This is a genomic window from Pseudomonas sp. B7 (assembly GCF_016735645.1).
GTDB classification, from domain to species: Bacteria; Pseudomonadota; Gammaproteobacteria; order Pseudomonadales; family Pseudomonadaceae; genus Aquipseudomonas; species Aquipseudomonas glycinae.
On record NZ_JAERRE010000012.1, the window covers coordinates 1 to 192,228 of the forward strand.

The window sequence follows — 192,228 nt, forward strand, 5'->3', positions numbered from 1 at the left end:
AGAAGTGAAACGATGCATCGCCGATGGTAGTGTGGGGTTTCCCCATGTGAGAGTAGGTCATCGTCAAGATCAAATTCCGAAACCCCAATTGCGAAAGCAGTTGGGGTTTTGTTTTGCCCGCAGGAAATTGGATTGTTTGAATTCTATGCAGCGGCCCGGTGCATGGCTATTATTCGGGCCTCATTCTGAGGCGAGACCTGCATGCTGACGTTGTTGAACCTTCTGAAGGATGGTCGATTCCATTCCGGTCAGGCTCTGGGGGCTGCCCTGGGAATTAGTCGAAGTGCGGTGTGGAAGCAGCTTCAGCACCTGGAGGCTGAGCTTGGGTTATCCATACATAAAGTCCGGGGGCGGGGCTATCAATTAGCCTCGCCATTGACTTTGCTTGACTCGCTCGAGATAGCGGAAAGTCTTCCTGGCTGGTCTGTCAGTATCTTTGATTCCGTCGACTCTACTAATGCTGAATCGTTGCGCGCGGTGGATCGGGGGCGGGCGGCTCCCTTTCTTGTACTGGCCGAGCTCCAAAGATCAGGGCGTGGGCGCAGGGGGCGTAAATGGGTGAGTCCGTTTGCTGAAAACCTCTATTACAGCCTCGTGTTGCGCATCGATGGTGGGATGCGTCAGCTTGAGGGGTTAAGTCTTGTTGTTGGTCTCGCGGTCATGCAGGCCTTGCATGCGCTTGGGGTGCCAGGTGCAGGGCTGAAATGGCCCAATGATGTATTGGTCGGGCGAAAAAAAATCGCCGGGATCCTGTTGGAGCTGGTTGGCGATCCGGCAGACGTGTGTCATGTAGTGTTGGGCATAGGCATTAATGTGAACATGCAAGCTACAGATGAAGTCGATCAGCAATGGACTTCAATGCGTCTGGAGTCGGGTAAATCTTGTGATCGCAATATTCTGGCGGTTGAGCTGAGTAAGCAGCTGCAACTCTATTTGCAGCGTCACCAATCGGGCGGCTTCTCTGTGCTTCGGGCGGAGTGGGAGGCGAGCCATTTGTGGCAGGGGCAGCCGGTTTCTCTCACTGCGGGGGTCAATCAAGTAGATGGTGTGGTGCTGGGAATCGATAATCAAGGCGCACTGCGGCTAAAGGTAGACGGTGTGGAAAAAGTCTTTAGTGGTGGTGAGCTCAGCTTGAGGTTGCGTGATGATTCTTGAGCTTGATTGTGGAAACAGCTTTATCAAGTGGCGTGTGCTGCGGGCTGAGGCGGGAGCCTTGATCGCGGAAGGAGTGGTCGACTCTGATGGCGCCTTGGTCGACAATCTAAGGTCGCTTGAGAAGGTATCTCTCGTCAAATGTCGCCTTGTTAGCGTAAGAACTGAAGATGAGACCAATTTGCTTATTGGCTTGCTTAAGCAGGAGTTCGGCATTTCCGTTGTCTGTGCGGCGCCCGCTCGCGAGATGTCCGGCGTAAAGAATGGTTACGACGATTATGAGCGCCTTGGCCTCGATCGTTGGCTTGCGATGCTTGGTGGTTTTCACCTGGCTAAAGGGGCTTGTCTGGTTCTAGATTTCGGGACGGCGGTGACCGCCGATTTTATCTCCGCGGACGGTGAGCATTTGGGAGGCTTCATTTGTCCCGGCATGCCGCTGATGCGTAATCAACTGCGTACCCATACTCGAAAAATTCGCTATGGAGATCTCGCGGCGGAGCGGGCATTGACGAGCCAGGCTCCGGGGCGCAATACAGTTGAGGCTGTAGAGCGTGGCTGTTCGTTGATGCTCAGAGGATTCGTGTTGACGCAGTTGGAGATGGCGCGTTCCTACTGGGGTGATGACTACCGAGTCTTCATCACCGGTGGTGATGCGGAGCTGGTCTCGGATGTCGCGCCTGAGGCTCGGGTTGTTTCCGATTTGGTGTTCGTGGGTTTGGCTATGGCGTGTCCTTTGTCCTGAGGTTTGTATGCGTTGGTTGTTCCTCCTGCTTCTGGTACTCAATGTGTTTTATTACGTCTGGCATCAGCAGGAGGCCCCTCTGCGCGCAAAGGATGTCACGCCGCTCAGTCTTTATCGTGGCTCGCAACAGGATATTCGCCTGTTGAGTGAGGCTGGAGGTGATGCTTCCCGTGAAAAAAGGACTGGGGGAAAGCCTGATGGGCAGTGCCTATATATAGGCGGCTTGGGTCTACCTGAGTCTGCTCAGGTGTTGGAACAGCGTTTGACGGAGCTTGGAGCAAAAGCTCTTCCTTCGTCAAAAGAGTCTTCCGGCGGCTCATATTGGTTCCAGATTACGCCCGAAACCCAGCGTTTGCTGGGTGATGCTCAGCTACAAAACCTTTCCAAGGAATTCAATGAGTTAAAACATAAAATAATGCTGTGCGAGGGGGTTGCACCTGCGGAATAGTTTGCATAGAATGGCGCCCGCTCCACAGCGAAGACCTGAAAAGGTTGATGCAGTGGGGTGGTGTCAATGCAGCTAACCTCAGGTTTTTAAATGAGAAAATGCTTGACAGAGGTTTGGCATGGTATAGAATGCCGGCCTGATTAGGAGGGGTTCCCGAGCGGCCAAAGGGATCAGACTGTAAATCTGACGTCTACGACTTCGAAGGTTCGAATCCTTCTCCCTCCACCAGATTTTAGCGTGAGCTGCAAGCTCCGCGGGTATAGTTTAGTGGTAGAACCTCAGCCTTCCAAGCTGATGATGCGGGTTCGATTCCCGCTACCCGCTCCAAGTTTGCAGGTTGTGCAAAGTGTTACGCTCTTGTAGCTCAGTTGGTAGAGCACACCCTTGGTAAGGGTGAGGTCAGCGGTTCAAATCCGCTCAAGAGCTCCATATAACAAGGCAGATATGAAAATATCTGCCTTTGTTTTAATGGCTCGTGTCGTTTGCTCAATTTCTTCTGTTAGGGGTGATATCGATGGCTAAGGAAAAATTTGATCGTTCCCTGCCGCACGTCAACGTTGGCACCATCGGTCACGTAGACCACGGTAAGACCACGCTGACCGCTGCTCTGACTCGCGTCTGCTCCGAAGTTTTCGGTTCGGCCGTAGTTGAATTCGACAAGATCGACAGCGCTCCAGAAGAAAAAGCTCGCGGTATCACCATCAATACCGCGCACGTTGAGTACAACTCGAACATTCGTCACTACGCTCACGTTGACTGCCCAGGTCACGCTGACTACGTGAAGAACATGATCACTGGTGCTGCGCAGATGGACGGCGCGATCCTGGTTTGCTCGGCCGCTGATGGTCCGATGCCACAAACTCGTGAGCACATCCTGCTGTCCCGTCAGGTAGGCGTTCCGTACATCGTGGTTTTCCTGAACAAGGCTGACCTGGTAGACGACGCTGAGCTGCTGGAACTGGTTGAGATGGAAGTTCGCGACCTGCTGTCCACCTACGACTTCCCAGGCGACGACACTCCGATCATCATCGGTTCGGCTCGTATGGCGCTGGAAGGCAAAGACGACAACGAAATGGGCACCACCGCTGTTAAGAAGCTGGTGGAAACTCTGGATAGCTACATCCCAGAGCCAGAGCGTGCTATCGACAAGCCATTCCTGATGCCAATCGAAGACGTGTTCTCGATCTCGGGTCGCGGTACTGTTGTGACCGGTCGTATCGAGCGCGGTATCGTTCGCGTTCAAGACGCCCTGGAAATCGTTGGTCTGCGTGACACCACCACCACCACCTGCACCGGTGTTGAGATGTTCCGCAAGCTGCTGGACGAAGGTCGTGCTGGCGAGAACTGCGGCGTTCTGCTGCGTGGTACCAAGCGTGACGACGTTGAGCGTGGTCAGGTTCTGGTTAAGCCGGGTTCGGTTAAGCCGCACACCAAGTTCACCGCAGAAGTTTACGTTCTGAGCAAGGAAGAAGGCGGTCGTCACACTCCGTTCTTCAAAGGCTATCGTCCACAGTTCTACTTCCGTACTACTGACGTGACCGGTAACTGCGAGCTGCCAGAAGGCGTTGAAATGGTAATGCCAGGTGACAACATTCAGATGACTGTTACCCTGATCAAAACCATCGCTATGGAAGACGGTCTGCGTTTCGCAATCCGTGAAGGCGGCCGTACCGTTGGTGCTGGCGTCGTAGCCAAGATCATCGAGTAAACAGTTGTAATGTCTTTTTCAGGCCGGCATAATGGTCGGCCTGATTTTGTTTTAGGTCAGTAGCTCAATTGGCAGAGCGACGGTCTCCAAAACCGTAGGTTGGGGGTTCGATTCCCTCCTGACCTGCCAGATTCACTCGGTGTGTCTGGCTTTCTTTTCACAGGATCTTCATAGATGACTCCTAAAGCTGAAGCTCAAGGCTCTCGCTTCGATTTGCTCAAGTGGCTCGTCGTAGTCGCTTTGGTAATTGTTGGCGTTGTCGGCAATCAGTATTACGCTGCTTCGCCGATCCTGTACCGCGTACTCGCATTGCTTGTCATTGCTGCTGTAGCTGCCTTTGTAGGTCTGCAGACTGCCAAGGGCAAGTCTTTCTTTGTACTGGTTAAGGAAGCTCGCACCGAGATTCGTAAAGTCGTATGGCCAACTCGCCAAGAAACGACACAGACCACGCTTATCGTTGTGGCTGTTGTTCTGGTTATGGCGTTGCTGTTGTGGGGGCTTGATTCCCTGCTCGGCTGGCTTGTTTCCTTGATTGTCGGCTAAGGGTGTCCCGTGGCTAAGCGTTGGTACGTTGTGCATGCTTACTCGGGTTACGAGAAGCATGTCATGCGTTCGTTGATCGAGCGCGTAAAGCTGGCTGGCATGGAAGATGGCTTCGGCGAAATTCTGGTTCCCACTGAAGAAGTGGTTGAAATGCGTAATGGCCAGAAACGCAAAAGCGAGCGCAAATTCTTCCCAGGTTATGTGCTGGTTCAGATGGATATGAACGAGGGTACTTGGCACTTGGTCAAGGATACTCCTCGGGTGATGGGTTTTATCGGCGGTACTGCTGATAAGCCAGCGCCAATCACTGATAAAGAAGCTGAGGCGATTCTGCGTCGCGTTGCTGACGGTAGCGACAAGCCGAAGCCGAAGACGTTGTTTGAACCAGGCGAAACCGTTCGAGTCAACGACGGTCCGTTTGCTGACTTTAACGGTGTTGTTGAAGAAGTTAATTACGAAAAGAGCCGGATCCAAGTGGCAGTGCTCATTTTCGGACGCTCTACTCCGGTAGAGTTGGAGTTCAGTCAGGTCGAAAAGGTCTAACTGAGCAAGCATCCCAACCCCGCAGCCCTAGGCTGTGGGGTTTTGTCGTCACTGGGATAAACGCGCAAGTAACCGGGGAGCCTTTCGAGGCGTTCGAACCCGTAATTGGAGTGCCTCATGGCCAAGAAGATTACCGCTTACATCAAGCTGCAAGTGAAGGCCGCTCAGGCTAACCCAAGCCCACCTGTTGGTCCTGCTCTGGGTCAGCACGGCGTGAACATCATGGAATTCTGCAAAGCTTTCAACGCCCGTACCCAGGGTCTGGAAGCTGGTCTGCCGACTCCGGTGATCATCACTGTCTACAGCGACCGTAGCTTCACTTTCGAAACCAAATCCACCCCTGCTTCGGTTCTGCTGAAGAAGGCGGCCGGTCTGACCAGCGGTTCCGCTCGTCCGAACACCGTTAAGGTTGGCACTGTTACCCGTGCTCAGCTGGAAGAAATCGCGAAAACCAAAAACGCGGATCTGACTGCAGCTGATATGGATGCAGCCGTGCGCACTATCGCCGGTTCTGCTCGTAGCATGGGCCTTAACGTGGAGGGTGTGTAATGGCTAAGCTGACCAAGCGCCAAAAGGCTATCGCTGAAAAAATCGAAGCGGGCAAGTCCTACAACTTCGAAGAGGCCGCAACTCTGCTGGCTTCGCTGCCAGCTGCCAAATTCGTCGAGTCGTTCGACGTAGCTGTAAACCTGGGCGTAGACCCGCGTAAATCTGACCAGGTCGTTCGTAGCGCTACTGTGCTGCCACACGGCACTGGCAAGACTGTTCGCGTTGCTGTGTTCACCCAGGGTCCAGCTGCTGAGGCCGCTCTGGCTGCCGGCGCTGACCGTGTAGGTATGGATGAGCTGGCTGCCGAAATGAAAGGCGGCGACCTGAACTATGACGTAGTTATCGCATCCCCGGATGCCATGCGCGTTGTAGGTCAACTGGGTCAGATCCTCGGTCCACGTGGTCTGATGCCTAACCCGAAAGTCGGCACTGTTACCCCAGACGTCGCTACCGCGGTCAAAAATGCCAAGGCTGGTCAGGTTCGTTATCGCACCGACAAAAACGGCATCATCCACACTTCCGTTGGCAAGATCGGCTTCGATGCCGTCAAGCTGAAGGAAAACGTTGAAGCCCTGATCGCTGATCTGAAGCGTATCAAGCCAGCTTCTTCGAAAGGTATCTATGTCAAGCGCGTTACCCTGAGCACCACTATGGGCCCAGGTCTGGTCATCGACCAGAGCTCGCTGGACGCGTAAGACAAAAATTGGCGCAGTTGACTGCGCCAATTGAAAGATTGGGGTCCCTGCCTGGCGGGGGCTATCCAAGACCGTAGGCGGCGCAAGTCTTAAACCTCAAGCCTACGCAGATGGTGCTCCCGGTTCCTTACCGAATCAGACACCAAAACGACATTCGGTTTCGATCGGATGAAACGGTAACAAGCAGGAGTTAAACCCGTGGCAATTAATCTCGAAGACAAGAAGGCCATCGTCGCTGAAGTCAACGAGGCTGCCAAAGTCGCTCTGTCCGCTGTCGTGGTTGATGCACGTGGCGTAACAGTAGGCGCAATGACCGGACTCCGTAAAGAGGCTCGTGAAGCTGGCGTTTACGTACGTGTTGTACGTAACACCCTGCTCAAGCGCGCTGTTGCTGGCACTTCGTATGAAGTGCTGAACGACGCGTTCACTGGCCCGACCCTGATCGCATTCTCCAACGAACACCCGGGCGCTGCTGCTCGTCTGTTCAAGGAATTTGCCAAGGGTCAGGATAAGTTCGAGATCAAGGCAGCTTCGTTCGAGGGCAAGTTCCTCGCAGCGAATGAGATCGACGTGCTGGCAAGCCTGCCAACTCGCGACGAAGCTATTGCGAAACTGATGAGCGTGATTCAAGGCGCTACCAGCAAGCTGGCTCGTACTCTGGCGGCAATTCGCGATCAGAAAGAAGCAGCTGCAGCCTGAGGCTGAGCGTTTCCACTCTCGCGTATTTTTGTTTATTTCGACGGCCGTACAGGCTGTCCACCAAATCAGGAATTGAGTCATGTCTCTGACTAACGAACAAATCATCGAAGCAATCGGCCAGAAAACCGTTCTGGAAGTTGTTGAGCTGATCAAAGCAATGGAAGAAACCTTCGGCGTGACCGCTGCTGTTGCTGCTGCTGGTCCAGCTGCTGCTGCCGCTGTTGTTGAAGAGCAAACCGAGTTCAACGTTGTTCTGGTTGAAGCCGGCGAGAAGAAAGTAAACGTGATCAAGGCAGTTCGTGAACTGACCGGTCTGGGCCTGAAAGAAGCCAAAGAGAAAGTCGACGGCGCTCCTCAGGTTGTAGCTGAAGGCGTTTCGAAAGAAGCTGCTGAAGACGCTAAGAAGAAGCTGGAAGAAGCAGGCGCTAAAGTCGAGCTGAAGTAAGCATCGACTTTGCTCCTCCAGCCCGAGCGTCAAGCGACAGGCTGATGGCTGGTGGCTCTTGCCACCGGCCTTTTTCCGTTATTGGCAGCCGACTGGGTCGGTGTCGATAACGAGCTGTAACCACCCGATGCGGTGGCGCAAACCATGGGGTTTGCACGATTTTCTGGCTGCTCCCGTCGGGAGGGGCCAAACAAGCAGGTGACCAAGCTGGGGAACGCTGATGGCTTACTCATATACTGAGAAAAAACGTATCCGCAAGGACTTTAGCAAGTTGCCGGACGTCATGGATGTGCCTTACCTCCTGGCCATCCAGCTGGATTCGTATCGTGAATTCTTGCAAGCGGGAGCGACTAAAGATCAGTTCCGCGACGTGGGCCTGCATGCGGCCTTCAAATCCGTTTTCCCGATCATCAGCTACTCCGGCAATGCTGCGCTGGAGTACGTCGGTTATCGCCTGGGCGAACCGGCATTTGATGTCAAAGAATGCGTATTGCGCGGTGTAACTTTCGCCGTACCTTTGCGGGTAAAAGTGCGCCTGATCATTTTCGACAAAGAATCGTCGAACAAAGCGATCAAGGACATCAAAGAGCAAGAAGTCTACATGGGTGAAATCCCATTGATGACTGAGAACGGTACCTTCGTAATCAACGGTACCGAGCGTGTTATCGTTTCCCAGCTGCACCGTTCCCCGGGCGTGTTCTTCGACCACGACCGTGGCAAGACGCACAGCTCCGGCAAGCTGCTGTACTCCGCGCGCATCATTCCTTACCGCGGTTCGTGGCTGGACTTCGAGTTCGACCCGAAAGACTGCGTATTCGTGCGTATCGACCGTCGTCGCAAGCTGCCGGCCTCGGTACTGCTGCGCGCGCTCGGTTATACCACCGAGGAAGTGCTGGACGCGTTCTACACTACCAACGTATTCCACGTGAAAGGCGAAGGCCTGAGCCTGGAGCTGGTACCTCAGCGTCTGCGTGGTGAAGTTGCGGTTCTCGATATCCAGGACGACAAAGGCAAGGTGATCGTTGAGCAGGGCCGTCGTATTACTGCCCGCCACATCAACCAGCTGGAAAAAGCCGGGATCAAAGAGCTGGACGTGCCTCTGGACTACGTTCTGGGTCGTACCACCGCCAAGGCCATCGTGCACCCGGCTACCGGTGAGATCCTGGCAGAGTGCAACACCGAGCTTTCGACCGAGATCCTGGCGAAAATCGCCAAGGCCGGCGTCGTACGCATCGAAACTCTGTACACCAACGACATCGACTGCGGTCCGTTCGTCTCCGACACGCTGAAGATCGACTCCACCAGTAACCAATTGGAAGCGCTGGTCGAGATCTATCGCATGATGCGTCCGGGTGAACCGCCAACCAAAGACGCTGCCGAGACCCTGTTCAACAACCTGTTCTTCAGTCCTGAGCGCTATGACCTGTCTGCGGTCGGCCGGATGAAGTTCAACCGTCGTATCGGTCGTACCGAGATCGAAGGTTCGGGCGTGCTGTGCAAGGAAGACATCGTCGCGGTACTGAAGACTCTGGTCGACATCCGTAACGGTAAAGGCATCGTCGACGACATCGACCACCTGGGTAACCGTCGTGTTCGCTGCGTAGGCGAAATGGCCGAGAACCAGTTCCGCGTTGGCCTGGTACGTGTTGAGCGTGCGGTCAAAGAGCGTCTGTCGATGGCTGAAAGCGAAGGCCTGATGCCGCAAGATCTGATCAACGCCAAGCCAGTGGCTGCGGCGGTGAAAGAGTTCTTCGGTTCCAGCCAGCTGTCGCAGTTCATGGACCAGAACAACCCGCTGTCCGAGATCACCCACAAGCGTCGTGTCTCTGCACTCGGCCCTGGCGGTCTGACTCGTGAGCGCGCGGGCTTCGAAGTCCGTGACGTACACCCGACTCACTATGGTCGTGTCTGCCCGATTGAAACGCCGGAAGGTCCGAACATCGGGCTGATCAACTCCCTGGCTGCTTACGCTCGCACCAACCAGTACGGCTTCCTCGAGAGCCCGTACCGCGTGGTGAAAGAGGGTGTGGTCACCGACGACATCGTGTTCCTGTCCGCCATTGAAGAAGCTGATCACGTGATCGCGCAGGCTTCGGCGACCATGAACGAGCAGAAAGTCCTGATCGATGAACTGGTGGCCGTGCGTCACCTGAACGAATTCACCGTCAAGGCGCCGGAAGACGTCACCTTGATGGACGTTTCGCCGAAGCAGGTAGTTTCTGTTGCAGCGTCGCTGATTCCGTTCCTCGAGCATGACGACGCCAACCGTGCGTTGATGGGTTCGAACATGCAGCGTCAGGCTGTACCAACCCTGCGTGCTGACAAGCCGCTGGTCGGTACCGGCATGGAGCGTAACGTGGCTCGCGACTCCGGCGTTTGCGTCGTGGCTCGTCGTGGCGGCGTGATCGACTCCGTTGATGCCAGCCGTATCGTGGTTCGTGTTGCTGATGACGAAGTTGAAACCGGCGAAGCTGGTGTCGACATCTACAACCTGACCAAATACACCCGCTCGAACCAGAACACCTGCATCAACCAGCGTCCGCTGGTGAGCAAAGGTGATCGCGTTCAGCGTAGCGACATCATGGCCGACGGCCCGTCCACCGACATGGGTGAGCTGGCTCTGGGTCAGAACATGCGCATCGCGTTCATGGCATGGAACGGCTTCAACTTCGAAGACTCCATCTGCCTTTCCGAGCGTGTGGTGCAGGAAGACCGCTTCACCACGATCCACATTCAGGAACTGACCTGTGTGGCCCGTGACACCAAGCTTGGCCCAGAGGAAATCACTGCGGACATCCCGAACGTGGGTGAAGCTGCGCTGAACAAGCTGGACGAAGCCGGTATCGTTTACGTAGGTGCTGAAGTTGGCGCAGGCGACATCCTGGTAGGCAAGGTCACTCCGAAAGGCGAGACCCAACTGACTCCGGAAGAAAAACTGCTGCGCGCAATCTTCGGTGAAAAAGCCAGCGACGTTAAAGACACTTCCCTGCGCGTGCCAACGGGCACCAAAGGCACTGTCATCGACGTACAGGTCTTCACGCGTGACGGCGTTGAGCGTGATGCTCGTGCACTGTCGATCGAGAAGTCCCAGCTGGACGAGATCCGCAAGGATCTGAACGAAGAGTTCCGCATCGTTGAAGGCGCGACCTTCGAGCGTCTGCGTTCCGCTCTGGTAGGCCACAAGGCTGAAGGCGGCGCCGGCCTGAAGAAAGGTCAGGACATCACCGACGAAGTACTCGACGGTCTTGAGCATGGTCAGTGGTTCAAACTGCGCATGGCTGAAGATGCTCTGAACGAGCAGCTCGAGAAGGCTCAGGCCTACATCGTTGATCGTCGCCGTCTGCTGGACGACAAGTTCGAAGACAAGAAGCGCAAACTGCAGCAGGGCGATGACCTGGCTCCAGGCGTGCTGAAGATCGTCAAGGTTTACCTGGCAATCCGTCGTCGCATCCAGCCGGGCGACAAGATGGCCGGTCGTCACGGTAACAAAGGTGTGGTCTCCGTGATCATGCCGGTTGAAGACATGCCGCACGATGCCAATGGCACCCCGGTCGACGTGGTCCTCAACCCGCTGGGCGTACCTTCGCGTATGAACGTTGGTCAGATCCTTGAAACCCACCTGGGCCTCGCGGCCAAAGGTCTGGGCGAGAAGATCAACCGGATGGTCGAAGAGCAGCGCAAAGTCGCTGAACTGCGTACCTTCCTGGACGAGATCTACAACCAGATCGGCGGTCGTAACGAAGATCTGGACAGCTTCTCCGATCAGGAAATCCTGGATCTGGCGAAGAACCTGCGTGGCGGTGTTCCAATGGCCACTCCAGTGTTCGACGGTGCCAAGGAAAGCGAAATCAAGGCCATGCTGAAACTGGCAGACCTGCCAGAAAGCGGCCAGATGCAGCTGACCGACGGCCGTACCGGCAACAAGTTCGAGCGTCCAGTTACCGTTGGCTACATGTACATGCTGAAGCTGAACCACTTGGTAGACGACAAGATGCACGCGCGTTCTACCGGTTCGTACAGCCTGGTTACCCAGCAGCCGCTGGGTGGTAAGGCGCAGTTCGGTGGTCAGCGTTTCGGGGAGATGGAGGTCTGGGCACTGGAAGCATACGGTGCTGCTTACACTCTGCAAGAAATGCTCACAGTGAAGTCGGACGATGTGAACGGCCGGACCAAGATGTACAAAAACATCGTGGACGGCGATCACCGTATGGAGCCGGGCATGCCCGAGTCCTTCAACGTGTTGATCAAGGAAATTCGTTCCCTCGGCATCGATATCGATCTGGAAACCGAATAACACGTGACGCGATCGAGAGCGGGGCAGGACTGCCCGCTCTCTGCTCCGCCAGGAGGAAAGGCCTTGAAAGACCTACTGAATTTGCTGAAAAACCAGGGTCAAGTCGAAGAGTTCGACGCCATCCGTATCGGATTGGCCTCGCCTGAGATGATCCGCTCGTGGTCGTTCGGTGAAGTTAAAAAGCCGGAAACCATCAACTACCGTACGTTCAAACCTGAGCGTGACGGTCTGTTCTGCGCCAAGATCTTTGGCCCGGTAAAGGATTACGAGTGCCTGTGCGGTAAGTACAAGCGCTTGAAGCACCGTGGTGTGATCTGCGAGAAGTGCGGCGTTGAAGTTGCACTGGCCAAGGTTCGTCGTGAGCGCATGGCGCACATCGAACTGGCTTCGCCGGTTGCCCACATCTGGTTCCTGAAATCGCTGCCGTCCCGTATCGGCCTGCTGATGGACATGACCCTGCGTGATATCGAACGCGTTCTCTATTTCGAGAGCTATGTCGTTATCGACCCAGGCATGACCACTCTTGAAAAAGGTCAGCTGCTGAACGACGAGCAGTACTTCGAAGCGCTGGAAGAATTCGGTGACGATTTCGACGCCCGTATGGGTGCTGAGGCTGTCCGTGAACTGCTGCACGCTATCGACCTGGAACACGAGATTGGCCGTCTGCGTGAAGAAATTCCGCAAACCAACTCCGAAACCAAGATCAAGAAGCTGTCCAAGCGTCTGAAGTTGATGGAAGCCTTCCAGGGTTCCGGCAACCTGCCAGAGTGGATGGTGCTGACCGTTCTGCCGGTTCTGCCGCCAGATCTGCGTCCACTGGTCCCGCTGGATGGCGGTCGTTTCGCGACTTCCGACCTCAACGATCTGTATCGTCGAGTGATCAACCGTAACAACCGTTTGAAGCGCCTGCTGGATCTGTCCGCTCCTGACATCATCGTGCGCAACGAAAAGCGTATGTTGCAGGAAGCTGTCGATGCACTGCTCGACAACGGTCGTCGTGGCCGCGCTATCACCGGTTCGAACAAGCGTCCTCTGAAATCCCTGGCTGACATGATCAAGGGTAAGCAAGGTCGTTTCCGTCAGAACTTGCTCGGTAAGCGTGTTGACTACTCGGGTCGTTCGGTAATTACCGTAGGTCCGACCCTGCGTCTGCATCAGTGCGGTCTGCCGAAGAAGATGGCTCTCGAGCTGTTCAAACCGTTCATTTTCGGCAAGCTGGAAATGCGTGGTCTGGCGACCACCATCAAAGCGGCCAAGAAAATGGTCGAGCGCGAACTGCCAGAGGTTTGGGATGTTCTCGCTGAAGTGATTCGCGAACACCCGGTTCTTCTCAACCGTGCACCGACCCTTCACCGTCTGGGTATCCAGGCGTTTGAACCGGTACTGATCGAAGGTAAGGCTATCCAGCTGCACCCTCTGGTCTGCGCCGCGTACAACGCTGACTTCGACGGCGACCAAATGGCCGTGCACGTGCCGCTGACGCTGGAAGCCCAGCTCGAAGCGCGTGCGTTGATGATGTCGACCAACAACATTCTGTCGCCAGCCAACGGTGAGCCAATCATCGTTCCGTCGCAGGACGTTGTATTGGGTCTGTACTACATGACTCGTGAAGCGATCAACGCCAAGGGCGAAGGTCGTGTGTTCGCGGATCTGCAGGAAGTTGACCGTGTGTTCCGTGCCGGCGAAGCCGCACTGCACGCCAAGATCAAGGTTCGTATCAACGAAACCGTGAACGATCGTGACGGCAACAGCGTGAACAACACTCGTATCGTCGACACCACTGTCGGCCGTGCGCTGCTGTTTCAGGTTGTGCCAAAAGGTCTGTCGTTCGACGTCGTCAACCTGCCGATGAAGAAAAAGGCGATCTCCAAGCTGATCAACCAGTGCTACCGCGTGGTTGGTCTGAAAGAGACCGTGATCTTCGCTGACCAGTTGATGTACACCGGTTTTGCCTATTCGACCATTTCCGGCGTTTCCATCGGTGTTAACGATTTCGTTATCCCGGATGAAAAAGCCCGCATCATCGGTGCTGCCACCGACGAAGTGAAAGAAATCGAGAGCCAGTACGCCTCCGGCCTGGTAACCCAGGGCGAGAAGTACAACAAAGTGATCGACCTTTGGTCGAAAGCGAACGACGAAGTCTCCAAGGCGATGATGGCCAACCTCTCGAAAGAGAAAGTCATCGACCGTCACGGCGACGAAGTCGAGCAAGAATCGTTCAACTCGATGTACATGATGGCAGACTCGGGTGCGCGGGGTTCCGCAGCACAGATTCGTCAGCTGGCCGGTATGCGTGGTCTGATGGCCAAGCCGGACGGTTCCATCATTGAAACGCCGATTACTGCGAACTTCCGTGAAGGTCTGAGCGTACTCCAGTACTTCATCTCGACTCACGGTGCTCGTAAAGGTCTGGCGGATACCGCGTTGAAAACTGCGAACTCCGGTTACCTGACTCGTCGTCTGGTAGACGTGGCGCAGGATCTGGTCGTGACCGAGATCGATTGCGGCACCGAACACGGTCTGCTGATGACTCCGCACATTGAAGGCGGTGACGTTGTAGAGCCGTTGGGTGAGCGCGTATTGGGTCGTGTCATTGCCCGTGACGTATTCAAGCCGGGTACCGAGGACGTCATCGTTCCTGCTGGCACTCTGGTAGACGAGAAGTGGGTCGAGTTCATCGAGCTGAACAGCATCGACGAAGTGATCGTGCGTTCGCCGATCAGCTGCGAAACCCGCTATGGCATTTGCGCCAAGTGCTACGGCCGTGATCTCGCTCGTGGTCACCAGGTGAACATCGGTGAAGCAGTCGGCGTTATCGCTGCCCAGTCCATCGGTGAGCCGGGTACCCAGCTGACGATGCGTACGTTCCACATCGGTGGTGCGGCAAGCCGTACTTCCGCAGCCGACAGCGTTCAGGTGAAGAATGGCGGTACCGTCCGTCTGCACAACCTGAAACACGTTGAGCGTGTGGATGGCAACCTGGTTGCTGTGTCCCGTTCCGGTGAGCTGGCAATCGCTGACGACTTCGGTCGTGAGCGCGAGCGTTACAAGCTGCCGTACGGTGCCGTGATTTCGGTTAAAGAAGGTGACAAGGTCGACGCTGGCGCAATCGTGGCCAAGTGGGATCCGCACACTCACCCGATCGTTACCGAAATGAAAGGTACCGTGACCTACGTGGGCATGGAAGAAGGCATCACGATCAAGCGTCAGACTGACGAATTGACCGGTATGACCAACATTGAAGTACTCGATGCCAAAGACCGTCCGGCTGCCGGCAAGGACATTCGTCCTGCGGTGAAGATGGTTGATGACAACGGCAAGGATCTGTTGCTGCCAGGCACTGACGTTATCGCTCAGTACTTCCTGCCAGCCAACGCCCTGGTCGGTGTTGCGGACGGTGCGAAGATTGCGATCGGTGATGTTATCGCTCGTATCCCGCAAGAAACTTCGAAAACCCGTGACATCACCGGTGGTCTGCCGCGTGTTGCAGACCTGTTCGAAGCCCGTCGTCCGAAAGAAGCGTCGATTCTGGCTGAAGTCAGCGGCACCATCGCGTTCGGTAAAGAGACCAAGGGCAAGCGCCGTCTGGTCATTACCCCGAACGACGGTAGTGATCCGTATGAAGAGCTGATTCCGAAGTGGCGTCACCTGAACGTGTTCGAAGGCGAGCAGGTAAACCGCGGCGAAGTTATCTCCGACGGTCCGAGCGATCCGCACGACATCCTGCGTCTGCTGGGTGTGAGTGCGCTGGCCAAGTACATCGTCAACGAGATCCAGGACGTTTACCGTCTGCAAGGCGTGAAGATCAACGACAAGCACATCGAGACCATCCTGCGTCAGATGCTGCGTAAGGTTGAGATCTCCGAGTCTGGCGATTCCAGCTTCATCAAGGGCGACCAGATGGAACTGACTCACGTTCTGGTAGAGAACGAGCGTCTGAACGCGGAAGACAAGTTTGTCTCCAAGTTCACCCGCGTTCTGCTGGGTATCACCAAGGCGTCGTTGTCGACCGAATCGTTCATCTCGGCGGCTTCCTTCCAGGAAACCACCCGCGTGCTGACCGAGGCGGCGGTAACCGGCAAGCGCGATTACCTGCGCGGCCTGAAAGAAAACGTGGTCGTGGGTCGTCTGATCCCGGCCGGTACCGGTCTGGCTTATCACAGCGAGCGCAAGCGTCGTCGTGATGCAGACAAGCCGTTGCGCGTAAGCGCCAGTGAAGTGGAAGCTGCACTGACCGAAGCGCTGAACTCGAGCGGTAACTGAGTTCTGCGAAAAATGAGCTGAGGCCCTGATCAAGCCGTTCATCGAGTCGAGACAATTTGTCGAGGTTCGACGAGCGGGGAGGTCGGGGCCTTGCCTTGACTGGGGACAAGATCCTCTTTAGACTCTTGATCCCCTAAATTTGGCGGGAATTCGTTCCTGCCATTTTGCTTTTCTTGCAAGACAATAGCGTCGCAAGACAACAGTGGAGCTAGTAGATGGCAACTATCAACCAGCTGGTACGTCAGCCGCGTAAGCGTATCGTCGAGAAATCCGACGTGCCTGCGCTGCAGAACTGCCCGCAACGTCGTGGCGTGTGCACCCGTGTGTACACCACTACGCCGAAAAAACCTAACTCGGCACTGCGTAAAGTATGCCGTGTGCGTCTGACCAACGGTTTCGAGGTTTCCTCGTACATCGGTGGTGAAGGCCACAACCTGCAAGAGCACAGCGTGGTACTGATCCGCGGCGGTCGTGTAAAAGACTTGCCAGGTGTTCGTTACCACACCGTTCGCGGCTCCTTGGATACTTCCGGCGTTAAAGGCCGTAACCAGGGTCGTTCGAAGTACGGTACCAAGCGTCCGAAGTAATCGGCCGTTTTGCAGATTTTCATTTTATTGAGTCGATAAGAGTAAGGTCGGGCGCGCATCCACTGGATCTGTCCCGAGCTAACCTGAAGACCGTTTGAGGGCTTATCAATGCCAAGACGTCGCGTAGCAGCAAAGCGTGAGATTCTGGACGATCCGAAATACGGAAGCCAAATCCTCGCCAAATTCATGAACCACGTTATGGAAAGCGGCAAGAAAGCCGTTGCCGAGCGTATCGTTTATGGTGCCCTGGAAACCGTTGCGGCTCGCAAGACCGGCACCGATCCCCTGGAACTCTTCGAAAAAGCACTCGACGCCATCGCTCCGCTGGTCGAAGTGAAGTCGCGCCGCGTTGGTGGTGCTACTTACCAGGTTCCGGTCGAGGTTCGTCCGTCCCGTCGTAACGCTCTGGCAATGCGCTGGTTGGTAGACTTCGCCCGCAAGCGCGGCGAGAAGTCCATGGCTCTGCGCTTGGCTGGCGAACTGCTGGATGCTGCTGAAGGTAAAGGTGCTGCTGTTAAGAAGCGTGAAGACGTGCACCGTATGGCCGAAGCTAACAAAGCTTTCTCGCACTACCGCTTCTAATTTTAGCTTCACTAATTTTGCGAGGGCTTTATGGCTCGTACTACTCCGATTAGTCGCTACCGTAACATCGGTATCGTCGCTCACGTGGATGCTGGTAAAACCACCACCACCGAGCGCGTCCTTTTTTACACTGGCAAAAGTCACAAAATGGGCGAGGTGCATGACGGCGCCGCGACCACGGACTGGATGGTTCAGGAGCAGGAGCGTGGTATTACCATTACTTCTGCTGCCATTACCGCCTTCTGGAAAGGTTCCGAGAAGCAGTACCCACACGAACATCGCTTCAACGTAATCGATACCCCGGGCCACGTAGACTTCACCATTGAAGTAGAGCGTTCCCTGCGCGTACTCGACGGCGCGGTCGTTGTGTTCTGCGGTACTTCGGGTGTTGAGCCTCAGTCGGAAACCGTATGGCGTCAGGCCAACAAATACGGCGTTCCACGTCTTGTTTACGTAAACAAGATGGACCGTGCTGGTGCCAACTTCCTGCGCGTGATCGGTCAGATCAAACAGCGTCTGGGTCACACTCCGGTGCCGATCCAGCTGGCTATCGGTTCGGAAGATAACTTCCAGGGCCAGATCGACCTGATCAACATGCAAGCTGTCTACTGGAACGACTCTGACAAGGGTATGGTTCCGGTTCGCAAGGAGATCCCTGCGGACATGCTTGAACTGGCTGAAGAATGGCGCAACAACATGGTTGAAGCCGCCGCCGAAGCCAGCGAAGAGCTGATGAACAAGTACCTGGAAGGTGAAGAGCTGTCGATCGCCGAGATCAAGGCTGCTCTGCGTCAACGTACTATCGCCGGCGAAATCGTTCTGGCTGTTTGCGGTTCTTCGTTCAAGAACAAGGGCGTTCCCCTGGTTCTCGACGCCGTTATCGACTTCCTGCCTGCTCCGACCGACATTCCTGCTATCAAGGGTTCCAACCCTGATAACGAGGAAGAAGAGATGGAGCGTCATGCAAGCGACGACGAGCCGTTCGCGGCCCTGGCGTTCAAGATCGCTACCGACCCATTCGTGGGTACCTTGACCTTCGTCCGTGTTTACTCGGGCGTGTTGAACTCCGGCGACGGCGTGATCAACTCGGTTAAGGGCAAGAAAGAGCGCGTTGGTCGTATGGTGCAAATGCACGCAAACGCCCGTGAAGAGATCAAGGAAGTGCGCGCTGGCGACATCGCGGCCCTGATCGGCATGAAGGACGTCACCACTGGTGAAACCCTCTGCAACGCTGACAAGCCAATCATCCTGGTTCGCATGGACTTCCCGGAGCCGGTTATTTCGGTTGCCGTAGAGCCTAAGACCAAGGATGACCAGGAAAAAATGGGTATCGCTCTGGGCAAACTTGCTCAGGAAGACCCGTCTTTCCGCGTTAAGACTGATGAAGAGACTGGTCAGACGATCATCTCCGGCATGGGCGAGTTGCACCTGGACATCCTGGTTGACCGGATGCGCCGTGAGTTCAACGTCGAAGCCAACATCGGCAAGCCACAGGTTTCGTACCGTGAGCGCATCACGAAGAACTGCGAAATCGAAGGCAAGTTCGTTCGTCAGTCCGGCGGTCGTGGTCAGTTCGGTCACTGCTGGATTCGCTTTGCTCCTGCTGACGAAGGTCAGGAAGGTCTGCAATTCCTGAACGAAGTAGTGGGTGGTGTGGTTCCTAAGGAATACATCCCGGCTATCCAGAAGGGTATCGAAGAGCAGATGAAGAACGGCGTTGTTGCCGGCTATCCGCTGATCGGCCTGAAGGCTACCGTGTTCGATGGTTCTTACCACGACGTCGACTCCAACGAGATGGCGTTTAAAGTGGCTGCTTCCATGGCGACCAAGCAACTGGCCCAGAAGGGCGGTGGTGAGTTGCTCGAGCCGATCATGGCGGTAGAGGTTGTTACGCCTGAAGACTATATGGGTGATGTGATGGGCGACCTTAACCGTCGTCGCGGCATGATCCAGGGTATGGAAGACACAGTGTCCGGCAAGGTTATCCGTGCCGAAGTTCCACTGGGTGAGATGTTCGGTTATGCGACCGACGTTCGCTCCATGTCCCAGGGTCGCGCAAGCTACTCTATGGAATTCAAAAAATACGATACGGCTCCGTCGCACATCGTCGAATCCGTTACCAAAAAACAAGGCTGATTCAGCCCCTTTAGGCTAGGAGTTAATTGTCGTGGCTAAAGAAAAATTTGATCGTTCCCTACCGCACGTAAACGTTGGCACCATCGGCCACGTTGACCACGGTAAAACCACTCTGACCGCTGCTCTGACTCGCGTCTGCTCCGAAGTTTTCGGTTCGGCCGTAGTTGAATTCGACAAGATCGACAGCGCTCCAGAAGAAAAAGCTCGCGGTATCACCATCAACACCGCGCACGTTGAGTACAACTCGAACATTCGTCACTACGCTCACGTTGACTGCCCAGGTCACGCTGACTACGTGAAGAACATGATCACTGGTGCTGCGCAGATGGACGGCGCGATCCTGGTTTGCTCGGCCGCTGATGGTCCGATGCCACAAACTCGTGAGCACATCCTGCTGTCCCGTCAGGTAGGCGTTCCGTACATCGTGGTTTTCCTGAACAAGGCTGACCTGGTAGACGACGCTGAGCTGCTGGAACTGGTTGAGATGGAAGTTCGCGACCTGCTGTCCACCTACGACTTCCCAGGCGACGACACTCCGATCATCATCGGTTCGGCTCGTATGGCGCTGGAAGGCAAAGACGACAACGAAATGGGCACCACCGCTGTTAAGAAGCTGGTGGAAACTCTGGATAGCTACATCCCAGAGCCAGAGCGTGCTATCGACAAGCCATTCCTGATGCCAATCGAAGACGTGTTCTCGATCTCGGGTCGCGGTACTGTTGTGACCGGTCGTATCGAGCGCGGTATCGTTCGCGTTCAAGACGCCCTGGAAATCGTTGGTCTGCGTGACACCACCACCACCACCTGCACCGGTGTTGAGATGTTCCGCAAGCTGCTGGACGAAGGTCGTGCTGGCGAGAACTGCGGCGTTCTGCTGCGTGGTACCAAGCGTGACGACGTTGAGCGTGGTCAGGTTCTGGTTAAGCCGGGTTCGGTTAAGCCGCACACCAAGTTCACCGCAGAAGTTTACGTTCTGAGCAAGGAAGAAGGCGGTCGTCACACTCCGTTCTTCAAAGGCTATCGTCCACAGTTCTACTTCCGTACTACTGACGTGACCGGTAACTGCGAGCTGCCAGAAGGCGTTGAAATGGTAATGCCAGGTGACAACATTCAGATGACTGTTACCCTGATCAAAACCATCGCTATGGAAGACGGTCTGCGTTTCGCAATCCGTGAAGGCGGCCGTACCGTTGGTGCTGGCGTCGTAGCTAAAATCATCGAGTGATCTCTTTATTGAGTCAGCTTTGATGAGTTGAAAAAGCCCCCGCTTAGCGGGGGCTTTTTTATTGGGTTGACACCTATCTGGGGCGTCTATAGAATTGCGCCTCCTTTTAACGGGCGTATTGCGCCCGGTGGGAATAGCAGCCGGAGTCTGAAATCCAATGCAAAATCAGCAAATCCGTATCAGGTTGAAGGCTTTTGACCATCGCCTGATCGACCAATCAACCCAGGAAATCGTGGAAACCGCGAAACGTACTGGTGCTCAAGTGCGTGGTCCAATTCCACTGCCTACCCGTAAAGAGCGGTTCACCGTTCTGGTTTCCCCGCACGTCAACAAAGACGCGCGTGACCAGTACGAGATCCGCACTCATAAGCGTGTTCTGGACATCGTCCAGCCAACGGATAAAACCGTTGATGCACTTATGAAGCTTGATCTTGCGGCCGGTGTGGAAGTGCAGATCAGCCTCGGCTAAGACTCGGTCTTGGTCGTGTAACGCTCTGAAATGGGCGGCCATAGCGGGTGAAAGCCCCGTACACTCATGAGGTTTACAACATGACTATTGGTGTAGTCGGTCGTAAAGCGGGTATGACCCGTATTTTCACCGAAGAAGGTGTCTCCATTCCGGTCACGGTCATTGAGATCGAGCCGAATCGCGTCACCCAGTTCAAAACTGAAGAAACCGATGGCTATCGTGCAGTGCAAGTCACTGTCGGCGAGCGTCGTGCTTCCCGTGTAACAGCTGCTCAGGCTGGCCACTTCGCCAAGGCGAACGTTGCCGCTGGTCGTACCGTAATGGAATTCCGCCTTGAAGAAGGCGAGTACCAGGCCGGCGATCTGATCAACGCTGAAATCTTCGCTGCTGGTCAACTGGTTGATGTAACCGGTCAGTCCAAAGGTAAAGGCTTCCAGGGTACGATCAAGCGTTGGAATTTCCGCGGGCAAGATAACACCCACGGTAACTCCGTATCCCACCGCGTCCCAGGCTCTATCGGCCAGTGCCAGACTCCTGGTCGTGTATTCAAGGGCAAAAAAATGTCCGGTCATATGGGCGCTGAGCGCGTGACCGTGCAGTCCCTGGAAGTAGTGCGCGTGGACGCTGAACGCAATCTGTTGCTGGTCAAGGGTGCTGTTCCTGGCGCTACTGGCGGCAACCTGGTTGTACGTCCAGCAGCCAAGGCTCGCGGTTAAGGGGAAGCTGACATGCAATTAAATGTAAATGACGCTCAAGCGATCGAAGTTTCCGAACTGACATTTGGCGGCGAATTCAACGAGACGCTGGTTCACCAAGCAGTCGTGGCCTACATGGCCGGCGGCCGTCAAGGTAGCAAGCAGCAAAAGACCCGTTCCGACGTTCGTGGTGGCGGTAAGCGCCCATGGCGTCAGAAAGGTACTGGCCGTGCTCGTGCCGGTACTATCCGTAGCCCAATCTGGCGCGGCGGCGGCACCACTTTCGCAGCTCGTCCACAGGATCACTCCCAGAAGCTGAACAAGAAGATGTACCGCGCAGCAATGCGTTCCATCCTTGCTGAGCTGGTGCGTACTGATCGTCTGGTCGTGGTTCAGGATTTCGCAGTTGAAACTCCGAAAACCAAAGACCTGCTGGGCAAACTGAACAACATGAGCCTGACCGACGTTCTGATCGTGTCGGACGCTGTTGATCAGAACCTGTACCTGGCTGCTCGCAACCTGCCGCACGTAGATGTACGTGACGTGCAAGGTTCCGATCCAGTTAGTCTGATCGCATACGACAAGGTGTTGATCACCGTGTCGGCCGTGAAGAAATTCGAGGAGCTGCTGGGATGAACCAGGAACGCGTATTTAAAGTTCTGCTTGGCCCGCACGTTTCCGAGAAGGCTACGGTTCTGGCAGACAAGAAAGGCCAGTTCGTTTTCAAGGTTGCTACTGACGCAACCAAGCTGGAAATCAAGAAGGCCGTCGAAAGCCTGTTCAGCGTGAAAGTTGAGCGTGTTACTACCCTGAACGTTCTGGGTAAGAGTAAGCGCACCGCTCGCGGTCTGGGCAAGCGTAATGACTGGAAGAAGGCAGTTATCTCCCTTCAGCCAGGCCAAGATCTCGATTTCAGCAGCAGTGCTGAGTAAGGAAGGGGTGCATCATGGCAATCGTTAAATGCAAACCGACTTCCCCTGGCCGCCGTTTTGTGGTCAAGGTGGTCAACCAGGAGCTGCATAAAGGCGCTCCTCACGCACCGCTGCTCGAGAAAAAGTCGAAGTCTGGTGGTCGTAACAACAATGGCCGTATTACCACTCGTCACATTGGTGGTGGTCATAAGCAGCATTATCGTCTGGTCGACTTCCGTCGCAACGACAAAGATGGCATCGCTGCCACTGTCGAGCGTATCGAATACGATCCAAACCGTACTGCTCACATCGCTCTGCTGCTGTACGCAGATGGCGAGCGTCGCTACATCATCGCCCCTAAAGGCGTGAGCGCTGGCGACCAGCTGATCGCAGGTGCTCTGGCACCGATCAAGCCGGGCAACGCTCTGCAACTGCGCAACATTCCAGTTGGTAGCACCGTACACGGCATCGAACTGAAGCCAGGTAAGGGCGCACAAATCGCTCGTTCCGCTGGTGCTTCGGCTCAGCTGATCGCTCGTGAAGGCGTTTACGTGACCCTGCGTCTGCGTTCCGGTGAAATGCGTAAAGTACTGGCTGAGTGCCGTGCGACCCTGGGCGAAGTCTCGAACTCCGAGCACAGCCTGCGTTCGCTGGGTAAAGCTGGTGCCAAACGCTGGCGTGGCGTTCGCCCAACCGTTCGTGGTGTTGCCATGAACCCGGTTGACCACCCACATGGTGGTGGTGAAGGTCGTACCTCTGGTGGTCGTCATCCGGTATCGCCATGGGGCTTCCCGACTAAGGGCGCGAAGACTCGTGGTAATAAGCGTACCGACAAAATGATCGTCCGTCGTCGCAAGTAAATAGAGGGATACGACAGTGCCACGTTCTCTGAAAAAAGGTCCTTTTATTGATCTTCACCTACTGAAGAAGATCGAAGTGGCGGCGGAAAAGAACGATCGCAAACCAATTAAGACTTGGTCGCGTCGTTCGATGATCCTGCCACAAATGGTCGGTCTGACCATCGCAGTACACAACGGTCGTCAGCACGTCCCAGTTCTCGTAAACGAAGACATGGTCGGCCACAAACTGGGCGAGTTCGCCGGTACCCGCAACTATCGCGGGCACGTGGCAGACAAGAAAGCCAAGCGTTAAGGGGTAAGGAAATGGAAGTAGCCGCTAAGTTGTCGGGCGCTCGAATCTCCGCCCAGAAAGCCCGCTTGGTCGCCGACCAGATCCGCGGGAAGAAGGTGGGCGAAGCGCTCAACCTGTTGGCTTTCAGCAGTAAGAAAGCCGCCGAGATCATGAAAAAAGTGCTGGAGTCGGCCGTAGCCAACGCCGAGCATAACGAAGGCGCAGACGTTGATGACCTGAAGGTCAGCACCGTTTTCGTCAACGAAGGGCGTTCGCTGAAGCGCATCATGCCACGTGCCAAAGGCCGTGCTGATCGCATCGTCAAGCGGTCTTGCCATATCACTGTCAAGGTTGCTGACAAGTAACGGAGTCGAAGAGATGGGTCAGAAAGTACATCCCATTGGCATTCGCCTGGGAATCGTCAAGGAGCACACCTCCGTCTGGTACGCAGACGGTCGGACTTATGCGGACTACTTGTTCGCTGATCTGAAGGTGCGTGAATACCTCCAAGACAAACTAAAAAGCGCGTCCGTAAGCCGTATCGATATCCATCGTCCGGCCCAAACTGCACGCATCACCATCCACACCGCTCGTCCAGGTATCGTTATCGGGAAGAAAGGTGAAGATGTTGAGAAACTGCGTCAGGACCTGACCAAGCAAATGGGTGTGCCTGTGCACATCAATATCGAAGAGATCCGCAAGCCGGAGCTCGACGGTATGCTGGTTGCGCAGAGCGTAGCTCAGCAGCTGGAGCGTCGTGTAATGTTCCGTCGCGCCATGAAGCGCGCTGTACAGAACGCCATGCGCATTGGTGCCAAAGGCATCAAAATCCAAGTGAGCGGTCGTCTCGGCGGTGCTGAAATCGCACGTACTGAATGGTATCGCGAAGGTCGTGTGCCACTGCACACCCTGCGTGCCGACATCGACTATGCCAACTACGAAGCTCACACCACTTACGGTGTGATCGGTGTAAAGGTTTGGATCTTCAAAGGCGAAGTAATTGGTGGTCGCCAAGAAGAGCTGAAGCCACAAGCACCAGCGCCTCGTAAAAAAGCTGCTAAGTAAGGGGTACGCCAAATGTTGCAACCTAAGCGTACGAAGTTCCGCAAGCAGATGACCGGCCACAACCGTGGTCTGGCACTGCGCGGTAGCAAAGTCAGCTTCGGCGAGTTCGCGCTGAAGTCTGTAGCTCGTGGTCGTCTCACCGCTCGTCAGATCGAGTCAGCGCGTCGTGCTCTGACCCGTCACGTAAAACGTGGCGGCAAGATCTGGATCCGTGTATTCCCGGACAAGCCGATCTCCAAAAAGCCTCTCGAGGTTCGTATGGGTAAAGGTAAGGGTAACGTGGAGTACTGGGTTGCCCAGATTCAGCCAGGCAAAGTCCTGTATGAAATCGAGGGTGTTTCTGAAGAGCTGGCGCGTGAGGCTTTCGCCCTGGCTGCTGCAAAGCTGCCGCTCGCCACCTCCTTTGTTAAACGGACGGTGATGTGATGAAAGCGAATGAACTTCGTGAAAAATCCGCACAGCAGCTGAACGAGCAACTGCTCGGCTTGCTGCGCGACCAGTTCAATCTGCGCATGCAGAAAGCAACTGGCCAGTTGGGGCAGTCTCATCTGCTCTCGCAAGTTAAGCGTGACATCGCTCGCGTGAAGACTGTGCTCAACCAGCAGGCAGGTAAGTGATCATGGCTGAAGCCGAAAAAACTGTCCGTACGCTGACTGGCCGTGTTGTCAGCGACAAGATGGACAAAACCATCACCGTTCTGATCGAGCGTCGCGTTAAGCACCCGATCTACGGTAAATACGTTAAGCGTTCGACTAAGCTGCACGCGCACGACGAAACCAACCAGTGCCACATCGGCGACAAAGTCACTATTCGTGAAACTCGTCCGATGGCCAAGACCAAGTCTTGGGCGCTGGTTGATGTTCTCGAACGCGCTGTGGAAGTCTAAGGGCTAGGGGTCGGAGAAATTATATGATTCAGACTCAATCCATGCTCGATGTGGCCGATAACAGCGGCGCTCGCCGCGTTATGTGCATCAAGGTGCTGGGTGGCTCCCATCGTCGTTACGCTGGTATCGGTGACATCATCAAAGTTACCGTGAAGGAAGCAATTCCTCGCGGTAAGGTGAAAAAAGGCCAAGTGATGACTGCTGTTGTAGTCCGCACTCGTCACGGCGTACGTCGTGCTGATGGCTCCATTATCCGCTTTGATGGCAACGCTGCTGTTCTTCTGAACAACAAGCAAGAGCCGATCGGCACCCGTATCTTTGGGCCAGTGACCCGTGAGCTTCGTACTGAGAAGTTCATGAAGATCGTCTCGCTCGCCCCAGAAGTGCTGTAAGGAGATCCGACATGCAAAAGATTCGTCGTGACGACGAGATCATCGTGATCGCCGGCAAAGACAAAGGTAAGCGCGGTAAGGTGCTGAAGGTTCTTGCTGACAACCGTCTGGTTGTTGGTGGTCTGAACCTGGTCAAGCGTCATACCAAGCCTAACCCGATGTCGGGCGTACAGGGCGGTATCGTCGAGAAAGAAGCGCCACTGCACGCTTCCAACGTCGCCATCTTCAACGGCGAAACCAACAAGGCTGACCGCGTTGGTTTCAAAGTAGAAGACGGTAAGAAAATTCGTGTCTTCAAGTCGACCCAAAAAGCGGTTGATGCTTGAACACTGCTAGGTAGAAGACCATGGCACGACTAAAAGAGATTTACCGGAAGGAAATCGCTCCGAAACTTAAGGAAGAACTTAAGCTTTCGAACGTGATGGAAGTTCCGCGCGTTACCAAAATCACCCTGAACATGGGTCTGGGCGAAGCGATCGGCGACAAAAAAGTCATCGAGCACGCTGTTGCTGACCTGGAAAAGATCACCGGCCAGAAAGTCGTTGTGACCTACGCTCGCAAATCCATCGCTGGCTTTAAAGTCCGTGAAGGTTGGCCGATCGGCGTCAAAGTGACCCTGCGCCGTGAGCGTATGTACGAGTTCCTGGATCGTCTGCTGTCGATCTCCCTGCCTCGGGTTCGCGACTTCCGCGGCCTGAATGCCAAGTCCTTCGATGGTCGTGGCAACTACAGCATGGGCGTGAAAGAGCAGATCATTTTCCCGGAAATCGACTACGACAAGATCGATGCTCTCCGCGGTCTGGACATTACCCTGACCACCACTGCCAAGAACGATGATGAAGGCCGCGCTCTGCTGCGTGCTTTCAAATTCCCGTTCCGCAACTGATTGGAGTAGGAAAATGGCCAAGAAGAGCATGAAAAACCGTGAGCTGAAGCGTCAGCTCACCGTTGCCAAGTACGCCGTCAAGCGTGCAGCGCTGAAAGCTATCATCGTCGATCTGAACGCAAGTCCAGAAGCGCGTTGGGAAGCTACCGTAGCTCTGCAGAAGCAACCACGTGACGCAAGCGCTTCGCGCATGCGTAACCGTTGCCGTCTGACCGGTCGTCCGCACGGCGTTTACCGCAAGTTCGGCCTCGGCCGTAACAAACTGCGTGAAGCGGCAATGCGTGGTGACGTTCCAGGTCTGGTTAAAGCCAGCTGGTAATTGCTGTCAAAGCCTTGGTGGTCAGCGTCGCAAGAACCTGACCACCGGTGGCCTTGAACTTGAATCAAGCCCCTTTTGGGGCTTGATTCATTTCTGGGGTATGTCTAGAATGACCGGCTCGCCTGAGCCCGTGTTTTTTATGCCCGGAATTTCTCGGCGACAAGTAGTAGCCGCAAGGCTAATTTTTCTGTATTAGGAGCGTCTAGCCCATGAGTATGCAGGACCCGTTAGCGGACATGCTAACTCGAATCCGTAATGCCCAGATGGCTGAAAAGTCCGTCGTAAGCATGCCGTCTTCCACGTTGAAGGTGGCTGTAGCAAAAGTCCTGAAGGACGAAGGTTACATCGCGGGTTATCAGATCAGCAGCGAAACCAAACCACTGCTGTCCATCGAGCTGAAATACTTCGAAGGCCGTCCGGTCATCGAAGAAGTGAAGCGCGTTAGCCGTCCAGGCCTGCGTCAGTACAAGTCCGTCGAAGAACTGCCAAAAGTACGTGGCGGTCTCGGTGTGTCTATCGTCTCCACCAACAAGGGTGTGATGACTGATCGTGCTGCGCGCGCTGCCGGTGTCGGCGGCGAAGTTCTTTGCACTGTGTTCTAAGGGGGGATAAGCATGTCTCGCGTCGCTAAGAACCCCGTTAAGCTGCCAGCCGGTGTCGAAGTAAAATTCGCAGGCCAACAGCTTTCGGTGAAGGGTGCCAAGGGTACTCTTGAACTGAACGTCCATTCGTCCGTTGAAGTCGTTGAAGAGGCCGGTGAGCTGCGTTTTGCTGCTCGCAATGGCGATCAACAGACTCGCGCAATGGCCGGTACCACTCGTGCGTTGGTAAACAACATGGTCCAGGGCGTAAGCCAAGGCTTCGAGCGTAAGCTCCAGCTGGTCGGTGTTGGTTACAAAGCGCAAGCAAAAGGTCAGGTGCTGAACCTGGCTCTTGGCTTCTCGCACCCAGTGGATTACGAACTGCCGGAAGGCATCACCGCTGAGACTCCTAGCCAGACCGATATCCTGATCAAGGGCATCGACAAGCAGCTGGTAGGTCAAGTGGCCGCCGAGATCCGCGACTTCCGTCCACCAGAGCCGTACAAAGGCAAAGGTGTGCGCTACGCGGACGAAGTCGTCCGTCGTAAAGAAGCCAAGAAGAAGTAGGGCATAGCAAATGACCGACAAAAAAGTTACTCGACTGCGTCGCGCTCGCAAAGCACGCCTGAAAATGCACGAACTCGAAGTCGTGCGTCTCTGCGTGTTCCGCTCTTCGCAGCACATCTACGCCCAGGTCATTTCGGCCGACGGCAACAAAGTCCTGGCAAGCGCCTCGACTTTGGATAAAGAACTGCGTGATGGCGCCACTGGCAACATCGACGCGGCCACTAAGGTTGGCCAGCTGGTCGCTACGCGTGCTAAGGCCGCTGGCGTCTCGCAGGTGGCTTTCGACCGCTCTGGCTTCAAGTACCATGGCCGCGTTAAAGCGCTGGCTGATGCTGCTCGTGAAGCTGGGCTGGAGTTCTAAGTTATGTCAAATAACGACCAAAAGCGCGACGAAGGCTACATCGAGAAGCTGGTTCAAGTTAACCGCGTAGCCAAAACCGTAAAAGGCGGCCGTATCTTCACTTTCACCGCGTTGACCGTGGTTGGTGATGGTAAAGGGCGTGTTGGCTTCGGCCGTGGCAAGTCGCGTGAAGTGCCTGCTGCGATCCAGAAGGCAATGGAAGCTGCTCGCCGCAACATGATCCAGGTTGATCTGAACGGCACCACTCTGCAGTACGCAATGAAGTCTGCTCATGGCGCTTCGAAGGTGTACATGCAGCCTGCTTCTGAAGGTACCGGTATCATCGCTGGCGGCGCTATGCGTGCTGTCCTCGAAGTTGCTGGCGTTCAGAACGTTCTGGCCAAGTGCTACGGCTCGACTAACCCTGTAAACGTGGTTCACGCCACTTTCAAGGGTCTGAAGGCTATGCAGTCTCCTGAATCCATTGCAGCCAAACGTGGCCTGCGTGTTGAGGAGATCAAGTAATCATGGCTACCGTTAAAGTTACGCTGATCAAAAGCATGACCGGCCGCATCCCTAACCACAAACTGTGCGTTAAGGGTCTGGGTCTGCGTCGCATCGGTCACACTGTAGAAGTCCAGGATACTCCCGAGAATCGCGGGATGATCAACAAGGCTTACTACATGCTGCGTGTCGAGGGTTAATCGATGAAACTCAATGATCTGAGTCCAGCGCCGGGTTCCCGTCGCGAAAAGCATCGTCCGGGCCGTGGTATCGGTAGTGGTTTGGGTAAGACTGGTGGCCGTGGTCACAAAGGTCAGACTTCCCGCTCCGGTGGCACCATTGCTCCAGGCTTTGAAGGCGGTCAACAGCCGCTGCATCGTCGCCTGCCGAAGTTCGGTTTCGTTTCCCTGAAGGCCATGGATCGCGCAGAAGTGCGTCTGTCCGAGCTGGCTAAAGTGGAAGGCGACATCGTCACCGTGCAGTCCCTGAAAGATGCCAACGTGATCAACGTCAACGTACAGCGTGTGAAAATCATGCTGTCCGGTGAAGTGGCTCGCGCTGTCACTATCGGCAAGGGAATCGGCGCCACCAAAGGTGCGCGTGCGGCTATCGAAGCAGCTGGCGGCAAGTTCGAGGAATAAATGGCTAAGCAAGGTGCTCTCTCTGCGCTCGGCAAAGGCGGTATGTCTGAACTTTGGGCTCGTCTGCGTTTTCTGTTCCTGGCGATTATCGTCTACCGAATAGGCGCACACATCCCGGTTCCAGGTATCAACCCGGACCGACTCGCAGACCTGTTTCGACAGAATGAGGGGACCATTCTTAGCTTGTTCAACATGTTTTCCGGCGGCGCGCTGGAACGGATGAGCATCTTTGCGTTGGGGATCATGCCGTACATTTCGGCTTCGATCATCATGCAGTTGATGACCGCCGTCAGCCCGCAGCTGGAGCAGTTGAAGAAGGAAGGTGAAGCTGGCCGTCGCAAGATCAGCCAGTACACCCGCTACGGCACCGTCGTCCTGGCTCTCGTTCAGGCCATTGGCATGTCCATTGGTCTGGCGGGGCAGGGCGTTGCGTTCACTGGTGACTTTGGCTTCCATTTCGTCGCGGTCTCCACGTTTGTGGCTGGCGCGATGTTCATGATGTGGCTGGGTGAGCAGATTACTGAGCGTGGTGTAGGCAACGGTATCTCGATGTTGATTTTTTCGGGTATCGTCGCCGGTCTTCCGAGAGCAATCGGGCAGTCTTTCGAGTCTGCGCGTCAGGGCGATATCAACATCTTCGCTTTGGTTGCCATCGGTTTGCTGGCAGTAGCGATTATCGGTTTCGTGGTGTTCATTGAGCGTGGTCAGCGTCGTATCGCTGTTCACTACGCCAAGCGTCAGCAGGGCCGCAAGGTTTTTGCTGCGCAGACAAGCCACTTGCCGCTGAAGGTGAACATGGCCGGCGTTATTCCGGCTATTTTCGCGAGCAGCATTTTGCTGTTCCCGGCTTCGCTGGGTGCCTGGTTCGGTCAGTCTGAAGGTATGGGCTGGTTGCAGGACATCTCGCAGTCGATCGCTCCTGGTCAGCCGTTGAATATTCTGCTGTTTAGTGCAGGGATTATTTTCTTCTGCTTCTTCTATACGGCGTTGATGTTCAATCCGAAAGACGTAGCGGAAAACCTGAAGAAGTCCGGTGCCTTTATTCCGGGCATCCGTCCAGGTGAGCAGTCCGCGCGCTATATTGATGGCGTTTTGACTCGCTTGACCATGTTCGGTGCTCTTTACATGACGGCCGTGTGCTTGTTGCCCCAGTTCCTGGTGGTTGCAGCAAACGTTCCGTTCTACCTTGGCGGGACCTCGTTGCTGATCGTGGTCGTGGTTGTGATGGACTTCATGTCCCAAGTACAATCGCACCTCGTTTCGCACCAGTACGAATCCCTGATGAAGAAAGCCAACCTGAAGGGTTACGGCAGCGGCATGTTGCGCTGAGTACCCATAAGGTTCGAGGAGTTGGTGATGAAAGTTCGTGCATCGGTGAAAAAGCTGTGCCGTAACTGCAAGATTATTCGCCGCGAAGGTGTTGTTCGAGTAATTTGCAGCGCGGAACCGCGTCACAAACAGCGCCAAGGCTGAGTGTGATTGTGCTTCAAGCCCGGTAGCTAGTGCGCTACCGGGTTGATTATTTGTTATTACAGCGATATTATCTCGCGCCCTATTTCTTGGCTTCCGGGGCGTAGGTAGCTGTCAATTGGAGTCCCACTGAATGGCCCGTATTGCAGGCGTTAACATTCCAGATAACAAGCATACTGTTATCTCGCTGACCTACATCTATGGTGTTGGTCGCACTACTGCACAGAAGATCTGTGCAGAGACTGGGGTAAACCCAGCCGCAAAGATCAAGGATCTGAGCGACGAGCAGATTGAACAGCTGCGTGGCGAAGTGGCGAAGTTCACCACTGAAGGTGACCTGCGTCGCGAAATCAACATGAAAATCAAGCGCTTGATGGACCTCGGTTGCTATCGCGGTCTGCGTCATCGTCGTGGTCTGCCAGTACGCGGTCAGCGTACCAAGACCAACGCGCGTACCCGTAAAGGTCCGCGTAAGCCGATCCGCAAGTAATCGCCCCAGCGAATCGACAGGAATTTAATCATGGCAAAACCTGCTGCTCGTCCTCGTAAAAAAGTTAAAAAGACAGTGGTTGATGGCATCGCCCACATCCATGCCTCTTTTAACAACACCATCGTGACCATCACCGACCGTCAAGGTAACGCTCTTTCCTGGGCTACCTCCGGTGGTTCGGGTTTCCGCGGTTCTCGCAAGTCCACCCCGTTCGCTGCTCAAGTAGCTGCTGAACGTGCTGGTCAAGCTGCGCTGGAATACGGCCTGAAAAACCTCGACGTGAACGTCAAGGGCCCAGGTCCAGGTCGTGAATCCGCAGTCCGCGCTTTGAACGGCTGTGGCTACAAGATCGCCAGCATCACCGACGTGACGCCAATCCCGCACAACGGGTGCCGTCCGCCGAAGAAGCGCCGCGTGTAATCCAGGAGATTGTAAAGAATGGCTCGTTACATTGGTCCAAAATGCAAACTCGCTCGTCGCGAAGGCACCGATCTCTTCCTGAAGAGCGGCGTGCGCGCGATCGAATCGAAGTGCAACATTGAAGCAGCACCTGGTATCCACGGCCAACGCCGCGGTCGCCAGTCCGATTACGGCACCCAACTGCGCGAAAAGCAGAAGGTCCGTCGTATCTACGGCGTTCTCGAGCGTCAGTTCAGCGGCTACTACAAGGCTGCTGCCAGCAAGAAAGGTGCAACCGGTGAAAACCTGCTGCAACTGCTCGAATGCCGTCTGGACAACGTTGTATACCGTATGGGCTTCGGTTCGACTCGTGCCGAATCCCGTCAGCTGGTATCGCACAAGTCGATCAGCGTTAACGGTCAGACCGTAAACGTTCCGTCCTACCAGGTTCGTGCTGGTGACGTGGTTGCTGTTCGCGAGAAGGCAAAGAACCAACTTCGCATTGTCCAAGCTCTCGAGCTGTGCGCCCAACGTGGTCGCGTAGAATGGGTAGAGGTAGATGCTGAGAAGAAGTCGGGCGTTTTCAAGAACGTTCCTGCTCGCAGTGATCTGTCCGCCGACATCAACGAAAGCCTGATTGTCGAGCTCTACTCCAAGTAAGTAAGGGCTAGAAAATAGGTGCATCCATGCAGATTTCGGTAAATGAGTTCCTGACACCCCGCCACATTGATGTGCAGGTTGTCAGTCCAACCCGCGCCAAGATCACTCTCGAGCCTCTCGAGCGTGGTTTTGGCCACACCCTGGGCAACGCGCTGCGCCGCATCCTGTTGTCCTCAATGCCCGGCTGCGCAGTAGTCGAGGCCGAGATTGACGGTGTGCTCCACGAGTACAGCGCCATCGAAGGTGTACAGGAAGACGTAATTGAAATCCTGTTGAACCTTAAAGGTCTGGCCATCAAGCTGCACGGTCGTGACGAAGTTACGCTGACCTTGTCGAAGAAGGGTTCGGGGGTGGTTACCGCTGCCGATATTCAGCTGGATCATGATGTCGAGATCGTTAATCCCGATCACGTAATCGCTAACCTGGCGTCTAACGGCGCCCTGAACATGAAGCTCACCGTAGCTCGTGGTCGTGGTTATGAACCAGCCGACTCGCGTCAGAGCGATGAAGACGAAAGCCGCAGCATCGGTCGCTTGCAGCTCGACTCTTCGTTCAGCCCGGTTCGCCGTATCGCATATGTGGTGGAAAACGCCCGTGTCGAGCAGCGTACCAACCTGGACAAGCTGGTTATTGATCTGGAAACCAATGGTACTCTGGATCCTGAAGAGGCTATCCGCCGTGCTGCAACCATTCTGCAACAGCAGTTGGCTGCGTTCGTCGACCTCAAAGGTGACAGTGAGCCAGTGGTTGTCGAGCAGGAAGACGAGATCGATCCGATCCTGCTTCGCCCGGTTGACGATCTGGAACTGACTGTACGTTCGGCTAACTGCCTTAAGGCGGAAAACATCTACTACATCGGCGACCTGATTCAGCGTACCGAAGTAGAGCTGTTGAAGACTCCGAACCTGGGCAAGAAATCCTTGACTGAAATCAAGGACGTTCTGGCCTCCCGCGGTCTGTCCCTCGGCATGCGCCTCGACAACTGGCCGCCTGCAAGTCTTAAGAAGGACGACAAGGCGACTGCCTGATCGTCGTAATCACCGAACGTAGTGTTTGGTAAGGAATGAACCATGCGTCATCGTAAAAGTGGGCGTCACCTGAGCCGCACCAGCTCGCACCGCAAGGCCATGTTCCAGAACATGGCGGTGTCGCTGTTCGAGCACGAGCTGATCAAAACTACTCTGCCAAAAGCCAAAGAACTGCGCCGCGTTGCCGAGCCGCTGATCACTCTGGCCAAGACAGACAGCGTTGCTAACCGTCGTCTGGCTTTCGACCGTACTCGTTCGAAAGCTATCGTTGGTAAGCTCTTCAACGACCTGGGCAAGCGTTACGCTACCCGTGAGGGTGGCTACCTGCGCATCCTCAAGTGCGGTTTCCGCGCTGGCGACAACGCGCCTATGGCGTACGTCGAACTGGTTGATCGTGCTGTCGGCGGTGAAGCTGTATCCGCTGAGTAAGACATCAGTCTGAAACAAGGAACCGGGCCTAGTGCCCGGTTTTTTGTGCCTGTAAGAAATGCGCTGTTCGTACAAGCTTCTACGCTGTTTGGGTCTGCACTATGTGCGGGGATTTATCGTTAGTTTTTATCTATTGGTGACCATAAGTTAATGAATTTGTGGCTGTCATATTGATGATCGATACTCCCCAACAAGCCGATTAGCCGGCAGTTCAAGACCGATAGAGGAAGAAGTTCGCATGAGCCAGAACAAGACGCTTACGACCGCCAGTGGCGCACCTGTCGCCGATAACCAGAACTCTCGCTCCTCCGGCCCTCGTGGTCCGTTGTTGCTCGATGATTTCCACCTGATCGAGAAGCTTGCTCACTTCAACCGGGAAAACATTCCTGAACGTCGTGTACACGCCAAGGGTTCGGGCGCATACGGCACTTTCACGGTCACTCGCGACATTACGCAGTACACCAGCGCCAAGCTGTTCTCTGCTGTCGGCAAGCAGACGCCGACCTTCCTGCGTTTCTCCACGGTCGGTGGTGAGCGTGGTTCGGCCGATACCGAGCGCGATCCGCGTGGCTTCGCCCTCAAGTTCTACACCGAAGAAGGCAACTGGGACATCGTCGGCAACAACACGCCGGTGTTCTTCATTCGCGATCCGCTGAAATTTCCTGACTTTATCCACACCCAGAAACGCCTGCCGCAAAGCAACCTGAAAAGCGCGCAGATGATGTGGGACTTCTGGTCGCATTCGCCTGAAGCGCTGCACCAGGTCACGATCCTGTTCTCCGATCGCGGTATACCGGACGGCTATCGCCACATGCACGGCTTCGGCAGTCACACCTACAGCCTCATCAGCGCTCAAGGCGAGCGCCACTGGGTGAAGTGGCACTACAAGACCAAGCAAGGGATCAAGAACCTCGCGCCGGCAGACGCGGCACGTCTGGCAGGCACAGACCCGGACTACGCCCAGCGCGATCTGTTCGAAGCCATCGAGCGTGGTGACTTCCCGAAATGGAGCGTATGCATCCAGATCATGACCGAAGCCCAAGCCGCTGCGCACTATGAGAACCCGTTCGACGTGACCAAGACCTGGTCGCAAAAGGAGTTTCCACTGATCGAGGTGGGTGAGTTGGAGCTGAACCGTAATCCGCTCAACTACTTTGCCGAAGTTGAGCAAGCTGCGTTCGGCCCGAGCAACATGGTGCCTGGCGTAGGTCTGTCGCCAGATCGCATGCTGCAAGGTCGAGTATTCGCGTACGCCGATGCCCACCGCTACCGCGTAGGCACCAACCACCAGCAGCTGCCAGTTAACGCCCCGCGCAGCCCGGTGAATACTTACCAGCGCGACGGTTCTATGGCTTTTGGCAGCAATGGTGGCGCGGCGCCTAACTACGAGCCAAACAGCTACGTAGAGTCGCCGAAACAAGCGCCACATTATGCCGAGCCTGCGCTGGCCCTGAGTGGTGCGGCTGATCGCTACGATCACCGCGAAGACAGCGACTACTACAGCCACGCCGGTGCGCTGTTCCGTTTGATGAGCGACGAACAGAAAGCGTTGCTGGTCAGCAACATCGCCGGTGCGATGGGGGGTGTTTCGAGTGATGTGATCGACCGTCAGCTGCAGCATTTCTACAAGGCCGATCCGGCGTACGGAGAAGCAATCGCAAAGCTGCTCAACGTACAGCTTAACGAAGTCTAAACGAGAAGCAGAACCGCCCTCATTCGGGCGGTTTTTGCGTTATTTAGGCTGCTTTTCTCAGAATATCTTCGCTTTTATTGCGCGAAGTGAGTGACCTTCCAGTCAGGTTGGTTCAAACTACAGACTTTCAAGCAGGGAGATGTAGGGCGATGCAAGGCCACCCAGACGTTATCGATTACCTCAACACGTTGCTGACCGGCGAACTGGCCGCGCGTGACCAATATTTCGTTCACTCGCGGATGTATGAGGACTGGGGATTCACCAAGCTCTACGAACGAATCAACCACGAGATGGAAGAAGAGGCCGCTCATGCCGATGCGCTGATGCGCCGGATTCTGATGCTCGAAGGCACTCCGCGCATGCGCCCGGATGACCTGGATGTTGGTACCACGGTCGAGACCATGCTCGAAGCGGATCTGCGTCTTGAGTACAAGGTTCGTGCTGCACTGTGCAAGGGCATCGAGCTGTGTGAAAAGAATGGCGACTATGTAAGCCGCGATATCCTCAAGCTTCAGTTGCATGATACCGAAGAAGATCACACCTACTGGCTTGAGAAGCAGTTGGGACTGATCAAACTGATCGGTATCCAGAACTACCTGCAGTCTCACGCGTCCTGATTGCAGTCGATACAAAAAAGCCCCTGTCACTGACGAAGTGACAGGGGCTTTTTCATGTCCGGCAATCAGGCCCGATCGCGGATCAGCAGCGGCTTGAGGTAATGCCCGGTGTGAGATTGTTTCATCTCGGCCACTTCCTCCGGCGTACCGGTAGCGATGATCTGACCACCTTTCGAACCACCCTCGGGGCCAAGATCCACCAGCCAGTCGGCGGTTTTGATCACGTCGAGGTTGTGCTCGATCACCACCACGGTGTTGCCGTGGTCGCGCAGGCGATGCAGTACGTCGAGCAGTTGCTGGATATCCGCGAAGTGCAGGCCGGTGGTCGGCTCGTCGAGGATGTACAGGGTCTTGCCGGTATCGCGCTTGGACAGCTCGCGGGACAACTTGACCCGCTGCGCTTCACCACCGGAAAGCGTCGTGGCCGATTGTCCAAGCTTGATGTACGAAAGCCCCACATCCATCAGCGTTTGCAGCTTGCGCGCCAGCGCCGGCACCGCGTCGAAGAACTCTCGCGCTTCCTCGATGGTCATCTCGAGAGTTTCGTGGATGTTCTTGCCCTTATATTTGATCTCCAGGGTTTCGCGGTTGTAGCGCTTGCTCTTGCACACATCACACGGGACGTAGATGTCCGGCAGGAAGTGCATTTCCACCTTGATCAGACCGTCGCCCTGGCAGGCTTCGCAACGACCGCCCTTGACGTTGAACGAGAAGCGCCCCGGGCCGTAACCACGAGATCGGGATTCGGGCACACCGGCGAACAGTTCGCGAATCGGCGTGAACAGCCCGGTATAGGTCGCCGGGTTGGAACGTGGCGTACGACCGATCGGGCTCTGGTCGATGTCGACGACCTTGTCCAGATGCTCCAGGCCCTTGATGCTGTCATGAGCTGCCGCTTCCAGGGTGGTCGCGCCATTGAGTGCCGTGGCGCTCAAAGGGAACAGCGTGTTGTTGATCAACGTCGATTTGCCCGAGCCGGAGACACCGGTCACGCAGGTCAGCAAGCCGATCGGGATTTCCAGGTCGACGTTGCGCAGATTGTTGCCGCGCGCCCCCTTGAGCGACAGCACCTGCTTCTTGTTACGCGGCGTGCGCTTGGCCGGTACTTCGATCTTGACCCGGCCCGACAGGTATTTGCCGGTCAGCGAGTCCGGGTGCGCCATGACTTCGTCCGGCGTGCCTTCGGCGACGATCTGCCCGCCATGAACGCCGGCACCCGGGCCGATATCCACTACGTAGTCGGCCAAGCGGATCGCGTCTTCGTCATGCTCTACCACGATGACCGTGTTGCCTATGTCGCGCAGGTGTTTGAGGGTGCCGAGCAGGCGATCGTTGTCGCGCTGGTGCAGGCCAATGGACGGCTCGTCGAGGATGTACAGAACACCCACAAGGCCCGCGCCGATCTGGCTGGCCAGACGAATCCGCTGCGCTTCACCGCCAGACAACGTATCGGCACTGCGATCCAGCGACAGATAGTCCAGACCGACGTTGACCAGAAACTGCAGGCGCTCGCGAATTTCCTTGAGAATCTTGTCGGCGATTTCGCCACGGCGGCCGGTCATCTTCAGCGCGCCGAAGTAATCGCAGGCGTCGCCGATCGGCAGGTTGGTCACCGCCGGCAGGGTTTTTTCGCCGACCCACACGTGTCGCGCTTCGCGACGCAGGCGAGTGCCGCGGCAATCCGGGCACGACTGGGTGCTGAGGAACTTCGCCAGCTCTTCACGCACGCTCGCCGATTCGGTTTCGCGGTAGCGGCGTTCGAGATTCGGCACGATGCCTTCGAACGGGTGCGAGCGTTTGACGATGTCGCCCCGGTCGTTGAGGTATTTGAAATCGACGTTCTGCGAGCCACTGCCGTGCAGGATGTATTTCTGTTGATCGGCCGGCAGCTCGTTGAACGGCTGCTCCAGGCTGAAACCATAATGCGCGGCCAATGAGCCGAGCATCTGGAAGTAATAGACGTTGCGCCTGTCCCAGCCACGGATCGCGCCTTCGGCCAGGGTCAAATCACCGTTGACCAGTCGCTTGATGTCGAAAAACTGCTTCACTCCCAGACCGTCGCAGGTCGGGCAGGCGCCGGCCGGGTTGTTGAAGGAAAACAGCTTGGGTTCCAGCTCGCTGATTGCGTGGCCGCAGATCGGGCAGGCGAAGCGCGCGGAGAAGATCATCTCTTCGCCCGGCTCGTCGTCCATCGGCGCCACCAGGGCGATGCCGTCGGCCAGCTTCAGCGCGGTCTCGAAGGACTCCGCCAGACGCTGCTGCAGGTCGGCGCGAACCTTGAAGCGGTCGACCACCACTTCGATCGTATGCTTCTTCTGTTTATCCAGTTTCGGCAGTTCGTCCAGCTCGCAGAGCCGGCCATTGACCCGGGCCCGGACGAAGCCCTGGGCGCGCAGCTCTTCGAACACCGACAGGTGCTCGCCCTTGCGCTCGCGGATCACCGGCGCCAGCAGCATCAGCTTGCTGCCTTCCGGCTGGGCCAGTACCAGGTCGACCATCTGGCTGACAGTCTGTGCTTCCAGCGGAATGTCGTGATCCGGGCAGCGCGGCGTACCTACGCGGGCATAAAGCAGGCGCAGGTAGTCGTAGATTTCGGTGATGGTGCCGACCGTGGAGCGGGGGTTGTGCGAGGTCGACTTCTGTTCGATGGAGATCGCCGGCGACAGGCCTTCGATGGTGTCGACGTCGGGTTTTTCCATCATCGACAGGAACTGCCGGGCATAGGCCGACAGGGATTCGACATAGCGGCGCTGACCTTCGGCGTACAGCGTGTCGAAGGCCAGGGACGACTTGCCGGATCCGGACAGGCCGGTGATGACGATCAGTTTGTCCCGTGGCAGGGTCAGGTCGATGTTCTTCAGGTTGTGGGTGCGGGCCCCACGAATCAGGATCTTGTCCAAAATGGCCTCGCTCGGCGGGCGTCGAAAACACAGGAGTATACGGCCAAATACTGGATGGATGCACACTATCAAGTGAAGGGTTTTTTGCCCTACATGAAGAGAGTTTCATCTGTACGCGTCAAAGCGTCGCGATATACCCCGTCTCTCGATGGGACTGGTAGAATCGCCGCCGGTTCACACGAGGTTTTTCCATGCACGATCCCCACAGCGAACGCATGAGTGGCAGCGAGACCCGCGCGGCGAGCGGTCTGGCCCTGGTGTTCGCCTTCCGTATGCTTGGCATGTTCATGGTGTTGCCGGTACTGGCGACCTACGGCATGGATCTGGCGGGAGCGACCCCGGCCCTGATCGGGCTGGCGATCGGCGCTTACGGCCTGACCCAGGCGATTTTTCAGATTCCGTTCGGGATCATTTCCGACCGCATCGGCCGGCGTCCGGTGATTTACCTGGGGCTGATCGTCTTCGCCCTTGGCAGCGTGCTGGCGGCTCAGGCCGATTCGATCTGGGGCGTGATTGCCGGGCGGATCCTGCAGGGCGCCGGCGCTATTTCTGCGGCAGTCATGGCGTTGCTTTCCGACCTGACCCGCGAACAGCACCGCACCAAGGCCATGGCCATGATTGGCATGACCATCGGCCTGTCGTTCGCCGTAGCGATGGTGGTCGGCCCGCTGCTGACCCGTGCGTTCGGCTTGTCCGGTCTGTTTCTGGCTACGGGCGGCATGGCGCTGGTAGGGATCGTGATCGTGATGTTCATGGTGCCGAAATCCACCGGGCCGCTGAGCCACCGCGAGTCCGGCGTTGCACGTCAGGCGTTGATGCCGACGCTCAAGCACCCGGACCTGCTGCGGCTGGACCTGGGCATTTTTGTGTTACATGCGATGTTGATGTCGAGCTTCGTCGCACTGCCCCTGGCGCTGGTCGAAAAGGCCGGTCTGCCCAAGGAACAGCACTGGTGGGTCTACCTCACCGCGCTGCTGATTTCTTTCTTCGCCATGATTCCGTTCATTATCTACGGCGAGAAGAAACGCAAAATGAAACGAGTTTTGCTCGGTGCCGTGATGACGCTGATGCTGACTGAGCTATTCTTCTGGCAGTTCGGTGACAGCCTGCGGGCTCTGGTGATCGGGACGGTGGTGTTCTTCACCGCGTTCAATCTGCTGGAAGCATCGCTGCCGTCACTGATCAGCAAGGTTTCACCGGCAGGTGGCAAAGGCACGGCCATGGGCGTGTACTCCACCAGTCAGTTCCTCGGTTCGGCACTCGGCGGGATTCTCGGCGGCTGGATGTTCCAGCATGGCGGTCTGTCGGTTGTGTTCCTCGGATGTGCCGGGCTGGCTGCACTTTGGCTGGCCTTTGCTGTTACCATGCGCGAACCTCCCTACGTGACGAGCCTGCGCCTGCCGCTGTCGCCCGAAGCGATCCGCGAAGCGGGTCTGGTCGAGCGTCTCAAGGCCCTCGTAGGGGTAACTGATGCAGTGATAGTCGCTGATGAAGCGGCGATCTACATCAAACTGGACACCGAATTAATGGATCGCACCACTCTCGAACGCCTGGTGAACAACCCGGCGCAGACTGCGTGCGAAGCCTAGGAGAACGTTATGGCCCGTGGGGTTAACAAAGTCATTCTGGTCGGTACTTGCGGCCAGGATCCCGAAGTACGCTACCTGCCCAACGGTAACGCCGTGACCAACCTGAGTCTGGCGACCAGCGAGCAGTGGACCGACAAGCAGACCGGTCAGAAGGTCGAGAAGACCGAGTGGCACCGCGTATCGATGTTCGGTAAGGTTGCCGAAATCGCCGGCGAATACCTGCGCAAAGGTTCGCAGGTCTACATCGAAGGCAAGCTGCAGACCCGTGAGTGGGAAAAAGACGGTATCAAGCGTTACACCACCGAGATCGTGGTCGACATGCAAGGCACCATGCAACTGCTCGGCGGCCGTCCACAACAGGGCGACCAACAAGGCGGTGGCAACAACTATCAGCAGCAGGCGCCACGCCAACAGGCTCCGCGTCCGCAGCAGTCGGCACCTCAGCAGCGTTCGGCCCCGGCTCCACAGCAGGCCGCACCGCAACCGGCTCCGGATTTCGACAGCTTCGATGACGACATTCCGTTCTGATTCGCTGCTGTATCCGCGCTAAATAAAAAAGGCCCGTCGCTGAATGCGACGGGCCTTTTTCATGTGCGCGGGTTTTCAGTCAAGAATCAGATGCGGCAGGAACCGACTCGAATCCTTGGTGATCAGGCTGTTGTCTTCGCGCACGCCAATCCCCGCCGCCTGATCGCCGATCACCCAGGAGCCGATCAGCGTGTAGCTGTCGTCGAACTTCGGCAACGGGGCAAGTTCCTGAAGGATGAAGGGCGCGTCGGTGTAGGGCCCATCCTCTTTGACGATCAGGCCTTCGGCTGTCTGCAACTCGATGTTGGCGCCTTCCCGGGAGAAGTACGGTTTGCGTACCCAGCCCTTGGGCACCGCGCTGCCCGGGCTCGGGTCGAGGTGCGCAGCCAGCAGATTCGGGTGGCCTTTATGAAACTCCCATAGCAGGGGCAAGGCGCCCTTGTTGGAGAGAATGGATTTCCACGCCGGTTCGAAAAACTGGGTGTCGCATTCGGCGATTGCTGCGCCGAACGGTTCGTGGAAGATGAACTCCCAGGCGTGCAGTTTGAACAGGTGCGGGATCCAGCGATCCTCGAGATCCACGAAACGACCGTCAGCACTCAGGCCAATGTCTTCGATATCGATGTGCCGCGATTCGATGCCGACCTTTTCTGCGATCAGCCGCAGGTAATCCGTGGTGCCCTTGTCTTCGACCGAGTCTTTCATCGAGGCGAAGTAAAACGGCCGCGTGAGTTTCAGGTGGGCAAAGGCTTCGTGCAGCCGGGTGTCGATGCTGTTGAACTGGTCGGCATGGCGCGGCAGCATCCCGCGCTCGATGCATTGCTCCAGCCAGCCCCACTGGAACGCCGACGCTTCGTAAAGACTCGTGGGCGTGTCGTAGTTGAGCTCGAGCAGCTTCGCCGGGCCATTGCCGCTGTAGGAGAAGTCCATGCGCCCGTACAGATGCGGATGACCTTCCAGCCAGGACGTTCGGATCATGTCGTAGTACGACGCCGGAATGCTCAGGCGACCCAGCAGTTCTTCGCTGTGCACGACGCGGTCGACCAGGTCCATGCACATCTCGTGCAGCTCGGTGGTTGGATCCTCCAGATCGTTTTCGATCTGTGCGAGCGTGAACTGGTAATAGGCGCGCTCGTCCCAGTACGGCTCGTCGTCGATGGTATGAAACAGAAAGCCGAGGCTTTCGGCGGTCTGCTTCCAGTCGTGGCGCTCGGCGCAGTGGATCTTCTTCATGGTCAGCTGCTCGAACGGCCCCAGCCGCCCCAACCACTGCGTGCGCTGGACTGGCTGCCGAAGCCGCCACGGGAGGTGGACGCAGCGACGTTGACCGGTTTGCGGTAATCGCTGTCGTAGTCCCGCTGGCTGCGGCTCGGCGCCGATTCGATGCGACGGTTCAGCGTCGAGGTGTCGTAGGTCTGGCGGGTATTGCGCTCACGATAAACCGGCCGCGAGTCGATCGCGCGGTTGTTGCTCATGGCATTGCCGATCAGCCATCCGGTGAGCCAGCCGTTGCCTGCACCGCTGGACGAGTGCGAAGTGCTGGTCTGATTGCTCTGCACGGCGGCGGCGTCGCCGGCGGGCATCTGGGCATTGGCGATCGCATCGAGGTTCTGCGCCGGCTCACCGTCCTGCGGCACCTTGAAGCCGCCGAGTTTCGGCACGAAACGGCCGGCGGAATTTTTCTGACACCAGTCGGCGGCAAAGTCCGCGTCGCAGGCAGCCTTGTCGTCGTAGGCCGGGGAGATCCGCCGGTGTTCGGCCAGGGCGGCGACGTAGGCATTCGAGCAAACATCCGGCGCCACTTCGGCGTCGACGCATTGTTCGACGCTCTGGAAGTTGCGTTGCTGCTCCTGGGCGGCCACTTCAGCGGAAATCGCCAGGGCCACCGAAGCGGCCAGCGACAGTTGAACGTACTTGCTTCGTTTCATCTCAGGCTTCCTGCCGATCAGTAGGACGGGGTCATGCACGCGGCGTTGAGCATGCCGACGCTGATCGCAACTGCCGCCACATAGATGCCTGCGGCGATTTCACCGTTGGCGATGCGCTGTGACGTGCCTTTGAGCACCAGGCCGGTCGCCAGGAAGGCCAACAATTGCACCACGGCCGCGATCACCGCCCAGAGGACGAAGTCGAGGACGTTGATCGAATGAGCGATCACGTTGCTGGCCGGAATCGCGAAACCGATGATCGCGCCGGACAGGGCAATGGCGGCGGCGACGTTGCCGGAACGGATCAGCTCGAATTCCTTGTGCGGCGTGACGCGGGTGTAGACGAACTGAAACAGCATGAACAGCAGCACGGCGCCGATCAGGTAGGCGACGAAACCGACCAGTGCGGCTTTGTTCAGGGAAATGGACAACGCTTCCAGCATGGAAAAATTCCTTTTAGATGGTGCTCAAATCGGTGGTGTACAGCGAGATGCCCAGCGAGGTGCTCAGGCTGACGGTGCCTTCTTCGTCCTGTTCGACGGAGAACAGCAAGAGCTCGCGGCGATCGGTCAGGCCGGTCTCGCGGGCGTAGAGCATCGAGTGATGGTTGATGGTGTAGGACTCGTCCGGGTTGATCACCTGTTCGGTGAGCGGCACCAGTTCGGTCTGGCCGCGTTCGGTGCCCCATTCACGAGTGTATTCGACACCTTCGTGACGATAGGTCGGCAAGCCGATCTGACTGTTCGGGCCGGCCAGACGCTGCAATTCGGCGTCACTGTTGACCGTCACGTAGCTAACGTAGTTGAACAGCGTCACCGACTCGATCTGGTCATCACCGGTGACATGGATCTGTACCCAGAATTCTTCATCGTTCAGATAGTAGCGATGCAGTTTGTTCGACTGGCCGAGGTCGATCCAGCCGGCGCTCCAGATGGCCTGGGCGTCGGGAACCCGCACTGATGTGCTGCCGTCGAGCAACAGGCCGAGGGTCGTGTCGAAGCGGATCGCCTTGCCCTGCGCCAGTCCGAGCGGGCCGCCGGCAGACTCGGACGCCGGCGCGGCCGACTGCCAGTTGCTGGTGCCGAGCAAATCTTTGAACCATCCCATGGGTACATTCCTTGAAGCGGGTATCGATATTCGTTGGCAAAACGCCGCTAGTGTACCGGGCCGCGCGGCGAACGAGCAGGCAAAAAAGAAGGGCACCCGGTGCCCTTCTGTTTTTCTCGCCGCCGTTACTGGGCGGACTTCTGCTTCAGACGCTCGAGGATGGCGTTGGCGCTGCCTTCGTTCGGCGTGATGCCGGCTTCGCGCAGCTTGCGATCCAGGTCGTTGCCGGTCGAAGCATCGGCCAGCTCGTCGGCAGCGCTCAGCTCGGCAGCGCGTTGCTGCTGCTTGGCTTGCAGACGGTTCAGAGTACCGACAGCGGTTTCCAGCTTGCCGTTGGCGCCGCCGCTGGCGATCGAGGCGCTGACCTGCGCTTTCTGCACGCTCTCACGGGCCTTGGCCATGTCCACTTGCTGGCGCAGGCTCTTGATCCGCGCTTCGGCCTTGTTGATGTCCTTGCGCATGTTGTCGGCGTAGGTGCCGAACTCGTCGGTCTGCTTTTTCTCGACGCCCAGGTCGTTGGTCAGGGTCGAAATCGCTTCGGCCACTTCCAGCGCCAGGTCTTCACGGCCGGCGTTCAGGGCGGAAACGGCCTTGGCTTCCAGGTCCCCGATCTTGGCTTCGTACTCGCTCACGCGGTCGGCGGAGAGTTTGTGCTTGGCCATGATGGTGACCAGTTCGCGACGGGCATTGGACAGCGCGCTGTCGGCGTCACGGATTTCCTGATCGAGTATGCGCAGGGCCTGTTGGTCGGCGATCGCTTCGCCGACTTCGTTGGCGCCGCCGCGCAGCGCGGTGAACAACTTGCTCCAGATGGACTGAGTCATTGGATATTCCCTGTTGATTACTTGAAGAAGTGTTCGAAGGCTTCGCTGGCGCGCTGCACGTTGTCGACCAGGGTTTTCACCTCGGTGACCACGTTGGTCAGGCTCGAATCGGCACTCAGTGCGCCGAACATGTTGTAGACGGTCTGGCCGTTGGGCATGGTCTCGATGCCGATCGACGACAGCGGGAACATTTCCCGGCTGCGCAGTACGGCGTCGTTGAAGGCGCGCACATCGGTGATCGAATCGATGTCCACCAGCACGGTGTCGACGATGATCTGCTGACCGGCGAGGGCGATGTGAATCGGCAGACCGCCGAATTCGTTCATTTCCAGCTTGAGGCTGGGTTCGGAGCTCTGGATCAGAGACAGCGTGATCTCTTGCGAAGCCACCTCGTCCAGCGCCTTGAAAGCGTTGTAGAGGCTATCGATGTTCCAGTTGTTGCCTGCGCTCATGTAATTCTCCGACATGAAAGAGCCAGCCAGAATCGGTTGGCGTAGCTGTTGCTCCATTTGCTTGAGCAAGCTTCGGTTTTCCGGAAGCACCCAAGTTTCGTGTTTCACATAACCGGCGGCAGCCAGGCCCGCGCGCATCTGCTTCATGTAGAAGCTCGACGGTTTTTTCGCGGACGGTGTCGAGCGCACTCCCTTTGGGCTCTCTGACTTGGTGACAGGGGAGCGGCTTTTCATGGCGATGACTCCGTTATGAACATCTCACGCGTGAGCCACACTACAACCAAATCAAAGTGCCATCAATGGCTCACGCGTGAGATTTTGATGACACGCGAAAAAACGCCCGCAACGTGGCGGGCGCAGATTTTTCCGGGTGTGTCGGAGCAGGGCTTAGCGGCTGGCAGCGAGGAACTCGTCGGTGGATACCACGCTGGCATAGGCAAACCCCAGCGCCGACATGAACGCCGCATGCACGTGGGCGGCGGGCACGGTCAGACCGTTGAATTCCAGGTCACGGCTGGCGCAAGCATCGTGGATCACCGTAACGGTGTAACCCAGATCGGCCGCCGCGCGAGTAACGCCATCGACGCACATGTGGCTCATGCTGCCGACCACCACCAGCTCCTTGATGCCTTGCTCGTCGAGGATCGATTGCAGCTCGGTTTCGCGGAACGAGTTGACGAAGTGCTTGAGGACCACCGGCTCGTCGGCGCGGTTGAGCACTTTCGGATGCAGCTTGGCGCCCTCGGAGCCCGGAGTGAAAAACGGCGCCTCGGGCGAGGTGAATTCGTGGCGGATGTGCACCACCGAATCGCCGGCCTCGCGGAAGGCCGCGATCAACCGGGCGGCGTTGTCGGCGGCGGCGTCGGCACCGGCCAGCGGCCACTTGCCTTGGGGGAAGTAGTCGTTCTGGATATCGACTACGATGAGCGCTTGCTTGGCCATGGGTGTGTCCTCGAAGTGTGGGTGGGTGTGGGTTCAGTATTGGCGCTGGCCACGGTTTCGAGGATTGGCCGCACCGACAATACACAGGGGAAAACTGACAATGGGTGCAGAAAGGACCGTCGCGGAACTGGGCGTGCTGATGTATCCCGGCGCGCAAATGGCGGCGGTGCATGGCCTGACCGACCTGTTCGGGGTCGCCAACCGGATCGCCGCCGAACACCAGGCCACGCAATTGCCGCTGCTACGGATCAGCCACTGGCAGGTCGATGACGACCACCCGCCCGTGCGGGTTTACGACAGTCATCCCGGAGCCGACAACGGTTTGCTGGCGGTGTTGATCCCGCCGTCCATTGCCGGTTTTTCCGCGGCACAGATGCCTGCCGGGCTGCTGCCCTGGCTGCGTGAACAACATGCGCGTGGCGCGACGCTTGGCGGGGTGTGTGTCGGCTCGTGGCTGCTGGCGGAGAGCGGGTTGCTCGACGGTCGTAGCGCTACCACGCACTGGACCTCGGCCAAGGCTTTCGCCGAGTGTTACCCGAAGATCAGGCTCAAGGCCGACACGCCGATTGTCGACGACGGTGACCTGATTACCACGGCGGGGCTGATGGCCTGGTCAGAGCTTGGTTTGCGACTGGTGGACCGATTGCTCGGACCGAGCATCGCCAGCAGCACCGCGCGGTTTCTGGTGGTGGAACACAGCGACAGCGCGAGTGCCTGCGGCAGCAATTTCGCCCCGATCCTCAATCACGGCGACGCGGCGATTCTCAAGGTTCAGCACTGGCTGCAAGGCAACGGCGCGACCGATGTCTCGCTGACGGCGATGGCCGAACGTGCGGGCCTCGAAGAACGCACATTCCTGCGCCGTTTCCGCGCGGCGACCGGCCTCAAACCCACCGAATACTGCCAGCACCTGCGGGTCGGCAAGGCACGGGAGATGCTGGAGTTCACCAATGGCACCATCGACCACATCGCGTGGACGGTGGGTTATCAGGATCCGGGAGCCTTTCGCGCAACGTTCAAGAAAATCACCGGGCTGGCGCCGAGTGAATACCGCACGCGATTCGGCGTGAGTCCGCCGGCGGCCGTGGCGAAGTAAAACCCATCCGTCGTGCAGAATACCGGAGTCATCGAGCCGGTCGTGCAGATTGAAACAGGCGCGGTGCCAGCACGGTTTTTTCAAGTGGCTGATTTTCAGCGTGTTTCACGCCAGCGCCGGTTGGCCTGATCTCTGCACCCTCTGACCTACATTCACCCAGCCATTGGAAGGGGGACGCATGACCCCGACATCCCGCAGGAAAGTGGTCGTCGCCCATTCGGTTCGGCCCGGCGCACCACAACATGAAGTGCAGACCAACAAGGCCCTCGCGCGATGGCTGGCGCAGATCCTCGGCCTCAAGTTCGGCGGCAGTTACGACGCCGAAAAGCATCGCGGCCGGGATATTTATCTGCTGCCGACCCAGACCCTCGTCGGCGCGGCGGCCCGCGAACTGGGGGTGAGCGGCCCGGACGATTTGTGGGGCGGTTTCGTCGAGCACGATTTCATCTGCACCAAAGCCATCAGCCACGGTTTGCGCAGCCATCAGGCCCATGCGCCGCAAGGCTGGTCGCCCTTGTTTTCCGAGCGGGTGCGCACCGTGGTGCTGGACGGGCTGAGTGTTTTTGCGCTGGAGGATGCACGGCCCGCCGCCGAACATCTGTTGTACAGCGGGCCGATCCGGATCAAGCCGATTCACGCCTGTGCCGGGCGGGGGCAGGAAGTGATCAAGAGCCTGGATGCGTTCGACGAAATCCTCGCCCGACCCGAGGCTAGAGAATTGTTCAGCGATGGCGTGGTGCTGGAGCAGGATTTGAGTCAGGTAGTTACCCACAGCGTCGGCCAGTCGTTCATCGGCGGCAGGGTGCTGAGTTACTGCGGTGATCAATACTTGACCAAGGACGCCCACGGCGAAGAGGTGTACGGCGGCTCGAACCTGCTGGTGGTGCAGGGCGGTTACGAGGATCTGCTGGCGCTGGATCTGCCCGACGACGTGCGTCTGGCGATCCAGCAGGCGCAGGTGTTCGACCGGGCGGCGGACGAGGCCTATCCGCGTTTCTACGCCTCGCGGCGCAATTACGACATCGCCCAGGGCCTGGACAGCGAAGGCCGGCCGCGCAGTGGCGTGCTCGAGCAGTCCTGGCGCATGGGCGGCGCCAGCAGCGCGGAAGTGGCGGCGCTGCAAAGTTTCGTCAACGATCCTTCGATGCGCGCGATCCGCGTGTCGTCGGTGGAAACCTATACCGATCAGGCCCTGCCGGCGGATGCCATCGAGGTGTATCGCGGGCCGGCCGAGAACAGCGACTTTCTCCTCAAATACGTAACGGTCAAATCCTATGACGGCTAGAAGCGAAAGCATTCAAATCGACATTGATGATGAACAGATGAGCGGGACGTTCCTCAGTCCCAAATCGAAAGTCCCCGGCGTGTTGTTCGTGCACGGCTGGGGCGGCAGTCAGGAGCGCGATCTGGAGCGGGCCAAAGGCATCGCCGGCCTGGGTTGCGTGTGCCTGACGTTCGACCTGCGCGGGCACACTGGCGGCACCGGCATTCCGCTGAGCCGGGTCACTCGCGAAGACAACCTGCGTGACTTGCTGGCGGCCTACGACCGGTTGCTCGCCCATCCGGCGCTGGACACTTCGGCCATTGCGGTGGTGGGCACCAGCTATGGCGGTTACCTCGCTTCAATTCTGACCTCGCTGCGCCCGGTGCGCTGGCTGGCGCTGCGGGTGCCGGCGCTGTACCGCGACGAGCAATGGCACACGCCCAAGCGCGATCTGGACAAGGCCGACCTGCGCGATTATCGCGGCACCCTGGTGCGCGCCGACAGCAACCGCGCCTTGCACGCCTGCTCGCAATTCACTGGCGACGTGCTGCTGGTGCAGTCGGAAACCGACGACTACGTGCCCCACGCGACGATCATGAGTTACCGCGCCGCGTGTCAGCAGACTCACTCGCTGACCCACCGCATCATCGATGGCGCCGACCATGCCCTGAGCGATCCGACCTCGCAGCAGGCCTACACCTCGATCCTGGTTGACTGGATCACCGAGATGGTGGTGGGCGAGCGGTTGAGCATCATTCAGTCCCGCTGATCAGATTTGGGTTTCTTCTCGATCCGCAATGCCTTGGCCTTGGCTTCCACCACCAGGTACATCAGCACTGTGATCAGCAGCGGCAGCAGGAAATAGATTGCCCGATAGGCCAGCAATCCTGCCACCAGACTGCCGCGCGAAGCCTCGTGTTGCAGCAGCGCCACGAACACCGCTTCCAGCACGCCGAGCCCGGCGGGAATGTGGGTGATGACCCCGGCAATCGCGCTGATCAACAGCACTCCGAGCACCAGCGGATAGTCGAGTTTGCTCGGCAGCAAGGTGAAAATCACGGCTGCCATGAGCGACCAGTTCAATGCCCCGAGCAGCAATTGCAGGACCGCCATGCGCAGCGACGGCAGGTTGATTTCCACCCCGCGAATCGACCACTCGCGCCGCCGGGAAAACTGGCAGGCGACCAGATAGCCGACACTGACCAACAGCAGCAACACGCCAATGCCCTGCAACGCACCGCTGCTGATTTTCCAGCCCGGTGGCATCCGCACCAGCCCGCTGGCGAACACCACGCCGGCGATGGTCATGTAGCCGAACCAGTTGGTCGCCAGGCTCAGGCCGAGGATCTTGGCGATGTTGCTTTTGCTCACCCCGAGCCTCGAATACAACCGATAACGCATGGCGATCCCGCCGACCCACGCGCTCAAATTGAGGTTGAACGCATAGCTGATGACGCCCACCGGCAGGATCTGTTTCCACGTCAGGTCCTGACGAATGTAGGTGCGGCCGATCAGGTCGAAACTGGCGTACACCAGAAAGCTCAGCAAGGTCAGGCTGGAGGCAATGATCAGGGTGCGCACCTTGAAGTCGGCGAGGGTTTGCAGCACTTCGGCCCATTCGATGCGACTGGCGAACATCGTCAGCAAAACGATCAGCGCCAGAAAGAACAACAAGGTCAGCGGACGTTTCCAGCGACTCCAGCGGGACTTGCCCGCCGGTGTCGGATGCACCGCCGCGTGGGCTTCGGATTGGCTCATGAATGATCGCTCCCGGCGGCATGGGAAAAGGGTTTGAGTCGTGGCTTGTGCGCCGGCAGCCAGCCGGCCATGGCCGGAAAATGCCGCAGGAAGTGAAACACCAGAAAGCCCACGGTCATGTGCCAGATTCGCCCGCGTGGCGACTTCGCGGCGTCCATCGCTTTGCAGTGGTTGTGGCTGAGGTCTTCGAGACGTTCGAACAGGTGGCGATTGAAGGCGCGGTCGCGAATCAACACGTTGGCTTCCAGGTTCAGCGACAGGCTCAGCGGATCGAGATTGCTCGAGCCGACGGTGCTCCATTCCTCGTCCACCAGCGCCACCTTGCCGTGCAGCGGCCGCTCGCAATATTCGTGAATCTGCACCCCGGCCTTGAGCAGGTAGTCGTAGGTCATGCGCGCGGCGAGTTTGGCCACCAGCATGTCCGGCTGCCCCTGCAGAATCAGCCGCACCTCGACCCCGCGTCGGGCGGCGTTGCGAATCTCGCGCAGCAGGCGATAGCCGGGAAAGAAGTAGGCGTTGGCGATCACCACCCGCCGTTGGGCGCGGCGCAGTACCTGCAAATAAACGTCTTCGATATCGGTGTGGTGCCGGTCGTTGTCGCGGAACACCAGGCGCACCTGACCGTCGTGATCGTCGAACGCCATCTCGGCACGCCGTTGCCGGCGACGCTGCCACCAGAATCTCGCCCGTCCCGGTCGGCCGCTTTGCAGCAAAGCGAAATGATGGATGTCGGTCACCGCCGGGCCCTGAATCTCCACCGAGTAATCCTGCTTCGCTTCGGGGCCGAAATCGGCCAGGTGATCGCCGGAGAAATTGATCCCGCCGATGAACGCGATCAACCCGTCGACCACCACGATCTTGCGATGTAAACGACGGAACCAGTTGGTGCGAATGCCCAGGCGTTTGGGGGCCGGATCGAAGATTTGCAGATGCACGCCGGCTTCACTCAGCGCGGCGAGATAGCCGGTGCTCAGTTCGCCGCAACCGAAGCCGTCGAGGCTGACGGTGGTGCGCACGCCACGCCGAGCAGCATCGATCAGAATCTCCTGCAATTCCTTGCCGACCTTGTCTTCGAAGACGATGAAGGTCTCCAGCAGGATTTCGCTTTTCGCCGCGCGCATCGCTTCGAACACCCGGGGAAAATATTCCTCGCCGTTTTCCAGCAGCTCGATCCGGTTGTTGCCCTGCCAGCGATACTCGACATCGACGGTGCCGGGCTCGCGCACGGGCGGGGTGATGCTGACGGGCTCCACGGCGGATTTCTCCAACGGTGCACTGCTCATAGTTCAATCTCCACCGATAGCGGTGCGTGGTCGGAAAGGTGTGACCAGGGACGGTTCGCCAGTACTTTTGGCTGACTGGCCTTGAGGTTGCTTACGTAGATCCGGTCCAGGCGCAGCAATGGCAGACGTGCGGGAAAACTGCGTGCCGACCGGCCGTGATGCGCCGCAAACACTTCACGCAGGCCACAGGGTTCAAGCAAGGCATCGGCGCGCTGGCGCCAGTCGTTGAAATCGCCGGCGACGATCACCGGCGCATCCTCGGGCAGTTCGGCCAGGCGCTTTTTCAGCAGAGCCAACTGAGCGTTGCGATGGCTTTCGCGCAGGCCCAGGTGGACGCAGATCGCATGTACTTCACGGTCGTCTCCCGGCAGGCGCAGCACACAGTGCAGCAGCCCCCGGTTTTCATGGCCGCTGATCGAAACGTCGAGGTTGTCATGGCGCACGATCTGGAATTTCGACAGCACTGCATTGCCATGATCGCCCTCCGGGTACACGGCGTTGCGCCCGTAGGCGAACTGCGGCCAGAGACTGTCGGCGAGAAATTCGTACTGCGGCATCGTCGGCCAATTGTTGTAGCGCTTGGGATGATGTTCGTGGGTGCCGTGGACTTCCTGAAGAAACACCACATCGGCGGACACGCTGCGCACCGCTTCGCGCAGTTCCGGCAGGATGAAACGCCGGTTCAGTGCGGTGAAACCCTTGTGGGTGTTGACCGTCAGCACGGTGAAACGGCGCACCGTGGTGATGACCGTGGACTGCTCGTCGGTGAAGCCGAGCGGCTCGGGAATGCTCATGCGAGTACTCCATCGGCGGGCAGTTCACCGGGCACGGTTTCGAGGTGTTTATCCAGATCGAAGCGCTGCAAAAGGCTGCGGGCATCGAAAGGCGCGCGAACCTTGATGTCGTTGTCGAAGTAGCAGAAAACCTCGCGGGATTTGCGGGCCCGAGGTTTCAGGCGCGGCGCGATCAAATGGGCATCGCGCGGTTGCCGGCCATGGTGCCAGGCATCGATCCGTTCGGCCCAGCGTTGCAGCGCTGCACGGGTGTAACCGCTGGCGTAGAGCTCTTCGGCACCGTGCAGGCGCAGGTAGACGAAATCGCTGGTCAGGTCTTCGCGGTACGGCCATTTCCCGGCGGTGTCGGCAATCACCAGCGCGGTGTTGTAGCGTTTGAGCAGGCGCACGAAGTCGGGGTCGATGAAACTGTCGTTGCGGATTTCCACGGCATGGCGCAGCGGTTTTTTGCCGTAGGCCTTCATGCTCGCATGGCCGTGCAGGTGTGAATCGTGCTGGCGGGCGAGGTCGGCGGCAGCCTGGGTGTCGTGGGGCAACTGGTCGAGAAAGGCTTCGAAACGTTCGGGGTCGAATGTGAAGTTGGGCGGGAACTGCCAGAGGATCGGGCCGAATTTTTCCTTCAATTCCAGCACCCCGGAGGCAAAGAAATTGGCCAGGGGTTTCTCGATATCGCGCAGGCGGCGGATGTGGGTGATGAAGCGGGGCGCCTTGATGCTGAACACGAAGTCATCCGGCGTTTCGGCGTACCACTGGGCGTAGCGTTCGGGCCGTTGCAGGGCGTAGAACGATCCGTTGATTTCGATGCTGTTGACCGCCCGTGAGGCGAACTGCAATTCGCGTTTCTGCGCCAGCCCCTTGGGGTAAAAGTCCCCGCGCCACGGGGCGTAACGCCAGCCTGAAATACCGATGTGAATCGTAGCCATGCCGCCTCCCGTCGAAAGTCCCCATACGGCCTCTGTCAGTGGATGACTGCGGGCGGTCGGGGAAAGTTTCGACGGGATTACGGACGGTCGGGCTGGCTTGATCAGTGCCCGGTGACGATCCGGGCCGAGCCTTCGGCGGGTTCGGCGTACACCGGGCCCAGGCGATCGAGGCGACCGCTCCAGGCGGTCAGGGCCAATGCCACCAGCACCACCAGACCGCCGATCCATGCGGTATGGATCAGGCCGATGTGCTCGACGATCAAACCGCCACCCCACGCGCCACCGGCAATACCGAGGTTGAACGCGGCAATGTTCAGCCCCGATGCGACGTCCACGGCGTGCGGTGTGTGGTGTTCAGCCTGACGCACCACATACACCTGCAAGCCCGGCACGTTGCCGAAGGCGACAGCGCCCCAGACCAGCACGGTGGCCAGTGCCAGCCACGGGTTGCCGGCGGTGAAAGTGAGTACGAACAGCACGGCGGCGAGCAGGGCGAAGATGATTTTCAGCGCACTGATCGGCCCGCGCTTGTCCGCCAGTTTGCCGCCCCAGAGGTTGCCGACTGCGACCGACACGCCGTACACCAGCAACACCAGGCTGACGGTGCCGGCGCTGAAGCCGGAGATGTCCTGAAGGATCGGTGCCAGAAACGTGAAGGCGATGAACGAGCCGCCGTAACCGATGGCCGTCATGGCATAGACCAGCAACAGACGCGGTTGCTTGAGCACCTGCAATTGCTGCAACAGCGACGCCGGTTTGCTGTGGGCAATGTTGTTCGGCACATACAGCAGGCTGCCGATAAACGCGATCACGCCCAGTGCTGAAACGGCAAGGAAGGTTTCACGCCAGCCGAAATGCTGACCGATGAACGTGCCCAGCGGTACGCCGGTGACCAGCGCCACGGTCAGACCGGTGAACATGATCGCAATCGCACTGGCGGCTTTTTCCTTGGGCACCAGGCTGGTGGCGATGGTCGAGCCGATGGAGAAGAACACGCCATGGGCCAGACCCGTGACGATCCGCGCCACTACCAGCGATTCATAACTTGGCGCCAGCCAGGCCAGCAGGTTACCGAGGGTGAACAGCACCATCAGCGACAGCAGCAACAGTTTGCGCGGGACTTTACCGGTGAGGGCGGTCAGCACCGGCGCACCGATGGCTACGCCGAGGGCGTACAAACTGACCAGAAGACCGGCGGACGGCAGGCTGACGCCGAGATCGGCGCCGATGGTGGGAAGCAGGCCAACGATGACGAACTCGGTCGTCCCGATGGCGAAGGCGCTGAGGGTCAGCGCGAGCAGGGCAATGGGCATCACGGCACTCCGGTGGGGGATTGAATGGAGCGCAGTGTCGGGGTTTGGTGGGGGGTGGAAAAATACAGGGGTGGGCATTTGATATTTGATCTGGGCGCAAAGATCAAAGAGCGGCTCTCAAGGCGTTCTTGAACTTTGCCAAGCCAAAACCGATCAGTTCCTTACAGGTTCAACCAAGGGAGCTCTGCGTTTTGACCAGGTTCAGGATCGCGATTCTATTGGGGGCATTGCTGTTGTTCGGTGGCAATGCAGTGCAAGCCGCCAGCCTGCCGGGTGTTCCGGCGGCCAGTGAAGAGCCGGCCAAACCGGAACCGATCGTGCAGGGCGGACTGCTCGGCGCCATCAGTTCCGGCATCGACGACGTGCAGGACAAACTCGATCTCAACGAGCATCTGGTCGACGCCTGGCGCCTGCGCGCCGACCGGGCGGCGGATGAGGTCGACAGGCTGGTCAATCAACCTTCGAACCGCTCGGGCTGGAGCGTGGCGGGGGATTTCCTGATGCTTTCAGGCGTGTGGCTGGGCACGTTTGCCGTGTTGACGGTGCTCGGCAGTGTGCTGGGCAAGCGTCTGCGGGAAGGGCGCTGGTTGCGCACACGTCAGCGCAGCCAGGATTTGCTCGGTTACCTGTTGCCCTACACGCTGCCCGCACTCATCTGTCTGCCGCTGACCCTGTACGTCAGCCATTTTCTGTCGGCCTCGGTCGGTCGGGCGCTGGCGCTGTGTTTTGCCTACGCCACCAGCAGCGGGATATTTTCCACGTCGATGCTGTTGTGCGTGGTGGTGATGTTCAACGTCGGCCACAAGCGCCGCGCCGTGCAGATCATCCGCGACTACTGCCCGAAACCGCTGTTCCTGATCGGCTTTCTCGCCGCGTTGAGTGACGCCCTGACCAGCCCGCAGATCGCCCGGCAACTGGGCGGCAACATCACCAGCAGCATTGCGGTGTTCACCGGTCTGCTGGCGTCGATCATCTTCGGCCTGCTGGTGATTCGCCTGCGTCGTCCGGTGGCGCACCTCATCCGTAATCGCCCGCTGGCCCAGCGCCTGAAGCAACCGTCGCTGCAGGAATCGCTGCGGATTTTTTCCGGGCTCTGGTATTGGCCGATCGTGCTGATGGTGCTGGTCTCGGCGGTGAATCTGATAGGCATCGGCGAGGACAACCAGAAAGCCCTGCGCTGCGCGTTGCTCACCACGGTGCTATTGATCGGCGCGGTTTTTCTCAGCACCGTGCTGCAGCACCTGTTCAAGTCGCGCAGGGCCGAGGCGATTCAGCGCAGCAGTGCCTACAAGGAACGTTTCCTCAGCCTGTTGCACGCCTTGCTGCGGATCGTCATTGCAATTGCATTCATCGATATTCTCGGGCGGATCTGGGGCGTGTCGCTGCTCGACTTTGCCCAGAGCAGCACGGTCGGGCGGGCGATCAGCAATGCGCTGAGTAGCATCGGCCTGATCATTCTCGTGACGTGGCTGCTGTGGGTGGTGCTCGACACGGCGATTCAGGAGGCGCTGAAACCGCCAGTCAGCAAACGCTCGGCGCGCCAGCCCAGCACTCGGGTGAAAACCATCCTGCCGCTGCTGCGCAACGCGATCAAAATCATCCTGGTGGTGATCTGTGCGATCACCACCATGGCCAATCTCGGGATCAACGTCGCACCGCTGCTGGCCGGTGCCGGGGTGGTCGGCCTGGCCATCGGTTTCGGCTCGCAGCAATTGGTGCAGGACGTGATTACCGGGTTGTTCATCATCATCGAAGACACCCTGTCGATCGGCGACTGGGTGGTGCTCGATTCCGGGCACGCCGGCACGGTCGAAGGCCTGACCATTCGCACCCTGCGCCTGCGCGACGGCAAGGGCTTCGTGCACTCGGTGCCGTTCGGCCAGATCAAGGCCGTGACCAATCAATCGCGGCAGTTTGCGTTCGCGTTTTTCTCGGTGCAGTTCACCTACGACACCGATGTCGACAAGGCCATCGAACTGATCCGCGAGGCGGGGGATTCGATTCGCGAAGACCCGTTCCTCAAGTACAACCTGCAAGGGCCGCTGGATGTGTTCGGTGTGGACAAGATGGACCTGAACGGTGTGGTGCTGACCGCGCAGTTCCGCACGGTCTCGGGCGGGCAATACGCGGTGAGCCGCGCGTTCAACCAGCGTTTGAAAAAGCTTGTGGATAACAGCCCGTGGGTGCATTTCGCCCAGACTTATCCACAGCAGGTTTTGTTGCCCAAGCGCCAGGAAGAAGAGGCGCCGCCGGCGCATTCGTCGGTGGTGTTGCCGGAGCAGGTGCGCACTCAGTGACGGGTCAGCCTGTTGCGGATTTCGATCATGGCGGCGGAGTCCAGCTCCACCCAGAATTGCGGCTTGCCCGCGACCTCGGCAGCGACCGGCAACCCGTCGCGATACACCAGCCGATTGCTCGCCAGCGCCGGCACTTTCGCCCCCGGCAGCAAGGTCCCGGCGAGGTTCAGCGGATCGACGCCGCACACCGCAATCAGGCTGCCGTCATGGGGGCGCCGGCGGACTTCGCGCAGCAGCGGAATTGCCTCGGGCAGGGCGAATTGCTCGCCGGCCAGACCGCTGACAAACCGCCCGCCACGAATCTCGCCGCGCGCCTCCAGTCGATGGAACGTGCGCAGCAGTTCGCGCCAGCTCGGCAGCCAGTCGGCCTCACGTTCCAGCAGGCGCCAGAACACCACGCCATAGCGGCGCAACAAGGTCATGGCGATGTGTTCTAGGGTTTCGGGCGACGCCGTTTGACGGCTTTCCACCACCGGCCCGCGACGCAAAAGCGCCCAGCGCCCGGCGTCGTCCATCCCACCGACAAACGCCCCGCGCCCGCGTCGACTGCTGCGCTGCTGGCGCTTGCTCGCCGGGGTGATCAGCGCCCGCAATCCGGCAAAGCTGTCGGCATTCACCAGCCCGGCGCCGACCAGTTCCTGCAAGGCGATTTCCAGCTCGGTGCGCAGCAGGTGCGCTTCATGTATCAGCTCATCGAAAAACAGCGCGCCGTGCTGGTTCAGCGCGTCGAAAACCTTGCGGGTCTTGGGCGACAGTTCGCTGACCGGCGTCTGCTCGGCCAGTGCACTCCACAAGCCGACCTGACTGCGTGGCAGCAACACGATCGGTGTACTGCGCAACGCCGTGCCGCTGATGTTTTGCCGGGCGCTGAGGCGCGTCCACACCAGTTTGCCGCTGCGGCACAGATCGTCCAGCCAGCTCGGTGAATAGTCCTTGAGCCGCGCGGGAAGGAGGTCGCTGTCCCAGGCTGAAGCAGCGGCCGGGTAGCCCTCGAACTGAGCGACAATCGCCGGCAATACGGCGTTGCCCTGACCACGGGTGGACGGGGACACGTGCTGCCAGTCGAACAGAAACCGCATGAATTCCTGCAACGCCACCGGCTCGATTTCCCGGCGCAGACGCTTGACCGTGTAGCGGTGAATGCGCGCCAGCAGATGGCGTTCGCACCATTCCTCAACGGTCGATCCAGGCGTGAACTGGCCGCGTAGTACGTAACCTTCGCGCTCCAGATGAGCGAGGGCTTGATGAACAGAGGCCGGCATCAACGCCAGCGGAACGGCAATCGCCGCCAGCGGTAGCGGTCCGAATGCGCCGAGCCGCGCGCGGATCACTTCGATCAGTGCGTCATCGGCCGTCCATGCTTCGTCGAAACCGGTCAGCGCGGGCAGTGCCGACTGCGCCTGTGGATAAAGCGCTTGCAGACAGGTCAGGCGTTCTCTTGCCAGCCACAGTGAATGCTCGGGACCGATCTGCAATCGGCAGGCTCGCCCGGTATCGGCCAGGTCATTCAGCCAGTCGTGCCACTGCGGATTTGCCTCGACTTCGCGGTCGCTGATGCAGGCCAGGCTCATCAATGCTTCGTGCATTTCATCGGCGCTGTTCGGCGTCGGCCAGGCTTCTTCGCGCACGGCGTTGATCGCGTCGGCGTCCAGCGCGCCGAGGTCATCGGCGGATTGCGGATCACTCCAGCGGCGGTTGAGCACTGCCTGGGTGCGACGCTCTTCCAGCGGCGCATCGTCGAGAAAGGTGTAAGGGCGGGCACTGAGGATTTCCGCCGCCAACGGCGAGGGCGCCGGCAGGTCACGGGCGATCAGGCGCACTTCGCCGCGCTCCATGCGCCGCAGCAGTTCGAGCCAGCCTTCGCTGTCCATCGCTTCGTGCAGGCAATCGTCGAGGGTCTGTTCCACCAGCGGATGCTGGGGAATTTCCCGTTCACCGGCGAGGTTTTCCAGGCAGGCGATCTGATCGGGAAACACGCTGGCGATCAGGTCTTCGCTTTTCATCCGCTGCAATTGCGGCGCGACCTTGCGCCCGCCGGTAAACCGCGGCAGGGCCAGCGCCACCCCGGCATTCCAGCGCCAGCGCACGCCGAACAGCGGCGCATCCAGCACCGCTTGAATCAGAATGTGCTCGGCGCTGTTGCTGTGCAGGTAACGCCAGACTTCATCGAGTTCGAAACTGTGGCTGGTGGACAGCGACAGCACGATCGCGTCTTCGCTGGCGGCTGCCTGCAATTCGAAGTTGAAAGTGCGGCAGAAACGCTTGCGCAGGGCCAGGCCCCAGGCGCGGTTGATGCGGCTGCCGAACGGCGAATGGATGATCAGTTGGGTGCCGCCGGACTCGTCGAAAAAACGCTCCATCAGCAGCGTGTCCTTCGACGGCAGGGCGCCGAGGGCGAGGCGGGCGCGGGCCAGGTAATCCACCAGTTGTTCGGCGCTGGCCAGGTTCAGGCCGAGGGTGTCGGTCAGCCAGTCGAGGGCCGGTTGCAGGTTGCCGGGGCTGGCGCTGAGCAATTGATCGAGCTGCGCGTGCAGGCGCGCCACGGCCGCCGACAATTCGTCGCTGCGCCCCGGCGCCTCGCCGAGCCAGAACGGAATGGTCGGTGGCTGGCCTTGAGCGTCCTCGACCCGCACCTTGCCGGCCTCCACCCGCAGGATCCGATAAGAAGCGTTGCCGAGCTGGAACACATCGCCGGCGATGCTTTCCACGGCGAAGTCTTCGTTGACGCTGCCGATGTTCAGGCCCTGAGGTTCGAGCAAAACGCTGTAGTCGGCGTTGTCGGGGATAGTGCCGCCGCTGGTGACTGCCGTCAGCCTTGCACCGCGTCGTCCGCGCAGGGTTCGGCTGACGGCGTCGCGGTGCAGGTAGGCGCTGCGGATGCCCTGACGGCCGTTGTAGCCCTCGGCGAGCATGCCCAGCAGTGCCTGAAAGTGTTTTTCGTCGAGGCGGGCGTAGGGCTCGGCTCGGCGCAGCAGCGCGAGCAAATCGTCCTCGGCCCACTCCTGGCAACTGACCTCGGCGATGATCTGCTGCGCCAGCACATCCAGCGGCGCTTCGGGGATGTGCAGCGTATCGAGTTCACCCCGGCGCACGCAGTCGAGCAGCGCGGCGCATTCGATCAGGTCGTCGCGGGTGGTGGCGAACAGGCGCCCCTTGGGTGTGCCGCCGACCTGGTGCCCGGAGCGGCCGACCCGTTGCAGAAAACCGGCAATCGAGCGCGGTGAAGCGATCTGGCAGACGAGGTCGACTTCGCCGATGTCGATCCCCAGTTCCAGCGACGCGGTGGCGATCAGCACTTGCAACTCGCCGCGCTTGAGCCGCTGTTCCGCATCGAGTCGAAACTCTTTGGCCAGACTGCCGTGGTGCGCCGCCACCGCCTGTTTGCCGAGGCGTTCGCTCAGGTGTCGGCTCAAGCGTTCGGCCAGACGTCGGGTGTTGACGAAAATCAGCGTGGTGCGGTGTTCACGAGCCAGTGTGGCGAGGCGGTCATAAACCAGTTCCCAGACGTCATTGGCCATCACGGCCGACAATGGCACCGGCGGCACTTCGATGCCCAGATCCCGTGGGCGCGCGTGGCCGATATCGATGATTTCGCACGGGCGGTCATGGCCGACCAGAAACCGCGCGACCGCATCGATCGGTTTTTGCGTGGCCGACAGGCCGACGCGGGTCAGTGGTTCGGCGCACAGCGCCTGCAAGCGTTCGAGACTCAAGGCCAGGTGACTGCCGCGTTTGCCGGCGGCGATGGCGTGGATTTCATCGACGATCACCGTGCGCGTGGTACCGAGCATTTTGCGGCCGGACTCGGAGCCGAGCAGCACGTAGAGCGATTCCGGGGTGGTCACCAATATGTGCGGCGCGCTCTTGCGCATGGCGGCGCGGTCTTTCTGCGGGGTGTCGCCGGTGCGCACGGCGGTGGTGATTTCCAGCGCTGGCAGGTCCATTTGGCGTAACTGGTCGGTAATCCCGGCCAGAGGATTCTGCAGATTGATGCGGATGTCGTTGGACAGCGCTTTGAGCGGAGAAATGTAGACCACCAGCGTCTCGTCCGGCAGACCGTCCGGGGTTTCCAGGCCACGGTGGACCAGATCGTCGAGCACCGCGAGGAACGCGGTGAGGGTCTTGCCGGAACCGGTGGGCGCGGCGATCAGCGTCGAGCGGCGCTGGCGGATCAATGGCCATGCGCGAGCCTGGGCGGCCGTCACCGTCGGGAAGGTGCTGCTGAACCAGGCGCTGACGGCGGGGTGGAAGCCTGCCAGGGCCGCGTCCTTGGGGAGGGGCAGATTCATGGCTTCAGTTATGCGGGCGGGCGGACGAAGTTGCAAGTACCGCTCGGGATCTACACTTTACGGGTGACGGTTGCGCACTAAACCCGCAAAATGCAACGATTCCGGCAATTATCGACGACGCTGCAACGAGCATCGTCGCCAAAGCCATCGTTCCAATCAGACTGGGCCTGCTGACTCTATGCGAATGCGCCTTATGTTACTGGGCGGCGGAAATGCCCTTGGGCAGGCGCTGATTCGCCTCGGTGCAGAGGAAGACATCGGTTTCCTCGCCCCCCGCCCGCCCGAAGACGGCTGGGATGCCGCGAGCCTGACCCAATTGCTCGACGACACCCGTCCCGATGCATTGATCAACCTTGCCTACTATTTCGACTGGTTCCAGGCCGAGGCCGTCAGCGAAAGCCGTCTGGCCGGACAGGAACGCGCGATCGAGCGTCTGGCCGAACTGTGCCAGCACCACAACATCGTGCTGGTGCAGCCGTCCAGTTATCGGGTGTTCGACGGTTCCCGCGCCACTGCCTACAGCGAAAAGGACGAGCCAGTGCCGCTGGGCCTGCGCGGCCAGGCGCTGTGGCGGATCGAGCAGAGCGTACGCGCCACCTGTCCGCAACATGTGCTGCTGCGTTTCGGCTGGCTGCTCGACGACAGCCCGGAAGGAATACTCGGACGCTTCCTGGCCCGTGCCGAACAACCGGAAGAATTGCTGCTGGCCGATGACCGCCGTGGCAATCCAACCCCGGTCGACGATGCGGCGCGGGTGATCATTTCGGTGCTCAAGCAACTCGATTGCGCTGCGCCGCTGTGGGGCACTTACCACTACGCCGGCCACGAGGCGACCACGCCGCTGGCGCTGGGCCAGGCGATTCTCTCCGAAGCGCGCAGCCTGCACCCGCTGGCCATCGAAGCCCCGACCGCCCAGGCCCACGCCGCGCGGCCGGATGCCGCCGAAGAACCGCAACACGCGGTGCTCGCCTGCAAGAAAATTCTGCACACCTTCGGGATCAAGCCGCGCGCCTGGCGTGCCGCGCTCCCGGGCTTACTGGATAGGTTTTATCGTCATGGCTGAAGGCCCTGTTCTCATCACCGGCGGCGCCGGTTTCATCGGCTCGCACCTGACTGACGCGCTGCTTGCAAAGGGCCATTCGGTGCGGATTCTCGATGATCTGTCGACCGGCAAGCGCAGCAACCTGCCGCTGGATAATCCCAAGGTCGAACTGATCGTCGGCGATGTGGCCGATGCTGCTCTGGTCGCACAAGCGATGCAGGGTTGCAGCGCGGTCGCCCATCTGGCCGCCGTCGCTTCGGTGCAGGCGTCGGTGGACGATCCGGTGAAAACCCACCAGAGCAATTTCATCGGCACGCTGAACGTCTGCGAAGCCATGCGCGAGGCCGGCGTGAAGCGTGTGTTGTACGCCTCCAGCGCAGCGGTCTACGGCAACAATGGCGAAGGCGAGTCGATTGACGAAGACACGCCCAAGGCACCGCTGACGCCTTACGCGTCGGACAAACTGGCCGGCGAGCAGTACTTCGATTTCTACCGCCGCCAGCACGGTCTGGAGCCGGCGATCTTCCGTTTCTTCAACATCTTCGGACCGCGCCAGGATCCGTCCTCGCCGTACTCCGGGGTGATCAGCATTTTCAGCGAACGCGCGCAGAAAGGCCTGCCGATCACCGTGTTCGGCGATGGCGAGCAGACCCGGGATTTCATGTACGTCGAAGACCTGGTCGATGTCCTGGTGCAGGCGCTCGAAAAGCCGCAAGTGGATGTCGGTGCGGTGAACGTCGGCTGGAATCAGGCGACCAACCTCAAGCAGATGCTGGCCGCGCTCGAAGCGGTGGTCGGCGAGTTGCCGCCCGTCAGCTACGGCCCGGCGCGCTCCGGTGACATCCGTCATTCGCGGGCGAACAACCGCCGGTTGCTTGAGCGATTCAAGTGCCCCACGCCAACGCCGATGAACGTCGGCCTGGCCCGTCTGCTCGGCAGCTGAGCTTCTTGCGGACATGAAAAAGGCGCCTTTTGACAGGCGCCTTTTTCACGGCCGGAATTCGGCTTTCAAACCGGTTTCCTGTAGCGAGGGAGCTTGCTCCCCGGTCGATGGCGTAACATCGCCGCCAGTTCTGAGCCTGCTCGCCACCAAGCCTCATTCACCACCACGTGAACGTTCTTTAGAACTTGTAGCCTAGACCAACCATGTAGATGAAGGGATCAACGTCCACATTCACCCGTGCACGGGTGCCCGGGGCCACGGCGTTGTTCTCGACGGTGGCGCGGGTGTCGATATCGATGTAGCGCACCTGGGCGTTGAGCATGATGTTGTCGGTCAGCATGTAGTCGGCGCCAACCTGCCAGGCCAGGCCCCAGGAGTTTTTCGCCTTGAAGTTGCTGAAGCCGTTGGACTGGGCTTCGCTGCCGACGTGCTCGTCGTAGATCCAGGTGTAGTTGATGCCGCCGCCGATGTACGGCTGGAACGGCGACTTCGCGTCCAGCGGGTAGTAGACGACGCTCAGGGTCGGCGGCAGGTGTTTGAGGGTGCCGAGTTTGCCGTTGGCGGCTGGCAGGGCGGTGCCCTTGATCTTCACGTCATGCTCGAACGGCGAGGCGGCCAACAGCTCGATACCGATGTTGTTGGTCAGCATGTAGGCGAAGTTCAGACCCAGTTGGGTGTCGCTGCTCATGGTCGCCTTGCCGCCCAGGTTGGTGCCGCTCAACGGACCCTGATCGACCTTGACACTGGAGCTGTCGGCCTTCGGGTTGACGGTGATCGCACCGGCACGAACGATGATGTCGCCGGCTTCGTGGGCGTGGGCGAGCGGGGCTGCGAGCGCGAGGGCAAACAGCGAGGCGCTGAGCAAGGACTTGTTCATGGAAGCTCCCAAAGGACGTTAAAAATGTTTGATGTCCTATGGTACGAATCCGTCTGATACGGTCTTTTGACTCAGCTCAATGAAACAGTGATGCCCCGGTTTTTTGTGGAACTTTCATGGCCTCATCGCTGGCAAGCAATAAAGAACCCGCAGGTTTACTCCGGTAGCTCGTACACATAAATCTTGTCCGCTTCCATCTGATACCCGGCATCGGCCAGTTCGCTGGTGGACTGCTTGACCTGCAACGGCCCCTCGACCCAGTACGGCTGATACAGCTCGTCGAGCTTCACGCCGAGTTCGCTTTTCACGTGCACGATCTGGTTCGAGGGTGGCGGCGGCACGTGGATGCAGGCGCCGAAATACGGCACCAGCAGGAAGTCCGTGGTGCGACCTTCTTCGCTGACTTCCAGCGGTACGATGTAGCCCGGCAGGCGGATGTTCTGGCCGTCGAGGCTTTGCACCACGGGGGCGTTGGGCATGTCCTGCTTGGCCGCTGGCGCAGACTCGGCGGACAGCGCATCGCTCATCTTCGACAGGTCATGCAGCGGCGTCATGTTCGGCACTTCGGGCGCTGCGTCCGGCGGGATCATCTCCGACCAGGTCAGGTCTTTCGGCGCCGCCGCCCACACGGGCAGGGCGACCAGCAACAGCAGCGCAAGGGCAGCGCGGGGCATGGTGAACATCCTCATAAACGGATCGACAGGCCATCGGCCAGGGATTGGCGATACGCGCGCCAGGCCGGCACGCTGCCCATCAGCAGCGCGGCAGCCAGAATGCCACCGAGCAGCGTCCATTCATACTCGCTTGGCCACGCCAGCGGCAGATACAGCCCGTAATTGGCCTGCACATAACCTTGTGCCGCAGCGATGCCGAGGTACAGCAACGCCAGCCCGGCGATCACCCCGGTCAGTGCCAGAGCAAACGCCTCCAGCACCAGCAGGCTTGCGATGTGCCACGGTCGCGCGCCCACCGAACGCAGGATCGCCATTTCGCGGCGACGCTCGTTGAGGCTGGTGAGAATCGCGGTGAGCATGCCGATCAGCCCGGTCAGCACCACGAACAGCGAGACCACGAACAGTGCTTTTTCGGCGGTACTCATCAGGCTCCACAACTCCTGCAAGGCCACGCCCGGCAGGATCGCCAGCATCGGCTCGCCACGGAATTCGTTGATTTCCCGTTGCAGGGCAAAGGTCGAGATCTTGCTGTTGAGGCCGAGCATGAACGCGGTGATCGCTTGCGGCGTCAGGTCCATGTTGCGTGCCTGATCGGCACTGATCCGCCCGTTGCCACGGGCCGGTACGCCGTTGTGCCAGTCGATGTGGATCGCCTCCATGCCGCCGAGGCTGATGTGCAACGTACGATCCACCGGGGTGCCGGTGCGCTTGAGAATCCCGACCACGGTGAACGGCTTGTCATCGTGCTTGACCAGACTGATCGCCGCCACGCCGTGGGCCAGTACCAGTTTGTCGCCGAGCTTGTAATGCAGCGCCTCGGCCACTTCGGCACCGAGCACCACTTCGAACGGATCGGTGGCGAAGGCGCGGCCGTCCGCCAGTTGCAGATGCTGCTGGCGACCGTACTGGTAATGCTCGAAATACGCTTCGGTGGTACCCATCACCCGGTAACCGCGATGGGAATCGCCGAGGGACATCGGGATCGCCCACTTCACCTTCGGGTTGCTGGCGAAGTGTTCGAAGCTGTCCCAGCGAATGTTGTTGGTGGCGTTGCCGATGCGGAATACCGAGTACAGCAACAGGTTCACCGAACCGGAACGGGCGCCGACGATCAGGTCAGTGCCGCTGATGGTGCTGGCGAAACTGGCCTTGGCTTCGGTGCGCACCCGCTCCACCGCCAGCAGCAGGCAGACGGAGAGGGCGATGGCGAATGCGGTAAGCAGGGCAGTGAAACGCCGGTTGGCGAGGCTGGCCATGGCCAGACGGAACAGATACATCTCAGACCTCGGCAGACGTGGCGGCGCGATTGAGTTCGGCCAGGGACAGGTGACGGTCGAACAGCGGCGCCAGGCTCTGGTCGTGGCTGACGAACAACAGGCTCGAGCCGGCCTCACGGCACTCGGCGAACAGCAGGCGAATGAAGTTTTCCCGGGCGTCGTAATCCAGTGCCGAGGTCGGTTCGTCGGCGATTACCAGTTCCGGTTGACCGATCAACGCACGGGCAGCGGCGACCCGCTGTTGCTGACCGATCGACAGCGAATCGGCGCGGCGACTCAGGATGCTTTCGTCCTTCAAGCCCAGGTGGGCGAGCAGGGTGGCGGCGGCCTGATCGACGCTGCCGTGGCGCTGTTTCGCACGCTCGGCCCGCAGCTTCGAAAAGTGGCACGGCAGCTCGACGTTCTCGTGTACCGAGAGAAACGGCAGCAGGTTGAACTGCTGGAAAATGTAGCCGGTGTGATCGACCCGAAAGCGATCACGGGCGCCGGCACCCAGGTCGGTCAGTTCCTGGCCGAGCAGGCGAATGCTGCCGCGACCGGGTTTCTGCACCCCGCCCAGCAGGCCGAGCAGGGTGGTCTTGCCGCTGCCGCTGGGGCCCTTGAGGAACAGGGTTTCGCCGGCTTCCAGACGAAACGTCGGGATGTCCAGCAGCGGCGGGTGACCGGGCCAGTTGAAGCCCAGGTCGGACAGTTCGATGAGTGCTTGGGTCATGGCGCCGTTTCGTGTCAGAACTTCAGGGCGGCGGCCTTGGCCGTTACTTCCGTGCCTTGCTGGCCGCTCGGGCCGATCAGTTGTACCTGAATTTTCTGGGTGGCCGGGAAGGTATTGAACAGGTTCGCCAGATCCAGGGTTTTCAACGCACCCGGCGCCGCACAGCTGAACTGGTAGTGGGCGTGGATTTCGCTGTGGTCGTGATGATGCTCATGACCATCCTTGCCGGCTTCTTCTTCTTCGTCGTGGTCGTCGGCATCCGGCTTGTCGCCGAACAGCGGGCTTTCCAGTTCCTGACGGGTGACTTTGCAACCGGCGGCGGCCGGCAGACTGAACAGCGCCAGCGGTTTTTCCAGCTGAGCACGCGCGGCTGCGACCTTGGCCTTATCGGCATCGCTGGTGGCGACGTGCTCAAAACCCACGAGGTTCATCGCCGGGCTTTCCAGCTCCAGTTCCAGAGTCTGCCCGTCGAGGGCAGCGTTCAGGCGACCGACGCCATGTTCGTGGGCACCGAGGCTGCCGTGCTCATGGTCGTGATCATGTTCATCGGCAGCCTGGGCGATGGCCAGCGGCAACAGGGCAAACGGCAAAGCGAGGAGCAGACGACGCATGGCGGTCTCCGGAAAGTAAAGTGAAGAGCTTGTTATGTAATCTTATAACGAAAGTGCGCAGAGTTTGCCCGCCCGCTTGGCGTTACACAAGTCCCATGGGAGCATGCAGGTCAGAAAAGTGCGGGAGCAAAGTTATGTTGCGGATACGCGGAACCGTCGGCGAGTTGCCGGTGGATTTGACCCTGGAACTGGATGAAAGCGACTGGGCGCGGCTCGGTGCGCAGTTTGGCGTGCAGGTGCAGACGGCCCAGCCGCAAGCAGCAGCGGCGGCGCCGGTGGCGAAACCGGTGAATCAGGATGACGCGTTGTGGCAGGTCGCCAGGGATTTGCTGCGCAAGGCCGGGCAGCTCAGCGGCCCGGATCTGCTGGATCAGCTCGAAGGACTGACCGGCAGCGCGGCGGCGGGCAAGCGATTGCTGGTGCGCCTGCGCCATTCATCCGATGTGAAAGTGCTGAGCGGCGGGGATACGCCGCTCTACAGCTGGATCGAGTAAGCAATTAGTACAGCGCCGCAAACACCTTGCGCCGGTAAGCGGTCACCAGCGGGTGATCGTTGCCCAGCAGTTCGAACACTTGCAGCAAGGTCTTGTGCGGCAGGCCTTCGCCGTAGCTGCGGTTGCGGATGAACAGCTTGAGCAATGCGTCCAGCGCCGCTTCGTATTGCTGACGGGCCAGTTGCTGGATCGCCAGTTGATACACCGCTTCATCGTCCTGCGGGTTTTGCGCCAGACGGCTCTTCAGGTCGGCGGCGTCCGGCAGGTCACGGGCCAGGCCGAGGAACTTGATCTGCGCCTTGGCACCGGCGAGTGCAGCCTTGTGTTCGTCGCTCTTGACCGCGTCGAGCACGGTTTGCGCTTCGCCCAGCTCACCGCGTTCGGTCAGGCAACGAGCGTAAAGAATCAGCGCCTTGGCGTTGGTATTGTCCTCGCCCAACAGCACGACCAGCTTTGCTTCCGCGTCGGCGTAACGGCCCTCGTCGAACAGTGCCTGAGCCTGTTCGAACGGATCGGCGGCGGACGGCGCCGGCATCTGCACATGGGGTTCGAGCAGGGCGCGTACGGCGGACTCCGGTTGTGCACCGGCAAAGCCATCCACCGGTTGACCGTCCTTGAACAGCACCACGGTCGGCAGACTACGGATGCCGAAGCGGGCGACGATGTCCTGCTCGATATCGCAATTGACCTTGGCCAGCAGCAACTCACCCTGATAGCTTTCGGCGATGCCTTGCAGCATCGGCATCAGCGCCTTGCACGGCGCACACCATTCGGCCCAGAAATCCACCAGCACCGGTTTTTGAAAGGAAGCCTCGATCACCGACTGGTCGAAGTCGGCCGTCGTGGCGTCGAAGATGTACGGCGTTTGCTGACTCATGGGGTCTCTCGTAAAAGCGTGAATGGGGCAACTATACGGTCAGGCGCGGGCCGCATGGTAGAGGCTGACATGGCGAAACTCTTCGGGCTCGGCCAGATCCGGCAGGGTCATGGCTTCGAGCATTTCGATGCGCCGGTACAGCGGATGACGGAAATCCCTGACCCGTGAATCCGCCACCAGCGCTTCGCGGCCACGGCTCAGGAAGGCGTCGAGCAGCGGCAGGTTTTCCCGGTCGTACAAGACGTCGGCCACCAGGATCAGATCGAAGCGATCGGCCTCGGCGAAGAAGTCCGTGGAATAGCTCATTTGCACATCATTGAGTTCGGCATTCGCCCGACAGGCGGCAATCGCCAGCGGGTCGAGGTCGCAGGCCACCACCTCCAGCGCTCCGGCTTTCACCGCTGCGATGCCGGCGATTCCGGAACCGGCGCCGAAATCCAGCACCCGCTTGCCCCGGACCCACTCGGGAAACTCCGCCAGATAGCGCGCCACCGCCAGACCGCTGGCCCAGCAGAAACTCCAGTACGGCGGTTCATGCAGGATGCGTTGGGTTTCTTCCTGGCTGAATTCGCGGGCCATGTTGTCGCCATCGATCAGCCATAGCTGCAAATCGGTGTTCGGCAACGCACAGGCTTTCAGTCGCGCGTCGCCGAGTAATTCGCCCAGCGACTGTTGCAGGTCTAGCGGTGCATTCATGGTGCTTTGACAAATTGCAGCTGGCCCAGCGCCTGGGTGGTCGGCTGAGTGATGGTCTGCGACGGCAGGTGCAGGATCAACTGGCCGGACTGGCTGGCGCGGCCGCGCAATTCAACCCGCGCGCCGGTCGGGAAGGATTCGGGGTTGAAACGCAGGTGAAACGGCAGAATCTGGTTGTTGCCGATCAGGCTGGAGCTGGCGAGCAATTGCTGCGGGCGATCCTTCTCATCGATCACCAGCAGCGCCAGCTCGACTTCGGCACCGGCCGGCACGCCTTGCAGGGTGCCGCTCAGTTCGCGCTGATACGCCGGCAGCGGGCCGAGGTCGGCGGCTTCCCGGGCTTTTTTCTGCGCCTGTTGCGGCGCCGGGCCCGGCGTAGGCGGCTGAGGCTTGGGCGCGTCGCTGCCACAGGCCACCAGCAGGCTGAAAACACTGAGCAAAACGAGCGGTCGTAGGGACATTGGTGGCTCCAGCAAAATGAAATCCATGGATCAATCGATCATGGCAGTCTGTATACCGCAAAGCCTATGGCTTGTCTTGCCACCGGGATGCGCTACCATGGCCCTCCCTTTTTTTGTTGCCAGCCACCATGCACTGTCCCTTCTGCGGTGCCAACGACACCAAGGTCATCGACTCGCGTCTGGTCGCCGAGGGCGAACAGGTGCGCCGCCGGCGTGAATGCCTGGCCTGCGGCGAACGTTTCACGACGTTCGAGACGGCCGAACTGGTGTTGCCGCGCCTGATCAAAACCGACGGCAGCCGCCAACCATTCGACGAAGAAAAACTCCGCGCCGGCATGCAACGCGCCCTGGAGAAACGTCCGGTGAGCGTCGAGCGCCTCGAATCCTCGCTGGTTCATATCAAGCACAAGCTGCGCGCCACCGGCGAGCGTGAGGTCAAGTCCCTCGTGGTCGGCGAACTGGTGATGGCCGAGCTGCAAAAGCTCGATGAAGTCGCCTACATCCGTTTCGCTTCCGTGTACCGCCGCTTCCAGGACCTCAACGAATTCCGCGAAGAGATCGACCGCCTCGCACGCGAACCGGTGAAAGAATGACCGCCGCCGCCGAGCAGGCCATCCTCGACGCCCACTTCATGGCCCGGGCTCTGGAGCTGGCGCGCAACGGGCACTACACGACTCATCCCAATCCACGGGTCGGCTGCGTGATCGTGCGCGACGGGCAGATTGTCGGCGAGGGCTGGCATGAACGCGCCGGCGAACCCCACGCCGAAGTCCACGCCCTGCGCGCCGCCGGTGAGCTGGCCCGGGGCGCCACGGCTTATGTGACCCTCGAACCTTGCAGCCACCACGGCCGCACGCCGCCGTGTGCCGATGCACTGGTGAATGCCGGTGTTGGCCGAGTGGTTGCGGCGATGCGTGATCCGAATCCACAAGTCGCCGGACGCGGTCTGCAGCGCTTGAGCGATGCCGGCATCGCCAGCGAAAGCGGCGTGCTGGAAGGCGAAGCCCGCAAGCTCAATCAAGGTTTTCTGAAGCGCATGGAACACGGCTTGCCGTTCGTGCGGGTCAAGTTGGCCATGAGCCTCGACGGCCGCACGGCAATGGAAAGCGGCGAGAGCCAATGGATCACCGGCCCTGCCGCGCGTTCGGCGGTGCAGCGTCTGCGCGCCCAGGCCAGCGTCGTGCTGACCGGCGCCGATACAGTGCTGGCCGATGGCGCACGCCTGACCGTTCGCGCCGAAGAGCTGGGGCTGGATGCCGAACAGACCGCGCTGGCCCTGAGCCGTCCGCCGCTGCGGGTACTGATCGACGGACGTCTGCGGGTGCCGCTGGATGCGCCGTTCTTCAAGGCCGGCCCGGCGCTGGTCGCCACCTGCGTGGCCATCGAAGAACAGTACGCCCACGGCCCGGAATGCCTGATCGTGCCGGGCGATGACGGTCAGGTCGATCTGCACCAATTGCTGATCGAACTGGCCAACCGTGGCGTCAACGAAGTGCTGGTCGAGGCTGGCCCACGACTGGCCGGCGCCTTTGCCCAGTTCGGTCTGGTCGACGAGTTCGTGATCTTCATTGCCGGCAAGTTCCTCGGCTCCACGGCGCGTCCGCTTCTGGACTGGCCGCTGGCCTGTATGAAGGATGCGCCCGAGCTGAAAATCACTGAAATTCGCGCGGTTGGCGATGACTGGCGAGTCACTGCCATCCCTGTCCCATCGGCGAGCGTATAATTCCCGGCCATCGCGTTAGCGCTGGCTTCGTTCTCAAGGAGAACCCCATGTTTACCGGCATCATCGAATCCATCGGCAGTATCCGCGCACTGACCCCAAAGGGCGGTGATGTGCGGGTGCATGTCGAAACCGGCAAGCTCGACCTGAGCGACGTCAAACTCGGCGACAGCATCGCGGTCAACGGCGTGTGCCTGACCGCCGTGGAACTGCCGGGCAACGGCTTCGCCGCCGACGTCAGTCGCGAAACCCTCGACTGCACCGCCATGAATGACCTGAAAAGCGGCAGCCCGGTCAACCTGGAAAAAGCCCTGACCCCGACTACCCGTCTCGGCGGCCATCTGGTCAGCGGTCACGTCGACGGTGTCGGCGAAGTGGTTTCGCGCAGCGACAATGCCCGTGCCGTGGAATTTCGCATCCGCGCGCCGAAGGAGCTGGCCAAGTACATCGCCCACAAAGGCTCGATCACCGTCGACGGCACCAGCCTGACCGTGAACGCGGTCGATGGCGCCGAATTCCTGCTGACGATCATTCCGCACACCCTGAGCGAAACCATCATGGCGTCCTACAAGCCAGGTCGCCGGGTGAACCTGGAAGTCGATCTGCTGGCGCGTTATCTGGAGCGTCTGCTGTTGGGCGACAAGGCTGCAGAGCCAACGTCCGGGGGCATCACTGAAAGCTTTCTAGCCGCTAACGGCTACCTCAAATCCTGACTGAAGGGGGTGCCTTGTGGCGCTCAATAGCATCGAAGAACTGGTTGAAGACATCCGCCAAGGCAAGATGGTCATTCTCATGGATGACGAAGACCGCGAGAACGAAGGCGACCTGATCATGGCCGCCGAATGCTGCAAGGCCGAGCACATCAACTTCATGGCCAAGTACGCCCGTGGCCTGATCTGCATGCCGATGAGCCGCGAGCGTTGCGAAACCCTGAAGCTGCCGCTGATGGCGCCACGCAACGGTTCCGGTTTCGGCACCAAGTTCACCGTCTCGATCGAAGCCGCCGAAGGCGTGACCACCGGCATCTCCGCCGCTGACCGCGCACGCACCGTGCAAGCGGCCGCTGCGAAAGACGCCAAGGCGGAAGACATCGTCAGCCCGGGCCACATTTTCCCGCTGATGGCCCAGGCTGGTGGCACCCTGGCCCGCGCCGGTCACACCGAAGCCGCCTGCGACCTGGCGCGCATGGCCGGTTTCGAGCCAAGCGGCGTGATCTGCGAAGTGATGAACGACGACGGCACCATGTCCCGTCGCGCCGAACTGGAAGCGTTCGCCGCCGAACACGACATCAAGATCGGCACCATCGCCGACCTGATTCACTACCGGATGATCCACGAACGTACCGTTCAGCGGATTGCCGAGCAGCCGCTGGACAGCGAACTGGGCCAATTCAACCTGGTGACCTATCGTGATTCCGTGGAAGGCGACGTGCACATGGCACTGACCCTGGGCACCGTTTGCGCCGAAGAGCCGACCCTGGTTCGGGTGCACAACATGGATCCGCTGCGCGACCTGCTGATGGTCAAGCAGCCGGGCCGCTGGAGCCTGCGCGCCGCCATGGCTGCGGTCGCCGAGGCCGGCAGCGGCGTGGTGCTGCTGCTCGGTCACCCGCTCGATGGCGACGTGTTGCTGGCGCACATCCGCGAAACCGGCGATCAGGCGGCGGTGAAAAAACCGACCACCTACAGCATCGTCGGTGCCGGTTCGCAGATCCTGCGTGACCTCGGCGTGCGCAAAATGCGTTTGATGAGCGCGCCGATGAAGTTCAATGCGATATCCGGTTTCGATCTGGAAGTTGTAGAATACGTGCCTTCCGAATAATGACCGGTTGTTTCCGGCTCCGAATTCGCGGCAAATAAATCACTGAGGGACGCGAAACAGACGCGTCCCGGCTCTTTAAGAGATCTGACGAATGACCCTGAAGACCATCGAAGGTACCTTCATCGCCCCTAAAGGCCGCTACGCTTTGGTAGTGGGCCGCTTCAACAGCTTCGTGGTTGAAAGCCTGGTCAGCGGTGCAGTTGATGCCCTGGTTCGCCACGGCGTGAGCGAAAGCGACATCACCATCATCCGCGCACCTGGCGCCTTCGAAATCCCGCTGGTTGCGCAGAAAGTCGCCCAGAAAGGCGAGTTCGCAGCAATCATCGCCCTGGGCGCGGTCATTCGTGGCGGCACTCCGCACTTCGAATACGTGGCTGGCGAGTGCACCAAGGGCCTGGCCCAGGTGTCCATGGAGTTCGGCGTACCGGTCGCTTTCGGCGTCCTGACCGTTGATTCCATCGAGCAAGCCATCGAACGTTCCGGCACCAAGGCCGGCAACAAAGGTGCTGAAGCTGCCCTGTCCGCTCTGGAAATGGTCAGCCTGCTGGCGCAGTTGGAGGCCAAGTGATTAGCGACGAAAGCGATCGTTTCAACCCGCGCGATCCGAAACCTGCGGATGCCGGCAAGCCATCTAAAAGCGCCAAGCGCCGCGAAGCCCGTCAGCTCGCGACTCAGGCCCTGTATCAATGGCACATGGCCAAGGCTTCGCTGAACGAGATCGAAGCGCAGTTCCGGGTCGATAACGATTTCACCGATGTCGATGGCGCGTACTTCCGCGAAATCCTCCACGGGGTTCCGCAGTTCAAGACCGAAATCGACACCGCGCTCACGCCTTGCCTGGATCTGGCGATCGAAGAGCTGGATCCGGTCGAACTGGCGGTTCTGCGCCTGTCCACCTGGGAACTGCTCAAGCGCGTCGACGTGCCGTACCGCGTTGTGATCAACGAAGGTATCGAACTGGCCAAGGTGTTCGGTTCGACCGACGGCCACAAGTTCGTCAACGGCGTGCTCGACAAGCTGGCTCCGCGCCTGCGTGAAGCTGAAGTGAAGGCGTTCAAGCGCTGATCCGCGCTTGAATACTTTTTCTCGGCATGGGCGAGTTTGAGCTGATCCGCAATTTCTTTGCCGCCGCGCCTTGTGCGCAGGGCGGCGAAGGCGTTGCACTGGGGATCGGCGATGACTGCGCCTTGCTGGCGGTTCCTTCCGGGGAACAGCTGGCGGTTTCCACCGATACGCTGGTGGCCGGCGTACATTTCGCCGATCCCTGCGATCCGTTTCTGCTCGGTCAGCGCTCGCTGGCCGTGGCGGTCAGCGACCTCGCTGCCATGGGCGCCACGCCCGTCGCCTTTACCCTTGCCCTGACTCTGCCGACGGTGACTGCCGATTGGCTGCAAGCCTATGCCCGCGGTTTGAACCGCATGGCGCAGGGCTGCGGCGTGGCACTGGTCGGCGGCGACACGACTCGCGGGCCGTTGAGCCTGACCGTCACCGTTTTCGGTCGCGTCCCGGCCGGCAAAGCGCTGACCCGCAGCGGCGCGCAGCCGGGCGATCTGCTGTGTGTCGGCGGCGAACTGGGCAATGCAGCCGGGGCCTTGCCGCTGGTGCTGGGTCAGCGTGACGCCGAACCACACATCGCTCAGCCGCTGCTCGATCATTACTGGTCGCCGCAACCGCAACTCGCCCTCGGTCAGGCCCTGCGTGGCAAGGCCACCTCGGCGCTGGACATCTCCGATGGGCTGCTCGCCGATTGCGGTCACATCGCACTGGCCTCGAAGGTCCGCCTCGAAGTCGAGCGCGAGCGCGTTCCGTTGTCGGAGGCGCTGGTGGCGTTTCTCGGTCAGCGCGGCGCCGAACGTGCGGCGTTGAGCGGTGGCGATGACTACGTGCTGGCCTTCACCTTGCCATCCGTCGAGTTGCCGGCGCTGCTCGCCGATGGCTGGACGATCCATGTGATCGGCCGCGTGACGCAAGGGCAGGGCGTAGTGCTGCTGGATCGCGACGGGCAGGACATCACCCCGCAAATCCGGGGTTATCAACATTTTCAGGAGTCACCGTGACAGATCACCCGAAACAGGTTCCGGCCGAATTCGTTCCGCCGTCGGTCTGGCGCAATCCCTGGCATTTCCTCGCGTTCGGTTTCGGCTCGGGCACCTTGCCCAAGGCGCCGGGCACTTGGGGCTCGTTAGTTGCACTACCCTTTATTCCGTTGTGGCAGATGCTGCCGGACTGGGGGTACTGGCTGATGCTCGGGATCACCATGCTGTTCGGCTTCTGGCTGTGCGGCAAAGTGGCCGACGATCTGCGGGTGCACGACCACGAAGGCATCGTCTGGGACGAAATGGTCGGGATGTGGATCACCCTGTGGCTGGTGCCGGAAGGCTGGTACTGGTTGCTGGCCGGGTTCCTCGTGTTCCGCTTCTTCGACATTCTCAAGCCGTGGCCGATCCGCTGGATCGACCGGCATGTTCACGGCGGCGTCGGCATCATGCTCGACGACGTGCTGGCCGGCGTGTTCGCCTGGCTGGCGATGCAGGGACTGGTGTGGGTTTTCGCCTGATTTCCAGGCGTGGATGAGGGGCACAGGGATGACTCGACGCTTGTTGGCGATAGTGGTTTTGACCTTGCTTGGCGCCGTGGCCCAGGCACAGGACGCACCGCCGTCGGTCATTCACCTGGCCAGTGAAGATTGGGAAGACTACACCGCCGCCGATGGCCATGGCCTGGGCTGGGACGTGTTGCGCAAAGTGTTCGAGCCGGCCGGCGTGACCCTGGATATTCGCACCGTGCCCTACACCCGCTCGGTGGGTCTGGTGCAACTGAAGGAAGCTGACGCACTGGTCGGCTCCTATCGCGGTGAAGCCGAGCAGGTGCTGTACCCGAAATGGAATTTCGATTCCGACCACATCTACGCGCTGGGTCTTGCCAGCAACCCATCGCCGACCCAGGCGACGCTGGGCAAGTATCGATTGGCCTGGGTGCGCGGCTATCGCTACGAAACCTACCTGCCGAACGTCAAACGCTTCAACCAGATCGAGCGCCGCACCGGCATCCTGTCGATGCTCAAGCAGGGGCGGGCGGATTACTACATCGATGCGCTGACGGAAATCGAAGCGGTGCTGCGAAACGCCGCCGATCCTTCGCCATACCGTTATTCGCATCTGGCCGAGTTGCCGCTGTACCTCGGCTTCGCCGACACCCCGCAAGGCCGGGCGCTGATGTCGATCTACGACCAGCGCATGGAGCAACTGGTGAAAAGCGGCGAGTTGAAGCCGATCTTCGAGCGCTGGAAGCAGCCGTATCCGTTCGAGTAAAGGCGATAGCGACGAGCCTGTCATCAAACTTTTTGATAGTTATCCCCGATAATTCAGCCTAAGCGCCTCTGGGAACCTGCTGTTACAATGCCGCCCAGCGAATCTCGGACTTTTCAGATCAGGAGCACACCGGTGCCTGTCGTTTTTGTCGCCGCTTCCAAGCTGCCAACGCCTTTTGCGCAATTCACCATGCACGGTTTTCTCGACGAAGCCACCGGCCGCGAGCACGTCGTGCTGAGCCTGGGCGAGATTGCCGACGGTGCCCCGGTACTCGGCCGTCTGCACTCCGAATGCCTGACCGGCGATGCCTTGTTCAGCCAGCGTTGCGACTGCGGTTCGCAACTCGAAGGCGCCCTCAAGGCCATCGCTCGCGAAGGCCGTGGCGTGTTGCTGTACCTGCGTCAGGAAGGGCGCGGCATCGGTCTTTTGAACAAGATCCGTGCCTACGAATTGCAGGACGGCGGCGCCGACACCGTTGAAGCCAACGAGCGTCTGGGCTTTGCCGCCGACCAGCGTGACTACGCCATGTGCCTGCCGATGCTCGAGCATCTGGGCGTCAAATCCCTGCGTCTGATGACCAACAACCCGCGCAAGGTCAAAGCCTTGACCGACATGGGCATCGTCGTCGCCGAGCGCGTGCCGCTGCACACCGGTCACAACCCGCACAACAAACTCTATCTGGCGACCAAGGCCAGCAAGCTCGACCACATGATGGGCAACGAGCATCAGGGCGAGGTAGACCGGGCGTGACCCGCGGGCAAGTGCGGCGCCGTCTGTCGATCGCCTGGTGGAAATACCTGGCGCTGGCACTGGTGCCGCTGTTCGTGATCAACGGTGTGTTCGGCCAGGGCGAGGCGATTCTGCCGGTCTTGGCGATGCCTTTGTTTATCGCTGGCGTGGCCTCGATGTTTGTCAGCCTGAAATTTTTCGGGCGCTACAAGCACGCGCTGATCGCCACACAAAAAGCCCTCGATACCCCTGAAGAGCCCGCTGCCTGGATCGCCCTGGCGGCCTGCCTTCGCAGTGCATTCGTGGTCGCGGCGCTGCCGGCATGGATTGGCGCGCTGGCGGTGTTCGTCGGCCTTGAAGCGGTGCCGTTGATGTTGTTGGCGCTGTCCACGGCGGTGCTGTTCTACCTCTATCGTATCCCGCGTCAACTCGCTTGATGCGGCGTCTCTGGCTGGCGGTTCTGCTGCTGGCCGTCAGCGGTGAAACGCTGGCCGCTCTGCGGGTGGTCAGCCTTGCGCCATCCCTGTCTGAAATCGTTGTCGAACTGGATTCGGCCGACCTGTTGGTCGGGGTGCTGGATGGCGGTGAGCGGCCATCCGCGATCAAGGACGTGCCTTCGGTGGGCCGTTATGGCCAGCTTGACATGGAGCGGCTGCTCAGCCTCAAACCTGACTTGTTGCTGTTGTGGCCCGGCAGTGTCGGCCCGGCTCAACGCGATCAGCTCAAGCGCCTGAATATCCCGACTTTTGTTGCCGAGCCTCACAGTCTCGAACAACTGATCGCGCAGATTGAAGCCATCGCGATACAGCTCGGTCGTCCTGAGCGTGGGGTCGAATGGGCTGCGGCGCTGCGGCGCAACCTTGATGAACTGCGCCAACGCTACCGCCGGGAAGCGCCGCTGCGGGTGTTCTATCAGGTCTGGGACGCGCCGCTGTACACCGTCGGCGGCGGGCAGATCATCAGCGATGCGCTTGAAGTGTGCGGCGCGCGCAATGTGTTTGCCGATCTGAGCCTGCCCGCGCCGCAGGTGAGCATCGAGGCGGTTTTACAGCGTGATCCCGAAGTGATTCTCGCCGGCGATCAGCCGCAACTCGATGCTTGGAACGCCTGGCCGCAGGTCACAGCGGTAAAGCATCGGCAATTACTGTTGGTCACCGATAAAGGTCTGGAGCGCCCGAGCGGGCAGATGATCGAGGCGACCGCCAAACTCTGCCACCTGATCGCGCCAGATCGTTAAAGCTGCGGTGTCCAGGTCACGCCGAACATGAACGCCCGACCTTCCTCGCGATAGTCATACTGACTGCCGTCATGGCTGTACAGCGCCCGGCTGTAACCCTTGTCCAGCAGGTTGTCGATCTTGAAATCCAGCTTGATCTCGCGGTTCAACGCCCAGCTGCTGCGCAGTCCGAGCAGTGCATAACCGCCAAGCGGCTGCTGATTGTTCAGGTCGTCATAGCTGCTGCTCACGGCCTGCCAACTGGCGCCGAGGCCAAGGCGATCGAACTGTCGATCCAGATCCCAGCTCAAGGTGCGACGGGCACGACGTGCCAAGGTGTGGCCGGTGTCGCGGTCGCGGGGATCGATGATCGCCACGCCGAGGTTGCTCTGCCAGCCGAACAGCTCCTGTTTTAGCGTTGCTTCGAAGCCGTTGATTCGCGCCGAGGCGACGTTCTCTGGAGGGTTACCGTCAGCGGCGATAATGGCGTCCTTCAGATCTGTACGATAAATCGACGCCTCTAGACGGCTGCTGTCAGTCAACTGGCTGCGCCACTGCAACTCATAGCTTTTGGAGGTTTCCGGTTTCAGATCCGGATTGCTGTACTTGGGGTAGTACAGGTCGTTGAAAGTAGGGGCACGGAAGCCTTCGCTGTAGCTCAAGAGCAGATCGTTGTCGGGATTGACCGGCAACGTCAGCGTGCCGCTCCAGCTGTTCTGACCGCCGAACTGCTGGTTGTCATCGCGACGCAGGCCCAGTTCGGTGGAGAAGCTGTCGGCCTGATAACGATGCTGGATAAATGCGGCGCGGTTCCAGCGACTGTCTTCGTCGAACGCGGTGCTGCTGTTGATCCGGTCTTCGTACCAGTCGCCACCAAGGATCAGGCTGTTGCGCGCATCGAGGGTCAGGTCGTTCTGCCAGGTTACCGAATCACGGTAGGTGTTGAACACCGAGCGTTCATCGCTGAGCTTGTCGAAGGTTTTTTCACGATTTTCGCTGTGGCCGAGTTCCAGGCGCGACCTCCAGCGCTCGTTGATCCGCGCATCGATGTAGCTGCTGAAACTGCTGACGGTGAAATCGCTGTAAGGTTGCTCTTCATAGGATCGGTCGGTTGCTTCAACGTAACGTCCCCATGGACTGTCGAACTCGCTTTTGCCCCTGTTATCCAGCAGATTGGCGCCGACTTCGATGTCATCGGTCAGCGCATGGCTGAGGCTCAGGCTGATGGATTTGTTGCGGTAGGCATCGTGATCGCTGTCGCTGGGGTAGGACTCATGGGTGCGGTCGAGGCCGGCGGTTTCATCGAGGCTGGCGCCGAGGTTGAAGCGGGTTTTCTCGTCTCCGCCGGAGAGGCCAATACTGCGTTCCCAGGTCTGGTTGCTGCCGAATCCGACATGCATCCGCGGCTGCAAGCCTTGTTCGCCGCCGCGCCGGGTGAAGATCTGAATCACCCCGCCAATCGCATCGCTGCCGTAGATCACCGAACGCGAACCGCGCAAAACTTCGACCCGCTCGATCTGCTCGATGTTGAGGTGTTGCAGATTGCTGTCGCCGGAAGTGGAGTTGCCGATGCGCTGGCCATCGACCAGCACCAGGCTTTGCGCCGATTGCGTGCCGCGGATGTAAATACCCGGAAGACTCCCGCGTCCGCCGGTTTGCGTCACTTGCACGCCCGGTACCCGTTGCAGCAGATCGGTGACGCTGCGCGGTTGCAGACGCTCGATGTCTTCGCGGGTGAACACGGTGTTGGCGGCGCTGCTGTCGTTGCGCGCTTCGACCTGACGGTTGGCGCTGATCAGCACGTCCGGCAGCTTCAGGGCCTGGTCGCGTTCGAAATTGTCAGCGAGGGCGTTGGCGGAGGGCAGCAGCAGGAGGGGCAGGGCGAGGCGCGAGAGGTTCATCGGTATTCCGTTGGTATTTCTGGTGGCACTAGATTTCCAGCGGCACAAAACACTGTGGGAGCGGGCTTGCCCGCGATGGCGTCGGTACATCCAACATCAATGTTGACTGTGCCGACCTCATCGCGGGCAAGCCCGCTCCCACAAGTTTCGAGGAGTGGCGAAGATTACGGCATCACCTAAAAACCTGTGGGAGCGGGCTTGCCCGCGAAGGCGTCCGCTCAGTCGACATCAAATCATCAGACTTTCCTCGGCCGCAGAGCCCTCCGTCAACCCCCAAATCCCGCCCACAAAAAAGGGGACTTTCGTCCCCTTGCGGTGTTGCCTTCTCAAGCCCTGCGTCTCAGTAAATATCCTTCGACAACAGGGTGAACGGCGTCTTCACCAGGATCTTCACATCCAGCCACAGCGACCAGTTGTTGATGTACTTCAGGTCGATCTCGACACGCTTTTCCATCTTGTCGAGGGTGTCTGTCTCGCCCCGGCAACCGCTGATCTGTGCCAGGCCAGTGATGCCCGGTTTGATTCGGTGACGGGCCATGTAGGCGAGGATCTTGCCCGAGTAGTAGTTGTTGTGCGCCACGGCGTGCGGACGTGGGCCGACCAGCGCCATGTGGCCTTGCAGCACGTTGAACAGTTGCGGCAGCTCGTCCAGCGAAGTGCGACGGATGAAGCGACCGACTGGCGTGATGCGCGAATCGTTGCGGCTGGCCTGTTTGACCTCACGGTCATCGTGCACGCGCATCGAGCGGAATTTCCAGACCTTGATCACCTTGCCGTTCCAGCCGTGGCGATCCTGCTTGAAGAACACCGGACCCGGCGAGGTGAGCTTCACCGCCAGCGCCACGGCCAGCAGCACCGGGCTCAACAGGATGATGGCCAACAGGGCGACGGCTTTTTCCACCAGACTCTTGCTTAGCGCGGCGGTCGGGCGGCTGGTCAGCGGGCTTTCGTTGAGGTAGATCGCCGGCAGACCGTCCACGACTTTCACCGAGTGGTTGAGCAGCGTCAGGCTGTTCAGGTCCGGCACCCAGACCACGTCAACGTTGGCATCCAGCAGATCGACGTACATGGCTTCGATCTTGGCGGCTTCCGACAGCGGCAGCGTGATGTACAGGCGGCGGATGTCGTGGGTCTGGATCAGCTCAAGCAGTTCGTCCTGAGCGCCGACAACGCGCGGAGCGTCCGCTTCCAGCGACGGGGTATCGCCGTTGCTGACCAGGCCGACCAGCGGCAGGTTTTCGTGCTGGCTCAACTTCTTCGCCAGGCCCAGTGCCAGTTCGCCGGTGCCGACGATCAGGGTCTTGTGTTCGCTTTTGCGCGAACGCTGGTAGAACTTCGAGAACGCATGCAGCGGTGCGTACAACAGCGCCTGACCGAGGAAGCCGTACACCGCCCACTCAAGGATGACCTGGCGGGAGAACAGCGCATCGGCCTTGCAGATGAAGGCGATGAACGCCAGCCCGGCCATGGTCATGAACCAGCCCACGAACAGTCGACCCAGCCCGGTCAGGTAATTGTCTCGCTTTCGGTACGCGCCGCTGAAGGTATAAGCCGGCACTGAGGCCAGTACCGCAAGGATCGTGCACATCCGATAGTAGAACTCGACGGTGCCGGTGTGCTGTTCGGCCAGTATGAACAACAGTGAAACAATGAAAGTCTGTGCCAGCGCCCATTGGCCCCAAAAGGTCAGTCCCTTGAGGCCGGTGTTTCGATTGATACGAAGAGAAAGATCCATACGATATCCCCAAAAGACGTCCATTCAGGTTTCGACAGTAGAAAACCGAGTTGTTAAGCAGACTTGTTATTGTTGTTTGAGCCAGTGTCCTGAGGTAACAACGCCGGAATGCGGAACTGTCGTCAGTCAATAGACTAAGTTATTGCCGGGGATGCTGTCTGACGAGTTCTAACAAGATGGCACAATGCCAACTTATTTGAATTTCCAATATTCAAACGTTAGAAAAGGTCGAAAGGCAGGGGGTGAATAATCAATATTGTGTTTGCTATCGTAGGTGGGGTCAGGAGGCGGGTATAACCAGGGAGGGGTGAAACCAAACAGAGTGCTTTTTTATTTTTGTAATCGCACTTGTATCTGTTTGTCTTGTAGTGGGGGATGCTGTTTAGGCAACAACTTCCTGGATCAGGCAATAACCGCGATTGCGCACGGCACGAAACAATCGTTCACCGTTGCTGGCGTTCTTGAATTTGTCTTGAAGACGGCTCAGGCACATTTCCAGTCCCCGGTATTGCTCCGGCTCGCGGCCGATGCTGAGGATCAGATCGTCCCGACTGACAACACGCTCTTCATGGTGAAGCATTTTGCGCACCAGGGCGGTTTCGAGCCCGGTGAGACTGATCTCGACACCCTCTTTCGTCAATGCACCCTGATCATTGTCCAGATGCCAGGCTTCAGTGCAGGGCGCGTCGGACTCGATCGTTCGGGAAGTGTCAGTGGGGTCTTCGGACATGGCCGTGGAGTTGTGGAATGAATGCGCCGATTGTGCTGCCAGCCATTCCGATTCGAGGGTGGCCAATATGCGCTGGGTATCATGTTCAATGCTGGGTGCGACATGCTTCCTTGTGCCGCGTGGGTAAGTGAACTCCATCAGCATCGGAGTGGAAGAGGGCGAAGCAACACCTTCAATAAACATTTGTGCCTGAGACGTGCCAAACGAATTGAAACGCTCACTGGAGAGAATGCTCTCGAGTTCGCGCTGCGACGCTGAGCTGTTAGTCACGACAACAAAGTATTTTCTTGGGAGGGTCGTGCTGGTTTCCATGTCTCTCTCCTAAAGTACACACCAAATTTGGCGAAAAAATAATGGCAGGCGAGCAATGTTTTCCTCGGAATTAATCGATCAGGCAGGGTCTGGGCCCAAAGATGGCCTCGATAAGTTCCACTCGGTCTGCGTTAGAGTAATGGTTTATTGTTATGTTTAAGTGTTGCAGCGCTCATGCAATTGACAGCTTTTTATTAGATATGTGACGCGGTTAAAACTATGAGAAAGCGGATGTTTGAAGCGTTGCATCAGACGTTCCCTCGTATGCTGCAAAAGAGTGTTTTCCCTGAATCAAGGAGTTGAGATCAACCCCCTCATCAGACGATAGCCATACCCGCGAATGCTCTGTATGGCGTTCGTACCGTACACGTCCTTGATTTTCCCACGCAAGCGGCTGATGGATTTTTCCAGCGCCCGAGGGTCGTAGAATTGGGTGTTCAGCCCCATGATGCTGGCGATTTCATCGTGGCTGAGAATGTGATTGCCGGTCTGCGCAAAGGCTTGCAGGATCTTCATTTCGGCAAAGGAGATATCGAGTTTCTTGCTGGTGTCCGAGAGGCAGATGCGGGTGGAGTCCAGCACCAGGCTGATATCCCGCTGCCATTCTTCGCTGTCGAAGAACTCACCCAGCAGTTCCGCGCTTTCATCGGACAAGGTATTGAGTTTGATACAGAAGTCGGCACCGGCCAGAAAGTACTTGATCTTGTTGTGGGCGCCGCGACCTGTGATCACTGCACAAATAATAGGCTTCAAGTTGTCGTTGCGCAGGTTTTCCACCAGCGCAAGGTTATCTTCGAGTGCCTGAGGGCTGTCGATGATAATGAAGATCGCCCGATACAGGCCGTGATATTCGTTGTGCTGATATGAACTAATGTAGGCGTCGGCTTCAACAGCCACACCGCTCTGCACATGCTTCGCGATTAGCGCGCTAAAGTGTTCAGCCACGCCACGGGTACGACCCAGGGTGAGAACACCTGGTTCGTCGCTTGTGCGGCGCGGGCTTCTAGTCGCTAAGTTACCTGTGAGCATCATGCATTGACTCGAAAAGGTGCTGACATCGGGATGTTAAAGCACCGGTTCTCATCTGTGACTGACAATTGGTAACATTTGGACGAATTTTAGACGTGGCTCCCGAGTTTTCTAACAATAATTAAGCGATTCAAGCTTTTAGTTGATTTTTTCGGGGCTGTGAACTAACGGAATTGAGGTCGTTAGATGGTGGCAATATGGAATGGTGCCACTATTTTGTAATTATCGCGAGCTGTTTTTATGTCCCTTGGCCATCACTCAACTGCATACGTATCAGAGCAGTGTGAGGTGGGTCACATTTTAGGGGCAGGCCTGTCTTTTGGCTATAACGTCGACAAGTTCACACACGGACGTTTATTAACATGCCTTGAGTGTGGCTTTTGATAAGACATATTCTCCGTCCCCGAGTCGGGCAATGGGTGTGCATCTGCCAATTGTTTTACTTCAGATACTCAATGCCTGAATGCATTTAACAGGGCGCCCGCAAAGAGCGCTCTGACGGAGGATTAATGGATTTACTGACCTTGTTCAAGGTGCTGATTCTTGGGGCGGTAGAAGGCCTGACCGAGTTCCTGCCCATTTCCAGTACGGGCCACCAGATTATTGTTGCCGACTTGCTGGAGTTCGGCGGCGAACGCGCCATGGCGTTCAACATCATCATTCAACTGGGCGCCATTCTGGCCGTGGTCTGGGAGTTTCGCCCGAAGATCTTCGAGATCGTCAAAGGCCTGCCGACCCAAAGCAATGCCCAGCGTTTTACCCGCAATTTGCTGATCGCCTTTTTCCCGGCGGTCATTCTCGGCGTGTTATTCGCCGACACGATTCATGAATACCTGTTCAACCCGATCACCGTAGCGGTTGCATTGGTCGTGGGCGGCATCGTGATGTTGTGGGCCGAGCAGCGGGATCATGTAGTGAATGTCGACCATGTGGACGACATGAAGTGGGCCGACGCGCTGAAGATCGGTTGCGTACAGTGCCTGGCGATGATTCCAGGCACGTCGCGCTCCGGTTCCACCATCATCGGCGGTTTGCTGTTCGGCCTGTCACGCAAGGCCGCCACGGAGTTCTCGTTCTTTCTGGCAATGCCGACCATGGTCGGTGCCGCAGTGTATTCCGGCTACAAGTACCGCGAACTGTTCCAGAGCAGCGACCTGCCGGTCTTCGCCCTGGGCTTCGTCGTAGCGTTCATCTTTGCAATGATCGCCGTGCGCGGCCTGCTGAAGTTCATTGCAAACCACAGCTACGCCACCTTCGCCTGGTATCGGATCGGCTTCGGCTTGCTGATCCTTGCCACCTGGCAATTCGGCTGGGTGAACTGGACGGCTGCGGCGGCAAGCTGATTACTGACTGCTGAGCAGCGCAGCGACGGCGAGGTCATTCAATTCAGAGTCGGGCGAATCCTGACGAAACCGCTGCAACGCCGAGGTGAAATACGCGGCTTGCAGCATGCCGTCACTGGCGAGGAAATAACGTGCCGCTTCTATTTCCTCTACCGAATACACACGTTTTTTCAGTCCGGAAATGTCCGACATCCCGTCGACTGTGACCATCGTCGTCGTGAAAACCAGAAAACCAGACATTTGGGTAGATTGAAAAGGGCCATTTTCCCCGTTGCCGCACCCCTTCGAAAAATCACAGGATGCATAGGCGCTTGCATAGAGAGTCGAGAGTAAAGCGAGGAGGGTGAAACGCTTGAATAAAACACAGCTGAACGCGGGCATAACCAAAAGACATCCTGTCAGTACAGCAAAACACCGGGCAACGCTCATTCGTTGCCCACACGCTCCAAGCGTCGATCAACGCCCGGCCAGCAACTCCGCCGCCTGATCCAGCAACGCCAGCGGATCCTTCGCCTTGTGGATATCCACCGACAACAACTGACGAAACTTGCGCGCGCCCGGGAACCCGGTGCCCAGGCCCAGCACATGCCGGGTGATGTGATGCATCGCGCCGCCGGCCAGCAAATGTTCGGCTATATAAGGCCGCAACTGCGCCAGCGCCTCGGCCCGGCTGATCACCGGCGCGCTGCTGCCGAACAACTGCTGATCCACCTCGGCCAGCAGATACGGATTGTGATACGCCTCGCGCCCTAGCATCACGCCGTCAAAGGTCTGCAAATGCTCATGGCAGGCCTCCATCGTCTTGATCCCGCCGTTCAGAATGAACTCCAGCTCCGGAAAATCCGCCTTCAACCGCGCCGCCACGTCATAACGCAACGGCGGAATGTCCCGGTTCTCCTTCGGCGACAACCCCTCCAGAATCGCAATCCGCGCATGCACCGTAAAACTGGTGCACCCGGCATCCCGCACCGTGCCGACGAAATCGCACAGCTGCTCATAACTGTCCCGCCCATTGATCCCGATCCGATGCTTCACCGTCACCGGAATCGACACCGCATCACGCATCGCCTTCACACAATCCGCCACCAACTGCGGATGCCCCATCAGGCACGCCCCGATCATATTGTTCTGCACTCGATCACTCGGGCAGCCAACGTTCAGATTCACCTCGTCGTAACCGTGCTCCTGCGCCATACGCGCGCAAGCGGCCAGGTCCAGCGGAACACTACCGCCCAACTGCAACGCCAGCGGGTGCTCGGCTTCGTTGTGACGGAGGAAACGCTCGTGATCGCCGTTGAGCAGAGCGCCGGTGGTGACCATCTCGGTGTAGAGCAGGGCGTTTTTCGACAGGATGCGTAGGAAGTACCGGCAGTGGCGGTCAGTCCAATCCATCATCGGCGCGACGGAGAAACGGCGGGAGAGTGGGGCAGGTGTGGCGGTGATTGGGGGCATTGGGGGTACGGAATCGGTGTGGCTGGGAGGTGGGGGAGTTTATCAGGAATGAAAAGCCGGGCTGGCACATACCGACTGAGTAAATGACAATTTTCTGATGTTTTTCTGCTTTGCTTTTGAGGTTTGTGAAGGCTCTGTGCCATTATTGGGTGGGCATAAGAGTGGATGGACTCATGAAAGATAATGAAGGAATCGGTTCTGTATCGCAGTTGATAGAAAGGCTAGAGGAAGATTTTGGCCGATACAAAGGACCCGTTTGGTTCCGAGGACAGGCTGATGCAAAGTGGGGATTGATGCCTAGCTTTTGTCGTCAGGAGTCTAAGGTCTCTGAGTCAACGATCCTGAAACGATTTAAACAAAATGCAAATATGCTATTGGAGAAGGATCCGGGGAGTTCATTTGCTTGGATGTTTCTTATGCAGCATTATGAACTTCCTACACGGCTTTTAGATTGGAGTGAAAGTCCGTTAGTTGCGTTATATTTTGCTGTTGAAAGCTATGCTAGTCATCAGGGAGCTGATGCGGTTATCTGGGCGCTGAAGCCATGTGAGTTAAATGGTCAGGCAAGTATCCGTGATGAGCAGGAGGAGTTTTTTATCCCTTCGTTTGATGATCAGGAATTGATAAATTATTCAATTGAAACTCTGGCTCAGGGGCCAAATAGGACTAAGCTTTCACCGATTGCTACTATAGCTACTAGGAATAACCCTCGTATACAAGCACAACAAGGCGTATTTACTATTCATCATCGGGAAATATTACCTATAGAAAAAGTTGGTGATGGCAGTCATTGTGTGAAGTATGTAATTCCCCAAGAAAAAAAGCAGTTGTTGTTGTCGCAGTTAAATCTTCTAGGGTTTTCTAGATTTAGCTTGTTTCCAGAGCTGGCTAGTATAGGGCACAATATTCGGAGGGATCTGGTATGAGCTATATAGAAACATTTCCAGTTCAACACAGTACTATCCTTAGAATCTACTCTGAGAAGGACCAAATTAGATTGGATCCTGACTATCAACGGATGGGCGGGGTTTGGACGCTAGAGAAAAAGCAACTTCTTATTGACTCCATACTTAATGATTATGATATTCCTAAAATATACCTTCATGAGTATGATCGCGCTGAAAAAAAAGCGTCTGGATTTCAGTATGCCGTGATCGATGGTCGGCAGAGGCTTGAGACAATCTGGCAGTTTATTGAAGGGAAGTTTACTCTTTCTGATGATATTCAATATCAAGCTGATGCTGATGTTAAGATTGCTAGTCTTGGTTATTCGGATATCGCTTCCGAGTATCCGAAAATTAAAATTAAATTCGACTCTTTCGTTTTGCCGATCGTAGGCGTAGGAACCGACGATGTTGAATTGATCGAAGATATGTTTTCACGATTGAATGAAGCAGTTCCACTGAATGCTGCTGAAAAAAGAAATGCGTTTGGTGGTGGAATGGTTAAAGCGATTCGTGAAATATCTGAACATGATTTTTTTCTTGAAAAGATTTCTTTCAATAATCGCCGATATCAGTACATGGAAGTGGCCTGTCGGTTGCTGTTTGTGGAAGAGTGTATTGGTAATGAAGGCAGAATACTTGATACGAAAAAAGTCTACCTTGATGCGATGGTAAAAAATTACAAGTCTGGTAGTGCTAAAAAGATTAAAGCATTAAGCGATAGTGTTACTTCTGTCCTTGATTATATGTCTAGTGTTTTTGTTGATCGTGATGAGCTGCTAAGAGCTCAAGGTGGGGTTGTTTTATACTATCTTTGTGCAAAAAGCGCTTTGATTAATGCACAGACTAAGAGGTTTTCTAGAAAAGCATTAATGAAGTTTAGGGATGAGGTTAAATCGAATAGAGAGGTTGCAGAAGATAATTATCTTGATGCTAAATTTGATTTGTTGGAATTTGATCGACTCTCTCAGCAGGGAACCAATGATGCGTCAAATATCAAAGATCGGTTGTCAATTATATGTAAAACCATCGGTGTGACTCAGTTGGAAATTTAACGAGTGATATTGAGAAAGGGGGCAGGTTTATTTTGTTGTGGTTTCATAGGTGGTAGATAAATCTGGTCCAATTGTTTGGTACGTACAAGGATTGGAAGTGGAAGCCTTGTAAGTTAAGTAATAAACAGCTATGAGTCTACATAGCTGTTTATTACGGGAGGCGTTAGTCCGCGGTGAGTAAGTATCGCAATATTGGAAGTACTTCATCTCGCATTTGGAATGCCTCCAGCTTACTGATTGGCTGAAAGTGACTGTGGACTGCGCTATTAAGCTTTTCTTTGTGCTGTGCGAATTTTTTTAAGCTGTGTTTGATGCTTTTTCGATTGGCATCATCCCAAACAGTTTCATTTGCTTCTAAGTAAACTATTATTTCGTCGAGAGTAGGGCTTGCGTTGTTCTCTTCAACTTTGCTCAGCGGTGCCCTGTCTGTCTTTTGTCGCTCGGAGTTGCGTTTTTCAATGATAGATTTTTTTAATGGCGTGTACATTTCTTTTCGGATAAGGAACCAGATGGAGCTTACTTCGAATAGGGTTCTCATGAGCAAGAGTGCTGAGTAACTGGTTCGATTGAGATTTATAATTTTCGCTTCATGAACCAGTGCGAGATGTTTGTCATCGCAATATAGCTCGTCCATCTCAATTGGTAGTAGTGTTTCAAATGTATTGTGATCTAATTTATGTGTTGGCTGCTTTATTACAGGTTTGGCAGCGGGAGATTTTGTAGTCGTCGGATTGCTTGGCGCAGTGGCGGTCGGAATCGGTTTGGGAGGTGTAGATATAGCAGCAGGCGTGGGGATTGGTGGAAGTTTTCCACGCCCAGCTCTGATTTCCTTCATCTTGTCAGAAAAGACTCTCCATTTTTGGGTGAATTTTTTCATTTCCTCAAGTGTGGTTTGATAAGCGGGGTTGTTGAGGTCCACATCAGTCTTGGTGGTGCTCCAAGGTAGTTTCTCAGGATGCTTGCTGTAAAAGTATACGTTTCCGACAAAACCATAAAATTGAGTGTGGAACTTGCCAAGCCAACCTGTTTTCCATGTTTGATCAGAAACTATTACCGCTCTATCATTACAAAAAATTGTCCAGCCATACTGCTTGGTTAGTTCGCGTGAGTTGTTTTTATCTCCTCCTGTCTCTACGCTGAATTTGTGCTTGATATGTTGGCCTGCTTCAATGTGTACCGATACCTCATCCGAGGGCTTGAAAAACTTTCGGTCGGTATCATAATGGCTGTCGGTGCGAATTTTGATTAGTTCGCTTTGTATTTCTACATCGTTAATGCTGATGTCGAGACCTTTTTCTAGATATTTTCCGTAACGTCTGCCAATTTCAATTATGAAGTCTGCTTCCCAGGCCGCGTCTGAAAACTTACGAGAAGTTTCCCCAGCAATTTTATTTATGGACAGTGTCGTGCCAACCTTTCCTTGAGAGGGAAGGCTTGTAGCGGGCAAATTCCAGTTCTCAGTTTTGAGATATTCCGTGGTGTCTAACGTAAGCGTACAGCGCTCTCTTCCAGTATCTGAGTCAAGATTTATGTCACGGCCCAACTTGAAAATCGCTCTGTTGAGTCCTACTCCGAATACACCGATACCTGAATCGTGGCTCGAGCGTTGTCCGAACCGAAGCGCCGCAGTGGACAAATCAAGTTGAGATATTCCCCCACAGTTATCAGTAATGATGAATTTTTCACCATCGATGGTTAGTTTTATTTTGAAGTTTTCATAGCTGGCAGGAGAAGAGTCGCGTGCAAGTGCTGGGTCAAGTTTGTATAGAGTGTCGCGAGCGGCATCTATGGAATTGTCTATTAGATCGAAGATGCAGGCTTCAATTGTTATGTCACGGATTAAACTGTCTACTACGACCTCTTTGCTTGGCCGAGTATCAACTGTGAACTCTTCACCAATGGCACTCATTGCGGCTGCTCTCCCTTGCTCTCTCAAGCTACTTTGTTCTGGTTGTTTTGTGTCATGGCGGTCATGATTACGCTCATAATTCCTAGCGAAACTAAGGGCGAGACACTATTTCCAATCATTCGGAAACTATGCCACTTTGTTGGATGAAATACGAACCAATCGGGAAATCCCTGAAGTCGAGCTGCCTCTCGTACATTGATGACTCGACCTTCAGACGGGTGCAAGGGTCTGACTGCTTGAAATGACCCTTTATCCGACCCTGTACCAGCCCGGAGTGTTGGGCTCAGACCGTCCCAACTTAATTTATGCGACTTGCTAATAAGGTCTGGCTTGCCATTTGGTGTATTTTTGTATCGTAGCGAAATCTCTTCAGAGTGCTTAGTCTCCGTTAGACCAGAGATAAAACCATCTTTAAGTTTTTTTACGCTTTCCGGCCATCCAATACCTTTAGGCGGAGGTGTTCTCATTTTTTTTGCGTAAGGTGATAAGTTTTTCTTATCTTGACTTGGGTAAGGGGTCCAAGAGTAATCGTTGTAGTTTTTAGTATCTTTAGTTGGGGCCGGCAAATCGGAAATTGCGTCTTTTACAGTTGTATATTTTTTTACTTTTTTTGTGATAAATTGCTCGATTGTCAAGGATGATATTTCTTTAGGGTCATAGCCAATTACCAATACTCGGTATCGATTTGTTGGCGCGCCGAAGTCTGCGGCATTAATGACGAAAGGCCCTAATATTGTATATATTTCGGAAATTTGTCCGATGCCATTTGTTAACGTTTCAATGTTTTCTTCGTCTAAGATCCCTTGGACATTTTCCATCACAAAAAACTTAGGGCGAAGCTCTTTAACATGGCGATAAAAGTGATGAACCAGATCGTTTCTCGGATCATCCTTCTGCCTTTTTCCTATGCGACTAAAGCCTTGGCATGGTGGGCCGCCTATAATTCCATGGGGGCGTTTGTTGCCAATTAAAACCTTCCAGTCGTTTAGTTGTATGTCGGCTACATTGCCTTCAAAAACTTTTGTATTGGGGAAGTTTTTTTTGTAGCCTGATTGAAGAGTTGAGTCAATATCAATTGCGGCAAGCGTATGAAAGCCCGATAGTTCGGCACCTAACGAAAAACCGCCACAACCAGAAAATAGGTCAACGATGCTGGGCGTGTCCGTGAACGTTTCCATTCAAACCTCAAAGTAAAAACTGCGCGTAGCATACCTTCGGATTTTTCGTTTGTCGTCTTCAGGTATGGCTTTGTGCCGCTTTGCCCTTCATGTGGCGCGGCGCTTAATGCTTGTCTCCGAAGTGCAAGGCCGGCCACGTCCCAGCAGCCTGTTTTGCTCCTCTGTAGCTCTGGCGTTGGCGATCAATGTAGTCGGCGAGGTCCTGTATATGCAGACCAAAGAACAAAAAGGGACGGATCTATTTATTTTTAGTTTTTCATTCGTTTAAGTGAGCCTTCCCGTAGTCATCCAAACCCTACACATCCTTGCGCCACCCCCTACACCTAAGACAGAATCCGCCGGCTTGTGCGTCTAGCCCGTGGCTTTTATCGTTCTCGGGTCACTGAAAACCAGTGGCCGGGTTTGGTAGCCCGTGTGTTAGATGTACAGCGTCATCGTCTCCGGTCGTGCTTTCGGCCGGGGTCTATGGTGGTCATGTACAGGGCGTCTTCGGGCGCGCCGGCTCCTAACACCCGGTCTACCAACCTGTTCATGGCCGCCACCCTTCGTTTGGTAGCGAAAGGGTGAAGCCTTCACTAAAAGTGTTAGGAGTTTCATCCATGTTCAAACCAACACCCAACCCACCAGAAACCGATCCGGTTTCCCCCTACAAATTCCCCGATTCACGAACCCTGAACGAAGCCGCCGAACGCGCCCTCGATCATTACCTCACCCCACAGCAACGGATCATGGGCAGCCACACCCAACATGACCCGATGTACTTCGCCAACCCGGCCTACGACACCGAATCCCTGCTCGCCAACGCCAGCGAATCCCTGGGATCAGCCTCCGAAATGCTCAACAATTTCGCCGCCACCCTGGAGCCCGCCCACCGCAAAACCGCCATCGGCATTGCGCAGTTGGTGATGTTGGGGTCGTTGGCGGTGAATCAGGCGTTGGATAACGTCGAGCCGAAGTAGGTTCGGGCAACCCTCTGCGGTGGAGGGTTGATCGTCAGGCGTGGGTTCAACCTGAACCCACGCTGAAAACCCCACAAGTTTCATCTTCCCGCTACCCGCACAGGCCTACGATCCCTCTACAAGATCCCGACCCCACCCGAGCGCCACACACCATGAACAATCCACTCAAAGCGCTGTTGATCGTCGCCACCGTCTCGGTTTTAAGCGCCTGCTCCGGCTCCGGTGGCTTGACCACCACCAGTTGTTTCTCCAGTGACTGTCAGTCGCTGCAGGCGCGGAACGTGAATACGTTGAAGTTCGGCGGGAGCAATATCGGTAACAGTTTCAACCAGTACAGCTCCGGCCTGATGCATGACGATTGAGGGTTACTGGGCCGCGGGTACGGCGATCCATTCGCTCAGGACTTTCTGGTATTTGCCGGTGACTTTGCTCAGGTGCAGCCACTGGTCGACGTAGAGTTTCCAGCTGATGTCGTCGCGCGGCAGCAGGTAGGCTTTTTCGCCGTATTGCATGAACTGGCTCGGGTTGACGGCGCACAGGCCGGGTTTGAGTTTTTGTTGGTAGAGGGCTTCGGAGGCGTCGGTGATCATCACGTCGGCCTTGTTGTCGAGCAGTTGTTCGAAGATGGTCACGTTGTCGTGCAACGCCAGTTGCGCCTTGGGCAGGAAGGCGTGGACGAAGGCTTCGTTGGTGCCGCCGGCGGGTTCGACCAGGCGCACGTTCGGCTGGTTGATCTGGTCGATGGTCTGGTATTTGGACTGGTCGGCGCAGCGCACCAGCGGGATCTTGCCGTCGACGTCGAGGGTGTTGCTGAAGAAGGCTTTTTTCTGGCGTTCGAGGGTCACCGAAATGCCGCCGACGCCGATGTCGCATTTGCCGGCCTGCATGTCCGGCATCAGGGTTTTCCAGGTGGTCTGCACCCATTCGACCTTGACGCCGAGGCTGTCGGCCAGGGTTTGCGCCATGGCGATGTCGATGCCTTCGAATCCGCCGTCCGGGCGTTTGAAGGTGTAGGGCTTGTAGTCGCCGGTGGTGCAGACACGCAACTGGCCCTGTTGCTGAATGGTGTCGAGGTGCGAGGCCGGTTCTTGTGCCTGGGCGGCGCCGGCGATGGCCAGCAGGCCGCAGAAGATCATCGTGCTTTTTGGAATTGTCATGGAGATCGGGCTTGTGCAGTGGGAGTGCGGGCCAGTGTAGTGAATGCGTTTGCCGGGTGTCATCCCGGTTCCGGGCTCAACGTGCCCAGCCACGCCACCAGCCCCACGATCAACAGCGCAATCACCAGCTCCAATGCCACGCTGCGGCGCAAGGCGTTTGCCGCCACTTGATGCTGCCCGGCGCGCAACGATTGTTCGAGCAACGGCCCGAGGTGGAAGCGGTTCAACGCGGCCAGCACCAACATTCCCCCGAACAACGCAACCTTGATCGCCAGCAGAATCCCGTAGGTGCCGAGCAGGACTTCGCCCAGTGTCGGGCCGACGATGAATAGGTAATTCGCCACGCCGGTGATCGAGAGGATGAGCACAATTGCCGCGCCGACGCCTTCGAAGCGTTTGACGGAATCCGCCAGCGAGCGAATGCGCGCTTCGCTGCACAGTGCGTCGAGCCGCGCCATCAAGATCAGCGCGAGCATCGCGCCCAGCCACGCACCCGCCGCGAGCAGGTGCAGGATGTCGCTGAGCAGGTGCCACGCGTTATCCATCGCGCCGTGTCCGCTCCAGGTCAGGGAGGCGAGGGCGACGGCGCCGGCCATCGATGCCAGCCACAATCCCGGCCAGATCACCACGGCGATCAGCGCAATCATCCGCAGCGTCCACGCCAGCCCGACGTCGGTTTCCAGCACCATCATTTGCAGGTGCGGCCACAGCGCCGCGAACTCCGTTTCGCCACTCATGGCGCGGGTCATCAGCACCAGTCCCGCCACTGACAGCAGCGCCCCGATCAACGCCATCCCGCGCAGCATCGGCCGAAACCGCAGCACCGCGTCAACGCTGTACAGCCCGAACAACGCCAGTCCGAACAACATCAGCAAATCCACATACAACGCCAGACGCAGGAGGATGTTGATCAGTTCAGCCATCGCTCACTTCACTTTGAACGTGACGTTGCCGGTGATCGGGTGCGTGTCCGACGACACCGCGCGCCATTCGACCTTGTAGGTGCCGGCGGGTAGCGGTGCGAGCGGGGTGACGAGCATGGTTTTCGGGTCGCTGCCGGCGCTGACTTTGGCCTTCATCGGCATCGGCGAGTGGGCCATGCCTGGCATTTCGGTCATCACCAGTTTGGCGCCGGAGAACTGGGTCAGCAGATCCTCTGAAAAACGCAGTTCGATCTTGCCGGGCGCCGCGCCGTCGGCACCTTCGGCCGGGGTCGACGACAGCAGTTTCGGATGGGCCTGGGCCAGGGTGCTCAGGAGCAAACCGCTGGCGAGGACGAGGGAGATTTTTAATGTGCGCATGCAAGACCTCGGTGTTGTTTTTTGATGGGATTCAGAACCACAGCCGCACGCCGAGGACGAGTCGCGCTTCGCTGCGATCCTCGCCTTCTTCCCGTGCGTAATCGGCGGTGCGGCCGTAGGTACGGTTCCAGGTCACGCCGATGTAGGGCGCGAATTCGCGGCGGATTTCATAGCGCAGGCGCAGCCCGGCTTCGGTGTTCGCGAGGCCCGAGCCGATCCCGCGTTGCGGGTCGTTTTTGCCGTAGACGTTGAGTTCGGCGGTGGGCTGCAGGATCAGGCGATTGGTCAGCAGGATGTCGTAGTCGCCCTCCAGCCGCAGCGCGCTCTGACCGTTTTCGCCAAGGAACGCCGTGGCTTCGGCTTCGAAGTTGTACAGCGCCATGCCTTGCAGACCGAACGCGGCCCAGGTTTGCGGGGCGCCGGGTTTGAAGTCCTGGCGCACGCCGCTGACCACGTCCCACCACGGCGAAATCGCGTGGCCCCACAGCGCCTGGATTTCCGCGTCTTCGGTCTTGCCGTTGCTGCGTTCGCCCTCGGAGCGCAGCCACAGCCGATCGATGTCGCCGCCGATCCAGCCGGACAAATCCCAGGCCAGGGTGCTGGCGTCGTCGGCGTCCTGCCATTCAAGTTTGTCGGCGAGGAAGTACGTGTTGATGGCGCTGTCGTGGACCTGATGCCCGGCGTGGCTGGTGAACACGGCGGCGCGGTCGGCGTCGGTCAGCGCCGGGATCGGCGTGCGGCTTTCGGTCGGCGCGGCGGGCTGCATCATGCCGTCGTCCATGCTTTGCATGTCGGTCATTTGACTGTGATCCATGCCTTGCATGTCAGCCATCCGGCTGTGATCCATGCCCTGCATGTCGCTGGCGGCGAAGGCCTGGGCCATCGACAGGAGTGACAACGAAAACGCGGCAAATCGAGTCATGGTCGGCGTCCTCATTCTTCCACCCGCACTTCGCGGAACATGCCCATTTCCATGTGGTACAGAAGATGGCAGTGATAGGCCCAACGGCCGAGCGCGTCGGCGGTCACGCGGTAAGTGCGGCGGGTGCCGGGCGGCATGTCGATGGTGTGTTTGCGCACCTGGAAATTGCCGTTTTCGTCTTCCAGATCGCTCCACATGCCGTGCAGGTGGATGGGGTGGGTCATCATCGTGTCGTTGACCAGTACCAGGCGGATTCGCTCGCCGTACTTCAAACGTAGGGGCTCGGCGTCGGAGAACTTGATGCCGTTGAATGACCAGGCGAATTTCTCCATGTGGCCGGTGAGGTGCAGCTCGAGGGTGCGGCTCGGGTCGCGGCCGTCCGGGTCTTCGAACGTGCTGCGCAGGTCGGCGTAGGTCAGCACGCGGCGACCGTTGTTGCGCAGGCCGAGGCCGGGGTCGTCGAGTTTCGCGGCGGTGGTCATGGCTTGCATGTCCACCAGCGGGTTGTCCTTTTCGCTGTCGGGGTGCGACTGCATCGGACCCATGTTCATGCTTGAGTGATCCATGGCGCTCATGTCCATCGAACCATGGTCCATGCCGCCCATACCCATGTCGTCCATGGTCACCAGCGGGCGTGGGTCCAGCGCCGGCACCGGAGCCGACAAACCGGCGCGGGCGGCGAGGGTGCCTCGGGCGTAGCCGGTGCGGTCCATGGCCTGGGCGAACAGGGTGTAGGCGTCGGCGGCGGGTTCGACGATCACGTCATAGGTTTCCGCCACGGCGATGCGCAACTCGTCGACGCTGACCGGTTTGACGTGCAAGCCATCGGCGGCGACCACGGTCATTTTCAATCCGGGAATGCGCACGTCGAAGTAGCTCATGGCCGAGCCGTTGATCAGTCGCAGCCGCAGTTTTTCACCGGGGCGGAACAGGCCGGTCCAGTTGTTATCCGGGGCGTGGCCGTTCATCAGGAAGGTGTACGTGGCGCCGCTGACGTCGGCGATATCGGTGGGGTTCATGTTCATCTGCGCCCACATTGTGCGATCGGCGACGGTGGCGCCCCAGCCTTTTTCGCCGACGTCGTGGATGAAATCGCCGACGGTGCGTTTGTGGAAGTTGTAGTAGTCGGACTGTTTTTTCAGGGTCTTCATCAAGCTGGCCGGGTCTTCGTCGGTCCAGTCACTGAGCATCACCACGTAGTCGCGGTCGTACTGGAACGGCTCTGGTTCCCGCGCATCGATCACCAGCGGCCCGTAGACCCCGGCCTGTTCCTGCAAGCCGGAATGGCTGTGATACCAGTAGGTGCCGTGCTGGCGAACCTTGAACTGGTAAACGTACACGCCACCCGGCTCGATGCCCTTGAAACTCAGGCCGGGCACGCCGTCCATGTTGGCCGGCAGCAGAATGCCGTGCCAGTGGATCGACGTGCTGTCCTTGAGCCGGTTGCGCACCCGCAGCGTCACGGTGTCGCCTTCGCGCCAACGCAACAGCGGGCCGGGCAGGCTGCCGTTGATGGTCATGGCGGTGCGGGGCTGGCCGGTGAAGTTGACCGGGGTTTCGCCGATGAACAGCTCGAAGTCGGTGCCGCTCAGTTCATTTATCTGGCCGGGGCTGTTCAAGGCCCAGACCGGCGTGCGCCACAGGCCGAGGCCGCCGAGCAGACTGCCGGCGGCGAGGCCTTTGACGAAGGTGCGTCTTGAGGTGGTGGATGGCATGCGCTGGAAGTCCCCGTTTGACCAATGACGGGGAGGCTAACCAGCGGCAGCTTTCAGCTGGCTGAGGCGCGGATTACAGTTGTGTCAGGTTCAACCTACAGACCGAGCCCTTCCTGGACTACCAACAGCAGGTTGTTTTCCGTCAACGCAATCGCATCCAGCTGTTGCCCGGTTTCGAGCGTCTGCAACCACCAATGGCTTTCGCCGTGCTCATCGACCGTGCGCAGCAGCGATGCTTCGCGCCCCGGCAGGACGATTTGCACGCGCCCTGCGCCGTCTTCGGTGAAACGGGCGATGGGATCGAACGTCAGGCTGTGGTGGTTGGCTTCGATGATCAACTGGTCGATGGCGTAGTCGTGGGTCTCGCCGTCCGGCGAAGTTTCGCAAACATGGGTAGGATTTCGCCGAATCTTCAGGCCTACCTCGGTCACCGGTTGCAACCAGCCCTCGATGCGGTGATACAAGGCGTAGACCTGAGCCGGCCAGCAATCGATCTCCAGTTCGGCGCAGGTGATTTCGTCAGCATGGGTGTGCCGGGTTTGTTTGAGTTTCGCGGCGAGTTCGTCTGCTTTACTCATGTCGGTTCCCTGTGTTGAGTTCAACAACATCGTAGTCCTTTCAAAGTAATGCAGGTTTTGCCCTGCGTCATGCGTCTGCAACACAAGCGTGACTCAATCAGCCCCTGACCACGTGACGGTCAGACCACAGAAACCACGGACGCACGCGTCCCAAGGAACGGGAACATGAAAAAGCTTTTTACAATTATGGCGCTGATTGCGCTGACGGTCGGTAGCATCGGCCTGAGTTCGGCACGCCAGTCGTCTGCCAGCAAGGCGGAATCGGTGGCGGGGGTGTTCGATTACTACCTGCTGACGTTGTCCTGGTCGCCGACCTTTTGCCTGACCCACAAGGACGACCCGCAATGCACCGGCAAGGGTTACGGTTTTGTCCTGCATGGCCTCTGGCCGCAATACGCTAAGGGCGGCTGGCCGGAATCCTGCCCGCCGCTGACCAACCTGTCGGCCGCCGAAACGGCCAAAGGCCTGACGCTGTTCCCGACCAAAAAACTCCTCGACCACGAATGGAGCAAACACGGCACCTGCAGCGGCCTCGGCGCGATGGGCTATCTGGACGAAGCGGACAAAGCGGTGGGCGCGGTGAAAATCCCGCAAGAGTTGCAACCGTTCAGTAGCTCTTATTATTTTGAAGCGCAGGAAATTGCCGACCTGTTCCGCAGGAGCAATCCGGGCATCCCGTCAGACGGCATCGCCGTCATCTGCAACGGCCCGGAACTCTCGGAAGTGCGCGTGTGCATGGGCAAGGACCTGCAATTCGGCGCCTGCGGCAAGGGCGTGAAAACCCAGTGCCGGGCGGGGGATATCCGGGTGCCGCCGTCGCGTTGACCGGAGCGGTTACCGTCCATGGAAAACAGGCGCCTCTTCAGGCGCCTGTTTTTTTGCGTGCGGGTTTGAACAACGGAAGGACTTTGTTCAAGCTGCGCGCCCCACGGATGATGACGTGATACTGCAAGGAGCCTGCTTACGCACGTATCGCGGAAAACTGCTGTTTGACTCGATCATGGAGGAATTTTCCTGATGTATAGACTGTTCGCTTGCCTGCTTTTCGTGATTTGTTCTGGTTGTGCAAAAGACCATGTATGGCCTCCAGCGAATTTGAGCTATGTGTCTGTTGAGAGAGACAGATCTTTATATGTAATCAGATATCAGTCGAATATTGATGTGTTGGATCTTTTTGGTCGGGGAGAGAGGGTTGGAATGGCTTCAGGCATGCTTCATTGTGCCTTGGCTGAAGATCAGGATTTCTCGGTTGGTAAAGCCATTCGGTTTTCAGCGTTTGGATTGATATCGCCGGATAAAAGAGACGGAGCCCCGGCGGGATACTCTTATCTGACCCATGCTTTCATTTCCGAGACCTCCAGCAACCGAAGCTCGGAAAGATATTTGTCAGTGGCAGAAATCAACCAACTCCTCTCAGGCAAACAACAAATCCCCTGCAAAGTCGTCGTCACCGCTTACGGCTACAAACCCTACTACTCAAACACCATGAACCTCCCGGTCGCAGACCTGCTGCGCGAAGTCAACAAGCCCTGAGCTCAGCGCCATTTGGGGGGATCAAGCAAATCCCCCTGCATCCACCCCCAATTCCCCGCGCAAAAACTCCACCAACCCCCGCTGCAATCCGCTCAACACCCCCTCGCGGCTGACCAGCGCCAGCTCCGTCGGCGGCAGCGGCGGCAAGTCCGTGCACACCCGATGCTCCGGCAACACCGCCGACGCCGGCAGCACCGAAACCCCAAGCCCTGAGGCCACCGCCGCTTGAATGCCGGTCAGACTGTGGCTGCCGAAGGCCACCCGCCAGGGGCGTTGCGCCACGTCAAGCAGGCGGATCGCCCGTTGCCTGTAAAGGCAGCCTTGGGGAAACAATGCCAGCGGCAACACGCCAATGGATGAGTCGAATTCCGTGCCTTTGACCCAAACGAGTCGCTCCGGCCAGGTCGCCCAGGCCGGGCCGCTGTCGGGTTCGCGTTTGATCAGGGCGATGTCGATTTCGCCGCTGTCGAGGCGTTGGCGCAGGTCGAGGCTCATGCCGCTGACGGTTTCCAGCCGTGCTTGCGGGTGGCTGCGGGTGAAGCCGGCGAGGATCAGCGCCATGCGTCGGGCGTCGAAGTCTTCCGGCATGCCGATGCGCAGGATTTCCAGATCCAGATCGCTGGCCAGGGCTTCGCTGGCCTCGGCCGACAAGGCCAGCAGGCGGCGGGCGTAATGAATCAGCAGTTCGCCGTGCTCGGTGACGCTGACGTTCAGCCCGGTGCGGTCGCGCAACAGCAGCGCGTGGCCGACCAGGTCTTCGAGTTTGCGCACCTGTTGGCTGACCGTTGACTGGGTGCGGTGGACGCGTTCGGCGGCGCGGGTGAAGCTGCCTTCATCGACCACGCAGACGAAGGTTTTCAGCAGTTCCAGATCCAGCATGGCGGCGCTCTCGATATTTGTTTGGCAACTGACGGTCGGCTATTTATTTAATTTCACACTATCACCCCGAGTTCATAAGCTGAAGCCCTCACTTGCAGAGGAATTCCCATGACCTTGATCAACACACCGCGCCCGCAATGGCTGACATTCGATTGCTACGGCACCTTGATTCAATGGGACGAAGGCCTGCGCGCCGTGGCTGAGCGGATCCTGAGCGAGAAGGGCGAACACCGGGTCGACGCCGGGCGCCTGATCGAGGTTTACGACCGCCACGAACATCGCCTGGAACAGACGCCACCGCATCGCTCGTTTCGCGAACTCAGCACACTCGGCCTGCAACTGGCCCTGGAAGAACTGGGGCTGGCGAGTGCCAGCCAGGACAGCCAGCGCCTGGCCGCCGCGATCCCGCAGATGCCGCCGTTCCCCGAAGTCGTCGAGACCCTCGCGCAGCTCAAGGCCAAGGGTTTCAAGCTGTGCATCGTCTCCAACACCGATGACGACATCATCGCCGGCAACGTCGCTCAATTGGGTGGCCACATAGACCGGGTGATCACCGCGCAGCAGGCCGGCGCCTACAAACCGGCGCCGAGGCTGTTCGACTACGCTCATGAGCAATTGGGCGTCAGCCGCGATCAGGTGGTGCACATCTGCGCCAGCCCGATGCTCGACCACACGGCGGCCCGCGACATGCATTTTCGCTGCGTATGGATTGATCGAGGGACCGGTCGTCAGTTGCTGCCGGACTATCGGCCCGACGCGATCCTCAACACGCTGGACGAAGTGCTGCCGCTGTTCGCATCCCTTGGCTGGTCATAAAGGAGGTTCGCCATGGCCCATACCCTGACCGGCAGCGCCCGACCCGCGCGTTACGCCTCGGTGAACCTCGACAGCGAAGCCATCATCACCGCTCGCCAAGAGCTGGCGGCGTGCTTTCAACTGGCGGCGCTGCACGGGTTGGAAGAGGGGATCTGCAATCACTTTTCGGCGATGTTGCCGGGGCACGATGAGCTGTTTCTGGTCAATCCGTACGGCTATGCTTTTTCCGAAGTCACGCCGCATAACCTGCTGGTCTGCGACTTCGCCGGCAACGTGGTGGACGGCGAGGGTCAGCCGGAAGCGACTGCTTTCTATATTCATGCGCGCCTGCACCAGCGACTGCCCCGAGTAAAAGTCGCGTTCCACACCCATATGCCGAACGCGACGGCGTTGTGCCTGCTGGAGGGGCCGCCGCTGTTGTGGCTGAGCCAGACCGCGCTGAAGTTCTACGGGCGCACGGCGGTGGACGAGCATTACAACGGGCTGGCGCTGGATGAGCGTGAAGGCGACCGGATTGCCGAGGTGATGGGCGAGGCCGACATTCTGTTCCTGAAAAATCACGGGGTGATAGTCGCGGCGCCGACCATCGCCGAAGCCTGGGACGATCTGTATTACCTGGAGCGTGCCGCGCAAGTGCAACTGCTGGCGATGGCCACGCAACGGGTGTTGAAACCGGTGCCGCACGCGGTGGCGCAGCGGGCGTACGAGCAGATGCGCGAGGGCGATCCGGAAAGTGCGCGGGCGCATTTGCACAGTGCAATGCGGCGGTTGGCCCGTCAGGGCTGATGCGGGTAAAAACGGGCAGGCAAAAATAATTTGCGTCGCAGGTCATCCAATTGCCCTGCGCGCCGATAGCAACTGGGTCGGGATCGTAGCGAGGGCACTTGGTTGCCCCACACAACCCGGTGGGCTACGCTCACAAGAACAAGGGTTTCGGGCTTTTGCCCCTGTCGTACCTGCCCAGGACACGCTTTTGCCTATCCCCATTCACGATCCGCATCAGGCCCCCGGCGGCACCCTCAAGCGTTTGCCCCTGCGCAAGGCGGCGGTGTTGTTCATCGTTGCCGTGTGTCTGTGCCTGTCCGGTCTGCTGTATTTGCAGATCGAACAGTCGCGGCGCCAGGATCTGGCCAACGCGCAGGTGTCGTCGGCCAACCTGACCCGGGCGATGGCGCAGCAGGCTGAAGACACGTTTCTGGCGGCGGATCTGGTGATGACCAGCCTGGTCGACTGGGTTCAGGAAGATGGCTACGGTGCGGCGCAGAAGCCGCGATTGCAGCGAACCTTCGCGCGGCGAGTGCAACAACTCGAGCAGTTGCACGGCATGTTCCTGTTCGACCGCGAAGGTCAGTGGGTGATTACCTCGTTCCCGGATCTGCCGCGCGGCAATGGCGTGGCCGATCGCGAGTACTTCAAGTTTCACCAGCAGAACGTGTCGGGTGTGGCGCACATCGGCCCGGCGATCCGCAGCCGCGAGAACGGCGAGTGGATCATCCCGATCTCGAAACGGGTAAACGACCGCGCCGGCAATTTCCAGGGCGTGTTGCTGGCCGGGATCAAGATGTCGTACTTCGACAAGTTCTTCAAAAGCTTCAGCCTGGATGACAACGGCACGATGTTTCTCGGCATGACTGACGGCACGTTGCTCGCCCGTCGGCCGTTCGACGAGTCTCTGATCGGCACCTCGCTGGCCAAGGGCGAGATCTATCAGAAGCTGCTGCCCAACGCCTCCGCCGGCACCGCGATGATCGATTCGGTGGTCGACGGTGTGGCGCGTCTTTATGGTTACCGGCAGCTGGAAAGCTACCCGTTGGTGGTCGCGGCGTCTTCGTCCCGGGACACTATCCTCCAGGGCTGGTATGACCGGGCGTTTCAGTCCAGCGTGATCGTGGCGCTGGTGATGCTCGGCGTGGGGCTGTTCGGCTGGGTGTTCATTCATCAGGTACGCGATGGCGAGCGGATCGAAAAAAACCTGCGCAAGGCCCAGCAGGCGCTGGAACAGATCGCCACCCACGACAGCCTGACCGGGCTGGCCAACCGGCGTCTGTTCGAGCGCTCGCTGGAGGTGGAATTTGCCCGCGGTGCGCGGCAGTCGAGCCCGGTCAGCCTGATCATGCTCGATATCGATTTTTTCAAACGCTACAACGATGCCTACGGCCACGTGGCTGGCGACCATTGCCTGACGCAGGTCGCGCAGGTGGTGAAAAACTGCTGCCAGCGCAAGTCAGATCTGGCGGTGCGCTATGGCGGGGAAGAGTTCGCGGTGTTGCTGCCGGATACCGACATCAATGGCGCACTGGCGATCGCCGGGCAGATTCGCCGCAGCGTCATGGACAAACACATCACCCACAGCGGTTCGCCCACCGGGTATCTCACGGTGAGCCTGGGTTGCTACGCGTTTATTCCGACCGGCAACGACAGCCCGGAACTGTTCATTCAACGCGCGGATGCGGCGCTGTATCAGGCCAAGAACGCCGGCCGCAACCGCGCGGCCGTGCTGTCAATGGACGTTGGCGTTGGCGAACTGATGCGTTCGGATCGCTGACAAAATCGAATCGGTTCAGACACAGGCCATGGCCTTCACCATGACCTGCTCTTGTTCGTTCAGCCGCCCGTGCCACCGCCGGCACCGCCCGTGCCGCCACCGGCCGAACCGGTGCCACCTCCCGCTCCCGAACCGGAACCGCTGGCGCCGCCGTTGGTGCCGGTGCCATTGCCTGCGCCGCTGCCGCCGGACGGCGAGCCCGGCGTGTTGTCCGGTGGCATGGGCGAGCTGTTGGTGGAGCCGGATTTGGTGCCCGTGGCATCGGCGCCGTCATTGGCGGCGAACGTGACGGCCGAGCCGCTGGCCAGCAGGCCGATCAGCAACAGCGAAGTGAGTTTGCGCGTCATCATGGTCTGTCTCCGGAAAGGGGATTTACTTGATATTGGTCAGACGCGCCGAACCCTTGGTGCCGGCCGGATGACGAGCGGTCAGAAGTCCACGGTCGCCGACACCTTCAGCGTGCGCGGCGTGCCCTGGGTCAGGTAACCGCCGTTGGCCGAGGCCCAGTAAGCTTCGTTGGCGACGTTCTCCAGATTGGCCCGCAGCGTGATCTGCTTTTCATCCAGTTTGAAGGCGTAGCGCGAGCCGAGGTCGAAGCGGTTCCACGCTGGAATGCTTTGAGTATTCGCCGCGTTCAGGTACTGGCCGCCGGTGCGCAACATCCGCGCGCTGAGGGCCGCGCCTTCGAGGCCCGGAATGTCCCAGTCGGCGCCGAGGTTGAACTGGAAGCGCGGCACCCCGACGGCGCGATTACCGTCATTCACACCGTTGCTGCTGCCTTCCAGTTCAGTCTTCATCACGGTTGCGCCGCTGAGCAGGCGCAGGCCGTCGAGCGGTTCGCCGTAGACGTTGAGTTCCACGCCTTTGTTGGTCTGCTGGCCGTCGACCCGGAAGATTCCGTCCTGGGTGTAGCTCGACGGTTGCTCGATGCGGTAGACGCCGAGGTTGGCGCCGTAGCTGCCCATGTCCAGGCGCACGCCGGCCTCGATCTGCTTGCTGCGCACCGGGGCGAAGGTTTCGTCGCGGTTGATCGCCGTGGTCGGCGGCGTCGGGCCCTTGGCCAGGCCTTCGATGCGGTTGGCGTAGAACGACACGTGTTCCCACGGCTTGATCACCAGGCCGTAGACCGGGGTAGTAATCGACTCTTCATAACTTGAGGTGCGGGCGCCGGTGGCGGTGCTCCAGCCGTCGACTTTCAATTCCTGGCGACGCACGCCGAGGGTCAGCAGGATGCGGTCATCGACGAAGCCGAGGGTGTCGGAAATCGCCTCGCTGCGCAGGGTGTTCTTGCCGGTGATGCGCGGGTCGCTGATGTCGCTGGCGAACGAGGTGGGCGCCGGGCGCGGTTTGTCGGTGACGTTGTACAGGTTGGTGCTGTAGCGCCCGGCGGTGCCGATGGTTTCGAACGCCGAGCGCTGCTCGCCCCAGATGCCCGCCCAGCCGAGGTTCAACTGGTGCGTGACGGGGCCGGTGTCGAAGCGGCCGTTGAGCCCGGCCATGGCGCTCTGGTTGTCCTCGTCGTGGGGCGAATAGAGCATGCCGCCACGGGCGTTGCCGTTGAGGTCGGTGACGGTCAGCGACGAGTAAACCCCGTTCTCGCGGGTGTGCTTGGCGCCGCCGGACAAGTAGGCGGTCCAGTTGTCGTTGAGGTCGTACTCGGCGCGGGCCATGCCGAAGGTGTCTTCGAGTTGCGAGTAGCTCCAGCTCTGGGCGTAGCTGGCGTTGGCGTGCGGCACCTTGGGCGCTTTTGCCAAGCTCGAATCGACATAGACCACCGAGCGGCCCTGGTTGATGACCTGCTTCTGATAGCCGAAATCGGTCGAGACTCGCAGGCGATCGCCACGATAGTCCAGGCCGAGGCTGAACAGCGACGAGCGCTGGTCTTCGTCATCGACGGCAGTATCGCCTTCGCGCTGCATCAGGTTGACCCGCGCGCCGAAGCGGTTGTCCTCGCCAAAGCGCTGGCCCAGATCCAGATGGCCGCCGACCCGACCGTCGGCGCTGTAGTCGAGGGTGACGCTGCGGGTCGGCGTGTCCATGGCGCGTTTGGGTTGCAGGTTGATCCCGCCACCGATGCCGCTGCCGCTCGGGGTTACGCCGTTGACGAATGCATTCGGGCCCTTGAACAGTTCGACCCGGTCCAGCGCTTCGACGGCAATGATCTGCCGGGGCAGCACGCCATAGAGGCCGTTATAGGAAATGTCATCGGAGGCCAGCGGCAGGCCGCGGATCATGAACATCTGCGAGAAGTTGCCGAAGCCGTTGGACTGGCGCACCGAGGCGTCGTTGAGCAACACATCGCCGACGGTCTGGGCCTGTTGGTCGGCCATGGTCTTGGCGGTGTAACTGGTGACGCTGAAGGGCAGGTCGTTGACCTCCTGGTTGCCGAGCATGCCGATCTGCGCGCGGCGCGCGACCTGTTCGCCGCCGTAGGTGTCACCACTGTCGTCACGCAGGGCGCTGACGTTGGTGGCGCCCAGTTCCAGCGCGCTGTCCGCCGCAACTTTCGGCGCCACGGTGTAACCGTTGTGCCCGGTGCTGATCAGCTCGAAACCGCTGCCTTCCAGCAACCGGGCAAAACCGCTCTGCGCGGTGTAACTGCCTTGCAGGCCGGGGCTCTGGCGATTGCCCAATTGCGCCGGATCGAACGACAGCGGCACGCCGACGCTGACCGCAAATTGCGCCAGCACATGGCTGAGCAGGCCGGGGCCGATGTTGACGCTGCGGCTGGCGCTTTCACTGACGCTGTCGGCGGCTTGGGCGGCGCTCGGCAGCAGTGCGCTGAAGGCCAGGGCCAGGCTCAGGTTCAGGGCCTTGAGCGCAAACGTGGCGGGGCGGGGCGATGGCATTGCGGTCATTCGGTGTTCCTGTCGGGGGCGTGGAATCGGAAGGTCTATCCACTCACCGGACGAGTCGCGAAAAGGTATCAGGGAATATTGAAAATATTGTCCGAGGGCTCAGACACGGGGCTCCACCGACAGCCAATAGCGGGTCAGGCTGTTGATGTTCAGCGGCAACGTATCGCTGAGCAGACGCAGGCTGGCGTCGGTGTCGCGCAGGGAAAACGCCCCGGACACGCGCATCGCCGCCACGTCCGGATGACAGCGCAGCACGCCCCGGCGATAGCGGCTCAACTCGCCGAGCAATTCGTCCAGACGCATGTTGCTGGCCAGCAGCATGCCTTTGTCCCAGGCCAGGGACGCGGTGTCGAAGGTTTCGCTGCTGTCGAAGCTGTTGAGCTTGAAGCGCTGCCGTTCGCCGGCCTGGAGAATCGCGCTCTGCTTGAGCAGTTGCGGGGTGATCTGGACCTGGCCTTCGAGCACCGACACCAGGCTGCGCGAACCCTCGGTGCGCACGCAGAATCGTGTGCCCAGTGCGCGAGCCACGCCCTGCGGGGTTTCGACAATGAACGGGCGGGCGCTGGCGTCTGCGGCGGTGTTGATCAGCACTTCACCGTTGAGCAGCAGGACGCGGCGCTCTATCGGACTGAAAGTGATGTCCACGGCGCTGTCGGTGTTGAGCACCAGTTGAGTGCCGTCCGGCAGTTGCAGGTTCTTTTGTTCGCCGACGGCGGTGCGCTGGTCGGCTGCCCATTGCTGCCACGGCACATGCTGCGAAGCGATGCCCAGCGGCCCGGCCATCAACAGCAAGCCGAGGCGGGTGAGTGTCTGGCGACGGCTGAGGCCTTCTTTGCGCGAGGCGCGTTTCAAGGTCTGGATCGCGACGTTGGCCGGCACGCTGCGCAAATCCCCCAGCAGCGCTTCGGCCCGTTGCCAGGCCATGGCGTGCTCGGCGCTGCGGCTGCGCCATTGGGCGATGGCCTGATGGTCGGACGGGGTGGCGGTGCCGGAATGCAGTTGCACCAGCCAGTCGGCGGCTTCGCCGAGAATCTGCGGATTGATCATCGACGAACTCATCAGGCGACACTCAGGCAGGCAATGAACGCAGCACGCATGTGGCGTTTGACGGTGATCAGCGAAACATTCAGGCGCGTGGCGATCTGCGCGTAGGTCAGGCCTTCGATCTGCGACAGCAGGAAGGTCTCGCGGGTCTGTTCCGGCAGTTCGCGCAGCAGCGCTTCGATGCGCCACAGGGTTTCGAGAATCAGGTAGCGGGTTTCCGGCGACGGCACTTCGGCGGCGGGCAGGTGCGCGATGGTTTCCAGGTACGCGCGCTCCAGGTCCTGTCGCCGCCAGCGGTCGATCACCAGACCTTTGGCAATGTGCGTCAGCAGCGCCCGGGGCTCGTTGCCCAAGGGCTTGATCACCTGCCGGGTGAGCAGGCGCAAAAAGGTATCGTGCGCCAGATCGGCCGCATCGCAGCGATTGCCCAACTTGCGCTGCAGCCAGCCCTGCAGCCACCCGTGGTGTTCGCTGTAGAGCGTCTGGACTTGCTGATTCAACGGCTGATCGAGGGACGACATGGAGGGCAGATACTCGTTTCGGGCGTCCGTTGCCAGAGATGCAATCGAGAGTGCGATTAGGGTGCAATTAAGAATTGATCGCATTCTAGTGGCGCGCAACGAGTGATGGCAATTGTCCTTTCACACTTTCTTTTCTGACACCGACGCAGTGGCCTACCCATCTTCCGGGAGATTGGCTATTTGCCGGTCCGGGCGCCGGGACTAACGTAGCCCCACATTCACTTGCCCCGGAGAGTCGCCATGAAACCTCGTATCGATTTCTACACCGCGTCCCCAGATGCCCTGAAAGCGATGATCGCCCTGGAAACCGCCGTCTCGAAACTGCCGCTGGAAAAGACTCTGATCGAACTGGTCAAGCTGCGCGCCTCGCAGATCAACGGCTGCGCGTTCTGCATCGACATGCACACCGCCGACGCGATCAAGGGCGGCGAAACCCCGCGCCGGTTGTTCGCCGTGACCGCGTGGCGTGAAGCGCCGTTCTTCACCGAACGTGAACGCGCCGCGCTGCTGTGGACCGAATCCCTGACCCAACTGAGCCTGACCCACGCCCCGGACGAAGACTACGAAGTGGTCGCTGCGCAGTTCTCGCCTCAGGAAATGGTCGACCTGACGGTCGCGATCAGCACCATCAACAGCTGGAACCGCCTGGCCGTGGGCTTCCGTAAAACTCCGCAAGCCTGATCGATCAATGTGCATCGGCACTCGGCGCGGCCGGTGGTTGCACCTTGCGCATCAAGGGCACCATCGCCGTGGCGATGCCGAAGCACACCATGATCATCAGGAACGTGTCGCCGTAGGTTTGCGTCTGCGCTTCACGGTAGGTCAGCAGCCATAGCTGACGCAGGCTGGCGGTGAGGCCGACGTCGCCGCTCTGACCCAGCGCGGCAAAGTTGCCGCCGGCCTGGGCCAGCCACTGATTCACCGCTTCGTTGCTGCTGTTCAGATGCTCCGCCAACCGGGTGAAATGCAGGTTGGTGCGGTCGTTGAGGATGGTCGCGCAGGCGGCAATCCCGATAGCACCGCCCAGATTGCGCATCAGGTTGAACAGGCCCGACGCATGCTTGAGCCGCGCCGGTGCCAAGCCCCCTAAAGTCAATGTCACCGCCGGCGGCACCGCCAGTTGCTGGGCAATCCCGCGCAGGGCTTGCGGCAGCAGCAATTCTCCGGCGCCCCAATCGTGGGTGATCGGACTGAATTCCCACATCGACAAGGCAAACAACGCCAGGCCCGCCATCATGATCCAGCGCAGATCGATGCGATTGGCGAGAAAGGCGTACAGCGGAATCGCCATGATCTGGAACACCCCGGTGGAGAAAACTGCCAGACCAATATCCAGCGCGCCGTAGCCGCGTACCCGGCCGAGAAACAGCGGCGTCAGGTAAATCGTCGCGAACAGGCCGATGCCGGTGACGAAGGAAAAGAAGCAGCCAAGGGCGAAGTTGCGATCCTTGAGCGCGCGCAGGTCGACGATCGGATTGGCCACGTGCAGTGTGCGGCCGACGAATGCCACACCGGCCAGCGCACTGATCCACGCCGTGGTGAGGATGGTCTGGTCGCTGAACCAGTTCCAGCGCGGGCCTTCTTCGAGGGTGTATTCCAGGCAGCCGAGAAACAGCGCCAGAAACACCATGCTCAAATAGTCCGCGCCTTTGAGCAGCGACAGTTCCGGCTGGTCGATCTTCACCAGCATCGGCACCGCCACGGCGACGAAAATCCCCGGCACCAGATTGATGTAGAACAGCCAGTGCCAGGACGAAATATCGGTGATCCAGCCGCCGATCACCGGGCCCAACGTCGGTGCCAGCGAAGCCACGGCGCCAATGGTCGCAGCGGCGATGACCCGCTGCTTGCCGGTGAAGAAAAAGAACGCGGTGGTGAACACCAGCGGAATCATCGAGCCGCCGAGAAACCCTTGCAGCGCGCGAAAGGCGATCATGCTCTGGATGTTCCAGGCGATGCCGCAGAGCAGGCTGGCGAGGGTGAAACCGACCGCTGAAGCGCAGAACAGCCAGCGCGTCGAAAACACCCGCGACAGCCAACCCGACAATGGGATCACGATGATCTCGGCGATCAGGTAACTGGTCTGCACCCACGCCGTTTCATCGGTGCCGGCGGACAACCCGCCGCCGATATCGCGCAGCGAAGCCGAGACGATCTGGATGTCCAGCAGCGCGATGAACATGCCGATGCACATGGTGGCGAAGGCGAACACTTTGGTCGCCGTCGTCATGTCGGCGGCATTGAATGGCTGCGCGGCGGCGGTGAGGGCGGTGCTCATGGCGCGCTGGCCACAGCCGTGGTTTCGGGTTGGGCGCGGGTGTCGACTTCAGCGGTCACCGACAGGCCTGGACGCAGGTGGCCGAGCACGCCGTCCGCCGGGTCGAGCAGGATCCGCACCGGTACACGCTGGACGATTTTTGTGAAGTTGCCGGTGGCGTTTTCCGGCGGCAGCACGCTGAATTGCGAACCGGTGGCCGGGGCGAGGCTGTCGAGGCGACCGTGGAATTCCTGGCCGGACAACACGTCGGCACGGATGCTCACGCGCTGGCCGGGTTTCATTCGCGCCAGTTGATCTTCCTTGAAATTGGCATCGACCCACAGACCGCTGGCCGGCACTACCGATAACTGTTGCGAACCGGCCTGTGCATAGGCGCCGACCCGCGCGCGGCGGTTGCCGATCACGCCGTCGACCGGGGCGCGCAGCTCGGTATAGCCGAGGTTGAGTTGCGCCAGATCCCGTTCGGCCCGGGCTTGCTGGAGGGCGGCGCGGGCCTGTTGTTTCTGGGTTTCGATCACGGTGAGCTGGCGCTGCGCGGCCAGCAGTTCAGCCTGGGCCTTGGCGCTCAAGGCTTGTGCGGTCTTGAAGGTGGCGTCGGCCCGTTGCGCGCTTTCTACCGAGACCGCGTTGGTGGTCACCAGACGTTTATAGCGCGCGTTGTCATCCCGCGAACGAGCGGTTTCAGCGCTGGCGGCATCAATGCCGGCGCGGGCCTGACCGATCACCGCTTGCTGCAGTTGTTCGGTGGCGTCGAGGTTGGCCAGCAGCGCCTCTTCGGCGGCGACCGCGCCTTCGGCCTTGGCCAGATTGGCGCGGTAGTCGCGGGCGTCGAGGCGAATCAGCACGTCGCCGGCCTTCACCTTCTGGTTGTCGCTGACCAGCACTTCTTCGATGTAACCGGCGACTTTCGGCCCGATCACCGTGACGTCGCCGCCGATGTAGGCATCGTCGGTTTCCTCGAGAAATCGCCCCGTGCCCCACCAATGCACGGCATATAGCCCGGCGAATACCAGCGCAGCCAGTCCCGCAGTCGGCAACAGCAGGCGTTTGAGCAGGGGAGGTTTGGGGGCGCTGACCGGAACGGCGAGATCGGGTTCTACGGTGGGCATGCTGGTCATGGCGTAATACCTGAAGAAGCGGAATGGCTATTACGACCGTAATATGACGTGAGTAATATTTTGTGGCAATTGATTTTTATCGCCGGTCGTCAGATGAATCTTGTTGAAAGCAAAAGCTGATCATTTGTTTAAGAAATGTAAGCGCTGTAGGAAGCGTCTTGCATTTGTGTAGGAAGGCTTTGACTATCACCGCAATTGATGGGGTGGCATTACGCCAGTTGATTGCAAGGATGTTGAGTGCCGTATTCGCTTTGCGTTGTTTCTCGTTGTCGTTCCCTGCCGCGCCCGCTGTTGTCGGCCTTGTTGTTGAGTGTGTGCGCGCCCAGCGTTCTCGCCGCCGAAACTCCAGCCCCTGGCCAGGAAGTGCTGCGTCAGCAGCAACTGCAACAGCGTGACCTGCAACAACTGCAACTCGAACAGCGCAAACGCCAACTGGAGCGCGGCGCGTTTGGCCCGACGCCGGTCAATCCGGACATTCCTGAGTCGATCAAACCTGATGAGCGCTGCTGGCCCTTGAGTGGTACGCGCATCGGCGGTGTGACGCTGATCGATAAAGACAAACTCAACGCCCGGATCAAACCGCTGTTGGCGCCGTGCATGGGCGTCGGCCAGATCAACCATTTGCTGGCGACCATCACCGCGCTGTACGTGGAGAAGGGCTATATCGCCAGCCGGCCATACCTGAGCAGCGCTCCAGCGGCGGGGCAATCGCTGGATATCCTGATCGACGAAGGCTACATCGAGTCCATCGAGCTGGCCGACCAGAGCCTGCCAGTGTCGCTCGGCGGGGCGTTCCCCGGAATGCTCGGCAAACCGCTGAACCTGCGGGATCTGGAGCAGGGGCTGGATCAGTTGAACCGTCTGCGTTCGCTCGATCTGACCGCCGACATCGCCCCCGGCGGCCAGCCCGGCGCGTCGAAAATCATCCTGCGTTCGCGGACCTCCTGGCAGTCGCGCTGGGCCCTCGGTGCCGGTTTCGACAACCTCGGCAGTGCCAGCACCGGTCGTGACCGTGACACCCTGAGCCTGACCCTCGACAGTCCGCTCGAACTCAACGACCTGCTGAGCCTCAGCGCCAGCGACACCCTCAATCAGGGGGATCGCTACAGCCGCAACGCCAGCCTCTATTACGCGATTCCCTACGGTTACTGGACGTTCAGCGCTTTCGCCAGCCACGCCGAATACCGTGCGCCGTTCAAACTCAGCGCGGCGACCCTGCACAGCACCGGCATCACCGATCAGCTCAGCCTGCGCGCCGACCGGGTGTTGTGGCGCGACCAGAGCCATCAGCTCAGCGCCAACCTGCAACTGGCGCACAAGGACGTCGACAGTTATCTGGAAAACGTCCGCCTCGGCATTCAGAGCCCGACCCTGACCGTGGCCGAAGCCGGGCTCAATCTGTTCTGGCTCGACCGCGCGGTGTGGAACCTCGACGTCAATTACGCCCAGGGTTTAAGCGGGTTCGGTGCCGACGACGATGCCGATCGCCAGGTCAAAAACCTGCCCAAGGCACAGTTTCGCAAGTACCGCGCCGGCCTCAGCCAGTGGCGCAACGGCCAGCTCGGCGCGCAAGCCTGGCAATGGCAGAGCCAACTCAATTTGCAGTACAGCCCGGATCCGTTGCCGGCCATCGAACAACTGCTCGGCACCGACGATTCCGCCGTGCGCGGTTACCGGGTCAGCAGCGCGTCCGGCGCCAGCGGCGCGATCTGGCGCAACACCTTGCGCCTGCCGCTGCGCAGCGATTTGCCGGTGCAGCTCACCCCGCGCGTCGGCCTCGACCACGGCTGGATCAAGGCCGATCACGGCGCTCCGGTTCAACGCCTGAGCGGCGCCAGCATCGGCCTCAACCTGGGCTGGAAAAACCTGCAGGTGGACGTCGATTACCAACGCAGCCTGAACACCCCGACCGGCCTGCACCGCGAACCTGAAACCTGGTTGATGCGGGTCGGATTACAGATATGAACGTCAGTGAACAACAGCCATCGGACCTGAGCGCGACAGCCGTGGCCTTCAACTTAACGCGCAACGTGATGCCGCACTACATGGAGAGTTTTTTATGCCAATGAATACCTTTGCGTTTCATCTTTCCCCACGGGGCAAACTGCGCTGGGCGATTGCCAGCCTGTTTCTGGTCGCTCACCTGCCGGGCGCCATGGCCGGCGGTGTGGTGGTCGCGCCCGGCCCCGGCGGCACCGCGCAATTGCAGACCCAGGGCGGCGTCCCGATCGTCAACATCGTCGCGCCCAACGGCTCGGGCCTGTCGCACAACCAGTTCCTCGACTACAACGTCGACCGTCAGGGCCTGGTGTTGAACAACGCCTTGCAGGCCGGCCAATCGCAGCTCGCCGGGCAACTGGCGGCCAACCCGCAATTGCAGGGCCAGGCCGCGAGCGTAATCCTCAACGAAGTGATCAGCCGCAACCCGTCGGCCATCAACGGCGCCCAGGAAATCTTCGGTCGCGCCGCCGACTACGTACTCGCCAACCCGAACGGCATTTCGGTGAACGGCGGCAGCTTCATCAACACGCCGAACGCCAATCTGCTGGTCGGCCGTCCCGAGCTGAACGACGGCAAACTGCAAGCCCTGAGCACCCGCGACGCCACCGGCCAGTTGCAGATTCAGGGCGGCGGTCTGCGTAGCGGCGAAGGTTCGATCAACCTGATCGCCCCGCGCATCGACAGCCAGGGCGCGATCACTGCACGCGATCAACTGAACCTCACCGTCGGACGCAATCAGATCGACTACGCCAGCGGCCAGGTGAAAGCCGTGGACCCGGCGGGCAACACCACCGATCAACGGATCGACGCCAGCCTGTTCGGCGCGATGCAGGCCGGGCGCATCAACATCGTCAGCACCGCAGAAGGCGCGGGCGTGAAGGTCGGCGCTGTGCAAGTCGCCGGACGCGACGGCGTACAGATTGGTTCGGCGGGCGACTTGAGCGTCAGCGGTCAGGCGATCCCGGACAGCCTCGACGTAACCCGCGCCGGCATTCGCAGCAGCCAGGGCGACGTCGGCCTGCACAGCGGCAAGGACCTGACGCTGGCCGCCACCGATGTCAGCGGTCGGGACGTGAAGGTCGAGGCCAAACGCAACCTGACCCTGACCACCGTCGAAAGCCGCAAGCTCCAGGAGCAGCGCGAGAACTGGAACAACAGCACCATCGGCATCACTTGGGAAACCTACGAACGCACCAAGACCGACAGCGATTCGCGCCAGCACGGCAGCCAGATCGTCGCCAGCCGCGACGCGCAACTGTCGTCCGGCAAAGACAGCGAACTGAAAGCCGCCAAGGTCGAGGCGAAGAATAACCTCAGCGTGCAAAGCGGCGGCGACCTGCGCCTGACCGCTGCCACTGAAAGCCACACCCAGACCGACCAGGGCAAACACCGCAAACACCTGTGGAAAGCCGATTGGGACAGCAGCAGCGAAGAGCAGCGCAGTATCACCAGCGAGCTGAAGGCCGGCAACATTGCCCTGCAAACCGCGGCACTGTTGCGCTCCGAAGGCGCTGAACTGAACAGCGCCGGCGATCTGCAACTGGCCGGCAAACAAGTGGAAATCACCACCGCGACCCGCACCAACCGCAGCAGCGACAACCGCTATTCCGGTGATCTGGTCGGCGGCGGTTTCTTCGGCAAGACCGGCGACGCCGACAAGGGCCAGACCCAGCATCAGGGCAGCAAGATCAACGCGGCCGGCAAACTGCTGGTCAAGGCTGACGACGTGCGCATCAGCGGCAGCCAGGTGCGCGGCGCCAAGGACGCGAGCGTGATCAGCGACAACGGCTCGCTGACCATCGACGGCGTGCAGGACACCTCGCACAGCAACAACCACGACAAGGACAGCAAGTTCTTCGGCATCACCAAGGACGAGTCCCGGCAGAACAGCAAGGACAGCACCACGGTGCGCAGCGAGCTGGCTTCCGACAGCAACCTCAAGCTCAAGAGCGCCAAGGACATCGAAGTCGCCGGTTCCACGGTCAAGGCCGGCGGTTCGCTGACGGCAGATGCGGCGGGTGATGTGGAGGTGCATTCGACGCAGAACACCCACGACAGCAGCAACAGCACGCAGACCCGTGGCTTCGACGCCTACGCCAAGGAGCAAACGGCGGAGCAGTATCGCGCCGGCGTGCATTACCAAGACAAGGCGCAAACCGTCACCGCCAACGACGTCACGCAGCAGGGTTCCAGCCTCAGCGGCGGCAGCGTGCAAGTGAAGGCGGGCGGCGACGTGACGCTCAAGGGCGCCGAGGTGAAATCCACCACCGGCGACACCACCCTGAGCGGCAAGAACGTCTCGCTGCTGGCCGAGCAGGACAGCCACAGCACCTCGACCGAAACCCGCAGCACCGGCGGCGGTTTCTACTACACCGGCGGCCTTGACCGCGCGGGCAGCGGTGTGGACTTCTCGCACAGCACTTCTCAAGACACCACCGCTAAAACTACTGCGCAAACCACCGGCGTGCAGAGCAGCGGCAGCCTGAACATCGACGCTGACAAACTCGCCACCGAAGGCGCGCAACTCAAGGCCGGCAACGGTCTGAACGTCGCCGCCAACGAAGTCGACAACCGTGCTGCGAGCAACACCGAAAGCAGCACTCACAGCGAGAGCAACTGGTCGGCGGACATCGGTGCCAATGTCGAGTACAAAGACATCGCCCGGCCGATTGCCGGCGCGGTGAAAGAAGTACTCGACGGCAAAGTGCCGGACAAGGACGCACTGGCCAATCTCGGTCAGCCGAACGTCGGTATTGACGTGGCAATCGGTCATGCCAGCGCCGATAAAACCGAGCAGGGCAGCAACGCGGTGGTCAGCCGGTTCGACGGCCAGACCGTGGACGTGAAGGTCGGCGGCGCGCTGCGCGACCAGGGCACCCAGTACAACGCCAGCGCCGGCAAAGTGAATATCAGCGCCGACAAACTGGTGGCCGATGCGGCGAACAACACCCACAGCAGCACCGAAAAATCGGTGGATGCCAAGGTCGATGTGCGCGTCTACACCAAGACCGGTGAAGACGTGAACGTGGCCGGCAGCGGCGCGGGTGGCAGCAGCCAGTCGAGCAAGGACAGCTCCACCGCGGTGGTCGGCGGTTACGCTGGCAACCAGGGCGTGAACATCCATGTCGGCGGCGATGCACAGTTCGAAGGCAGCCGTTTCGACGGCGGGCAGGGCGGTGTCAGCGTCAAGACCGGCGGTGATCTGGCCCTGAATCAGGCCAACGACCGGCAGAGCAGCGACAGCTCCAGCCTGCGTGGCAACGGCTCGTTGACCGTCGGCACCTTGCCGGGCACTGACGGCACCAACATCGATCTCGGCGCCGGGTTCCAGCTCGATCACAAAGGCCACCAGACCACCGACAGCCAGGCCCACGTCGCCAGCCTCAGCGGCAACGGTCCGGTGCGATTGAGCAGCGGCGGCAATCAGGTTCAGCAGGGCACGAAGATCGACAGTGCTGGCGCAATCGATCTGAAGGCTGGCGGCAAACTCGACCTGCAAGCAGCTACCGATTCGCACGTCGCCACCGGCAGCAATCTTGGCGGCGGCCTGAACGCCGGCGGCAGCAAAACCAGCAGCGAGAAGAGCCGCGATCAGGGCGGCAACCTTAGCGGCAACTTCAAGATCGGTCGGGTCAACGAAAACACCCAGACCCTCAGCGGTGGCCAGCTCAACAGCCAGAACGGCATCGCCTTGAGCGGCGATTCGGTGCACCTGCAAGGCACTCAGGTCAGCGCGCCAAACGTCAGCATCGACGCGCAGAAGGGTGGTTTCGTTCAGGAGTCCGCGCAGTCCACCGACAACCGCAACAACTGGAACGTCGCGTTGAATGCCGGTGGCAATCTGAGCAAAAGCACACCGACCGCCGCCGATGAAAAAGTCAGCAGCGATCACGGCTTCAGTGCCGGGGCCAAGGTGGGCGTGGATTACCTGCAAGGCACCACTCAGCAGAACAGCCAGATCAAGGCCGACACGGTGGTGTTGAACAGTGGCGGTGATGCGAGCCTGAACGGTGCGCGGATTGATGCGCGCAATGTCAGCGGCAAAGTGGCCGGTGATCTGTCGGTTGAGAGCCTTCAGGACTCCAGCTCTCACGCCAAGGTCGATGTGGATCTGGGCCTGACCGCCAAGAAGACCCCGGCCGACGACAAGGGCAAACTGGCTGGCACCGACTACAAGCCAACGCTGAAAGTCGATGGCGAATACGCGCACAAGGACAGTGTGAAACAGGCTTCCGGTATCAGCGGTAGCCAGGGTGTGAATCTCACGGTCGGCGGCGCTACCCAACTGACCGGCGCGCGGATTTCCGCCACCGAAGGCAAGGTCGATCTGGGTGGTTCGAAGGTCAGCAGCAGCGATCTGAGCAACCTCGACTACGGCGTAGAAGCCGGCCTCGACCTGCCACACAAAACCGAAGAAAACGCACCGAAGGTGTCCCTTGAAAACGGCAACCTGAAAGTTGGTCCGGTGACCCTGAGCGGTCATCTGGACAGTCAGCCGCTGCAAGCGGGGATCGACGAAAAAGGCTGATTCACCGTCAGTGAAACCGGCGGGAGCGAGCCTGCTCGCTCCCGTTTCTGGATGGATGCCCCGCTCAAAACGGCAGCCACTGTCGTTTCCCGTCAAGTCGATGAAAACACGCGCTCTACACTCGGGTGAAACCGGGAGGCCGCGCCATGCACGACAACGTCGAACACCTGAGAATCCAGCTGGCCTGCCTGAAGGACTCGCGGCTGCCACCGATCGAGCAGAACAGCATGCGGTTTTTCGAGCGGATGGCGATTGATGACGGCTTTGACGGCATGGGCCTTGGGGAAGAAGCGGAGCGGGGGAGCAGGCTGCTCGGTGACAAGCCGATCCTGCTGATGGGCAATCACGGCTTGTTGGTCGCGGCACCGAGCGTGGCCCAGGCGTTTGATGATCTGTATTACTTCGAGCGGGCTTGCGAGGTGTACATCACCGCACTGGCGACCGGGCGCGAGTTGCACGTGGCCAGCGATGAAGTGGCGCGCAAGACGTGTCGGCAATGGCTGGAGTATCCGGGGGTTACGGATAAGCATTTCAACGCATTGATGGAAATCCTCGACGAAGAGGAACCGGTCTACCGCCAGCTGAATTAGCGCTGAGTTCTCGGATAGCCGATCTAAAATCCGCGCGGATTCGTGCCACAGTGAAACTGAGTTTGGCTGGAAAGAACAAATTGTTATAGCGAATGGGTCTTGAATGACTGTCAGTTCTGACAGTGTGCAAAAAGCTGATAAGGGACGACGATTGGCTTGAGGCGCGTGGTTCCGATTGAACCTGCGCTGACATTGAGCCAATCAATTCAGGGAACTGAAAATGAGCAACATTACTTTTCCAGGCGCATTTAACGGTGCGATCATTTGCCGTTCTGACCCAATGAACGGCATCAAGGTAAAAATTGGACCACTTACCGGTGCGCAAATCGGTGGTGTGCTGACAATCACATTGCAGGGATACAGTGATCCAGGTGGCTCAGTACCCATCCCCGGCACTCAGACATCGCTGAATCATTTTATTACCCAGAATGACGTCGACAACGGGTTGGAAAAAACCATCGGTGACTGGCTCGCAAATATCAAACCCATTCAAAACGGCTCGGCTCGCGTTGACTACACGATCAATGGCGGTGGTGGGAACAATGCGTTGGTAGCGGTCCGGTTATTGAACTCAATTGGTCAATCGTGCGACGAAGTCTGAACGCACAGCTGAACGTTCGAGTTTCAACAGTGCCTGCCTGTGGTAGGCATTTTTTTGCCAAAAGCTTGCGCAACGTCTCGGGTGAACGGCCGCTCTTCGTTTCAAGGTGCCTTGCCCAGCGGCTGGCGCATCACCGGCGCGCTCCACGCCTGACGCCGATCCTCACTCGGCGGGCAACCAAACCGCGCGCGGTAAGTGCGGGAGAAATGCTCCAGTGAGCCAAACCCTGAACACGCCGCCACCTGGGCCACGCTCATCTGTGTCTGTTGCAACAGGTTGTGTGCCCGAATCAGGCGCATGTCGGCCAGATCCGGAAACACGCGGCGTATTTCCTCATCGACCCCAGGGTACAGATCCCGCGGCGACAGTGCATTCGGGTCGAGGTTGAAGTAGATGAAGCCGCCGAGTTCTTCGGTGCGCACTTGGGAAATGTTGAACTGTGCCAGCTCGAAATTCTTTATCCACTTGCAACGCGGCGTACCGTGCGGAACGGGTGTGGGGTTGATGGATTGCGACCAGTCGATGGGCGGAATGATCAATCGCCTGCTTCACGCGAGAGCCTTGACAGCCCTGCGATAATGAAACTTCGCCGCGATCTGCGCGGAGCATTCGATCATGATGCAGAGGAAGGTTTTCCATGGACAATCAAGCACTCAAGGCCTTGTTCGACCAGCAGTCCGCCGTCTATGACAAACAGTGGAGCGGCATGGCGCCGCTTCGTGATGCCCTGTATTTGCTGCTGGATTCGGTGTTTGCGGGCCTGCCGGAGAATGCCCGGATACTCTGCGTTGGCGTGGGCACCGGTGTGGAAATGGCCCATCTGGCGCAGCAGTTTCCCGGCTGGCGATTCACTGCAGTCGACCCTTCGGGCGCCATGCTCGACGTGTGCCGTAAGCGAGCGAAAGAGGGTGGTTTCATTGACCGCTGCCGGTTTCACGAAGGCTACCTCGATACGCTGACGGATGAATCCGGTTACGACGGCGCGACCTGTTTTCTGGTGTCGCAGTTTTTGCTCGACCCTCAGGTGCGTATCGGCTTTTTCCATGAGATTGCCCGTCGTCTGGTGCCGGGTGGAATTCTGGCTAACGCTGATCTCGCCTCGGATACCGAATCACCGGCCTATGAAGCATTGCTGCGTCACTGGATGACGCTGATGGCATCGGCCCAGGTGCCAGTGGAGATGCTCGAGCGAGCGCGTTCGGCCTATGCCCGGGATGTGGCGATTCTGCCGGCGCCGCAGGTCGCCGGTCTGATCGAGTCGGCCGGGTTCGAGACACCGATCCAGTTCTTTCAGGCGGGTTTGATGCATGGGTGGTTCTGCCCACGCAAGGCAGGGATTGCCGCGAATTAGAGCGCCGAAGGGATAGAGGAAAACAGCTTCGTCGGCACACCCGAGGAATCCATTGCTTCGCCTTAATAGGAAGCATTACTATTCACGCCCCTTTCCTCAGCACGCCGCAATGATCCCCATGCTGCCCCGCAGACCCGGCTTTCTCGAGCATTACGAAGAGTTGATCGGCACCTGGACCCGTCGCCTGCGCAATCGCTCGCAGGCCGAGGATCTGGCGCACGACACCTTTGTGCGGGTGCTCGAATCCGATTCGTCGGCGGTGCAGCAACCTCGGGCGTATTTGCACCAGACCGCGCGCAACATTGCGGTGGACGGCTATCGGCGTGAGGACCGGCGGGGCGCCATGGAGTCGGAGGCGATCGATCTCAGTGAGTCGCCGACCGGCGACCCGGAGCATTACATGCATGCGATCCAGCTGGCCGATTCCATCGAACGTGCGCTCACGGAGCTGCCGGTCAACTGCCGACGAATCTTCGTCTGGCAGAAGATCGAAGGCCTGACCCAGGCGGAAATCGCCGAACGCCTGGGCCTGTCCAGGAACATGGTGGAAAAGTATATGATCCGCACCCTGCGGCATCTGCGTGATCGCCTGGACGGGGCGCAATCATGAGCCGTGGCGTCTTTTCATCCCCAGCCAAACAGGACATTCCATGATGGATACTCGTGATTGCGCGTGCGGGCAAACAACGGTGCGCGATGACGCGGCACGCTGGTTTGTGCGTTTGCAGGAGCCGGCCGTCAGTGCCGACGAACAGCAGCGCTTCGATGCGTGGCTGAACGAACATCCCCAGCACCGTGACGAATTCCAGTTACTGCAAGGCTTGTGGTCAGCGGCGGATCTGCTGCCGGCGCCACGGCTTAAAGCTTTGTGCGAAACCCCGCCGGCGCGGCGCGAACGCCGTCCGCTGTTGCGTTATGCCGTGGCGGCCAGCGTGGTCACGGTGGCGCTCGGGCTCGGGCTGTTCAGCGGCTTGAATCATCCGCAAGGTTACAGCGCCGAATTCGCCACCGCGTTGGGCGAGCGCAAGCATGTGGCGCTGCCGGACGGCTCGATGATCGACCTCAACAGCCGCAGCCGTTTGCAGGTGCGTTTCGAAAAGGATCGGCGGCTCATCGAGCTGACCGAAGGCGAAGCGATGTTCAGCGTCGAGCACGATACGTCCCGCCCGTTCGTGGTCGAGGCCGGCAGCGGCAAGGTCACGGTCACCGGCACCCGTTTCGATGTGCGGCGCGACGTGACCCAGACCCGGGTCGCGGTGGAGCAGGGCACGGTCAAGGTGCAGGGCCGTGATGCGGCCGATGCCGATTTCATCAGCCTGACTGCCGGCCTCGGCACGCGGATCGATGCCCAAGGCAAAGTGGCGCCAGCCTACGCGGTCAACCCGGCGGAACTGACGGCCTGGCGCAGCGGCAAACTGGTGTTCAACAACGCCAGCCTCAGCGAAGTGGCCGAGGAAGTGTCGCGTTATCGCGACAAGCCGCTGAAAGTCGCCAACCCGGCCGTGGCCAATTTGCGCCTGACCAGCGTGTTCAAATCCGACAACACTGAGGCCTTGCTCAAGGCGTTGCCGAGCATCCTTCCGGTGGCCGTGCGCACCCTTGCCGACGGCAGCCAGGAAATAATTTCAAAATAAAATTCAGGTTTTTTTCGAGTTCGTCGTCTTCCTGTTCAACTGCAACTGGTTTGCATTAACAGCCGCATACTCTTGCGATCCACAGGACTCCGTTCGACGTGAAAAACTCCACCGCCAAAAACAAAAAATCCCCTTGGTTGCCGCTGGCGCTTGCGCTGGCGGTCAACGCCGCCGTGCCGATGGCCTTCGCCGCCGAAGCCATTCACATCCGCGCACAGCCGTTGGGCCAGGCCCTGAGCGAACTGGGCCAGCAAACGTCGTTGCAGGTGTTTTTCAGCCCGGACCTGGTTGCCGGCAAACAGGCCCCGGCGGTGGACGGCAATCTTTCTCCGGAGCAGGCCCTGCGCCAATTGCTGCAAGGCAGCGGTCTGGATTATCAGATCAATGAAGGCTCGGTGACCTTGTCCCCGGCCCCGACTTCCGCCGCCAACGGCCCGCTGGAGTTGGGCGTGACCGACATCAAGGTTGTCGGCGACTGGCTCGGCGACGCCGACGCCGCCGTGGTGCAGAACCACCCCGGCGCGCGCACGGTGATCCGTCGCGAAGCGATGGTCGAGCAGGGCGCGATGAACGTCGGCGACGTGCTGCGCCGCGTGCCGGGCGTGCAGGTGCAGGAAGCCAACGGCACCGGCGGCAGCGATATTTCGCTGAACGTCGGCGTGCGGGGTTTGACGTCGCGTCTGTCGCCACGCTCCACCGTATTGATCGACGGCGTGCCGGCCGCGTTCGCCCCGTACGGTCAGCCACAACTGTCGATGGCGCCGATTTCTTCCGGCAACCTCGACAGCATCGACGTGGTCCGTGGTGCCGGCTCCGTGCGTTACGGGCCGCAAAACGTCGGCGGCGTGATCAACTTCGTGACCCGCGCGATTCCGGAAAAAACCACCGGTGAAATCGGCACCACCCTGGAAACCTCGCAGCACGGTGGCTGGAAACACATCGACACCGCGTTCCTCGGCGGCACCGCCGACAATGGCATCGGCATGGCGCTGTTGTATTCGGGCGTCAACGGCAACGGTTACCGCGAGCGCAACAACGGCAACGACATCGACGACGTGATCCTCAAGACCCACTGGGCACCGACCGATCAGGACGATTTCAGCCTCAACTTTCACTACTACGACGCCAGTGCCGACATGCCCGGCGGCCTGACGCAGAAGCAGTACGACGACAAACCGTTCCAGTCCGACCGCGACTACGACGGCTTCAGCGGCCGCCGCAAGGACGTGTCGTTCAAGTGGATCCGGCAGATCGACGAGCGCACCCAGGCGGAAGTGCTGACCTACTATTCCGACAGCTTTCGCGGCAGCACCATCGCCGCTCGCGATCAGAAAACCCTCAGCTCGTTTCCGCGTTCTTACTACACGCTGGGCATCGAGCCGCGTGTTTCGCGTGTGTTTGACGTAGGCCCGACCACCCAGGAAGTCAGCGTCGGTTACCGTTATTTGAAAGAGGCGATGCACGAGCAGTCGAGCCGTCTGGCGCTGGTCAACAATGTGCCAGTGGTCACCAAGACCTCCGACGGTCACGTGTTCCAGGATCGTACCGGCGGCACCGAGGCCAACTCGGTGTACATCGACAACAAGATCGACGTCGGCAACTGGACCGTGACCCCGGGCATTCGCTTCGAACACATCAGCACCGACTGGCATGATCGCGCCGTGCTCGATACCGCAGGCAAACGCGTGCCGGAAAAAAACCGCAGCATCGAAAGCAATGAGCCGCTGCCGGCCCTGAGCGTCATGTATCACCTGTCCGATGCGTGGAAGCTGTTCGCCAACTACGAGACATCGTTCGGCAGCCTGCAGTACTTCCAGCTCGGTCAGGGCGGCTCGGGTGACCAGACCGCCAATGGTCTGGAGCCGGAGAAAGCCAAGACCTACGAAATCGGCACGCGCTACAACGATGACGTGTGGGGCGGGGAAGTGACGCTGTTCTACATCGACTTCGATGACGAACTGCAATACATCAGCAACGACGTGGGCTGGACCAACCTCGGCGCGACCAAGCACCAGGGTATCGAAGCGTCGGTGCACTACGACATGGCGGCGCTTGACCCGCGCCTTGATGGCCTGACCGCCAACGCCGGTTTCACTTACACCCGCGCGACCTACGAAGGCGAGATCCCGGGCTTCAAGGGCCGCGACCTGCCGTTCTACTCGCGTCAGGTGGCGACCGTCGGCCTGCGTTACGACATCAACCGCTGGACCTACAACATCGACGGCTTCGCCCAGTCCAAACAGCGCTCGCCTGGCACCGGCGTGAATGCTGATGGCAGCTTCAATGGCAATTACATCACCGAAGGCACGGCGGACGGGCAGTACGGCGACATTCCGGGCTACGTGACCTGGAACTTGCGCGGCGGCTATGACTTCGGTTCGCAGCTGTCGAACCTGAAGCTCGGCGCCGGGGTGAAAAACATCTTCGACAAGCAGTACTTCACCCGCTCCAGCGACAACAACTCGGGGATCTACGTGGGCACGCCACGGACGTTCTTCGTGCAGGCCAGCGTCGGTTTCTGATTGGCAGGGCAGGCGGCTGGTGACAACCGCCTGTTTTTCATTAGGTTTGAACGAGCCAGTTGCCGGTCATCACTGACTGGGCAACGCAAAATCACTAATTGGAGAGGGATTGCCTGCCATGTCTGTGGTCTTGAGGCAGACTTTTTTCGGGCCGTCCCCCACCGAAACCTTAAAGTCCAGCAGCGGCGGCCTGACCGACTTGTAACCCTCACTGCTTTGGCAGTCGACCATTTCTGGTTCACCACTTTTGTATTGGTAGCGACTGACGTCCAGATCCGGCGTTATCCCGAGCGGTTGTACGGTGAACTCATCCTTTGCACTTTCAAATGCGCTGTAGGCAGGCGGCGTCTTGACGGGTTCTGCCAGAGCCCAGCGGTAATAGATTCTTGCATTGCGGCCGGCCCATCTTTCCCCGGGCCCTGCATTATGTTGTTGCCCGACCACACACAGGAAATACAGACCCGGTCCATCGCGCAGCGTCTGAGTCGAACTGTCTGAATCGTCTCCATGGCTCGGTTGTACCGGATCGTAACCGACGTCCGACGCACAGTCGGCCAATGTCTTTACAAGCCTTACCCGATAGAACGGTTGATCGCTGGTGAACGATTGCTTCCATTGCAAAGGGATGAATTCCCCATTCGCGCCACGGACCAACCTCATATAGACGTCACCAAATATGGGATCGAAATTTGTCGCGCGGCCCAATGGGCACTCCGGGTTTTTCGGGTTGAAATGAGTGGCTGTAAAACACTGGTTCAGCTGCGCTGCTCCGGTGGCGTAGTTGGTCTCCGGTATTTTTATCGATTCCCCTTTGTTGACTTCGCACGGGGCGTTGCGAGTGCAACGTGAGAGCCCGCTGCCTTGCGTTGTGGTGCCGACGATCGCCACGATTTCATTGCTGTACCGATTCAAGACAGGTGAACCCGAAATGCCGGGCCGTACCTCCCGGCAACGGTTGCTGAATTGTCCGGGCCATGCCCAACCCGCTTCGAAAACATCCGCGCGGTGCTCCTGAGGGCAGGCGGCGCGTTGCACATGGCCATCCATCGGTGCGCCAACCACCAGCACATCACTGTCGACAGTCAGCGGTTGCGACGCCACTTTGAGCGGCGTGATGCCATCGGTCATCAATTGGTTGAGTGTGCGATCGAGCCTGAGAATTGCAATGTCGAGACCTCGCAGGGTGCTCCACTCGATTCCAACGATCGGGTAGCGCTTTTGTTGGGACTGGGTGTCCTGGAAAAAGTTGAAGGTAACGAGACCGGACGCCGGGGCGTTTTCGACGTACTGGTTAGCGTCACCTTTTGCGCAATGTCCTGACGTCAGGACGTAGGCCGGGCCACTGCGGTCATCGTTTGAGCCTCGGGTATCGATCAGGCTGCCCGAGCAGACAGAACTGCCTTCAACCTTGACGCGAGCAATGGCTTGCCAGTGATCGTAGCGCCCGGCTGCGTTGTTCAGAATTTCGGCAGGGGAGAGGTTGACTGCGCCTTCTCCCCAATCCTGAGTGGCCGCACCGTCGAGCGTGGTGCAACCGCTCAGGGCGATGAGGAACGTCAAGGCAATGGACTGATGCGCGATAGGAGGTTTCATGGTTTCAACACCAGTAAGGGTTCCTCTCATGCTGGAATCCCAGGCTACCGGTGTCTACTGTCAGATCTGACAGTCAGTTCAGCCAACATCGGCCGCTTGATGTTTGTCGGCTCAGACCTTGAGCGCTTTGCCGCCAATCGCCACCGCCACCAGCAACGTCGCCATCAACCCGAAGGCGAAACTCAGACTGCTGGCATGGGCGACAAACCCGATCACCGCCGGCCCCGCCAGAATCCCCGCATAACCCAGCGTAGTGATTGCCGGCACGGCGATGCTTTCCGGCATCACCGTCTGCTTGCCCACCGCCGTGTACAGCACCGGCACGATGTTCGAACACCCGGCACCGACCAGTGCATAACCGACCAGTGCGGCTTCCCAGCTCGGGGCGAATGTCGCCAGAAACAAACCCGCCGCCGCCAGCAGGCCACCGAACAGAATGATCCGGGTTGCGCCCAATGCGCGAACGATCCGGTCACCGGTCAAGCGGCCCGCAGTCATCGTCAGCGCGAACGCGGCATAACCCAGCCCTGCATACGCCGTATCGATCCCGCGTTCCTGCGCCAGAAACACCGCGCTCCAGTCCAGCGCCGCGCCTTCGGTGAGGAACACGATGAAGCACATGCCGCCGATGAACAGCACGATCCCGTGGGGCACCGCGAACGCCGGCCCCGAGCTTTCACTGCCGTAAGGCAACATGTGCGGCACCGCCTTGAACAGCGCCGCGATCAACACCACGACCACCACCAGCATCGCCGCCAATGGCGACAGCCCGAGACCGAGCAGGGCGCTCACGCCCGCTGCACCGACGATCCCGCCGAGGCTGAACAGGCCGTGGAACCCCGACATCATGTTCTTGCCGCTGGCCCGCTCGACGATCACCGCTTGCAGGTTCACCGTCGAATCCACCGTACCGAGCCCGGCGCCGAACATGAACAACGTGGCAATCAACGCCGGAATCGACGACACCGTCGCCAGCAACGGCAACGCCGCGCAGATCAGCAGCGTGCCGCCGGTGGCCACCTTCCGACAGCCGAACCGGGTGGCCAGAATCCCCGCCAGCGGCATTGCCAGAATCGAACCGACGCCCAGGCACAGCAACAGCAACCCCAGCGTCCCTTCATCGAGCCCGGCGCGCGCCTTGGCGTACGGCACCAGCGGCGCCCACGCGGCGATGCCGAGCCCGGCGATGAAGAAGGCGATGCGCGTGGACATCTGTTCGAGGCGTCCGGGAACGAACGTGTCTTGAGGGGTGAGGCTGGTCATAACGATCCTTGGCAAAAAACGTTTCAGCAGCGGACATCCTTGCACAGCTCTTTCGATGGAGCGAGCCCGCTCGCGTCGGCAGGGCGTTGCGATTTACAGTGGCGTCCCTGTCGACGGGAAAAACAAGGGCGGGTTCATGACGCAGTTCTACGATGCACGGGGCAATATCTACGGGGTCGTTTCGCCGCGAGTGCTACGCGATGCCGGTATCGATTTACCGACCAGCGCGGCGCAGTGCGCGTCGTCGCGCCAGACGTGGAGTACCGCAGCCATCGCGCAGTGTTGCGATTGGCCCGACGGTCAACGTCCCGTCGGCAGCAAATCCCATCGCAGCGATGGCCTGTTGATCGGCCCGTTTCAATCCGCGCCCCCCTTCGACCTGCTGATCGTCAACACCGACGGCACGCTGGCCGAGCGCAGCGGCAACGGCCTGACGATTTTCTCCCGGGCGCTGCTTGAACAAGGGTTGATGCCGGAGGAGGGGGCGACGCTGCGGGTGCATCACGACAAACAGGACTCGCAATCGCCAGTGCCAACCTCGGTGAAACCGGCGCAAGTAGCGGGCGTGCACGGCTTTTGGCTGGACCTCGGCCAGCCCGGTTTCGGCCCGGTGGCCGTCGGTGCGCTCGGGGTTGAACCGGTGCCGTTCAACGGTGTGGAGGTCAACCGTGTTCGGCCGTTGGCGCAACTCGATCCCGCCTGGGCGCACAGCCAGTTCGTGCGGATCGGTAATCCACATTGCGTGACGCTGGTGCAGGATGAAGCCGCATTGCCGAGCAACGCGCAGATGCTTGAACCGCCGCTGACGGACAATCTGACGGCCATCGCCTACGCCATGCCCACCGGCGCCGGCCAGCCGTGCCCGGCCGGGGTCAACCTGCAATGGGCGACGCGCGCCGGGGATCAGCGCATTGTGGCGCGGGTGTTCGAACGGGGCGAGGGGCCGACGGCGTCTTCGGGCACCAGCGCCAGCGCGGTGGCCAGCGCTACGTGGCGAGTGGGTTGGGTGTCGGCGGGAGAGGTGCAAGTGCTGATGCCGGGCGGTACGGCGCCGATTTTACTGGAAGAGCGCGATGGCGAGCTGCTCGGCGTGCGTCTGTTCGGCACCGCGCATCGGACAAAAAGGTGAAGTCCCTTTCATGATCGTCCCCCCGGGAACGATGGATCCCTTGGGGCTTACTGTGGGCCTGCGCGCAGCGCTTGTCGCCTGTCAGATCTGACAGGTCGACGCTATCGTTTTGCGATAAAACCGACCCGTTCCATAACCATGAAACCGCTCATTGGGCCTTGAACAGTTTTACGGCGACAACAGTGTCATCGACCACCGTCGCATACAGCAGGGCTTTGGGTTGCGTCTCGGGGCTTTGAAAACACTCGACGATTACAGCCTGCGCTGTGCAGGCTTGCAGCGCCAAACGGTCCGCCTGACGTAACTGGCGTTTCACTGCGGCACTCAGCGGAATCGGTGGATGGCCCGCGCGAACGTCTGCGCAAAATCTCGAAGTGACTTCTCTCGGGGTGGGGGGAGGTGGTGATTCAAGGCCCGCTTCTGCAAACAGATGATTGAGTTGCTCCGCCGCACTGACCGCTCGGGGGAAACCGGCGAAGGCCGAAGCCTGCAGCAGTATTTCAGTCAATTCACCCGGTGCGAGGCCCGATGCCAGGCCGGTTTTGAGGTGCACGCTCAGCGGAGGTCCGACCATGCCCGAGGCGACAATGGCGGCAAGGGACACCGCTTCGCGCAATCGCGGATCAAGACCAGGCCGCGAGTGTAAATGTCCGTACACCACGCCGACGGCCAGTTGGCCCAATGCGGGAACGGTATGGAACAAGGCGTCGAGCCTGGCCCCGCCATCGGGTACGAGTTCGACAAACGTGTGGCGGCCTTCCTGGTAAAGCGTGGCCATGGGATCGGAAGTGGTCTTTTGATTCATGTCGCGTCCTCACGGATCAATGAGGATGGCAGCGGAGCAACAGCGCGCGAACTACGGCATGACAGGCGTCCATCGGAAGCAGTCGGCGACGTTGCGACGCCGACTTCTACACCTTAGACGAATTCCACCACCGGCATCTGCCGCTTCATCAACACCTTGCCATTACGGATCGAGTACAGCGGCAGGCCTTGGCTGCGGATCACTTCGTAATCGCTGTCCGCCGACAGGATCAGCAGGTTCGCCGGGCGGCCCTGTTCCAGACCGTAGCGTTCGCCAAGATGCATGGCTTTGGCGCTGTTGTCGGTGACCAGATCCAGCGCGCTTTGCAGGTTGCGATAACCGAGCATGTGGCAGATGTGCAGCCCGGCTTCGAGTACCCGCAGGATGTTGCCGTTGCCCAGCGGATACCACGGGTCGACGATCGAATCCTGACCAAAGCAGACGTTCATGCCGGCTTCAAGCAGTTCGTTGACGCGGGTCACGCCACGGCGTTTCGGGAAGTTGTCGAAGCGCCCTTGCAGGTGAATGCTTTCGGTTGGGCAGGAGACAAAACTGATCCCCGAATGCCCGAGCAGGCGGAACAGTTTGGCGCAGTAGGCGTTGTCGTAGGAGCCCATCGCGGTGGTGTGGCTGGCGGTCACGAGGGCGCCCATGTCGCGGCTGCGGGCCTCTTCGGCCAGCACTTCGAGGAAGCGCGAATGCGGGTCGTCGGTTTCGTCGCAATGCACGTCCACCAGGCAGCCGGTGCGCTCGGCCAAGTCCATCAGGAACTTCACCGAGCTGACGCCTTGGTCGCGGGTGTACTCGAAATGCGGAATCCCGCCGACCACGTCCGCGCCCATGCGGATTGCTTCTTCCATCAGCTCGCGGCCATTGCGGAACGACTCGATGCCTTCCTGGGGGAACGCGACGATTTGCAGGTCGATCAGGTGACGGCTTTCCTCGCGCACTTCGAGCATCGCCTTGAGTGCGGTGAGTTGCGGATCGGTGACGTCGACGTGGGTGCGCACGTGCTGAATGCCGTGGGCGGCGAGGGTCTGAATGGTTTTCTTGGCCCGGGTCTTGGTGTCTTCCTGGGTGATGGTGACCTTGCGCTCGCCCCAGCACTCGATGCCTTCGAACAGCGTGCCGCTCATATTCCAGCGCGGCTCGCCGGCGGTCAGGGTGGCGTCGAGGTGAATGTGCGGCTCGACGAAGGGCGGCACCACCAGGTTGCCGCCGGCGTCGAGGTCGTCGGGGCCCAGGGTCGGCGCTTCGGTCTGGCGCGCGATGCTGCGGATCAGGCCGTCTTCGAGGTGCAATTCGTGCAGACCTTCCTGGTTGCGCAGTCGGGCGTTGATGATGTGCATCGGGCGAATCCTTTTATAGATCTTGTAGAGGGGCGGCCGCGTTGCGGGCGCCGAGCAGACCGGTCACTGCGATATACGTTAACGCGGCAACGGCGATCCCCACCAGCGGCGCGACCCACGGCGAGCCGAACGCGGCGACGGTTCCGGCCGCGTAAGCCGCGAGCCCCGGCCAGTTGAACGCCGGTAACCGTGCGTCGGCCAGACGCGGATAGCGTCCGCGCCAGCGGAAGAAAAAGTCCGCCATGATCACCCCGCCAATCGGCGGGATCACCGTGCCGAGCAGGATCAGATAAGGCACCAGCATGTCGTACATGCCCAGCAACGCGAGCGCCGTGCCGATCACGGCGCCGGCCAGGGTCACGGTCTTGCGGCGCCCGGTGCGCAGCAGGTTGCAGCCGGCGACGGCGAAGTTGTAGATGGTGTTGTCCTGGGTGCTCCAGATGTTCAGTAACAGCATCGCCATCGCCGCCGTGGCGAAGCCTTGCAACAGCAGCACTTCGACCACGTCGGGCTGTTGGTAGACAATTGCGCCATAGGCGCCGATCAGCACCATCAGGCCATTGCCGATGAAAAAGCCGATCAGGCTGGCCAGCACCGCAACGCGCGCCGAACGGGAAAAACGCGTCCAGTTGGTGGCCTGGGTCGCGCCGCTGACGAAGGTGCCGAACACCAGTGTGATGGCGGTCGACCAGTCCAGCGAACCCGTCGGTACGACGCTGAGCAAACCGTCGAGGCCGCCGACTTTCACGGTCGCGACCCACATCGACAGCATCAGCAGCAACATCATCGCCGGCACCGCGATGTACGACAGAATCTCCAGCCCGCGATAACCGACGTACGCCGTGGCGCAGAACACCAGGCCGAACAGCACCATCAGGCCCAGCACCGTGGCTTCGTTCAAGTCGAAATACTTGCCGAGCACCACCGCCGCCGTCGCGGTGCCCCAGGCGTACCAGCCGATCTGGGTGAACCCGAGGATCAGGTCGCTGAGCTTGCTGCCGACTTCGCCAAAACAGAAGCGCCCCATCAGCACCGAATTCAGCCCGCTTTTGAAGGCGATGTAACCCAGGCCTGCGGCGTACACACCAAGCAGCAGGTTGCCGATCACGATGACGGCGAGCATTTCGCCGAAGTTGAATGCCACGCCGAGCTTGCCGCCGGCAAACATGGTCGCCGTGAAGAAGGTGAACCCCAGCAGCACCATCGCCGTGGAGGCCAGGCCTTTGCGCGCGTGCATCGGCACTTCACTGAGGGGGTAATCGTTGCCGGGATCGTTTTGCGTCATGGGGGCGTTCCTTGCTGGAAAGGGGAGGACGCGAAGAGGTTGCAGCGGTCGTGCCAGTCACGGATTGACGGGGTTATGTATAGACGAGGTGGCGGATTTGGCGCGAAAGCGGTGCGCCTGCATCCACCAAAGCACAATGTGGGAGCCAGCCTGCTGGCGAAGCCGGTGTGTCAAACAGCGCAAACGTTGAATGTGCCGGCCCTATCGCCAGCAGGCTGGCTCCCACGGGTTATGTTTCGGCTCACAGAAAGCGCAGCAGCGCGGCGACTATGGCTTCAGGCGCATCTTCCTGCACCAGATGCCCGGCATTCGGGATCGGATGAAACAGCGATCCTGGAATCATCTTGTGCAACTCGCGTCCGCGTTCGATGGGAATCCACTGATCCTTTTCGCCCGAGAGAATCTGCACCGGGCAACGGATCGTAGGGTACAGCGGCTGCACTTCCAGCGTGTAGCGCTGATCCATCTGCGCGATCTGCCGGTAGAACGCCGCTTGCCCCGGATCGCCCAGCCATGGCTGCACGTAGGGCGCCAGTTCGTCATCGGGAATTTCCCGGTGAATCGCCCCGCGAATGTAGGTCGGCACGATGGCGCGCTGGATGTAATCGGGCAGGCCGCTGAACGCCGCTTCATGAGCGGCGGGCCGTCGCCGCGCACCCCGTGGCGAATCTGTCGCCCGTTGAAATCAAAGACCTGATCCAGCAGCCAGTCCGTCATGGGCCTGTCCTCTTGGCGGGTTCGAGCCAAAAAGCATAGGCGTAAAAAAACCACCGGTCTCGGTGGTTTTTTGTGTCGCGGGAATTACTCGCCGCGATAGATGCAACCGCTGGTGCAGGTCTCGTGGATGCGGATCGCACTGAGTTCCGGCAGCAGGGGCTTCAATTCATTCCAGATGAATTTGGCCAGCACTTCGCTGGTCGGGTTCTCGAGGCCCGGAATGTCGTTGAGGTAGTTGTGGTCCAGACGCTCGTACAGCGGCTTGAAAATCGCCTTGATCTCGGAGAAATCACGGATCCAGCCGGTGTGCGGATCGAGGTCGCCGCTCAGATGAATCGCCACTTTGAACGAGTGACCGTGCAGGCGTCCGCACTTGTGGCCGTCCGGTACGTGGGGCAGGCGGTGGGCGGATTCGAACGTAAATTCCTTGAAGATTTCCACAGTGATTTCAGCTCTGTTCAGATGGCGTTCGCCGCAGCGAATTCGGGCAGGCGGCGAGTTTATCAGCTTGTTCCCGGCTGTGCTGACTAAAGGGTCAGCAAGCGCTCGGCGAGGCGACCATTGGCAGTCAGTTCGAGGAATTCGTCGCCCAGCCGTCGGCTCTCGTCCATCGCCGCGCGCCAGTATTTCTGTCGGCTCGGCGCATCGCCCATGAAGCGTTTGAAGTCGTTACGGTCGGGGAGTTTGCCGTAGGGCAGGCGCGCCAGGTATTCCTTCGATGGCGCGAGTAATAGCACGTCCTGCAAGCGCTCGACGGAAGCTTTGCGCCACGGCAGAGTCTTGTCGAACCAGCCCGGAATCACCCGGTCGGTGAAGTGCGGATACAGCACGATGCCGTCGCCGCTGTAGGGCAGGTCGAGGTGATAGTCCAGCAGACCGCCGTCGCGGAACGTGCCGGCACCGGCGCCCGGCAGGTCGCGCACGCCTTCCATGACCATCGGGATCGAGCCGGACGCCAGCAGCGCCTGACGCAGGTTGCTGGCATCGAGGGCGACGAAGCGCGACGGGAAGTCGTGCAGCGCATGTACCGGCGGTGCCAGGCGCGGGTCGTGGATGATCAGCCGTTCGAAGTGCCGCGACAGCCGCGCGCGGCCCCGCAGGTTGTCGGCGATCACCGAGCCCAGCGCCAGCCCGAGCCGGCCGCGATGGTCGTCCGCCAGCCCGCCGTGGCTTTTGACCACCATGATGTTCAAGCGGTAATGGGCGTTGGTCAAAAGGCTGGCATCGCGTCCGTCGAGCAGGTCATCAAGCATGCGCTGCGAGCTGCGGCTGACCTCGCCGATGGTCACGCCTTTGTTGAAGTTCTGCTCGTTGTACAGATGACCGAGGCGGCGTATGCCTTCGGCGGCGTCCGGCAGACAAGCGCTGGCGAAGCGCCAGGAGCCTACCGACGCACCGATCAGCGAACGCTCGCGCGGCGCCGCCGGCAGCCACTCGCCGAACAACGCCAGATCCAGCCCCTGAATTCCCAATGCCTTGGGCCCACCGGCAGCGCCGGGCAGGGTGCCGACGTCTGCAGCGTTCAGGCCTTGGGCACGAATGCGCGCCATCGCCCGAGGGCCGGCCTTGAGGGTCAGGGAAGGGAACTTGATGTGAATGGCGGTCATACCGGTCTCGATCGTTAGCAAGCGAAAGATTATAAGCACATGTTGCCGTGACTGCAGGAGCAGGCCCAATGATGGCCATTCAGTTTCAGTTAAGTTCGCACCGTTAAGGTGCCGCCCGTAGCGACACATAAAAATACGGAGACACCATGAAAACCCTGACTGCCCTGACCCTTGCCTCGATCATCGGCCTCACCGCCGGCACCGTTCACGCCCGCGATCTCGGCCCGGATGAAGCCCTGCGTCTGCGCGACGCTGGTACTATCGTCTCCTTCGAGAAGCTCAACGCCACCGCGCTGGCCAAACACCCGGGTTCGACGATCACCGACACCGAGCTGGAAGAGCAGTACGGCAAGTACATCTACCAGATCGAACTGCGTGATCCGCAGGGCCTGGAATGGGATCTGGAACTGGACGCGGTGAGCGGGCAAGTGCTCAAGGATCATCAGGATACGTAATGAAGGTGAATGTTCGCGCCACCCGCTGTACAGCATTGGCGCTGGTGATGTTTTGCTCGACGGCCATGGCCCGCGACCTGGGTCCCGACGAAGCCCTCAATCTGCGCAAGCAGGGTGTGATCCTGCCGCTGGAGCAGGTATTGCAGCAGGCGATGGACCGTTATCCCGGCGCGAAACTGCTGGAAGTCGAGCTGGAAGAAAAACACGACGTCTACATTTATGAAGTCGAGTTGCTGACCGTCGAAGGCGTGGCCCGTGAGCTGCATCTGAAGGCCGACACCGGCGAACTCGTGAAAGACAAGGAAGATTGACCGATGCGCTTGCTTCTGGTGGAAGACCACGTACCGCTGGCCGACGAACTGCTCGCCGGCCTGCAACGTCAGGGCTACGCGGTGGACTGGCTGGCGGACGGGCGCGACGCGGTCTATCAGGGCAGCAGCGAGCCCTATGACCTGATCGTCCTCGACCTCGGTCTGCCCGGCGTGCCGGGGCTTGAGGTGCTGGCGCAATGGCGCGCTGGCGGTCTGACGATTCCGGTGCTGATCCTCACCGCCCGCGACTCCTGGGCCGAGCGCATCGAAGGCCTGAAGGCCGGCGCCGACGATTACCTGACCAAACCTTTCCACCCGGAAGAACTGTACTTGCGCATCCAGTCGCTGCTGCGCCGCTCCAAGGGCCAGGCCAACCAGCCGACGCTCAAGGCTGCCGGGCTGCACCTGGATGAGGGCCGCCAGTGTGTCGTGCGCGACGGTGCCGACATTCAGCTGACCGCCGCCGAATTCCGTCTGCTGCGCTACTTCATGCTGCACCCGGAGCAGATCCTTTCCAAGAGCCACCTCGCCGAACACCTCTACGACGGTGAGACCGAACGCGATTCCAACGTGCTGGAAGTCCACGTCAATCACTTGCGGCGCAAGCTCGGCAAGAGCGTGATCGAAACCCGTCGTGGTCAGGGTTATCTGTTTGGCGGACAGGCTTCGTGAGATCGATCCAGCGCCGCTTGAGCCTGGGGTTGATCAGTGTGCTGGTGGTCGTCGGCGTGCTGCTGGCGCAAACCAGTCTGTGGTTGTTTGAAGTCGGATTGCAGCGCTATCTCGAAGCCGGCTTGCGTAACGACAGCGAGAGCCTGCTGGTGGCGCTGGTTCGCGGGCCGCAGGGTTTGCAGCTGGATGAGCGGCACTTGTCGCCGGCCTATCAGCGACCGTTTTCCGGGCATTACTTCCGCATCGATTTCGCCGACAGCCATTGGCGCTCCCGCTCGTTGTGGGATCAGGATCTGCCGTTGCTCGAACGCTCCGGTCTGCACAGCAACCTGCAACTGGGGCCGGACGGCCAGCAATTGCTGGTGCTGCGTTCGGACTACCGACGGCTCGGTCAGTCGATTTCCATCAGCGTCGCCCAGGATTACACGCCGGTGCGCGAGAGCTTCCAGCGCATGCGGCAGATCGGTCTCGGCCTCGGGCTCGCCGGGTTGTTGCTGATTCTATTGCTGCAACGCCTGACCGTGCGCCGCGCGTTGCGTCCGCTGGAAAAGGCTCGCGAACAGATCGCCCAGTTGCAGCAGGGCCAGCGTTCACAACTCGATGAACAAGTGCCGGCGGAACTGGAGCCGCTGGTGGCGCAGATCAACCATTTGCTGGCACACACCGAAGACAGCCTCAAGCGCTCGCGCAATGCGCTGGGCAATCTTGGGCACGCGCTGAAAACCCCGTTGGCAGTGCTGCTCAGTCTGGCGTCGAGTGAAAGGCTCGATGCACACCCGGAGCTGCGCAAGATTCTCAAGGAACAACTGGAGCAGGTTCAGCAGCGACTGAACCGTGAGCTCAATCGTGCGCGCCTGTCCGGCGATGCGTTGCCGGGAGCGCTGTTCGATTGCGATGCGGAGCTGCCGGGGCTGCTGTCGACGTTGAACATGATTCATGGCGAGCATCTGGAGTTGAGTTATGTGGCACCGCCGGGCCTGCAATTGCCGTGGGATCGTGAGGATCTGCTGGAACTGCTCGGTAATCTGCTGGACAACGCCTGCAAATGGGCGGATGCCGAGGTGCGACTGAGCGTGCTTGAGCGGACGGATGGCTTCGCCCTGAGCGTTGAAGATGACGGGCCGGGAATTCCCGAATTGCAGCGTGCTCAGGTGTTCAGTCGTGGTACGCGACTGGACGAGCAGACCGACGGGCATGGCTTGGGCCTGGGGATTGTGCGCGACATCGTCGACACCTGGGGTGGGTTGCTGGTGTTGGGTGAGAGTGAGTGGGGCGGTTTGAAGGTGGTGATCGAATTGCCTAAACGCTGATTTCCGTCATTCCACAAACCTGTGGGAGCAGCCAGGCGGGCTCCCACAGGGACTTTGCGATGAACCCTAGACCCGAAACTGATCCATCAGACTCTGCTGCTGATTCGCCAGACTATTGAGCGACTGACTCACCCGCGCCGATTCATTCGCCTGCCCCGACAGCGATTCCGTCACATCACGAATCGTCGCCACGTTGTTGTTGATCTCTTCGGCCACCGCGCTTTGCTCTTCGGCAGCGCTGGCGATCTGCAGGTTCATGTCGCTGATCACCGTCACCGCATCGCCGATCTGGCGCAGCGCGGTAACCGCTTGACCCACCTGTTCGACACTGCCCTGGGCCTGGCGATGGCTGTTGCCCATCGAGCCGACCACGTCCTGGGTGCCGTTCTGCAGTTGCTCGATGACCTGACGGGTTTCTTCCACCGACTCTTGAGTGCGGCGGGCGAGGTTGCGCACTTCGTCGGCGACCACCGCAAAACCACGTCCGGCCTCGCCGGCACGGGCGGCTTCAATGGCGGCGTTGAGGGCCAGCAGGTTGGTCTGTTCGGCGATGGCGCGGATGGTTTCCAGCACGGTACCGATCTTCTCGCTGTTGGCGGCCAGGCCTTCGACCTGCACCATCGCTGCGCTCATGTCGGCGGCGAGGGTGTCGATGCTGGCGGTGGTGCGGTCGATCACGGTCAGGCCCTGACGGGTGGCGCGGTCGGCGTCCTTGGCGGCTTCGGCGGCTTGTGCCGCGCTGCGGGCCACGTCCTGGGCGGTGGCGCTCATTTCGTGGGACGCGGTGGCGACCTGATCGACCTGACGGTATTGCTGCTCCATGCCGGCGCTGGTCTGGGTAGCGATCGCGGAAGACTGATCGGCAGTGTTGCGCGCGTCCTGCACCGAGCGTTTCACTTCGGCGATGATCGGTTGCAGCTTGTCGAGGAAGCGGTTGAACCAGCCGGCCAACTGGCCAAGCTCGTCCTTCTTGTCATAGGCCAGACGCCGTGTCAGGTCGCCTTCGCCGCTGGCGATGTCTTCCAGCATGTGGGCCACGCCGAGGATCGGTTTGGTCACGCTGCGGGCCATCAGCCACACCAGCAACAGGCCGATCAGCGCCGCGAGTACGCCCAGGCTCAGTTCGATCAGGGTGCCCGACGTGTTGCTGGCATCCAGTTGTTGCTTGAGCGCTTCGGCGCGCTCCACCAGGACTTTCTCCGGCACATCAAGCAGCACGCCCCACGACGGGCCACCGGGAATCGGCTGGAACGGCGACAGCACTTTCAGTTGCGCGTTGCTGTGCAGGCTGCTGACGGCGTTGCTCGAGGCGAGCAGACGCAGCAGTTCGGCGCCGCTGGTGGTGTCCACGGCATCCAGGCGCTGGCTGAGTTTGTTGGCGTCCGGGCTGTAGCCGGCGAGCAGGCCGGCGGGGCTGATGATGCTCACGGCGGTCTGGCCGTCGTAGAGCTTCTTGCTGGCGCTCTGGCTGATCGCTTGCAGGCTGTTGAGGTTGATGTCCACCGACAGCGAGGCGATGACTTTGCCGTTGACCATCAGCGGGAACACGATGCTGGTCATCAGCACCTTTTGCCCGTCGATCACATAGAAATAGGGTTCGATCACGCATGGCTTGAGCGTGGTGCGCGGGCAGGTGAACCAGGCGTTGGCGGCCTGACCGCTGGGGCCGGTGCTGGTGTCGGCCATGTCGCTTTCCGGCAGCGCCATCGAGGTCACTTTGCCCGGCGTCGGTTGCGACCAGTACAGGGCGAAGCGGCCCTTGTCGTTGCTGCCCAGTTCAGCCTGACCGGCAAACAGTTCGTCCTTGCCGTCCAGCGCATTGGCTTCGAACACCAGCGACAGGCCGAGCAGATCCGGGTTGGCCTGCAGTGCCGATTTCACCTGACGGGTCATGTCCTCGCGCAGGTCGAAGGCATCGAGGAAGCGCTTCTCGGCCTGCTCACGCAGAAACAGCACCTGACGCGAGAAACCGTGGCCATATTGATAGGCGTCCATGAACTGCTGGCGAATGCCCGCCGCCTGAACTTCGCCCTGGGATTCGATGCGAGCCTGGGCCGATTCGGTGAGCATTTCCATGCTCGAAGCTTTCACCAGTTCGGAACTGTGCTCCATGCGATACAGCGAAAGACCCACCAACAGGGTCACGATACCGGCCAGGCAGAGCCCGGCGAGCAGGGTGATTTTCCATTGGATGGAAAGTTGTCTGAGTGACATGGAAACGTCCTTATTCGATAAATATCTGAGACTTTGCACTGTAACGGCCGCGTTTCGGCTTTCTTTATGGCGTCAATGCAATAGGGCGAATTGACGCATGTTGTGGCGGATATGCCTTGTTCAGCGGATTGATCATGGAAAGTTACACAGTGTTGCGCCCCGTCGCTTTGACACTGCGCCCGCGCTGCGGCACAGTGCGCGCCCTTCTAATAAGACCCTCTATGCAAATCCGCTGGCGACCTTCGTGGCTTGTCGGCCGGACTCATTCTGTCTGGCGGTGAATGGCTTTACCGTCGTGTTTTCGAGGTAGTGAAATGAATGCAGTGATTGCTGCGGTCGGCGTCATGCTGATCCTCAGCCTGTCCCGGGTGCATGTGGTGATCGCGTTGATCGTCGGTGCGCTGGTCGGTGGCCTGACCGGTGGTCTGGGCATTGACGCCACGCTCAAGGCCTTCAACAGTGGCCTGGGTGGCGGGGCGACAGTGGCGTTGTCCTACGCGTTGCTCGGCGCTTTCGCCGTGGCGATTGCCAAGTCCGGTCTGGCCCACGCGCTGGCCGACAAGGCTCTGGCGATGGTCGACCGCCAGCATGCGACCGGTGGCGGCAGCGTCAAATGGATGCTGATCGGCCTGCTGTGGGTGGTGGCGATCGCGTCGCAGAACATCCTGCCGATCCACATCGCGTTCATTCCGCTGCTGGTGCCGCCGCTTTTATATGTACTGACCAAGCTGCAACTGGACCGCCGGCTGATCGCCTGCGTCATGACCTTCGGCCTGATTACGCCGTACATGTTCTTGCCGGTGGGCTTCGGCAATATTTTCCTAAACGAGATCCTGCTGGCCAACGTTGCCCGCAGTGGCGTGGATATCAGCGGGATCAACGTCACCCATGCCATGGGCATTCCGGCGCTGGGCATGCTGGTGGGGCTGGGCATCGCCTTTATCAGTTATCGCAAGAAGCGCGTCTACGACCTGGGGAAAATCGAGCAGGTCGAGCAGGTGGCGGTGCAGTACAACCCGCGAAGCCTGTTGATCGCCGGTGTCGCCATTGCCGCAGCCTTCATTATTCAGTTGCTGCTGGATTCGATGATTATCGGGGCGCTGACCGGTTTCCTGATCTTTTCAGCGTCGGGCATCGTCAAATGGCGCGAGACGGATGACCTGTTTACCGAAGGCATGAAGATGATGGCGATGATCGGCTTCATCATGATCGCCGCTTCCGGATTCGCCGAAGTGATGAAGGCCACCGGCGAGGTGCAGACTTTGGTCGAGTCTTCGGCGTCGTGGATCAATCACAGCAAGGGCATCGGTGCCTTGCTGATGCTGCTGGTCGGGCTGCTGGTGACCATGGGCATCGGCTCGTCGTTTTCCACGGTGCCGATTCTGGCGGCGATTTTCGTGCCGCTGTGCGTGCAACTGGGCTTCAGCCCGATTGCCATTGTCTGCATCGTCGGCACGGCCGGTGCCTTGGGCGATGCCGGTTCGCCCGCGTCCGACTCGACCCTTGGCCCGACCTCCGGTCTGAACATCGACGGCCAGCACCATCACATCTGGGACACCGTGGTCCCGACTTTCCTGCATTACAACCTGCCGCTGCTGGCGTTTGGCTGGGTGGCTGCGATGGTCCTTTAACTCCCGTGATCGTTCCCACGCTCTGCGTGGGAATGCAGCCCGGGACGCTCCGCGTCCCAAAGCGTGACGCAGAGCGTCACAAGAGGCATTCCCACGCAGAGCGTGGGAACGATCTGAGGTAAACCTCAACTTTTGGTTTCGCGTGCCGTTAAAGCCTTTAACCACGCCAATAAAACCAAAAGAGTGAGCCCCCATGCGCCTGAGTCTCAAGGCTAAAGTCCTGTCCCTTGCCGTCCTTCCGGTTTTGCTCTTTGCGCTGGTGATCAGCCTGACCACGCTGTTCATCCTCCAGGAACAGGCGCGCAATGAAGTCCAGCAGACCCGCGAACGCCTGCTCGGTGACGCCAAAGCCACGCTGGCCAGTTACGTCGCCGTGGCCATGACCACCATCAAACCGTTGTACGACGCCGCCGCTCCCGGTGACGCCGATGCGCGGGCGCAGGTGATCAAGCTGCTGTCGAGCATCAAGTACGGCAAGGACGGCTACTTCTTCGGCTACGACTCCGAGACCGTGCGCCTGTTCAAGGCCAACGACCCCGAAGGCGTGGGCAAGAGCTTCAAGGACAACCGCGACCCGAACGGCGTCTACGTCAACCGCGACCTGGTGAAAGTCGCGAAGGACGGCACTCACTACCTGCAATACAGCTCGCCGCTGCCGGGCAACGCGCAAGTGCTGGTGCCGAAACTCGGTTACACCGAATACCTGGCGAAGTGGGACATGGCGGTCGGTACGTCGGTCAACCTCGATGGCATCGAAGCGCAAGTGGCGGTGGTCGAGGCCAAGGTGCAGGAACGCATGCAGGGCGTGGTGCTGAGCATCGTCGGCGTGGCGGTGGTGGTGCTGCTGGTGATCGCGGCAGCGGGGATGCTGCTGGCCAACACCATTCTGCGACCGCTGACCCTGATGAAAGCCAACCTCGACGACATCGCGGCGGGCGAGGGCGACCTGACCCGGCGCCTGACCATCACCAGCCAGGACGAACTCGGCGAACTGGCCGGCTCGTTCAACCGTTTCGTCGACAAGATCCACGGCCTGGTGCGGCAGATCACCGAGATGACGTCGCAACTGACCGGTTTGGTGACGCAGGTGTCGGATCAGGCCCAGCGCTCCGATCAGGCCATGGAGCGTCAGCGCCACGAAACCGATCAGGTCGCCACGGCGATCAACGAAATGTCCGCGGCCGCGCAAGAAGTCGCCAAGAGCGCACAGAACGCCGCCGTCGCCGCGCAGCAGACCGACGAAGAAGGCCAGACCGCCAAGCGTGTGGTGGCCGGCAGCATCAAGCAGATTCATGCGCTGGTGGACGACATCCGCAGCAGCGGCGTGTCCCTCGACAGCCTTCAGCAGGACGTGTCGTCGATTGTCGGCGTGCTCGGGGTGATCCGCTCGATCGCCGAACAGACCAACCTGCTGGCACTCAACGCCGCAATTGAAGCGGCCCGGGCCGGCGAGGCCGGGCGCGGGTTTGCGGTGGTGGCGGATGAAGTGCGGGCGCTGGCTTCGCGCACGCAGATCAGCACTCAGGAAATTCAGGGGATGATCGATCGCTTGCAGGCGGGGACGCAGTCGGCGGTTGAAGCGATGCGCCGTTCCAGCGAGGCGGGTGACGGCACGTCGGCCCAGGCCAATCAGGCGGGGGCTTCGCTGGATGCGATGGCGGATCTGATTGCGACCATCAACTCGATGAACGCGCAGATTGCCAGTGCCGCTGAAGAGCAGACGGCGGTGGCGGAAGAGATCAACCGCAGCGTGCATCAGATTGCGGTGGCGGTGGATAACGTGGCGGATGAGACACAGTTGGGGGCGCAGACATCGCGCAGTCTCGCGGAGTTGGGGCAGCGATTGGGCAAACTGGTCGGCCAGTTCCGTATCTGACCCCCAAAGGCCCCCTCACCCTAACCCTCTCCCGGAGGGAGAGGGGACTGACCGCAGTGTCTTGCGTCATACATCGACCTGAAAAATCGTGTCGATTATGGATTCACAGCCGATCGCTCATGTCGGCGTATCTCTCGAATATCCCCCGTTCGGTTCCCTCTCCCTCCGGGAGAGGGCTAGGGTGAGGGGGCTTTTGATCTTCAGGGACGATCCCAATAAGGAACCTCCCCAAAACACTCAACAAAGAAATCAATCACCGTCCGCACCTTCACCGACAACCGCCGGCTCCCCGGCCACAGCACCGCAATCTGCTGCGGCTCCACACTGTTCGACACCTGATACTCCCCCAGCACTGGCACCAGCGTGCCCTCACGCACCGCCTCGCCGATCAGCCATGACGGAAACATCACCAGCCCCAGCCCTTGCACAGCGGCCTGAGTCAACGTGTCCGCGTGGTTGCCGGTGATCGGGCCCTTGACTGCATACGGCGCCCACTCGCCCTGATCCTGACGGAAGAACCAGCGTTGCTGGCCGGTCGCACCCTTGTAGGCCAGACACTGGTGGCGGGCGAGGTCGTCGGGATGCTGTGGCGTGCCATAGCGCTTGAGATACGCCGGGCTGGCCGCGACCTGAAAGCGGTGCGGCGCGAGGATCCGCGCCTGCATGCTCGAGTCGTGCAGCGGGCCGATGCGAAACAGCAGATCGGCGCCTTCCTGCAGCGGATCGATGTAGTGGTCGGTTTGCTGGATGTCCAGTTGCAGCTTCGGATAGCGCTCGCACAAACGGCCGAGCCACGGCGTCAGATGGCGCTGGCCGAACACTACCGGGGCGTTGATCCGCACCAGGCCGGTCGGTTCGCTTTGCTGTTCCTGCAACGCCTGTTCGGCTTCCTCCAGTTGCACCAGCACCAGCCGCGCGTGGTGGCCGAGCATGCGCCCGGCTTCGGTCGGCGTCACCGCGCGGGTGTGGCGGTAGAGCAATTGCTGATTCAGCGCTTGCTCCATCAACTGGATCTGCCGGGAAATCGAGGAGGGCGCCACGCCCTCGCGGCGGGCGACTTCGGAAAAACTGCCGTGGTCGAGCACCGCCACAAACAGCCTTAGCGCCTTGAATCCCAGTTCGTTGAGCCCATGCATCGTCTGTCCTGCTGTGCGATTTACGCAAAAGTGTTGTCCGGATGCTCCCATTTATCGCACAGCTGCGCCAGCCGATAATCCGCGCCATCGTTTCCTTCAGAGGTTTTTTGGATGCAGTCGTTTGATGAAGTGAGTGCCGCGCCGGCCCCGGTCGCCCGGCCGGGTTTGCGTTTGTTGCTGTTGCCGCTGGTGATTCTGGCCGGCATGGGTTTGTCGGTGGAAGCGGGGTTGCTGGGGCCGTTGGGTGAGCAGGTCGGGCACTTGTGGGCGACCTTGAGCATCTTCGGGGTAGGTTCGGCGATTCTGTTTTTGCTGTTGCTGTTTGCGGGGCCACAGAAGGGGCCGGCGCTGACGGACCTGCCGCGTTGGCAGTTGATCGGCGGGTTTCTGGGGCCGATGTATGTGGTGGTGTTGACGCTGGCGACGCCGCATATCGGGATTGCGATGACTATGATTGCGATTCTGTCGGGGCAGGTTGGCAAGAGTGTGCTGATTGACCATTTCGGGTGGTTTGGGGCCACGCGCAAGAAGGTCAATGCTGAGCGGTGGCTGGCGTTGGGGTTGATTGTGGCGGCTTTGGTTTTGATTGCGCGGGGGTGAGTGATGAGTCTGGTTATTTTGTTGGCAGTGGTGGTGTTGGCCGGTGCGGTGTTGAGTGTTCAGGCGGCGATCAATGGGCGTCTTGGGGAAACCGTTGGTGTGTTGCGCAGTAGCCTCCTGACTTTCGTGGTTGGCGCGGTGAGTACAGGGCTGCTGATTCTGTTTTTCGAACCGGCCCATGCGGTCAGCCTGCTGGATGTGCCGAAGTGGCAGTTGAGTGGGGCGCTGTTTGGGGTTGTTTATATGATGGTGATGGTGGGGGCGGTCCCTCGGGTGGGGACGGCTGTGGCGACGGTGGCGGTGATTGTCGGGCAGTTGGGGATGGGGATGTTGATTGATAATTTTGGCTGGTTGGGGAATCCCGCTATTGAGCTGTCTTCGAGTCGGGTTTTGGCGATGGTTTGTTTGGGGTTGGCGTTGGTGTTCATGTATCGCAGTAGCGTGCGTCAGGCTGTTTGAGCGTGGCGGCCTTTGGGCCGACCAGGCTTTTGTTCGTTTTGCGTGTATATCCGTTTCTTCGGGGGTTGCGGCTGGCGGTTTCGCCCTTACGGCGAGTCACCTTTTCCAAACGCCGAAAAGGTAACCCAAAAGGCTTTACCCTGACGTACGGCCCTCGCTGTGGCTCGGGTTCCTTCGCTCCGGGATTGATCCGGGGGCATCGCCTACGGTTTGCTTCGCTGCACCTCCTCTCGATGCATGCGGCTGCGCCGCACGGTCGCTGCGCTCCCACCCCCGGATCAATCCCTCCACTCAGCCTGCCGACGGGCCTTGCGATCAAAAGCTTTACTCGAGCTAACGCTCATCGTGGTGGGTGGTGTGGGTTGGGAGGTTAGGTGGTTTTCACGTTCTACACTGGTAGCACGGCTGTTCTTTCGGCCTCAGACAACCACCACCAGAGGAGTCTGTTCCATGGCAGATAGAAAATGCGATTGTCCGGGATGTCGTTGCACGATCAAGGAGGGTGAGCATTCTTATGTGGCGCACGGTAAGCACTATTGCTGTGAGGCCTGTGCGCATCATCACAAGAGTGGTGAGGAGTGTTCGGGCAAGGGGTGTCAGTGTGCGCATCCCAAGTAATCTCGGGTATTGAAAAGGTGGAGCCTAGTCAGGCTCCACTTCCAGTTTCAGGCTGTCGTCGTCCAGGCGTTCGGTGTGGCGGACGTTGCCTTGCAGGCGGCGGCCTTCGACGTTGACGACGATGGTTTTGGCCTTTTCAAGGTCTTCCGGCAAGGGGGCCGGTACGCGCAGGGCGAAGCGGTAGGGGTCGTTTTCGACGGGTTCCAGGCCAACCGGGCAGTCGACGCTTTTGGTGATGCGGCCGAACAGGGTGTCCAGGCCGTAGTCCAGGTGCGCCGGGCTGTTGATGGTTGTCATGTGTGTTCCCCCGAAAGTGTCCCCACCGCGCGCAAGCTTAGCTTGCCGGTCGCCATGTGACGTTTTCCACGCCGAATTTTTCGGCCATCGGCTTGCTGGTCTTTTGCACTTTCTCCCGGCCGAAACGCGGGATGCGGCCGACCCCGGCGTCGCAGCTTGCCCAGTGCCACGCCTCGGTGTTGTCCATTTTGTCCGAGCGGATAATGAACGACTTTGGCGCGCCGTGAAGGGTGTAATCGATGACGTACAGTTTTGCGTTGTTCATAAAGCCCATCTTCCTCCCTGTGGTAATAGAAGGATCGCTGGGCTGCGGGAAAATTCACTCGGATTGTCAGACGGTATCTATCAATGGCGAGGTTCCGGTCGGACTGGTTACCATGGCGCTTTCGCCCACCCCGATGAATGTTCGCCATGGCCCTCGCTGCGCCCCCTGATCTGACTGATACCGATGTGCCCGTGCAGCCGCTGGCGCGCACCTATCCGCGTGGGTTGTTTATCGAGCCGCACGAGCATGTGTGGGGGCAGTTGCTGTATGCGATGAGCGGGGTGATGTGGGTCGAGACGCCGCACGAGGCGCTGGTGGTGCCGCCGCAGCGGGCGGTGTGGTTGCCGCCGGGGGTTCCGCACGGGATTCGGGTGGTGTCGGATTTGCAGATGCGCAATATCTACCTGCGCCCGGCGCTGGCGGCGACGCTGGATGAGACGGTGCAGGTGATCGAGGTCGGCGGGCTGCTGCGCGAGTTGATTGTCGGTCTGGTGGCGCAGGGCGACAGCGGTGATGCCGAGTATTACGAGGCGCTGGTCGGGCTGGCGCTGCTGGAGCTGAAACGTGCAAGGCGTTCACAGCTGAAGATCCCGTTGCCGGATGATGCCGACCGGCGGTTGATGAGTCTGTGTCAGGCGGTGATGGCCGCGCCTTCGCTGGACGTTCCCTTTGAGCAGCACGCCGAAAACGCCGGGGCCAGCGTGCGCACCCTGGCGCGGTTGTTCAAGGAGGGGCTGGGCATGGGCTTCGCCGAGTGGCGGCGTCAGGTGCAACTGGCGACGGCGGTGGCGGAGTTGATCCAGGGCGTGCCGGTCAGCGCGATTGCCCGTGAGCTGGGTTATTCGCCGAGCAGTTTCAGCGACATGTTCCGCCGCGAGCTGGGTGTCGCCCCTTCGCAATTCGATGGCGGGCCGCTTGCCGGTTGATTTGGCAGAAATTCAGAAGTCCTTGGCCGATGCCGGTCGCCGCCTTTCCCTAGACTTTGCCCATTCCCTTTGTGTGGCGGAGTGATCCCATGAATTACCTGATTTCACTGGGCGTCGGTCTGGGTGTCGGCCTGCTGTATGGCGCGCTGGATGTCCGTTCTCCGGCGCCGCCGACCATCGCGCTGGTGGGCCTGCTGGGCATGCTGGCGGGCGAGCAGTTGTGGCCGATGGGCCGGCAACTGGTCAGTGGCTGGCTGTCCTGAATCCTGTCTTTTTCCTTTGGTGGAGATTTCCATGAAAGCACTGCAATTCGATAAAACCGGCGACCTGTCGTCCCTGCGCTTCGTCGAGGTGCCGACGCCGGTGCCGGGCGCTGACGAGGTGCTGGTGCAGATCAAGGCTGCAGGCCTCAATCCCAGCGACGTGAAGAACGTACTCGGGCGTTTTCCGTACACCACGCTGCCGCGTATTCCCGGTCGTGACTTTGCCGGTGTGGTGGTCGAAGGGCCGCAGGCGTTGATCGGTCAGGAAGTCTGGGGCACCGGGCGTGAGCTGGGTTTTTTCGCCGATGGCTCCCACGCGCAGTTCGTCAAACTGCCGGCCAAGGGCGTGGCGCATAAACCTTCGCATTTGAGTTTCACTCAGGCCGCCAGCCTCGGGGTGCCTTACACCACGGCGTGGGATGCGCTCGAGCGCAGTCTGGTCAGTGCGCAAACCCGTCTGCTGGTCATCGGCGGCGGGGCGGTGGCGACGGCGGCGCTGGCGCTGGCCAAAGTGCGCGGCGCGCAGTTGCTGGCGGCGGCGCGGCGGACGGAGCAAGTCAAGGATCTGCAGGCGCAGGGTTATCAGACGATTCAGCTGGACAAGCCCGAGGAGCTGGGGGCGCAGGTCGATGCGGTGTATCGCGGCGGTGCCGATGTGATCTTCGACACCACCGGTTTCTGGCTGCCGGCCTCGGTCGCGGCATTGGCGACCTTCGGACGGATCGCGATCATCGCCGCACCGGTTGACGGGCATGTGCAACTGCCGGCGCTGGCCCTGTATCGCAAGGGCGGTTCGGTGGTCGGCATCAACTCGTTGCTGTATGGCGTTGAAGCCTGCGCGGCGATGCTGGATCAGTTTGGCCGGTTCTTCGACGAAGACCTGCTGCCACTGCCGCAAGGGTTGGTGGAAGCGCCGCTGGCCGAAGGGCTGGCGCGGTATGCCGATGTGAATCAGGGCAGTGGCGACAAAGTGATTCTTGTCCCCTGACGGTCTCTGTTTTTCATGACATCACAAAACGGTGGGAGCGAATTCGCTCCCACGGTTTTTTGGGTCTCAGGATTGCGGGACGCCGTTCTCCCACGCCGACCAGTTCTTCAGGATGTCCTGCACCAACGGATTGCCCGCGCGGTAGAGGTTTTCCAGTGCCGGCACAAATCCGCCCTGATCGGCATACTTGAGCAGGTTGTCCACTTCGCTGCCGCCGGGCGCCGGACGGTCGAAGTCGGAGCCGGCGCGCACCACGGCCAGGCGCTGCACGTCCACCAGGCCCTCGCGGCTGGCGCGCAGCAAGGCTTCGTAGGTGGAGTTGTCTTCCTGTTGGGTGGTGCAGTATTCACCCTGGTTGTCGGTCAGCAGTTTGGTCCAGACCTCGGCGCGTTCGCTCAGACGCGTGCCGGAGAACCAGGTATTGCCCGCCAGCGTGTCGCAACGGGTGACCACCGGCGGCTGATTGGCCGGCGCTGCCGGGTATTTTAGGCGCCACACCGCCGATTCCTTGCTCTCGCTCAGTTCGACCTTGTGGCTCAGGGCGTAGGCCTTGGCCTGCAGTTTCGGGTTGAGTTCGAAGACTTCGGTCTTGTAGTCCAGCGGTGGTTTTTCGTTCGGGCCCTTGGTGTTGATGCCCAGGTATCCGGTCGGCCAACTCGATGGCGCGTCGCGGGAATCCAGTTCCCACTGGGTGCCGAACTCGACCAGGTAATGCGCCCAGGCGGCAGTGCCGATGGTCCCGTGTTTCGGGCTGATACCGGCAATCCCGGCGATCAGGAAGTAGCTTTTGCGCAGGTCGAATTTCGGTGACAGCGCCAGTGCCAGGGTCGAGGCGGCGGCGTTGGTCTGGCCCATGCCGGTGGTCAGCAGGCACACTTGCTGCGTGTTGCAGCGGATGGTCGGGTATTCGGCCGACAGGCCCGGCACGCGGATTTCCTGTGTGAGCTCGAGGCGATCGATCCAGTGCTGTGCCTCCGGGGCGAACATGGTGATCAGCACCACTTTCGGCTGAATCGGCGCCTCGGCCGCCCATGCGCTGGAAGAGAACAGGGCGGCAGCGGCCAGTGATACACGCGTCATTGCTTTCATGATTGCTCCTGGATTCAGAACTGATTACCGATGCCGGCGTAGTAACCCCAGCCATTTGAGCGCGCCCGGAAGTTGCCGTCGCCGAAGTTCAGCTCGCTGCCATCCTCCCAGTTGCCGCCGTTGTGGAAATAACGGCCGACCAGGGTGAAACGCAGGTGTGTGAACGAGTACAGCAAGACGTTGGTCGCCACCGTGGCATTGGCAGTGCGCGCCGGGTTGTCCTTGTGCAGGTCCGAGCCGAAATCGAAGTTGGTGAAGCCGATGTAGGTCAGCGAGGCGCCATTGCTGAATTTGTCGATCGGCACGATGTACTTGAGCTGCGCGCGGTAGCCGTCCCACGAATACTCGTTGCTGGCCCCGTAGTTTTCCCACTGGTAGCGTCCGTACAGGTTGGCCGACAGATTGACCCTTGAATGGGTGTCGATGTCGGTGCCGAAGCCGCTGTACAGTGTGTTGGCGCGGTTCTCTTTGCGGCTGCCGTGGTCGTAGATCCAGTCGAACTCCACGTACCATTCCTTGAACGGCCCGATGGCCAGGCTGCGGCCGGCGAGGTAGTCGATGGAGATCCGCGGTTCGTGCTCCATGAACACCGGAGAGCCATGGTCCCACACGCCTTTGTCGTGGCTGTTGCCGATGTTGAAGATCTTCGGAATGTCGATGTAGCCGTACAGCTCGAACGGACCCTTGCGCCCGAAGTACTCGTATTCGAGGTAGATGTCGTCGGCCGGTTGCGGACCGAAACTGATGTCCTTGCTGCCGATCAGCATCAGATCCTGGTTGTACCAGTCCGACAGGTACGCGCCTTTTTTCGGCGGGCTGGCTTCGGGGCTGAGGGCTTCACCCTGGGCGGATTCCTCGGGCAGGGCAGGTTGCGCCAATGCGGTGTGACTGAGAACTCCAGTAACGCCGGCCAGTAGCAGGGAAACAGCAAAGGTGCGTGCACCGCGACGGCGGTGGCAGGAAGAAACGTACATTCAAAGTCCTTTTTGCAGATCAAGGCCCGAAATGATGGGCCCTGTACGGTTTTGTAACGAAAACGCAGTCAATAGCGACTAGCAAACGTTTGCACAAGCCGTACCAGTTTCTCAAGTCGCTGAAAAATCGATCGATTCGCGGGTTTACCTGGCGACTCGGTCAGCTCCTGAAAAGGGCCTGCGAAAACCCTCATCACCTTGCTCAGAACGGCCGGAAGTATCGACGCAGGGCCTTATCGCACAAAAGTATTAACACTATTTAACCGGTGCCCCATCGAAGGGCATCAACTAGCGTGTGTCTGGAAAGCGACGGTTTATCTGATGACCGTCATACGCTTGATGCGTGCTGGGTCTTGCTGCATTCGCACGCCTTCAAGGACGAAATTGGCCACGCAAGGAGTAGCCCGTGGAAGCAAGGTTTGGTGTTGCCCTCGTCTCGCGTTTTTCCCCTCTGTCCCTTGCTGTGCATCTGAGCGTCGCCGGGCTGCTGTTCGGTGGTGTCAGCGAGCAGGCGTTCGCCACCTGTTCGGCGGCGGGTTCCACGATTACCTGTTCGGGCGTCCCGACCCTGCCGCTGTTTCTCAATGATTACAGCAGCGCCACCAGCGGCCTGACGGTCAACGTCACCAACGGCGCGCAGATGAACGCGACGCTGGGCGGCAAGGTGATCAACCTGACCGGGGCCAACATCAACCTCAACAACTCCGGCACCCTCGACCCGGCCTTGCTCGGCCTGGTGTCGATCCTCAGTGGCGGTGCGTTCATCGGCACCGGTGCAACCAGCACGGTGAGCATCGTCAACAACACCACCGGGCTCATTCGCGGCACCGGCATGTTGCTCGGCCTTAACCTGACCAGCATCGACGGTCTGGGGATTGGTGTGAACAACTCGGTGTCGGGCACCACGACCATCACCAACGACGGCACGATTACCTCCACCGGGCTGTCGGTCGGCGGCATCACCCTGGCCGATACCCCGGTGGTCGGGGTGTATGGCGGCTCGCAAGTCAACATGACCAACAGCGCGAGCGGTACGATCAACGGCCGGGTCGCGTTCGAGACGTCGGTGGCGGGCAACACCTTCACCAACGCCGGTAACATCACCGGCGGCGTGTCGATGGGGGCGGGCAGCACCAACACCTTCTACGCGATCACCGGTTCCAGCGTTAACGTCGGTGACGGCGTGCAAGTGTCCGTCGGCCTCGGTGGCCTGATCGGCATCAACCTGACTTTCGCCCCGACCGGCACCATCGATGGCGGCGCGGGGGGCACCAACACGCTGATCCTGCAAAACCCGATCGGCGTCGGTGGTGGCGTCACCGGGACCGGCACTGCGTCCAGCGCGACCTATGTCAACTTCAACAACCTGACCCTCAACAGCGGCACCTGGACCTTGCAGGGGCCGTTGGTCAGCGGGGCGACCACACTCAATGGCGGTGTCGCGCAGTTCAACGACAACGCGGCGTTCGGCAGCGGTGTGCTGACGTCCAACGGCGGGATCCTTCAGGCCAGCAATGCCGGTTTGACGCTGGGCAACCAGATCAACCTGGGCGCGAGCGGTCTGACCCTGCAGGGCATCAACGGCATGACCCTCAACGGGGTGATTTCCGGCACCGGCGGTCTGACCAAGATCGGCAGCGGCCAGATCAACCTCAACGGCATCAACACTTACACCGGCAACACTGTGCTCAACGGCGGCACAGTGCTAGTGGGTAATAACTCGGCATTCAGCACTGGCGGCATTACAGTCGGCGGCGCTTCGAGCATCTCGGCAACGACGCCGATTTCGCTGGCGAACGCGATCACGCTCAACAGCACCCTGACCGCGACCGGCACCGGTGCGCTGACCCTGGGCGGGGTGATCAGCGGCGCCGCCAACCTGACCAAAACCGGCAGCGGCAGCCTGACCCTCAACGGCATCAACACCTACACCGGGATCACCAGCCTCAGCGCCGGGACCTTGCGCGTCGGCAACAACAACGCATTGGGCACCGGGGTCCTCAACACCAGCAACGGCACCAGTCTCGACAGCACCGGCAACGTGACCTTGGCCAACAACGTCGGCATCACCGGTACGTTGAATGTGCTCGGCAGCAATGCCCTGACCCTGGCCGGCATCGTGTCCGGCACCGGCTCGATCACCAAGAGCGGCAGCGCCAGTCTGACCCTGACCGGCAACAACACCAACAGCGGCAGCACCGCTCTCAACGGCGGCAGCTTGCTCGTCGGCAGCAACACCGCCCTCGGCACGGGCGCGTTGAACGCGGCGGCCGGCACCACGCTGGATGCGACCACCGCCGTGACCCTGGCCAACGCGGTGGCGCTGGCGGCGGATCTGACCATCGGCGGTACTCAGGCACTGGGCTTGAGCGGGGTCATCAGCGGCGCCGGCAATCTGATCAAGGGCGGCACCGCGAATCTGACCCTCAGCGGCAACAACACCTTCTCCGGCGGTACAGCGCTGAACAACGGGACGCTGATCATCGGTTCCAACACCGCGCTCGGCACCGGCGCACTGACCACGGCGGCGGGCACCACCCTCGACGCCAGTACCAGCGTGGCGTTGAGCAACGCGGTCGCCCTCGGCGGCAACCTGAATATCGCCGGCAATGCCAATCTGACCCTCGATGGCGTCGTCAGCGGCAGCGGCGGGCTGACCAAGAACGGCGCGGCGAACCTGATTCTCAACGGCACCAACACGTTTCTCGGTGCTATTGCATTGAACGCGGGCACCATCACAGCGGGTGCCAACGCTGCGCTGGGCAGTGGCAATATCACTGTCGGCGGCGCGGCGACCCTCGACAGCAATACCGCGGTGACGCTGAACAACAACGTCATTCTCAACAGCAATCTGGGGATCGGCGGCAGCAATGCACTGACCCTTGGCGGGGTGATCAGCGGCGCCAGTCAATTGATCAAGAACGGCACGGCCAACCTGACCCTCAACGGCGCCAACACCTTCACCGGCGGCACCGCACTCAACGCCGGAAGCTTGACCGTCGGCAACGGCGCGGCGCTCGGCACCGGCACGCTGACCGTGGGCGGGTCGGGCGGCACGCTCAACAGCAGCGCCAACGTGACGCTGAACAACGCCATTGCGCTGAACGCCAACCTCACTACCGGCGGCGCCAACCCGCTGACCCTCGGCGGTGTGATCAGCGGCGCCAGCAACCTGATCAAGACCGGTGCTTCAACCCTGACCCTGACCGGCAACAACACCTACACCGGTGCTACGTCGCTGAACGCCGGGACTCTGCTCGTCGGCTCCAACACCGCCCTCGGCACTGGCGTACTCAACGCCGCCAATGGCACCACGCTGGATGCCAGCACCGCGACGAGTCTGGCGAATAACGTAAACCTCGGCGGTAACGTGACCCTCGGCGGTAGCAACGCGCTGACCCTCGCGGGCGTGGTCTCGGGTGTCGGTGGTCTGACCAAAAGCGGCCCCGCCGATCTGATCCTCAACGGCGCCAATACCTATTTCGGCAACACCGCACTCAACGTCGGCAAGCTGATTGTCGGCAGCAATACCGCAATCGGCAGCGGCGCATTGAACGCGGCGGCCGGCACCACGCTGGATACCAATACCGCCGTCACTCTGGGCAATCAGATCAACCTCGCAGGCGCGCTCAATGTCGGCGGCAGCGCGGACCTGACCCTCACCGGCACCGTCGCCGGTGCCGGCAGCCTGGTGAAAGACGGTGCGGCCAATCTGAACCTCAATGGCACCAACACCTACGTCGGCGGCACCACCCTGAACGCCGGTACCCTGACCGTTGGCAACAGTTCGGCGCTCGGCACCGGCGCCTTGACCGTCGGCGGGGCAGCAACCCTCGACAGCAGTTCGCCGCTGGTCAGCCTGGCCAACGCGGTCGTGCTCAATGCGGCGCTGAGCGTCGGCGGCTCGCAGAACCTGACCCTCGGCGGCGTGCTCAGTGGCACCGGCCAACTGGTCAAGAACGGCAGCGCCAACCTGACCGTCAATGGCACCAACACCTTCAGCGGCGGCACCACCCTCAACGCCGGCACCCTGACCCTCGGCGCGCCCGGCGCATTGGGCAGCGGCACGCTCACCGTCGGTGGCGCCGCGACGCTGGACAACAGCACCGCTTTCACCCTCGGCAACAACATCACCCTCGATGCCGGGCTGACCCTGGCCGGCAACAACGGCCTGACCCTCAGCGGCGTGATCGACGGCGCCGGCAGCCTGACCAAGACCGGCCTGGACGACCTGACCCTCAGCGGCAACAACACCTTCACCGGTGCGCTGAACATTGCCGCGGGCAGCGTCACCACCGTGAGCAGCGGGGCGCTGGGCAATACCTCCGGCGCCGACATCAGCGCCGGTGCCAGTCTCAATCTGGGCAGCAACGCCAGCCTCAATGGCCTGAGCGGTAGCGGCAGCGTGCAGATCGGCGGCGGCAACACATTGACCGTGGGCGGAGTCAGCAGCACCAGCACCTTCGACGGCGACCTCAGCGGCAACGGCGGCCTGACCAAGGTCGGCACCGGCACCCTGAACCTGACCGGGATCAACGGCATCATCGGCAACACCGCGGTCAACGGCGGCACCTTGAATCTCAGCGGTTCGCTGGCGAGTGCCCAGGTCAACGTCAATACCGGCGCGACCGTGACCGGCAGCGGTTCGATTCTCGGAGCCCTCAACGTCAACGACGGCGGCCACCTGGCGTTGTCGTCGGGCACCACCCTGTCTGCAGCGTCACTGGTTCTGGCCGCCAACAGCAATATCGATGCGAACCTCGCGACGCCATCGACCACGTCGCTGATGGACATCGGCGGCAACCTGACCCTCGACGGTAACCTCAACGTCACCGATGCCGGCGGTTTCGGCGTCGGTGTCTACCGCTTGTTCAACTACATCGGCGCGCTGACCGACAACGGCCTGACCGTGGCCGGAGTGCCGGTGGGTTATGGCCTCGGCGACATCCTCGTGCAGACCCTTGGCACTCAGATCAACCTGGTGGTGTCGGCGCCGAACACCAACCTGCGTTTCTGGGACGGCAGCCAGACGATCGCCAACGGCACCGTGGATGGCGGCACCGGCACATGGACTGCAGGCGGCACCAACTGGACCAATTCCAGCGGCACGGTGAACCAGACCTGGGCCGGCGACTTCGCGGTATTCCAGGGCACGGCCGGCACGGTAGCGGTCAACGGCACGCAACTGTTCACTGGCATGCAGTTCCTCACCGATGGCTACAACGTGGTCAACGGCACTTCGGGACTGCTGACCGCCGTCAACGGCACCGGCGGCACCACGGCGATGCGCGTTGACCCGGGCGTGACCGCCACGGTCGGCGTGAACATCGACGGCAGCGGCATCCTCAACAAACTCGACGCGGGCACCCTGGTGCTCAACGGTGCCAACAGCTACAGCGGCGGCACGCAACTGGACGGCGGCACCCTGGTGGTCGGCAGCAACACCGCCTTGGGCACTGGCGCGCTGATCGCCAATGCCGGCACGCAACTGGACAGCAACACCGCCGTGACCCTGGCCAACGCGGCCACGCTGAACGGCAACCTGACGATACTCGGCAGCAATGCGCTGACCCTCAACGGTGTCATTTCCGGCACCGGCGGCTTGATCAAGAACGGTTCGGCCAGCCTGACCCTTGGCGGCAACAACGCCTTCCTCGGGCCGGTGGCATTGAACGCGGGCGGTCTGATTCTGGCGTCGAACAGCGCACTGGGTTCGGCCACCCTGAACGCGGCCAACGGCACCACTCTGGATGTCAGCGGCGCTTTCACGGCGGGTAATGCGATCAACCTGGCGGGCAACCTCGGCATCGTCGGCAGCAACGATCTGACCCTCAGCGGCGCGATCAACGGCGCCGGCAGCCTGACCAAGAACGGCGCGGCCAACCTGATCCTGAGCGGGGCCAACAACTTCCTCGGCGGCATCACCCTCAACGCCGGCACCCTGACCGCCGGCAGCAACGGCGCTCTCGGTCTGGGCAACCTGACCGTGGCCGGCGCCTCAGCGCTGGACAGCAACACTTCGGTGTCGCTGGGCAACAACGTGGTGCTCAACGCCAACCTGACCAACACCGGCAACAGCGATGTGGCACTCAGCGGCGTGGTCAGCGGCACCGGCGGTCTGATCAAGAACGGCGCCTCCAACCTGACCCTCAACGGCATCAACACCTACAGCGGCGGTACCACGCTGAACGCCGGCACCGTGACCCTCGGCACCTCGGCGGGTCTGGGCTCCGGCGCGGTAACCGTGGCGGGCGCTGCTACCCTCGATACCACTGCGCCGCTGGTGCTGGCCAACGACGTCAACGTCAATGCCAACCTGAGCGTGGCCGGTAACAACAACCTGACGCTCGGCGGCGTGATCGCCGGGGCCGGCACCCTGACCAAGAACGGTCTGGCCGACCTGACGCTGTCCGGCAACAATACCTTCAGCGGCACCTTCGACGTGCAATCCGGCAGCCTGACCACCCTGGGCAACTCGGCACTGGGCAGCAATGCCGGAATCAATCTCGGCGCTGCGGCGACCCTCAACCTCGGCGGTTCCGGCAGCCTCGCCAGCCTGACCGGCAGCGGCACTGCACTGATCGGCGGCGGCAACACGCTGAGCATCGGCGGCAACAACGCCAGCAGCATTTTCGGCGGTGTGCTCACCGGCACCGGCGAGTTGAGCAAACTCGGCACCGGTACGCTGACTCTGACCGGCCTCAACAGCCTGACCGGCAACACCACGGTCAACGCCGGCACCTTGAACGTCAGCGGCTCGCTGGACAGCGCCAGTGTGCTGGTCAACAGCGGCGGCACCCTGACCGGCGGCGGCTCGCTCGGCGGGGCCGTGACCGTGGCGGACGGCGGTCATCTGGCAGGCGCCACCGGTAGCACGCTTTCGGTGAATTCGCTGGTGTTCAACGGCAACTCCAACTTCGATGTCGGCCTCGGTACACCGGTCTCCGGTGGCGGCAACGCACTGGTCAACGTCGACGGCAACCTGACCCTCGACGGCACCCTCAACGTCAGCGACATCGGCGGTTTCGGCAGCGGCGTGTACCGGTTGATCAACTACACCGGTGGCCTGACCGACAACGGCATGCTGATCGGCACCGTGCCGGGCAGCGTCAACCCGGGCGACCTGACCCTGCAAACCGCGCTGGCCAACCAGATCAACCTGCTGGTCACCGCACCGGGCGTCACCGTGCAGTTCTGGGACGGCAACCAGCTCGTCGCCAACGGTTCGGTGGATGGCGGCAGCGGCACCTGGGGCACCGGCACCACCAACTGGACCGACGTCAACGGCACCACCAATCAGGCCTGGACCAACAACTTCGCGGTATTCCAGGGCACGGCGGGTACCGTGACCGTGAACGGCGCGCAAACCATCACCGGCATGCAGTTCGTCACCGATGGCTACAGCCTGCAGAACGGCACGGCCGGTTCGTTGAATCTGGCCAACGGTTCGTTGGGCAACGCGACCGTACGGGTCGATCCGAACGTCACCGCCACTGTGGGCGTGGCGCTCAATGGAGCCGGCACGCTGGGCAAATACGACACCGGCACCCTGGTGCTGAACGCCGCCAACGGCTACACCGGCGGCACCGCGCTCAATGGCGGCAAAATCGTGGTCGGCAACAACGCGGCCCTCGGCACCGGCGTATTGACCGCCGCCAACGGCACGGCGCTGGACAGCAACGCAGCGGTCAGTCTGGCCAACGCCGTGGTGCTCAACGGCGGACTCACCGTCGCCGGCGCCAACGCATTGACCCTCGACGGTGTGGTCAGCGGCAGCGGCAGTCTGATCAAGACCGGCGCATCGAGCCTGACTCTCAACGGCAGCAACACTTACAGCGGCGGTACTCAACTGTCCGGCGGTTCGCTGATCCTCGGCAACAACAGCGCGATCAGCAGCGGCGCCCTCAGCGTGCTGGGTAACGGCACCCTGGATAGCACCAGCGCGCTGCAACTGGCCAACGCCATCAACCTGGGTGCGCAACTGACCCTGGCCGGCAACCAGAACGCCACCCTGATTGGTGCAATCACCGGCAGCGGCAGTCTGGTGAAAAACGGCGGTGGCGACCTCGTGCTCAGCGGCGCCAACACCTACAGCGGCGGTACGAAGCTGAGCGGCGGCAGCACCCGTGGCGACACCAGCAGCCTGCAAGGCGCCATCGTCAACAACGCGACGCTGACCTTCGAGCAGAACAGCGACGGCAGCTATACCGGCAATCTGACCGGCGCCGGCAACTTGAACAAAACCGGCATCGGTGCCTTGCTGCTGACCGGCAACAACACCTTCACCGGCAACACTGCGGTGCAGGCCGGTGCGCTGAACGTCAACGGTGTGCTCAACAGTGCCAACGTCAACGTCGCCAGTGGGGCGAAAATCGGCGGCAGCGGCGTGTTCGCCGGCGCCGTGCAACTGGCCAACGGTGCGACGTTGACCGGTGGCGGCAGTGCAACGCCGTTGTCGGTCGGTTCGCTGGCGTTGTCTTCGGGCACCAACCTGGACTTCACTCTCGGCTCGGCCGCCAGCTCTACAACGGTGGTCAACGTCGCCGGCAACCTGACCCTCGACGGCACACTGAACATCAGCAACGCCGGCGGCTTCGGCACCGGGGTCTATCAACTGTTCACCTACGGTGGCAGCCTGACCGACAACGGTCTGGTCTACGGCAGCCTGCCGGTGTCGGCGGCCAACCTGACCCTGCAGACCGCGCTGGCCAATCAGGTCAACCTGCTGGTGCAGAACGCGCCGAATGAAGTGCAGTTCTGGAACGGCGGCAAGACCAATCCGGACGGCAGCATCGGTGGTGGCAGCGGCGTGTGGGGGCCGGGCACCAACTGGACCGATCCGACCGGGACTCAGGCGCAGGCCTCCAGCGGTCAGTTCGCAGTGTTCGGAGGACAGGCTGGCACGGTCACCGTACAAGGCAACCAGAACTTCACCGGGTTGCAGTTCCTCACCAACGGTTACAGCCTGATTCCGGGCGCCGGCGGCACGCTGACGCCGGTCAACGGGCCTGGCGGCAGTCTTGCTCCGGTGCGGGTCAATGCCGGGGCGAGCGCGGAAATTTCCGTACCGCTGATTGGCAGCGGCGGGATCGAGAAGCTCGATTCCGGCACCCTGATCCTCAGTGGCGCCAATACTTACAGCGGGGGAACCACGGTCAGCGGCGGTACGTTGATCGGCAACACCACCAGCCTGCAGGGCAACATCCTCAACAACGCATCGCTGGTGTTCCAGCAAAACGCCAATGGCCAGTTCAACGGGACACTCAGCGGCCTAGGGGCATTGGCCAAACGTGGCAGCGGGACGTTGTTGTTGACCGGTAATCATCCGTTCAGCGGCACGGTGTCAGTGGATCAGGGCGTGCTGCAGGTCGGCAGTCCTGCGGCGAGGGCTTCCCTGGGCGGGCAGGTTACGGTGGCCAATGGCGCGGGCTTGAGCGGTAATGGCAGCGTCGGTTCAGTGGTCAACCACGGGGTGGTTTCTTCCGGTGCCGAGGCCGGTACGCTGAGCGTAACCGGTAACCTGACCAACGCCGCCGACGGTCTGCTGGCCCTGACCGTCAGTTCGCCAACGGCGACGCCGCTGGCCGTCGGTGGCACGGCGACTCTTGGTGGTGGCCTGCTGGTCAACAGCCTTGCGCCGTTTACCGGTAACGCCGTGTATTCGTTGATCACCGCTGGCGGCGGGGTAACTGGCACCTTCAGCGCCGCTGATCTGCCGCAATACGCGTTCCTGAATACGACGCTGGCCTACGATGCCAACGCGGTGAATCTGGTCGTCAGCCGCAACGGCAATTCGTTCGTCGACGTCGCCGCCACTGGCAACCAGGGCAACACCGCTTCGGCGTTGATGCGCAATGGCGCAGCCGGTGCGGTGTTGCAAAATGAAATCGTCAACCTAAGCGTGGCCGATGCACGGAACGCCTTCGACAGCCTGTCGGGGGAAATCCATGCCAGCACCGCCAGCGCAATCCTAGAGGATTCGCGGTACGTGCGGGACGCGGTCAACGACCGCATGCGCCAGCCGTCGTGCAGCGCACCGGACGATCCACGCCGCGCCCTGGCCCCGAGCGACAACCAGCTGACCAGCAACGGTTGCCACGGCGAAATGGTCGGCTGGGCCCGCGCACTCGGCGCCTGGGGCGAGTCGGACGGCGACAGCAACAGCGCGAAACTGGATCGCAACCTGAGTGGCTTCATGCTCGGCACCGACAAGCAGCTCGACGACCAATGGCGCGTCGGCATGGCCGCCGGCTACACCCGCAGCGATCTGGATGCCCATGATCGTCGTTCGAATGCCACGGTCGAGAGCTACCACCTGGCGGCGTACCTCAACTCGCAATTCGATGCGTTGGCAGTGCGCCTTGGTGCGGCGTACAGCTGGCATGACATCGAGACCAAACGCGACGTCAGCGTCGGCGCCTACAACGATCGGTTGAAGGCCAATTACGACGCCCGCAGCGCCCAAGTGTTCGGTGAAGTCGGCTATGCCATCGAAGCGGCCGGGATCGCTCTGGAACCGTTCGCCGGTCTGGCGTACGTCAACTACGACAGCGACAAGGCCAAGGAAAAAGGCGGGGTGGGGCGCCTGCGCGCCGAGTCCGATCAGGACATCACCTTCTCGACCCTGGGCGTGCGCGCCGGCAAGGTCATCACCCTGGCCAACGGCGGGCAATTCACCCCGCGCGCAGCCCTCGGCTGGCGGCATGCCTTCGGTGACACCAAACCCGACGCCGACTTGACCTTCATCGACGGCGGCGCCTCGTTCAACACCCAGGGCGTACCGATTGCCAAGGACAGCGCAGTGGTCGAAGCGGGCGTGGACTTCCAGATCAGCCCGACCGGCAAACTCGGTATCGGTTACTCGGGGCAGCTGTCGAACGAGAGCAACGACCATGCGATGACTATCAGCTTCAGCCTTGGGTTCTGATTCAGGAGCGAAGCACTTCAGCCGCCCGCAAGGGCGGCTTTTTTTTGCCTGCCGACCCCTCTGCTAAAATCCCTTCCACTGCCTCCCGGAGACTGCCCCATGACCGAGCCCATCCGTCTGACCCAATACAGCCACGGCGCCGGCTGTGGCTGCAAGATTTCGCCCAAGGTGCTGGAGGTGATTCTGGCCGGCAGCGGGGCGCAGAATCTTGATCCGAAACTGTGGGTCGGCAACGCGTCGCGCGATGACGCGGCGGTGTATGAAATCGATGCCGAGCGCGGGGTGGTCTCGACCACGGATTTTTTCATGCCGATCGTTGATGACCCGTTCGACTTCGGCCGGATTGCCGCCACCAATGCCATCAGCGACATCTACGCCATGGGCGGCGATCCGTTGATGGCGATTGCGATCCTCGGCTGGCCGGTCAATGTGCTGGCGCCGGAAGTGGCGCGGGACGTGATACGGGGGGGGCGAGCGGTGTGCGATGCGGCGGGGATTCCACTGGCCGGCGGGCATTCGATCGATGCACCGGAGCCGATCTTCGGTCTGGCTGTCACCGGGCTTGTGGAAAAGCGCTTCATGAAACGCAACGACACGGCCACCGCCGGTTGCCTGCTGTACCTGACCAAACCATTGGGCATCGGCATCCTCACCACCGCCGAAAAGAAGGGCAAGCTGCGCCCCGACGACATCGGCGTGGCCCGGGACTGGATGTGTACGCTGAACAAGCCCGGCAGCCGTTTCGGCAAACTGGCCGGGGTCACCGCCATGACCGACGTCACCGGTTTCGGCCTGCTCGGGCATCTGGTAGAAATGGCCGACGGCAGTCACCTGACGGCGCGGGTTTTCTATGACCGGGTGCCGCGTCTTTCGAGCATCGAGTATTACCTCGAACAGGGCTGCGTGCCCGGTGGCACCTTGCGCAATTTCGACAGCTATTCGAGCCGCGTCGGGCGGGTCCAGGAATTGCACAAGCGAGTGTTGTGCGACCCGCAGACCAGCGGCGGTCTGCTGGTGGCCGTGACGCCTGAAGGCAATGCCGAATTCCTCGCCGTCGCTGCCGAACTCGGCCTCGCGCTTGAGCCGATCGGTGAGTTGATCGGGCGACAGAGCCACGCGGTCGAGGTGAATTGATGTCCATCGACGTCACCGACTACCGCGACATCTTCCTCAACGACCGGCCGCTGATGGACGCCCGTGCGCCGGTCGAGTTTCACAAGGGCGCGTTTCCAGGGGCGGTCAATCTGCCGCTGATGAATGACATCGAGCGCCAGCGGGTCGGCACTTGCTACAAGCATCACGGTCAGCAGGCAGCCATTGAGCTGGGTCATCAACTGGTGTCCGGCCCGGTGAAGGAAGAGCGTATCCAGGCCTGGGCGGAGTTTGCCCGGACGCATCCCGAGGGTTATCTGTATTGCTTTCGTGGCGGCCTGCGTTCGCAAATCGTGCAGCAGTGGCTGAAGTCGGAAGCCGGCGTCGATTACCCGCGTATCGGCGGTGGCTACAAGGCACTGCGGGGTTTTCTGATCGACACTCTTGAATCAGCCTTGACCGACTGTGATTTCGTGCTGCTGGGCGGCATGACCGGCACCGGCAAGACCGAAGTGCTGGCGCAACTGCGCAACAGCGTGGATCTGGAAGGCCATGCCAATCACCGGGGCTCAAGTTTCGGCAAGCGCGCCACCGGTCAGCCGTCGAACATCGATTTCGAGAATCGGCTGGCCATCGACTTGCTGAAAAAACGCGCTGCCGGCATCGATCAATTTGTGCTGGAGGATGAGAGCCGGGTGGTCGGCAGCTGCGCGTTGCCCTTGCCGTTGTATCAGGGCATGCAGCAGTACCCGATGGTCTGGCTCGAAGATCGTTTCGAGCAGCGCGTCGAGCGGATCCTGCGCGATTACGTGGTGGATTTGTCTGCCGAGTTTCAGGCTGTGCATGGGGAGGAAGGCTTCGGGCGGTTTTGCGAGCGTTTGCTGGAGAGCCTCGACAACGTGCACAAGCGCCTGGGCGGCGAGCGGCATCGACGGATGCGGGTGTTGATGGAGGAGGCGCTGGCGGAGCAGGGCCGCAGCGGGGCGGTGGAGTTGCATCGCGCGTGGATCGAGGGCTTGCTGCGCGAGTATTACGACCCCATGTATGTGTTTCAGCGCGAGAAGAAGGGCGGGCGGATCGAGTTTGCCGGGGAGCGGCAGGCCGTTATCGAGTACCTGCGTCAACGGGGCAAATCCCAGGCCTGACGGGGCCCGAACGGGCCCCGGGCACTCTCAGGTCGGACAGCTTTCCTGGCCGTTATCCAGCCCCTGTTTGTAGCTGTGGCTCTGCAGGCTGGCCTTGCCGTTGTGCCAGGTCAGGGTCAGCACATACAGCGAGTCGTAGTCGCTGGATTCCCAGTCATCGGTGATTTTCTGTTTTCCGCCTACCGCATTGCCGGCAACCTTGTTGATCAATTCAGGAAGGTAACCATGGGACCACGCGGTGTAGATGGTCGAGTTGTGGTACTTGTCGTCGGTCAGTTCCCGGGCCAGGTCACTGGTGTCGTTGGCCGAGAACTCGATGTTCACCGGCAGGCCGAGTTTGATCGCGGCCGGGCTGATGGTCATCAGCGGGCGGATGTAGCTGTAGGAATTGTCCAGTTCGCCTTCTTCGACATTGCGCGTCGGGTTGGCGGCGAACACATAGTCGGCCTTGCCGAATTTTTCCGGCAGCAGGGTCGACAGGTCGATGGCCCGGTTCAGGCCCTGGCAGTTGAGCTGGCCGAGACCGCCGGCCGGTTTCTCTGCGTGACGCAGGAACACCAGGGTCTGGGTGCCGTCCACCGGTTGCGCACGGCTTTCGCTGGATTCCAGCGACAGGAACAGCGCGCTGACCGCCAGCAGGGTGGGCAGGGCCACATACGCGCGATGTTTGAAGCGGTTGGCGACTTTCATCAAGTTCGTCATGGGATAAGGCGTCTTCAGTCTGTTCGGTTAAGGCTGACAAACCTCTGCACCGGTGCATGCGCGCCGGGTGTTTTCCCTGTCATCACTGGCTTGCTTGGAGCCCCCTGAGGCCCGTTTGGTTCGATCCGCTTGAGTGCGCCGCACTTTACCGTTGAGGCTGTGCGGTTGGAGGGAAGGTTAACCACAGGATGTTGCGGATTTAAGTAAGCCGGCGGGCGAGGGCGTAAAGAACCCGAGCCAGAGCGCTGTTCGTGGATTATGCTCAGGCCTTTCATTTGTGACTGGATGCTACACATGACTGATCTGTCCGCGTTCCCGATCACCCAGAAATGGCCGGCGCAGTACCCTGACTGGATTCAGCTCTATTCCCTGCCGACCCCCAACGGCGTCAAGGTCTCGATCATGCTCGAAGAAATCGGCCTGCCGTACGAGCCGCACCGCGTGGGCTTCGACACCAACGACCAAATGTCTGCGGAGTTCCTGTCGCTGAACCCGAACAACAAGATCCCGGCGATCATCGACCCCCACGGCCCCGAGGACAAACCGCTGCCGTTGTTCGAGTCCGGCGCGATCCTGATCTACCTCGCCGACAAGAGCGGCCAATTGCTGGCCCAGGAAGGCGCGCTGCGCTACGAAACCATTCAGTGGCTGATGTTCCAGATGGGCGGCATCGGTCCGATGTTCGGCCAGCTCGGTTTCTTCAACAAATTCGCTGGCAAGGATTACGAAGACAAGCGTCCCCGTGACCGCTACGTCGAGGAAAGCCGCCGCCTGCTCAACGTCCTGAACACCCGCCTGGAAGGGCGCGACTGGATCATGGGCGAGCGCTACACCATCGCCGACATTGCCACGTTCCCGTGGGTGCGCAACCTGATCGGCTTCTACGAAGCCGGCGATCTGGTCGGCATCAACAACTTCCCGAACGTCACCCGGGTGCTGGAGCGCTTCCTGACACGGCCGGCGGTTGTGCGCGGCTTGACCATTCCTTCCTGACCGTGCGGCAGCCGGGTGCGCAGATTGTTGCGTGCCCGGTAATGCACTGTTGATTGATCCAGGTTTGTACCCCGTCCCCCGCAAGGCATAAGCTTCGCCCCCTACGACTTTCGTCTCATCCGCTGTTTTCAGGAAAGGCCCCATGTCCAGTCAGTTCCCCGAAGCACGTCCACGCCGTCTGCGCCGCAATGCGAGCCTGCGCAGCCTGTTCCAGGAAACCGAGTTTTCCCTCAACGATCTGGTGCTGCCGATCTTCGTCGAAGAAGAGATCGACGACTTCGTGCCGATCAAGAGCATGCCCGGCGTGATGCGCATTCCCGAGCGCAAACTGGCCGGCGAGATCGAGCGTTACGCCCGGGCCGGGATCAAGTCGGTGATGACGTTTGGCGTGTCTCATCACCTGGACGCCAACGGCAGCGACACCTGGCGTGAGAACGGTCTGGTGTCTCGCATGTCGCGGATCGCCAAGGACGCCGTGCCGGACATGATCGTGATGTCAGACACCTGCTTCTGCGAGTACACCGACCACGGCCATTGCGGCGTGATGCACAACCATGAAGTCGACAACGACCAGACCCTGATCAACCTCGGCAAGCAAGCGGTGGCGGCGGCGCGTGCCGGTGCCGACGTGATCGCGCCATCGGCAGCGATGGACGGCCAGGTGCGGGCGATTCGCCGGGCGCTGGACGATGCCGGCTTCTCGCAGATTCCGATCATGGCCTACTCGACCAAATTCGCCTCGGCGCTCTACGGCCCGTTCCGCGAGGCTGGTGGCAGCGCGCTGAAGGGCGATCGCAAAAGCTATCAGATGAACCCGATGAACCGCCGCGAAGCCCTGCGCGAATCGTTGCTCGACGAGCAGGAAGGCGCCGACGCACTGATGGTCAAACCGGCCGGCGCGTACCTGGACATCATCCGCGACATCCGCGAAGCCTCGACCCTGCCGCTGGCGGCGTATCAGGTCAGCGGCGAGTACGCGATGATCAAGTTCGGCGCCCAGGCCGGGGCTATCGACGAAGATCGCGTGGTGCGCGAAAGCCTCGGTGCGATCAAACGCGCGGGTGCGGATCTGATCTTCACCTACTTTGCGATGGACCTGGCCCTGGCCGGGATCTGATCCTTCAGGGGCAATTGAAAAACGGCCGGATCCCGTGATCACGGAAATACCGTTCGATCACCTTCGGATCCGCGCTGTTGTCGGCAATCGCCACGTAGGTATCCGGGCGCAGCAGGTAAAAGCCGTTGCGCCCCAGTCCCGCCGTTTCAAACGCCGGGCGCCAGTCGAACACGTGCAGCGGCAAGTGATGTTCATTGCACCAGGCGATCATCTCGTCGCTGGTGTCGCCGTACACATGCACCTGCCAGCACGGATGGCGCAACGGTTCGTAATTGTCCCCCTCGCCATCATGAGCCCACGGCAAGCGGTCACCGCCGTGGACGTGCCCGGCCACGCCTTCACTCAACGCCATGCCCCGATAGTTGAGGGTGATCTGCGACACCGTGCGAAACAGGAATTCGCGGCTGGTTTCGAACGAGGCCATTTTCGGAATCAGGAACGGTGCCAGCCGCGTGCGCAACAGGTCGGCCATTCGGCCTTCGGCGGTGACGAAGCTGAAGACCTTGTCGGTGGTCGACACCAGTCGCCGGGCGAAGGCGATGCGTTCGGTTTCGTAGCTGTCGAGCAGTTGGGGCGTGGCTGCGCCGCCGAGCACTGCCGCGAGTTTCCACGCCAGATTGATCGCATCGCCGATGCCGGTGTTCATGCCCTGACCGCCGGCCGGGCTGTGCACATGCGCCGCATCGCCGAGCAGAAACGCCCGGCCCTGGCGAAAGTGATCCGCCACCCGATGATGCACGCGGTAGGTGGAGAACCAGTTGACGTCCTCGATGTGCACGTTCAGATGTTCGATGGCGCGATTGCTGACATCGGAAAACTCGAGGGTTTCGGCGCGATCCGCACGTTCGTCACGCACCGTGCCGATCAACCGCGCACGGCCTTCGCCGGCCAGCGGGAACACCGCGAGAAAGTCCGCCTCATCCAGATCCAGATGCAACTCGCCGTTGAGCGCCGGGCCGCTGGCCTGCACATCCGCGACATAGAAAATCTGCTGATAAGTGCCGCCGGGAAAACCGGTGTCGAGGGTTTTGCGCACGACCGAACGGGCGCCGTCACACCCGGCCAGATAGCAGGCCTGGCAGATTTCCTGCTCGCCATCCGGCAGGCGCAAATGCGCGGTGAGGCCGTCGCCGTTTTCGGTGAAACTCTCCAGCGTCGTGTTGCGCTCGACGGTCACGTCGTAGTCTTCGAGGCGGTCGATCAACAGTCGCTCGTGTTCGTCCTGCGGGTACATTTCCAGAAAGGCATAGGGCGTCAGGCCTTCGCCGATCCGGTTCAGCGGCAGTTGTGCCACAGGTTTGCCCTTGACCCAGAAATTGGCCGCCGCCACCCGGTGACCGTTACGCACTATCGCGTCGGCCAGATCCAGTTGCCGGTACAGCTCAAGGGTGCGCGCCTGCACCGCCAGCGCCCTTGAAGTGGTGCCCGGCGCGGAAGCCTTGTCGATGATGCGCACCCGCACGCCCAGTTTGCTCAGCCACAGGGCCAGCACCAGCCCGGTGGGGCCCGCGCCGATGATCAGAACATCACTGCGGTTCATGGTCTGTCCTCCTCGCGTGTCCTGACCTGCGGCATGCCACTGAGTGTGCAGCAGCAAGTATGGATCAGACGGTGAGGGCGGCCAGTCGGCCTGCCAAACGGGGCGATGGAACAGCGCCGCTGGCCCGCAGTCCTATCCTGCACCCTGCGATTGAGCGTAGGGTTAACCCGGCTCAACGGACTGGATGAAGCGTTATGCACACCCCACGATTATTCGTCAGCCTCGCCGCGCTGCTGGTACTGGCCGGTTGCGCCGGTCAACGCAGCGAAGAACCGGCGCCGCGCCCGCCCGCCGAGGTCAAGGCGCAGATCGTGCGCCTGCTGCCGGCGAAAACCGTCGACCGCCAGGGCTGGGCCACTGACATCTACGCTGCTTTCGCCGCTCAGGGCATCAGCCCGACCACGCAGAATCTGTGTTCGGTGCTGGCCGTCACCGAGCAGGAATCCACCTTTCAGGTCGATCCGCCAGTGCCGGGCCTGGGCAAGATCGCCCGTGACGAAATCGACCGCCGCGCCGCCAAGGTGCATATCCCGAGCCTGTTGGTCAGCGGCGCCTTGCAGGTGCGTTCGCCGAACGGCAAGACCTATAGCGAACGCCTGAGCGCCGCCCGCAGCGAAAAGGAATTGAGCGCGATTTTCGACGACTTCATCGGCTCGGTGCCGATGGGCCGGACACTGTTCAGCGGTTTCAACCCGGTGCACACCGGCGGGCCGATGCAGGTCAGCATCGAATTCGCCGAGCAGCATGCCAAGGACTATCCGTACCCGGTGGACGGGACGATTCGTCGCGAGGTGTTCAGCCGTCGCGGCGGCATGTATTTCGGCATCGCCCATTTGCTTGGTTATCCAGTGAGTTATCGCGAGCCGCTGTACCGCTTCGCCGACTTCAACGCCGGCTGGTACGCCAGTCGCAATGCGGCGTTTCAGAACGCGGTCAGCCGGGCGTCGGGGATTCCGCTGGCGCTGGATGGCGACCTGATCCGCCCGGGCGCGATCATGCCGGGCAGCACTGAACTGGCGGTGCGCACCCTCGGCAAATCCCTGGGCATGCGCAATCCGGTGATCCGCGATCAACTGGAGAAGGGCGATAGCCTGGCCTTCGAGGAGACCAAACTGTATCAACGGGTCTTCGAACTGGCGGAGCGTGCGGAAGGCAAGACATTGCCCCGTGCGGTGCTGCCGGGCATCGTGCTGCAGAGCCCGAAGATCACCCGCAAACTGACCACGGCGTGGTTTGCCAAACGGGTCGACGAGCGTTATCGGCGCTGCATGGCCAAGGGCTGAGGACGATCAGACAGGCATAAAAAAACCCGGCTGACGGGAGCCGGGTTTTTTCTGGGTTGTTGCGATCAAGCCATTCATTCAGGCAACGCGGCGTTCGATCAGACGATCCGAGCCACCTTCGGCAACGCGGCGTTCAATCAGACGATCCGATCCACCTTCGGCAACGCGGCGTTCGATCAGACGATCCGAACCACCTTCGGCAACGCGACGTTCGATCAGACGATCCGAGCCACCTTCGGCAACGCGACGTTCGATCAGACGATCCGAGCCACCTTCGGCAACGCGACGTTCGATCAGACGATCCGAGCCACCTTCGGCAACGCGGCGTTCAATCAGACGATCCGAACCACCTTCGGCAACGCGGCGCTCGATCAGACGATCCGAACCACCTTCGGCAACGCGGCGTTCAATCAGACGATCCGAACCGCCTTCGGCGATCATGGTGTGGGCCGGTTTGGCGGCAAATGCGTTGAAGGCCAGAACCGAAAGGGCAATGCTGAGGATGACTTGGCGTTTCATGATTTTGTGCTCCGGGGGTGTTGTTTGTTTGGTATGGAGCCAATGTTACGCCCGGGATTTTTTAAGAGAACTTCATTGACGTGATGGTGAACATCGACGCCGATGATGGTTTGTCACAGCACCTTCACTGCGCGGCCAATTGCCTGGATCGGCCCGGTGGGTTTGCCGATCGGCGAACCGGTGGCGCCTTCCAGCGTCAGCTCGAACAATTGGTTAGGTTGCAGCGGCGGCAGTTTGTCCAGCGGGATCGACAGCGCTTGCCCTGGCTTGACCAGCCCCAGCGACACCGGACCCTGCCAGCCGTCGGCCTTGGTCCAGAACTCCAGCGCCTTGTCCGCCGGCACCTCGACCACGCCCAGCGGAATCAACTGAATCTCCCGTGGATTGCTGGCCTGGATCACCCAGCCCGGCGCCTTGTCCTGCGGGGCGACCAGCACCACCAGAAAGCTCGGTTTCGGCGTGGTCTGAGTTAGCAGGATCGAACCCAGCAACAAAGTCGCGGCCAGCCCGGCAGCGCTCAAACCGCGCCACAGCGACAGGCGGTTCCACCAGGAAATCTCGGGCGCCACCTTATGGGTGAGTTGCCCGACACTGCGTTCGATGCGTTGCCACAACTGCGACGAGGGCTGATGCGTCGGGGCGAGGTCGGTCAGTTCCAGCAGACGCCGCTCCCAGGCATCCACGGCCGCTTGCAGCTCGGGCTCGTTGGGCAAGCGCCGCTGCACTTCGGCGCGTTCTTCGGCCGAGAGGGTGCCGAGCACGTATTCGCTGGCCAGTTCATCGCGTTCCTGCGCCGATTCGGTGGTCATCCCATGCACTCCCGCAACGCATTGAGGCTGCGCTTGATCCAGGCTTTGACGGTGCCCAGCGGCGTGTCGAGGCGTTGGGCGATCTGTGCGTGGCTGTAACCGTCGACGTAGGCGTGAAGGATGCAGCGGCGGCGTTGCGGTTCCAGTTGATGCAGGCAGCGATGGATGCGGGTCGATTGCGCCAGCGCATCGAAGTCGTCATCAATCGCCGGAGATTCGTTGCTGTCGTTCAACGGCGTTTCCCGGTCGTGATTGCGCAGCACATTCAGCGCCAGATGGCGGGTCACGCTGAACATCCAGCCCCGGGCCGAACCGCGCGCCGGATCGAACCCCGCCGCGCCAGCCCAGATCTTGATGAATGCGTCGTGAACGATGTCTTCGGCCAGCGCAGTGTCGCGCACCAGACGTCGGGCCACACCGAGCAGCCGCGGGCTTTCCTGCACATACAATTCGCGCAGGGCCCCGCGCTCGCCGCGGGCACAGGCGGCGAGGCGGGCTTCGTAATCGAACGCGGTTTCGGGTAATGGCATGTCCTGCAATCTAGCAAGCATCGGCCAAACGTCCAGTCAGGCTCAGTTCGCCGCCCAGAAAATGTAGTCGGCCTGGTACTTCACCACTTCCTGTTTGCCCTTGTTGGCTGCCGTGCATTCGCTGCCCGGCGCCACGCCACCCTTGAGCGCGACGCGCTGGATATAGCTCACGCCGCTCATGGCGCCTTTGCCCTCGGCGGGGTTGGCCTTGACCAGTTGATAGGGCAGGTTGCCCGGGCTCGATGGCGCAACGGCCAGTTGCGTGCCGGTGACTTTCGAACCGTCCTTTGCCTGCCAGGTGGCGGGCGGGCCGAAGTAGGTACCGACCTGTTTGCCGCTGCGATCGTTGAGCACCGCTTTCGGGCCGACGAACACCCACTCGGTCTGGCCGGCGACATTGGCCTTGTCCCGGCATTCGTAGGTGATCTCGCCGACCCCGGTGGTTTCCATCGCGATCTTGTGGCCGTCCGGCACTTTGATCGCGTCGGGATAACTGCTTTGGGCAAAGCTTGTCGAGGCGACGGCGAGCAAACCGGTGAAGCCGATCAGTTGGGTGATGTTCATCAGTGTTTCTCCGAAAAAGGGTAAACCGCTGACAGCCGAAAGAGGGCTGTTACAGGGACTACCCGTGACGGAGGCGTTTGGATGCAGGGCCCGACAAATAATTTTGAAAACACTGCAAGCCCGCTCCCACAGGGATCTTCAGCATTGGTCAGATTGTTGTAACCAGCTCTTTCCCGGTTTTTGCCAATGCCAGGCCGGAGACCTTCAGGAGTTCCTGGGTGTAGGCATGCTGCGGCGCCGCAAAAATCTCCCGGGACGACCCCTGTTCCACCACCTTGCCGTCCTTGATCACCATCAAGTCGTGCGCCAGCGCATGCACCACCGCCAGGTCATGGCTGATGAACAGGTACGTCAAGCCATGGCGGATCTGCAACTGCCGCAACAACTCCACCACCTGTTTCTGCACCGTGCGATCCAGCGCCGAGGTCGGTTCGTCGAGCAGAATCAACGCCGGTTCCAGCACCAATGCGCGGGCGATGGAAATGCGCTGGCGCTGGCCACCGGAGAACTCATGGGGATAGCGATGCCGGCTCTGCGGATCGAGGCCGACTTCCTTCAAGACGCGGATCACCGCAGCCTCACGTTCTTCGGGCGTGCCGATGCCGTGGGTCAGCAGGCCTTCGGCGATGATCTGCTGCACCGACATCCGTGGGCTGAGGCTGCCGAACGGGTCCTGGAACACCACCTGAATCTGCCGGCGCAACGGGCGCATCAAGCGCTGATTGAGCAGGCTCAAATGCTTGTTGCCGAAGCGAATATCGCCCTCGGATTCCACCAGCCGCAGAATCGCCTGGCCCAGCGTCGACTTGCCCGAGCCGGACTCGCCGACAATCCCCAGGGTCTTGCCCCGTTGCAGCCGGAAACTCACGCCGTCCACGGCCTTGATGTATTGCTGGGTGCAGCTGAACAACGCCTTGGGCAGCGGGAACCAGACTTTCAGATCGTCCACCTCCAGCAGGTTGTGATCGTAGCGACTCTGCACCGGCGCGCCGGACGGTTCCGCCTCGATCAGCAGGCGACTGTAAGGATGCTGCGGGGCGCGGAACAGTGTTTCGCAGTCGGCCTGTTCGACGATCTCCCCGTGGCGCATCACGCACACCCGTTGGGCGATGCGTCGCACCAGATTGAGGTCGTGAGTGATCAGCAGCAGCGACATGCCCAGGCGTTGCTGCAACTCGATCAGCAGCTCGAGAATCTTCTGCTGTACGGTCACGTCCAGCGCCGTGGTCGGCTCATCGGCGATCAGCAATTCCGGTTCGTTGGCCAGCGCCATGGCGATCATCACCCGTTGCCGCTGGCCGCCGGAGAGCTGGTGCGGATAGGCCTTCAAACGCTGCAACGGCTGGCGAATGCCGACCAGTTCCAGCAGCTCCAGCGTGCGCTGGCGCGCGGCGCGGCCCTTGAGTCCCTTGTGGATCTCCAGCACTTCGCTGATCTGTTTTTCCACCGTGTGCAACGGGTTCAGCGAGGTCATCGGCTCCTGGAAAATCATCGCGATGCGATTGCCGCGCAAGCCGCGCAGTTGTTGTTCGCTGGCGTGCAGCAAGTCCACGCCGTTGTAGCGGATGCTGCCCGTGCTACTGACGGTCTTGCCTGGCAGCAAACGCAGGATCGAGTGCGCCGTCACCGACTTGCCCGAGCCGGATTCACCGACCAGTGCCAGGCATTCGCCACGGCGGATGTCGAGGTTCACGCCGTGCACCACTTCGTGCCCGGCGAAGGCGACGCGCAGGTCGCGGATTTCAATCAGGTTGTCGGTCATTTCAGCTCCGGGGATCAGGATCGCGGATCGAACGCGTCACGGCAGGCTTCGCCGATGAACACCAGCAAGGACAGAATCAGCGCCAGGGCAAAAAACGCCGTCAGCCCCAGCCACGGCGCTTGCAGATTGCGCTTGGCCTGGCCGATCAGTTCACCCAGCGACGCGGTGCCGGCGGGCATGCCGAAACCGAGAAAATCCAGCGCGGTGAGGGTGGCGATGGCGCCGGTCAGAATGAACGGCAGGTAGGTGAGGGTGGAGGTCATGGCGTTGGGCAGAATGTGCCGGCGCATCAGCTCGCTGTCCGTCAGGCCCAGGGCCCGCGCGGCCTTGACGTATTCCAGGCTGCGCCCGCGCAGGAACTCGGCGCGCACCACATCCACCAGTGCCAGCCAGGAAAACAGCGCCATGATCCCCAGCAGCCACCAGAAACTCGGCGAGACGAACCCCGACAAAATGATCAGCAGGTACAGCACCGGCAGCCCCGACCAGATCTCCAGCACCCGCTGCCCGAGCAAGTCGACCCAGCCGCCGTAATAACCCTGCAACGCCCCGGCCACGATGCCGACCAGCGCACTGACGGCGGTGAGGATCAGCGCAAACAGAATCGAAATCCGCGTGCCGAAAATCACCCGCGCCAACACGTCCCGCGCCTGATCGTCGGTGCCCAGCCAGTTGCTCGAGGACGGCGGGCTCGGCGCCGGTTCGGTGAGGTCGTAATTGACCGTGTCGTAGCTGAACGGGATCGGTGGGAACAGCATCCAGCCGCCCTGATCCTCGATCAGTTTGTGTACGTAATTGCTGGCGTAATCCGGCTGGAACGGCAGTTCGCCGCCGAAATCGGTTTCCAGATAATCGCTGAGGATCGGGAAGTAAAAGGCGTTGTGGTAGCGGATCACCAGCGGTTTGTCGTTGGCGATCAGTTCGCCGCCGAGGCAGATCAGGCACAGCCCGATGAACAGCCACAGCGACCAGCGCCCGCGACGGTTGGCCTTGAATTGGGCGATGCGCCGCCGGCCCAGAGGGGAGAGTGTGAACATCAGGCAGTCCTCGCCGAGAAGTCGATGCGCGGGTCGAGCAGGGTGTAGCAGAGGTCGCCGATCAGCTTGATCAACAGGCCGAACAGGGTGAACAGAAACAGCGTGCCGAACACCACCGGGTAGTCCCGCGACACCGCCGCTTCGTAGCTCATGCGCCCGAGGCCGTCGAGGTTGAAGATGGTTTCGATCAGCAGCGAGCCGGCGAAAAACACCTCGATCAATGCCGATGGCACTCCGGCCACCACCAGCAGCATTGCGTTGCGAAACACATGGCCGTAGAGCACGCGCCTTTCGGTCAGGCCCTTGGCGCGCGCGGTGATCACGTACTGGCGGCTGATCTCGTTGAGGAAGCTGTTTTTGGTCAGGATCGTCAGCGTCGCAAAACCGCCGATCACCAGCGCCGTCACCGGCAACACCAGGTGCCAGAGGTAGTCGCCGACCTTGCCCCACAGGCTCAGGCTGTCGAAATTGTCCGAAACCAGGCCCTGCACCGGAAACCAGTTGACGTAGCTGCCCCCGGCGAACACCACGATCAACAGAATCGCGAACAGAAACGCCGGCATCGCGTAACCGACGATGATCGCCGTACTGCTCCAGACATCGAACGCGCTACCGTTTTTGATTGCCTTGCGAATGCCCAGCGGGATCGAAATCAGGTAGGTGATCAAGGTCGCCCACAGGCCGAGGGACAGCGACACCGGCAGTTTCTGCACAATCAGATCGGTCACCTTCGCACCGCGAAAGAAGCTGCTGCCCAAATCCAGTTGCGCGTAGTTCTTGAGCATCAGCCACAGGCGTTCGTGCATCGGCTTGTCGAAGCCGTAGTGGTGTTTGATCTCTTCGATCAGCGCCGGGTCCAGGCCACGGCTGCTGCGCCCGGCACCGCCGATCGCGGTGACCTCGCTGGCGCCGCCCATGCTGTGCCCGCCGAAGCCTTGCAGGCGGGCGATGGCTTGTTCCACCGGGCCGCCGGGCGCGGCCTGCACGATGACGAAGTTGACCACCAGAATGCACAGCAGCGTCGGGATGATCAGCAACAGACGTCGACTCAGATAACGCCACATGTCACTGGCCCCCCGCGAGCTGGCGCAAGGCACTCATCTGCTGATTGGTCAGCGGCTTGGCCGAGACCTCCCACCAGGTGTCGAGGCCTTCGCTGTAAATCGGCTGCACAGGTGGCCTGCCAAAGCGGTTCTGATACACCGTCGGCGTGCCTTTGGAGTAGTAGTTGGGAATCATGTAGTCACCCCATTGCAGCACCCGGTCGAGGGCGCGGGCGTAACGCACCATGGCGTCGCGGGTATTGGCCTGGACCAGGCCGTCGATCAGCCGGTCCACCGCAGGATCCGCCAGCACCATCGAATTGGAACTGCCGACCTGCGTGGCGCTCTGTGAGGCGTACAGGCTGTACAACTCGCGGCCCGGCGAGACGATCGGATCGCCGCTGCGCGGGAAACTGGTGACGATCATGTCGTAGTCCCGGGCGTTGAGCCGGTTGATGTATTGCGCCGAATCGATACGTCGCAAGTTGAGGGTGATGCCGATCTGCGCCAGGGTGCGTTTGTACGGCAGCAGCATGCGGTCGAAGCCGCCCTGGCCGTCGAGGAAGGTGAATTCGAAGGGCTCGCCGGCGGCGTTCACCAGTCGGTTGTTTTTCGGCGTCCATCCGGCCTCGGCCAACAGCTTCAGGGCCTGCAACTGCTTGTCGCGGATGTAGCCGCTGCCATCGGTTTTCGGCGCCTGATAGACCCGGCTGAAAACCTCGTCCGGAATCTGTCCGCGCAGCGGTTCGAGGATCGCCAGTTCCCCGGCGTCGGGCAGCGCGGTGGCGGCCATTTCACTCTTCGGCCAGTAGCTGTTCTGGCGCACGTAGAAGCCGCGCATCATCTGCTTGTTGGTCCACTCGAAATCCCACAGCAGGCTCAGCGCCTGACGCACGCGGCGATCCTTGAACAGCGGGTTCTGCAGGTTGAACACAAACCCCTGGGCGCAGGTCGGTTTGTCCGGGGCGAGAATTGCCTGTTGCAGGCGACCGTCGCGCAGGGCCGGGCTGTCGTAGCCGACCACGTAGCCGGACGAGGAAAACTCGCGGTTGTAGTCGAACGCGCCGGCCTGCAGCAATTGTCGGGCGACATCGGTGTCGCCGTAGAAATTCACGGTCAGGCTGTCGAAGTTGTACATCCCGCGACTGACCGGCAGGTCTTTGCCCCACCAGTGCGGATCTCTCTGAAAACTGATGCTGCGTCCTGCGTCCACCTTGCTCACCCGGTACGGGCCGCTGCCCAGCGGAGGCTCGAAGCCGCCGCCGTTGGCGAAGTCGCGGGTTTTCCACCAGTGCTCGGGCACCGGTCGCAGCGACGCCAGATCCAGCGCCAGGGTGCGGTTGAGGTTGTTCTTGAAAGTGAAGCGAATCTGCCGCGGGCCTTCGATCAGCACGTCCTGCACGTCGGCGTATTGCTGGCGATAACTCAGGCTGCCCTTGGTCATCAACAGTTCGAAGGTGTAGCGCACGTCCTCGGCGGTGATCGGCGTGCCATCGGCGAAACGCGCCTCGGGATTCAGGTTGAAACGCACCCACAGACCGTCGGGATCGCGCTCCATGGTTTGTGCCACCAGACCGTAGACGGTGTAGGGCTCGTCCAGCGAGCGGAACGCCAGCGGCGAATACACCCAGTCGTTGACCTGCACCACGGAAATGCCCTGATCGGCATACGGGGTGATGTAGTTGTACTGACCGATCTCCATCGAAGCGCGGCTGAGCGAGCCACCCTTGGGGGCGTCGGGATTGACGAAATCGAAGTGCTGGAAACCGGCGGGGTATTTCGGCGCCTCGCCGTACACCGTCATCGCGTAGCTGCCGCCGGCCAGCGCAGCTGCCGCGTTGCACAGCAGCGCGCTGCCGAGCAGCAGGCCGGCCATGTTGCGCATGAATGTCATGAAGTCGTTCCTCTGAGCGGGAAAAGCCCGGAGCGGCGGCTGGCCGCTGCGGGATGCGAATTCGCAAGGGGAAGGGGCCGGCCGGAGTCTTGCGCGGCCCCGACCGGGACTCAGAAGTGGTACGTCATGCGCGCAAACAGCGTACGGCCCAGCGGATCGGTGTAGCGCGGGTCATAACCGCTCTGGAAGTTGTAGGCCTGGTTGGAGAACGGCGGATCGCGGTCGAACAGGTTCTTCACCCCGGCATCGACGTCCAGCACCTTGTCGAAGGTGTAACCGGCCGACAGGTCCCACACCGAGTACGACGCGACCCGCGCGTTGGTCTCGCGGTCGTAGTCGTTGTAGCCGGTGGTGAAGCGGTTGGTCAGTGCCGCGCGGGCGGCGCCGAAGGTCCAGGAACCGGTCAGGTTGTGTTTCCAGCGGGCGATCACACCGTCACCCCGGAAGTCGCCGACCTTGTCGGTGAACGGGCCCTTGATGGTGCTCTGGAAGTCGTACTCGTCGACATAAGTGCCTTGCAGGCCCAGGCCGAATTGACCGTACGGCGTGTTCGGGAAGCGATAGTCCAGCGACACATCGACGCCGTTGGTTTCGACGATGCCGAGGTTGGCGTTGCCGGTGACGATGTAATTGAGCGTGCCGTCGGCGTTGCGCACGAAGCGGTCAGGGTAGCTGCCGGCCTGATCGAACACGGTGGATTCCGGGAACGGCTGGATCTGGTTGGAGATGTGAATCCACCAGAAATCCAGGCCCACGGACAGATTGCTGACCGGCTGATAGACAAAGCCCAGCGTCACGTTGCGCGCCTTCTCCGGGGCCAGGTCTTCGTTGCCGCCGATCTGGTTGAGGAACTGCTGACCGCAATCGCGCCCGCCGTTGCCGCCCGGTTGCACCACGCCGCCAGTACACAGCACCGGGTCGTTGTAGTAGCCCTGGGTGAAGGTGATGCTGCGCGGCGAATACAACTCATACAGCGACGGCGCGCGGAAGCCTTCGCTGTACGCGCCGCGCACCACCAGCTCCTTGAGCGGCTGATAACGGAACGAATATTTCGGGTTGGTGGTGCTGCCGAAGTCGCTGTATTTGTCGTGACGCACGGCGGCGGACAATTCCAGGCTGTCGAGCACCGGCACGTTGATTTCCGCGTAGGCGGCTTTAACGCTGCGGTCGCCCTCGACGCTGCCGGCCGGGTCGATGCCCAGGCTCTGGATGTCGCCGGCGAAGGCTTCGAAGTCCTGGTGGAATTTCTCTTTGCGGTACTCGCCGCCCAGTGCCAGACCCGACGGGCCGGCGCCGAACCAGTCACCGATTTCGCGACTGATCCGCCCGTCGAAACCGGCGACCCGACCGACCGCCGTGGAATAGGCGCCGTGGTACGCGGCCTGGTCGATGTATTGCTGACCGGCGCTGGTCTGCGGGCCGAACGGGTTGAGCAGGCCGCTGGCCAGACCGTCGATCATCGCCTGATCGCTGACGTAGCCGCTGGTAACGCTGGAGACGATCTTGTTCTGGTTGTACGAGGCGCCGACGTTGTAGTCCCAGCCGCCCACCAGACCGTCGAAGCTCAGCAAAAAGCGCTGGCTGGTGTTCTGGTCTTTCGATTCACGCGGGCCGGCGGCGGTTTCGCGCCAGTTCACGTCCACCGGTTGCGTCGGGTCGAGGGCAAAATCGGTGGGCGCCGGGGTGATGCCGTTGCCGGGGTAGTAGGGCGAGGACGAATCCAGGCTCAGGCCGGTCAATGGCGCCGGGCCGACAGCGGTGGCGTTGTTGTTGCGCGACCAGAAGTATTCAAGGTTGACGTTGTGGTCGTCGGCCAGTTTGCCGGTGGTCTTGCCGAAGAACGACGTCTTCTCGGTCTGCGGCACCAGGTCGATGAATTCCCGGGTGCTGAAGCGGCAGAGGCCGTCGCGGGCCACCAGGTTGGGGCCGTTGCAATTGCTGTTGGCCAGCGGGTTGGTGGCGTTGCCGTTCTGGCTGTAGTTGCCGGGGAACGCGGTGCCGGAGGTCTGGTCGAGACCTCGGCCGGGCACGTAGTCACGGGCGAAGGAGCGGTCGTTGGCGTCGAGGTTCTGTTGCTTGTTGTAGTTGAACACGCCGAGCACGTTGAAGCGGTCCTGCTCCAGATCGCCGTAGCCCCAACTGGCGCTCATGTCCTTGGTCGCACCGCCGCCGCTGTGGGTTGGGGTTTCGCCGCCGAGGGTGAGCTGGCCGTCGGTCATGGATTTCTTGGTGATGAAGTTGATCACGCCGCCGATGGCGTCGGTGCCGTACAGGGCCGAGGCGCCGTCGCGCAGCACTTCCACGCGCTCGATCGCGGCAAACGGGATCATGTTCAGATCCACCGCGCCGCCGGCCGAGTTGGTGCCCGACAGGGCGTTGTTGGCCAGCCGGCGACCGTTGAGCAGCACCAGCGTCTTGTTCGCGCCGATGCCGCGCATGTCGGCAAACGATGCGCCGCCGGTGGCTGCGCCGACCGAGCCTGCGCTGTTGTTGATCGACTGGCTGCCGGTGATGCGCTGCACCAGTTCGGCGGTGGTGGTCACGCCCTGTTTGCGCAGTTCATCGGCCTTGAGCACGGTGATCGGCACCGCCGTTTCCGCATCGACCCGGCGAATCGCCGAACCGGTCACTTCGACCCGTTGCAGTTGCGTGGTCGGCGCAACCACCGCAGCGGCGGCCGGGACGCCGTTGTCGTCCTCGGCGGCCTGAACCCCGGCGCCCATCCCCATGGCCACCAGGTACAACGGAACGAAACGGTGGCGGGAAATCGTCGCCACCAAGGGTTTGAGCGTGAAGCGTGGAGTGTTCATCAGCATGGTTGTTTCCGACTTTGTTAGACGTTTATCGAAATGGCCTTGTGAGCCCTCTTTGCACGGAGCACGGTGGTGCCGCGCCGCGAAAACCACTTTCTTCAAGCAAGCCGATCCCCTCCGAAGACGCGCTGCGTTTTTTCGGTCGGCCGATTGCGACGGGATTCAACGAGCGGTGCCGGGCGCGGCCCACACGGCGCGCCCGGCCCCGCCGTCCGCGGGTGGTCATCACCGATATCTTGGTGATGCCCGAGCGCTCGATGGACGCCATGGCTTTGGCGACCTGGCCGTAATTCACGGCGGAGTCGGCCTGCAGCTGCACGCGCACGTCAGCATCTTTGGCCTTGACTTCCTTGAGGCTGGCCTCCAGTGATTCCGGCGCCAGCTCGGTCTTGGCCAGGAAGAACTTGCCGTCCTGATCGACGCTGACCACCACCGGATCCTTCTTTTCGGCGGGGGCGACGGCGTCGGTTTTTGGCAGGTTGACCTTGATCGCGTTGGTCATCAGCGGTGCGGTGACGATGAACACCACCAGCAGCACGAGCATCACGTCCACCAGCGGCGTGACGTTCATTTCGCTGAGCACTTCATCGCTGTCTTGAGTGGAAAAGGACATCAGCTGGCCTCCCGCACGGCGGCCGTGGATTTGGCGATGGCCTGGCGGCTGATGGAAAACGCACTGCGCGAGGCAAGGGCGTCGAAGTCGTGGGCGAAGTCATCCATGTCCGCCGAAGCCAGCTTCAGGCGCCGCAGGAAGAAGTTGTAAATCAGCACCGCCGGCACCGCGACGGCAATCCCCACACCGGTGGCGATCAGCGCGTGGCCGATCGGCCCGGCCACGGTTTCCAGGCTGGCCGAGCCGCTGGCGCCGATGCTTTGCAGGGCTTCCATGATTCCCCACACGGTGCCGAACAGGCCAATGAACGGCGCGGTGCTGCCGATACTGGCGAGGATCGCCTGGCCGTTTTCCAATGAGCGACGTTCCTTCTGGATCTGCTGGCGCAGGTTGCGTTCCAGTCGATCGGAACGGTTGATGGTGTGCGCCAGTTGTTGGGTGGTGCGCGGGGATTCTTCCACCAGCAGGGCTTCGAAACCGCTGCTGGCGATCCGCGCCAGCGAGCCCGGATACTGGCTGGCGTGTTCGGCGGCGGTCAGCAGATCCGGCGCGCCCCAGAAGGCTTTGCTGAACTGCTTGTTCTGGGTTTTCTGGCGCAGGTATTGCGCCGACTTGACCAGCAGGATCGCCCAGCTGACCACGGAAAACAGCACCAGCCCCCAGAGCACGCCGGGGACAATCATCGAAGACAGAGAATCGTTCATGGCTACACCTCGCTTGCGTTAATCGGTTGTGAGTTCGGTTGTCGTGCCGTCATTGCGGCAATTTGAAATCGATGGTCTGGGTGGCGAAGCCGTCGATCGGTGTGTCGCCGCGTTTGGCCGGGATGAACTTCCAGGCCTTCACCGCTGCGACCGCTGCGTCATCCAGTTGCGGCTTGCCGCTGGATTTGGTCACCGTCACCGAGCCGGCGCGACCGTTGGCCAGCACCTGAATCCGCAGCACAACGCTGCCTTCCCAGTTGCGCCGCAGGGCCAGCGATGGGTATTCCGGCGGCGGGTTGCCGAGGCTGGCGAGACCGGAAATCGCCGCTGACTCTTTCACCGGGCCCGGTGCCGCCGCAGGTGCCGGAGGCGCGCTCGGGGTGGCCGGAGCGGCAGGCGCGGCCGGTTGCGCAGGGGCGGGCGGCGCTTTCGGCGGCTCGGCCTTTTTCACCGGTTTGTGTTTCTCGACCGGTTTCGGTTTTTCGATCGGCTTGGGTTTCTCCACCGGTTTGGGCGGCGGCTTGACCGCGTCCTCGTCTTCCACCGGTTGTTCCGGTTCGGGCGGTGGCGGTGGCGGGGGCGGCGGTTCCGGTGTCGGCGGGGCCGGCGGTGTCGGGCTGGTCAGCTCGACGGTCATTTCCGGAATTTCCGGCGGCGTGGGCAGCGGCTCGGCCCGCGCTTGCTGGAAAAACCACCAGGCGCCGCCGTGTATCAGCGCCGACACCGCCACCAGCAACAGCATCTGCTGTTTGTTCAGGCCGCCGGGCTGCGACGTGTTGGCCTTGTAGACGGGCCGACCCGCCACCGACGCAAGCGCTGCGTTCGGTACTGACCCCGGCGGCGTTCTGTGCTTTACCGCATCGTTCATTAAAGCTCCCTCGGGTGGATGAAGGGCAATAAGGTGCCGTTCGAACAACACAGCGTTGTTCGAGTGAGTGGTCGCAACTTTCATACGGGTGTGCAGAAGCCGATAGTTGAACTATCTATTGAACAGGGCTTGTGCAGCTTATTGCTTCAGTAACGTCGACTTCGATAGTTCATTGATCCGGTCCGTGGCTGTTCTTTTATGACTGAGTGGCGAATGTCATTCTTGCCCTCATGGTTGATGCAATAGCAACCGCTGTGCCAAACAGTAAACAAATGTGTAGCGGTTATTTCACGGATGATACGTATGTCGCATTTATATAAGTTTCATCAGGCACGCCGGTTTTCATGGGCGCATAACCTCCCGACAGCCCTGTTTTCAGGGCTTTTTTCAGGGCGAGACAGGCTTGGCGCGGTATCGCGCTGTTCAGCGAGATAGAGCGGCTGTTCTCGTGTCGGCCAGGACGCGTGATGGTGCGTGGCGGACTGATTTGGTGCGGGTCAGTGTTTTAGCGGGTCACAGGCGATGTTCCTTGTTTTTGTCTAAATAAAGTCGGGCTCGGTGTAATGATTGAAAGTACAGTTTTGGTGCGCTTCGGACATTAACGCCGAACAGCAAAAGTTGTATCGGTGTGCTGTCTGAAAGTTATTGTCGAACAATGTGTTCTTGCATTCATTAATACAGCGCGCACGCAATGACTTCTTGCGTGCTATTTAAAAAATAAATAGTGCAAGCGGTTCAGGTAATAAAAGGTATGCACGGACTGTCCGCAGGACGAACACGGCGCAGGTACAGGGGCACGGAGAGAAGAGTGTGGCGCAGCAGATCAAGATTCACGCGGTGAACTCCTTGTTGCCAGCTCGGATACGCGAACTTTTGGTTCGGTATCGCACCTTACAAGAACGCGGATAGCGTTCGCTGATTGCTCTTGGTGCGGGATGGGCACCGCCAGCGCTGTTTTGCGAGATCAGGGATTCGCAAGCTGCCGATGAATGCGCAATCCGTGCCAAATTCGATACAACAGCTATAAATAGGGCCAGGCAGGATGCCTTTCGCAGTGGAGGAGGGGATATGTATCAGCTCTACGGACATCGCAATTCAGGAGCAGCGGCCATCGAGGCGGCGCTCGAGCTGTGCCAGGTGGCTTACCGCTTCATCGATATCGAGGCCAGTGCGGAAGCGGCCCAGGAGCTGGCGCGGCTCAATCCGCTCAAACAGATCCCGACCCTGCAACTGCCGGACGGCAGTGTCATCACCGAAAGTGCGGCGATTCTGATTCATCTGGGGCAAAGCTTTGCTCAATCCGGCCTGCTGCCGGCCAACGGCGCTGACCGCGATCAGGCGATTCGGGGCCTGGTGTACATCGTCAGCAATTGTTATGCGGCCATCGGCATCATTGATTACCCGGAACGCTGGCTGGTGATGCCGGACGAGGCCTCGCGACAGAATCTGATGGCGGGTGCGCGGGAACGACTGCACTGGAGCTGGGAGGTGTTTGCCGATCAGTTCTCGGCCGAGCTGTACCTGGACGATGAAACACCGGGCGCACTGGATGTGCTGGCGGCGGTGGTCACGCGCTGGGCCGGTGCCCGCGAACACCTGCGCCAGGCCCGACCCGGTTTCCATGCGTGGCTGCAGCGCATCGACCGGCACCCGGTGCTGGCGCCGGTCTTTGCGCGGCATTGGCCCGGCTGATCACTCTCCGCGAATGTACTGCTCCAGCTGTTTGATCAGCTCGGCCTGTTCGGCAATCGCTTCCTTGACCAGGTCGCCGATCGACAGCAGGCCGATCAGCTTGCCGTTCTCCACCACCGGCAAGTGACGCAGGCGTTTGTCGGACATGATGCCCAGGCAAGTATCGACGGTCTGGTGGGTGTCCACCGTGATCACGTTCGCCACCATGATGTCGCGCACCGGCGTGCCCACCGAGGAGCGCCCGTGCAGCACCAGTTTGCGCGCGTAATCACGCTCGCTGATGATGCCCACCACGTTGTCGTCTTCCACCACGAGCAGGGCGCCGACGTTCTTCTCGGCCATTTTCATCAGCGCTTCGAGCACCATGTGATCGGGTTTGATCTGGTGCACTTCCTGATTTTTCGGATCTTTGAGCTTGAGCAGCTGGGCGACGGTTTTCATGGCGGTTACTCAGGTGTTGTCGTTGTTCTCCAAGCATCGTAGACGCAGGCGCGCAGGGCAAGGCCGCAAAACGGCAGATAACACGCAAAAAACGTCATTTGACCGGGTTTTTCATGGCGAGGCCTTTGTCACGGGTTACGGCAATGCCGCGTAGAATGCCCGTCTGAATCAATTCCTGAGGTTGCAGTGGTGGATTTACAGCAGGGCTTCGTCCTGACCCGGCATTGGCGCGACACCCCGGCCGGCACCGAAGTCGAGTTCTGGCTGGCGACCGACGCCGGGCCGCGCCGTGTGCGTCTGCCGCATCAGCCGTCGGTGGCGTTCATCCCGGCGGCGCAGCGTGAGCAGGCCGAGCGGGTGCTGGCGGACGAAAAGAACGTCGAACTGCGTCCCCTGGCTTTGCAGGATTTCGAGCATCGCCCGGTGCTCGGTCTGTACTGCCAGCAACACGGTCAGTTGATGCGCCTCGAAACCGCGCTCAACCGTCACAGTGTCGATGTCTTCGAAGCCGACGTGCGCCCCCCCGAGCGCTACCTGATGGAGCGTTTCATCACCGCGCCGGTGTGGTTCAGCGGCACGCCCGATGCCGACGGCGTGTTGCTCGACGCCCACCTCAAGCCTGCGCCCGACTATCGTCCGCAACTGCGGCTGGTCTCGCTGGACATCGAAACCACCGAGCAGGGCGAGCTGTACTCCATCGCGCTGGAAGGCTGCGGCGAACGGCAGGTGTACATGCTCGGCGCGCCGAACGGCGATCACAGCATCGTCGACTTCGACCTCGAGTACTGCGAATCGCGGACCCTGATCCTCAAGAAACTCAATGACTGGTTCGCCCGTCACGACCCCGACGCGATCATCGGCTGGAACCTCGTGCAGTTCGATCTGCGCATCCTCCACGAACACGCCCGACGCCTCGGCGTGCCGCTCAAACTCGGGCGCGGCGGCGAGGAAATGCAGTGGCGCGAACACGGTAGCCGCAATCACTACTTCGCTGCAGCGGCGGGACGGTTGATCATCGACGGCATCGAATCCCTGCGTTCGGCGACCTGGAGCTTTCCGTCGTTCAGCCTGGAAAACGTCGCCCAGACCCTGCTCGGCGAGGGCAAGTCGATCGACAACCCGTACCAGCGCATGGACGAGATCAACCGCATGTTCGCCGAGGACAAACCGGCGCTGGCCAAATACAACCTCAAGGACTGCGAACTGGTCACGCGGATCTTCGCCAAGACCGAATTGCTGAAATTTTTGCTGGAGCGCGCCAGCGTCACCGGCCTGCCGGCGGATCGCATCGGTGGTTCGGTGGCGGCGTTCACCCATTTGTATATGCCGCTGATGCACCGCCAGGGGTTTGTGGCGCCGAACCTCGGCACTAATCCTCCGCAGGCCAGCCCCGGTGGGTTTGTCATGGACTCGCAACCGGGGCTGTACGAATCGGTGCTGGTGCTCGACTACAAGAGCCTTTATCCGTCGATCATCCGCACTTTTCTGATCGACCCGGTGGGGCTGATCGAAGGCTTGCAGCATCCCGACGACAGCGATTCGGTACCGGGTTTTCGCGGCGCTCGTTTCTCTCGCACCCGACATTGCCTGCCGTCCATCGTCGCCCGGGTCGCCGAGGGCCGCGAGACCGCCAAGCGCGAACACAACGCGCCGTTGTCCCAGGCGCTGAAGATCATCATGAACGCCTTCTACGGCGTGCTCGGTTCCAGCGGTTGCCGGTTTTTCGATACGCGACTGGCGTCCTCGATCACCCTGCGCGGCCACGAAATCATGCTGCGCACCCGGCAGTTGATCGAGGCCCAGGGGCATGCGGTGATTTATGGCGATACCGACTCGACCTTCGTCTGGCTGCGTCGCCCCCACGGTCAGGAAGAAGCGGCGCAAATCGGTCGGGCCTTGGTGCAGCACGTCAACGATTGGTGGCGCGAGCATGTGCGTGAGCAATACGGTCTGGAAAGCGCCCTCGAATTGCAGTTCGAAACTCACTACAAGCGCTTTTTGATGCCGACGATTCGCGGCGCCGAGGAGGGCAGCAAAAAGCGCTACGCCGGCCTGGTGACCCGCGCCGACGGCAGCGAGGAAATGGTCTACAAAGGCCTGGAAACTGTGCGCACCGACTGGTCGCTGCTGGCCCGGCAATTTCAGCAGGAACTGTACGAGCGGATCTTCCAGCGCAAGCCGTATCAGGATTACGTGCGCGAGTATGTGCGCAAGACCCTGGCCGGCGAGTTCGACGAGCGACTGGTCTATCGCAAGCGCCTGCGCCGGACTCTCGATGACTACGAACGCAACGTGCCGCCTCATGTTCGTGCCGCACGGTTGGCCGACGATTACAACGCGCAACACGGCCGCCCGCGGCAATACCAGAACGGTGGCTGGATCAGCTACGTCATCACCCTGGCCGGGCCCGAGCCGCTGGAAGTGCGTCGCGCGGCCATCGACTACGACCACTACATCACCCGCCAGCTGCAACCGGTGGCAGATGCGATCCTGCCGTTTGTCGACGACGATTTTTCAACCCTGATCGGGGGGCAACTGGGCCTGTTTTGAGTCCAGCAGTTGCAGGGTCCATTCGTCCTGAATACCGTGGAAATAACGCTCCAGCGCCTGATGCCAGAGGCTGTCGTCGTCAGCGAACTGAGCGAACAGGGTCATCGATGAGTGGAATTTCAGGTCGTCCGGATGGCCGAAAATCTCGGCAATCGAACGCTGCTGAACATTCAGTACAAGCTGCGTGCAAGTCCGCAGCCGGGCGCCGAGCAACGGGTGGTCGAGATAGGCGCGGGTTTCCGGCGCCGAGTTGATCGCGAAGCGCCGCGACATCTCGCTGCCGCCGAGCCCGGCGAACTGCGGGAACACGAACCACATCCAGTGGCTGCGCTTGCGGCCCTCGTCGAGCTCGCGCTGAACCCGTTCGAACACCGGGTCCTGGGCGAGCACGAAGCGTTGCAGGTTGAATGGATCGTCCTGATCAGTGCTTCTCATGGCGAAGCCCTCTGTCAGTCGGCGGTGGCTCAGACCATGGCCAGCCGCTGCTTGCGTTGTGGCGCATGAAACACCTGGTCCAGCGCCGCCAGATCCCCGCCATCGAGTGGCAGCTGCGCCGCTTGTGCATTGAGCTGCACGTGTTCCGGGCGCACGGCCTTGGGAATCGCAATCAGCCCATCCTGACGCAGAATCCACGCCAGCGAAACCTGCGCCGGGGTCACGCCGTGACGAGCGGCAATCTGTTTCAGCACCGGCTCGGCCAGCATCGCGCCGCCCTGGCCGATCGGGCAGTACGCCATCAACGGCATGCGCTGCTGTTGGCACCACGGCAGCAGGTCGAATTCGATACCGCGCTCTTCCAGGTTGTACAGCACCTGATTGGTGGCGCAGGCCGAATGCGACAGTTCTTCGAGATCGTCGACGTCGAAGTTCGAGACGCCCCAGCGACCGATCTTGCCGTCCTCGCGCAGACGTTCGAACGCCTCGACGGTTTCTTCCAGCGGATACTGGCCGCGCCAATGCAGCAGATAGAGGTCGATGTAATCGGTGTCGAGCCGGCGCAGGCTACGCTCGCAGGCCTGGGGAATGCCTTGGCGGCTGGCGTTGTGCGGGTAGACCTTGCTCACCAGAAACACTTGATCGCGCAGGCCGGCAATGGCTTCGCCGACGACGGTTTCGGCACCGCCTTCACCGTACATTTCCGCAGTGTCGATCAAGGTCATCCCCAGTTCGATGCCACTGCGCAGGGCCGCCACTTCACGCTTGTGCGCCGAACGGTCTTCGCCCATGCGCCAGGTGCCCTGGCCAATCACCGGCACCTGCACACCAGCCAGTTCAAGGGTACGCATTCAAACCTCCTATCTGAAAACGGTCGATACCTTTAAGTGGGCAGCAGGATAGCCCATGGGTTCCCATTGAGGCGTATCGGTCAGTTGAGGTTTTTATGGCGAGGTACTGTTGTTCCGATGTATTGAACTGGAATTTCGGAAGTGCGCAAGAAGTTGCGCACTTTTCGGCGAGCTCAGTGGGAATTTTCGCCGTATCTGCGAAGAAAACCTACCAAGCCCCCCGGCTTATAAGGGTCTGAAAAAGTTGGCATGCTAATTGATGGCCATTGGCCGCCTCTTGGGTGATATCACCGGTCGAGGCACTTTCACTACTCAAAGAATTTTTGCCGCCAGATCCTTAGCGATCTGGCGGCGTCGCAGCATTGCGTAAGGGACAAGGGAATGTTCTCACCGGCCAACCAGCCCCATTTCAATCTGACCATCGATGGCGCGGACAGCGATTTCCAGGTGCTGTCGTTTACCGGTCGGGAAGCCCTCAACACGCCTTTCGAATTCGAGCTGGAACTGGTCAGCGAAAAGGCCTCGATCAACCTCGAAAGCCTGCTGCACAAACTGGCGTTTCTTCAGCTCTCGCCGAGCGGAACCGGGATCCACGGGCTGATTTACAGCATCGCCCAGGGCGAGGCGGGCAAGCGCCTGACCCGCTACAAAATCTCCCTGCGCCCGCAGCTTGCGTACCTTGCGCACCGCTTCAACCAGCGCATCTTCCAGCAGATGACCGTGCAGCAGATCATCAGTCAGGTGCTGGAAGAGCACGGCATTCTGGCCAGCGATTACCACTTCCAGTTGAGTGCGGTGTATCCCGAGCGGATCTACTGCACGCAGTACGACGAATCGGACCTGCATTTCGTCCAGCGCCTGTGTGAAGAAGAGGGCATTCACTACCACTTCCAGCACACGTCCAGCGGCCACAAACTGACCTTCGGCGATGACCAGACGGTGTTCCCGAAACTCGCGCCCGTGGCCTATCAGCAGGACTCCGGGCTGGTGGCGGACCAACCGGTGGTCAAGCGTTTCGGCCTGCGCCTGGCCACCCGCACCAGCCGCACCAAGCGACGCGATTATGACTTCGTCAAACCGAAGATCGAGCTGGAGAGCGACGCCAAAAGCAGCGCCCAGCCGGATCTGGAGGATTACGACTACCCGGGCCGTTTCGTGGACCGCGAGCGTGGCAAGCACCTGGCCAACCGCAACCTCGAACGCCATCGCAGCGACTATCGCCTGGCCGAGGGCAACAGCGACCAGCCGATCCTGGTTACCGGACATTTTCTGGCCCTGACCGACCACGCCAACCCGACGTGGAACGACCTGTGGCTGCTCACCGAAATCTTCCACGAAGGCAAGCAGCCGCAAGTACTGGAAGAGTCGGTGACCAGCGACACCACCGACAACAAAGACGATTTCCATCAGGGCTATCGCAACCGCTTCAGCGCCATCCCGTGGGACGTGCCGTACCGTCCGCCGCTGGACCACCCGAAACCCAAAGTCCTCGGTTCGCAAAGCGCCGTGGTCACCGGCCCCGAAGGCGAAGAAATCTTCTGCGACCAATACGGCCGGGTGAAGGTGCAGTTCTTCTGGGACCGCGAAGGCCAGCACGACGACAAGACCTCCTGCTGGATGCGCGTGGCCTCCAGCTGGGCCGCCGAGACCTTTGGCTCGATCAACATTCCGCGGGTCGGCATGGAAGTGCTGATCACCTTCCTCGAAGGCGATCCCGACCAGCCGCTGATCACCGGTTGCCTGTACCACGGCGCCAACCTGCCGCCGTACAAATTGCCGGACTTCAAGACCCTGGCCACGGTCAAGAGCAAGGAATACAAGGGCAGCCGCGCCAACGAACTGCGCATCGACGACACCACCAGCGAGATCAGCATCGCGCTGCGCAGCGATCACGGCGCGAG

Annotated in this window: 178 protein-coding genes, 4 tRNA genes and 7 pseudogenes; 113 read left to right on the top strand and 76 right to left on the bottom strand. The window is 60.4% G+C overall.

What is annotated here, in order from left to right; all coding sequences use genetic code 11:
• The first annotated feature begins 201 nt into the window (after nucleotides 1-201).
• The 50 genes from birA to bfr all read left to right on the top strand — a co-directional run bounded on the left by birA (nucleotide 202) and on the right by bfr (nucleotide 36,784).
• Entirely contained in the window at nucleotides 202-1,155 is a 954-nt protein-coding gene (gene birA, locus JKA62_RS24275) for a bifunctional biotin--[acetyl-CoA-carboxylase] ligase/biotin operon repressor BirA (protein ID WP_011336178.1), read from the top strand.
• Nucleotides 1,145-1,894 (top strand): pantothenate kinase, encoded by a 750-nt coding sequence (locus tag JKA62_RS24280; RefSeq protein WP_011336177.1) that lies wholly within the window; start codon nucleotides 1,145-1,147, stop codon nucleotides 1,892-1,894. The genes birA and JKA62_RS24280 overlap by 11 nt, the downstream gene beginning before the upstream one ends.
• A 7-nt stretch (nucleotides 1,895-1,901) precedes the next feature.
• Nucleotides 1,902-2,342, top strand: a complete 441-nt coding sequence (locus JKA62_RS24285) for a hypothetical protein (protein ID WP_011336176.1) — start codon at nucleotides 1,902-1,904, stop codon at nucleotides 2,340-2,342.
• A gap of 143 nt (nucleotides 2,343-2,485) precedes the next feature.
• Nucleotides 2,486-2,570: transfer RNA gene (locus tag JKA62_RS24290), tRNA-Tyr, on the top strand.
• Between the two features lie 25 nt (nucleotides 2,571-2,595).
• A tRNA-Gly gene (locus tag JKA62_RS24295) sits at nucleotides 2,596-2,669 on the top strand.
• A gap of 26 nt (nucleotides 2,670-2,695) precedes the next feature.
• Nucleotides 2,696-2,771, top strand: a tRNA-Thr gene (locus JKA62_RS24300).
• Nucleotides 2,772-2,856: 85 nt separating this feature from the next.
• On the top strand, nucleotides 2,857-4,050 hold the full coding sequence (gene tuf / locus JKA62_RS24305; RefSeq protein WP_010220303.1) for an elongation factor Tu: 1,194 nt from the start codon (nucleotides 2,857-2,859) through the stop codon (nucleotides 4,048-4,050).
• 53 nt (nucleotides 4,051-4,103) lie between these two features.
• Nucleotides 4,104-4,179 (top strand) — tRNA-Trp (locus JKA62_RS24310).
• Nucleotides 4,180-4,224: 45 nt separating this feature from the next.
• Nucleotides 4,225-4,593, top strand: coding sequence for a preprotein translocase subunit SecE (gene secE / locus JKA62_RS24315; RefSeq protein WP_007957600.1), 369 nt, complete (start codon nucleotides 4,225-4,227; stop codon nucleotides 4,591-4,593).
• A gap of 9 nt (nucleotides 4,594-4,602) precedes the next feature.
• Nucleotides 4,603-5,136 (top strand): transcription termination/antitermination protein NusG, encoded by a 534-nt coding sequence (nusG, locus tag JKA62_RS24320; protein ID WP_007957598.1) that lies wholly within the window; start codon nucleotides 4,603-4,605, stop codon nucleotides 5,134-5,136.
• A 117-nt stretch (nucleotides 5,137-5,253) separates the two neighbouring features.
• Nucleotides 5,254-5,685: a 50S ribosomal protein L11 gene (gene rplK, locus JKA62_RS24325; protein ID WP_003228756.1), complete on the top strand. Its 432-nt coding sequence runs from the start codon at nucleotides 5,254-5,256 to the stop codon at nucleotides 5,683-5,685.
• Nucleotides 5,685-6,380, top strand: a complete 696-nt coding sequence (gene rplA / locus JKA62_RS24330; RefSeq protein ID WP_011336175.1) for a 50S ribosomal protein L1 — start codon at nucleotides 5,685-5,687, stop codon at nucleotides 6,378-6,380. Before rplK ends, rplA begins: the two co-directional genes overlap by 1 nt.
• A 198-nt stretch (nucleotides 6,381-6,578) precedes the next feature.
• Complete coding sequence (gene rplJ, locus JKA62_RS24335; RefSeq protein WP_011336174.1) at nucleotides 6,579-7,079, top strand: 50S ribosomal protein L10; 501 nt, start codon at nucleotides 6,579-6,581, stop codon at nucleotides 7,077-7,079.
• Between the two features lie 79 nt (nucleotides 7,080-7,158).
• Nucleotides 7,159-7,524, top strand: a complete 366-nt coding sequence (gene rplL, locus JKA62_RS24340) for a 50S ribosomal protein L7/L12 (RefSeq protein WP_007957596.1) — start codon at nucleotides 7,159-7,161, stop codon at nucleotides 7,522-7,524.
• Between the two features lie 220 nt (nucleotides 7,525-7,744).
• Complete coding sequence (rpoB, locus tag JKA62_RS24345) at nucleotides 7,745-11,818, top strand: DNA-directed RNA polymerase subunit beta (protein ID WP_007957595.1); 4,074 nt, start codon at nucleotides 7,745-7,747, stop codon at nucleotides 11,816-11,818.
• Nucleotides 11,819-11,881: 63 nt separating this feature from the next.
• The gene (rpoC, locus tag JKA62_RS24350) at nucleotides 11,882-16,081 is read left to right on the top strand and encodes a DNA-directed RNA polymerase subunit beta' (RefSeq protein ID WP_007957594.1); all 4,200 of its coding nucleotides are present in this window, start codon (nucleotides 11,882-11,884) and stop codon (nucleotides 16,079-16,081) included.
• Between the two features lie 215 nt (nucleotides 16,082-16,296).
• Nucleotides 16,297-16,668 (top strand): 30S ribosomal protein S12, encoded by a 372-nt coding sequence (gene rpsL / locus JKA62_RS24355; RefSeq protein ID WP_003186084.1) that lies wholly within the window; start codon nucleotides 16,297-16,299, stop codon nucleotides 16,666-16,668.
• Nucleotides 16,669-16,776: 108 nt separating this feature from the next.
• Nucleotides 16,777-17,250: a 30S ribosomal protein S7 gene (gene rpsG / locus JKA62_RS24360; RefSeq protein ID WP_007957592.1), complete on the top strand. Its 474-nt coding sequence runs from the start codon at nucleotides 16,777-16,779 to the stop codon at nucleotides 17,248-17,250.
• Nucleotides 17,251-17,280: 30 nt separating this feature from the next.
• Complete coding sequence (fusA, locus tag JKA62_RS24365) at nucleotides 17,281-19,386, top strand: elongation factor G (protein WP_011336173.1); 2,106 nt, start codon at nucleotides 17,281-17,283, stop codon at nucleotides 19,384-19,386.
• Between the two features lie 31 nt (nucleotides 19,387-19,417).
• Nucleotides 19,418-20,611, top strand: a complete 1,194-nt coding sequence (gene tuf, locus JKA62_RS24370; protein ID WP_010220303.1) for an elongation factor Tu — start codon at nucleotides 19,418-19,420, stop codon at nucleotides 20,609-20,611.
• Nucleotides 20,612-20,768: 157 nt separating this feature from the next.
• The gene (gene rpsJ, locus JKA62_RS24375) at nucleotides 20,769-21,080 is read left to right on the top strand and encodes a 30S ribosomal protein S10 (RefSeq protein ID WP_003186070.1); all 312 of its coding nucleotides are present in this window, start codon (nucleotides 20,769-20,771) and stop codon (nucleotides 21,078-21,080) included.
• Between the two features lie 80 nt (nucleotides 21,081-21,160).
• On the top strand, nucleotides 21,161-21,796 hold the full coding sequence (gene rplC, locus JKA62_RS24380; RefSeq protein WP_007955641.1) for a 50S ribosomal protein L3: 636 nt from the start codon (nucleotides 21,161-21,163) through the stop codon (nucleotides 21,794-21,796).
• A 12-nt stretch (nucleotides 21,797-21,808) separates the two neighbouring features.
• Nucleotides 21,809-22,411 (top strand): 50S ribosomal protein L4, encoded by a 603-nt coding sequence (rplD, locus tag JKA62_RS24385; protein ID WP_003228735.1) that lies wholly within the window; start codon nucleotides 21,809-21,811, stop codon nucleotides 22,409-22,411.
• A complete protein-coding gene (gene rplW / locus JKA62_RS24390; RefSeq protein ID WP_002555488.1) occupies nucleotides 22,408-22,707 on the top strand; it encodes a 50S ribosomal protein L23 in 300 nt (99 codons plus the stop codon). The genes rplD and rplW overlap by 4 nt, the downstream gene beginning before the upstream one ends.
• 14 nt (nucleotides 22,708-22,721) lie before the next feature.
• A complete protein-coding gene (rplB, locus tag JKA62_RS24395) occupies nucleotides 22,722-23,546 on the top strand; it encodes a 50S ribosomal protein L2 (protein ID WP_003186055.1) in 825 nt (274 codons plus the stop codon).
• A gap of 16 nt (nucleotides 23,547-23,562) precedes the next feature.
• Entirely contained in the window at nucleotides 23,563-23,838 is a 276-nt protein-coding gene (gene rpsS / locus JKA62_RS24400; protein WP_011336172.1) for a 30S ribosomal protein S19, read from the top strand.
• Between the two features lie 11 nt (nucleotides 23,839-23,849).
• Nucleotides 23,850-24,182 carry a 50S ribosomal protein L22 gene (gene rplV / locus JKA62_RS24405; protein WP_003103908.1) on the top strand — a complete coding sequence of 111 codons (333 nt, stop codon included), beginning with the start codon at nucleotides 23,850-23,852 and terminating at the stop codon, nucleotides 24,180-24,182.
• Between the two features lie 13 nt (nucleotides 24,183-24,195).
• Complete coding sequence (rpsC, locus tag JKA62_RS24410; RefSeq protein ID WP_003176422.1) at nucleotides 24,196-24,882, top strand: 30S ribosomal protein S3; 687 nt, start codon at nucleotides 24,196-24,198, stop codon at nucleotides 24,880-24,882.
• 12 nt (nucleotides 24,883-24,894) lie between these two features.
• Entirely contained in the window at nucleotides 24,895-25,308 is a 414-nt protein-coding gene (gene rplP, locus JKA62_RS24415; RefSeq protein ID WP_003228729.1) for a 50S ribosomal protein L16, read from the top strand.
• On the top strand, nucleotides 25,308-25,499 hold the full coding sequence (gene rpmC / locus JKA62_RS24420) for a 50S ribosomal protein L29 (protein ID WP_002555481.1): 192 nt from the start codon (nucleotides 25,308-25,310) through the stop codon (nucleotides 25,497-25,499). Before rplP ends, rpmC begins: the two co-directional genes overlap by 1 nt.
• A 2-nt stretch (nucleotides 25,500-25,501) precedes the next feature.
• Nucleotides 25,502-25,768 (top strand): 30S ribosomal protein S17, encoded by a 267-nt coding sequence (gene rpsQ, locus JKA62_RS24425; protein WP_003194644.1) that lies wholly within the window; start codon nucleotides 25,502-25,504, stop codon nucleotides 25,766-25,768.
• Between the two features lie 23 nt (nucleotides 25,769-25,791).
• A complete protein-coding gene (gene rplN / locus JKA62_RS24430; RefSeq protein ID WP_002555479.1) occupies nucleotides 25,792-26,160 on the top strand; it encodes a 50S ribosomal protein L14 in 369 nt (122 codons plus the stop codon).
• Between the two features lie 11 nt (nucleotides 26,161-26,171).
• A complete protein-coding gene (gene rplX / locus JKA62_RS24435; RefSeq protein WP_003186046.1) occupies nucleotides 26,172-26,486 on the top strand; it encodes a 50S ribosomal protein L24 in 315 nt (104 codons plus the stop codon).
• 20 nt (nucleotides 26,487-26,506) lie between these two features.
• Complete coding sequence (rplE, locus tag JKA62_RS24440; protein ID WP_003210069.1) at nucleotides 26,507-27,046, top strand: 50S ribosomal protein L5; 540 nt, start codon at nucleotides 26,507-26,509, stop codon at nucleotides 27,044-27,046.
• A 13-nt stretch (nucleotides 27,047-27,059) separates the two neighbouring features.
• Entirely contained in the window at nucleotides 27,060-27,365 is a 306-nt protein-coding gene (gene rpsN, locus JKA62_RS24445) for a 30S ribosomal protein S14 (RefSeq protein ID WP_007955639.1), read from the top strand.
• Nucleotides 27,366-27,574: 209 nt separating this feature from the next.
• Entirely contained in the window at nucleotides 27,575-27,967 is a 393-nt protein-coding gene (rpsH, locus tag JKA62_RS24450; RefSeq protein ID WP_011336171.1) for a 30S ribosomal protein S8, read from the top strand.
• Nucleotides 27,968-27,979: 12 nt separating this feature from the next.
• Nucleotides 27,980-28,513, top strand: coding sequence for a 50S ribosomal protein L6 (gene rplF, locus JKA62_RS24455; protein ID WP_011336170.1), 534 nt, complete (start codon nucleotides 27,980-27,982; stop codon nucleotides 28,511-28,513).
• A gap of 10 nt (nucleotides 28,514-28,523) precedes the next feature.
• Nucleotides 28,524-28,874, top strand: a complete 351-nt coding sequence (rplR, locus tag JKA62_RS24460) for a 50S ribosomal protein L18 (RefSeq protein WP_003186037.1) — start codon at nucleotides 28,524-28,526, stop codon at nucleotides 28,872-28,874.
• 3 nt (nucleotides 28,875-28,877) lie between these two features.
• Nucleotides 28,878-29,378 carry a 30S ribosomal protein S5 gene (gene rpsE / locus JKA62_RS24465; protein ID WP_007955637.1) on the top strand — a complete coding sequence of 167 codons (501 nt, stop codon included), beginning with the start codon at nucleotides 28,878-28,880 and terminating at the stop codon, nucleotides 29,376-29,378.
• Between the two features lie 2 nt (nucleotides 29,379-29,380).
• Complete coding sequence (rpmD, locus tag JKA62_RS24470; RefSeq protein ID WP_003176408.1) at nucleotides 29,381-29,557, top strand: 50S ribosomal protein L30; 177 nt, start codon at nucleotides 29,381-29,383, stop codon at nucleotides 29,555-29,557.
• Nucleotides 29,558-29,560: 3 nt separating this feature from the next.
• The gene (gene rplO / locus JKA62_RS24475) at nucleotides 29,561-29,998 is read left to right on the top strand and encodes a 50S ribosomal protein L15 (RefSeq protein WP_011336169.1); all 438 of its coding nucleotides are present in this window, start codon (nucleotides 29,561-29,563) and stop codon (nucleotides 29,996-29,998) included.
• On the top strand, nucleotides 29,999-31,327 hold the full coding sequence (secY, locus tag JKA62_RS24480) for a preprotein translocase subunit SecY (protein WP_003228718.1): 1,329 nt from the start codon (nucleotides 29,999-30,001) through the stop codon (nucleotides 31,325-31,327).
• Nucleotides 31,328-31,354: 27 nt separating this feature from the next.
• Nucleotides 31,355-31,471: a 50S ribosomal protein L36 gene (gene rpmJ / locus JKA62_RS24485; RefSeq protein WP_002555468.1), complete on the top strand. Its 117-nt coding sequence runs from the start codon at nucleotides 31,355-31,357 to the stop codon at nucleotides 31,469-31,471.
• Nucleotides 31,472-31,601: 130 nt separating this feature from the next.
• Entirely contained in the window at nucleotides 31,602-31,958 is a 357-nt protein-coding gene (rpsM, locus tag JKA62_RS24490) for a 30S ribosomal protein S13 (RefSeq protein ID WP_009045849.1), read from the top strand.
• Nucleotides 31,959-31,988: 30 nt separating this feature from the next.
• Nucleotides 31,989-32,378 carry a 30S ribosomal protein S11 gene (gene rpsK, locus JKA62_RS24495; RefSeq protein ID WP_002555466.1) on the top strand — a complete coding sequence of 130 codons (390 nt, stop codon included), beginning with the start codon at nucleotides 31,989-31,991 and terminating at the stop codon, nucleotides 32,376-32,378.
• A gap of 18 nt (nucleotides 32,379-32,396) precedes the next feature.
• Nucleotides 32,397-33,017 carry a 30S ribosomal protein S4 gene (gene rpsD, locus JKA62_RS24500; RefSeq protein ID WP_011336168.1) on the top strand — a complete coding sequence of 207 codons (621 nt, stop codon included), beginning with the start codon at nucleotides 32,397-32,399 and terminating at the stop codon, nucleotides 33,015-33,017.
• Nucleotides 33,018-33,043: 26 nt separating this feature from the next.
• Nucleotides 33,044-34,045 carry a DNA-directed RNA polymerase subunit alpha gene (locus JKA62_RS24505; protein ID WP_003186012.1) on the top strand — a complete coding sequence of 334 codons (1,002 nt, stop codon included), beginning with the start codon at nucleotides 33,044-33,046 and terminating at the stop codon, nucleotides 34,043-34,045.
• A gap of 42 nt (nucleotides 34,046-34,087) precedes the next feature.
• The gene (gene rplQ / locus JKA62_RS24510) at nucleotides 34,088-34,474 is read left to right on the top strand and encodes a 50S ribosomal protein L17 (RefSeq protein WP_007955635.1); all 387 of its coding nucleotides are present in this window, start codon (nucleotides 34,088-34,090) and stop codon (nucleotides 34,472-34,474) included.
• Nucleotides 34,475-34,712: 238 nt separating this feature from the next.
• Nucleotides 34,713-36,167: a catalase gene (locus tag JKA62_RS24515; RefSeq protein ID WP_011336167.1), complete on the top strand. Its 1,455-nt coding sequence runs from the start codon at nucleotides 34,713-34,715 to the stop codon at nucleotides 36,165-36,167.
• Nucleotides 36,168-36,316: 149 nt separating this feature from the next.
• Complete coding sequence (gene bfr / locus JKA62_RS24520; protein WP_011336166.1) at nucleotides 36,317-36,784, top strand: bacterioferritin; 468 nt, start codon at nucleotides 36,317-36,319, stop codon at nucleotides 36,782-36,784.
• Nucleotides 36,785-36,849: 65 nt separating this feature from the next.
• On the opposite strand, the gene uvrA is transcribed toward bfr, so the two are convergent.
• Complete coding sequence (uvrA, locus tag JKA62_RS24525; RefSeq protein WP_011336165.1) at nucleotides 36,850-39,684, bottom strand: excinuclease ABC subunit UvrA; 2,835 nt, start codon at nucleotides 39,682-39,684, stop codon at nucleotides 36,850-36,852.
• 191 nt (nucleotides 39,685-39,875) lie between these two features.
• Between uvrA and JKA62_RS24530 the strand changes: the two genes are divergently transcribed.
• Both JKA62_RS24530 and JKA62_RS24535 read left to right on the top strand, forming a co-directional pair.
• Nucleotides 39,876-41,273 carry an MFS transporter gene (locus JKA62_RS24530; RefSeq protein ID WP_007955631.1) on the top strand — a complete coding sequence of 466 codons (1,398 nt, stop codon included), beginning with the start codon at nucleotides 39,876-39,878 and terminating at the stop codon, nucleotides 41,271-41,273.
• Nucleotides 41,274-41,282: 9 nt separating this feature from the next.
• Complete coding sequence (locus JKA62_RS24535; protein ID WP_003228709.1) at nucleotides 41,283-41,801, top strand: single-stranded DNA-binding protein; 519 nt, start codon at nucleotides 41,283-41,285, stop codon at nucleotides 41,799-41,801.
• Between the two features lie 75 nt (nucleotides 41,802-41,876).
• Here JKA62_RS24535 and JKA62_RS24540 read toward each other — a convergent pair whose 3' ends face one another.
• The 7 genes from JKA62_RS24540 to JKA62_RS24570 form a co-directional block, all read right to left on the bottom strand.
• Entirely contained in the window at nucleotides 41,877-43,034 is a 1,158-nt protein-coding gene (locus tag JKA62_RS24540) for a glutathionylspermidine synthase family protein (protein ID WP_201819867.1), read from the bottom strand.
• 2 nt (nucleotides 43,035-43,036) lie between these two features.
• A complete protein-coding gene (locus JKA62_RS24545) occupies nucleotides 43,037-43,729 on the bottom strand; it encodes a DUF1190 domain-containing protein (RefSeq protein WP_011336163.1) in 693 nt (230 codons plus the stop codon).
• Between the two features lie 17 nt (nucleotides 43,730-43,746).
• Nucleotides 43,747-44,172, bottom strand: a complete 426-nt coding sequence (locus JKA62_RS24550; RefSeq protein WP_007955627.1) for a DUF350 domain-containing protein — start codon at nucleotides 44,170-44,172, stop codon at nucleotides 43,747-43,749.
• 13 nt (nucleotides 44,173-44,185) lie between these two features.
• Nucleotides 44,186-44,836: a DUF2491 family protein gene (locus JKA62_RS24555; RefSeq protein ID WP_011336162.1), complete on the bottom strand. Its 651-nt coding sequence runs from the start codon at nucleotides 44,834-44,836 to the stop codon at nucleotides 44,186-44,188.
• A 125-nt stretch (nucleotides 44,837-44,961) separates the two neighbouring features.
• Nucleotides 44,962-45,660: a PspA/IM30 family protein gene (locus tag JKA62_RS24560; protein WP_011336161.1), complete on the bottom strand. Its 699-nt coding sequence runs from the start codon at nucleotides 45,658-45,660 to the stop codon at nucleotides 44,962-44,964.
• A 17-nt stretch (nucleotides 45,661-45,677) separates the two neighbouring features.
• Entirely contained in the window at nucleotides 45,678-46,346 is a 669-nt protein-coding gene (locus JKA62_RS24565) for a YjfI family protein (protein WP_011336160.1), read from the bottom strand.
• A gap of 153 nt (nucleotides 46,347-46,499) precedes the next feature.
• The gene (locus JKA62_RS24570) at nucleotides 46,500-47,054 is read right to left on the bottom strand and encodes a cysteine hydrolase family protein (RefSeq protein ID WP_011336159.1); all 555 of its coding nucleotides are present in this window, start codon (nucleotides 47,052-47,054) and stop codon (nucleotides 46,500-46,502) included.
• A 100-nt stretch (nucleotides 47,055-47,154) separates the two neighbouring features.
• Here JKA62_RS24570 and JKA62_RS24575 point away from each other — a divergent pair, with 100 nt between their 5' ends.
• From JKA62_RS24575 to JKA62_RS24585, 3 genes are all read left to right on the top strand, one after another.
• A complete protein-coding gene (locus JKA62_RS24575) occupies nucleotides 47,155-48,150 on the top strand; it encodes a GlxA family transcriptional regulator (RefSeq protein WP_011336158.1) in 996 nt (331 codons plus the stop codon).
• Nucleotides 48,151-48,328: 178 nt separating this feature from the next.
• Nucleotides 48,329-49,435 (top strand): DUF3182 family protein, encoded by a 1,107-nt coding sequence (locus JKA62_RS24580; protein ID WP_011336157.1) that lies wholly within the window; start codon nucleotides 48,329-48,331, stop codon nucleotides 49,433-49,435.
• Nucleotides 49,425-50,183 carry an alpha/beta hydrolase family protein gene (locus JKA62_RS24585; protein ID WP_007955615.1) on the top strand — a complete coding sequence of 253 codons (759 nt, stop codon included), beginning with the start codon at nucleotides 49,425-49,427 and terminating at the stop codon, nucleotides 50,181-50,183. Before JKA62_RS24580 ends, JKA62_RS24585 begins: the two co-directional genes overlap by 11 nt.
• Here the strand turns inward: JKA62_RS24585 and JKA62_RS24590 are convergent.
• From JKA62_RS24590 to JKA62_RS24610, 5 genes are all read right to left on the bottom strand, one after another.
• Nucleotides 50,171-51,172 (bottom strand): lysylphosphatidylglycerol synthase domain-containing protein, encoded by a 1,002-nt coding sequence (locus JKA62_RS24590; RefSeq protein WP_011336156.1) that lies wholly within the window; start codon nucleotides 51,170-51,172, stop codon nucleotides 50,171-50,173. The genes JKA62_RS24585 and JKA62_RS24590 overlap by 13 nt on opposite strands.
• Nucleotides 51,169-52,455 carry a cardiolipin synthase ClsB gene (gene clsB / locus JKA62_RS24595; protein ID WP_011336155.1) on the bottom strand — a complete coding sequence of 429 codons (1,287 nt, stop codon included), beginning with the start codon at nucleotides 52,453-52,455 and terminating at the stop codon, nucleotides 51,169-51,171. The genes JKA62_RS24590 and clsB overlap by 4 nt, the downstream gene beginning before the upstream one ends.
• Entirely contained in the window at nucleotides 52,452-53,249 is a 798-nt protein-coding gene (locus tag JKA62_RS24600; protein WP_011336154.1) for an endonuclease/exonuclease/phosphatase family protein, read from the bottom strand. Before JKA62_RS24600 ends, clsB begins: the two co-directional genes overlap by 4 nt.
• Complete coding sequence (locus tag JKA62_RS24605; protein WP_011336153.1) at nucleotides 53,246-54,172, bottom strand: DUF72 domain-containing protein; 927 nt, start codon at nucleotides 54,170-54,172, stop codon at nucleotides 53,246-53,248. The genes JKA62_RS24600 and JKA62_RS24605 overlap by 4 nt, the downstream gene beginning before the upstream one ends.
• A 101-nt stretch (nucleotides 54,173-54,273) precedes the next feature.
• Nucleotides 54,274-55,485, bottom strand: a complete 1,212-nt coding sequence (locus JKA62_RS24610) for an MFS transporter (RefSeq protein WP_011336152.1) — start codon at nucleotides 55,483-55,485, stop codon at nucleotides 54,274-54,276.
• Nucleotides 55,486-55,676: 191 nt separating this feature from the next.
• Between JKA62_RS24610 and JKA62_RS24615 the strand changes: the two genes are divergently transcribed.
• The gene (locus tag JKA62_RS24615) at nucleotides 55,677-57,782 is read left to right on the top strand and encodes a mechanosensitive ion channel family protein (RefSeq protein ID WP_011336151.1); all 2,106 of its coding nucleotides are present in this window, start codon (nucleotides 55,677-55,679) and stop codon (nucleotides 57,780-57,782) included.
• Here JKA62_RS24615 and JKA62_RS24620 read toward each other — a convergent pair.
• A complete protein-coding gene (locus tag JKA62_RS24620) occupies nucleotides 57,776-62,071 on the bottom strand; it encodes a DEAD/DEAH box helicase (RefSeq protein ID WP_201819869.1) in 4,296 nt (1,431 codons plus the stop codon). The genes JKA62_RS24615 and JKA62_RS24620 overlap by 7 nt on opposite strands.
• A gap of 178 nt (nucleotides 62,072-62,249) precedes the next feature.
• Between JKA62_RS24620 and JKA62_RS24625 the strand changes: the two genes are divergently transcribed.
• Together JKA62_RS24625 and JKA62_RS24630 are read left to right on the top strand one after the other, a co-directional pair.
• Nucleotides 62,250-63,134, top strand: a complete 885-nt coding sequence (locus JKA62_RS24625; protein WP_011336149.1) for a sugar nucleotide-binding protein — start codon at nucleotides 62,250-62,252, stop codon at nucleotides 63,132-63,134.
• The gene (locus JKA62_RS24630; RefSeq protein ID WP_201819871.1) at nucleotides 63,127-64,056 is read left to right on the top strand and encodes an NAD-dependent epimerase/dehydratase family protein; all 930 of its coding nucleotides are present in this window, start codon (nucleotides 63,127-63,129) and stop codon (nucleotides 64,054-64,056) included. Before JKA62_RS24625 ends, JKA62_RS24630 begins: the two co-directional genes overlap by 8 nt.
• A 178-nt stretch (nucleotides 64,057-64,234) precedes the next feature.
• Here the strand turns inward: JKA62_RS24630 and JKA62_RS24635 are convergent, their stop codons facing one another.
• The 5 genes from JKA62_RS24635 to JKA62_RS24655 form a co-directional block, all read right to left on the bottom strand.
• The gene (locus JKA62_RS24635) at nucleotides 64,235-64,933 is read right to left on the bottom strand and encodes an OmpW/AlkL family protein (RefSeq protein ID WP_201819873.1); all 699 of its coding nucleotides are present in this window, start codon (nucleotides 64,931-64,933) and stop codon (nucleotides 64,235-64,237) included.
• Nucleotides 64,934-65,088: 155 nt separating this feature from the next.
• Nucleotides 65,089-65,607: a DUF3299 domain-containing protein gene (locus JKA62_RS24640; protein ID WP_011336146.1), complete on the bottom strand. Its 519-nt coding sequence runs from the start codon at nucleotides 65,605-65,607 to the stop codon at nucleotides 65,089-65,091.
• Nucleotides 65,608-65,618: 11 nt separating this feature from the next.
• Complete coding sequence (locus JKA62_RS24645) at nucleotides 65,619-66,884, bottom strand: ABC transporter permease (protein WP_064382224.1); 1,266 nt, start codon at nucleotides 66,882-66,884, stop codon at nucleotides 65,619-65,621.
• Nucleotide 66,885: 1 nt separating this feature from the next.
• On the bottom strand, nucleotides 66,886-67,596 hold the full coding sequence (locus JKA62_RS24650) for an ABC transporter ATP-binding protein (RefSeq protein WP_201819875.1): 711 nt from the start codon (nucleotides 67,594-67,596) through the stop codon (nucleotides 66,886-66,888).
• A 14-nt stretch (nucleotides 67,597-67,610) separates the two neighbouring features.
• Nucleotides 67,611-68,207 carry a DUF2796 domain-containing protein gene (locus tag JKA62_RS24655; protein ID WP_201819877.1) on the bottom strand — a complete coding sequence of 199 codons (597 nt, stop codon included), beginning with the start codon at nucleotides 68,205-68,207 and terminating at the stop codon, nucleotides 67,611-67,613.
• A 134-nt stretch (nucleotides 68,208-68,341) separates the two neighbouring features.
• Here JKA62_RS24655 and JKA62_RS24660 point away from each other — a divergent pair, with 134 nt between their 5' ends.
• On the top strand, nucleotides 68,342-68,701 hold the full coding sequence (locus tag JKA62_RS24660) for a hypothetical protein (protein ID WP_011336142.1): 360 nt from the start codon (nucleotides 68,342-68,344) through the stop codon (nucleotides 68,699-68,701).
• A 4-nt stretch (nucleotides 68,702-68,705) separates the two neighbouring features.
• Here the strand turns inward: JKA62_RS24660 and trxA are convergent, their stop codons facing one another.
• The 3 genes from trxA to JKA62_RS24675 are packed head-to-tail and all read right to left on the bottom strand — an operon-like array spanning nucleotide 68,706 to nucleotide 70,735.
• Nucleotides 68,706-69,578 (bottom strand): thioredoxin, encoded by an 873-nt coding sequence (gene trxA, locus JKA62_RS24665; protein WP_011336141.1) that lies wholly within the window; start codon nucleotides 69,576-69,578, stop codon nucleotides 68,706-68,708.
• A gap of 39 nt (nucleotides 69,579-69,617) precedes the next feature.
• The gene (locus tag JKA62_RS24670; RefSeq protein ID WP_201819878.1) at nucleotides 69,618-70,274 is read right to left on the bottom strand and encodes a class I SAM-dependent methyltransferase; all 657 of its coding nucleotides are present in this window, start codon (nucleotides 70,272-70,274) and stop codon (nucleotides 69,618-69,620) included.
• Nucleotides 70,271-70,735, bottom strand: a complete 465-nt coding sequence (locus tag JKA62_RS24675) for a YbaY family lipoprotein (protein ID WP_201819879.1) — start codon at nucleotides 70,733-70,735, stop codon at nucleotides 70,271-70,273. Before JKA62_RS24675 ends, JKA62_RS24670 begins: the two co-directional genes overlap by 4 nt.
• 128 nt (nucleotides 70,736-70,863) lie before the next feature.
• On the opposite strand from JKA62_RS24675, the gene nrdR reads away from it, so the two are divergent.
• From nrdR to JKA62_RS24735, 12 genes are all read left to right on the top strand, one after another.
• On the top strand, nucleotides 70,864-71,328 hold the full coding sequence (gene nrdR, locus JKA62_RS24680; protein WP_003228656.1) for a transcriptional regulator NrdR: 465 nt from the start codon (nucleotides 70,864-70,866) through the stop codon (nucleotides 71,326-71,328).
• Nucleotides 71,325-72,458: a bifunctional diaminohydroxyphosphoribosylaminopyrimidine deaminase/5-amino-6-(5-phosphoribosylamino)uracil reductase RibD gene (ribD, locus tag JKA62_RS24685; protein WP_201819880.1), complete on the top strand. Its 1,134-nt coding sequence runs from the start codon at nucleotides 71,325-71,327 to the stop codon at nucleotides 72,456-72,458. Before nrdR ends, ribD begins: the two co-directional genes overlap by 4 nt.
• A 47-nt stretch (nucleotides 72,459-72,505) precedes the next feature.
• Entirely contained in the window at nucleotides 72,506-73,168 is a 663-nt protein-coding gene (locus JKA62_RS24690; protein WP_007955571.1) for a riboflavin synthase, read from the top strand.
• Nucleotides 73,169-73,184: 16 nt separating this feature from the next.
• Nucleotides 73,185-74,276: a bifunctional 3,4-dihydroxy-2-butanone-4-phosphate synthase/GTP cyclohydrolase II gene (ribBA, locus tag JKA62_RS24695; RefSeq protein WP_011336136.1), complete on the top strand. Its 1,092-nt coding sequence runs from the start codon at nucleotides 73,185-73,187 to the stop codon at nucleotides 74,274-74,276.
• Nucleotides 74,277-74,367: 91 nt separating this feature from the next.
• The gene (gene ribH / locus JKA62_RS24700; protein ID WP_003228649.1) at nucleotides 74,368-74,844 is read left to right on the top strand and encodes a 6,7-dimethyl-8-ribityllumazine synthase; all 477 of its coding nucleotides are present in this window, start codon (nucleotides 74,368-74,370) and stop codon (nucleotides 74,842-74,844) included.
• Entirely contained in the window at nucleotides 74,841-75,341 is a 501-nt protein-coding gene (gene nusB, locus JKA62_RS24705; protein WP_064382216.1) for a transcription antitermination factor NusB, read from the top strand. Before ribH ends, nusB begins: the two co-directional genes overlap by 4 nt.
• Before the next feature lie 26 nt (nucleotides 75,342-75,367).
• The gene (gene thiL, locus JKA62_RS24710; RefSeq protein ID WP_201819881.1) at nucleotides 75,368-76,333 is read left to right on the top strand and encodes a thiamine-phosphate kinase; all 966 of its coding nucleotides are present in this window, start codon (nucleotides 75,368-75,370) and stop codon (nucleotides 76,331-76,333) included.
• On the top strand, nucleotides 76,330-76,833 hold the full coding sequence (locus JKA62_RS24715) for a phosphatidylglycerophosphatase A family protein (protein ID WP_011336134.1): 504 nt from the start codon (nucleotides 76,330-76,332) through the stop codon (nucleotides 76,831-76,833). Before thiL ends, JKA62_RS24715 begins: the two co-directional genes overlap by 4 nt.
• Before the next feature lie 28 nt (nucleotides 76,834-76,861).
• Nucleotides 76,862-77,587 (top strand): substrate-binding periplasmic protein, encoded by a 726-nt coding sequence (locus JKA62_RS24720; protein WP_201819882.1) that lies wholly within the window; start codon nucleotides 76,862-76,864, stop codon nucleotides 77,585-77,587.
• Between the two features lie 132 nt (nucleotides 77,588-77,719).
• Complete coding sequence (gene ribA / locus JKA62_RS24725; RefSeq protein WP_007955551.1) at nucleotides 77,720-78,337, top strand: GTP cyclohydrolase II; 618 nt, start codon at nucleotides 77,720-77,722, stop codon at nucleotides 78,335-78,337.
• The gene (locus JKA62_RS24730; protein ID WP_192562551.1) at nucleotides 78,334-78,753 is read left to right on the top strand and encodes an MFS transporter; all 420 of its coding nucleotides are present in this window, start codon (nucleotides 78,334-78,336) and stop codon (nucleotides 78,751-78,753) included. The genes ribA and JKA62_RS24730 overlap by 4 nt, the downstream gene beginning before the upstream one ends.
• On the top strand, nucleotides 78,753-79,553 hold the full coding sequence (locus tag JKA62_RS24735) for a cobalamin-binding protein (protein ID WP_201819884.1): 801 nt from the start codon (nucleotides 78,753-78,755) through the stop codon (nucleotides 79,551-79,553). The genes JKA62_RS24730 and JKA62_RS24735 overlap by 1 nt, the downstream gene beginning before the upstream one ends.
• Here JKA62_RS24735 and JKA62_RS24740 read toward each other — a convergent pair.
• The 4 genes from JKA62_RS24740 to JKA62_RS24755 form a co-directional block, all read right to left on the bottom strand.
• The gene (locus JKA62_RS24740) at nucleotides 79,550-81,433 is read right to left on the bottom strand and encodes a TonB-dependent receptor domain-containing protein (protein WP_201819886.1); all 1,884 of its coding nucleotides are present in this window, start codon (nucleotides 81,431-81,433) and stop codon (nucleotides 79,550-79,552) included. The genes JKA62_RS24735 and JKA62_RS24740 overlap by 4 nt on opposite strands.
• Before the next feature lie 340 nt (nucleotides 81,434-81,773).
• Nucleotides 81,774-83,168 (bottom strand): undecaprenyl-phosphate glucose phosphotransferase, encoded by a 1,395-nt coding sequence (locus JKA62_RS24745; protein ID WP_201819900.1) that lies wholly within the window; start codon nucleotides 83,166-83,168, stop codon nucleotides 81,774-81,776.
• Between the two features lie 382 nt (nucleotides 83,169-83,550).
• Complete coding sequence (locus JKA62_RS24750; protein ID WP_201819903.1) at nucleotides 83,551-84,210, bottom strand: winged helix-turn-helix domain-containing protein; 660 nt, start codon at nucleotides 84,208-84,210, stop codon at nucleotides 83,551-83,553.
• Nucleotides 84,211-84,501: 291 nt separating this feature from the next.
• Nucleotides 84,502-85,242, bottom strand: a complete 741-nt coding sequence (locus JKA62_RS24755) for a winged helix-turn-helix domain-containing protein (RefSeq protein ID WP_201819906.1) — start codon at nucleotides 85,240-85,242, stop codon at nucleotides 84,502-84,504.
• Between the two features lie 506 nt (nucleotides 85,243-85,748).
• On the opposite strand from JKA62_RS24755, the gene JKA62_RS24760 reads away from it, so the two are divergent.
• Nucleotides 85,749-86,582 (top strand): undecaprenyl-diphosphate phosphatase, encoded by an 834-nt coding sequence (locus tag JKA62_RS24760; RefSeq protein ID WP_201819909.1) that lies wholly within the window; start codon nucleotides 85,749-85,751, stop codon nucleotides 86,580-86,582.
• On the opposite strand, the gene JKA62_RS24765 is transcribed toward JKA62_RS24760, so the two are convergent.
• Both JKA62_RS24765 and dusA read right to left on the bottom strand, forming a co-directional pair.
• Complete coding sequence (locus JKA62_RS24765) at nucleotides 86,583-86,963, bottom strand: DUF2388 domain-containing protein (RefSeq protein WP_236676654.1); 381 nt, start codon at nucleotides 86,961-86,963, stop codon at nucleotides 86,583-86,585.
• 75 nt (nucleotides 86,964-87,038) lie between these two features.
• On the bottom strand, nucleotides 87,039-88,034 hold the full coding sequence (gene dusA / locus JKA62_RS24770; protein ID WP_115078624.1) for a tRNA dihydrouridine(20/20a) synthase DusA: 996 nt from the start codon (nucleotides 88,032-88,034) through the stop codon (nucleotides 87,039-87,041).
• A 173-nt stretch (nucleotides 88,035-88,207) separates the two neighbouring features.
• Here dusA and JKA62_RS24775 point away from each other — a divergent pair, with 173 nt between their 5' ends.
• Both JKA62_RS24775 and JKA62_RS24780 read left to right on the top strand, forming a co-directional pair.
• Nucleotides 88,208-88,960, top strand: coding sequence for an FRG domain-containing protein (locus JKA62_RS24775; protein ID WP_201819914.1), 753 nt, complete (start codon nucleotides 88,208-88,210; stop codon nucleotides 88,958-88,960).
• Nucleotides 88,957-90,033, top strand: a complete 1,077-nt coding sequence (locus JKA62_RS24780) for a DUF262 domain-containing protein (RefSeq protein WP_201819916.1) — start codon at nucleotides 88,957-88,959, stop codon at nucleotides 90,031-90,033. Before JKA62_RS24775 ends, JKA62_RS24780 begins: the two co-directional genes overlap by 4 nt.
• Nucleotides 90,034-90,196: 163 nt before the next feature.
• Here the strand turns inward: JKA62_RS24780 and JKA62_RS24785 are convergent, their stop codons facing one another.
• Both JKA62_RS24785 and JKA62_RS24790 read right to left on the bottom strand, forming a co-directional pair.
• Nucleotides 90,197-91,942 (bottom strand): ATP-binding protein, encoded by a 1,746-nt coding sequence (locus JKA62_RS24785; protein WP_201819918.1) that lies wholly within the window; start codon nucleotides 91,940-91,942, stop codon nucleotides 90,197-90,199.
• Nucleotides 91,943-91,965: 23 nt separating this feature from the next.
• Nucleotides 91,966-93,120, bottom strand: coding sequence for a DNA cytosine methyltransferase (locus JKA62_RS24790; RefSeq protein WP_201819920.1), 1,155 nt, complete (start codon nucleotides 93,118-93,120; stop codon nucleotides 91,966-91,968).
• Nucleotides 93,121-93,719: 599 nt separating this feature from the next.
• Between JKA62_RS24790 and JKA62_RS24795 the strand changes: the two genes are divergently transcribed.
• Nucleotides 93,720-94,079 carry a DUF6124 family protein gene (locus JKA62_RS24795; RefSeq protein ID WP_007955862.1) on the top strand — a complete coding sequence of 120 codons (360 nt, stop codon included), beginning with the start codon at nucleotides 93,720-93,722 and terminating at the stop codon, nucleotides 94,077-94,079.
• A 152-nt stretch (nucleotides 94,080-94,231) separates the two neighbouring features.
• Nucleotides 94,232-94,441, top strand: a complete 210-nt coding sequence (locus tag JKA62_RS24800; protein WP_129974277.1) for a hypothetical protein — start codon at nucleotides 94,232-94,234, stop codon at nucleotides 94,439-94,441.
• Between the two features lie 3 nt (nucleotides 94,442-94,444).
• Here JKA62_RS24800 and JKA62_RS24805 read toward each other — a convergent pair whose 3' ends face one another.
• The 6 genes from JKA62_RS24805 to JKA62_RS24830 form a co-directional block, all read right to left on the bottom strand.
• Entirely contained in the window at nucleotides 94,445-95,236 is a 792-nt protein-coding gene (locus JKA62_RS24805; RefSeq protein ID WP_201819922.1) for a transporter substrate-binding domain-containing protein, read from the bottom strand.
• A 59-nt stretch (nucleotides 95,237-95,295) separates the two neighbouring features.
• The gene (copD, locus tag JKA62_RS24810) at nucleotides 95,296-96,159 is read right to left on the bottom strand and encodes a copper homeostasis membrane protein CopD (protein ID WP_201819924.1); all 864 of its coding nucleotides are present in this window, start codon (nucleotides 96,157-96,159) and stop codon (nucleotides 95,296-95,298) included.
• Between the two features lie 3 nt (nucleotides 96,160-96,162).
• Nucleotides 96,163-96,537, bottom strand: coding sequence for a copper homeostasis periplasmic binding protein CopC (gene copC, locus JKA62_RS24815; protein WP_011335143.1), 375 nt, complete (start codon nucleotides 96,535-96,537; stop codon nucleotides 96,163-96,165).
• 31 nt (nucleotides 96,538-96,568) lie between these two features.
• Complete coding sequence (locus JKA62_RS24820) at nucleotides 96,569-97,459, bottom strand: copper resistance protein B (RefSeq protein ID WP_201819927.1); 891 nt, start codon at nucleotides 97,457-97,459, stop codon at nucleotides 96,569-96,571.
• Nucleotides 97,460-97,470: 11 nt separating this feature from the next.
• Nucleotides 97,471-99,174 (bottom strand): copper resistance system multicopper oxidase, encoded by a 1,704-nt coding sequence (locus tag JKA62_RS24825; protein ID WP_201819931.1) that lies wholly within the window; start codon nucleotides 99,172-99,174, stop codon nucleotides 97,471-97,473.
• Between the two features lie 95 nt (nucleotides 99,175-99,269).
• The gene (locus tag JKA62_RS24830) at nucleotides 99,270-99,752 is read right to left on the bottom strand and encodes a hypothetical protein (RefSeq protein WP_201819933.1); all 483 of its coding nucleotides are present in this window, start codon (nucleotides 99,750-99,752) and stop codon (nucleotides 99,270-99,272) included.
• 165 nt (nucleotides 99,753-99,917) lie between these two features.
• Between JKA62_RS24830 and JKA62_RS24835 the strand changes: the two genes are divergently transcribed.
• Both JKA62_RS24835 and JKA62_RS24840 read left to right on the top strand, forming a co-directional pair.
• On the top strand, nucleotides 99,918-100,577 hold the full coding sequence (locus tag JKA62_RS24835; protein ID WP_011335138.1) for a ribonuclease T2: 660 nt from the start codon (nucleotides 99,918-99,920) through the stop codon (nucleotides 100,575-100,577).
• 192 nt (nucleotides 100,578-100,769) lie between these two features.
• Nucleotides 100,770-101,285: a hypothetical protein gene (locus tag JKA62_RS24840; RefSeq protein WP_011335135.1), complete on the top strand. Its 516-nt coding sequence runs from the start codon at nucleotides 100,770-100,772 to the stop codon at nucleotides 101,283-101,285.
• A 21-nt stretch (nucleotides 101,286-101,306) separates the two neighbouring features.
• On the opposite strand, the gene JKA62_RS24845 is transcribed toward JKA62_RS24840, so the two are convergent.
• Complete coding sequence (locus tag JKA62_RS24845; protein WP_011335134.1) at nucleotides 101,307-102,164, bottom strand: LysR substrate-binding domain-containing protein; 858 nt, start codon at nucleotides 102,162-102,164, stop codon at nucleotides 101,307-101,309.
• A gap of 108 nt (nucleotides 102,165-102,272) precedes the next feature.
• Here JKA62_RS24845 and JKA62_RS24850 point away from each other — a divergent pair, with 108 nt between their 5' ends.
• From JKA62_RS24850 to JKA62_RS24860, 3 genes are all read left to right on the top strand, one after another.
• Nucleotides 102,273-102,980, top strand: a complete 708-nt coding sequence (locus JKA62_RS24850) for a haloacid dehalogenase type II (RefSeq protein WP_011335133.1) — start codon at nucleotides 102,273-102,275, stop codon at nucleotides 102,978-102,980.
• Between the two features lie 12 nt (nucleotides 102,981-102,992).
• Entirely contained in the window at nucleotides 102,993-103,766 is a 774-nt protein-coding gene (locus JKA62_RS24855; RefSeq protein ID WP_201819936.1) for an aldolase, read from the top strand.
• Nucleotides 103,767-103,953: 187 nt separating this feature from the next.
• Entirely contained in the window at nucleotides 103,954-105,525 is a 1,572-nt protein-coding gene (locus JKA62_RS24860) for a sensor domain-containing diguanylate cyclase (protein WP_064380942.1), read from the top strand.
• Nucleotides 105,526-105,584: 59 nt separating this feature from the next.
• Here the strand turns inward: JKA62_RS24860 and JKA62_RS24865 are convergent, their stop codons facing one another.
• The 4 genes from JKA62_RS24865 to JKA62_RS24880 all read right to left on the bottom strand — a co-directional run bounded on the left by JKA62_RS24865 (nucleotide 105,585) and on the right by JKA62_RS24880 (nucleotide 109,948).
• Complete coding sequence (locus JKA62_RS24865; RefSeq protein ID WP_201819938.1) at nucleotides 105,585-105,875, bottom strand: hypothetical protein; 291 nt, start codon at nucleotides 105,873-105,875, stop codon at nucleotides 105,585-105,587.
• Between the two features lie 78 nt (nucleotides 105,876-105,953).
• On the bottom strand, nucleotides 105,954-108,383 hold the full coding sequence (locus JKA62_RS24870; RefSeq protein WP_201819941.1) for a TonB-dependent receptor: 2,430 nt from the start codon (nucleotides 108,381-108,383) through the stop codon (nucleotides 105,954-105,956).
• 99 nt (nucleotides 108,384-108,482) lie between these two features.
• Complete coding sequence (locus JKA62_RS24875; RefSeq protein WP_011335128.1) at nucleotides 108,483-109,442, bottom strand: FecR domain-containing protein; 960 nt, start codon at nucleotides 109,440-109,442, stop codon at nucleotides 108,483-108,485.
• On the bottom strand, nucleotides 109,442-109,948 hold the full coding sequence (locus JKA62_RS24880) for a sigma-70 family RNA polymerase sigma factor (protein ID WP_041475360.1): 507 nt from the start codon (nucleotides 109,946-109,948) through the stop codon (nucleotides 109,442-109,444). Before JKA62_RS24880 ends, JKA62_RS24875 begins: the two co-directional genes overlap by 1 nt.
• A gap of 240 nt (nucleotides 109,949-110,188) precedes the next feature.
• On the opposite strand from JKA62_RS24880, the gene JKA62_RS24885 reads away from it, so the two are divergent.
• Nucleotides 110,189-110,629, top strand: a complete 441-nt coding sequence (locus tag JKA62_RS24885) for a carboxymuconolactone decarboxylase family protein (RefSeq protein ID WP_011335126.1) — start codon at nucleotides 110,189-110,191, stop codon at nucleotides 110,627-110,629.
• Nucleotides 110,630-110,633: 4 nt separating this feature from the next.
• On the opposite strand, the gene JKA62_RS24890 is transcribed toward JKA62_RS24885, so the two are convergent.
• Both JKA62_RS24890 and JKA62_RS24895 read right to left on the bottom strand, forming a co-directional pair.
• Nucleotides 110,634-112,226, bottom strand: a complete 1,593-nt coding sequence (locus JKA62_RS24890; RefSeq protein WP_201819945.1) for a DHA2 family efflux MFS transporter permease subunit — start codon at nucleotides 112,224-112,226, stop codon at nucleotides 110,634-110,636.
• Nucleotides 112,223-113,344 (bottom strand): HlyD family secretion protein, encoded by a 1,122-nt coding sequence (locus JKA62_RS24895; RefSeq protein WP_085613168.1) that lies wholly within the window; start codon nucleotides 113,342-113,344, stop codon nucleotides 112,223-112,225. The genes JKA62_RS24890 and JKA62_RS24895 overlap by 4 nt, the downstream gene beginning before the upstream one ends.
• A gap of 237 nt (nucleotides 113,345-113,581) precedes the next feature.
• On the opposite strand from JKA62_RS24895, the gene JKA62_RS24900 reads away from it, so the two are divergent.
• From JKA62_RS24900 to JKA62_RS24915, 4 genes and pseudogenes are all read left to right on the top strand, one after another.
• The gene (locus JKA62_RS24900; protein ID WP_201819948.1) at nucleotides 113,582-115,309 is read left to right on the top strand and encodes a ShlB/FhaC/HecB family hemolysin secretion/activation protein; all 1,728 of its coding nucleotides are present in this window, start codon (nucleotides 113,582-113,584) and stop codon (nucleotides 115,307-115,309) included.
• Between the two features lie 94 nt (nucleotides 115,310-115,403).
• Entirely contained in the window at nucleotides 115,404-119,873 is a 4,470-nt protein-coding gene (locus tag JKA62_RS24905) for a hemagglutinin repeat-containing protein (RefSeq protein ID WP_201819951.1), read from the top strand.
• 176 nt (nucleotides 119,874-120,049) lie between these two features.
• Nucleotides 120,050-120,463: pseudogene (locus tag JKA62_RS24910) on the top strand (class II aldolase/adducin family protein); the annotation flags it as partial.
• 220 nt (nucleotides 120,464-120,683) lie between these two features.
• The gene (locus JKA62_RS24915) at nucleotides 120,684-121,064 is read left to right on the top strand and encodes a hypothetical protein (protein ID WP_011335120.1); all 381 of its coding nucleotides are present in this window, start codon (nucleotides 120,684-120,686) and stop codon (nucleotides 121,062-121,064) included.
• 101 nt (nucleotides 121,065-121,165) lie between these two features.
• Here the strand turns inward: JKA62_RS24915 and JKA62_RS24920 are convergent.
• Nucleotides 121,166-121,363: pseudogene (locus JKA62_RS24920) on the bottom strand (helix-turn-helix domain-containing protein); the annotation flags it as partial.
• A gap of 338 nt (nucleotides 121,364-121,701) precedes the next feature.
• Between JKA62_RS24920 and JKA62_RS24930 the strand changes: the two are divergent.
• The 4 genes from JKA62_RS24930 to JKA62_RS24945 all read left to right on the top strand — a co-directional run bounded on the left by JKA62_RS24930 (nucleotide 121,702) and on the right by JKA62_RS24945 (nucleotide 126,571).
• Nucleotides 121,702-122,415 carry a class I SAM-dependent methyltransferase gene (locus tag JKA62_RS24930; RefSeq protein ID WP_201819954.1) on the top strand — a complete coding sequence of 238 codons (714 nt, stop codon included), beginning with the start codon at nucleotides 121,702-121,704 and terminating at the stop codon, nucleotides 122,413-122,415.
• Between the two features lie 109 nt (nucleotides 122,416-122,524).
• On the top strand, nucleotides 122,525-123,025 hold the full coding sequence (locus JKA62_RS24935) for a sigma-70 family RNA polymerase sigma factor (RefSeq protein WP_011335117.1): 501 nt from the start codon (nucleotides 122,525-122,527) through the stop codon (nucleotides 123,023-123,025).
• Nucleotides 123,026-123,065: 40 nt separating this feature from the next.
• Complete coding sequence (locus JKA62_RS24940; RefSeq protein ID WP_201819958.1) at nucleotides 123,066-124,049, top strand: FecR family protein; 984 nt, start codon at nucleotides 123,066-123,068, stop codon at nucleotides 124,047-124,049.
• A 98-nt stretch (nucleotides 124,050-124,147) separates the two neighbouring features.
• Nucleotides 124,148-126,571: a TonB-dependent siderophore receptor gene (locus JKA62_RS24945; RefSeq protein ID WP_201819961.1), complete on the top strand. Its 2,424-nt coding sequence runs from the start codon at nucleotides 124,148-124,150 to the stop codon at nucleotides 126,569-126,571.
• A gap of 69 nt (nucleotides 126,572-126,640) precedes the next feature.
• Here the strand turns inward: JKA62_RS24945 and JKA62_RS24950 are convergent, their stop codons facing one another.
• Nucleotides 126,641-128,164: a trypsin-like serine peptidase gene (locus JKA62_RS24950; protein ID WP_236676655.1), complete on the bottom strand. Its 1,524-nt coding sequence runs from the start codon at nucleotides 128,162-128,164 to the stop codon at nucleotides 126,641-126,643.
• A gap of 111 nt (nucleotides 128,165-128,275) precedes the next feature.
• Entirely contained in the window at nucleotides 128,276-129,427 is a 1,152-nt protein-coding gene (locus tag JKA62_RS24955; protein ID WP_011335113.1) for an MFS transporter, read from the bottom strand.
• A 136-nt stretch (nucleotides 129,428-129,563) separates the two neighbouring features.
• On the opposite strand from JKA62_RS24955, the gene JKA62_RS24960 reads away from it, so the two are divergent.
• Entirely contained in the window at nucleotides 129,564-130,556 is a 993-nt protein-coding gene (locus JKA62_RS24960) for a diaminopimelate epimerase (RefSeq protein WP_201819967.1), read from the top strand.
• A 148-nt stretch (nucleotides 130,557-130,704) separates the two neighbouring features.
• Here the strand turns inward: JKA62_RS24960 and JKA62_RS24965 are convergent, their stop codons facing one another.
• The 6 genes and pseudogenes from JKA62_RS24965 to JKA62_RS24990 all read right to left on the bottom strand — a co-directional run bounded on the left by JKA62_RS24965 (nucleotide 130,705) and on the right by JKA62_RS24990 (nucleotide 136,319).
• Entirely contained in the window at nucleotides 130,705-131,361 is a 657-nt protein-coding gene (locus tag JKA62_RS24965) for a carboxymuconolactone decarboxylase family protein (RefSeq protein WP_201819970.1), read from the bottom strand.
• 113 nt (nucleotides 131,362-131,474) lie between these two features.
• Nucleotides 131,475-132,710, bottom strand: coding sequence for a cytosine deaminase (gene codA, locus JKA62_RS24970; protein ID WP_127798933.1), 1,236 nt, complete (start codon nucleotides 132,708-132,710; stop codon nucleotides 131,475-131,477).
• A 13-nt stretch (nucleotides 132,711-132,723) separates the two neighbouring features.
• Nucleotides 132,724-133,995 (bottom strand): cytosine permease, encoded by a 1,272-nt coding sequence (gene codB, locus JKA62_RS24975; protein WP_201819974.1) that lies wholly within the window; start codon nucleotides 133,993-133,995, stop codon nucleotides 132,724-132,726.
• Nucleotides 133,996-134,236: 241 nt separating this feature from the next.
• A pseudogene (locus tag JKA62_RS24980) lies at nucleotides 134,237-134,629 on the bottom strand (alpha/beta fold hydrolase); the annotation flags it as partial.
• 167 nt (nucleotides 134,630-134,796) lie between these two features.
• Entirely contained in the window at nucleotides 134,797-135,153 is a 357-nt protein-coding gene (gene queD, locus JKA62_RS24985; RefSeq protein WP_007955941.1) for a 6-carboxytetrahydropterin synthase QueD, read from the bottom strand.
• A gap of 86 nt (nucleotides 135,154-135,239) precedes the next feature.
• Complete coding sequence (locus JKA62_RS24990) at nucleotides 135,240-136,319, bottom strand: patatin-like phospholipase family protein (protein WP_201819977.1); 1,080 nt, start codon at nucleotides 136,317-136,319, stop codon at nucleotides 135,240-135,242.
• A gap of 146 nt (nucleotides 136,320-136,465) precedes the next feature.
• On the opposite strand from JKA62_RS24990, the gene JKA62_RS24995 reads away from it, so the two are divergent.
• The 4 genes from JKA62_RS24995 to JKA62_RS25010 are packed head-to-tail and all read left to right on the top strand — an operon-like array spanning nucleotide 136,466 to nucleotide 139,067.
• Nucleotides 136,466-136,774: a PepSY domain-containing protein gene (locus JKA62_RS24995; protein ID WP_201819980.1), complete on the top strand. Its 309-nt coding sequence runs from the start codon at nucleotides 136,466-136,468 to the stop codon at nucleotides 136,772-136,774.
• Entirely contained in the window at nucleotides 136,774-137,085 is a 312-nt protein-coding gene (locus JKA62_RS25000) for a PepSY domain-containing protein (protein WP_011335106.1), read from the top strand. The genes JKA62_RS24995 and JKA62_RS25000 overlap by 1 nt, the downstream gene beginning before the upstream one ends.
• Nucleotides 137,086-137,088: 3 nt before the next feature.
• Entirely contained in the window at nucleotides 137,089-137,757 is a 669-nt protein-coding gene (locus JKA62_RS25005; RefSeq protein ID WP_011335105.1) for a response regulator transcription factor, read from the top strand.
• Nucleotides 137,754-139,067, top strand: a complete 1,314-nt coding sequence (locus tag JKA62_RS25010; RefSeq protein ID WP_011335104.1) for a sensor histidine kinase — start codon at nucleotides 137,754-137,756, stop codon at nucleotides 139,065-139,067. Before JKA62_RS25005 ends, JKA62_RS25010 begins: the two co-directional genes overlap by 4 nt.
• A gap of 66 nt (nucleotides 139,068-139,133) precedes the next feature.
• Here the strand turns inward: JKA62_RS25010 and JKA62_RS29265 are convergent, their stop codons facing one another.
• Nucleotides 139,134-139,889, bottom strand: a complete 756-nt coding sequence (locus tag JKA62_RS29265; protein ID WP_371807414.1) for a methyl-accepting chemotaxis protein — start codon at nucleotides 139,887-139,889, stop codon at nucleotides 139,134-139,136.
• 102 nt (nucleotides 139,890-139,991) lie between these two features.
• Nucleotides 139,992-141,281: pseudogene (locus tag JKA62_RS29270) on the bottom strand (HAMP domain-containing protein); the annotation flags it as partial.
• Nucleotides 141,282-141,595: 314 nt separating this feature from the next.
• Here JKA62_RS29270 and JKA62_RS25020 point away from each other — a divergent pair.
• The 3 genes and pseudogenes from JKA62_RS25020 to JKA62_RS29280 form a co-directional block, all read left to right on the top strand.
• Entirely contained in the window at nucleotides 141,596-142,912 is a 1,317-nt protein-coding gene (locus JKA62_RS25020) for a Na+/H+ antiporter family protein (protein WP_201819986.1), read from the top strand.
• A gap of 193 nt (nucleotides 142,913-143,105) precedes the next feature.
• Nucleotides 143,106-143,882 (top strand): annotated as a pseudogene (locus tag JKA62_RS29275) (cache domain-containing protein); the annotation flags it as partial.
• 312 nt (nucleotides 143,883-144,194) lie between these two features.
• Nucleotides 144,195-144,788 (top strand): annotated as a pseudogene (locus JKA62_RS29280) (methyl-accepting chemotaxis protein); the annotation flags it as partial.
• Between the two features lie 200 nt (nucleotides 144,789-144,988).
• On the opposite strand, the gene JKA62_RS25030 reads toward JKA62_RS29280, so the two are convergent.
• On the bottom strand, nucleotides 144,989-145,924 hold the full coding sequence (locus JKA62_RS25030; protein ID WP_201819991.1) for a LysR family transcriptional regulator: 936 nt from the start codon (nucleotides 145,922-145,924) through the stop codon (nucleotides 144,989-144,991).
• A 111-nt stretch (nucleotides 145,925-146,035) separates the two neighbouring features.
• On the opposite strand from JKA62_RS25030, the gene JKA62_RS25035 reads away from it, so the two are divergent.
• From JKA62_RS25035 to JKA62_RS25045, 3 genes are all read left to right on the top strand, one after another.
• Nucleotides 146,036-146,524, top strand: a complete 489-nt coding sequence (locus JKA62_RS25035; RefSeq protein WP_039770247.1) for a DMT family transporter — start codon at nucleotides 146,036-146,038, stop codon at nucleotides 146,522-146,524.
• 3 nt (nucleotides 146,525-146,527) lie between these two features.
• A complete protein-coding gene (locus JKA62_RS25040) occupies nucleotides 146,528-146,983 on the top strand; it encodes a DMT family transporter (protein WP_011335098.1) in 456 nt (151 codons plus the stop codon).
• A gap of 450 nt (nucleotides 146,984-147,433) precedes the next feature.
• Nucleotides 147,434-147,601 (top strand): metallothionein, encoded by a 168-nt coding sequence (locus JKA62_RS25045; RefSeq protein ID WP_074689145.1) that lies wholly within the window; start codon nucleotides 147,434-147,436, stop codon nucleotides 147,599-147,601.
• Between the two features lie 24 nt (nucleotides 147,602-147,625).
• Here JKA62_RS25045 and JKA62_RS25050 read toward each other — a convergent pair whose 3' ends face one another.
• Together JKA62_RS25050 and JKA62_RS25055 are read right to left on the bottom strand one after the other, a co-directional pair.
• The gene (locus JKA62_RS25050) at nucleotides 147,626-147,898 is read right to left on the bottom strand and encodes a hypothetical protein (protein WP_085745874.1); all 273 of its coding nucleotides are present in this window, start codon (nucleotides 147,896-147,898) and stop codon (nucleotides 147,626-147,628) included.
• A 37-nt stretch (nucleotides 147,899-147,935) separates the two neighbouring features.
• Nucleotides 147,936-148,163 (bottom strand): DUF6555 family protein, encoded by a 228-nt coding sequence (locus JKA62_RS25055; RefSeq protein WP_011335095.1) that lies wholly within the window; start codon nucleotides 148,161-148,163, stop codon nucleotides 147,936-147,938.
• 137 nt (nucleotides 148,164-148,300) lie between these two features.
• On the opposite strand from JKA62_RS25055, the gene JKA62_RS25060 reads away from it, so the two are divergent.
• The 3 genes from JKA62_RS25060 to JKA62_RS25070 all read left to right on the top strand — a co-directional run bounded on the left by JKA62_RS25060 (nucleotide 148,301) and on the right by JKA62_RS25070 (nucleotide 150,340).
• Nucleotides 148,301-149,089: an AraC family transcriptional regulator gene (locus JKA62_RS25060; protein WP_011335094.1), complete on the top strand. Its 789-nt coding sequence runs from the start codon at nucleotides 148,301-148,303 to the stop codon at nucleotides 149,087-149,089.
• 89 nt (nucleotides 149,090-149,178) lie between these two features.
• On the top strand, nucleotides 149,179-149,352 hold the full coding sequence (locus JKA62_RS25065) for a DUF1427 family protein (RefSeq protein ID WP_007958996.1): 174 nt from the start codon (nucleotides 149,179-149,181) through the stop codon (nucleotides 149,350-149,352).
• A 31-nt stretch (nucleotides 149,353-149,383) separates the two neighbouring features.
• Nucleotides 149,384-150,340 (top strand): quinone oxidoreductase family protein, encoded by a 957-nt coding sequence (locus JKA62_RS25070; RefSeq protein ID WP_201819994.1) that lies wholly within the window; start codon nucleotides 149,384-149,386, stop codon nucleotides 150,338-150,340.
• 66 nt (nucleotides 150,341-150,406) lie between these two features.
• On the opposite strand, the gene JKA62_RS25075 is transcribed toward JKA62_RS25070, so the two are convergent.
• The gene (locus JKA62_RS25075) at nucleotides 150,407-151,429 is read right to left on the bottom strand and encodes a purine-nucleoside phosphorylase (protein ID WP_201819997.1); all 1,023 of its coding nucleotides are present in this window, start codon (nucleotides 151,427-151,429) and stop codon (nucleotides 150,407-150,409) included.
• Between the two features lie 14 nt (nucleotides 151,430-151,443).
• The gene (locus tag JKA62_RS25080; protein WP_201820001.1) at nucleotides 151,444-152,403 is read right to left on the bottom strand and encodes a nucleoside-specific channel-forming protein Tsx; all 960 of its coding nucleotides are present in this window, start codon (nucleotides 152,401-152,403) and stop codon (nucleotides 151,444-151,446) included.
• 406 nt (nucleotides 152,404-152,809) lie between these two features.
• Here JKA62_RS25080 and JKA62_RS25085 point away from each other — a divergent pair, with 406 nt between their 5' ends.
• The 3 genes from JKA62_RS25085 (at nucleotide 152,810) to mnmH (ending at nucleotide 165,567) form a co-directional block, all read left to right on the top strand.
• Nucleotides 152,810-163,330: an autotransporter-associated beta strand repeat-containing protein gene (locus JKA62_RS25085; RefSeq protein ID WP_201820004.1), complete on the top strand. Its 10,521-nt coding sequence runs from the start codon at nucleotides 152,810-152,812 to the stop codon at nucleotides 163,328-163,330.
• Nucleotides 163,331-163,429: 99 nt separating this feature from the next.
• Complete coding sequence (gene selD / locus JKA62_RS25090; RefSeq protein WP_011335088.1) at nucleotides 163,430-164,464, top strand: selenide, water dikinase SelD; 1,035 nt, start codon at nucleotides 163,430-163,432, stop codon at nucleotides 164,462-164,464.
• Nucleotides 164,464-165,567: a tRNA 2-selenouridine(34) synthase MnmH gene (mnmH, locus tag JKA62_RS25095; RefSeq protein ID WP_011335087.1), complete on the top strand. Its 1,104-nt coding sequence runs from the start codon at nucleotides 164,464-164,466 to the stop codon at nucleotides 165,565-165,567. The genes selD and mnmH overlap by 1 nt, the downstream gene beginning before the upstream one ends.
• A gap of 27 nt (nucleotides 165,568-165,594) precedes the next feature.
• Here mnmH and JKA62_RS25100 read toward each other — a convergent pair whose 3' ends face one another.
• Nucleotides 165,595-166,269 (bottom strand): hypothetical protein, encoded by a 675-nt coding sequence (locus tag JKA62_RS25100; protein ID WP_011335086.1) that lies wholly within the window; start codon nucleotides 166,267-166,269, stop codon nucleotides 165,595-165,597.
• Nucleotides 166,270-166,563: 294 nt separating this feature from the next.
• Here JKA62_RS25100 and JKA62_RS25105 point away from each other — a divergent pair, with 294 nt between their 5' ends.
• Nucleotides 166,564-167,262 (top strand): glutathione S-transferase family protein, encoded by a 699-nt coding sequence (locus tag JKA62_RS25105; protein WP_041475358.1) that lies wholly within the window; start codon nucleotides 166,564-166,566, stop codon nucleotides 167,260-167,262.
• Between the two features lie 142 nt (nucleotides 167,263-167,404).
• On the top strand, nucleotides 167,405-168,379 hold the full coding sequence (gene hemB, locus JKA62_RS25110; protein WP_011335084.1) for a porphobilinogen synthase: 975 nt from the start codon (nucleotides 167,405-167,407) through the stop codon (nucleotides 168,377-168,379).
• 4 nt (nucleotides 168,380-168,383) lie between these two features.
• Here hemB and JKA62_RS25115 read toward each other — a convergent pair whose 3' ends face one another.
• Nucleotides 168,384-169,919 carry an FAD-dependent oxidoreductase gene (locus JKA62_RS25115; RefSeq protein WP_011335083.1) on the bottom strand — a complete coding sequence of 512 codons (1,536 nt, stop codon included), beginning with the start codon at nucleotides 169,917-169,919 and terminating at the stop codon, nucleotides 168,384-168,386.
• Nucleotides 169,920-170,113: 194 nt separating this feature from the next.
• Here JKA62_RS25115 and JKA62_RS25120 point away from each other — a divergent pair, with 194 nt between their 5' ends.
• Nucleotides 170,114-171,202 carry a DUF1615 domain-containing protein gene (locus JKA62_RS25120; RefSeq protein WP_011335082.1) on the top strand — a complete coding sequence of 363 codons (1,089 nt, stop codon included), beginning with the start codon at nucleotides 170,114-170,116 and terminating at the stop codon, nucleotides 171,200-171,202.
• Nucleotides 171,203-171,280: 78 nt separating this feature from the next.
• Here JKA62_RS25120 and JKA62_RS25125 read toward each other — a convergent pair whose 3' ends face one another.
• The 12 genes and pseudogenes from JKA62_RS25125 to JKA62_RS25180 form a co-directional block, all read right to left on the bottom strand.
• On the bottom strand, nucleotides 171,281-171,721 hold the full coding sequence (locus JKA62_RS25125; protein ID WP_011335081.1) for a hypothetical protein: 441 nt from the start codon (nucleotides 171,719-171,721) through the stop codon (nucleotides 171,281-171,283).
• Nucleotides 171,722-171,834: 113 nt separating this feature from the next.
• Nucleotides 171,835-172,530 (bottom strand): anti-sigma factor, encoded by a 696-nt coding sequence (locus JKA62_RS25130; protein WP_011335080.1) that lies wholly within the window; start codon nucleotides 172,528-172,530, stop codon nucleotides 171,835-171,837.
• Nucleotides 172,527-173,060 carry a sigma-70 family RNA polymerase sigma factor gene (locus JKA62_RS25135; protein WP_170928941.1) on the bottom strand — a complete coding sequence of 178 codons (534 nt, stop codon included), beginning with the start codon at nucleotides 173,058-173,060 and terminating at the stop codon, nucleotides 172,527-172,529. Before JKA62_RS25135 ends, JKA62_RS25130 begins: the two co-directional genes overlap by 4 nt.
• A 42-nt stretch (nucleotides 173,061-173,102) precedes the next feature.
• Nucleotides 173,103-173,624, bottom strand: a complete 522-nt coding sequence (locus tag JKA62_RS25140) for a DUF3455 domain-containing protein (protein WP_011335078.1) — start codon at nucleotides 173,622-173,624, stop codon at nucleotides 173,103-173,105.
• A gap of 148 nt (nucleotides 173,625-173,772) precedes the next feature.
• Nucleotides 173,773-175,386 (bottom strand): ABC transporter ATP-binding protein, encoded by a 1,614-nt coding sequence (locus JKA62_RS25145; RefSeq protein WP_201820006.1) that lies wholly within the window; start codon nucleotides 175,384-175,386, stop codon nucleotides 173,773-173,775.
• Between the two features lie 14 nt (nucleotides 175,387-175,400).
• Nucleotides 175,401-176,423 (bottom strand): ABC transporter permease, encoded by a 1,023-nt coding sequence (locus JKA62_RS25150; protein WP_011335076.1) that lies wholly within the window; start codon nucleotides 176,421-176,423, stop codon nucleotides 175,401-175,403.
• Nucleotides 176,423-177,487 (bottom strand): microcin C ABC transporter permease YejB, encoded by a 1,065-nt coding sequence (locus tag JKA62_RS25155; protein WP_011335075.1) that lies wholly within the window; start codon nucleotides 177,485-177,487, stop codon nucleotides 176,423-176,425. The genes JKA62_RS25150 and JKA62_RS25155 overlap by 1 nt, the downstream gene beginning before the upstream one ends.
• 1 nt (nucleotide 177,488) lies before the next feature.
• Nucleotides 177,489-179,360 (bottom strand): extracellular solute-binding protein, encoded by a 1,872-nt coding sequence (locus JKA62_RS25160; protein WP_201820008.1) that lies wholly within the window; start codon nucleotides 179,358-179,360, stop codon nucleotides 177,489-177,491.
• A 110-nt stretch (nucleotides 179,361-179,470) separates the two neighbouring features.
• Nucleotides 179,471-182,176, bottom strand: coding sequence for a TonB-dependent receptor (locus JKA62_RS25165; protein WP_011335073.1), 2,706 nt, complete (start codon nucleotides 182,174-182,176; stop codon nucleotides 179,471-179,473).
• A 211-nt stretch (nucleotides 182,177-182,387) separates the two neighbouring features.
• A pseudogene (locus tag JKA62_RS25170) lies at nucleotides 182,388-182,786 on the bottom strand (ExbD/TolR family protein); the annotation flags it as partial.
• Nucleotides 182,786-183,490, bottom strand: a complete 705-nt coding sequence (locus JKA62_RS25175) for a MotA/TolQ/ExbB proton channel family protein (protein ID WP_085608298.1) — start codon at nucleotides 183,488-183,490, stop codon at nucleotides 182,786-182,788. The pseudogene JKA62_RS25170 and the gene JKA62_RS25175, both read right to left, overlap by 1 nt.
• 49 nt (nucleotides 183,491-183,539) lie before the next feature.
• A complete protein-coding gene (locus JKA62_RS25180; protein WP_201820010.1) occupies nucleotides 183,540-184,358 on the bottom strand; it encodes a TonB family protein in 819 nt (272 codons plus the stop codon).
• Between the two features lie 1,068 nt (nucleotides 184,359-185,426).
• Here JKA62_RS25180 and JKA62_RS25185 point away from each other — a divergent pair.
• Nucleotides 185,427-186,050: a glutathione S-transferase N-terminal domain-containing protein gene (locus JKA62_RS25185; RefSeq protein WP_011335069.1), complete on the top strand. Its 624-nt coding sequence runs from the start codon at nucleotides 185,427-185,429 to the stop codon at nucleotides 186,048-186,050.
• Here the strand turns inward: JKA62_RS25185 and JKA62_RS25190 are convergent, their stop codons facing one another.
• Entirely contained in the window at nucleotides 186,051-186,491 is a 441-nt protein-coding gene (locus JKA62_RS25190) for a CBS domain-containing protein (RefSeq protein WP_011335068.1), read from the bottom strand. It abuts the gene before it with no gap.
• 189 nt (nucleotides 186,492-186,680) lie between these two features.
• On the opposite strand from JKA62_RS25190, the gene JKA62_RS25195 reads away from it, so the two are divergent.
• Nucleotides 186,681-189,041: a DNA polymerase II gene (locus tag JKA62_RS25195; RefSeq protein WP_201820012.1), complete on the top strand. Its 2,361-nt coding sequence runs from the start codon at nucleotides 186,681-186,683 to the stop codon at nucleotides 189,039-189,041.
• Here the strand turns inward: JKA62_RS25195 and JKA62_RS25200 are convergent.
• Nucleotides 189,006-189,476, bottom strand: coding sequence for a DUF1810 domain-containing protein (locus tag JKA62_RS25200; RefSeq protein ID WP_011335066.1), 471 nt, complete (start codon nucleotides 189,474-189,476; stop codon nucleotides 189,006-189,008). The genes JKA62_RS25195 and JKA62_RS25200 overlap by 36 nt on opposite strands.
• Before the next feature lie 29 nt (nucleotides 189,477-189,505).
• Nucleotides 189,506-190,327 (bottom strand): aldo/keto reductase, encoded by an 822-nt coding sequence (locus JKA62_RS25205; protein WP_011335065.1) that lies wholly within the window; start codon nucleotides 190,325-190,327, stop codon nucleotides 189,506-189,508.
• Between the two features lie 381 nt (nucleotides 190,328-190,708).
• On the opposite strand from JKA62_RS25205, the gene JKA62_RS25210 reads away from it, so the two are divergent.
• Nucleotides 190,709-192,228: type VI secretion system Vgr family protein (locus JKA62_RS25210; RefSeq protein ID WP_201820014.1), on the top strand; the 1,520-nt coding region annotated here is incomplete at its 3' end.

Excerpts from the sequence above, each read along its gene's own strand:
- birA (WP_011336178.1), top strand. The coding sequence starts at position 202 with ATGCTGACGTTGTTGAACCTTCTGAAGGATGGTCGATTCCATTCCGGT.
- JKA62_RS24280 (WP_011336177.1), top strand. The coding sequence starts at position 1,145 with ATGATTCTTGAGCTTGATTGTGGAAACAGCTTTATCAAGTGGCGTGTG.
- JKA62_RS24285 (WP_011336176.1), top strand. The coding sequence starts at position 1,902 with ATGCGTTGGTTGTTCCTCCTGCTTCTGGTACTCAATGTGTTTTATTAC.
- tuf (WP_010220303.1), top strand. The coding sequence starts at position 2,857 with ATGGCTAAGGAAAAATTTGATCGTTCCCTGCCGCACGTCAACGTTGGC.
- secE (WP_007957600.1), top strand. The coding sequence starts at position 4,225 with ATGACTCCTAAAGCTGAAGCTCAAGGCTCTCGCTTCGATTTGCTCAAG.
- rplK (WP_003228756.1), top strand. The coding sequence starts at position 5,254 with ATGGCCAAGAAGATTACCGCTTACATCAAGCTGCAAGTGAAGGCCGCT.
- rplA (WP_011336175.1), top strand. The coding sequence starts at position 5,685 with ATGGCTAAGCTGACCAAGCGCCAAAAGGCTATCGCTGAAAAAATCGAA.
- rplL (WP_007957596.1), top strand. The coding sequence starts at position 7,159 with ATGTCTCTGACTAACGAACAAATCATCGAAGCAATCGGCCAGAAAACC.
- rpoB (WP_007957595.1), top strand. The coding sequence starts at position 7,745 with ATGGCTTACTCATATACTGAGAAAAAACGTATCCGCAAGGACTTTAGC.
- rpsL (WP_003186084.1), top strand. The coding sequence starts at position 16,297 with ATGGCAACTATCAACCAGCTGGTACGTCAGCCGCGTAAGCGTATCGTC.
- rpsG (WP_007957592.1), top strand. The coding sequence starts at position 16,777 with ATGCCAAGACGTCGCGTAGCAGCAAAGCGTGAGATTCTGGACGATCCG.
- fusA (WP_011336173.1), top strand. The coding sequence starts at position 17,281 with ATGGCTCGTACTACTCCGATTAGTCGCTACCGTAACATCGGTATCGTC.
- rpsJ (WP_003186070.1), top strand. The coding sequence starts at position 20,769 with ATGCAAAATCAGCAAATCCGTATCAGGTTGAAGGCTTTTGACCATCGC.
- rplC (WP_007955641.1), top strand. The coding sequence starts at position 21,161 with ATGACTATTGGTGTAGTCGGTCGTAAAGCGGGTATGACCCGTATTTTC.
- rplD (WP_003228735.1), top strand. The coding sequence starts at position 21,809 with ATGCAATTAAATGTAAATGACGCTCAAGCGATCGAAGTTTCCGAACTG.
- rplW (WP_002555488.1), top strand. The coding sequence starts at position 22,408 with ATGAACCAGGAACGCGTATTTAAAGTTCTGCTTGGCCCGCACGTTTCC.
- rplB (WP_003186055.1), top strand. The coding sequence starts at position 22,722 with ATGGCAATCGTTAAATGCAAACCGACTTCCCCTGGCCGCCGTTTTGTG.
- rplV (WP_003103908.1), top strand. The coding sequence starts at position 23,850 with ATGGAAGTAGCCGCTAAGTTGTCGGGCGCTCGAATCTCCGCCCAGAAA.
- rpsC (WP_003176422.1), top strand. The coding sequence starts at position 24,196 with ATGGGTCAGAAAGTACATCCCATTGGCATTCGCCTGGGAATCGTCAAG.
- rplP (WP_003228729.1), top strand. The coding sequence starts at position 24,895 with ATGTTGCAACCTAAGCGTACGAAGTTCCGCAAGCAGATGACCGGCCAC.
- rpmC (WP_002555481.1), top strand. The coding sequence starts at position 25,308 with ATGAAAGCGAATGAACTTCGTGAAAAATCCGCACAGCAGCTGAACGAG.
- rpsQ (WP_003194644.1), top strand. The coding sequence starts at position 25,502 with ATGGCTGAAGCCGAAAAAACTGTCCGTACGCTGACTGGCCGTGTTGTC.
- rplN (WP_002555479.1), top strand. The coding sequence starts at position 25,792 with ATGATTCAGACTCAATCCATGCTCGATGTGGCCGATAACAGCGGCGCT.
- rplX (WP_003186046.1), top strand. The coding sequence starts at position 26,172 with ATGCAAAAGATTCGTCGTGACGACGAGATCATCGTGATCGCCGGCAAA.
- rplE (WP_003210069.1), top strand. The coding sequence starts at position 26,507 with ATGGCACGACTAAAAGAGATTTACCGGAAGGAAATCGCTCCGAAACTT.
- rpsN (WP_007955639.1), top strand. The coding sequence starts at position 27,060 with ATGGCCAAGAAGAGCATGAAAAACCGTGAGCTGAAGCGTCAGCTCACC.
- rpsH (WP_011336171.1), top strand. The coding sequence starts at position 27,575 with ATGAGTATGCAGGACCCGTTAGCGGACATGCTAACTCGAATCCGTAAT.
- rplF (WP_011336170.1), top strand. The coding sequence starts at position 27,980 with ATGTCTCGCGTCGCTAAGAACCCCGTTAAGCTGCCAGCCGGTGTCGAA.
- rplR (WP_003186037.1), top strand. The coding sequence starts at position 28,524 with ATGACCGACAAAAAAGTTACTCGACTGCGTCGCGCTCGCAAAGCACGC.
- rpsE (WP_007955637.1), top strand. The coding sequence starts at position 28,878 with ATGTCAAATAACGACCAAAAGCGCGACGAAGGCTACATCGAGAAGCTG.
- rpmD (WP_003176408.1), top strand. The coding sequence starts at position 29,381 with ATGGCTACCGTTAAAGTTACGCTGATCAAAAGCATGACCGGCCGCATC.
- rplO (WP_011336169.1), top strand. The coding sequence starts at position 29,561 with ATGAAACTCAATGATCTGAGTCCAGCGCCGGGTTCCCGTCGCGAAAAG.
- secY (WP_003228718.1), top strand. The coding sequence starts at position 29,999 with ATGGCTAAGCAAGGTGCTCTCTCTGCGCTCGGCAAAGGCGGTATGTCT.
- rpmJ (WP_002555468.1), top strand. The coding sequence starts at position 31,355 with ATGAAAGTTCGTGCATCGGTGAAAAAGCTGTGCCGTAACTGCAAGATT.
- rpsM (WP_009045849.1), top strand. The coding sequence starts at position 31,602 with ATGGCCCGTATTGCAGGCGTTAACATTCCAGATAACAAGCATACTGTT.
- rpsK (WP_002555466.1), top strand. The coding sequence starts at position 31,989 with ATGGCAAAACCTGCTGCTCGTCCTCGTAAAAAAGTTAAAAAGACAGTG.
- rpsD (WP_011336168.1), top strand. The coding sequence starts at position 32,397 with ATGGCTCGTTACATTGGTCCAAAATGCAAACTCGCTCGTCGCGAAGGC.
- JKA62_RS24505 (WP_003186012.1), top strand. The coding sequence starts at position 33,044 with ATGCAGATTTCGGTAAATGAGTTCCTGACACCCCGCCACATTGATGTG.
- rplQ (WP_007955635.1), top strand. The coding sequence starts at position 34,088 with ATGCGTCATCGTAAAAGTGGGCGTCACCTGAGCCGCACCAGCTCGCAC.
- JKA62_RS24515 (WP_011336167.1), top strand. The coding sequence starts at position 34,713 with ATGAGCCAGAACAAGACGCTTACGACCGCCAGTGGCGCACCTGTCGCC.
- bfr (WP_011336166.1), top strand. The coding sequence starts at position 36,317 with ATGCAAGGCCACCCAGACGTTATCGATTACCTCAACACGTTGCTGACC.
- JKA62_RS24530 (WP_007955631.1), top strand. The coding sequence starts at position 39,876 with ATGCACGATCCCCACAGCGAACGCATGAGTGGCAGCGAGACCCGCGCG.
- JKA62_RS24535 (WP_003228709.1), top strand. The coding sequence starts at position 41,283 with ATGGCCCGTGGGGTTAACAAAGTCATTCTGGTCGGTACTTGCGGCCAG.
- JKA62_RS24540 (WP_201819867.1), bottom strand. The coding sequence starts at position 43,034 with ATGAAGAAGATCCACTGCGCCGAGCGCCACGACTGGAAGCAGACCGCC.
- JKA62_RS24545 (WP_011336163.1), bottom strand. The coding sequence starts at position 43,729 with ATGAAACGAAGCAAGTACGTTCAACTGTCGCTGGCCGCTTCGGTGGCC.
- JKA62_RS24550 (WP_007955627.1), bottom strand. The coding sequence starts at position 44,172 with ATGCTGGAAGCGTTGTCCATTTCCCTGAACAAAGCCGCACTGGTCGGT.
- JKA62_RS24555 (WP_011336162.1), bottom strand. The coding sequence starts at position 44,836 with ATGGGATGGTTCAAAGATTTGCTCGGCACCAGCAACTGGCAGTCGGCC.
- JKA62_RS24560 (WP_011336161.1), bottom strand. The coding sequence starts at position 45,660 with ATGACTCAGTCCATCTGGAGCAAGTTGTTCACCGCGCTGCGCGGCGGC.
- JKA62_RS24565 (WP_011336160.1), bottom strand. The coding sequence starts at position 46,346 with ATGAAAAGCCGCTCCCCTGTCACCAAGTCAGAGAGCCCAAAGGGAGTG.
- JKA62_RS24570 (WP_011336159.1), bottom strand. The coding sequence starts at position 47,054 with ATGGCCAAGCAAGCGCTCATCGTAGTCGATATCCAGAACGACTACTTC.
- JKA62_RS24575 (WP_011336158.1), top strand. The coding sequence starts at position 47,155 with ATGGGTGCAGAAAGGACCGTCGCGGAACTGGGCGTGCTGATGTATCCC.
- JKA62_RS24580 (WP_011336157.1), top strand. The coding sequence starts at position 48,329 with ATGACCCCGACATCCCGCAGGAAAGTGGTCGTCGCCCATTCGGTTCGG.
- JKA62_RS24585 (WP_007955615.1), top strand. The coding sequence starts at position 49,425 with ATGACGGCTAGAAGCGAAAGCATTCAAATCGACATTGATGATGAACAG.
- JKA62_RS24590 (WP_011336156.1), bottom strand. The coding sequence starts at position 51,172 with ATGAGCCAATCCGAAGCCCACGCGGCGGTGCATCCGACACCGGCGGGC.
- clsB (WP_011336155.1), bottom strand. The coding sequence starts at position 52,455 with ATGAGCAGTGCACCGTTGGAGAAATCCGCCGTGGAGCCCGTCAGCATC.
- JKA62_RS24600 (WP_011336154.1), bottom strand. The coding sequence starts at position 53,249 with ATGAGCATTCCCGAGCCGCTCGGCTTCACCGACGAGCAGTCCACGGTC.
- JKA62_RS24605 (WP_011336153.1), bottom strand. The coding sequence starts at position 54,172 with ATGGCTACGATTCACATCGGTATTTCAGGCTGGCGTTACGCCCCGTGG.
- JKA62_RS24610 (WP_011336152.1), bottom strand. The coding sequence starts at position 55,485 with ATGCCCATTGCCCTGCTCGCGCTGACCCTCAGCGCCTTCGCCATCGGG.
- JKA62_RS24620 (WP_201819869.1), bottom strand. The coding sequence starts at position 62,071 with ATGAATCTGCCCCTCCCCAAGGACGCGGCCCTGGCAGGCTTCCACCCC.
- JKA62_RS24625 (WP_011336149.1), top strand. The coding sequence starts at position 62,250 with ATGCGAATGCGCCTTATGTTACTGGGCGGCGGAAATGCCCTTGGGCAG.
- JKA62_RS24630 (WP_201819871.1), top strand. The coding sequence starts at position 63,127 with ATGGCTGAAGGCCCTGTTCTCATCACCGGCGGCGCCGGTTTCATCGGC.
- JKA62_RS24635 (WP_201819873.1), bottom strand. The coding sequence starts at position 64,933 with ATGAACAAGTCCTTGCTCAGCGCCTCGCTGTTTGCCCTCGCGCTCGCA.
- JKA62_RS24640 (WP_011336146.1), bottom strand. The coding sequence starts at position 65,607 with ATGCCCCGCGCTGCCCTTGCGCTGCTGTTGCTGGTCGCCCTGCCCGTG.
- JKA62_RS24645 (WP_064382224.1), bottom strand. The coding sequence starts at position 66,884 with ATGTATCTGTTCCGTCTGGCCATGGCCAGCCTCGCCAACCGGCGTTTC.
- JKA62_RS24650 (WP_201819875.1), bottom strand. The coding sequence starts at position 67,596 with ATGACCCAAGCACTCATCGAACTGTCCGACCTGGGCTTCAACTGGCCC.
- JKA62_RS24655 (WP_201819877.1), bottom strand. The coding sequence starts at position 68,207 with ATGCGTCGTCTGCTCCTCGCTTTGCCGTTTGCCCTGTTGCCGCTGGCC.
- JKA62_RS24660 (WP_011336142.1), top strand. The coding sequence starts at position 68,342 with ATGTTGCGGATACGCGGAACCGTCGGCGAGTTGCCGGTGGATTTGACC.
- trxA (WP_011336141.1), bottom strand. The coding sequence starts at position 69,578 with ATGAGTCAGCAAACGCCGTACATCTTCGACGCCACGACGGCCGACTTC.
- JKA62_RS24670 (WP_201819878.1), bottom strand. The coding sequence starts at position 70,274 with ATGAATGCACCGCTAGACCTGCAACAGTCGCTGGGCGAATTACTCGGC.
- JKA62_RS24675 (WP_201819879.1), bottom strand. The coding sequence starts at position 70,735 with ATGTCCCTACGACCGCTCGTTTTGCTCAGTGTTTTCAGCCTGCTGGTG.
- nrdR (WP_003228656.1), top strand. The coding sequence starts at position 70,864 with ATGCACTGTCCCTTCTGCGGTGCCAACGACACCAAGGTCATCGACTCG.
- ribD (WP_201819880.1), top strand. The coding sequence starts at position 71,325 with ATGACCGCCGCCGCCGAGCAGGCCATCCTCGACGCCCACTTCATGGCC.
- JKA62_RS24690 (WP_007955571.1), top strand. The coding sequence starts at position 72,506 with ATGTTTACCGGCATCATCGAATCCATCGGCAGTATCCGCGCACTGACC.
- ribH (WP_003228649.1), top strand. The coding sequence starts at position 74,368 with ATGACCCTGAAGACCATCGAAGGTACCTTCATCGCCCCTAAAGGCCGC.
- thiL (WP_201819881.1), top strand. The coding sequence starts at position 75,368 with ATGGGCGAGTTTGAGCTGATCCGCAATTTCTTTGCCGCCGCGCCTTGT.
- JKA62_RS24720 (WP_201819882.1), top strand. The coding sequence starts at position 76,862 with ATGACTCGACGCTTGTTGGCGATAGTGGTTTTGACCTTGCTTGGCGCC.
- JKA62_RS24735 (WP_201819884.1), top strand. The coding sequence starts at position 78,753 with ATGCGGCGTCTCTGGCTGGCGGTTCTGCTGCTGGCCGTCAGCGGTGAA.
- JKA62_RS24740 (WP_201819886.1), bottom strand. The coding sequence starts at position 81,433 with ATGAACCTCTCGCGCCTCGCCCTGCCCCTCCTGCTGCTGCCCTCCGCC.
- JKA62_RS24745 (WP_201819900.1), bottom strand. The coding sequence starts at position 83,168 with ATGGATCTTTCTCTTCGTATCAATCGAAACACCGGCCTCAAGGGACTG.
- JKA62_RS24750 (WP_201819903.1), bottom strand. The coding sequence starts at position 84,210 with ATGGAAACCAGCACGACCCTCCCAAGAAAATACTTTGTTGTCGTGACT.
- JKA62_RS24755 (WP_201819906.1), bottom strand. The coding sequence starts at position 85,242 with ATGATGCTCACAGGTAACTTAGCGACTAGAAGCCCGCGCCGCACAAGC.
- JKA62_RS24760 (WP_201819909.1), top strand. The coding sequence starts at position 85,749 with ATGGATTTACTGACCTTGTTCAAGGTGCTGATTCTTGGGGCGGTAGAA.
- JKA62_RS24765 (WP_236676654.1), bottom strand. The coding sequence starts at position 86,963 with ATGCCCGCGTTCAGCTGTGTTTTATTCAAGCGTTTCACCCTCCTCGCT.
- dusA (WP_115078624.1), bottom strand. The coding sequence starts at position 88,034 with ATGCCCCCAATCACCGCCACACCTGCCCCACTCTCCCGCCGTTTCTCC.
- JKA62_RS24775 (WP_201819914.1), top strand. The coding sequence starts at position 88,208 with ATGAAAGATAATGAAGGAATCGGTTCTGTATCGCAGTTGATAGAAAGG.
- JKA62_RS24780 (WP_201819916.1), top strand. The coding sequence starts at position 88,957 with ATGAGCTATATAGAAACATTTCCAGTTCAACACAGTACTATCCTTAGA.
- JKA62_RS24785 (WP_201819918.1), bottom strand. The coding sequence starts at position 91,942 with ATGAGTGCCATTGGTGAAGAGTTCACAGTTGATACTCGGCCAAGCAAA.
- JKA62_RS24790 (WP_201819920.1), bottom strand. The coding sequence starts at position 93,120 with ATGGAAACGTTCACGGACACGCCCAGCATCGTTGACCTATTTTCTGGT.
- JKA62_RS24795 (WP_007955862.1), top strand. The coding sequence starts at position 93,720 with ATGTTCAAACCAACACCCAACCCACCAGAAACCGATCCGGTTTCCCCC.
- JKA62_RS24800 (WP_129974277.1), top strand. The coding sequence starts at position 94,232 with ATGAACAATCCACTCAAAGCGCTGTTGATCGTCGCCACCGTCTCGGTT.
- JKA62_RS24805 (WP_201819922.1), bottom strand. The coding sequence starts at position 95,236 with ATGACAATTCCAAAAAGCACGATGATCTTCTGCGGCCTGCTGGCCATC.
- copD (WP_201819924.1), bottom strand. The coding sequence starts at position 96,159 with ATGGCTGAACTGATCAACATCCTCCTGCGTCTGGCGTTGTATGTGGAT.
- copC (WP_011335143.1), bottom strand. The coding sequence starts at position 96,537 with ATGCGCACATTAAAAATCTCCCTCGTCCTCGCCAGCGGTTTGCTCCTG.
- JKA62_RS24820 (WP_201819927.1), bottom strand. The coding sequence starts at position 97,459 with ATGACTCGATTTGCCGCGTTTTCGTTGTCACTCCTGTCGATGGCCCAG.
- JKA62_RS24825 (WP_201819931.1), bottom strand. The coding sequence starts at position 99,174 with ATGCCATCCACCACCTCAAGACGCACCTTCGTCAAAGGCCTCGCCGCC.
- JKA62_RS24830 (WP_201819933.1), bottom strand. The coding sequence starts at position 99,752 with ATGAGTAAAGCAGACGAACTCGCCGCGAAACTCAAACAAACCCGGCAC.
- JKA62_RS24835 (WP_011335138.1), top strand. The coding sequence starts at position 99,918 with ATGAAAAAGCTTTTTACAATTATGGCGCTGATTGCGCTGACGGTCGGT.
- JKA62_RS24840 (WP_011335135.1), top strand. The coding sequence starts at position 100,770 with ATGTATAGACTGTTCGCTTGCCTGCTTTTCGTGATTTGTTCTGGTTGT.
- JKA62_RS24845 (WP_011335134.1), bottom strand. The coding sequence starts at position 102,164 with ATGCTGGATCTGGAACTGCTGAAAACCTTCGTCTGCGTGGTCGATGAA.
- JKA62_RS24850 (WP_011335133.1), top strand. The coding sequence starts at position 102,273 with ATGACCTTGATCAACACACCGCGCCCGCAATGGCTGACATTCGATTGC.
- JKA62_RS24855 (WP_201819936.1), top strand. The coding sequence starts at position 102,993 with ATGGCCCATACCCTGACCGGCAGCGCCCGACCCGCGCGTTACGCCTCG.
- JKA62_RS24865 (WP_201819938.1), bottom strand. The coding sequence starts at position 105,875 with ATGATGACGCGCAAACTCACTTCGCTGTTGCTGATCGGCCTGCTGGCC.
- JKA62_RS24870 (WP_201819941.1), bottom strand. The coding sequence starts at position 108,383 with ATGACCGCAATGCCATCGCCCCGCCCCGCCACGTTTGCGCTCAAGGCC.
- JKA62_RS24875 (WP_011335128.1), bottom strand. The coding sequence starts at position 109,442 with ATGAGTTCGTCGATGATCAATCCGCAGATTCTCGGCGAAGCCGCCGAC.
- JKA62_RS24880 (WP_041475360.1), bottom strand. The coding sequence starts at position 109,948 with ATGTCGTCCCTCGATCAGCCGTTGAATCAGCAAGTCCAGACGCTCTAC.
- JKA62_RS24885 (WP_011335126.1), top strand. The coding sequence starts at position 110,189 with ATGAAACCTCGTATCGATTTCTACACCGCGTCCCCAGATGCCCTGAAA.
- JKA62_RS24890 (WP_201819945.1), bottom strand. The coding sequence starts at position 112,226 with ATGAGCACCGCCCTCACCGCCGCCGCGCAGCCATTCAATGCCGCCGAC.
- JKA62_RS24895 (WP_085613168.1), bottom strand. The coding sequence starts at position 113,344 with ATGACCAGCATGCCCACCGTAGAACCCGATCTCGCCGTTCCGGTCAGC.
- JKA62_RS24905 (WP_201819951.1), top strand. The coding sequence starts at position 115,404 with ATGCCAATGAATACCTTTGCGTTTCATCTTTCCCCACGGGGCAAACTG.
- JKA62_RS24915 (WP_011335120.1), top strand. The coding sequence starts at position 120,684 with ATGAGCAACATTACTTTTCCAGGCGCATTTAACGGTGCGATCATTTGC.
- JKA62_RS24930 (WP_201819954.1), top strand. The coding sequence starts at position 121,702 with ATGGACAATCAAGCACTCAAGGCCTTGTTCGACCAGCAGTCCGCCGTC.
- JKA62_RS24935 (WP_011335117.1), top strand. The coding sequence starts at position 122,525 with ATGATCCCCATGCTGCCCCGCAGACCCGGCTTTCTCGAGCATTACGAA.
- JKA62_RS24940 (WP_201819958.1), top strand. The coding sequence starts at position 123,066 with ATGATGGATACTCGTGATTGCGCGTGCGGGCAAACAACGGTGCGCGAT.
- JKA62_RS24950 (WP_236676655.1), bottom strand. The coding sequence starts at position 128,164 with ATGAAACCTCCTATCGCGCATCAGTCCATTGCCTTGACGTTCCTCATC.
- JKA62_RS24955 (WP_011335113.1), bottom strand. The coding sequence starts at position 129,427 with ATGACCAGCCTCACCCCTCAAGACACGTTCGTTCCCGGACGCCTCGAA.
- JKA62_RS24960 (WP_201819967.1), top strand. The coding sequence starts at position 129,564 with ATGACGCAGTTCTACGATGCACGGGGCAATATCTACGGGGTCGTTTCG.
- JKA62_RS24965 (WP_201819970.1), bottom strand. The coding sequence starts at position 131,361 with ATGAATCAAAAGACCACTTCCGATCCCATGGCCACGCTTTACCAGGAA.
- codA (WP_127798933.1), bottom strand. The coding sequence starts at position 132,710 with ATGCACATCATCAACGCCCGACTGCGCAACCAGGAAGGTCTGCACGAA.
- codB (WP_201819974.1), bottom strand. The coding sequence starts at position 133,995 with ATGACGCAAAACGATCCCGGCAACGATTACCCCCTCAGTGAAGTGCCG.
- JKA62_RS24990 (WP_201819977.1), bottom strand. The coding sequence starts at position 136,319 with ATGACCGCCATTCACATCAAGTTCCCTTCCCTGACCCTCAAGGCCGGC.
- JKA62_RS24995 (WP_201819980.1), top strand. The coding sequence starts at position 136,466 with ATGAAAACCCTGACTGCCCTGACCCTTGCCTCGATCATCGGCCTCACC.
- JKA62_RS25000 (WP_011335106.1), top strand. The coding sequence starts at position 136,774 with ATGAAGGTGAATGTTCGCGCCACCCGCTGTACAGCATTGGCGCTGGTG.
- JKA62_RS25005 (WP_011335105.1), top strand. The coding sequence starts at position 137,089 with ATGCGCTTGCTTCTGGTGGAAGACCACGTACCGCTGGCCGACGAACTG.
- JKA62_RS29265 (WP_371807414.1), bottom strand. The coding sequence starts at position 139,889 with ATGGAGCAGCAATACCGTCAGGTCGATCAGGTCGCCACCGCGTCCCAC.
- JKA62_RS25020 (WP_201819986.1), top strand. The coding sequence starts at position 141,596 with ATGAATGCAGTGATTGCTGCGGTCGGCGTCATGCTGATCCTCAGCCTG.
- JKA62_RS25030 (WP_201819991.1), bottom strand. The coding sequence starts at position 145,924 with ATGCATGGGCTCAACGAACTGGGATTCAAGGCGCTAAGGCTGTTTGTG.
- JKA62_RS25035 (WP_039770247.1), top strand. The coding sequence starts at position 146,036 with ATGCAGTCGTTTGATGAAGTGAGTGCCGCGCCGGCCCCGGTCGCCCGG.
- JKA62_RS25040 (WP_011335098.1), top strand. The coding sequence starts at position 146,528 with ATGAGTCTGGTTATTTTGTTGGCAGTGGTGGTGTTGGCCGGTGCGGTG.
- JKA62_RS25045 (WP_074689145.1), top strand. The coding sequence starts at position 147,434 with ATGGCAGATAGAAAATGCGATTGTCCGGGATGTCGTTGCACGATCAAG.
- JKA62_RS25050 (WP_085745874.1), bottom strand. The coding sequence starts at position 147,898 with ATGACAACCATCAACAGCCCGGCGCACCTGGACTACGGCCTGGACACC.
- JKA62_RS25055 (WP_011335095.1), bottom strand. The coding sequence starts at position 148,163 with ATGAACAACGCAAAACTGTACGTCATCGATTACACCCTTCACGGCGCG.
- JKA62_RS25060 (WP_011335094.1), top strand. The coding sequence starts at position 148,301 with ATGTTCGCCATGGCCCTCGCTGCGCCCCCTGATCTGACTGATACCGAT.
- JKA62_RS25065 (WP_007958996.1), top strand. The coding sequence starts at position 149,179 with ATGAATTACCTGATTTCACTGGGCGTCGGTCTGGGTGTCGGCCTGCTG.
- JKA62_RS25070 (WP_201819994.1), top strand. The coding sequence starts at position 149,384 with ATGAAAGCACTGCAATTCGATAAAACCGGCGACCTGTCGTCCCTGCGC.
- JKA62_RS25075 (WP_201819997.1), bottom strand. The coding sequence starts at position 151,429 with ATGAAAGCAATGACGCGTGTATCACTGGCCGCTGCCGCCCTGTTCTCT.
- JKA62_RS25080 (WP_201820001.1), bottom strand. The coding sequence starts at position 152,403 with ATGTACGTTTCTTCCTGCCACCGCCGTCGCGGTGCACGCACCTTTGCT.
- selD (WP_011335088.1), top strand. The coding sequence starts at position 163,430 with ATGACCGAGCCCATCCGTCTGACCCAATACAGCCACGGCGCCGGCTGT.
- mnmH (WP_011335087.1), top strand. The coding sequence starts at position 164,464 with ATGTCCATCGACGTCACCGACTACCGCGACATCTTCCTCAACGACCGG.
- JKA62_RS25100 (WP_011335086.1), bottom strand. The coding sequence starts at position 166,269 with ATGACGAACTTGATGAAAGTCGCCAACCGCTTCAAACATCGCGCGTAT.
- JKA62_RS25105 (WP_041475358.1), top strand. The coding sequence starts at position 166,564 with ATGACTGATCTGTCCGCGTTCCCGATCACCCAGAAATGGCCGGCGCAG.
- hemB (WP_011335084.1), top strand. The coding sequence starts at position 167,405 with ATGTCCAGTCAGTTCCCCGAAGCACGTCCACGCCGTCTGCGCCGCAAT.
- JKA62_RS25115 (WP_011335083.1), bottom strand. The coding sequence starts at position 169,919 with ATGAACCGCAGTGATGTTCTGATCATCGGCGCGGGCCCCACCGGGCTG.
- JKA62_RS25120 (WP_011335082.1), top strand. The coding sequence starts at position 170,114 with ATGCACACCCCACGATTATTCGTCAGCCTCGCCGCGCTGCTGGTACTG.
- JKA62_RS25125 (WP_011335081.1), bottom strand. The coding sequence starts at position 171,721 with ATGAAACGCCAAGTCATCCTCAGCATTGCCCTTTCGGTTCTGGCCTTC.
- JKA62_RS25130 (WP_011335080.1), bottom strand. The coding sequence starts at position 172,530 with ATGACCACCGAATCGGCGCAGGAACGCGATGAACTGGCCAGCGAATAC.
- JKA62_RS25135 (WP_170928941.1), bottom strand. The coding sequence starts at position 173,060 with ATGCCATTACCCGAAACCGCGTTCGATTACGAAGCCCGCCTCGCCGCC.
- JKA62_RS25140 (WP_011335078.1), bottom strand. The coding sequence starts at position 173,624 with ATGAACATCACCCAACTGATCGGCTTCACCGGTTTGCTCGCCGTCGCC.
- JKA62_RS25145 (WP_201820006.1), bottom strand. The coding sequence starts at position 175,386 with ATGACCGACAACCTGATTGAAATCCGCGACCTGCGCGTCGCCTTCGCC.
- JKA62_RS25150 (WP_011335076.1), bottom strand. The coding sequence starts at position 176,423 with ATGTTCACACTCTCCCCTCTGGGCCGGCGGCGCATCGCCCAATTCAAG.
- JKA62_RS25155 (WP_011335075.1), bottom strand. The coding sequence starts at position 177,487 with ATGTGGCGTTATCTGAGTCGACGTCTGTTGCTGATCATCCCGACGCTG.
- JKA62_RS25160 (WP_201820008.1), bottom strand. The coding sequence starts at position 179,360 with ATGACATTCATGCGCAACATGGCCGGCCTGCTGCTCGGCAGCGCGCTG.
- JKA62_RS25165 (WP_011335073.1), bottom strand. The coding sequence starts at position 182,176 with ATGCTGATGAACACTCCACGCTTCACGCTCAAACCCTTGGTGGCGACG.
- JKA62_RS25175 (WP_085608298.1), bottom strand. The coding sequence starts at position 183,490 with ATGAACGATTCTCTGTCTTCGATGATTGTCCCCGGCGTGCTCTGGGGG.
- JKA62_RS25180 (WP_201820010.1), bottom strand. The coding sequence starts at position 184,358 with ATGAACGATGCGGTAAAGCACAGAACGCCGCCGGGGTCAGTACCGAAC.
- JKA62_RS25185 (WP_011335069.1), top strand. The coding sequence starts at position 185,427 with ATGTATCAGCTCTACGGACATCGCAATTCAGGAGCAGCGGCCATCGAG.
- JKA62_RS25190 (WP_011335068.1), bottom strand. The coding sequence starts at position 186,491 with ATGAAAACCGTCGCCCAGCTGCTCAAGCTCAAAGATCCGAAAAATCAG.
- JKA62_RS25200 (WP_011335066.1), bottom strand. The coding sequence starts at position 189,476 with ATGAGAAGCACTGATCAGGACGATCCATTCAACCTGCAACGCTTCGTG.
- JKA62_RS25205 (WP_011335065.1), bottom strand. The coding sequence starts at position 190,327 with ATGCGTACCCTTGAACTGGCTGGTGTGCAGGTGCCGGTGATTGGCCAG.